This window comes from Microbacterium schleiferi (assembly GCF_038150145.1).
Lineage (GTDB): Bacteria > Actinomycetota > Actinomycetes > Actinomycetales > Microbacteriaceae > Microbacterium > Microbacterium schleiferi_B.
Genome location: NZ_JBBWSA010000003.1, coordinates 170,418 through 333,910 on the forward strand (window position 1 = coordinate 170,418; position 163,493 = coordinate 333,910).

The window sequence follows — 163,493 nt, forward strand, 5'->3', positions numbered from 1 at the left end:
CGATCAGCCCGAGGAACGCCAGCACCCACGAGAGCGCGTAGGCGAAGACCAGCAGCAGCGCTACTCCCGCGATGAACTCGAGGGGAGATGACTCGACGCGCCACCCCACGACGAGGCCGGTGAGCATCATGACGATCAGGGAGAGAACGTTGATGACGAGGTCGCCGACCGTCCGTCCGATGAGCACTGCCGACCCGCTCATCGGCAGGGTGCGGAAGCGGTCGATGATGCCGTCCTTGAGGTCTTGGGCCATCGCCGAGCCCGAGTATGTCGAGCCGAACACGATGGTCTGCGCGAAGATTCCCGCCATGAGGAACGACGTGTAGCTCTCGCCCGGAACCTGAATCGACGAACCGAAGACGAACGTGAACAACAGCACGAACATGATCGGCTGGATGAGGGTGAAGATCAAGATGTCGGGAACTCGGGTCAGCTTCTTCACGTTGCGCCAGGTGGTGACGTAGCCGTCTGAGAGGAACCGACTGAACGCCGTCCCAGGCCCCGGCCGCAGCGTTGTGCTGGACGACCCCGTCGTGCGTGCGACCTCGGTGCTCATGCCGCTTCCTCCTCGTCCGCAGCCTGCTCCGCGGCGTGACCGGTCAGCTGCAGGAAGACGTCGTCCAATGTGGGCCTGCGCATTCCGGCATCGTGAAGTTCGACCCCGGCCGCAGCGGTGTCGGTCATGATGCGCGAGAGAGCGTCGGCTCCGTTGCTGACGGGTACCACGAGGCCGCGGGCCCCGTCCGACGCGACCGGACCCGACCCGTAGCGCGAGAGGATCTCACGCATCGCGTCGACGTCGCTTTCGCTCACGAGACTCACCGCGATCCGCTGACCACCGACCGAGGACTTCAACTCGTCGGCGGTGCCCTTCGCGATCACGCATCCGTTGTCGATGATCGAGATCGAGTCGGCGAGGCGGTCGGCCTCCTCCAGGTACTGCGTCGTCAGCAGCACTGTCGTGCCGCCGGCGACAAGCGATTCGATCACGTCCCACAGTGCGAGCCGGCTGCGGGGGTCAAGCCCCGTCGTCGGTTCGTCGAGGAAGAGGACGGGCGGATTGATGACGAGCGCGCCAGCCAGGTCGATCCGGCGCCGCATCCCGCCCGAGAACCCCTTGACCGGACGATTCTGGGCATCCACGAGGTCGAACAGCTCGATGAGCTCCCGCGCCCGCTGCGCTGACCGGCGCCGCCCGAGGTGGTACAGCATCCCCACCATGAAGAGGTTCTCGAACCCGGTGAGGTTCTCGTCGACCGCGGCGTATTGACCGCTCGCGCCGCTCATCCGGCGGATCCGCTGTGGGTCGGAAAGCACGTCGACGCCGTCGATGGTCGCGGCGCCGGCATCGGGTCGGATGAGTGTCGTCAGCACCTTCACCGTGGTCGTCTTGCCCGCACCATTGGGCCCGAGCAGCGCCGCGACGGTTCCCTCCGGCACCGACAGGTCGAGCCCGTCGAGCGCGCGGACGACCGGCGCGCCCCGCGGATGGTAGGTCTTGACGAGCCCTGTCGCCTCGACGAAAGCCATGGCAGGGATGGTAGCGGTCTCCGGCGACATCCGGGTGCCTGGCCGCGGCCCCATGGCTGGGGACTGTCCCGCATGATGGATGCATGGCTGAGCCGGTGACGTCCCAGCGGATTCTCGAGCACGTCCAGAGGCTCGGCGAGGAGCATCCGCCCATCGAGTTGGACTCCGTCGACCGCGGCATCCGTGACCCGCGTGCCGTCGCCGACCGGTACGGGCATGTGATCGACTACCTCGCTCGTGTCGAACTCGAAGTCGACCGCAACGTGCTCGAGCTTCTCGTCCTGCTGCCAGACGTCAGCGAGGTCGACCGGATGTTCTACGCCGACGTGTGGCAACCGCAGGAGATCCAGCACGGCCTGATCCTTGATCGACTGCAGCAGGATCTCGGGCGCCCGGCGGCTGAGCCCGTGCTCGAGGTGTCGCACAAGATGCGGATCATGGGCGTGCTCGCGCACTTCTCCGGGATCCAAGACATCGCGCGGCTGCTGTATTACCTGACCGGCGCCAGCACCGAGCGGCAGGCGGTGCTCGCCTACAACACGATCCACAGCGGGATGACAGGGCTCGGTGAGACCGCGATCGCCGAGACGATCATCGCGCCCATCCGTCGGCAAGAACCCGGCCATTTCGCCTTCTATCGGATGAGCGCGACCGAGCTCGTGCACTCCGGGGCGCTGCGACCCTGGCAGCTCTACCTCGCCCGCGTCCTGCGCGAGAAGACCTACAACCTCGTCGGCACGAACGGACAGGACCGCTACCGCGCGCAGATGGGCGGCGTCGTCACAAGCCTCGGGTTCGACACCGACCTCGACAAGTACGCGCGCGAAGTCGGCCGCATCGAAGCGCAGCTACTGTGGGCGAACGAGCAGGGCATGGAGTTTCCGCCCTACGTCCTGCGGGCCCTCCGCGAGAGCATCGACCTCTACCGCGAGCGGGGCTTCGGCGACGCCGCGTGATGCGGCATCCGTGGCGGCATCCGCTGCCCCGACCGACCTCTCGTGGGTAGGAATTCTCGCCGAGGTAGGGCGATGTGCACGCTCATCGTCCTGCCTCGGTGATCTCTCCTACCTCCGTGAGGCATCGCATAAGACCACGGATGCCGATGGCGGCGTAACCTGACAGCGCGGCCGGATACGGCATCCGACCCGGGACGGAGCTGACATGCACTTCGGGCTGCACATCGCGGACTTCACCTTCGACTCGGGGTCGGCCGAGCTCGGCCAGACCCTCGCGCGGCACGTCAGGCACGCTGAGGATGCCGGCATCCAGCGGATCACCGTCATGGACCACTTCTGGCAGCTGCCCGGCATCGGCCCCGTCGAGCACGAGATGCTTGAGGCTTACGCGACCCTCGGGTTCCTTGCCGCGCACACGCAGAAAGCGATGCTGCACGTCCTGGTCACGGGCGTCATCTATCGGCATCCCGCCCTGCTTGCCAAGCAGGTGAGCACGCTCAATGTGCTCTCGGGTGGCCGGGTCGGACTCGGCATCGGCGCAGGCTGGAACGAGCAGGAGTGTGTCGGCCTCGGATTCCCGTTCTCGCCCGTCGCGCAGCGTTTCCGCGAACTCGAGGAGACGATCCAGATCTGCCAGCAGATGTGGTCGGACTCCGACGAGCCGTATGACGGGGCGATCTGGCAGCTCGGGCGCACGCTGAACTCGCCGCAGAACGTCACGAAGCCGATGCTCATGATCGGCGGCGGGGGAGAGAAGAAGACCCTCAAGCTCGTGGCGCAGTACGCGGATGCCTGCAACCTCAGCGCCCTCGCTGGAGTACCCACGGGCAAGCTCGACGTGCTGCGGGCCCACTGCGACGATGTCGGGCGCGACTACGACACCGTCGAGAAGACCGCCATGATCGGCGTGAATCCCGAATCCACGGCGGACGGCGTCGCCGACCAGGTGCGGGCGCTGGGGGAGGCGGGCTTCACGACGACGTACGTCTTCTCTGTCGGCATCCGTCAGCCCGAGAAGGTCGTCGATCTGATCGCCGGGGTCGCCGCGCGAGTGTAGCGGGCCGAGTCCACCGCACGCCCACCGCACGAAGGTAGGTGTTCTCGCCGAGGTAGGACGTTTCTGGTGCACATGGTCCTACCTCGGCGATTTCTCCTACGTCGCTGCGGTGGCGACGGATGCCGGAGCTCGGCTGCCTGAGTTCAGCCGCCGAGTTCCGATCGCACGATCGCCGCGCCCGCGGTGAGGGCGGCGAGCTTCCCGCGGGCGAGCGCGCGGGGAAGCGGTGCCATGCCGCAGTTCGTGGACGGATAGAGGTTCTCGGCATCCACGAACTGCAGCGCCCGCCGCAGCGTGTCGGCCACCTCATCCGGGGTCTCCACGAGCGTACTCGCCACGTCGATCGCCCCAACCATGACCTTCTTGCCGCGGATGAGCTCGATGAGGTCCATCGGTACATGGGAGCGATGGCACTCGAGCGAGACGATGTCGATGCTCGATTCGCGGATGCGGGGGAAGATCCGCTCGTACTGGCGCCATTCCGACCCGAGCGAGGCCTTCCAGTCGGTGTTGGCCTTGATGCCGTAGCCGTAACAGACGTGCACCGCGGTCTCGCACGTGAGCCCCTCCGCCGCGCGCTCGAGCGCCGCGATTCCCCAGTCGTTCACATCGTCGAAGAAGACGTTGAACGCCGGCTCATCGAACTGGACGATGTCGACGCCGGCCGCGGCGAGTTCTTTCGCTTCTTGGTTGAGGATGCCGGCGAACTCCCATGCGAGCTCTTCGCGGCTGCCGTAATGGGCGTCGTAGAGCGTGTCGATCATCGTCATGGGGCCGGGCAGCGCCCACTTGAGGGGGCGGTCGGTGTGGGCGCGCACGAAGGCGGCATCCTCGACGAACACCGGCGCTTTGCGCGCGACGGGGCCGGCGACCGTCGGAACCGACGCGTCGTAACGGTCGCGGATGCGCACCGTCTCGCGGCGCTCGAAGTCGACGCCCGCGAGGTGTTCGATGAAGGTCGTCACGAAGTGCTGGCGGCTCTGCTCGCCGTCACTGACGATGTCGATTCCCGCGTGCTGTTGGTCCGAGAGCGCCAGCAGCAAAGCGTCTTGCTTACCTTCGGTGAGGATGTCGTCGTCCAGCCTCCAGGGCGACCAGAGCGTTTCGGGCTGCGCGAGCCATGCGGGCTTGGGCAGGCTGCCTGCGGTGGAGGTGGGAAGGAGCGTCACGCCTGGGCCTCCTCCAGCTCGCGGGCGGAGAACTGCGCCGACCACAGCTCGAGCGTCTCCCGGTGCGGATCGATGAAGTGCTCCTGGGCGAACCGGCCCTGCTCGACGGCGAGGCGGCTGCGCTCCTCGCGGTCGTACTCGATGCGTGTGAGCGAGTAGTCGCGCTGGCTCAGGCTCGGCTGGAACCGCGCCGGAGCTGAAGAGTTGGCGTTGTATATCTCGGGACGGTAGATCTTCTGAAAGCTCTCCATGGTGGCGATCGTGGAGATCAGTTCGAGGTCCGAGTAGTCGGTGAGCAGATCCCCGACGTGGTAGAACGCCAGCGGCGCAGCGCTGCGCGGCGGCATGAAGTAGCGGACCGTCATCCCCATCTTCGCGAAGTAGTCATCGGTCAGCGAGTACTCGTCTTGGCGGTACTCGACCCCCAGAACCGGATGCCGCGTGTCGGTGCGCTGGTAGGTCTTGGTGCTCGAAAGGCTCAGGCAGATGACGGGAGCCTTCGCGAAGTGCCGCGTGTAGGCATCCGACGCAACGAAGCTGCGGAACAAGTTCCCGTGCAGCACCCCGAAGTCATTGGGAACGCTGAACCCGGATCCGCTCGCATTATGCGCGGGGAGGACGACACTGAAGTCATAGTCGCGCACGTACGACGAGAAGTTGTTGCCGACGATGCCCGGAATGCGGGTACCTGAGCGGTGGTCGACGATCGTCGTCTCGAGAACCTCGATGATCGGGAAGCGCTCGCCGTCGCCGCCCCCGTCGAGGTCGATCGATACCGAGACGATGTCGAGGTCGACCGAGTAGCGGTCTGCGCTCTCGTTGTCGTCGGCGGCGAGCTCATTGAACCGGTTGTCGATCATCCGGATCGCGTTGCGGAGGTTCTCCCTGCGGTTCTCGCCGCGTGCGAGGTTTGCGAAGTTGGTGGTGGTACGCGTGTTGTCGAGGGGGCGGTAGTCCTCGTCGAAGCGGACGCGTTCGAGGGAGAAGACGGGGACGGGCGGAGACGTCAGACGCATGACAGACCGATCGTGTTCGGGCGAGCCAGGGCGGCCCGCTGAGTTGGCAGGGAGCCGCAGCGCGTGCCCGATGACGTGCTCGGGCGCGAGGCTTCGCGTCATGCTGCGATGTGTTCGAGCATCTCGGCTTCGCGCCCGAGGTGCAACTCGCCGCGTAACACAGTGACGGATTGGTGGGCGGCGCCCACGGGACCCCTTCGGGCTGCTGCTGAGCGTAGGTCTTCTCACCGAGGTAGGACGATCGGTGACGAGATCGTCCTACCTGCGCGATCTTGCCTACGTCGCGGATGCCTCGAGGGGAACGGATGCCGCGCCCGAGCCCACCGGCACGAGGCGGGTCAGCTGGGTGACGTGGCGCGGTTCCAGCTCAGCCAGGCTCGAGACGCCCAGCAGCCGCATCGTGCGCTCGATCTCGGTGCGCAGGATCTCGATCGTGCGGTCCACTCCCTGTCGACCTCCCGCCATCAGCCCGTAGAGGTAGGCGCGGCCGATGAGGGTGAACTTCGCACCGAGGGCGATCGAGGCGACGATGTCGGCGCCGTTCATGATGCCGGTGTCGATCATGACCGTGGCATCCTTGCCGACCTCACGCACGACCTGCGGCAGCAGGTGGAAGGGGATCGGTGCGCGGTCGAGCTGACGGCCGCCGTGGTTCGAGAGAATGATCCCGTCGACGCCGAGGTCTACAAGGCGCACGGAGTCCTCGACGTTCTGGACGCCCTTGATGACGATCTTTCCCGGCCACAGGTCGCGGATGACGGCGAGGTCGTCGTAGCCGATCGTCGGGTCCATCGCGGCATCCAGCAGCTCACCCACCGTGCCGCCGGTGGTCGAGAGCGAGGCGAACTCCAGCTTGGGTGTGGTGAGGAAGTCGTACCACCACCACGGCCGCGGAATGGCGTTGACGATCGTGCCGAGCGTGAGCTGCGGCGGGATCGAGAAGCCGTTGCGCTTGTCGCGCAGGCGTGCACCGGCGACGGGGGTGTCGACCGTGAACATGAGGGTGTCGAACCCGGCGGCGGCGGCCCGGCGGGCCAGGCCGTACGAGATTTCGCGATCGCGCATGACGTAGAGCTGGAACCAGTTGCGCCCGTGCGGGTTCGCGGCCTTCACGTCTTCGATCGAGGTCGTCCCCAGCGTCGAGAGCGTGAACGGGATGCCCGCGGTTCCCGCCGCCGAGGCCCCCGCGATCTCGCCCTCGGTCTGCATGAGCCGGGTGAATCCGGTCGGGGCGATGCCGAAGGGGAGTGCCGAGGGGCCGCCGAGGATCTCGACGGAGGTGTCGAGATCGGGCGCGGGGGTCAGGATGCCGGGGTGGAACTCGATGTCTTCGAACGCCTGCCGGGCCCGGGCCAGCGACAGCTCGCCCTCGGCCGCGCCGTCGGTGTAGTCGAACGCGGCCTTCGGGGTGCGGCGCTTGGCGATCGTGCGCAGGTCGGCGATCGTCAGCGCGGACTGGAGGCGCCGTTTGCGCCCGTCGATCTCGGGCTTCTTGAACTTCATGAGCTCGAACAGCTCAGCCGGCTGGGGAAGCTGACGTTTCACCATGACGGTGTCCTTCCGTGTCATCGGATGCTCGACGGCTGAGGTTCGTAACGCCGAGGGTGGTGTGTCCTGACCACAAGGTAGCGCAGGTCTTCGAGCGTGCCGTCGATCAGTCCGACGGCGCGCGCCTGAACGAGGATGTTGCCGAGCGCTGTCGCTTCGACCGGTCCTGCCAGCACCGGCATCCCGGCCCGGTCGGCGGTGCGTTGACACAGCAGCTCATTGAGAGCGCCGCCGCCGACGATGTGGATCGTTCGCACATCGACGCCGCCGACCTCCCCCGCAGTTCGGGCGGCATCCGCGAACGCCTGGGCCAGTGATTCGACGATGCACCGCACGTATCCGGCGGGTGTCGATGGTCCCCGGATGCCGCGCGCCGTGAACCACGCGTCGATGCGCGCGGGCATGTCGCCGGGTGGGAGGAAGCTCGGATCGTTGACGTCGAAGATGGGGGTGGTGTGGGGTTCGTCCGCGGCCGCCGTGAGCAGCGCGACGAGATCATGGGGAACGCCGGCGCGCTCCCAGCCTCGAATCGTCTCCGTGAGAATCCACAGCCCCATGACGTTGTGGAGGAGCCTAACCCGACCATCCACGCCGCCCTCGTTGGTGAATCCGGCGTCGCGAGCCGCATCGGTCAGGACGGGTCGCTCGACCTCGACTCCCACCAGGCCCCACGTACCGCAGGAGATGTAGGCCGCGGCATCCGCCTGCATCGGCACGGCGACGACCGCAGAGGCCGTGTCGTGTGAGCCGACCGCATGCACCGGCACCGGATGGTCGAGTCCGAGCTCCGCCAGAACGCCGAGGCTCAGCTCACCGATCAGCTCGCCGGGAGAGACGAGCTCGGGAAGGATACGGCGGGGAAGACGGAGCGCCTCGATGAGTTCGTCATCCCACCCACCGTCGCTGATCCGAAGGAGTCCTGTCGTCGAGGCGTTGGTGCGCTCTGCGCGGACGGCTCCCGTGAGCCAGTACGCGACGAGGTCGGGAATGAGCAGCGCCGTGTCCGCGAACTCCAGGATCGCCGGGTCTTCAGCGGCCAGCTGATAGACGGTGTTGAACGGCAGGAACTGCAGGCCGTTGCGCGCATACAGCGAAGGGTGCGGGAAGACCGCGCTCACGGCATCCACTCCGCGTCCCGTGCGCTCGTCGCGGTAGTGGTACGGCTCGCCCAGCATCCGACCGTCCCGCAGGAGCGCGTAATCGACGGCCCAGGAGTCGATGCCGATGCTCGCCAGCTCGGGCGCCCGGCGTACCGCGTCGCGCAGGCCCGCCGTGATTGAGCCATACAGGGTCGTGAGCGACCAGTGCAGCCCGTCTCGGGTGCGCACCGGCGTGTTGGGAAAGCGGGCCACCGCCTCGGCTTCCAAGAGATCCGGCCCGGCGTGGCCGAGCATCACCCTGCCGCTGGTCGCACCGAGGTCGACGGCTGCCACCGTCCGCGTGGAGGTCACGGTCGCTCCACCGTCTCGGAACGTGCAGTCATCGCAGGAACGCCGCCGCCACACCGGAGTCGACCGGGATGTGCAGGCCCGTCGTGCGGGACAGCTCGGGTCCGGTCAGCACGAACACCGCATCGGCGACGTTGTCGGGAACGACCTCGCGCTTGAGGATCGTGCGGTTCGCGTAGAACTGGCCGAGGTCCTCCTCCTTGACGCCGTAGGTCGCGGCGCGGTTCGCTCCCCAGCCCGAGGCGAAGATGCCCGATCCACGTACGACTCCGTCGGGGTTGATCCCGTTGACGCGGATGCCGTACTCGCCGAGCTCGACGGCAAGCAGCCGCACCTGGTGGGCCTGGTCGGCCTTCGTCGCCGAGTACGCGATGTTGTTCGGGCCGGCGAACACGCTGTTCTTGGAGGAGATGTAGACGACGTCGCCGCCCATGCCCTGCGCGATCATCGCCGCCGCGGCCGCCTTCGAGACCAGGAACGAGCCCTTCGCCATGACGTCGTGCTGCAGATCCCAGTCCTTCTCGGTGGTCTCCAGCAGCGGCTTGGACAGCGACAGCCCCGCGTTGTTGACGACGAGGTCGATGCCGCCGAAGGCGAGCACGGTCGCGTCGATCGCGGCCTGCACGGCTGCCTCATCGGCGACGTTCGCGGCCACCCCGATCGCGACATCCGTGCCGCCGAGCTCGGCGGCGGCGGCCTGCGCCTTCTCGAGGTCCAGGTCGGCCACGACGACGCAGGCGCCCTCGGCGGCCAGACGGGTCGCGATCGCCTTGCCGATGCCGGATGCTGCGCCGGTGACGAACGCGATGCGGCCCTGGTGGGACTTCGGCTTCGGCATCCGCCTCAGCTTTGCCTCTTCGAGCGCCCAGTACTCGATGCGGAACTTCTCGGCATCGCTGATGGGTGCGTACGTCGACAGCGCCTCGGCGCCGCGCATGACGTTGATGGCGTTGACGTAGAACTCGCCGGCCACGCGTGCGGTCTGCTTGTTCGCTCCGAAGCTGAACATTCCGACGCCCGGCACGAGCACGATGAGGGGGTCCGCGCCGCGGATGGCGGGGCTGTTCTCGTCGGCGTGAGCGTCGTAGTAAGCCTGGTAGTCGGCGCGGTAGGCGGCGTGCAGGTCCTTCAGGCGCGCGAGCTGCTCGTCGACGGATGCCGTGGCCGGAAGGTCGAGCAGCATCGGTTTGACCTTCGTGCGCAGGAAGTGGTCGGGGCAGCTCGTACCGAGCTCGGCGAGGGCCGGCGCCTTCTCGGAGGCCAGGAACTCGAGCACGGCATCCGTGTCGGTGTAGTGGCCGACCATCGGCTTGTCGGTCGATGCCAGGCCTCGGATCGTGGGAGCCAGCGCCGCCGCCCGCGCGCGCCGCTCGGCCTCGGGGAGCGCCTCGAAGCCGTCGCGAACTCCTCCAAACGGGTCGGGTTTCCCGTTCTTTTCGATGTAGGCGGTAGCCGTGGCGATGATCCATGAGGAGTTAGCCTCGGCCTCGTCGGAGGTGTCGCCCCACGCGGTGATGCCGTGGCCGCCCAGGATGCAGCCGATGGCCGCCGGGTTCTGCGCCTTGATCGCGGCGATGTCCAGGCCCAGCTGGAAGCCCGGCCGGCGCCACGGCACCCACACGACCTTCTCGCCGAAGATCTCACCGGTCAGCCGCTCGCCGTCAGCGGCGGTGGCGATCGCGATGCCGGCATCCGGATGCAGGTGATCGACGTGTGCGGCATCCACGAGCGCGTGCATCGCGGTGTCGATCGAGGGGGCAGCTCCCCCCTTGCCGTGCAGGCAATAGTCGAACGCGGCGACCATCTCGTCCTCGCGCTCGACGCCCGGGTAGACGTCCACGAGCGCGCGCAGCCGGTCGAGGCGCAGCGCGGCCAGTCCCTGCTCGGTGAGGGTGCCGAGGTCGCCCCCGGACCCCTTGACCCACAGCAGCTCGACGGGCTCGCCGGTGACCGGGTCGGCATCCGTGCCCTTGGCCGACGTGTTCCCGCCCGCGTAGTTGGTCACCTTGGGGTCTGCGCCGAGGCGGTTGCTGCGCGCGAGGAGGTCGGCGACGGTCTGGTTGGTCATGCGTTGCTGTCCTTCGTCAGAGTTGTCGTACGCGAGGGGTCGCAACACGCCGCCATCGCGCTGGGCGATGCGGCGTGTTGCGACCCCTCGGCGAGGAGGGGTGGTGCGGAGCGCTCACGCGCCCCAGCCGGCCTGGGTTCCGCCGACGCGGTCTGCGGCGATGCGGGCCGCATAACCGGATGCCGCGTAGGCGGCCATCGGGTCGACGGGAAGTCCTCGCGACTCGCGCCACTGGGCAAGAGCGGGGCGCACGTCGGTGTAGAAGGCGTCCATGAAGATCGCGTTCGCGGCAAGCACGTCATTGGCTGCCTGGGCGGCATCCAGTGCCTCTCGATCGACCAGGAGCGCCCGAGCCGTCATCTCCTGGACGTTGAGCACCGAGCGGATCTGCCCTGGAATCTTGTCTTCGATGTTGTGGCACTGGTCGAGCATGAACGCCACGTCGGGGTTGTTCAGGCCACCGCCGCGCACGACTTCGAACAGGATGCGGAACAGCTGGAACGGGTCTGCTGCTCCGACGATGAGGTCGTCGTCGGCGTAGAAGCGCGAGTTGAAATCGAACGAGCCGAGCTTTCCGAGGCGCAGCAACTGCATGACGATGAACTCGATGTTGGTTCCCGGGGCGTGGTGGCCGGTGTCCAGGCACACCATCGCCTTATCCCCGAGGGCGGCGACCTGAGCGTAGGAGGTTCCCCAGTCGGGAACGTCCGTGTGATAGAACGCCGGCTCGAAGAACTTGTACTCCAACACGAGGCGCTGCTCGTCGCCGAGGCGCGCATAGATCTTCTGCAGCGAATCCTGCAGGCGGTCCTGGCGCGCACGCATGTCGTTCTGCCCGGGGTAGTTCGAGCCCTCGGCGAGCCAGATCTTGAGGTCGCGGGACCCGGTAGCGTGCATGATCTCAATGCACTCGAAGTGGTGATCGATGGCCTTCCGGCGGATGCGGTCGTCGTGGTGCGTGAGCGCCCCGAACTTGTAGTCCTCGTCCTGGAAGGTGTTGGAGTTGACCGTGCCGAGGGCCACGCCGAGGTCTTCGGCATGACGGCGCAGGTCGTCATAGGAGTCGACCTTGTCCCACGGGATGTGTAGGGCGACGCTCGGAGCGAGCGCCGTGTACCGATTGACCTGCGCCGCATCCGCCACCTTCTCATAGGGATCGCGGGGCGTTCCGGGGGTCCCGAAGACACGGAATCGGGTGCCCGAGTTGCCGAAGGCCCACGAGGGCAGCTCAATGGCTTGGCCCTCGAGGGTCGTGAGGATGGATGAGGACAGCGTCGTCATGGCGCACTCCCGCGCTTGGGAAACGGATGAATCGTTTCAAGCCTAGCCTGCAATGTATCGTTTCAGCAATGTCGAAAGAAACTGCCACCGCGTCGGTCAGCGTCAAAGATGTCGCTGCGGCCGCTGGCGTCTCGCTCGGCACCGTCTCAAATGTGCTCAATCAGCCCGAAAGGGTGTCGCCAACCACGGTTGCACGCGTGCGCGCCGCGATCGCCGAACTCGGTTACGTGCGTAACGACGCCGCGCGCCAGCTTCGGGCGGGGCGCAGTTCGACGATCGGACTGATCGCGCTGGATCTTGCCAACCCGTTCTTCGCGGCAGTCGCAAAGGGCGCCCAGGAACGCGCCGCCGAGGCGGGGCTGTTCGTGCTCGTGGCGGCGAGCGAAGACACCCGCGAGCGCGAGATGGCCTACCTCGATCACTTCAGCCAGCAGCGTGTGGTGGGCGTGCTCGTCACGCCAGCGTCAGCTGATCCGGCGGCGATCGAGCGGCTCGAAGCCGTCGGGACCCGGATCGTCCTCGTCGACAGGGATGCCGGAGATGCCGCGCTGAACTCGGTCTCGGTCGATGACGAGCAAGGCGGGTATCTCGCAGTTTCTCACCTCCTGACTACCGGCCGCAGGCGGATCATGTTCGTGGGCGGGCCGACGACCCTCCCGCAGGTGCTCGACCGTTTCGCCGGCGCCCGTCGCGCCGCGGCAGAGGTGTCTGACGCCTCCCTGGAGCACCTCGAGACCGCAGAGCTCACCGTGCTCTCGGGGCGTGACGCGGCAGCCCGGATCCTGGAGCGGGATCACGGTGACCGACCGGATGCCGTGTTCTGCGCCAACGACCTCGTTGCCGTCGGGATGCTGCAAGGGCTTGCGATCCTTGGCGGGGTGAGCGTGCCCGACGAGATCGCGCTCGTGGGCTACGACGACATCGACTTCGCCACGGCGACCGTCGTACCGCTCACGTCGGTGCGTCAGCCCGCGGTCGAGATCGGACGCGCAGCTGTCGAGCTGCTCCTCGAGCAGGATGGCGAGCGTTCGCGACCCCGTCAGGTGAGGTTTACCCCCGAGCTCATCATCCGGGAATCCAGTCGAGCGACCCTGAGAATCTGAGCCGCATCGCGGGCATGCTCCCCTAATGTGGGCCGCACGAGCATGTCAGTCGCCCTTCGCACCGCCCAGCGCTCGTCGTTGCTCCAGGTCGTTAAGTCCGCCGTCGCCACAGTGCTCGCGTGGTTCCTCGCCGGGTGGCTCATCCCTGCTCAGCCTCCGGTGTTCGCCGCGATCGCCGCGCTCCTGGTCGTCCAACCGAGCCTGAACCAGTCGTTCGGGAAGGCGCTCGAGCGCAGTGTCGGGGTCATCGTGGGTGTCGTGGTCGCCTCGGCCCTCGGCATCCTGCTCGGGACATCCACCGGGGTCGTTGCGGTCGCCGTGGTCGTGTCACTCGTGCTCGCGTGGGCCTGCGGATGACGCCTGGCACCGGAAACCAGGTAGCCATCAGCGCGCTCCTCGTGCTCGCCCTGGGGACCGCAACGCCGGACTACGCACTCGATCGCATCATCGAGACGGTCATCGGTGCCGCGATCGGCTTCGTCATCAACGTCCTCATCGTTCCGCCGCTCCCTGTCGAGCCGGCCCGCCGCGCCGTTCGCGCGCTCGCCGACGACCTCGCCGGCACCCTCGACCGCTTGGCCGATGCCCTGCAGCACTCGCAGAGCCGGTCGCAGCTGGACGATCTTCTCGCGCGGGCGCGAGAGACGCGAGCGAGTCGGGATGCCGCGGGTGCCGCGATCGCCGCGGCACGAGACTCGCTGACCTTGAACCCTCGCGCGCCACGCCATCGCGCCGAGCTCGCTGCGCTCGACACTCTCGTCACGACGTTCACGCCGATCGTGACGCAGGCCGTGGGAATGACTCGCGCGTTCAACGAGCGCTATGACGACACTCTCCTCGACGAGCCCGCAATCGGCGCGATCGCCGAACAGTTGCGGCGAGCGGCACACGATGTGCGATTCGCCCCCGATCGCGGAGCTGCTCCTCCGACCGCTGGCGAGGTCGAGCCTGCTGCGCTGACCAGGCCTCTCGCGCTGGCCGCTCCGTCGTCGGACCATTGGATCCTCGTGGGCTCGATGATGGTCGACCTTCTCCGCATCCATCACGCGCTCGTCGAGATCGTGACCGACACCGAGTGAGGCCCCTGAACTCCGCGCCGAACAGGGCTTTCTCACTGACCTCAGGGTGGAATTTTGAGGCGAGAGTGCGCATCCTAGACGCGTGAGCGCGACGAACCCCCACGACGAGTACGAGGCGCTGAACCACGCCGTCGACCGTCTCGTGCGCCGCATCCCCTGGGCCGACGAGGAGAGCGTCAGACTCATGGTCGCCGAGGAGGTGGCAGCTCTCGGCGATGCGCGGCTGCGGCACTTCATCCCCGCGATGGTGGAGACTCGAGTGCTCCGGAGGCTCCGTGCGTCCGGACCGTTGGATATCGCCGTCTAGGTGACGACAGCTTTCAGTGTCACTGAAGGATTGCTAGCATCACGTCATGCGGGGCGATCATTGTGACTCCGACCGTGGAGGCGATCGTCGCCGACATCCCGGTCGTCGCTATCGACCCGCACGTCGGGCCGGGGGACGGCGTGCCCACCGTCGAGGCCGATAGTTTCGGGGGAGCGGTCTCGGCCGTCAAGTATCTGATCGAGCTCGGTCACCGCCGCATCGGGTTCGTCGCGGGGCGACCAGACCTCCGATCATCCCGCGCGAGAGACGCCGGTTATCGCCGGGCGTTGGCCGATTCAGGAATCCCCTACGACGCCGAGATCGTGCGAGTCGGCTTCTACGAGCAGGATGCTGCGCGCACCGCGGCGCTGTCGCTGCTCGAGTCGCCGCGCCGCCCGACCGCCGTCTTCGCCGCCAACGACCTCTCCGCCATCGGGATCATCGAAGTCGCGCGGGAGATCGGCCTCGAGGTCCCACGCGATCTGTCGGTGATCGGATTCGACGATGTGCTCGAAGCATCCCGGATGTCGCCGCCACTGACGACGATTCGCCAGCCCATGCGGCGGCTCGGGGCGGCAGCCATGTCGCTGTTGGCGACTCTCATGAACGGTGAGGAACCGCCCGAACGCCATCTGCGCCTGGCCACGCAGCTCATCCCACGCGCCACGACCGCCCCGCCGAGGTCCTCAGGTCAGCGGTAGTGCGACCAGCACGAGGATGCCGAGGGCTCCGACAAGTCCCACGAACACCGCCAGGGTCAGTAGAAGCGCCCCGTCCGGGACGATCGTGTGATCCCGGGCGGTGACTGTCGCGAATGACACGCGTTCGTAGCGCCGGCGCGACCATCCCCACAGGACTGCCGAGAAGATCACCCCGACGATGCCGGGCAGGATCCACCATCCGCTTCCGAGAGCCGCCGGCAGTAGTCGCATCGCCACGACGGATCCGACGGCGATGCTCAGCGCGGTCCGCCGCCACGCCAGCTCTGTCCGCTCGGGCTGGAGACCCGGATCGTACAGCTCGTCACTCACGCGGATGTCGCCTTAGGCGAAGATGACGGCGAGCAAGATCAGCGCCGCTGAGACGGTGACCGCGACGCCGGTGACCGCGCCCAGCAGCGACCCCGGAAGGGGGGTGGCAAGCCGAAGGGCACGCTCGCTGCGCTGCCATCCGAGCCACGCCAAAGCGGGGGTGATCATGCCCATGACGATGAGCACGAGACTGGCTGCCAGACGCCGGCCGGGGTGGAGCGCGAGCCCGAGCACCTCGAGGGCGACGCCACCGGCGATCAGCGCGAGCGCAGTGCGGATCCAGGCAAGGAAGGTGCGTTCATTGGCCAGTGTGAAGCGGACGTCCGGCTCGGAGCCATGGCGGTAGACGGACTGCGGAAACCGCGATCTCATCGGTCCTCCCTGCTCGCTGACGAGTCACACCCTAGCGTGACCCACGCCGCTCACTCGGGGCGGTCGCGTGCGCTCAGGTGCTCAGCGCGGAGCGAAGATCCTCGATGGCCTCACACCAGCCCGGATCCCCGGCCCCCGCCCACTCGGTAGCCAGCTCGCTGCCCTCGCCGCACGCCGCGGTCAGTGCGGCGATCGCGAGGGCCACCGTGTCGAGCGTCGGTCGCCCGGCGCGCACGATGAAGGACTCGACCTCCTCGGTGTATGCATCCCGCTGCGTCGCGTGTCCGAGACCGTGCGCGACCACCTCGGCTGCGGCGACGGCGATGATCGCCGTGTCGCGTTCGACGTCCTCGACGTCCTCGAGCGCGTCCGCCAGGGCGTCGTCGACGACTCCCCAGTCCGACTCGTCCTCGAGCTCCCATGCCCAGTCGGCCGCGACATCGTTGCCGAACGGCTCAACGCTCCATGCACCCATGGCCCACACGGTATATGTCGCGGATGAACGGTTCACGCTCCTCGGGTGGCCCCGGTGTGACTCCCCGGCAAAACCTCTTCATGCGCCGCTGTGCGCTCCGACGCGCGTACTCGGGTCGGGGTCAGGGGGTGGGTGCGCCGGTGGATTCGACCGGCTCGATATCGGCGATCGGCAGCGTGATCTGGGCGCAGGTGCCGACCGGCTCGGCCCGCGCGAGCTCGATCCTGCCGTCCATCGACGACAACAGCTCCTTGACGATAGCGAGTCCGAGACCGGTCCCCGGCACCCCGCGGCTCGTGCTCGAGGAGCTGCGATAGAACCGATCGAAGATGTGGGTGAGGTCCTCGTCGGCGATTCCCTCGCCCTCATCCGAGATCGTGACGACCACCTGGTGGTCGGTGCGGTAGGCAACGACAGAGATCGTGCCGCGATCGGGCGAGAACTTGATCGCGTTGGTGAGGATGTTGGTGAAAACGCGCGTGAGATCGATCTCGCGACCGTGAACGGGCAGATCCGGCTCGATCTCGGCGGCGACCCGAAGGTGGCGTTGCTGGATGCTGTGCTTCGCGTCTTCGATGCTGCGCTGCAGCGCCAGCCCGGCATCGGTGACGGGCAGAGCGTCAGCTGCGGCCGGTCCGCGGCTGAGCTTTGACACCAGCAACACATCGTCGATCACCCCGCGTAGCCGCGTCGCGTTGCGAAGGATGACCTCGACCTGCTCGCGGACGTTCGGGTCGTCGGTCGTGTCGCTGAGTTCCTCAGCGAATCCCAGGATCGAGGTGATCGGGGTCCGCAGCTCGTGCGTGACGCTCGCGACGAAGTCGACTTTTTGCTGGGTGAGGGCTTGGAACGTCCTGCTCACCTGGCGTTCGCGCTCCAGCCGCCACTCCATTTCTCGCTCGGCTTCTCGGAGCGGCCGCAGATCCTGGACCGATACCAGGAGTACGCGGTTCAGGCCGGAGCGGTTGACGGCGTCAATCGTGATCGTGGCTGGCGGGTTCCCGGGTGCCACATCCTCCCAATCGACGGTCACCGACACGTCGTATGTCGCCTCGGCCAGCGACGGTCGCAGGAGTGCGTCCTCGCGAAGTCGCCAGCGTCCCGTATCCGAGCGCTCGAACTCGCTGCGCAGCATCACGACCGCGGAAGCGTTGACTTCGAGAACGGAGTACTTGCCGGGGCCGTCCTCTTGGAGGATGGCGAACCCGCTCTTGGACTGCCGGAATGCGTCATGCAAGAGATGCGATACCGCCATCTGCCGGCTCTCCAGTGCCCGTCTGTCGTTCTGCGATGCCGAGATCGCGAGAGTCGTCGCGCCGAAACAGATCGTGAAGACCTGGAGTGCTGTTGCGGTAGGAAGTTCCGAGCCGGCAGCCGCGTACGCTCCGCCACCGATGACGGTGAGTCCCGAGGCGGTGCCGACGACCGCGAGCAGCTGCACGGCGACGAAGAACATCGGCTCGGCGACCGCGGCCCATGCCATGAGCGGCATGGCGAGGATCGGAACCGCGACCGGTGTGCCGGGGAAGAACGCGATAACCGTGGCGGCGAGCATCGCTACGGTGAGCCCGACGCTGCGCCACCAGCGCACCGACGCTGCGCGGGGGATCGCGATGAGTCCCAACGGGGCGATGAGGACCATCGCAGACAGGTGCGACGCGCCGATCGTCCAGAAGACATCCACGAAGCCGCCGCCGCTGAACTCACGGGCAACGCCAACGAGCGCGCCGACGATTGCTGCTCCGCTGATCGCGCCGATCGCGAAGCGGCCGACATCCATCAGCGTTGTCAGCCGGGGGCGATCCTGCTCACGCGAGACCGCGGTCGCGACCAGCCACGCCTCGGCCGCTATGCCGAGGGACCCCAGAACGACCACCAAGAGGGGGCGGTCGGCGACTGCCGATCCCAGGCCCGACGCCAGGCCCACCGCGATTGCGGTCAACCACCGCCAGCGGAGCGGGGATGCCGCCGCTGCGATCGCGCCCATAGCCGCCGTTGGCCACCACCACGCCAGACTCATCTCGCCGCGCTGCTCGAGCGCGAAGATGACGGCCAGCGCCCCGCCGAGTGTGACCAGCCCGGCGACGAAGACGGCTCGCCATAGTGGCGCGGCCTGACCGATTGTCGCCGCAACGCTTGGCCGCGTCATGCCCGATCCCTTCTGACCTGCCCACCCCTTCGGACTAGCATGGCTCACAGCAGGGGCTTTCGCAGGCCTGAAGCAGACTTTTGCCGAAGGGAGGGTCGCGTGGCGCGCATCATCGTCATCGATGACGACGCGGACATCGTCCGGCTCGTCGCGATCCGTCTCGCTCGTGCTGGCCACGATGTTGACGAATACTACGACGGCACCTCCGGACTCGGGGCGATCCAATCGTCGAAGCCGGACCTTGCCGTTGTCGACTGGATGATGCCGGGTCTCGACGGCATCGGCGTCGCGCAGGCGGTGCGGGCGGATGCCGCACTCGCCGCGATGCCCCTGCTGCTGCTCACGGCCCGCTCAGACCCCGCCGAACACGATTACGCGTGCGCGCAAGGTTTCTCTGCTGTCGTGACCAAACCCTTCACGAAGGCGGAGTTGCTGAGCGCGGTCAGCGCGCTTCTTCCAGAGGACCAGGCCGCTCCGGAAGCCGGCTGAGCGGATCTGCCAGCAGGCCAGCGAACGCCGCCTCGGCGGCGCCGATCAGGAGCCTGTCATCGGCCAGGACCGCGGCGCGGATGTCGACGTCCTCGGCGTTCGCGGGCATCGACTGCGCGCGTACGAGATCGGTGAGCTGATCCGTGGCCCCCTCCGTGAGCATCGCGAGGAAGCCGCCGAGCACGATCGCGCGAGGGTTCAGGACGTTGACGGCGTTCGCCAGCGCTGTCGCGAGAATCCGTCGTTGCCTGTCGGTCTCGGCGGCGACGCTGGGGTCATCGGATGTCGACAGCACAGCAGCCAACGTCGGGTCGTCGGCGCTCGTCAGGCCGACTGCCCGCAGAAGCCGTGAGCGGCTGACTTCGTCCTCGAGGACGCCCTCGGGAGCTTGCTGATCGGCCGTGCTGGCGATGCCGGGACGGTTCTGACCGAACTCACCGGCGTAGCCGGAAACCCCTCGCACCGGCATCCCGTGAACAATCAGACCGCCACCGATGCCGCTGGCGCCACCGTTGAGATAGACGACGTGGTCTAGTCCCCGCGCCGCGCCGTAGAGGTGCTCGGCGACGGCTCCGAGGGTCGCGTCGTTGTCGACGGCCGTGGGCAGCCCGGTCGCGTCGGCGACGAGTTCCCGGATCGGTGCATCGTGCCATTCGAGGTGGGGGGCGGTGCGCACCAGGCCGTCCCGCGCGCGGACGAGCCCGGGAACCGCGATCCCGATGCCGACGATGCGGCGCCCTGCGAGTGCGGTCTCCTGCCACGCAGCGACCGTGTCGGCCACGAGAGCCGCAGTCTCGCCGGGAGTGACGAGTTCGGTGCGCTCGATCCGGAGCCGGGCGGCGATCGATTGGTCGAGGGCTACCGCCGCGATCGTCACGGCATCCACCTCGGGGTTCACGGCGATCGCGACGATCCGGGGATCGGCGGCGACGATCGGCGACGGGCGGCCGACGCGCCGAGAGGGATCGGGGGCGGTCTCTGTCACGAGGCCCGCCGTGCACAGTTCGGCAACGAGATCGGCGATCGTCGAACGGTTGAGTCCCGTCGCGAGGGTCAGAGCTGCCCGCGACCGGGGGCCTTCGAGGTGGACCTGCCCGAGAATGCGAGCGAGATTGCGGGTCCTGACGCTGTCGGTTCCCGGCTCGAGCATGCGTTCACTGTAGGGGATAGCGGAGGCATCCGTCGTGGTATAGGTTGTTGCTCGCAACAATTATCCGCGTGCCTCGTGCAAAGGAGCAGTCATGCCCACCCCCACCCCCGCCGACAAGTTCTCCTTCGGCCTCTGGACCATCGGCTACAACGGGGCAGATCCGTTCGGTGGACCCACCCGGCCAGCGCTTGACGTCGTCCACGCCGTCGAGAAGCTCGCCGAGCTCGGCGCCTACGGCCTCACTTTCCACGACGAGGACCTGTTCGCCTTCGGATCGACGGATGCCGAACGTCAGAACCAGATCGACCGCCTGAAGGGTGTCCTCGCAGACACGGGCCTGATCGTCCCGATGGTGACGACGAACCTCTTCTCTGCCCCCGTCTTCAAGGACGGCGGCTTCACGTCCAACGACCGGCAGGTGCGCCGCTTCGCCCTGCGCAAGGTGCTGCGCAACCTCGACCTGGCAGCCGAGCTCGGCGCCAAGACCTTCGTGATGTGGGGCGGGCGTGAAGGCGCCGAGTACGACGCCGCGAAAGACATCCGCGCGGCCCTCGAGCGCTACCGCGAGGCAGTCAACCTGCTCGGTGACTACGTGACCGACAAGGGTTACGACATCCGCTTCGCTATCGAGCCCAAGCCCAACGAGCCCCGCGGTGACATCCTGCTGCCGACCGTCGGGCACGCCCTCGCGTTCATCGAGTCGCTCGAGCGTCCCGAGCTCGTGGGGCTGAACCCTGAGGTCGGTCACGAGCAGATGGCGGGCCTGAACTTCGCCGCCGGAATCGCGCAGGCGCTGTACCACGGCAAGCTGTACCACATCGATCTCAACGGCCAGCGGGGCATCAAGTACGACCAGGACCTCGTCTTCGGTCACGGCGACCTGCACAACGCGTTCGCCCTCGTGGACCTGCTCGAAAACGGCGGCCCGAACGGCGGACCCGCGTACGAGGGCCCTCGCCACTTCGACTACAAGCCGAGCCGCACCGAGGACGAGTCCGGCGTGTGGGATTCCGCTGCGGCCAACATGCGCACCTACCTGCTCCTCAAGGAACGGGCGCAGGCCTTCCGCGCCGACCCCGAGGTGCAGGAGGCGCTCGCCGCCTCCCGCGTCCCCGAACTCTCGGTGACCACCCTCGGCGACGGCGAGTCATACGACGACCTGCTCGCTGACCGTTCGGCCTACGAGGATTTCGACCCGTCGCAGTACTTCGGCGGCAAGGGCTTCGGCTTCGTGCGTCTGCAGCAGCTGGCCACCGAGCACCTGATGGGCGCCCGCTGACGTGACACTGGTGATGGGGGTCGATTCGTCGACCCAGTCGTGCAAGGTCGTCATGACGGATGCCGAGACCGGCGCGGTCATCCGCGAAGGCCGCGCCGCCCACCCGGCGGGTACCGAGGTGGACCCCGCCGCGTGGTGGTCAGCGCTGCAGGAGGCGATCTCGGCAGCCGGCGGCCTCGATGATGTGGCTGCCTGGTCGATCGGGGGTCAGCAGCACGGCATGGTGGTGCTGGATGCCGATGGTCGCGTCATCCGTCCCGCGCTGCTGTGGAACGACACCCGGTCCGCCGGGGCGGCGACCGATCTCATCGCCGAATTCGGTGCTGAGGACCTTGCTCGGCGCACGGGTCTCGTGCCGGTCGCCTCGTTCACCATCACGAAGCTCCGGTGGCTGCGCGATCACGAACCCGAGAACGCAGCCCGAGTGGCGGCAGTCGCACTCCCGCACGATTGGCTGACGTGGCGGCTGCGAGGCTACGGTCCTCGCGGCGAGTCTGCTCGCGGTCCCGTGCTCGAAGAACTCGTCACGGATCGGTCGGATGCCTCGGGCACCGGGTACTGGTCGCCGGATGCCTGGCGTGCGGACGCGGCAGGGAAGGTCGTGGCCGACGGCTACGACCGCGATCTGCTGGCCGCCGCGCTCGGCCATGACGCCGCGCTCCCCCGGGTGCTCGGTCCGCGGGAGTGGGTGGCAGATCGCGACGGCAGGCGTGTCGCGTCCGGCGCTGGGGATAACGCCGGCGCCGCGCTCGGGGTCGGTGCCGGCCCCGGCGATGTCGTCATCTCGATCGGAACGAGCGGAACCGTCTTCGCCGTGAGTGAGCACTGGACGATCGACCCCACCGGAACTGTTGCCGGGTTCGCGGATGCCGACGGGCATTTCCTGCCGCTTGTCGCGACCCTCAACGCGGCGCGGGTGCTCGACACGATCGCGGCGTTGCTCTCCGTCGACCACGATGGCCTCAGCCGGCTAGCGCTGGCCGCCGAGCCGGGAGCCGCGGGCCTGACCCTCCTCCCGTACTTCGAGGGGGAGCGCACGCCCAATCTGCCGGATGCGACAGCTGCCCTCACCGGCATGACCCTCGCCTCGACAACACGCGAAAACCTGGCCCGCGCCGCCGTCGAAGGCATGCTGTCTGGGCTCGGCGCTGGCCTGGACGCCCTGCGCGCTCTCGATGTGCCGCTTCGCCGCGCGGTACTGATCGGTGGCGGCGCTCAGTCCGAAGCAGTTCGCGAGATCGCCCCGGCGGTGTTCGGGATGCCCGTGGAGGTTCCGTCGCCCGGTGAGTACGTGGCGCTCGGCGCCGCTCGTCAGGCTGCGTCCGTCCTGGACTGATCTCCCCCTCCCGTCCGTGCCCGCGAGACTGCACGGTGCAGCCCCGTGCGGGCGGGGATGGGGTCGCGCTCGGCTGCCGGACTCACAGCGATCTCGTACCCGCGGTCCGTAGGTTGGCGGCATGAGTCACGCGTCGGCCATGCACCCCGCGACCTCGCAGCTTTCGCACCCGGCTTCCGATGAGGTGACTGTCTCGCTCTCGCAGTTGAGGGCCGCCCGCGACGAGGTGCAGCGCTTCTTGTTGCCCTACCAGTTCGGCCTGAAGGAAATCGAGACGAAGGTCGAGATCCTGCGCGACGAGTTTTTGCAACTGCACGATTACAACCCGATCGAGCACATCTCCAGCCGCGTGAAATCCGCCGACAGTCTCGTCGCCAAGGTCGGTCGCAAGGGCATCGACGGGGACTTCGACTCGATCCGAGCGCACATCACCGACATCGCGGGCATCCGGGTCACCTGCAGTTTCGTGGCAGATACGTACCGCCTGTTCGACCTGCTCACCCAGCAGGACGACATCGAGGTGCACTCGGTGAAGGATTACATCGCCGATCCGAAACCCAATGGCTACAAGAGCCTGCACGCGATCGTGCGGGTTCCCGTATTCCTCTCGACCGGCCGCGTCGACGTGCCGGTCGAAGTCCAGTTCCGCACGATCGCGATGGATTTCTGGGCGAGCCTCGAGCACAAGATCTACTACAAGTTCGACCGCCAGGTACCCGAGACTCTGCTTGCGGAGCTGAAGGATGCCGCGGCAAGCGCCGCAGAACTCGACGAACGGATGCAGCGCCTGCACCGTCAGGTGCACGGCATCCGTCCGGCTCCACCGCGAACTCTCGAGGTCTGATCTTCCGCCGCTCTAGCAGGGCTGAGCTCCCGGTAGCAACCACCCCCACCGGGAAACCCTGCTCGACTAGGGTGGAATCCCACCAGGAAGGGGTGCCGTGCAGACATGGCCAGGGTCGGCGTATCCGTTGGGTGCGACCTTCGATGGGAACGGAACCAACTTCGCCCTCTTCAGTGAGGGCGCTGACCGAGTCGAGCTGTGCCTGTTCGGCGAGCGCGGTCGGGAGACACGCGTCGACATGCTCGAGGTCGATGCGTACGTGTGGCACGCGTACCTCCCCAACATCGCACCGGGGCAGCGCTACGGGTACCGCGTCCACGGCGAGTACGACCCGACATCCGGCAAGCGGTTCAACCCCAACAAGCTGCTCCTTGACCCCTACGCGAAAGCTGTCGACGGGCAGGTGAACTGGGGCCAGTCGGTGTTCGGTTATACCTTCGGCGACCCCGACTCGCGCAACGACGACGACTCCGCCGCCGACATGATGAAGGGCGTTGTCATCAATCCCTTCTTCGACTGGGGCGGTGACCGGCCGCCGCGAATCCCGTACTCGGAATCCTTCATCTACGAGGCCCACGTCAAGGGGCTGACGATGCGGCATCCTGACATTCCGGATGAGATCCGCGGCACCTACAGCGCCATCGCGCACCCGCTGATCATCGAGCACCTCAAGCGGCTCGGGGTCACGGCGATCGAGCTGCTGCCGGTGCACCAGTTCATCAACGACTCGATGCTGGAAGAGAAGGGCCTCTCCAACTACTGGGGTTACAACACGATCGCCTTCCTCGCGCCGCAGAACACCTACTCCTCGTCGGGGCAGCGGGGGCAGCAGGTGCAGGAGTTCAAGGGCATGGTGCGCGCCCTGCACGAAGCCGGTATCGAGGTCATCCTGGATGTCGTCTACAACCACACCGCAGAGGGCAACCACCTGGGTCCCACACTCTCCTTCCGCGGCATCGATAACGAGGCGTATTACCGCCTCGAGGATGACGATAAGCGGTACTACACCGACTACACCGGCACGGGCAACAGCCTGAACGTCGGCAACCCGCACGCACTGCAGCTGATCATGGACTCGCTGCGGTACTGGGTGCTCGAGATGCACGTCGACGGCTTCCGCTTCGACCTCGCTGCGACCCTCGCCCGCGAGTTCTACGACGTCGATCGACTCGCCACGTTCTTCGAACTCGTCCAGCAAGATCCCGTGGTCAGTCAGGTCAAGCTCATCGCCGAGCCCTGGGATGTCGGTCCCGGCGGCTATCAGGTCGGGAACTTCCCGCCGCAATGGACGGAGTGGAACGGTAAGTACCGCGACACCGTCCGCGATTTCTGGCGGGGTGAGCCGCAGGCCCTCGGAGAGTTCGCCTCGCGGCTGACCGGATCCAGCGACCTGTACGCGCACTCCGGGCGCTGGCCGGTGGCATCCATCAACTTCGTCACAGCTCACGACGGGTTCACGCTGCGCGACCTCGTCTCGTATGAGCAGAAGCACAACGAGGCCAACGGTGAGGACGGGCGCGACGGCGCTGATGACAACCGGTCGATGAACTTCGGGGTCGAAGGTCCCACCGACGACCCGCAGGTCAACGAACTGCGGGAGCGGATGCAGCGCAACTTCATTGCGACGCTGCTGCTGTCGCAGGGTGTGCCCATGCTGCTGCACGGCGACGAGCTCGGGCGCACGCAGGGCGGCAACAACAACGGTTACGCCCAGGACAACGAGATCACCTGGATCGACTGGGAGAACGTCGACGCGAGTCTGATCGATTTCACGTCGGCACTGGCCCGCCTGCGCCGCGATCACCCCACGTTCCGGCGTCGCCGCTTCTTCGACGGGCGTCCCGTCCGCCGCGAAGAAGTGGAGCGCATCCCCGACATCGTGTGGCTGCGGCCGGACGGCACGCAGATGCAGCCGGAAGACTGGGACTCTGGATTCGGACGCTCGATCGGCGTGTTCCTCAATGGGAACGGCATCCGTGAGCGCGACCGCCGTGGCGAGCCGATCACCGATCTGCACTTCCTCGTGCTCTTCAACGCCGGCGGCGAGCCGGTCGAGTTCACGCTCCCGGATGTCGAATTCAGCCCCAACTGGGACGTTCTGGTCGACACCGCCGGGACGCTCGCCAACACCGAGCCGGTCCATCCGGGCGCGGCAGTGGACCTCGCTGCCAAGTCGGTGGTCGTGCTGTGTGAACACGTCGAGGAAGAGGTCGAGGTCGACAGGTTCGTCGCAGCCTCCCTGGCCACCGGAACTGTCTCGATCGACGAGGTCCCGGGAGCGGCCCCCAAGGAAGAACTGTCGAGGTAGCGATGCATCCTGAGTCGACGTACCGCCTGCAGGTCCGCGCCGCGTTCGACCTGGATGCCGCAGCCGCCGTCACCGGGTACCTGCGCGACCTCGGCGTCGGTTGGGCCTATCTTTCCCCGCTGCTGCAGTCGACTTCCGGCTCCGATCACGGATACGACGTCGTCGACCCGACCCGCGTAGACCCCGCCCGCGGCGGGGCGGAGGGACTCGAACGCTTCGCCGCTGCCGCGCGCGCCGCGGGCCTCGGCATTCTCATCGACACGGTTCCCAACCACATGGGGATCGCGGTGCCCGCCGAGAACCCGTGGTGGTGGGACGTGCTGCTGCGTGGTCGCGACTCGCGGTACGCCGCAGCGTTCGACATCGATTGGGAGTTCGGCGGCGGAAAGGTGCGAGTGCCGGTCCTCGGGTCGGACGCCGACGAGATCATCGATGCGATGGAGATCCGGGTGGATCCGGCGCCGACGGCGCTCGCGCCCCACGGCACGGTGCGCTACTTCGACCACGAGTTCCCGCTCGCGGAGGGGACCGCGCCGGCGGAAGCGACGTCGTACCCGGATGCCGTCCGCCAGGTGCTCGCTCGACAGCACTTCGAGCTGATGTTCTGGCAGCTCGAGGCATCCGAGCTGAACTACCGGCGCTTTTTCGCGGTCTCGACCCTGGCGGGAGTGCGCGTCGAAGACCCGGTGGTCTTCGACGAGGCCCACGAAGAGGTGGCGCGGTGGTTCCGGGAGGGGCTGGCCGATGGCCTGCGCATCGATCACCCCGACGGGCTTGTCGACCCCGGCGGCTATCTCGAACGGCTCGGCTCGCTCACCGGCCGCCGGTACACGCTGGTCGAGAAGATCCTCGAGCACAGCGCGACGGAGCATCCTGAGTTGCTGCCGGCCTGGTGGGACACCGACGGCACGACCGGGTACGACGCCATGGCCGAGATCGACCGCGTCCTCATCGACCCTGACGGTGAGGGTGCCCTTGACGCCCTCGACGAGCGGCTGCGCCGCGCGACCGGCCTGCGGCCGGCGCAACCCTGGCCCGATCTCATCCACGACACCAAGCGGATGATCGCGGACACGATCCAGGGCAGCGAGATCGCCCGACTCGTGCGATGTCTGCCCGAGCACGTGGTGCTCGCTGCTCCGGATGCCGCCGATGCCCTGGCTGAGATCCTCGCCTGCTTCCCCGTCTACCGCTCCTACCTCCCCGCCGGGCGGGAGGCACTCGATGAAGCCCTGGCCGAGGCATCCGCTCGCCGCCCCGACCTGGCCGCGGCGATCGATACGCTCTCGCCGTTCGTGGCCGACCCGGCGCTCGAGGTGGCCCGCCGCTTCCAGCAGACGACGGGCCCTGTTATGGCCAAGGGCGTCGAAGACACCGCGTTCTACCGGGCCACGCGCCTGGGCACCCTCACCGAGGTCGGCGGGGATCCGTCGGTGTTCTCGCTATCGGTCGCGGGGCTCCACGAGGCGTTTGCCCGCAGGCAGGCACAGCGGCCGACATCGATGACGTCCCTGTCGACGCACGACACGAAGCGCGGGGAGGACGTGAGGGCGCGCCTCTCGGTGCTCGCCGAGATCCCGCATCGCTGGGCGAACGTGCTCGAACAGTTGCGAGGAATCGCCTCGACGGGACACGGGCCGTTCGACGCCCTGCTGTGGCAGGCGATCATCGGATCGTGGCCCGCCACTCCTGAGCGCCTGCACGCCTACGCCGAGAAGGCAGCACGGGAAGCGGCAGAGGCAACGACCTGGTGGAATCCCGATGCCGACTTCGAGCGCCGGATGCACGCCGTCGTCGACGCTGCGTACGGTGAAGCCAGGGAACTGGTCGAGGCTTTCGTCGCCGAGATCGCGCAGCCGGGGTGGAGTAACTCGCTGTCTGCGAAGCTCGTGCAGGTGGCTGGGCCCGGAGTTCCCGACGTTTACCAGGGGTCGGAGTTGTGGGAGACCTCTCTGGTGGACCCCGACAACCGTCGCGCTGTCGACTTCGCGAAGCGCGCGGCGATGCTCGCCGAGCTCGACCGTGGCGAGTCCGAGGGGAACGTTCCCGCCATCGACGCTTCGGGGGCAGCGAAGCTGCTGGTAACCTCGCGCGCGCTGCGGTTGCGGCGCGACCGGCCCGAGCTGTTCACGCGCTATCTGCCCGTCGAGGTGCTGGGTTCGGCGTCCGGGCACGCGATAGCTTTCGACCGGGGTGGGGCGATCGCCGTCGTCACCCGGCTGCCCGTGGGCCTGGTGGCGGGGGGCGGCTGGGGCGACACCCGGATGCTGATTCCGGGCGGAACCTGGACCGATGCGCTCACGGGCCGGGCCTATCCCGGCGGAGACGTGCCCCTGGGCGAGGTGCTGAGCGCGCTTCCTGTCGCGCTCCTGACACGTCAGACACCCGAGAAGCGTCGAGACACCGCACGTGACGGGGTTTCTCACACAGGCTCTGGTGTCTCGGGTTCCAGAGAAGCGGAGGAAGCATGATCGAGGTCTGGGCTCCCCGAGCGGAGCGGGTACGGATGCGTCGACCCGGCCATGCCGACGCGGAGATGACCGTGCGTGAGCGCGGATGGTGGACGGCAGACGTTGAGCTTGCTGATGGTGACGAGTACGGGTTCGTCCTCGGGGACGGCGACGCGCTGCGCCCCGATCCGCGGTCGCGGCGTCAGCCCCGGGGAGTGCACGAAGCATCGGCGTTCTTCGACGCCGAAGCCTTCGCGTGGACCGACGGCTCGTGGACCGGACGTCAGTTGGCCGGCGGCCTGATCTACGAGATGCACGTCGGAACCTTCACTCCCGAAGGCACCCTGGATGCCGCCATCGAGCGGTTCGATCACCTGATCTCGCTCGGGGTCACGCACGTCGAGCTGCTGCCGGTCAACGGGTTCAACGGCGTCTGGAACTGGGGCTACGACGGCGTGCTCTGGTACACGGTCCATGAGGCCTACGGCGGCCCCGCCGCCTATCAGCGGTTCGTGGATGCCGCGCACGCCGCGGGGCTGGCCGTCATCCAGGACGTCGTCTATAACCACCTCGGCCCCAGCGGGAACTATCTGCCCGAGTTCGGCCCGTACCTGCGTGATGCGGCGCGCAACACGTGGGGACTGTCGGTCAACCTCGACGCGCGCGAGGTGCGCGAGTTCATCATCCAGAACTCCCTCATGTGGCTGCGCGATTACCACGTCGACGGGCTGCGGCTGGATGCCGTGCATGCCCTCCGTGATGAGAGCCCGACCCACATCCTGCAGGAGCTCGCCGAGGCCGCCGATGCCCTCTCGGCGCACCAGGGTCGGCCGCTGACGCTCATCGCGGAGTCCGATCTGAACGACCCGACTCTGATCCTGCCGCGGGAAGCCGGCGGGTACGGTCTCACCGCACAGTGGAGCGATGACTACCACCACGCGCTCCATGTCGCAGTCAGCGGCGAGACCGTGGGGTACTACGAGGACTTCGGCGCGCTGGGCGCCTTCCCCAAGGTCTGGACCGAAGGGTTCTTCCACAACGGCACCTACTCGTCGTTCCGGGGGCGGGACCACGGCTTCCCGATCCCACCGACGGTTCCCACCTGGCGGCTGGTGACCTTCGGCCAAGACCATGATCAGATCGGTAATCGCGCCGCCGGCGACAGGCTCAGCCAGTCCCTCTCCACCGACCGGCTTGCCGTCGCAGCGGTCTTGACACTGACTACGCCCGGAACGCCGATGCTGTTCATGGGCGAGGAATGGGGAGCATCCACGCCGTGGCAGTTCTTCACCTCGCACCCGGAGCCCGAGCTGAGGGAAGCTACCGCAAAGGGTCGCATCGAGGAGTTCGAGAAAATGGGCTGGGACCCGGCGATCGTCCCCGACCCGCAGGATCCCGAGACCTTCCACCGCTCGAAGCTGGACTGGGCAGAGGCAGCCACCTCACCGGAGGTGGGGGTCGACCACGCGCGGCTGCTGCAGCTGTATCGCGACCTCGCCGCGGTGCGTCGCGCGCGGCCCGAGCTGACAGATCCCGCCTTCGCGGACTGCGATGCGCTTTCGGGGAGTGGTGCCGACAGCGATGATCCGCGGGCGCGGTGGTTCGTGCTCCAGCGCGGTGAGCTATCGGTCCTCGTGAATCTCACCGGGTCGTCGCACACCTTCGCCGTGGCGCCGGATGCCGTCATCCTGCTGAGCGCGGGAGGGGGTGAGGTCGAGCCCGTCATCACCGCGGCATCCGGCCCCGACCCGTCGGGCGCGGCATCCGTAATCACCCTCGCCCCCGACTCCGCCGCGATCGTCGCCCCCGCTCGCCCCTGACCCGAGCTCCGAACCGAGCGCCGAACCCACAGGTTTGGGTGCGAGCCCACACGTTTCTGCGTGCGGATCGTGTGGGTTCGCGCAGAAGAGTGTGGGTTCGTGCCGGTGGTTGCCCCTGACCCGAGCCCGGGCTGGTGCTCGCTATCGTGAAGGGATGTCCGCGAATCTCCTGATCATCCCGCTTCTGGCAGCGCTCGCACCGCTGCTGACCCGGGTGATCGGGCGGTGGTTCGCGGTTCCGATCGTCGTGTTCGAACTCGTGCTCGGCATCCTGGTCGGGCCGTCCGTGCTCGCCTGGGTGGAGCCGGTCGACTTCTTCGCGGCCCTCGCTCAGTTCGGACTCGCGATGCTGTTCTTCGTCGCAGGATCCGAACTCGACTTCACGGCCTTCCGCGGGCGAACCGGCCGCAACGCCGCGGTCGGATGGCTGCTCTCGCTCGGGATCGGCATCCTGATCGGCCTGCTCGTCGGCCCGCTGGGCGCGGCGATCATCATCGGCATCGCGCTGTCGTCGACGGCCCTCGGGACGATCCTTCCCATCCTTCGCGACGCCGGCGAACTGAAGACTCCGTTCGGCAAGGCGGTTGCGGCAGTCGGCGCGGTGGGCGAGTTCGGTCCGCTGGTCGCGATCTCCGTCTTCCTCGGCGGGCGAGACCCGGGCGTCGCCTCGATCGTGCTCGCTGCCTTCCTCGTGATCGCGGGGCTTGCGATCTGGCTCGCCTTCCGGATCCCGCACGGGATGATGCACCGCGTGGTCAGCGCGACGTTGCACACGTCGGGACAGTACGCGATCCGTGTCGTGTTCCTGATCCTCGGGGCGCTGCTCGCCCTGAGTATTGCGCTCGATCTCGACATCCTGCTCGGGGCGTTCACCGCAGGAATCGTGTGGCAGCTCATGATGCGCGACGCATCCGAGGAGAACCGTGAGGCTGTCGAGAGCAAGATCGAGGGGATCGCCTTCGGATTCCTCGTGCCGATCTTCTTCATCTACACCGGCGTCACCTTCGACCTCGCGGCACTGCTGGCAAACCCCGCGCTGCTGCTGTTCGTGCCCGTCGTCCTCGTGGCGTTGCTGATCGTGCGCGGTGTGCCGTCGATGCTCGTCGCACCGCCGGGGTCGCGCGTGCGCGATCGGATCGCTCTTGGTCTCTTGGGTGCGACGGGCCTGCCGATCATCGTCGCCGTCACCGCGATCGGCGTGGACGAGAATCTCCTCACCTCGGCGCAGGCAGCCCTGTTCGTGACCGCGGGAATGCTGTCGGTGCTGATCTATCCGCTCATCGGAATGCTGTTGCGAGGCGAGCGCGTCAGCCGCGTTCCCGCCGAGCTGGATGACGCGGTCTAGCGCGGTGAAACCAGCTGATCTGCCCGGTCTGCTCGCGTGGGCCAGAGCTGAACTCGCCGCGGCGCCGCGGGAGCTGCTCGGCGAGGTAGTGACACCACGGATGCTGGGCATTCCGCGCGCACCGAGGGTCGTCCTCCGCGATGAGGCATGGCATCTCGGCGTGCTCCTGCTCGGCCCCGTCGACCTCTACGCGACCGGCGAGATCGTGAGGTCGCGGGAGCCGGCGCGCCGCGGATACACCGCGGAGTCCCAGCGTGCGCGGGCTGGGCTCGCCGAGGCGGCGTTTCGTGGCGGCATCCTGCCCGGTACCGCCGTGCACCTCGGGTGGCGCCGGATCGATGTCTCGTCGCTCGGCGACCTGGCATCCATCGGGAGTGCGCCGCTGGCCGTCATCGACGGGCAGCTCCGGGTGCGCTGGAGCACTGCCGGCGGCTTCATGGATGCCGAGAGCTACGTTCGCGAGCGGGTCGAGCTGGTTCGGCATCCGCCCCAGGGCGCCACCTGAGCTGCCAGGCACGCATCCCCGACGTAGGAAAGATCGCGGAGGTCGGTCGTTTCCGGCGCAAAACCTCCTATGCTGCGGATTTCTGCTACCTCCGCGAGCGCCTCGGCACCGCATCCGGGCAGGCTACGAGCGGGATGAATTGACGCTGCGACCGCGCACGATACCGATGAAGGCTTCGACCTCTGGCGTGGTGCGCTCGGCAACCCACACCAGCGCGACGCTCGAGACGGGACCGCCCGAGAGGGGCCGGTACGCAACGTCTTTGCGGTGATGCAGCCGTGCGAGCGACATCGGGACGATCAGGATGCCGACACCCGTCGCCGCCAGTTCGACAGCCGCCTTCGTGTCTGCGGGGGCGGCGAAACCGGGCGCGACGGTTTCCGGGACTGCCGGCTGCAGGACGTCATCCTCCGCGATGATGAGCACCTCGCCTGACAGGTCGGCGGGCGAGAGTTCTTCCGCGACCGACAGGGTGGAGTCGTTCGAGAAGACCACGACCGGGACCTCGTCATAGAGCGGGATGACGTGAAGGTCAGTCTTGTCGATCGGAAGTCGGACGAGTGCCGCGTCAACGCTCCCCGCCAGAAGCCGATCTCGCTGTGAAGTCGGAGCGATCTCCAGCAGCTCCAGCCGCGTGCGCGGCATCCGTTCTCGCCACAGCGAGATCCACTTGCCCGGTGTCGCCCCGGCTACAGCACCGAGACGAAACACCTCAGCCGGAGGCGGGCCTGCGGGTGCCGACACATCCCGTGTTCGGGAGGATCGGTCGCGCCTGGCCATCCCGTCAGGCTACCGCCACGACGCCGGTGGTGAGTCGGTGCAGCTCAGGCGGCGAGCCGGAGGCCGCGACGGTCGGTGGCGACCCGCTCGTTTTCGCCCACGATCTCGTCGTCGCCCAGGAGTGAGCCGACGGCGACGCGCGCGTGAGCGCCGATAACGGTTCGGATGCCGATCTTCGAGCCGGCGCCGACAGCCGCGCCCGGGCCGATGTGCGCGTGCGGCGCAACCACGACCTCCGGACCGATCAGGGCATCCGACTCGATCCACACACCGCGACCGATCCGGGCTCCCGCAGCGATCTGAACTCCCGGTTCGACATACGCCCCAGCCTCGACGATCGCTGTTGGGTGCACCTTGGCCCCGTGCGCGATCAGTCCTCGGCCATTGGCGTGTTTGCGATACCGCAGTGTCTCGCCGTGGTCGTTCTCGATGTCGACGTAGTTCTTGCCCACGATCTCCTCCACGGGGCCGTTCGGCCCCAGTACGATCCCCAACGCCGTGGTACGGAGATTCATTCCCCTGCATCCGCTTGCCGCTGAACTCTCTGTAGCGGCAATGGTGCCGGATCTCGGGTTCGTCGTCTCCCGGCTTGACATCTCTTCGGAACGGTCCCGACATCGGATTGGCAGAGAATGGACAGCATGCCAACCGACGATCTCGGCGACGCGCATGACACGGATTCGGAGACCCCGGATCAGTCCTCGCCCCCTGCGCCAGAAGCCACCCGCACTCTTGTGTTTGATGAGCGGGCCACCGCGCATTCGCCGGCGGAGGATGTTCTCGGCATCCTCACCGGAACCTTCACCGCATCACTGGGCCTCTACCTGTTGCAGTCCTCCGAGGCTGTCACCGGAGGCACAGCGGGACTCGCGCTGCTGATCCAGTACGCATCCGGGTTGCCGTTCTGGATGCTTTTTCTGCTCATCAACCTGCCTTTCGCCGTGCTGGCCGTGTGGCAGCGCGGCTGGAGCTTCACGATCAGGACCGTCATTGCGATCGCGATGGTCTCAGGTTGGTCAGTCGTACACCACGCCTTGTTCACGATCGATGACCTCAATCCGATCTACGGAACCCTCGGCGGGAACCTGTTGGCAGGGGTGGGTCTGCTGATCCTCTTCCGGCACCGAGCGAGCCTCGGTGGGATCAACATCGTCGCCCTCATCGTGCAGGACCGGTGGGGATTCCGCGCCGGATGGACCCAGATGATCTTCGACGTCATCATCGTCACCGCTGCCCTGCTGGTGGTGCCGTGGCCCAACGTCGTGCTGAGCGCGCTGGGCGCTGTCGTCCTCAACCTGGTGCTGGCGATGAATCACCGCCCGGGGCGGTACATCGGCCACTGACCTCGCGGACGTCGCGGGCGCGCAGCGCGTCAGGTCTGGCAGCGCGGGCACCAGAAGACGTTGCGTTCCCGCGTGGCGTCGGCGCCGAGCGCACCGGCGAGAACCGGCGTTCCGCATCGACGGCATGGCCTTCTCTCGCGGCCGTAGACCCACATCCGCTCACCCCTCCGGTCGACGCCCGTGAACGTGCGCTCGACGCGGTCGCGGTTCGCGCGGATCATTCGCGTGCCGACCTCGAGCAGGGCACGCGCGTCGACCCGTGTCCCGGGTGTTTCGGGGTGGATGCCGCGCACGAACAGCATCTCGTTGGCGTACACGTTCCCGAACCCGGCGACGTTGCGCTGATCGAGCACCGCGACGTGGATCGCCCGCGGGTCCGCGCCCACGCGCCGGGTAGCTTCGTCGAGGTCCCATCCGCCGCTGAGGGGGTCGGGGCCCAGGTATCCGACGAGCTCGTCCTCGTGATCGGTCGGCACAAGTGCGATCTCGGCGAGGTCGAAGCCGACGGCTTCGGCATCCGTCGTCGCGACGATAGCCCGTGCCCGAAAGGCCGGCGCCCGCCAGCGCTCCCCGGGGCGGTAGACGTGCCACTCGCCCTCCATCTTGAGGTGCGAGTGCAGCGTCCACGGCCCGATGCGCGCGAGCAGGTGCTTCCCGCGCGCCGCGACCCCGTGGACCTGTTCTCCCGTCAGGTCGGCGGTCGCCAGCTGCGGTACCCGCAGGTCGAACCGCGTCACCGTGCCGCCCGCGAGCGCTGAGTGCAGCATCCGTGCGGCACGAAAGACGGTGTCGCCCTCAGGCACGCGGCGCCCCCGAGGCTTTGCGCAGGGTGAGGCCGCGCGGGGTCTCGACGAAGCCTGCGTGGCGCAGGGCGCGGGCGAAGGCCGTGCCGAAGATCGGGTCGCCGTTCACCTGCTCGACCGTGAGGGTGTCGAGGTGCCGCGCCCGCGCCGTGGCGGCGAGGTCAGTGGTCGCTGCCGTCACCACGTCATCGTCGGTGCTGAAGACGAGGGCCGACTTGCCGCCGCGCTCGAGGTAGAGCGCCAGCTCCCCATCGACCAGTGTCACGAGAGCTCCCGCCTTGCGGCCCGGGCGATGTCCGACGCCCTCAAGGGTCGGCCAGGCGAGAGCGGCGCCGTAGGCGTTTGCGGGGTCGGTGGCAGCAAGCGTGACCGCCGTGCGCGGGGCAGGATCGGCGACTGCCGAGAACTCGCGCAAGCGGTCGACGGTCGCGGATGCCGCGAACTGGGCGCCGCCGAGCTTTTCGACGAGGTATCCCCGACGACAGTGTCCGGCGCGTTCGGCATCCGCGAGGGTGCGGTACACCTGCGCGAAACCACCAGGGACCGCCTCGCTCTGCACCGAGCCGCGGGTGACCACTCCGTAGCGGTCGAGCAGGATGCCGGCAGTCGCAGCAGCCCGCAGGGTTGCGTCCGGCTCGGGCTCGGGAAGAAGCGACCACCGGCCGCTCGCCCCCGCACTGGTCCCGCCGCCGCGCGAGCTGCTCGCGGCCGGACGGGGGACGGCCCCGGCGATGGATGACCCGCGAAACATCCGCGCACGGGGAGCGCGCCGTGCACTGCGGTGCGCCTGGGAGCCGCCCGACAGCAGGGCGCGCACCGGAGCGAACGTATCGTTCGTGACCCGCCCCGCCCATGTCAGGGCCCAGAGCGCCTCGATGACCGACTGCTCGTTGGCGGCGTCAGTCAGGGCGCGAAGCTGCCCGGCGAAGTATGCACCGCCGCCGGTGAGTGCGTCGAGGATGCGTGCCTCGAGCGAGTCGGCGGCGATGTCGTCGTCGGTTTGAGGGAGAAGGCTCAGGGCGACGCTGTCTGCGGGATGTAGCGCGATCCATCCGTCGCGCCCGGGGAGGGTGCCGTGCCCCGACCAGATGACCTCGCCCGTAGCGGTGAGTTCATCAAGCAGCGCGGCGCGATAGTCGCGAACGCGGCCCGGCAGGACGAGCGACTCCCAGGCGCTAGCGGGAATCGGGACCCCGGCTAGCTGCTCGATCACTGCGAGCACGCCGTCGATGCCCTCGAGCGGGCGGGTGAGGTGCTGCCAGGCAGGGAGGAACCGGGCGAGCGCCGCCTGCGGCACGGGTTCGATGCTTCCGCGGATCGCTGCGAGCGAGCGCATCCGCAGCCGACGCAGCACCTCGGAGTCGCACCACTCGTTCTCGCCGCCGTCCAGTGCCGCGGATGCTGGCAAGAAGAACCCGCTGGTGATGCGACCTTGCGCCTCGAGGCGTTGCAGTGTCAGTCGTGCGACGGCAGTTCCGATACCCAGCCGTTCGGCGACGGCATCCGTCGTGAAGGGTCCGTGGGTGCGCGCGTGCCGGGCCACCAGGTCGCCGAGGGGGTCTGCTACCGGTTCGAGGAAGGCGACCGGGATGCCGACGGGCAACGGGATGCCGAGAGCGTCGCGCAGGCGCCCGGCATCTTCGATGGCTGCCACCCGGTCGATACCGGCGATCGTGACTCCGATCGCGCGGCGACTGGCGACGAGTGCTTCGAGGTGGGCTGATGCTTCGGGAACCGTGGCCGCGGGTCCGTGCCCCTCGACCTCAGCAGGTACCGCCTCGGTGGCAGTGCCGGATCCCGCCTGCAGCCTCTCGGCTACCTCCGCGGCAGACAGCGGCCCGAGCAGTCGGAGCAGGTCGGCGACGCCCTCGAGCCCGCGGACCCGGCGGTCCGGCGCGACGTGCTGCGCCTCGGATTCGAACTGGGTGATGACGTCGGGGTCGAGAAGCTCGCGCATCTCCACGGTGCCGAGCAGCTCCGACAGCAGGGCAGGGTCGACGGCCAGCGCGGCGGCGCGGCGTTCGGCAAGGGGCGAGTCGCCCTCGTACATGAACGCGCCGACGTAGCCGAACAGCAGGTCTCGCGCGAACGGCGAGGGCTGTGGAGTCTCGACCTCGATGAGGCGGATGCGGCGGTCGGCGATCGACCGGACGATCCGAAGCAGCGCGGGCACGTCGTACACGTCCTGTAGAACTTCGCGCAGCGTTTCGAGGATCACGGGGAATGTCGGATGCCGACGGGCTACCTCGAGCAACTGGGCTGACCGTTGCCGCTGTTGCCACAGCGGGCTACGGCGGTTCGGATTCATCCGGGGCATCAGAAGCGCCCGGGCCGCGCACTCGCGGAAACGGGACGCGAACAGGGCAGACCCGCCGACCTCTTGCGTGATGAGTGGCTCGAGCTCGTCGGCGTCAAAGACGAACAGCTCGGCGCCGGGCGGCTCGCTCGTGGTGTCGGGAACGCGCGCGATGATGCCGTCGTCGCTCGCAACGGCGGATCCCTCGACACCGAGCCGCTCCCGGATCCTCGCGTTGACCGCAAGCGCCCATGGCGCGTGGACTTGCATGCCGTACGGGGAATGCAGGATGACACGCCAATCGCCGACCTCGTCGCGGCCGCGTTCGACAGTGAGGCTCCGGTCGGTCGGCAGGGTGCCGGTGGCTTCGCGCTGATCGGCGAGGTACGCGAGCAGGTTGGTTTTCGCGTTGGCGTCGAGTCCGGCATCCGTGAGCCGGGCGTCGGCGGCAGGCGGTGCCGCGGCGGCGATCTCACGGGTGAAGGCGCCGAGTGCCTCGCCGAGTTCAGCGGGACGGCCGATGCCGTCGCCGTGCCAGAACGGCACCCGGCCCGGTTGACCATAGGCGGGGAGGACATTGACGCGATCGTGGGTGATCTCGACGATCCGCCAACTGGTCGTGCCGAGCGTGAAGACATCGTTCACGCGCGACTCGTAGACCATCTCTTCGTCGAGCTCGCCGACGCGAGCGTTCTGGCTCTCGCCCGCGACGAAAACGCCGAACATGCCGCGGTCGGGGATCGTCCCCCCGCTTGTGACCGCGATGCGTTGGGCGCCGGGGCGGCCGGTGAGGGTCCCGGCATCCCGATCCCATACGACGCGTGGGCGGAGTTCAGCGAACTCATCCGAGGGAAACCTGCCGGCCAGCAGGTCGAGGGTTGCCTCGAACGCGGAACGAGGAAGTGCGCGGAAGGGAGCGCTGCGCTTGACGGTCTCGAACCACTCCTCGACGTGGAGGGGCGCCAGGGCCGCCGCTGCGACCGTCTGCTGCGCGAGGATGTCGAGCGGATTCTGGGGCACCTGGATCGCCTCGATCTGGCCCGCCAGCATCCGTTCGGTCACGATCGCGGTGTGCAGCACGTCCGAGCGGTGCTTGGGGAACAGGGAGGCCCGGCTGATCTCGCCGACCTGGTGCCCGGCGCGGCCGATGCGTTGCAGGCCGGATGCCGCGCTCGGCGGCGCCTCGACCTGAATGACGAGGTCGACGGCTCCCATGTCGATGCCGAGCTCGAGGCTGCTGGTTGCGACGACGCAGCGCAGGATGCCGGACTTCAGCTCTTCTTCGACGAGTGCGCGTTGCTCCTTCGAGACGGAGCCGTGGTGAGCCTTCGCGAGCACGGCCTCAGCCCCGGCCGTCTGGCCGCTCTGCGCGGGCATCGCTGCGGCGATCGTCGGTTCGGGGAGGTCGATACCGAGCCGCTCGGCGTAGATCTCGTTGAGTCTCGCGGTGAGGCGCTCCGCCAGGCGCCGAGAGTTGGCGAAGACGATCGTCGACCGGTGCTGGAGGACCCGGTCGACGATCGCCTCTTCGACGTGCGGCCAGACCGATCCGGTCATCTCCGTGCTCTCGGGGCGCGCGGCGGCTCCGCCGGCGGGGGCGAACCAGTCTTCGCCTTGCCCGGAGGTCGGTGCTGTGGCATCCGTCGACCGCACGCCTGGCCCACCCGTGGTGGATGCCGCGGCCGGCGGTGGGTTGAGCATGTCTTCGACCGGGACCGTGACCCGCATCTCGAAGGTTTTGGATGCCGGCGGCGCGACGATCTCGACCGGGGCTGCGCCCCCGAGGAACCGGGCAATCTCGTCGATCGGTCGCACCGTTGCCGATAGGCCGATGCGCTGCACGGATGCCGCATCCGGCCTCTCGGCGCGGATCATGGCGTCCAGGCGCTCGAGGCTGAGGGCCAGGTGCGCGCCGCGCTTGGTCGCGGCGACGGCGTGAACCTCGTCGACGATCACCGTGTGGACTCCCGTGAGGGTGCGGCCCGCCTGGCTCGTGAGCATGAGGTAGAGCGACTCGGGGGTCGTGATCAGGATGTCGGGCGGCGTCGCGACGAGCTTGCGGCGCTCCGTCGACGGGGTGTCGCCGGAGCGGACGCCGACCGAGACCCCGGGAAGGCTCAAGCCTCGTCGGCGGGCTGCCTGGTCGATGCCGACGAGCGGCGAGCGGAGGTTGCGCTCCACGTCGACACCGAGAGCCTTGAGCGGTGAGATGTAGAGGATGCGGGTGCTCGCGGCATCCTGCGGCGTTTCAGCCTTCTCGCGGAACACACGGTCGATGGCCCACAGGAATGCCGAGAGCGTCTTGCCGGAACCGGTCGGAGCAACCACGAGCGCGTGGCGGCCCGCCGAGATCGCCTCCCACGCGCCGGCCTGAGCCGGGGTCGGCGCGGTGAATGCGCCGCGGAACCAGTCCTGCGTGGCAGGACCGAACCTCTCGAGCACATCCGCCATCCCTCTATCTTCCCGCCCACCCCCGACATCCGGGGCGGTCTCGGTCCCAGCCCGCAGCGAACTCCTCAGAACGGGCGATGGATGCTGCGCAGGGCGCCTGCGGCCACGGTGGGTGGCCCGATCTTGAGGAGTTAGCAACGCTGTGCATCGCGGGGTTCGTCCCGGCCCTGACGCAGAACGTCGACGCGAACGGGGCTGCCCCAGCGAGTTGACAGACGAACCGGGCGGCGCCGCCCCGAGGGAGTACCGTGAAGGTGAGCAAAGGAGCGACCATGGCATTCGACCAGGTGGTGCACGGACGGCAGGATGATTTCGAGGCCCGGCACGGCGACCGTGGACGGTTCACGTTCGCCAAGCACGTCGTTGTTCCCAAAGAGGGCACTCAGCTACAGGTCTCATTCATGGAGATCCCGCCGGGTCAGTCGGCGTACCCATATCACTGGCACGCTGGCGTCACCGAGGCCTACGTCATCCTGTCGGGAACGGGTCGGGTGCGTACCCCGGGTGCTGAATTCGACATCGGCCCGGGGGAGGTCGTCGTCTTTCCACCCGGGCCGGCGGGCGCGCACCGGATGACGGCTACCGGCGGTGAGCCGCTCCGGTACGTAGACCTGGACACGACATCCGAACAGGACGTGATCGGCTACCCGGACTCGAGAAAGACGATGGCGTACACGACCGCCCGCCCCACGATGCTCTTCCGTGACGACGACGCCGTCGACTACTACGACGGTGAGCCTGACGCTGGGTGAGGGGCGAGACCGGGTGAGCGGGTGACGCGAAGCGCACACTTGTGAGCGCGGACGTGCGAGAGTGACGTACGGAGGATCCCAGACGTACCACCCCAACCGTCCTCGCCGCGACTCTTCTCACCGCGTTCCTCGTCGGCATCGGCGCCGCACCCGCCCTCGCGGAGCCAGGAACCGGCCCCGGCGTCAGCGATCCGCCGCGGGCTTCGACCGAAGCCACGGTCGTCGCGATGCGGCACCAGGGCGGCCTGTTCGGAGCCCAGGAGACGCGATCACCGACCCGCAGACGCCCTACCCTACGACGATCACCGGCACCGGCAGGACGTTCTCGACGGCTCAGATCGTGCTCAACGACCCGAGCTCGAGCAGCCCGGGCGACATCCTCACCTACTGCATCGATCTGACTACCGAGACCGAGATCGGTGTGCATTACGAACTCGGCGACTGGTCCTCGGCGAACGTCCCGAACCTCGACTACGTCACGTACATCCTCAACAACTACTACCCCGTGGTGTTCGGGGGCGCCGGCGCTGTCGACGGATGCCGAGAAGGTAGCAGCCGTGCAGGGTGCGATCTGGTACTTCACCGATCAGTTCGTCGTGCCGCGATTCGGCTACCCGACACCGGAGTCTCGGCGCCGCCGTCCTGGGGGATGCCAGCGGCTCTGCTGACCGCGGGGCTCGCCGTCATTTTGCTCGGCCACGTTCGCCGGCGCTCGCGCGCATCACGCTAGCCAGGGTCGCCGGTGGCGAACTCAGCATGATCGGGGCCATACCGCTACCGCATGAGCACGGAAGCGGCGCGGGCGCCGAGATCGAGGAGTTAGCTACACGCCAGCGCCGGTCAGCTCTCCGGTGCCGCCGAGTCCTCGGCTGATCCGGGCCCTGCGGAGACTGCCGCGAGGCCGGCGACGAACTCGAGCTTGTCGAGCACGGGCGTGGACAGTACGAACGGATAGAGATCGTCGTAGCCCATCGACCGGTTCATCATGTTCAGAGCGGTCGACAGCGGCATCCAGGTCTTCGTGACCCGATCGCGGAACGAGGCTGTCGGTGCGGGTCGGAGCAGGCCGAACTCTTCGGCGGTCTGGATGCTGTCGCTGATGTGCAGGTAATGGGCCCAGGTCTCAGCGAAGTCTTCCCACGGATGCATCGTGGCGTACTGCGAGATGTAGTGCTGCTGCCAGTCTGCGGGCGCACCCTCGGCGTAGTGGCGGTCGATCGCTGCTTGATAGTCCTCGGTCTCGTCGCCGAACAGCTCTCGCGCCCGGGCGCGAGTGTCGTCATCCGTGATCAGGAACGACTCGTAGTAGTGCCCGATCTCGTGCCGGAAGTGACCGAGCATCGTCCGGTATGGCTCGTCGAGCATCGCGCGTACCTTTTCGCGGTGCGCGTCATCGGCCTCGGCGAGGTCGATCGTGACGACGCCGTCAGCGTGCCCGATCGTGACCGGTTCCGCGACGCTCGACAGCAGGTCGAAGGCTACCCCGCGCGGGTCCTCGGTGCGATCGAGGATCGGGATGTCGAGCTCGTCGAGTTCCGCGATGAGGTGACGTTTGGCCCGCTCTGCGGGTGCGTAGTTGGAGATCCCTTCGAGGTCGGCGTCGTTCGGGCGGGTACGGGTCAGACCGCAGCTGAAGCACAGCCCGCCGGCATCCGTCGTCAGCCACGTGCAACCCGAGAGCCCGAGGTTCGCGCACACGTGCCAGACGGTGCCTTCGGCATCCGTGTAGGTGCGATCGTCGGCGGCGAGCGGTACGATGTCGCGCTCGGCGCGGGAGTAGCCGAGGGGCGTCTCGCACGAGACGCAGACGGAGTTCTCGAAGAACAGGCGATTGCCGCAGACCCGGCACGTGTAGGACTTCACGGGCGAATCCTCGCACACGAACGAGTCATTTCCGGAGGGGTTGCGCTCGCGCGGTTCACTCTCGCGCGATTGTCGCAACGGCGCACGGATTCGGCGGCGCGCCGGGCGGACGGGCCGGGCGCCGGCGTGTCGCGCACAATCCGCGCCATTGCGACCTGGCATCGGCGGGGTGGCGGGGTGGGCGGGGGAAGTCAGGATGCCGGGGCGGATGCCGCGACCGGCGCGACGTCGACCGAGACGCGCAGGGTCGAACGCTTCGCGGTGGTGAAGATAATGCCCTTGACGGGGGAGACATCGCCGTAGTCCCGACCCCAGGCGACGGTGACGTAGCGGTCGTTCGCCCACTGGTCGTTGGTCGGGTCGATCGCGAGCCACTCGTCAGATCCCGGCATCCAGACCGCGAGCCAGGCGTGCGAGGCGTCGGCGCCGACGATCCGCTCGCGGCCCGGCGGTGGCTGGGTGGCGAGGTATCCGCTGACGTAGCGCGCCGCGACCCCGTGGCTGCGCAGGCACGCGAGGGCGAGGTGCGCGAAGTCCTGGCAGACGCCCGCATGGGTCCGGAACACCTCGGCCACCGAGCTGGTGACCGTCGTCGCGGTCTTGTCGTAGTCGAAGTCGGCCTTGATGCGGTGCATGAGATCGGTGGCTGCTTCGCCGATCGGTCGCCCGGGGGTCAAGGATGCCGCGGCGTAGGCATGGGCCTCGGCGACATGCTCGGCCTTCGGGGATGCCACAGCGAACTCGGCAGCGGCCCAGGCGCCGGGCGCATCGGGATGTTGCAGCGGGCGCGACAGCTCCCACGGCAGCGCGAGCGCCGACTCGTCGTAGCGGGGTGCCCCGACGGTGACATCGGTGCGAGCGTCGACGACCAGGCGCGTGTGGGGGGCGGTGACGTGAAAATAGGTGACGACGTTGCCGAAGGCATCCCGCTCGTGGCTGACGTCGTTCGGCTCGGGATCGATCGTCACGGCGTGCGAGGCGATCTGCTGCCACGCGACCGGTCTCGGGGCGACGTGCGCGAGCCCGAGGCTGTTGCGCACATCGTCGCTGTACTCGTAAATCGTTCGGTGCGACACCGCGTACTTCATGCGTCGCTCCTCACGAGAGTGCTCCCGTGAGCTCGGTCAGCGACAGTGACGCGTAGGTCTGCAACGGCGGACCCGCGGAGAAGTGCAGCGCCTCGATGGCCCGTGCAATCTCGCGCAGCTGAGCGTCGGCATCCGTGAGGGTGTCGTGCAGCACGGACCGACGATCATCGACAGCCATCGAGAGGTCGGCGACCTGCACCTCCGCGAGCTGCGCCTCGAGCTGATCGAGCAGACGCTCGGGACGTGTCGACCCGGTCGACAGTGGCTGGGCGGAGAGGTGCTCTCGGATGCGCGCGACGGCGAACCGCAGTGAGCGCGGGTTCTCGGGGTCCCGCACCAGAAGATCGATCACGCCGCTCGCATAGAGCGCGCCACGGTACCGGCGGCGGTGTGTGACGACGCTTTCGCTCGCGCGTAGCACGGCTTCGAGTACTTCCTGTTCGACGTCGCCGACGAGCCGGTCGACCATCGTGGCGCGCAGCAGGATGCCGATCTGCAGTGCCCGCTCGATCGCTCGCCCGGTCTCGATCATGTGCCAGCCGGCATCACGGATCATGTTCGCCGAGGTCCCCTGCAGCGCGAGCAGCGCCGTGAGCATCTGCCCCGCAGCCTCGCCGATGCCGTGGGCGTGTGGGGTGATCCGGAGGGCGGCACCGGCGCGATCGGTGACGGCGAACACGCGCCACGTGTCGGCCGAGAGTTGGTCGCGCACCCCCTCGAGGGTCGTCCGCAGCCGCGAGAGTGAATGCGCGACCGAGCCGGGTCGCGTGCCATCGAGCAGCACCGACCGGAACTCGTCGTCGAGGTCGAGCCAGCGCGTGCCGCACAGCCGCTGTGTGGCACCCACGAGCACCTGCGTGCTCTGCGCCGCGGTCAGTCCCGGTGCGGTGAGCTGGTCGGCATCCGAGCGGATCGCGAGGACGAGCCGCAACAGGTCTTCGGCCCGTTCCGCGTAGCGGCCCGACCAGAACAGGTCGTCGAGTGCCCGCGGGGCTACCTCGGGCACCGACTGGACAACAGCAACGGTTGTTGCGTCGGGCAGCCCCTGGTCGAGGTCTGACGGATCCGCCTTCAGGACCCAGACGTCCTTTGACGCCGTCGGCAGCGCGCCGTCGGCGACCGCGGTGGCAAGCCCGCCGATGAGCGGGCGGTAGGTCGACTGGTGCCGCAGCGCAAACGTCCGCAAGACCACGGGCCTCGCATCCACCTGGCCCGGTGAACGCCACGTCGGTGCCTGCGAGAGCGGAAGGAGTTGCTGCACCGCGAAACGGTGGGGGCTCTGTCGGATGCGCTCGACGAGCCGGGCAGGGTCGGATGCCTGCAGCGGCGTCCGTGGCCCGTCAATGGCCCGCACGACGAGTGTCGGGTCTGCTCCCAGCAGACGGGGCGTCACCTGGTCCAGCGCGCCCGGATCGCCGCACCACCAGGTCGGTGTCGACGCCAGCCGCAACTGTTCGCCGAGGAGGCGCTCACACAGGGCGGGAAGGAAAGGGAGCAGCGCGGGGTTTTCGAGCACGCCGGCGCCGAGGCCGTTGACCAGCCGCACACCACCGCGGCGAACCGCCTCGGTCAAGCCCGCGACGCCGAGTTGCGAGTTACCCCGCAGCTCGAGGGGGTCGCACCATTCGGCATCCACGCGGCGCAGGATGACATCGACGCGCTCGCGTGGTGCCACCTCCGGCCAGCCCGCGGGCTTCATCCAGACCTTCCCGTCGCGCACCACGAGGTCCGCTCCCTGCACGAGCGGAATCCCGAGCGCGCCGGCGAGGAAGGCCTGATCGTAGGCGGTTTCCGATAGGGCACCGGGGGTGAGGACGACGACGCGGGCATCGGGCCGGGCATCTGGGGCCGCCGCGATGAGTGCTTCACGCAACGCATCGAAGTACGGCTCGATGCGGTGAAGCGCGGCGCCATGGAACAGTTCGGGAACGACCTGCGACACGATCCGGCGGTTCTCCATCGCGTACCCGAGTCCCGACGGGGCCTGCACGCGGTCGGAGATGACTCGCCACTCGCCATCGCCGTCGCGCCCGAGGTCGGTGGCGCTGAACAGCAAGGGGTGCGGATCGGTCGAGCCAGTCCCGGCGACTGCGCGGACGTAGCCTGCGTGCCCGAGCACGGTCGCCGCAGGCAGGATGCCTTCGCGCAGCATCCGGCGCTCGCCGTAGACGTCCACGAGCAGCGCGTTCAGGAGCTCGGCGCGCTGGGCCAGTCCCACATCGAGCTTCGCCCACTCGGCGCCGTCGAGCACGAGCGGAACCGGGTCCAGGCGCCACGGCTCGGGGTCGGAGTCGGCGGGGTTGTAGGTCACTCCCTCGTCGGCGAGGAGCCCCCTGACCTCGCGGTTCAGCCGGGACAGGTCATCGATCGTGAGGGTCAGGGCGCCGGGCGCCATCGCGCGCCACGCGGGGCGCAGCGTGCCGTCGGGGGCGATGACCTCGTCGAAGCGCGCCGAGGATCCCCGGGGTGAAGCGAAGGGCAGCGTGGGTTGGGTGACCGCGGCGGCATAGTCGCGGAGGACGCTCACGCCGGGGCGATCCTGCGCAGGTCGAGGGTGTGCGGGTAGTCAGCGGATGCCGCGTGTCGGCCGCGCTCGCGGAGGGCGCCGACGTCGACGCGGCCGGGGGTGTGCCCGTGGGCCTCGAAGCGGCTCGCGCGTCGCGCTTCGGCCTCGAACGCGTTCACGGGCGGGTGCTCGTAGGCGCGTCCGCCCGGGTGCACGACGTGGTAAGTGGCACCGCCGAGGCTCGCTTCGGCGCGGGTGTCGATGACGTCGAAGGTCAGCGGCGAGTGCACCTCGATCGAGGGATGCAGCGCCGACCACGGTTGCCAGGCGCGATAGCGCACGCCCGCGTAGAACTCGCCGAGCGTGCCGGTCGATGTGAGAGGCACAGGTACACCATTGCACGTCACGAGGTGTCGGCGCTCGTCGACGCCGCGCACCGTGACCTGAATGCGCTCGACCGACGAGTCCACGTAGCGGGCGGTGCCCGATCCGGTGGCCTCCTCGCCGAGCACGTGCCAGGGCTCGATCGCCTGGCGAAGCTCGAGTTCGATGCGGGCTCCGGGCGCGGAGATCCTGGTGAGACCGACGCGGGGGAAGCGGAACTCCGCGAAGGCGTCGAGCCACGACTGCTCGAACGGGATGCCGGCGCGGTTCAGGTCGTCGACGACGCCCTCGATGTCCAGCAGCGTCCCGTGGGGGAGCAGGAATTCGTCGTGCAGTCGGGTTCCCCAGCGCACGAGCGGCTCGTCGTAAGGCGTATCCCAGAACCAGGCGATGAGGCTTCGCACCAGGAGAGCCTGGACGAGGGCAAGCTCGGGATGCGGCGGCATCTCGAATCCGCGCAGTTCGAGCAGCCCGAGCCTCCCGCGGCTGGAGTCGGGGCTGTAGAGCTTGTCGATGCAGAACTCGGCCCGGTGGGTGTTGCCGGTCATATCGGTGAGCAGGTGGCGGAGGGCCCGGTCGACGATCCAGGGGCGGGCGGTGCCGCCGGATGCTGCGGCCTCGGCATCCAGTCGCCGGAGCTCCCGGAGCGCGACCTCCATCTCGTACACGGCTTCGGGTCGACCTTCGTCAAAACGCGGAGCCTGGCTCGTCGGCCCGATGAACCGACCCGAGAAGAGATAGGACAGGCTCGGGTGCCGTTGCCAGTAGGTGATGAGGCTCGCCAGCAGGTCGGGGCGTCGCAGCAGTGGCGAGTCGATCGGCTGGATGCCGCCGATCGTGATGTGGTTGCCGCCGCCGGTGCCGGTGTGCAGGCCGTCGAGGTCGAACTTCTCGGTCGACAGGCGAGCGCGCCGCGCCAGGTCGTAGAGCGTCGTGGTCAGCTCGCGCTGCTGCGCCCACGATGACACCGGCTGCACGTTCACCTCGATGACGCCGGGGTCGGGGGTCACGACGAGCTGCTCGAGGCGGGTGTCGGGCGGCGGTGCGTACCCCTCGATGACGAGACGGATGCCGGTGGCAGACGCCGCCTGCTCGAGGACGTGCAGCAGGTCGGAGTAGTCCTCGAGGTGCGCGACCGGCGGCAGGAAGACGTGCACCTGGCCGTCCCGGGCCTCGAACGCGACAGCGGTGGTCGCGGTGGTTGCCACACCCTGCAGCGACACGTCCGGGATCTCGGGCTCGCGAAGCGGTGACTCTTCGAGATACGAGGGTTCTGCCGTCAGCTCCGGGGGTGTCCACGACACCGAATCCAGCGGCAGGCGCAGGCCTATGGGGCTCGTTCCGGGGCTGAGTACGAGCCGGCCGCGACGGAACGTCCACACGGGGCTCGTCCAGTGCCCGTCGGTCGTGAGGGGCAAGACCCAGCCGGTGGGGGTGTCGACATCACGGTCGAGGGCGGCGAGGTCGTGCTCGTCGAATCCCTCGACGTCGGTGGGTTCACCGGCGGGCTTGCGCACCTCCGCCGCCAGCGCCGCGAGCGGGTCTTCGTAGGCGGGCAGCAGGCGGCTATTCGGGATGCCGAGGGTCTGGGTGACGCGCCGGGCCAGGGTTTCGGCATCCGTCGTCGCGCCTGGCTGGGGTTCATCGGACCACGGGTCGGCGAACAGGGACGGGTCGTTCCACAGCGGCACCCCGTCTTTGCGCCACTGCAGCGCGATGTTCCACCGGGGGAGCGGCTCGCCCGGGTACCACTTGCCCTGGCCGCGGTGCACGATGCCGCCGCCCGCGTACCGCTCGCGCAGCTTCTCGGCGAGCGTGTCTGCGAGCTCCCGCTTGTGGTCGCCGTCGGCGTCGGTGTTCCATTCGGGGGCCGTCGCATCATCGACCGAGACGAACGTCGGCTCGCCGCCCATGGTCAGGCGCACATCCGCGGCGGTCAGCCGTTCATCGACGGCCTCGCCGAGCTCGTCGATGCGCTGCCACTGGGCGTCGGTGTAGGGGCGGGTCGTCCGGGGGTCCTCATGGATGCGGCGCACCTCGTTGTGGAACGAGAACTCCACCTCGACGGGCTCGGTAGCTCCCGAGATCGGGGCAGCCGACGATGGCTCGGGCGTGGCGCTCAGCGGAATGTGCCCCTCGCCGGCGAACAGGCCACTCGTGGCATCCAGTCCGATCCAGCCGGCGCCCGGCACGTAGACCTCGGCCCACGCGTGCAGGTCGGTGAAGTCGGCGGCCGGGCCGCTGGGGCCGTCGAGCGACTCCTGATCGGGCGCGAGCTGGATGAGGTAGCCCGAGACAAAGCGCGCGGCCAGACCGTACTGACGCAGCAGGCTCACGAGCAGCCAGGCGCTGTCGCGGCACGAGCCGATGCCGCTGCGCAGCGTGTGGTTCGGGGTCTGCACTCCTGCCTCCATCCGCACGCTGTACGCGACCCGCTGCTGTACTGCACCGTTGAGGTCGGCGAGGAAGGTCACTGTCGGAAGCCCGTCGTCGGGCAGCGCTGGCAGCGTCTCGCGCCACCTTTCCGCGCGCCCGCTGCCGGGAACGGGCCGAAGGTACGGGGCGAGATCGGATGCCAGGTCGGGGCGGTAAGAGAAGGGGAACCGCTCTGCATACTCCTCGATGAAGAAGTCGAGCGGGTTGATCACCATCATGTCTGCGACCAGGCCCACCGTGATCTCGAGCCGATCGACCTTCTCGGGAAAGACCAGGCGAGCCACCCAGTTCCCGAAGGGGTCCTGCTGCCAGTTGACGAAGTGGTTCTTCGGGTACACCTCGAGCGAGTAGGCCTCGATCGGGGTTCGCGAGTGCGGGGCCGGCCTCAACCGAACGAGGTGTGGGGCGACCGAGATGGGCCGGGCGAACTCGTACGCGGTGCGGTGCTCGAGAGCCACCTTGATCGACATGCACACAGCGTGTCGGAGAACTGTTGCGCGCGGGTTACGGTTTGCCGACCAGTCGGACTAGACCCCGACCGTCAGAGCGCAGTGAGCTGGGCGTCGAGGAACTCGCGAACGTCAGTGAGCTCCTGCTCCGAGACGCTGTGGGTGAGTCCCGGATACGCGCCGCCCGAGAGGGTGGCGTGGCCGGGAAGCCACTGCATCGTGTGCTCGACGAGCGCCGGGGGGATGACGTCATCGTGCGTTCCGCGGCCCCAGAACACCGGCGGCCGGCGCTTCGCCATCGCTGCGTCGCCCTCGAGGTCGCCGGGGGCGACGTAGCCGCTGAGGTTCACGGCGAAGGCGAATCGGTGCGGCTCTAGGCGCAGGGCTTGCATCGAGACCGCGGCGCCCTGGGAGAAGCCGAGAAGCCCGACGGGGTCGTCGCCGGGGAGCGCGTCGACCCAGTCGATGAGGCGGCGCGCGGCATCAGTCACCCGCGACGGGTCGCGGCCATCCAGCCCTTCGATGGGGTACCAGGAGTACCCGGGCGCCGGCCATGGCGGTGTGAGGGGTGCGCGAACGGCGGCGATCGTGACCTCGGCGGGCAGGTGCGGCCTCAGCCCGAACAGGTCGCGTTCGTCGGAGCCGTAGCCGTGTAGCAGAACCAGCAGTGGCCGTCCTGTGCGGTCCTCGGGCTCGGTTGACCAGAGGACCGTGTCGTCGGCGAGTGCCGGCGTGTCGATGTCACTCATGGCCTCAGGGTATACAAGAGACATGCCGGTACGGACCCCAGACCCCGACCCCAATGAGCGTGACGACGAGGGAACGCCCCGCGATCCGCTCGGCGGCATCGGCGCTTCGTTCGGTCGTGCCGGGCATCCCGTCGGCGACGGGAGCTTCGGTTCTCCCGCACCCGACAGTGCCTCGAACCCGGGATGGCTCACCGACATCGAACTCGCCGAAGCGCGTCGGCGCCTGCCCATGCTCTACGTCGAGGCGCTCCCGGTGCGGACGGATGGCGTGGGCCTGGTCACCGAGGTCGGCATCCTGCTGCGCGCTACCCCGCTCGGTGAGATCACCCGCTCGCTCGTCTCCGGGCGCGTCCGCTACGGCGAGACGGTTCGTGATGCGCTGTTCCGTCACCTCGAGAACGACCTCGGACCGATGGCGTTTCCGCTGCTGCCGCCGCAGCCCGTGCCGTTCACTGTCGCCGAGTACTTCCCGATTCCCGGCGTGAGCCCGTTCTTCGATGACCGACAGCACGCGGTGTCGCTCGCGTTCGTCGTGCCCGTGACCGGCACCTGCGAGCCGCGTCAGGATGCGCTCGAGGTCACCTGGATGTTGCCGGAGGAAGCGGCATCCGACTTGCTGGCGGCCGAGATGGAAGGCGGCAGGGGAACGCTCGTGCGCCTTGCGCTGGCGAGCGTCGGCGCGCTGCGCTGACCCCCGGAGCGCCGATGCCCACCAACGTCCAGCTCGTCGAGTTCGCTGTCGGACTCCCGATCGCTCTGGGGATCTCCTACCTCATCGCGCTCGCGATGCGGAGGCTGTTTCGAGAGCGACTCCCCCTGTCGCTCTCGGTCATGATCCTCACCTCGGTCGTGGGAACCGCGATCGGGCTGTTCATCGCCGGATGGTTCGTCGTGGACGCGCGCCTGTGGACGCCGCTGACGCTGCTGATCGCGTTCGGTTCCAGCATCCTGGTCACCTTCGCCGTCTCGGGGCTGTTCGTCAGTCTTCGACGTGACCCGGGGAAGGTCGACATCGCGGCGCTGCTGGCCGCCGGAGAGTCCGACCGCGTCGAGTTCAAAGAGACTGCGCGCTGGAACGTCCGCGAGAACAAGAAGGACCCGCGCATGGAGCAGGTGGTCGCCAAGACCGTCGCCGCGTTCCTCAACAGCGGGGGCGGAATCCTTGTGGTCGGTGCGAGCGACGACGGCGAGGCGCTCGGTCTGGATCGTGACCTCGCGACCCTTCGAACCCCGGATGCCGACCGCTTCGAGCTGTGGCTGCGCGACATGCTCTCCACGCTTCTCGGGCGCAACGCCGCGGCATTGCCGATCGTTCGGTTCCCCACGGCACCCAACGGGGCGATGGTCTGCGCGATCGTGTGTCCGCCTTCTCCGCGACCCGTTTTCGTGACGCAGGCGAAGGACGGAGCCTCGACGGAGCTGTGGGTTCGGGTGGGTAATTCGACCCGATCTTTCGCTGTCGACGAGGCTGTCGAGTACGTCGCGCGGCACTGGGGTCGGGGGCGCGTGCGGCAACGCTCGGCCGATCCCAAGCATCCCGCTACCTGATCGTCATCTGAGCGCGGTATGGTGTGTGCGCTCGGGGGAGATTGATCCCGCATGTCCCGGAGGACCGGATGCCCGACAACGCCCCATCTGCTCACACCGACGCATCGCTCTCGACGCCGTTCGATGAGCTCATGAATGCAGCGCCGGACGCCAGCTTCTCGCCGTCGCAGGGCGCCGGCTTCGCGACAGTGTTCCGTGGCTATGACCGCGATGACGTGGATGCCGCGGTCTCGCGGCTGACCGCGAACCTCGCCGCCGAATCGCAGCGCGCCGCCGAGAGCGCCGCGCGCGCTGACGCCGCCACAGAACGCCTCGCCCGGCTTGAGGGGGATCTCACGGCGGTCCGCGCGCAACTGGCAGAGGCCGAGAGTCGCATCGCTGCGCTCACCGAGGAGCTCGCCGACGGGTCGGCTGCCTCGCCGAACCGGCGTCATTTCGAAGAGGTGCTGCGGGTCGCCGAGGAGCAGGCGAGCACGATCATCCACAACGCCACGAACCAGGCCGACAAGCTGCTCCAGGCTGCCAGTGCCGAGGGTGACAGCCGTCGGCTAGAGGCCGAGGCTGATGCCGCGCAGATCATCGCGCGCGCGAACAGCGACGCCGAGCAGGTCCGGCTTCGGATGCAGACGGAGTTGACGGCGCACACCGCTCGCCTCGAGCGCGAGGCCGCGGCGTCGGCGGATGCTGTCGTCCAGGCCGACCAGGAAGCAGCCGCGATCCGCACCGAGGCCGAGAAGGCCGCCGCAACGACCCGCGCGACTGTTGCGCGGGAGACCGAGCAGTCCCGTGCTGCGGCTGAGGAAGCGGTGCGGGAGTTGCGGATGCGGGCTGCCGAGTTCGAGGAGTCGCTGACCCGCCGTCAGGATGACGCGCAACAGGAGTTCCTGGTGCTGCACAATCAGGCAGTCGCTCACGCCGAGCGCATCACGACCGATGCGAACGCGCAGGTCGCTGCCGCGCTCGAGCACGCCCAGCGGATCACCGCGAAGGCTGACGACTTCGACAAGCTCATGCGCTCGCAGGCGCAGCAGATCGAGGCTGACGCGCGGATGCGAGCTGCCGAGCACCTCGAGCGCGCACGCGAGAAGGCGCAGCGCATCATCGACGCGGTGACGACCCAGGCCGATAGCGTGCTCCGCGACGCTGAGGATCGCACACGGCAACTGCGCTGGCAGCAGCATCAGCTCACGAGCTTCATGGCCGAGGTCAAGGAGATGATCCGTCCCGACGGGGTGAGCGCGCAGTCGGAAGCACCCGCGCTCGAGGCATCCGACGACGAGGGTGCGGCTGCGGAGACGGATGTCGCCCCCACCGGAGACGGCGGCGCCGAGCACGCGTAGTCTGGCCGAAGCCCGCGAGGGAGGTTCGGCATGGTCCAGGTACGCGTCGCCGGGGTGGCGATGGACTCGATGGGGCAGCACGTCATCCTGCTCAAGCCTCTGGATGATCCGCCCGGAACCGGCTCGATCGTTCCGATCTGGATCGGTGCTCAGGAAGCGACATCCATTCTCGTCGCCGTCGAACACGCCGTGACACCGCGACCGCTTGCCCACGACCTCATGTCGGTGATGATCCAGCAACTGCACGCTCAGGTGACGCGCGTCGAGGTGACGCGGATCACGGACGGCACGTTCTATGCCGAGATCACCATCATCCACGGCGACCAGGTTCTCGTCATCGACGCGCGACCCTCGGATGCCATCGCGCTGGCATCCCGAGTTGGCGCTGCGATCTGGGTTGCGGATGCCGTCCTCGAGGAAGCCGGCATGCCCGACATCCTCGACGAGGATGACGCGGAGGCTTCAGTCGACGAGTTCAAACGTTTTCTCGACGAGGTCGATCCCGAAGACTTTCGCGGCTGAGCCCCTCGACGACGGCGGTCGGAGCCCCGGTCGAGCCGCGCACCACCAGGGTCGTCGGCAGCTCGATGATGCGCGGCTGGGGGTCTGCGCCTGCGGCGATAGCAACGAGCTCATCGATCGCGGCTCCCGCCATGTCACGGATCGGCTGGCGAACCGTCGTCAGGGCAGGTTGGACCCACTTCGCTCCGCGAACGTCGTCGAACCCGACCACGAGCACGTCCTGCCCCACGCGCAGGCCGAGGTCGGCGGCGGCGCGATACACGCCGATCGCCATCTCATCCGAGATCGCGAAGACGCCGATCGGTGCAGATGCCGCAGCCTCGCGCAGCGCCGGAAGGCTCGCGCGCCAGGCGCCCGGCGCGCTCCAGTCCGCGCGAACCCGGTGGATAACGGCCGTCGGGTGCCGCGAACGCACCGCGGTTTCGAAGCCCTCTACGCGCGCGCGTCCGAAGCGGTAGGACGGCGCGGCATCGACGACGACGTACTCTTTGGATCCCGCCTCGAGCAGGTGCTCGGCTGCCGCTGCCGCTCCGGCGCGATCGGTCGTGCGCACGCTGGTCAGCGATGTTTCTGCCTCGGCCCGCGGATCCATCAGCACGATCGGGATTCCCGCGTCGCGCAGGACCGTGAGCTGGGCGGCGGTGGGCAGGATCAGTCCGAGCGCGACACCCGCTGAGCCGCGAGCCCGGACCCGCAGGGGCCAGTCGTCGTCGGGAGTGTCTCGCTCTGCCGTGAGGACGAGATCGAACCGATGGCGGGCAGCGGCCAGGTGCGCGCCGGCGGTGACCTCGTCGGCGTAGGGGTCATGAAACCGTCCCAGCACGAGATCGAACAGGCGGGATGTTCCCGTTCGTGGGCGACCTCGGCGGACCCCGGTTGCGGAGTAGCCGTGCCGCTGCGCCGCGGCAAGAACCCGCGCTCGCGTCTGCGCCGACATCTCGCCCTTGCCGCGCAGCGCGCGCGAAGCCGTTGAGACGCTGACCCCGCTCTCGGCGGCGATCTGGGCGAGAGAGCTCACGCTCCGATTTTTGCGCAAGAGTGAGGGCGCGCGCCACGACGCCTGGCATCCTGGTGCGCGGATCGCGAGAGAAGGGCGATGTCGATGGGGATGTCGAGTTCAGCCGCCATGAGGGTTGCCATTATCGGCACAGGCTTCATGGGCACGATGCACGCCCACGCGTGGCGCACCGCGCACCGCTTCTTCGGCCTGGATGCCACACCCGAGATCGCCGTCCTCGTCGGGCGGGACGCGGCACGTACTGCCGATGCCGCCCGTGAGTTCGGGGCGCTCGCCGCGTCGACCGACTGGCGGGAGGTCGTGGAGCGATCCGACATCGACGTGGTCGACATCTGCACGCCCGGCGATACCCACGCCGAGATCACGCTCGCGGCACTTGCCGCTGGAAAGCACGTGCTGTGCGAGAAGCCGCTTGCCAACAGCGTCGCCGACGCCGAGCGGATGGTCGCGGCCGCGGCTGCAGCCCCCAACCTCGTTGCGATGTGCGGATTCAGCTATCGTCGCACTCCCGCGCTGTCGCTCGCGCGTGAGCTCATCGCGGCTGGGAGGCTGGGCGAGATCCGGCACGTGCGGGCCCAGTACCTGCAGGATTGGCTGAGCGACCCCGACGCGCCCTTCACCTGGCGACTGGACAGGGAACGCGCCGGCTCGGGCGCCCTGGGTGATATCGGCGCTCACAGTATCGACACCGCCCAGTGGCTCACCGGTGAACCCATCACTGCCGTCTCAGCGATTACGCGAACCTTCGTCACCGATCGTCCCGAGCTCACGGAGCAGGTCGGGCTCGGAGGTCGAGCAACCGACGGCGCGGCGCGACGTGAGGTGACCGTCGACGACGCCGCCGCGTTCACCGCCACCTTCGCCGGCGGCGCCATGGGGGTGTTCGAGGCGACGCGGATGGCGACCGGTAGGCGTAACGCCAATCGCATCGAGATCAACGGAACGCTCGGCTCGGTCTCGTTCGACTTCGAGCGCATGAATGAGCTCGAGTTCTATGACGCCACCGATCCGGCTGGCGAGCAGGGCTTCCGTCGCATTCAGGTCACCGAGCCCGAGCACCCGTACGCGGCTGCGTGGTGGCCGGCGGGCCACGGCCTCGGATACGAACACGGCTTCACGCACCAGATCGTGGACTTCGTGCGGGCGATCACCGCCGGCACGACGGCATCGCCCTCGTTCGCCGAGGCCGCTCAGGTCCAGCGCGTGCTCGCTGCCGTGGAAGACAGCGCGGCGCGAGGCAGCATCATGACGGCCGTGGAAGGAGCACCATCATGACCACCAGACAAGCACTCGTCGTCCGCGGCGGGTGGGACGGGCACCGGCCCGTCGAAGCCACGGACCTGTTCATCCCGTTCCTCGAGTCCAGCGGATTCGCGGTGCGGGTCGAGGACTCGCCCGAGGTCTACGCCGACCAGGCGACGATGCGGGCAACCGACCTCGTGCTGCAGTGCGTCACGATGTCCGAGATCTCGCAGGATGCCCTAACGGGACTGCGGGCGGCGGTCAGCGACGGACTGGGGCTTGCTGGCTGGCACGGCGGAATCGCCGATTCGTATCGCAATAGTTCCGACTACCTGCAGCTGATCGGGGGACAGTTCGCGACGCATCCGTCCAAGAGCCCCGACCAGTGCCACGGTGACCAGAGCGACAACTATCTGCCGTACACCGTCGAGATGACCCAGCTCGGGCGCGAGCACGAGATCACGGCGGGAATCGCTGACTTCGAGCTGACCACCGAGCAGTACTGGGTGCTGCACGATGACCTCAACGACGTGTTGGCGACCACGACCCATCCGACCCAGACCTACCACCCGTGGCATCGCCCGATCACCTCGCCCGCGATCTGGACACGGCTGTGGGGATCCGGGCGCGTGTTCGTCGCGACGCCCGGGCACAGCCTCGATGTCCTCGAGGACACGAATGTCCGCACCATCATCGAGAGGGGGCTGCTGTGGGCAGCACGCACGGCATCGGCGTAGTCGGACTGGGAGTCATCTTCGCGCAGTACCGCGAAACCCTCGTCGGGCTCGACGACATCGCGATCGTCGCGGTTGCCGACCTCGATGAGGCTCGTGCCCGCGAGGTCGCCGCCACGATCCCCGGATGCCGCGCCCTGAGCGTTGCTGGGTTGATGGCAGACCCCGCCGTCGACACCGTTCTGAACCTCACGATCCCCGCGGCTCACGCCGAGGTCGCGCTGGCCGCGCTCGCCGCAGGCAAGAACGTCTACGGCGAAAAGCCGCTCGCAGCGACGCTGACGCAGGCGCAACAGATCATGGCAGCCCGTGGGCAGGCGTGGGTCGGCGGTGCACCCGACACGGTGCTCGGAACCGGCATCCAGACCGCCCGGGAGATCGTGGATTCGGGACGGATTGGCCGGCCCCTCGCAGCGACAGCCACCTGGGTGGCCCCGGGCCACGAGGCGTGGCATCCGAACCCCGACTTCTACTACCGCGAGGGCGGCGGGCCGCTCATGGACATGGGGCCGTACTATCTGACCTCGCTTGTCCACCTCCTCGGGCCCGTCGAGAGTGTGAGCGGAGCCTCCTCCCGCAGCCGTGATACTCGAACCATCGCGTCGGGCCCCCGCGCGGGGGAAGAGATCCCGGTCGAGGTCGACACGTACGTCACCGGCACCCTGCGGCACGTCGGCGGCGCGATCTCGACCGTGGTGTTCAGCTTCGACAGCGTCGCCACGCACGCGGCGCCCATCGAGGTCCACGGCGAGACCGGCTCGATCGCGGTTCCCGACCCGAACATGTTCGAGGGTGACGTGCAGGTACGGATGCTGGGAGCGCCCGACTGGGAGAGCGTCGCCCCGTCGGCTGGCTACGGCGACGCGGGGCGCGGCATCGGACTGATCGACCACGTCCGCACCGGCGCAGACCGTGCGAGCGGGGCTCTCGCCCTGCACGTCCTCGAAATTATGACCGGGCTCCTCCACTCTGCCCGAGAGAACAGTCCTTTCACCCTCACGACCACGGTGCAGCGACCGGCGCTGGTTCCGCTCACCCCCGCATCCGACTGGAGTTGACCTCATGACCGAAACCGCACGCGCCGTCATCGACCTCGACGTGACCGGCTCCCGGATCAACCGTCATCTCTACGGGCACTTCGCCGAGCACCTCGGCCGCTGCATCTACGACGGGTTCTGGGTCGGCGAGGACTCACCGGTCCCCAACGAGCGCGGCATCCGTCTTGACATCGTCGAGGCTCTGCGCGCCGTGAACATTCCGAACCTGCGATGGCCGGGCGGATGCTTCGCCGACGAGTACCACTGGCGGGATGGCATCGGTCCGCGTGAGCAGCGTCCCCGGATGGCCAACACCCACTGGGGCGACGTCATCGAGAACAACCACTTCGGTACCCACGAGTTCATGGACCTGTGCGACATGCTCGGCGCCGACCCCTACGTCAACGGAAACCTCGGCAGCGGCACGGTGCAGGAGATGAGCGAGTGGGTCGAGTACCTCACGCGCGACGATGACAGCCCCATGGCGCGGCTGCGGCGCGAGAACGGTCGCGATCAGCCGTGGAAGGTGCCGTTCTGGGGCCTCGGCAATGAAGCATGGGGATGCGGTGGCAACATGTCGCCGGAGCACTATGCGCAGGAGGCCCGGCGCTACGCCACGTTCTGCCGCAACCACGGCGGCAACCAGCTCACGCGCATCGCCGCCGGTGCCAACGAGGGTGACCTGCGCTGGACCCGCGCGCTCATGGAGGCCGTGAACTGCCTCGGGTGCACGAAGGACGACAACCCGGTCTATCAGGCGATCTCGTTCCACTACTACACGCACTCGGGAACGGGCATCAACACCGAGGATGCCGCGGGCTTCACCGAGGATCAGTACTACCGGACGATGGCGTATGCGGCAGGTATCGAGCGGATTCTCGCGTCCCACGTCGCGCTGATGGATGCCTATGACCCGCGCGGGCGTATTGACCTCGTGTGCGACGAGTGGGGCACGTGGTGGAACGTCGAAGAGGGGACCAACCCCGGATTCCTGTTCCAGCAGAACACCGTGCGCGACGCGCTGGTGGCCGGCTTGCACTTCGACATCTTCCACCGGCACGCTCGCCGCCTGACGATGGCAAACATCGCCCAGACCGTCAACGTGCTGCAGGCCATGATCCTCACCGACGGCGAGAGCCTCGTGCTGACGCCGACTTATCACGTGTTCGAGATGAACAAGGGGCACCAGGATGCCGCGCAGTTGGGCGCTCACGTCCTCGAGGCGCCGACTCACGCGGTGGGGGACGAGGACCTGCCGCTGCTGTCGCTGTCGGCATCCGTGAAAGACGCCAGTGTTCTGATCTCACTCACCCACCTGTCGGCGCAGGACGACCTGGACGTCCGCGTCGATCTGCGGGGGCGCGCAGCCTCGGTGGCCCGCGCTCGGGTGCTCACCGCCGACAGTGCATCGGCGTTCAACGACCCGAGCGCGCCCGACCGGGTGGCGCCGGTGTCGCTGGAGACGCGGATCCACGACGGTGTGCTCTCGGTGCGGCTCCCGGCGCACTCGTTCGCAACCGTCGAGCTCGACCTCGCCTGAGGGAGCCCGCGCGAGGTGCCTCAGGCGTTTGTCGCGCGGGCGATCGCCTCGATCAGGGCGTCGATGTCGGACTCGGTGGTGTCGAAGCTGCACACCCACCGCACCTCGCCGACCGAGGCATCCCAGTCGTAGAACCGGAAACTTTCGCGGACGCGCTCGGCTGCGCCCGGCGGCAGAGTGGCGAAGATCCCGTTGGCTTGGGTCTGCTGGGTGAACCCGACCCCGCGGATGCTTCCGGCGGCGATGGCTTCCTCGAGGCCGCGGCGCAGTCGCGCCGCCATGGCGTTGGCGTGCCGCGCGTTGCGCAGGAACAGGTCGCCCTCATACAGGGCGATGAGCTGGGCCGAGACGAACCGCATCTTCGAGGCGAGTTGCATGTTCATCTTGCGCAGGTAGTGGAGCCCCACGGATGCCGAGTCGTTGAGCACCACGATCGCTTCGGCGGCAAGCGCCCCGTTTTTGGTCCCGCCGACGCTGACGACATCGACCCCGACATCCGTCGTGAAGGCGTGCAGGGGGAGGTCGAGGGCCGCCGCGGCGTTCGAGATGCGAGCACCGTCCATGTAGAGCAGCATCCCGCGCTTGTGGACGTGGTCGGCGATCGCCCGGATCTCGGCCGGCGTGTAGAGCGTGCCGAGCTCACTCGACTGGGTGATCGCGACAACCAGCGGCTGGGCGCGGTGTTCATCACCCCACCCCCACGCCTCGGTGTCGATGAGCTCGGGCGTGAGCTTGCCGTCGGGGGTCGGGATGGTGAGCAGCTTGATGCCGCCGACCTTCTCGGGCGCTCCGCCTTCATCGCTGTTGACGTGAGCTGTGGATGCCGCGATAACAGCTCCCCACCGGGGCAGCATCGACTGCAGCGCCGTGACGTTGGCGCCCGTGCCGTTGAAGACCGGGAACACCTCGACGGGCTTGCCGAAGTGGCCCGCGAACACCTCTCGCAGGTGCGCGGTGACGGTGTCGGCACCGTACGCGGGCTCGTGATCGGCGTTCACTGAGGCGATCGCCGCAAGCACCTCGGGGTGGATGCCGGAGTAGTTGTCGGAGGCGAAGCCGCGGGCGTGGACGGGTGTGCTGGTCACCGTCTCAGCCTACGTTTCGCACGGACCCGATCTTGCGCGGCGCTCACGCGTCGCCCGCGCGGATGCCGGCGGTCGACGCGATCACCGGGCGCATCTTCTTCTCGAGCGCCTCGTAGAACATCGACAGCGGGAATTCGTCGTCGAGCACGGCATCCGTGTAGCCCGAAAGGGGGCCGGCGAGGACGCCGTCGGCGAGTCCCCGGTTCCACTTCGAGGCGGGGTGGGGCGGAAGCGTCTGGCGGATGAGGTCGTAAGCCGCCAGCCAGTGCACGGGCTTGGGGCGGTCGATCGAGGCCCAGTACAGCTCGTCGATGCTGTCGGCCAGCGCGACCACCGCGGCGGGGACCGCGTCCCAGTCGATCGTGAGGGCGGTATCGGTCCAGTGCAGCACGCCGCGCTGGTGCAGCCACGCGAACAGCAGTTGACCGCCCAGCCCGTCGTAGTTGCGCACCCGGGAGCCCGTGATAGCGAAGCGGAAGATGCGGTCGAACACGACGGCGTACTGCACCAGTCGCGCGTGCTCGAGGGTCTCCGCTTCGGTCGCGTTCAGCGCCTCTCCGCCCTCGAGCCGCGCCTGGAGTCGCTCGTGGATCCGCACGCTCTCGCGGAACGCCGTGAGGTCGCAGCGCAGCTCTTCGAGGGCGTACAGGAAGTACGGCATCCGCTGCTTGATCATGAACGGGTCGAAGGGCAGGTCTCCGCGCATGTGCGTGCGGTCGTGGATGAGGTCCCACATGACGAACGTGCGCTCGGCGAGCGCCGCGTCATCGAGCATCCGGGCCGCATCGGCGGGGAGGTCGAGCTTGGTGATCTCGGCTGCTGCGCGCACGACCCGACGGTAGCGGGCTGCTTCGCGGTCCTGGAAGATTCCGCCCCAGGTGAAGGTCGGGATCTCGCGCATTGCCACGGTCTCGGGAAAAAGGACAGCCGAGTTCGTGTCGTAGCCCGACGTGAAGTCGATCAGTCGCAGCGAAACGAACAGGGCATTGCCGTAGTCGGTGCTCTCGAGCTCGGCGACGAACTCGGGCCAGATGGCGTCGACCAGCACCGCCTCGACGTGGCGCTGCCTCGATCCGTTCTGCGTGTACATCGGGAAGACGACGAGGTGACGGATGCCGTCGACGCGCTGCTGCTGCGGCTGGAATTCCACGAGCGAATCGAGGAAGTCGGGAACGCCGAAGCCTTCGCTTGCCCACCTCTGGAAGTCTCGCGTGAGGGCGGCGAGGTAGGCGGCGTCATGGGGGAACCCGGGTGCCAGCTCCTCGATCGCCTGCACGAGCGCTGCGACGTACTCGCGGGCGGCAGTGTGGTGCGCGGCATCCGGAATCGAACCATCGGCGACCTGCAGCGGGTGCAACGCTTCGGCTGCGGTCTTCAGCTCGTGCCAGGCCGAGGACTCTTCGGCAGAGGCGGCGATCTCGGCGGGCGCGAGGGGAGTGAGCGGTGCGGGGGACGACAGGGTCGACATGAGGCCTCCGAACGTAGGGTTCCCGCGATTCTAGATTTTCTCCGTTTCTATTGCTCTTCGGCAGGAATTTTTCCGGCCTATGCTGCTTGCGATCGGTAGGCTCGTTCGCATGGCCCCGGAAACCCTGCCCCCTCGGCTCGACGATGACACCGACGCTCGAATCCTGCGCGCGCTATCGGCTGATGCCCGTGCGACTCTCGCGGACCTGTCAGCGGCTGTCGGGCTGTCGGTCTCGGCCGTGCAAGCGCGGGTGCGCCGCCTGGAGAGCCGGGGGATCATCACCGGCTACCGCGTCGTGGTCGATCCCGAGGCTGTCGGCAAGCCGCTTGCCGCGTTCGTCGAGATCACCCCGCTCGACCCGGCGCAGCCCGATACCGCACCCGAACTCCTCGCACACCTGGAGGAGATCGAGGCGTGCCATTCGGTTGCGGGCGCGGCAAGCTACCTCCTGCTCGTGCGGGTCGCTACTCCCAGGCACCTGGAGTCGCTGCTGCGAGAGATCCGGTTGGCAGCCAATGTGAGCACGCGCACGACGGTTGTCCTGCAGACCTTCTACGAGAACCGACCCGTTGTTCCCACTGCCCGCGGGTGACGAGCGGCGCATTACGTCAGGTGTTCTGCGGGAACCCCAGATTCAGGCCGCCGTGCGAAGGATCGAGCCAGCGCGAGGTGACCGCTTTCTCCCGCGTGAAGAACGCGAAAGCCTGCGGGCCGTAAGCCTTCGCATCCCCGAACAGCGATGCCTTCCATCCGCCGAACGAGTGGTACGCGACGGGAACCGGGATCGGCACGTTGATCCCCACCATCCCCACCGTGACCTCGCGCTGGAACCGTCGGGCGGCGCCGCCATCGTTCGTGAAGATCGCCGTGCCGTTGCCGTACGGGCTGGCGTTGATGAGCGCGAGCGCATCGTCGTATCCCGCGACCCGCACGACCGAGAGCACAGGGCCGAAGATCTCGTCGCGATAGGCGGCTGACCCCGTCGACACGTCATCGAGCAGAGTGGGGCCGAGCCAGAATCCTGCCGGCTCGCCGTCGACCTCGATGCCGGTGCCATCGATCACGACGGTTGCCCCGTCCTCGCGGGCAATGCCGATGTACGCGGCGACCTTGTCGCGGTGCACTTCGGTGATGAGGGGACCCATGTCGCACCCCCGCAATCCGTCGCCGGTGCGCAGTGTCGACATCCGCTCGGCGATCTTGGACACGAGGGCATCGGCGATCGAATCGACGGCGAGGACCACGGAGATCGCCATGCAGCGCTCGCCCGCGGAACCGAACCCGGCGTTCACTGCAGAGTCGGCGGCCAGGTCGAGATCGGCATCCGGCAGCACGAGCATGTGGTTCTTTGCGCCTCCGAGGGCCTGGACGCGCTTGCCGGCCGAGCTTGCCCGCTCATAGATGTAGGTCGCGATCGGAGTCGACCCGACAAACGACACCGCCGCGATGTCGGGGTGATCGAGGATCGCGTCGACCGCCTCCTTGTCGCCGTGTACGACCGACAGCACCCCGGCAGGAAGCCCCGCCTCGGCGAAGCGCTCGGCGATCCAGTTCGCCGCAGAGGGATCCTTCTCGCTCGGTTTGAGGATGACCGCGTTGCCGGACATGAGGGCGATCGGTACGAACCACAGCGGCACCATCGCAGGGAAGTTGAACGGACTGATGACACCCACGACACCGAGCGGCTGGTGCAGCGTGTACACGTCGATCCCGGTCGAGACGTTCTCGGAGTACTCGCCCTTGAGCAGGTGCGGTGCTCCGCACGCGAACTCGACGACCTCCAGCCCCCGGGCGATTTCGCCGTGAGCGTCTGCCAGTACCTTGCCGTGTTCGGACGTGAGGATTCGCGCCAGCTCGTCGCGTCGAGCGTTGAGGATCTCACGGAAAGCGAACATGACGGTCTGCCGCTTCGCGAGGCTCGCGTCGCGCCACGCAGCAGCGGCGGCCATCGCCGTGGAGACCGCCGCATCGACATCGGATGTCGACGCCAGCCGCACGTGCCGCTGCACGACCCCGCGGGCGGGATCGAAGACCGGCGCCACGCGATCCGAGGCGCCCTGCCAGGCGGTGCCGCCGACCCAGTGGTCGAGCACAGGGACTTCAGACATGGGGGGTCCTTTCGTCGAGGGAGTCGGCGATGACGTCCTGACGTGCGTGGACAGCGCAGCTCACAGGGCGCCGTCCAGCAGCGTGAGAACCTCGTCGTAGATGTCGATGGCCTGCGCGACCTCGTGGTCGCTCACGGTGCAGGGCGGGACGACGTGGATGCGGTTATCGACCGTGAACGGCAGGAGTCCCCGCGCCAGCAGCTCCGTTTTCGCGCGGGCAACCTCGGCCGCGGGGAGGGGCTCGCGGGTGGTCCGGTCGGTGACCAGCTCGAGTGCCCAGAACACGCCCTCGCCTCGCACCTCCCCGATGACGCGGTGGCGGTCAGCGAGGTCGGTGAGAGCGGGCGCCAGTACGTCGACCCCGATGCGCGCGGCGTTGTCGACGATACCTTCCGATTCCATGGCATCGAGGGTTGCGACGATGGATGCCGCGGCCAGCGGGTGCCCGCTGTAGGTGAGGCCACCGGGAAAGACACGGTCGTCGAAGGCGTGCGCGATCGGTTCGCTGATCAGGACGCCGCCGATGGGAACATAGCCCGAATTGACGCCCTTGGCGAAGGTGATCAGGTCGGGCACGACGTCGTGTCCGTCGAAGGCGAACCAGCGTCCGGTGCGCCCGAAGCCGCACATCACCTCGTCGAGGATCAGCAGGATGCCGAACTCGTCGGCCAGTGCCCGAACGCCGGCGAGATATCCGGGTGGCGGAATGAGGATCCCCGCCGTGCCGGGGATCGTCTCGAGCAGGATCGCCGCGATCGTGGTGGGACCCTCGGCTTCGATGATCCGCCGGAGGTGATGCAGCGCGCGTTCGCACTCCTGCTCGACCGAGTCCGCCCAGAACTCGCTGCGATACAGGTATGGCCCGAAGAAGTGGACGTGACCGCGCGCGAACTCATTGGGGATGCGTCGCCAGTCGCCCGTGGAGACGATCGCCGCTCCTGTGTTGCCATGATAGGAGCGGTAGGTCGTGAGAATCTTGTCGCGCCCGGTCACCAGCCGGGCCATTCGGATGGCGTTCTCGTTCGCGTCGGCGCCGCCGTTGGTGAAGAACACCTTCTCGAAACCCGTCGGGGCATGGGCGACGATACGCTGCGCGGCTCGCCCACGGGCGAGGTTCGCGGCGGTCGGCGCGATCGTCGTCAGAGTCTCGGCCTGCTCCGCGATAGCAGCGACGACCGTGGGATGCTGGTGCCCGATGTTCACGTTGACGAGCTGGCTCGAGAAGTCGAGGTAGCGCCGGCCCGTATCGTCCCAGAGCTCGGTGCCCGATCCACCGGCGAAGACGAGGGGCTTCAGGTGTGCCTGCGCCGACCACGAGTGGAAGACGTGTGCTCGGTCAAGCTCGAAGGCTTCGCTGTCGATCGTCATGGGGTCCGCTCATCTGGAGGTGTGTTGGTGCCTGACCGGCCGAGCACGCTCGGCCGGTCAGGCAGGGGTCTTACTGGCCGCCCTCGGTCAGAGTGACGTCGATCGGGGTGTACGTCGCCGAGACGTCGTACCCTTCGTCGACGAGCTCCGCGAGAGCCTGCTCGATGTACTCGTTCGAGTACGCCGAGGCAGGAGGTTCGGCCGTGATGAGGTTCAGCCCGTCCTGGTTGACCGCCGACAGTGCTCCTGCCACGGTCTTGTCCCACGCCGCCGCGTCCATGACGCCGAACTCGGATCCGTTCCAGATGAGCTTGTTGACTTCGTTCATCATCCATTCCTGGTGCACGGGCCCGACCGGGTAGGCGGCCTCCGCGTTGATCGCGTAGTCGTACGTGATCGCGGCAGCATCGATCGGGTTGTCGCGCGCGTAGATCCAGCCCTTCGTGATGGCCTTGAGGAAACGCACCGCGGCGTCGGCATATGCCGGGTCGGAGGCCAGGCGCTCGGTGTCTGCCCAGATCGCGTCCTGCAGCATCGCGCCCTCGGTGTCCTCGTACGAGATGACGTTCAGATCATCGAGCGTGTACAGCTCACCGGTCTCGGGGTTCACGGTCTCGAGGACCTGGGCGAGCTCGTTGTAGGTCATGGCCTGCGCGGCATCCACGTCACCGTCCAGCAGCGCGTTCATGCTGAAGTCCTGCGTCGTGATCGACACGGTCGTGGAGTCGAGATCCTCGGCGGCCATCGCCGCGAAGATCTCCCACTCATTGCCGAAGCCCCACGAGCCGATGCGCTTGCCCTCGAAGTCAGCGACCTCGGTGATGCCCGAGTCCGCCCACGAGACCTGAGTGGTGCCCGACTCCTGGTAGACCTGCGCGATGTCGGTCAGTTCGACGCCGGTGGCCTCGAGGCTGCCGAGAACCTTCGGGACCCAGGCGATCGCGAAGTCGACGTCCCCTGCGATCAGAGCGTCTTGCGGGACGATGTCGCCGCCGGACGGGATGATCTCGACATCGTCGAAGCCCTCCTCCTCGAAGTAGCCCTGATCGAGGGCGACGTAGTAGCCCGCGAACTGCGCCTGCGGGAGCCACTGCAGCTGCAGGCTGATAGAGGTCAGCGGCTCGAAATCTCCGCTGTCCTCGGTAGCGGCAGGTTCTGACGAGCCCGCGCATGCCGCCAGGGTGAGTGCGGCGACGGTGAGTGTGGATGCGGCGACGAGGCCGCGTCTGGTGCTGTGTCTCACGGTGTTCCCTTCTTCAGTGGGTTGCTCTCTCGGTGGTGCGGGTGGTGCTCGATGCCGGCTAGACCGGCATCCTTCGGGTCGCCAGGCGCTCCAGGAGCGAGGTGACCAGGAAGAAGACGAGGCCGATGATGATGCCGCCCAGGACGAACGCCCACGCCAGGGCTGCGCGGCCCGATTTCGCGTAGGTCGCGATCGCGGTTCCGATTCCGTCGGCGGGCCCGCCGAAGTACTCCGCCACGAGGGCCGCGATGACCGCCAGGGAGCTTGCGATACGCAGTCCCGTCATGAGGTACGGCAGGGCCGTCGGCAGAGTGAGCAGTCGGAAGGTCTGCCCCGGCGTGGCCGCTGACGCGCGGAACAGGTCGCGGTGCACGGGCCTGCTCTGCCGCAGGCCGCGCAGCACGTTGATGAAGACGGGGATGAACGCGGCAAGCCCCGCCACGGCCTGCCTGCCGAACTGACTGGACGCGCCGAACATCGTGTTGAGCACGGGTGTGATCGCGACGATCGGAATCACCGCCAGCGCTGCGACGATCGGTGCGAGCATCCCGTCGAACGGTCGGATCGCCGCGGCCAGTGCTGCCAGCGCGATCGCAACGAGCGAGCCGACGATGAGCCCGATGAGCGCGTTGGTGGCAGTGACCGCCATCGCCTCCGTGATGATGTCGGCGTGCGAGACGAACTCCTGCACGATCGCGACAGGACTGGGCAGCATCCGCGGCGCTGCCGCTGCCACATCCACGTACAGAATCCAGGCGGCAAGACCCAGGATGCCGACCCCGATCGGCGCGGCGATGCGCACCCAGCCGGGGAACGGGCGGGCCCCGATCGTTGTGCCGCGCAGGCTCATCTCTCGTTCGCTCTCTCGACCTTGGCGCCGTGGAGGGCTTCTCGCACTGCCGTGACGCGCTCGAAGTATGCGGGCGACTCGCGAAGATCCTCGCCTCGGCCCGGACCGAGACCGATCGGGATGATCTCGGTGATGCGACCGGGCCGGGGACTCATGACAACGACCCGATCCGAGAGGAAGACGGCTTCGGGGATCGAGTGTGTGACGAAGACGACTGCCGCTCCCGTCTCGGCGGCGATGCGTGTGAGTTCGGACTGCAGGTATTCGCGGGTCATCTCATCGAGCGCTCCGAACGGTTCGTCCATCAGCAGAAGGCGCGGGCGTGCTGCCAGCGCCCGCGCGATGGCGACGCGCTGCTGCATGCCTCCGGAGAGTTGGTCGGGATAGCGGTCGATGAAATCCGAGAGTCCGACCAGGTCGGCCAGCTCCTGCACCCGCACGTCGCGCGAGGACTTCGCGGTGCCGTGCAACTCGAGGGGGAGCGCGATATTGCCCGCTACCGTGCGCCACGGCAGGAGTCCCGCCTGCTGGAAGGCGATGCCGTAGTCCTGATCGATCCGGGCCCGGTGGGCAGGTTTGCCGAAGATCTGCAGCTCGCCCGTGGTCGCGACATCCAGATCGGCGATCAGGCGCAGCAGCGTCGACTTGCCGCATCCCGACGGTCCGATGAGTGAGACGAATTCGCCTGCGGCGACCTCCAGGTCCACGCCGGTGAGAGCTGTGACATCTGAGCTGGCGGTGGGAAACACCTTGCCGACGTCTCGCGCTTGCACGGCGAGGCTGTCGGGGGCGGTCGTTTCGGGGCTCATGCGGTGGCCTCTCCTCGTCGGTAGCGGTGCAGACCCACGCCGATCAGGGCGACGGAGCCGGCCGCGATCAAGCCGAGCGCGACCGAGCCGAAGATGGGTCCCCACGGGGCGGCAGGGTCACTGGATGCTTGACCGGCGAGCTGGATCAGCATCCGTCCGATGCCGCCGCGCATGCCGATCGAGACCTCCGCAACGACGACGCCGAGCACGGCGTTGGCGGCCGCGAGTCGCAGAGCCGGGAGCAGGTGCGGCACCGCAGCAGGCAGCCGCAGGTGGCGCAGTGTCGACCAATAGCCGACGGCGTAGGTGCGCATCAGATCGACGTGGATGCGGTCGGGTGCTTCCAGGCCCCGCAGAGCTCCGATTGCGACGGGAAAGAACGCGAGATACGAGGCGATAACGGCGACCGACAGCCACTGCGGCCAGCTCGTCCCGCCGCGATCGATCTGGTTGCCGATCGCGTTGATGACGGGAGCGAACGCGATGAGGGGAACCGTCTGGCTCACGACGATCCACGGCAGCAGTCCCCACTCCAGGAGCTGCCAGCGCTGCATGACCAGAGCCAGAGCGCCGCCCACGACGACGCCGAGGACCCATCCGACCGCGGCGATCCCGAGAGTCGTGAGCGCGGCGATGGCGACGGTCGCAATGAGGGGTGGCGTGTCGCCGCCGCTGGTGGGTGCGACCAGTCGGGTGATCATGTCCCAGACGTGGGGCATTGCACGGTCGTGGGTGCGCGGCAGGATCATGATGCCCGAGCCGGTCTGGCCCTCGACAGCTCCGATCGTGACCCCCTCGGCGGGCCCGAGGAACTTGTAGCCCTCCCAGAGCAGGACGATCGCAAGCACGCCGAGGATTCCCCAGCCGAGCCCCTCGATCCGTCCCCGCATCTCGCTTGTCCTCAGTCGGTGGACTCGGGTCGTGCGCGCCGACGCGTCACGATTTGGCTGTGACCTTCTCGCGCAGGGCCGGGATCACGGTCTCGCCGTACACGCGGAGGGTCTCCTCCTTGTTGTCGTGCTGGAGGTATCCCGCGAACTGCGTGACGCCGAGCTCCCGCAGCGCCTCGAGTTTGGCGATGTGCTCCTCGGCCGTTCCGAGGATGCAGAACCGATCGACGATCTCGTCGGGGACGAAGTCCACGTGGTCGTTGTCGCTCTTGCCGTGCGAGTTGTAGTCGTAGCCGGTGCGGCCGGCGATGTAGTCGGTGAGGGCTTGCGGCACCGCGCCGTCGGTGCCGTACTTCGCGACGATGTCGGCGACGTGATTGCCGACCATCCCCCCGAACCACCGGCACTGGTCGCGCATGTGCTCCCAGTCCTCGCCGATGTACATGGGGGCCGCGACGCAGAAGTCGATCGACTCGGGGTCGCGGCCGGCTGCCGCTGCGGCATCCTTGACCGTTTTGATCATCCAGGCCGCGATGTCGAGGTCCGCCAGCTGCAGGATGAATCCGTCGGCCACTTCGCCCGTGAGCTTCAGCGCGAGCGGCCCGTACGCTGCGACCCAGACGTCCAGCTCGGACCCCTGGCTCCACGGGAACTGCAGCGTCGATCCCTTGTACTCGACGGCTCGAGAGTTCGCGAGCTCCCGGATCACGTGGATGGACTCCCGCAGTTCGGCCAGCGTCGACGGCTTGCCGTTGGTGACCCGCACCGCCGAGTCGCCGCGCCCGATGCCGCAGATCGTGCGGTTTCCGTACATCTCGTTCAAGGTCGCGAACACGGATGCCGTGACCGTCCAGTCCCGTGTCGCGGGGTTCGTCACGAACGGGCCGACGACGACCTTGCGGGTCTCGGCGAGGATCGCTGAGTAGATCACGTACGGTTCCTCCCACAGCAGGTGGGAGTCGAAGGTCCAGACGTGGCTGAAACCGTGCGCTTCGGCCAGCTTCGACAGCTGGATCACGCGCGACGCGGGAGGATTCGTCTGCAGGACGACACCGAAGTCCATCGTCATCGCCTCACACCAGGTACTGGCTCAGGCCGCGCTTGACGAAGCTGCCGTCGCCCTTGCGTCCGAGGTACTGGCCTGCGTCGACGATCACCTTGCCCTTGGAGATCACGGTGTCGACGTGCCCGTCGATCTCGAACCCCTCCCAGGCGGAGTGGTCCATGTTCATGTGGTGGGACTTGCCGGTGCTATGACCCAGGTCGTCGACCGGGAGGCCGATGGAGGTGTGACCGTTCGGATCGTAGACGACGATGTCGGCATCCGCCCCGGGCTGGATGACACCCTTCTTGCCGTACATGCCGAACATGCGCGCCGGGGTGGTGCTCGTGAGTTCGACCCACCGCTCCAGGGTGATCTCGCCGGTGACGACGCCCTGGTACATGAGATCCATCCGGTGCTCGACTGAGCCGATGCCGTTGGGGATCTTACGGAAGTCCTCCAGGCCCAGGGTCTTCTGATCCTTCATGCAGAACGGGCAGTGGTCGGTGGAGACCATCTGCAGATCGTTGGTGCGCAGGGCCTGCCACATGTGGTCCTGGTGGCCCTCGGCGCGCGAGCGCAGCGGCGTCGAGCACACCCACTTCGCGCCCTCGAACTGGCCCCACTGCTCGCTCGAGGCGCCCAACTGCTCTTCCAGCGACAGGTAGAGATACTGCGGGCAGGTCTCGCCGAATACGTTGAATCCGTTGTCGCGAGCGGCCGCGAGCTGCGCGACAGCCTGTTTCGCCGAGACGTGCACGACGTACAACGGCGCCCCGGTGATGTTCGAGAGCATGATCGCGCGGTGGGTGGCCTCTTCTTCGGCCTGCCAAACGCGGGCCTTGCCGTGGAAGAAGGGTGAGGTCTTGCCGGCATCGACGAGTTGCTGGGCGAGCACGTCGATGACGGGGCCGTTCTCGGCGTGCATCATCGTGAGCAGCCCCGTGTCGGCGGCGACCTGCATCGCTTTCAGGATCTGGGCATCGTCCGAGTAGAAGACGCCGGGGTAGGCCATGAACAGCTTGTAGCTCGTGATGCCTTCGTCAACGAGGGTCGGCAAGAACGCGAGCGATTCGTCGTCGATGCCGCCGACGATCTGGTGGAACCCGTAGTCGATCGCGCAGTTTCCCGCTGCCAACTCGTGCCACTTCGCAAGGCCGTCGGGCACTTTCGTGCCGTACGTCTGCACGGCGAAGTCGACGATGGTCGTCGTACCGCCCCACGCTGCCGCGCGCGTGCCGGTTTCGAACGTGTCGCTCGCGAACGTGCCCCCGAAAGGCAGCTGCATGTGCGTGTGGGCGTCGATGCCGCCGGGGATGACGTACTTGGCGCTCGCATCGACGACAGTGTCGACGGATGCCGCCAGGTTCGTGCCGAGCAGTTCCGAGCCGGGCGCGAGGACGGCGACGATCTTCTCGCCGTCGACGAGGACATCGGCCGGAGCCCGCCCGGTGGCGGAGACGACGGTGCCGCCGGTGATCAGTGTCGTGCTCACGGTGCGGAGATCCCTTCGTAGCTGTCGGGGCGACGGTCGCGGTAGAACTGCCAGTCGTCGCGCATCTCCTGCACCATGTCGAGGTTCAGGTCGCGAATGAGGACCTCCTCGTGCTCGCTCGAGCCCAGCGCCCCGACGAAATTGCCGCGCGGGTCGATCACCTGGCTCGTGCCGTAGAAGCTGACAGCCTCGTCGCCGTACTCGTTGTCCTCGCGGCCGACGCGATTGGGCTGGAGGACGAAGTAGCCGTTGGCAACAGCCGCGCACGGCCCCTCGACCTCCCACAGGCGGTTGGACAGGCCCGGCTTGGTCGCATTGGGGTTGAAGACCATGTGCGCGCCGTTCAGGCCGAGCTCGCGCCATCCCTCCGGGAAATGGCGGTCGTAGCAGATGTACATGCCGACCTTTCCGACCGCCGAGTCGAAGACGGGGTAGCCGAGGTTGCCCGGACGGAAGTAGAACTTCTCCCAGAACTTCTCGACGTGGGGGATGTGGTTCTTGCGATACGTCCCCAGCACGGTGCCGTCCGCATCCACGAGAACCGCCGTGTTGTAGTAGACCCCGGTCTGCGCCTCCTCGTAGATCGGCAGCACCATCACAGTGCCGAGCTCTTTCGCTACCGCGGCGAAGCGCTCCACGATCGGGCCGTCGACCGGCTCGGCATAGCGGTAGTACTTCTTGTCCTGTGTGATGCCGAAGTAGGGCCCGTAGAAGAGCTCCTGGAAGCACACCACCTGCGCGCCGTCGGCGGCGGCATCCCTCGCGAATTGCTCGTGCCTGTCGAGCATGGATGCCTTGTCGCCGGTCCACGTCGTCTGCGTGATGGCCGCTCTCACCGTCGTCATCTCGTGCACTCTCCGTCCGGTCGAAGGGGCCACGAAGCGCCGTGGCGTGTCTGTTATTGTTCGGCGTGAACATTTCCCTTCGGTTTCGTCCCGTGTCGCGACCGTAAATGTTGGTGTGATCGAGATTGGGTGGGCGATGACCACGGTGATCGATCGTGCGCACTTCACCGATCCCACGCCGCGCGCTATCGCGGCAGAGCTTGCCCGCCTGATCACGGCCGGAGATCTGGCCGCCGGTGAGCGACTGCCGACCGTGCGCGAGGTCGCGGGACGGCTCGGTGTGAGCCCTGCGACAGTGAGCGCTGCGTGGAAGGCGCTCTCGCAGGCCGGGCTGATCGTCTCGCGTGGGCGGGCAGGATCGTTCGTGCGCGAGGAACGGCAGGAGTGGATGTCGCCGCGCGTGCAGGGCCTTGCCCAGCATCCGGGATCGCCGCGGCTCGACCTCTCGGGAGGGACTCCGGATGCCGACCTGCTCCCCGACCTCGCGCGTGCCTTCTCGCGGGTGTCGCCGCGCGCTCACACCGGTCGATACCACGAGTCGCCCGTGCTACCCGAACTGGAGACGTTGCTCCGCCGGGTGTGGCCGAGCGATGCGGAGGCGATCACTGTCGTCGACGGTGCCCTGGACGGCGTCGGTCGTGCGCTCGAACAGGTCGTGCGCTTCGGAGACCGCGTGGTGGTCGAAAACCCCGGCTTCCCGTACTTCTTCGACCTCATCGAGCACCTGGGGGCGCAGCCGATCCCCGTAGAACTCGACGCCGAGGGGATCGCGCCGAGTAGCTTCGCGCGTGCGCTCGCGACGAGGCCGACCGCGGTGCTTCTGCAGCCGCGCGCACACAACCCCACGGGTGTGTCGACGAGCCCCGAGCGCGCGGCTGAGCTTGCGCGATTGGTACGCGCCTCGCGAAACGGAGCGCGGGTCGTCATCATCGAGGACGACCATTCCGGGCTCGTAGCCGCAGCGCCCGAGGTGACGCTCGCCCGGTGGCTGCCAGAGCAGGTCGTGCACGTACGCAGCTTCTCGAAATCCCACGGTCCCGATCTGCGCATCGCCGCGCTCGGAGGCCCATCGCGCATCGTCGACCGCGTCGTGGCGCGCAGGCTGCTGGGGCCGGGATGGACCTCACGTACCATCCAGGCCGTACTCTTCGATCTCTTGTCAGACCCCGTATCGATCGAGGCTGTGGTTCGCGCCCGCGAGAGCTACCGGACTCGTCAGCGGGAGCTGGCCGGCGCACTGCGCCGCCACGGAGTCTCAGCCGTTGCCGGTGACGGCCTCAACGTCTCCTGGGACGTCTCGGACGAGCGCGCGGCGCTCCTTCATCTCGCTGCGGCCGGCATCGGTGTGGCGGCGGGGTCGCCCTTTTTCCTCTCAGACCGCACCGCTCGCCCCCTCATCCGCGTCACTGTCGGTCTCGTGAGCGGTGACGTCGATGCCGTGGCTGCCTCGCTCGCGCGTGCGGTGCGCGTGACGGGCTGAGCGCCACCGCCGCAGTTGCGGCATCCGGCTGTTCCCGACGTCCGAGCCGCGCAGTGCGCTTCCCCGCATGACGACTCCCGCTCCGGCGGATCCCACAGTTGCGCCGCGCACGCGGTTGATCCGTACCCCGAACGAGCGCGTGTTCCTCCACGTTCTCGTGAACACTGCGGCTGCGAACATCACGACGAGCTACCTCTGGTTCGCGCTGACCTTCTGGGTGTACCTCGTGACACTCCTCGTCCCCGAAGAGCGGCACGCGAATGCCAACGGTCTGGTCGGCACAGTGCAGGGGATCGCCTTCATCATCACCAGCGTGTTCAGCGGCCTGTCGGTCGGCCCGCTCGGCATGGAGTGGACGCTGCTCATCGCCATCGTCGCAACCGCGATCGCGGGTGTTCACCTGCTCCTGCTCCGGATTCCCGAGGAGCAGCCGGCGGCATCCGTCGGACGCGGTGTCGACCTGCGCGGCGCGATCACCGCTGTGAGACTGGCGCCCGGGCTCTTCGCACTCATCATCTTCTCGACGTGCAACAACCTCATCGGTGGGGTCTACATCGCCCTGATGGACCCGTACGGGCTGACCCTGTTCAGTGTCGAAGCCTGGGGCACCGTGTTCGGGGTCGCCGCGACGGGGTTCATCGTCGGCGGCGTCCTGATCGCCAGGTTCGGCCTCGGACGCAACCCGATTCGCACGATGTTGCTCGTGGTCGCGGGCATGGGGCTACTGGGCGCGCTGTTCACGATCCGCGACTGGTGGCTGCTCTACGCCGTCGGGATCTGGCTCTACATGGCCCTCGTGGCCGCGGTCGAGGCAGCCGAGCAGACCGTGATCCAGAAGGTCGTGCCGTACGGATCGCAGGGGCGTGTGTTCGGGTTCGCCGCGGCTTTCGAATCGGCAGCCGCCCCCATCACCGCGTTCCTGATCGCGCCGATCGCGGAGTTCTGGGTCATCCCCTACATGGAAACGCCGAGCGGCCAGCAGACGTGGGGATGGCTTCTTGGGGACGGGGAGACGCGCGGCATCGCGCTCGTGCTCGTCTTCGCAGGTCTTGCCATGGTCGTCATCGCCCTGCTCGCATTCGCGACGCGGTCGTACCGGCTCATCACCGAGCAATACCGGACCGCGCCCGAGACGCCGTCGCAGACCGAGTCCGAGACCGAGACCGAGCGGACGCCTGCACCGTAGGCGGTCGGCCCGGCGCACATACATCTTCAGACTGACGCGCTCTGGGCGCGCGTTCCGTAGCGTGGGTGAGGTGAGACGCTCCGCACTCTTTCGTGAACTCCTGCCGTACCAGGTGGCAACCGATGTGTCGGTTGCGGGAGTGTTCGGGCTGCTCTGTCTCCCCTTTGAGCTGACGATCGGCGGCTGGGCAGCCGAGTCGGCACTGCCGACCGTGGTCATGTGCCTTCTCTTCGCGGCGGCGCTCGCGCTGCGGCGGCTCTCACCGCCCCTCGCGCTCGCTACGGCGTGGGTCGGCGCGACGATGCAGATGCTGATGCTGCGTCCACCCGCGCCCGTCGACCTCGCGATCTTCGCCGTGCTCTACGCGACGGCTGCCTACGGGAGCACGCTGGTGTACTGGCTCGGATTCTCGTCGGCGATCGTCGGGGCCACCGTCATCACCGGCTATCTCTTCGGCACGCAACTGCTGAGTGTGGCCTCATGGAGTGTTCTGCCCTTGGCCGCTGCTGTCCTCGTCGCGGCGGGGTTCGCGCTGCTGCTGGCCTGGACGGTGGGAGCTCTGGTCCGAACCTCGCTGCGTGCCCGGCGCACGCAGCGTGAGCGCGAGCGTGCCGAGCGGGAACGCGTCGAAGAGCAGGAACGCGGTCGGATTGCCCGCGACATGCACGATGTCGTCGGTCATTCGCTTGCCGTCATCATCGCCCAGGCTGACGGGGCTCGGTACGCCGCCGACGCCGATCCGCAGGCAGCGAAGGATGCCCTCGCGACGATCTCGACGACGGCACGCAGTGCGCTCGCTGACGTTCGGCTGCTGCTCGCGCAGTTGCGCCACAGCGAAGGCGTGGCGCCTCAGCCGATGCTGAACGATCTGGAGGGCCTGTACGGCCAGGTGCGAGCTGCAGGGCTCGCGGTGCGCGTGGATGTCGAACCGATGCCTCCCCCCACCGTGCCCGCCGCTGTGCAGCTGGCGATCTACCGCGTGCTGCAAGAGGCACTCACCAACGCCATCCGCCACGGCAACGGAGATGTCGAGGTGACGATGCGCTGGCTCCCCGACCGCCTGCACCTGTGGGCGTCGAATCCTGTCGGGCAGCGCGTCGATCCGCCGCCGGCGGATGCTGACCGGCTGGTCGAGCCGGCCGAGGTGCGCCACGGTATCGTCGGCATGCGCGAGCGGGCGCGGCTGGTCGGTGGGGCAGTGGAGGCCGGGATGGTCGGGGAGGTGTGGGTCGTGCGTGCGACGTTCCCCTTCGCTGCGGAACCTGAGCTTCGCGAGTCGGCGGCACGATGACCGACCAGAGCAGCGCCGGTCGCGCCGTCATCCGCGTCGCGCTCGTGGATGATCAGGCGCTCTTTCGCGCCGGCATCCGCATGGTGATCGCCTCGCAGCCCGACATGGCAGTTGTCGGCGAGGCGGGGGACGGCCAGGCAGCCCTGTCGATGGTGCGAGACACGCGGCCGGACGTCGTGCTCATGGACATCCGGATGCCGGTCATGGACGGTCTCGAGGCGACGGCGCACCTGCTGCAGGACCCTGACGCGCCGCGGATCGTGATGCTGACGACCTTCGACCTGGATGAGGCAGCCGCACGCGCGATCCGCGGCGGCGCGAGCGGATTCCTGCTCAAGGATGCCGAGCCGGAGTTCGTGCTCGCCGCAATCCGCAGCGTGTACTCCGGTTCGGCGGTGATCGCGGCGACGGCCACCGCGCAGCTGTTCGCGCACTTCCGGGACGAGCAGACCCGGCCCGCACCGCGGGCGTTCGGCGAGCTGACCGAGAGGGAGCGCGAGATCTTCGCCCTTGCCGCCCGGGGACTGTCCAACGCCGAGATCGCCACCCGCGAGTACCTCTCGGAGGCGACGGTGAAGACGCACATCAGCCGCGTCCTGGGCAAGCTCGGGCTCCGCGATCGCGTCCAACTCGTCGTCTTCGCCTACGAGCACGGTCTGGTCTGACCTTTCGCACCTGCCGTGAGACGGGTGCCGCGGAATCATCCTTCCGATGGATGACGGCGCGACGTCGGGCTGACGCGGGGGTCGGGGCCCGATTCCTAGCGTCGGAGGTATGAAGATCACCACGACGCAGATGGGCTTGGCGGCCCGCGTAGAGAACCTCGGCAAAACCTACGGCACCGGCAGCGGAACGGTCAGGGCGCTCGATGACGTCACTGTCGGCATCCGTCGCGGGGAGTTCACCGCGATCATGGGTCCCTCTGGCTCGGGCAAGTCGACACTCATGCACATCATGGCTGGGCTCGATGCGCCGACCGCCGGACGAGTCTGGATCGGCGACACCGACATCACCGGCCTCGGCGACCTTGAGCTCACAATCTTGCGTCGTCGCCGCGTCGGCTTCGTGTTCCAGTCCTTCAACCTCGTGCCGACCCTGGACGCCCTAGGGAACATCCTGTTGCCGTTCGACCTCGACGGCCGTGCGCCGAGCGTGCTTGAGAAGGCCCGCATCGACGGGCTCATCGACACGCTCGGGCTTCGATCGCGTTTGACTCACCGGCCGCACGAACTCTCGGGTGGTCAGCAGCAGCGGGTTGCGATTGCCCGCGCCCTGGCCACCGCGCCGGATCTCCTCTTCGCTGACGAGCCGACGGGTAACCTCGACTCGCGCTCGGGTCGTGAGGTGCTCGCGCTGCTGGCTGAGGCAAGCCGCACGCGCAGGCAGTCGATTGCCATGGTCACGCATGACCCCGTTGCTGCCAGCCATGCCGACCGAGTCCTGTTCCTCGGCGACGGGCGCCTCGTCGCCGACAAGCCCGCGCAGACTGCCGAGCAGATCTCGGCTCACATGCTCGCAGCCGACGCGGGCGACGCCGACATCCAGCCGCGACGGGCGGAGGTCGGCGTATGAGCACCGTCACGGCATCCGTCGAGCGGGCGCAGCTGCGCATGCCGCGCGCCGGCACGAGCTTCGCTTGGCTCCGTGAGCGCGGGATGGGGGCGAGCATCCTGGTCGCGGCAATCTCGACGGTGTTCGGGGTCGTCCTCATCGCGACCACTGACTTTCTGGCGGCGATGCTGCGCGCAGACCCCTACATCGGTGACAGCGGAACCCTCGCCTTCGTGCTCGGATTCCTCACGCTCCTGCTCGTCGCGCTCGCGGTCTATGTCGCCGGTATCGTCACCGCCAACACGTTCGCGACTGTCGTCGCCGGGCGTTCGCGCCAGATCGCCCTCCTGCGTCTGATCGGTGCGTCGGCGCGGTCCCAGCGAGCGCGCGTCGCATCCCAGGGCCTTGTCGTCGGCGTGCTCGGCGCGGTGATCGGCACCGTGCTGGGGATTGTCGTCTCCGCTGCCGGAGCGCAGATCGCGATCGTACGGCTGGGATTGGATGCCGTCCACGTCGCGCCCGTCACACTGTCGATGCTGCTGCCCGCCGTGATCGTGGCGCTCACCACGTGGCTCGCGGCGTGGATCGGTTCTCGGCGGGTTCTCGCGGTCACCCCATTACAGGCAGTGTCGGGCTCGGTTCCCCTCGCCACCGATGAGGTAGGCGCCCGTCGAGGCAAGCACGCGGTTGCCGGCATCCTGTTCGCCCTCGGCGCGGTTGCGCTTGCCGCGGGCATCCTGCTGGGACTTGTCTCACCGCTCGGCGTGGTCGTCGCCTTCGTCGGTGGAGTCCTCTCGTTCACCGGCATCACGATGGCAGCTCCGCTGGTCATGCCTCCGGCGCTGCGCCTGGTCGGCCGTGCTTTCGGGCGCTCCGCTCCTGCGCGGCTCGCGGTGCAGAACGCCTACCGGAATCCCGAGCGCTCAGCCCGGACATCGATCGGCATCGTCATCGGCGTGACTCTCGTCACGATGTTCGCCGTGGCCATCGAATCGGTGAAGGCTGTACTCACTGCCAACGCGGGAGGGAGCCTCGAACCCGAGCTCGCGAGCATCATGGACACGTTCGCGGCGATCATGATGGGTCTCGTTGCGATCTCCGCGGTGATCGCCGGAGTCGGACTCGTGAACCTGCTCACGCTGGGTGTCATCCAGCGCACTCGGGAGCTGGGGCTCCTGCGTGCCCTCGGCGTCTCGATCCGGCAGATCCGGGTGATGGTGCTGTTGGAGTCCGTGCACGTGACGGTGACCGCGACAGTCTTGGGTGTGCTCCTCGGCATCTCCTACGGCTGGGCCGGAGCGCAGTCCCTCCTCGGCAGCGTTCCCACGAACCCCGATGGCATCATCCGTGCCGGCATCGTCTATCCCGCGGTGCCGATCATGCCCCTCCTGGTGATCGTCGCGGCGACCGCGATCCTCACCGTTGCTGCGTCAGTTACTCCGACGCGTCTGGCCACACGAGTGGCGCCGGTGGCGGCGCTGAGCGAGTAGCCGGGGCGGAGGTCAGACCGTGGCGGCCGCGTCAGTCTCGGCTGGAGCGGCTGCCACGGCATCCGGATCGTGCGCCCACGACGGCGCGATCTGACGGATGCGGGCACCTCGCCACTGCCAGACCGCCCACAGGCCCGGCCACAGTGCCGGCGCGGCAGCGCCACCGATCACGAGGCGCTCTCGCCAGAGCGTGCGCCCGTCTGGGAGGGGAGACACCGCCATCTGGTGGTCCCAGACGTCGAGGACCGCGAGCGGGCCCGTCAGCGGCATCCCGGAGTCACGGATGATCCGCACGCGCACCCCGTTCACCTCGCGTTCGGCATCCGTGATCGAGATGAGCTGACGGCCGACCGGGATGAGCCCGGCGACACTGAGCCCGACTGCAGCATTCTGGCCGTGCTCCCACTGCGTCGGCATCGCCTCCAGCGGCTGCATGTCGAGGAACGGGCCGTACACCTCGGCGAGTACCCGTGGCGAGTGCAGAGCGCGCCAGGCGGCATCGGCGTCGCAGTCGATCGTGAACTTGCTGAGCACGCGCATGCGGCAAGTCTCGCATCCGGTCTCGTTCTACGCTGGACGGATGCCGTCACCGCTGGATCAGGGTCGTTATCAGGTGCGTCTCGAGTGGGGGTCTGCGGGCCGCGACCGCCTGGCCCCTGCGGAGGTCACCGTGGTCGTTGACGTCCTGGCCGACGCGGACTCCGCTGCGGATCGAGTCGCCGAGGCAGCCACGGCGGCCGGCAGTTTCGTGCTGCGCGGAGGTCTCCGGAACGCGTCGGCGATCGCGGAGGCCGTGCTCGCCGAGCAGCATCGGCGCGCTGAACGCACGAGCATCGCCGTGATCGCCTGCGGGGCGACGGATGCCGACAGCGCGCGGTTCGCGGTTGAGGACCTGCTCGGGGCTGGCGCAGTGATCGACGCGCTCGCCGGGCGCGGCATCGACCACACCTCGCCCGAAGCTGCCGCGGCATGTGAGGCGTTCCGGGGGCTTCGCCCGGCGGTGCTCCACCTCCTGACGGCGAGCGCCACCGGCCAGGTATGGCTCGAGGCGGGGCGCCGCGATGAGGTTCTCGCGGCTGCCTCGGTGGATGCCGAGTCGCCAGCTCAGTGACGAGCGAGCCGGAACATCCCCCAGCCGAGGGCGATGAACCGGAAGAACTGGACGACCAGGTTTGTGCGGCGACGCAGGTCGGCATCCGTCGGCACGGGGGCTGCGTCGACCATTGCTTGTGCTGATGAGTCAGCGGGCGTGATCATCGTGAGCTCCTTTCTTCGCGGATCATTCCGGGATGAGATACCAGAGCGGGTACGCCTTGGCCTTGTAGAGGAACGCCGTGTGCAGCATCCGTTTCAGCCAGTGCGCAGCCAGTCCCACCTCGCCGGTCGTGTGGTCGGCGTCTCGCCCGTGGGTGAGCGGGCGTGCCTGGAAATCGGGCACGATCGGGGCCATCGTCATGGCAACGGCACTTCCCCGGGCGAACCCGGTGCCGGTCGAGGCGATACATGCGGCGGGGAGGTCGGCCATGGACGCGCTGTGCTGCGCGACGCTCGTGCCCGTCCTGATCATCTCGGCGATATTGAGGGCTGCGGCCTTGCCCATCGCGCCCGAGGGCATCCCGGTGCGCGGGGGAGCAGGCGCGATCGCTACCCCGTCGGGTGTCGACCGCGGTTCCGATATCGCGTGCGGTGGGGCGAAGGCGATGCCGACGGCGAACATATTCGGATATCCGGGTACCTGGTAGGTGCTCGGCCAGTCCTTCGCCGACCACTGCGAGTACGGCTTGGGGGAGTAATCAGCGTCGACCTTCATGAAGCCGCTCGGCGCGAAGAATCGTTGCGAGATGTCGGCGCCGTCGCGGTCGTACGCACGCAGGGCAACGCCGCGGAACGGGGGCAGCAGCATCGCGAAATCGAAGGGGAGCGACTGGGGTGAGCCGTCCTCCTGCACGTACCGGATCGTCTGGGGCTCGACGGCAGTGACCGCGGCGCGCGTGATCGCACGGATGCCGCGCTCACGGAACAGGCTCGACATCCACTGCTCACCCGACACGTCGCCATGCTTGGTGCGAAACGACATGCCGCCGACGCCGAAGTCGCCGAGCTCTGGCTCGTTGCTGAGGTAGACGACCTCGGTGTTGTCCCTGACACCCTCCTGTTCTAGCTTCTGCTCGACGTTGAAGGCGTACTCAAATGCTGCGCCCTCGCAGGTGCACCGCCCGTGCCCGACGCCCACCACCAGTCGCAGCTTCTCGCCGGTGCGGGCGCGTTCGATCGCGGCGTCCAGCCGTGCTGCGGCATCCACGGCATGTCCCGGCGTGCAGACGGATGCCGTGTATCCGGCGTCAGGTCCGAGTCCAGGGGTCGCGGCGAAGTCGAGGGCGGGCCCGGTGGCGTTGATGAGGAAGTCGTACCGAACGCGTTCGGTCTGTCCGTCCCGTCCCGGCTCGGTGTACTCGATGTCTACGGCGCCCTGCGGAGAACCCGCATCACCGTTCGGCCAGATCGCCGTCGCCTTGGCTTGGTGGAACGTGATTCGTTTGCGTTTGTAGACCGGGGCGAGAGGGAACACCACCGCTTCCCGCGTCATCCGTCCCACGCCCACCCAGATGTTGGAAGGAATCCAATTCCATTGCGAGTTTGGCGACACGACGATCACCTCGTGCTGATTGCCGAGCTTGCGGCGCAGGGTCAACGCTGCGGTGTGCCCCGCAACTCCCGCGCCGAGAACGATGACACGTGACATCGTGGTCCTCGCTTTCCGGGCCGCCATGGCCGTCATCGGCAACATACCCCGGGGGGTACGCGGTGAATAGGGACCAAAGGCCGGGAAAAATGGCTGGGGGCTGCGCCTCAGCGCGGCGTCATGGCCGCCAGACGCACGGATGCCGTGATCTCACGCTTTGACCACGTGAGCAGGTACCGCTCGTCGAAGCGAGGCGCGCACCGGGCGCAGGAGGTCTGTCGGCTAGCGCGTCGGTGCCGGTAGGCGACGTGACCGGCAGGGCATACCCCTACCCACGGGGCGAGCTCGGTCGCCGTCTCGCCGTGGTGCGTGGTTCCGCCGACATAGCCGAGGTCTCGAGCGATGGCTTTCCAGCGCGGACCGTGCCCTGCCGCCGCGCCGGCGAGCGCGTGCGCCACTTCGTGCAGCAGTGTCTGGTGATTGGTGTCGTCGTCGTGGCGGGCCGCGAGGTATCGCGAAACCGTGATGCGCTTGCGAGTGAAGTCACACAGGCCTGCTCGCCGCTTCGCGTTGTCGAAACCGAACGACCACTCCGGGGTCAGGTGCACCGAAAGCAGGGCCTCGGCCCAGTGGCGAACGCGGTGCAACTCGGACATGACGACAGCGTAAGCGGGGCCTCAGACACCGACCGGTCAGCTGGCGACTGCCGCGCCGGCCTCGGCGCGGCGACGCTCGGCCGCGTCGATCGCAAGAAGAGTCGACTCGAGCTGATCGTCGGGTGTTGCCGTGCTCTGGCGCGCGAAGAGTGCCCGCTTGAAGTCAGCGCGGGCTGCGTCGAAATCTCCCGCGTCGTAGTGCACCTTTCCCCGGTGCTGATAGGCGAACGCGGCGATCGAAGCCCACCCCGCCCCCTCGGCCTCGAGAGCGCAGGTGGTCAGCTCCTGTGCAGCGGCAGCGAGCGATCCGCGAAACTGCAGCACCGTCGCGTGCAGGATGCGCGCGCGCAGCAGATCTTTGCGTGTTCCCGCCATCCGGGCGGTGCGCACCGTCTGGTCAGCGATCTCGAGCGCATCATCGAGCCGGTCGAGCACTTTCAACAGCCATACCCGTTCGAGAAGGGCGGGAAGCGAGCGCTGGTCGCCGAGCTCGTCGAGGCGTTCGCGGCAGTCGCGTGGGTTGACCACTTCGCGCAGCGTGACGGGGTCGTAGCCGTGGATATAGCTCACTCGCGCTCCTTCCCGCAGAGCGGTGATCGCGGGTCAACCCGCCAGACACCGCATCGTCGCCGCACCTCGCCCCATACGCGGTGCGCTCTTATTGTGTCGGCGTCGGCGAGCGGTGCCGACTTCCCACGCCGTCAGCGCTCGAACAGGGTTGCCGAGGGTGCCGGGGATGGCGCTGCGTCGGCATCCGTGACGACTCGCGAACCAGCGATGAATGCGTCGACCTCTGCGCCCTGAGCAACCTTGGCCGGATGCGGTCCAGCGGCCATCAGCCGGGGGAGCCACTCGGTGGGAAGTGGATTGCGGGATGCCGCGATCACGATGTTCCCGAAGCGCCGGCCCTTGAGCACCTGAACCTCGGCAAGCAGGGCGACATGGGGCAGCTCGCTGCGGACGGTGGCGGCTTGGCGGCGGGCGAAGGCGAGTCCCGCTCCATCGGCGACGTTGACCAGGAGCACGCCGGTGTCGCTGAGGTAGCGCGCCGCGAGGCTGTAGAACTCAATGCTGGTTACGTGCGCGGGAGTGCGCGCGCCGTGGAAGATGTCGGAGACCATGAGGTCGGCCTGACCGCGCAGACCCGCGGGCAAGCGTTCCAGCACGGCGCGGGCATCGCCCGTGCGTGTGCGGATCGAGCCGCCGGCTCGCGCACTGGAGGGCAGCGGCAGGTGTTCACGGACGAGAGCCACCAACGCGGGTTCGAGTTCGATGACCTGCTGCCGTGATCCGGGCCGCGTCGCCTCGACATAGCGGGGGAGTGTGTAGGCACCCGCGCCGAGATGGATGGCGGTCACAGGCTCCCCGGGCACTCCGAGCTGGTCGATCACGGCGCCCATCCGCGCGACGTATTCGAAGTGCAGGTGTGTGGGATCAGCGAGATCGACGTGGGACTGCGGCGTGCCGCCGACCTCGAGCTCCCAGCCGCTCGCGAACGCCGAGGGCACGATGCGCGCGATAGATCCGTCCGACAGCCGCACCTGCGGCGGCGGGGCTTCGACGTGCGCTCGGGCCACGCTTCCACCGTAGACCGGGCGTACCGTGGTCGCATGACGACCATCGACCTGAACGCCGACCTCGGCGAGACTGTCGACGGTGTTCCGACAGCTGACGACGAGGCGCTGTTCGCCGTGATCTCCAGCGCGAACGTCGCGTGCGGCGGTCACGCCGGGGACGCACTGTCCATGGCCGAGGCGGTCGATCGAGCTGCGCGATTCGGTGTGGCGACCGGCGCCCACCCGTCCTACCCCGACAGGGCCGGTTTCGGCCGGCGGCCGCTGGCGATGGCGACTGCCGAGCTCCGCGCCGCGGTGTCTGCGCAGCTGGATGCTCTCGCGGATGTCGGTGCCGACATCCGGTACGTCAAGCCCCACGGCGCCCTGTATCACGCCGTCATGACGGATGCCGCGCATGCTGCTGCGCTCGCCGAAGCCGTGTCGGATCTGTCTCACCGGCTGGGCCGCGGGCTGCCGATCCTTGCCATGCCCGGCGAGATCTCCGGGGCGGCGCGCGAGCACGGTCTCGAGGTCGTGGCTGAAGCGTTCCTCGACCGCGGCTATACGCCCAGCGGCGAGCTCGTCCCCCGCGGCGAATCCGGCGCGGTCATCGCGGACCCTGGCGCTGTAGCATCGCGGGCCGTACGCCTGGCGCGCGAGGGCACCGTCGTCGCGGTCGACGGATCGAGCGTCGCGGTGGCAGCCGCCTCCTTCTGTCTGCACGGCGACTCGCCGGGGTCTGTGGAGGCCGCCCGGACGGTGCGCGCGGCGTTGGATGCGGCGTCCGTGTCGGTGCGGGCGCCGTGGTGACAGGCGCCCGGATTCGCGCCTTCGGCGACACGGCTCTGCTTGCCGAGGTCCCCGAAGACCTCAGTGCGGCCGAGGCCTTGTGGGTGGTCATCGCGCTTCGCGAGCGCCTCGCGAACTCGCAGCCGGTGGGCGTTGCGGATCTCGTCCCGGCCGCGCGCACTGTGCTGGTGCGGTTCGCATCCCGCGAGGTCGCCCCTTCGCTCGTGCGCGCGTGGCTCGAGAAGAACCTGGGCGCCGCGCTTGCCGCCGCGACGCCAGACGCGCTGTCTCGTCGTGCGTCGCCCGATGACACGGCGGTCGAGATCGGCATCCGGTACGACGGACCTGACCTCGACGAGACCGCAGCTCTCCTCGACATTCGCCCTGCACAGCTCATATCGACTCACCTGGCGGTGACCTGGACCGTCGCGTTCACGGGGTTCGCGCCAGGATTCGGGTACCTCGTGAGCGAGGAGTGGCCCTTCGACGTGCCGCGACTCGCGTCCCCGCGGACCCGGGTGCCGGCCGGGTCGGTCGGCCTCGCGGGAAGCTTCTCGGGCGCGTATCCGCGATCGACGCCAGGCGGCTGGCGGCTGATCGGGGCCACCTCCGCGCCGCTGTTCGACCCGGATGCCGCGTCGCCCGCGCTCCTGCGTCCCGGCATGCGCGTCCGGTTCCGCGAGGTGGTCGACAGCAGCGCTTCGGGGACCCCCGCCTCGCACGCGGTGACAGCTGAGCAGACGGACGCCGGTACCCGGCAGCTGTTGCGGGTCGATGCTTCGGGGCTCCTCGCCACGATCCAGGATGCCGGGCGCCGAGGAGCCGGGTCGCTGGGCGTCTCGATCTCCGGCGCTCTGGACCGTACCGCCCTGCGTACGGCCAATCGGCTGGTCGGAAACGCCGAGGATGCAGCAGGGCTGGAGATCACCGCGGGCGGATTCGAGGCGATCGCGCTCGCTGACGTATGGATCGCCGTGACCGGCGCGTGGGGCGAGCTCACGATCGACGGGCACGGCATCGACCACGGTGCGGCTCACCTGTGGCGGCGCGGGACACACCTGCGGATGGGGTGGTTCACGGCCGGCGTTCGCGCGTACCTCGCCCTGCGCGGGGGCATCGAGTCCCGGCATGTCCTGGGCTCCGTCGCCACCGACACCCTCGCCGGGCTCGGGCCCGAACCGCTCCGTGTCGACACCGTGCTCTGTGGCGGCGGGCTCGAGGTCGACGATGTCCCTGCATCCGACCTCGCCCCCTGGAGTCCCCCGTCGCCCGATGTCGTCATCCGACTCATGCCCGGGCCGCGCGACGATGCCTTCACGCCAGCCTCGAGAAGGGCGCTGTTCGAGGCGACATGGACGGTGGGTGCTGCGGCCGACCGGGTCGGCATGCGGCTCGAGGGCCCGCGACTGGAGCGCAGCGACGCGGGGGAGCTGCCGAGCGAGGGGATGGTCCCGGGGGCGATCCAGGTGCCGCCGTCGGGCTCGCCGACGATCCTGCTCGCCGATGGGCCCGTGACCGGCGGCTACCCCGTGATCGCCACGGTTCTGGATGCCGATCTCGACCTGCTCGCCCAGGCGGGGCCGGGCACGACGATCCACTTCCGGCACGCGCCCCAGCGCTGAGACCGCGGGTTATACCGCACGAATTTGGACTCGTCAAGAATCCGGGTGGACACGGCGTGCCGGAACGCGTATAGTTGGTGGTTGCGCTCTTGGATTCCCCCTGCCCTCATATGGTGGTCGGCTGTGCCTGCGTGTCCCCGCTCGATGCGGTGCGAGACGCGTGGGTTTTCGGGGAGGACCGAACGCTTCACCTGACGACAAGGATAGTGCCCCGCCCGGGCCCACGGAGGTAATCCCCTTGGCTGCTGCGCGCAACGCAACCACCACCACATCCCCCAAGAACGGCCGCGGAGCTTCCCGCCTCTCGTTCGCCAAGATCTCCGACACGCTGACGGTCCCTGACCTGCTGGCGCTGCAGACCGAGTCCTTCGATTGGCTCGTCGGAAACGAAGCATGGAAGGCCCGCCTCGCCGAGGCTGAGGCAGCCGGACGCAACGACATCTCGGTCACGAGCGGCCTCGAGGAGATCTTCGAGGAGATCTCGCCGATCGAGGACCTCAGCGAGACGATGCAGCTCTCGTTCACCAACCCCTACCTCGAGCCCGAGAAGTACTCGATCGAAGAGTGCAAGGAGCGCGGCAAGACCTACGCCGCCCCGCTGTACGTCGAGGCCGAGTTCATGAACCACCAGACCGGTGAGATCAAGACCCAGACGGTCTTCATGGGCGACTTCCCGCTGCAGACCGACAAGGGAACGTTCATCATCAACGGCACCGAGCGTGTCGTCGTCTCCCAGCTGGTGCGCTCGCCCGGTGTCTACTTCGACAAGACGCCCGACAAGACCTCCGACAAAGACATCGTGTCGGCGCGCATCATCCCGAGCCGCGGTGCCTGGCTTGAGTTCGAGATCGACAAGCGCGACCAGGTCGGCGTTCGCATCGACCGTAAGCGCAAGCAGTCCGTCACGGTGTTCCTCAAGGCTCTGGGCCTGACCAGCGAGCAGATCCTCGAGGAGTTCGCCGGTTTCGACTCCATCGAAGAGACCCTGTCCAAGGACACGGTCCTCACGAAGGAAGACGCCCTTCGCGACATCTACCGCAAGCTCCGTCCGGGCGAGCAGGTCGCCGCTGAAGCTGCCCGAGCGCTGCTGGACAACTTCTACTTCAACGCCAAGCGCTACGACCTCGCCAAGGTCGGTCGTTACAAGATCAACCAGAAGCTCGGCCTCTCGGGTCCGCTCAGCGACTCGGTGCTCACCGTCGACGACATCGTCGCGACGATCAAGTACCTCGTCCGCCTGCACCGCGGTGACACAACCTTCGAGGGCGTTCGTGGCGGCAAGCCGGCGACCATCCGTCTGGATGTCGATGACATCGACAACTTCGGCAACCGCCGCATCCGCGCCGTTGGCGAGCTCATCCAGAACCAGGTCCGCACGGGTCTGTCCCGCATGGAGCGTGTGGTTCGCGAGCGCATGACGACGCAGGACATCGAGGCGATCACGCCCCAGACCCTGATCAACGTGCGCCCCGTCGTGGCGGCGATCAAGGAGTTCTTCGGAACGTCGCAGCTGTCGCAGTTCATGGACCAGAACAACCCGCTCGCGGGTCTGACCCACAAGCGTCGTCTCTCGGCGCTGGGCCCCGGTGGTCTGTCGCGTGAGCGTGCCGGCGTGGAGGTCCGTGACGTCCACCCGTCGCACTACGGCCGCATGTGCCCGATCGAGACGCCGGAAGGCCCGAACATCGGTCTGATCGGCTCGCTCGCATCGTTCGCGCGCATCAACGCCTTCGGGTTCATCGAGACCCCGTACCGCAAGGTCGTCAACGGCCGGGTCACCGACCAGATCGACTACCTCACGGCAGCAGAAGAAGCCGACTTCATCGTCGCTCAGGCGAACGCTCCTCTGAAGGCGGACGGTCACTTCCAGGAGACCCGCGTCCTCGCCCGTCAGGTCGGCGGCGAGGTGGACCTCATCCCCGCGGAAGAGATCGGCTACATGGATGTCTCGCCGCGCCAGATGGTGTCGGTTGCTACCTCGCTGATTCCGTTCCTCGAGCACGACGATGCCAACCGTGCCCTCATGGGTGCGAACATGCAGCGTCAGGCTGTGCCGCTGCTGCGCAGCGACTCGCCCGTCGTCGGAACCGGTATGGAGGGCTTCGCCGCGATCGACGCCGGTGACGTGGTCACCGCCAAGCGCGCCGGTGTTGTCATCGAGGTCTCGGCCGATGTCGTGGCCGTGCAGACCGACGAGGGCGGGATCGACGAGTACTTCCTGCGCAAGTTCGACCGCTCGAACCAGGGCACGTCCTACAACCAGCGCGTCATCGTCTCGGCCGGTGAGCGGATCGAAGCCGGCGAGGTCATCGCCGACGGTCCTGCCACCGAGAACGGCGAGCTGGCCCTCGGAAAGAACCTCCTCGTCGCGTTCATGACGTGGGAAGGTCACAACTTCGAGGACGCGATCATCCTCAGCCAGGACCTGGTGAAGGATGACACCCTCTCGTCGATCCACATCGAGGAGTACGAGGTCGACGCCCGCGACACGAAGCTCGGCAAGGAGGAGATCACCCGTGATCTCCCCAACGTCAGCCCCGACCTGCTGAAGGACCTCGACGAGCGCGGCATCATCCGCATCGGTGCCGAGGTTCGTCCCGGCGACATCCTCGTCGGCAAGGTCACGCCCAAGGGTGAGACCGAGCTGTCTGCCGAGGAGCGCCTGCTCCGCGCGATCTTCAACGAGAAGAGCCGCGAAGTCCGCGACACGTCGCTGAAGGTTCCTCACGGTGAGCAGGGCACGATCATCGCCGTCAAGGAGTTCAACGCAGAAGACGGTGACGACGAGCTCGGCTCGGGCGTGAACCGCCGGGTCGTGGTCTACATCGCCCAGAAGCGCAAGATCACCGAGGGTGACAAGCTCGCCGGCCGTCACGGCAACAAGGGTGTCATCGCGAAGATCCTCCCCGTCGAAGACATGCCCTTCCTCGCCGACGGTACGCCGGTCGACATCATCCTGAACCCGCTCGGTATCCCCGGCCGCATGAACTTCGGTCAGGTGCTGGAGCTTCACCTGGGATGGATCGCCAAGCAGGGCTGGAAGGTCGAGGGCAACCCCGAGTGGGCAGCACGTCTGCCCGAGATCGCTCGAGAGGCAGCTCCCGGCACGAAGGTCGCGACCCCCGTGTTCGACGGTGCGTACGAGTCCGAGCTGGCAGGCCTGCTCGACTCGACGCTGCCCAACCGTGACGGCGTCCGCCTGATCGACTCGACGGGTAAAACGCAGCTGTTCGACGGGCGTTCGGGTGAGCCGTTCCCGGCTCCGATCTCGGTCGGCTACATGTACATCCTGAAGCTGCACCACCTCGTCGACGACAAGATCCACGCCCGCTCGACCGGCCCCTACTCGATGATCACGCAGCAGCCGCTGGGTGGTAAGGCGCAGTTCGGTGGCCAGCGCTTCGGTGAGATGGAGGTGTGGGCCCTCGAGGCCTACGGCGCCGCGTACGCCCTCCAGGAGCTCCTCACGATCAAGTCCGACGACATCCTCGGCCGCGTCAAGGTGTACGAGGCGATCGTCAAGGGCGAGAACATCCAGGAGCCCGGCATCCCCGAGTCGTTCAAGGTCCTCATGAAGGAAATGCAGTCGCTCTGCCTGAACGTCGAGGTCCTCTCGGCCGATGGCACCGCGGTCAACCTCCGCGACACCGACGACGACGCCTTCCGTGCTGCCGAGGAGCTCGGCATCAACATCTCCAGCCGCTTCGAGTCCTCGTCGATCGACGAGATCTGACCCGGCCAGGCAACACAGAATTCCGATACAGGAGAACTGAGAACTCGTGCTCGAATCAACAACTTTCGATCAGCTTCGCATCGGCCTGGCCACCGCTGACGACATCCGTCGCTGGTCTTTCGGTGAGGTCAAGAAGCCCGAAACCATCAACTACCGCACCCTGAAGCCCGAGAAGGACGGTCTGTTCGGTGAGCAGATCTTCGGCCCCTCGCGCGACTGGGAGTGTGCGTGTGGCAAGTACAAGCGCGTGCGCTTCAAGGGCATCGTGTGTGAGCGCTGTGGCGTGGAGGTCACCAAGTCCTCCGTGCGGCGCGAGCGCATGGGCCACATCGAGCTCGCCGCGCCCGTCACGCACATCTGGTACTTCAAGGGTGTTCCCTCGCGCCTGGGCTACCTGCTCGACATGGCGCCGAAGGACCTCGAGAAGGTCATCTACTTCGCCGCGTACATGGTGATCTCGGTCGACGAGGATGCTCGTCACCGCGACCTCGCGACGCAGGAGAACAACATCCGTCTCGAGCTGAAGACACTCGCCGACCGTCGCGACGCGCGGATCGCCGCTCGCCTCCAGAAGCTGGAGGAGGAGCTCGCCGCCCTCGAGGCCGAAGGTGCGAAGTCCGACCAGAAGAAGAAGGTCAAGGACGCAGCCGAGAAGGACATGTCGCAGGCTCGCAAGCAGGCCGACGACCAGATCGCCAAGCTTGAGCGTGTGTGGGAAGAGTTCCGCACCCTCGAGGTCGGCTCGCTCAAGGCCGAAGACGAGATCTTCCAGGAGCTGCAGGACCGGTTCGGTCAGTACTTCGAGGCCCACATGGGTGCCGAGTCGATCCAGCGGCGTCTTGCCGCCTTCGACCTGGCAGCCGAGGCTGAGAGCCTGCACCTGCAGATCGCCGAGGGCAAGGGACAGCGCAAGATCCGTGCGATCAAGCGCCTGAAGGTCGTCAACTCGTTCCTGCAGACCGGTATGAGCCCGGCATCCATGGTGCTCGACGTCGTCCCGGTCATTCCGCCGGAGCTTCGCCCCATGGTTCAGCTGGACGGTGGCCGCTTCGCGACCTCCGACCTCAACGACCTGTACCGTCGCGTGATCAACCGCAACAACCGTCTTCGCCGCCTGATCGACCTCGGTGCCCCCGAGATCATCGTCAACAACGAGAAGCGGATGCTGCAGGAGGCCGTCGACGCGCTGTTCGACAACGGCCGCCGCGGTCGCCCCGTCACCGGCACCGGCAACCGTGCCCTGAAGTCCCTCAGCGACATGCTGAAGGGTAAGCAGGGTCGGTTCCGTCAGAACCTGCTCGGTAAGCGCGTGGACTACTCGGGCCGTTCGGTCATCGTCGTCGGCCCGCGTCTGCAGCTGCACCAGTGTGGTCTTCCCAAGCAGATGGCTCTCGAGCTGTTCAAGCCGTTCGTGATCAAGCGCCTGATCGACCTCGGTCACTCGCAGAACATCAAGGCCGCCAAGCGCGCTGTCGAGCGCACCCGTCCCGAGGTCTGGGACGTGCTCGAAGAGATCATCCGCGAGCGTCCCGTGCTACTGAACCGTGCACCCACCCTGCACCGCCTGGGCATCCAGGCCTTCGAGCCGCAGCTCGTCGAGGGTAAGGCCATCCAGCTCCACCCGCTCGTGTGTGCAGCCTTCAACGCTGACTTCGACGGTGACCAGATGGCTGTTCACCTGCCGCTGTCGGTCGAGGCTCAGGCCGAGGCTCGCATCCTGATGCTCGCCTCGAACAACATCCTCAAGCCCTCGGACGGCCGTCCCGTGACCCTGCCTTCGCAGGACATGATTATCGGCCTCCACCACCTGACCACGGTCAAGGAGGGCGCGATCGGTGAGGGCCGCGTGTTCGGTTCGGTTTCGGAGGCGATCCTGGCCAAGGACGAGGGCACCCTCGACCTGCAGGCCAAGGTCCGCATCCGTGTCCCGGGTCTGACGTTCCTCGAGGGTGACGCTCCCGAGGGCTACGCCAATCACGGGCTGCTGGACGCTTCGCTCGGTCAGGCGATCTTCAACGACGCCCTCCCCAAGGGATACCCGTTCGTGCGTGAGCAGGCCGACAAGGGCAAGCTCAGCCAGATCGTCAACAAGCTCGCCGAGGAATACCCCAAGGTTGAGGTCGCCGCGACGCTTGACCGCATCAAGGATGCCGGTTTCTACTGGGCCACGCGCTCGGGTGTGACGGTTGCCCTGAGCGACATCCTCACGCCGCCGAACAAGGCTGAGATCGTCGCGGGCTACGAGAAGCAGGCCGCCAAGGTTCAGGCACAGTTCGAGAAGGGTCTCACCACCGACGCCGAGCGTCGTCAGGAGCTCATCAAGATCTGGACTGAGGCTACCGACGAGGTCCAGAAGGCGATGCGCGCCCACTTCCCCGAAGACAACACCATCAACCGCATGGTGTCGTCGGGTGCTCGTGGTAACTGGCTCCAGATCCGGAACATCGCCGGTATGCGAGGCCTGGTGAACAACCCGAAGGGTGAGATCATCCCCCGTCCGATCATTTCCTCGTACCGCGAGGGTCTGTCGGTGGCGGAGTACTTCATCGCGACGCACGGTGCCCGTAAGGGTCTGGCCGACACGGCCCTCCGTACCGCCGACTCGGGTTACCTCACGCGACGCCTCGTGGATGTCTCGCAGGACGTCATCATCCGTGAAGAGGACTGTGGCACATCGAAGGGCCTCGAGTTCACGATCGCTGCCCCTGGCGCCGACGGGAAGCTCGTCCGCGACCCGAACGTCGAGAACTCGGTGTTCGCGCGGACCCTCGCCGCTGACGTCATCGGCGAGAACGGTGACGTTGTGGCTGAGGCCGGCGATGACGTGGGCGACGTGCTCATCGACAAGCTGGTCGCCGCCGGTGTCACCTCGATCAAGGTGCGCTCGGTTCTGACCTGTGACTCCGCCGTCGGTGTCTGCGCGACCTGCTACGGCCGTTCGCTTGCCACCGGCAAGATCGTCGACATCGGCGAGGCGGTCGGTATCATCGCCGCCCAGTCGATCGGTGAGCCCGGTACCCAGCTGACGATGCGTACCTTCCACACCGGTGGTTCGGCCTCGGCGGAAGACATCACGCAGGGTCTGCCCCGCGTGCAGGAGCTCTTCGAGGCCCGTACCCCCAAGGGTGCGTCGCCGATTGCGGAGTTCGACGGCCGCATCACGATCGACGAGACCGACAAGTCCAAGAAGATCATCCTCACGCCCGACAACGGCGACGAGGCTGTCGTGTACCCGGTCCTCAAGCGCGCAACGCTGCTTGTCGAAGACGGTCAGCACGTCACCGTCGGTCAGCCCCTGCAGGTCGGCACGCTCGACCCCAAGGAGGTCATGCGTGTCCAGGGTGCCCGCGAGGTGCAGAAGTACCTCGTGAACGGCGTCCAGGGTGTGTACCGCTCGCAGGGTGTGCCGATCCACGACAAGCACATCGAGGTCATCGTGCGCCAGATGCTGCGCAAGGTCACGGTCGTCGACCACGGCGACACGAACCTGCTGCCCGGTGAGCTGGTCGACTTCCGTCGCTACCAGGACATCAACCGCCAGACGGTCGCCGAGGGCAAGCGTCCGGCATCCGGTCGCCCCGAGCTGATGGGTATCACCAAGGCGTCGCTGGCTACTGAGTCGTGGCTGTCGGCCGCCTCCTTCCAGGAGACGACCCGTGTGCTCACGCAGGCTGCGATGGAGGGCAAGAGCGACCCGCTGGTCGGCCTCAAGGAGAACGTCATCATCGGAAAGCTCATCCCCGCCGGAACCGGACTTGCGAAGTATCGCAACGTCGCGGTCGAGGCGACGGAAGAGGCCAAGAGCGAGCGGTACCCCAACCGCATCTTCGCCTCGGACGGCGCGTACAGCGACGCCGACCTGAGCTTCGTCGACTTCGACAGCTTCTCGACCGACGACTTCACGGGCAACTACAACTGACCCACGTCGTCTCAGCACGCAGGGCCTCGGGATTTCCCGGGGCCCTGCGTCGTTCCTGGACACGGATACCCGGGACTGATCGTTCTGCTCGAGTCCGGCTCCGCGGCACACGCAGGTCGCGGGGACATGCCCTCGCCGGCTGCGCCGGCTCCCGCCAGACCCGGTGCCAGCCCCGCGACCCGCGTGTGCCGCGGAGCCTGAGTACCCGGGTACATACCCTCGCCGGCTGCGCCGGCTCCCGCCAGACCCGGTGCCGGGCCCGGGTGTGCGCGGTTGGCGACACGTCGCGACAACTTTTCCGGACGTCGCGAGCGGTTCCGACCAGCTCGGACGGCATCGGCGTCGTACGGTTGCTGGCGGAGGTCACCATGGCTCGCGTTCCCGGTCGCGACAACCGCATCGCCATCCCTGCAATCGTGCTGTCCCTGGCGATCGTCGGGGCGCTGGTCTGGTTCGCCGTGCCCGCTGTGCCGCTGGTCATGGCGTGGGCGGGAGGAACTGCGGGAAACGCTGCGACTATGCTCGCCGCAACCCCGACGCCGCACGCCGTCGTAGCTGATGGACTGAACGTCGCCGAGGCTGACTGCCGCGAGCTGTATCCGACCGACCTGTGGAACCAACTCACGTGGACGTCGGATGCGATCCTGAGCCAGTCCACGGCGGGACCGACGACAGCGATCACCGACCTCGTCTCGGCGCTGGCGCCGACGGCAACGCGTACCTGTACCTGGACCGACAGTTCCGGGCAGGCGGTGGTCACGACGTTCGCGACAGTGTCAACGGATGCCGCCGGGATTGCGGAGGCTTCCTTGCGCGGGCAGGGGTTCTCCTGCGCGGCGGCAGATGGCACGCTGGAGTGCTCCTCGACGACGGATGCCGGCAACGAACATCAGACGGTACGGGGAGCGCTGTGGGTCGCGACGGTGTCGAGCGCGTGGTACCCGGAGGACTACGACCACCGCATCGCGATCCATCTCTGGCAGTGATGTCAGCGAGTTGGGGGTGGCTCAGCGGTGTCGCCGAGAATCCATATCGGCATCCGCACGGCCTCGTTCCGCGGATCTGAACCCGGGTCGGGGTAGTCTGCGAGCCGAGGATCTACCTCGGGAGGAGTTTCGCATGAGTGACGACAAGCCCACGCCCGGCGAGCCCGTGGAGGAACCGGTCGGCGAGCCCGTCGCCGAGGAGCCGCCCGTCGACGACGTCGTTGGCAGCGCGCGCGAGAGCCTCGCAGACGCCGAAGCCGCTGGATCGTCGTCGTCCGATGCTGAGGTGCCCGCGGCCGAGCCGGTTGTCGTCGAGCCGGTTGTCGTCGAGCCTGTGGCGGAGCCTGCGAATGTCGAATCGGCCGCCGAGACTGTCGTGGTTGAATCCGCGCCTGTCGAGGCTGCCGCACCCACTGACGCATATGAGGCGGCCGTCGTCGCACCCGTCGTGACCGCGAGTGAGCCGAGCGCAGGTGCCTTCGGCCCACAGCCGATCTTTGTTCAGGCCCCCGAAGCTCCGCGTCCCCGCGGCAACCGCGCAGCCGCGGGTGCAATCGGCCTGCTTGCGGCGCTCTCGTTCGGCGTTCTTTACCTCGCGGTCTGGGTCGGTCTCGGCCTCATCGATGGTTCCGTTACCGTCAGCAGCATCGGCACGGCGCTGCTGGCAGCGCTGTCGACCTGGGCGCTGTGGGTACCGGTTGTCGTGTTCTTCGTCGCCTTCTGGCTCCTCGGCGCAATCATCAACCGCGGCCGCTGGGCGGCATGGGTGATCTTCGGCCTCATCGTCGGCGTTGCAGCCTACGGCGGTCACCTCCTTGGGCAGCTCTTCCAGGCGCCGTTCTGGAACCTCACGGCCAAAGAGGGCGCCGAGCTTGTCGAAGGGCAGTTGCTTGCGCCGCTGGCGATCGCGGCATTCATCATCGGCCGCGAGCTCACGATTTGGTTCGGCTCGTGGGTGGCGGCCCGCGGCAAGCGCATGACCGAGCTCAACGTCGAAGCGCGCCGCGAGTATGAGCGCACTCTCGAGGCGGGTCCGCAGCTGCACCAGTACTGACGCGCCGCGAGGGTCATGAGCCGCTCACGTCGGGCCGCAGCGACGGCGGTGGGAGCCGCGGTCTTCGCGGCGGTGCTCATCGCAGCCTTCGGTGTCGTCAGCCTGCTCGTGAACGAGGACGTCATCATGACGCCGGGCCTGGGTCAGGTGCCGGGCATCATCGGGGTGGTGGCGTCGCTCGGGGCGGTAGCGCTTACGATCTGGGTGCGGATACCGGCGCGGGGCGTATGGGGAACTCTGGGATGGGTAGCGCTGGCTGCCTTTCTTGGCTACCTTGCGGGGCTGGGTGTCGCATCCGTGTTCGCCTCGAGGGATGTCGTCCTCGCGCTAGCGGCCGTCGGACGAGCCGCAACGACATGGCCGGGTCTGGTCGTCGTCGCCGCAGCGATCCTGGGAGCGGCGATGGCTCTGGCAGTCGCGCGTGGCGCCGGCGAGAACGCGCGGTGGCCGTGGGAACGGGATGACGATGAGTAAGCGCCTCGACACGCGCGTTCTCTAGCGGAGCCTCGGCGCACGAGGACTCCGGCGCTACCGTAGAGGGGTGGAGCGCTCGCTCGAAACGGAAGTGAGCCAGGCCGTCGATGCCTGGCTACGCTGGCTTCCGCGCTGGGAGCCCGCGACTCACCGTGGTCGGGTTGCGCCATGTCGGCGGTGCTTCGGTTCGCCCATCCTCTCGGCTGCGGGTCTCGGCTCCGACGTGCCGCACGGTGTGCAGCACGGCCTGTCGACCCGCATCAAGACGATCGTCGACCATGCTGTTGCCGACTACACGGCGCAGAACCTGCCGATGCTGCAAGCGGAACTCGACCAGCAGGCTGCCCGCAACCGGGCACGCAGCTACCGCCCAGCCGAAGGGCTCGAGCCGGAGTTCGAAGGCCTGCCGCTCGATCCCGACCCGGTTCCCGGTGCCCCGTTCCTGTTCACGATCTCGGGCCTTGCCGATGAGGCTGACGCCGATGTTCCGGCCCTCCCGCCCCTGAGCCCCGAGGCCAAGGCAGCGTTGCGTCAAGAGGTCGGCCTCGCCGACGACTACGCCAACATGATCGGGCGAGATGTCTGCACGATTCTGCTCCACCATCGCCTGCGCATCCAGCAGGGCGTGAGTCAGTATGTCGAACCGCAGATCACGGCGATGCTCGACGACCTCGCCCGGTCGCTGGACGCACCCTTCGATCCGCGTGATGCCATCGGGGAGTGATGGCCCCGCTGAGACCAGGGGCGTCGCTGCGCCGGGCTGCGCCCTAGGGTGGATGCCATGAGCGACGGAACCGCGGTGAATCAGGCGCTGATTCTGTTGATCCCTGTCTCGGTGACGGTGATCGCGTTCTATGTCTGGTGCGCCATCGCCCTCGGTGCTGTTTTCGCGAAGTCGGGTGAGCCGCGCTGGAAGGCGTGGGTGCCGTTCGTGAACATCGCCGCGCTCCTCGCTCTGGGAGGGATTCCCGGGTGGTGGGTCCTACTCCTGCTGATCCCAGGCTTCGGCGGTGTTGCCGTCTGGATCCTCGTTATCGTCGCAGCGCACCGCATTGGGCTCTCCTTCGGGTACGGCGCGGGAATGACGGTGCTGGCTGCTCTGCTGTTTCCGGTGTGGGCGACGGTCCTCGGCTTCGGCTCGGCGCGCTGGATCGGACGAGAAGGACGCCGCCGCCGCGGCACGGGAACGGATGTCGGGGCCTTCCGGGCGCCCGAAACAATCGGGACAGCAGCGCCCCCGCCGCCCCCGGCACCTCCCGCCGTCTCACCCTTCGCCCCACCGCCCCTCCAGCCGTCACCACCCGCAGGGCCTGTCGGCGCGTCATCCCCTGCGGCGCAGTCGCGCCCCGACGGCGGGTGGGACATGCATGGGGTGTCGACCGGGCTTGAGGAGAGTGCAGCGGTTCAGAATCCGCTCAGCGAGACTGGCCCCGCGCCGGAGCCCGAACCCGCGGAGCTGTCGCCCGTCACCGATGAACAGCCCGCGGTATCCGAACCTTTCGCTCCGCCGACCCGGGCAGCGCGGCCGCCGGAGACCGGGGCGACCGGTCTGGCGCCGTCGGGGGAGCTGATTGATGACGTGACGGATGCCGTGCCCGGCGCGCCGGCGCCAGTGTCAGCAGCCAGCGGTCGGTCGTCCTACGACGACGCTCCGCTGTTCCCGCCGGTCGCTGACGGGGAACACTGGGCGACGGATCCGAATGCTGAGCCGTTCCCCGAGGCTTCGGGTGCCGTCTCGGCGATCATCGGCTCCCCGGTGGCAGGATCGCCACGAATGGCGAGGTCGGCGGTCTCGGCATCCGCTGACGATGAGGGCGACTTCGACGCGACGCTGTTGGCCCACCGCAATCGCCCGCGGTGGTCGCTCGTGACGGCAGCGGGCGATGAGTTCGAGCTGCGCGCGCAGGTCGTCATCCTCGGGCGGCGCCCGTCGCCCGACGCTGCGCATTCGGGCGCGCAACTCGTGGCCCTCGATGACGTCACGGTTTCCAAGACCCATGCTCGTCTGGAATTGCGAGGCGACCAGTGGCACATCATCGATCTCGGCTCGACCAACGGAGTCGTCGTGATCTCGGTCACGGGAAGCGAGATCGAACTTGCGCCGAGCGGAGAGGCTCCGGTGAGCGAGAGATTGCTGCTCGGTGACCTCGAATTGCGGCTCGTCCGCGCGTCGCGTTGACAGCGGGGCCCGCAACGGTCCGCGTTTGACCGACCTCCGAAAACCCGCGTATCATTGACCGGGTGTGCGCCTGCGCGCCACTTGTGCTGCGCCTCGGTGTATCACAAGGCAAGCGGGGTTCGCACATCAGGGAACGGCCTGCGAACAGGCCACCCCCACGGCATATCCACCACACGACTCGCGACAGACTTCTGGCGCGCCGGTGGATCTGTGGTGAAACCACGAGCTGTCACCGTGCAGCACAATCTAGGAGAAAACGTGCCAACCATTCAGCAGTTGGTTCGCAAGGGACGGTCACCGAAGGTCAGCAAGACCAAGGCTCCCGCACTGAAGTCGAACCCGCAGCAGGCCGGGGTCTGCACCCGCGTCTACACCACCACCCCCAAGAAGCCGAACTCGGCGATGCGCAAGGTCGCTCGTGTGAAGCTGCGCAACGGCACCGAGGTCACCGCCTACATTCCCGGCGAGGGTCACAACCTGCAGGAGCACTCGCTCGTGCTGGTGCGTGGCGGCCGTGTGAAGGACCTTCCCGGTGTGCGCTACAAGATCGTCCGTGGCGCCCTGGACACCCAGGCCGTCAAGAACCGCAAGCAGGCCCGTAGTCGCTACGGCGCGAAGAAGGGCTGAGAACAATGCCTCGTAAGGGTCCCGCCCCCAAGCGCCCCGTCGTCAACGACCCGGTTTACGGCGCTCCGATCGTCACCCAGCTGGTCAACAAGATCCTCGTTGACGGCAAGAAGTCGCTCGCCGAGTCGATCGTGTACGGCGCTCTCGAGGGCGTCGAGTCCAAGAACGGCCAGGATGCTGTTGCCACCCTCAAGAAGGCGCTCGATAACGTGCGCCCGACTCTTGAGGTCAAGAGCCGCCGCGTCGGTGGTTCCACCTACCAGGTTCCCGTCGAGGTCAAGCCGCACCGTGCGAACACCCTCGCGCTGCGCTGGCTCGTCAGCTACGCCAAGGGCCGCCGTGAGAAGACGATGACCGAGCGTCTGCAGAACGAAATCCTGGATGCCTCGAACGGCCTCGGTGCCGCGGTCAAGCGCCGCGAAGACACGCACAAGATGGCCGAGTCGAACCGCGCATTCGCCCACTACCGCTGGTAATACCCCTTCGCCGTTCCCGCAGGCCACAAACCTGCGGGAACGACGAAGTCCGCGACATCCCTCACCACACGTAAGGACACCCCGTGGCACAAGAAGTGCTCACCGACCTGAACAAGGTCCGCAACATCGGCATCATGGCTCACATCGACGCCGGCAAGACGACGACGACCGAGCGCATCCTCTTCTACACGGGTGTCAACCACAAGATCGGCGAAACCCACGACGGCGCTGCCACCACGGACTGGATGGAGCAGGAGCAGGAGCGTGGCATCACGATCACGTCTGCCGCGGTGACGTGCTTCTGGGACAAGCACCAGATCAACATCATCGACACACCCGGACACGTGGACTTCACCGTCGAGGTGGAGCGCTCGCTCCGCGTGCTCGACGGCGCGGTCGCCGTCTTCGACGGCAAGGAGGGCGTCGAGCCCCAGTCCGAGACCGTATGGCGTCAGGCCGACAAGTACGACGTGCCGCGCATCTGCTTCGTCAACAAGATGGACAAGCTCGGCGCCGACTTCTACTTCACGGTCGACACGATTGTGAACCGCCTGAAGGCCAAGCCGCTCGTGCTGCAGCTGCCGATCGGTGTCGAGAACGACTTCGTCGGCGTCGTCGATCTCGTCGAGATGCGCGCGCTGGTCTGGCCCGGTGACGCCAAGGGTGACGTGACGATGGGTGCGAAGTACGAGGTGCAGGAGATCCCCGCCGACCTCGCCGACAAGGCCGCGGAGTATCGCGAGAAGCTGCTCGAGACGGTTGCCGAGAGCGACGAGGCGCTGCTGGAGAAGTACTTCGGTGGTGAGGAGCTCACGGTCGCTGAGATCAAGGGCGCCATCCGCAAGATGACGATCAACAGCGAGCTGTACCCGGTGCTGTGTGGCTCGGCATTCAAGAACCGCGGCGTGCAGCCCATGCTCGACGCGGTTGTCGACTACCTCCCCTCGCCCCTGGACGTGCCCGCCATCGAGGCTCACGATCCCAAGGACGAAGAGAAGATCATCGAGCGTCACGCCGACCGCGAAGAGCCCTTCGCCGCGCTTGCGTTCAAGGTCGTTTCGCACCCGTTCTTCGGTCGCCTGACCTACATCCGCGTGTACTCGGGTCACCTCGACTCCGGCTCCGCGGTCGTGAACTCGACGAAGGGCAAGAAGGAGCGCGTCGGGAAGATCTTCCAGATGCACGCCAACAAGGAGAACCCGGTCGATGCCGTCACCGCGGGCCACATCTACGCGGTCATCGGCCTGAAGGACACCACCACGGGCGACACGCTCTCGGATTCCGACCACCAGGTCGTTCTCGAGTCGATGACCTTCCCGGAGCCGGTCATCGAGGTCGCCATCGAGCCCAAGACCAAGGCTGACCAGGAGAAGCTGGGTCTTGCGATCCAGAAGCTCGCCGAGGAGGACCCGACGTTCCGCGTCGAGCAGAACTCTGAGACGGGCCAGACGGTCATCAAGGGCATGGGCGAGCTTCATCTCGACATCCTCGTGGACCGCATGAAGCGCGAGTTCAAGGTCGAGGCCAACGTCGGCAAGCCCCAGGTTGCCTACCGCGAGACGATCAAGAAGGCCGTTGAGCGCCACGACTACACGCACAAGAAGCAGACCGGTGGATCGGGTCAGTTCGCAAAGATCCAGTTCGCGATCGAGCCTCTCGAGGTCACAGCCGAGAAGATCTACGAGTTCGAGAACAAGGTCACCGGTGGCCGCATCCCGCGCGAGTACATCGAGCCGACCAACCAGGGCTTCCAGGACGCGATGAACGTGGGTGTCCTCGCGGGCTACCCCATGGTCGGCATCAAGGCTGTCCTCATGGACGGCGCCTCGCACGACGTCGACTCGTCCGAAATGGCGTTCAAGATCGCCGGTTCGATGGGCTTCAAGGAGGCCGTCCGCAAGGCGAACCCCGTCATCCTCGAGCCGCTCATGGCCGTCGAGGTGCGTACTCCCGAGGAGTACATGGGGGATGTCATCGGTGACCTGAACTCGCGTCGCGGTCAGATCCAGTCGATGGAGGATGCCGCGGGCGTCAAGGTCGTCCGTGCCCTGGTTCCCCTGTCGGAGATGTTCGGCTACATCGGAGACCTGCGCTCGAAGACCTCGGGCCGTGCGGTCTACTCGATGGAGTTCGACAGCTACGCCGAGGTCCCCAAGGCTGTCGCCGACGAAATCGTCCAGAAGAACAAGGGCGAGTGATCGCCCACGGATGCCGCACCCGCAGCATCCGGTTCTTCGGGGTTACAACTTCACACCAGAAACACACACACCCTCTCGCCTAGACTGAGAGACATCCCCGTAGAGTGCCGGTCGCAATCCAGCGCCCGGAGCTTCTACATGACCGTCCTGAGGAGGACCCAGTGGCTAAGGCCAAGTTCGAGCGGACCAAGCCGCACGTGAACATCGGAACGATCGGTCACGTTGACCACGGCAAGACGACGCTCACCGCGGCGATCTCGAAGGTGCTCGCCGACAAGTACCCGTCGGCCACCAACGTGCAGCGTGACTTCGCGTCGATCGACTCGGCTCCCGAGGAGCGTCAGCGCGGTATCACGATCAACATCTCGCACGTTGAGTACGAGACCCCCAAGCGTCACTACGCACACGTTGACGCCCCGGGTCACGCCGACTACATCAAGAACATGATCACCGGTGCTGCCCAGATGGACGGCGCGATCCTCGTGGTCGCCGCCACCGACGGCCCGATGGCTCAGACCCGTGAGCACGTTCTGCTCGCCAAGCAGGTCGGTGTTCCCTACCTGCTCGTTGCGCTGAACAAGGCTGACATGGTCGACGACGAGGAGATCCTGGAGCTCGTCGAGCTCGAGGTCCGCGAGCTGCTCTCGAGCCAGGACTTCGACGGTGACAACGCTCCCGTCATCCGTGTCTCGGGCCTGAAGGCTCTCGAGGGTGACGAGCAGTGGGTCAACTCGATCGTCGAGCTCATGGAGGCCGTCGACGAGTCCATCCCCGACCCGGTGCGTGACAAGGACAAGCCGTTCCTCATGCCCATCGAGGACGTCTTCACCATCACCGGTCGTGGCACCGTCGTCACGGGCCGCGCCGAGCGTGGCACTCTCGCGATCAACTCCGAGGTCGAGATCGTCGGCATCCGCCCGACGCAGAAGACCACGGTTACCGGTATCGAGATGTTCCACAAGCAGCTCGACGAGGCGTGGGCCGGCGAGAACTGTGGTCTGCTTCTTCGCGGCACCAAGCGCGAGGACGTGGAGCGCGGCCAGGTCGTCGTGAAGCCCGGCTCGGTTACCCCTCACACCAACTTCGAGGGCACGGCGTACATCCTGTCCAAGGACGAGGGTGGCCGTCACAACCCGTTCTTCACGAACTACCGCCCGCAGTTCTACTTCCGCACCACCGACGTGACCGGCGTCATCACGCTGCCCGAGGGCACCGAGATGGTCATGCCCGGTGACACCACCGACATGACGGTCGAGCTGATCCAGCCCATCGCCATGGAAGAGGGCCTCGGCTTTGCGATCCGTGAGGGTGGCCGCACCGTCGGCGCCGGCACGGTCACGAAGATCCTGAAGTAATCTTCGGAATCTCTCGACAGGGGTCGCTCGCGTCATGCGGGCGGCCCCTGTCGTCATACTGGAAACCCCCTGCTTCGGGGGTTGTGTCTCGGGGAGCACTTTGTTTCGAACCGGTGAACATTGCGTCCCGTTTCACGGCTCCGATTGTGGTATTCGCGAAACTGTGGGTAGCCTGGGAACAACTCGGGGAGGACGAGGGCTGTTCCAGGCAGCGATGGCCTCCGCGCAAAACGCCCCACACGCCGCATGTCGGCATACACAAAATCAGACTTTTTTCTACGTCGGGGAGACACTATGAAGAGCCTACGTACCAAGATCGCGGCGGTAGTCATCGCTATCGTGGCGCTCGTTGCCGCACCAACGGCAGCGATGGCCTACACGCCTGTTCCGCCGAGCGGAACGACGACGTCGATTCCTGCCGGCGGATCGGCGACGTTCCTGTTCGACTTCATCGGCACCGGCACCGTCACGTACACCCTCACGGGTGAAGGCGTTGGACCGGGCAGCCTCGCTATGGTCAAGGCAGCACCGACCTCGACCTCCGTGGCGAAGGCAGCGGGCGAGACCGTCAAGGTCACGCTGCCCACGAACGCGACCGGGCAGTACCAGCTCAAGGGCGTGCTCGGGAGCGAAGAGATCACCCTCACGATCAACGCCACCATCGCCACGACCGGCTTCGACGCGACCTCGATGCTCGGGGTCTGGATCGGCGGCGGCGTGCTGCTGCTCGGTGGCGTGCTCGTCACGGTCTTCGCGGCGCGCCGCGAGCGCCAGGACGCGTAAGCGCGACCGTAGTACGACCTCAACGAAGGCCCCCGCTTCGGCGGGGGCCTTCGTCATGCAGCGGGGGTGCCGGATTAATCCCGGCGCGAGTTTGCGACACGCCCGGGATGCACGTAGACTACTGAGGTTCCACATTCCGGTGCGCACTGCCGTGCGCCTGGATCACTGCCAGGGCAGTGCATAGAACGCGCGCGAGCGCAGAGTCTAGGCCGCGGGCAGCAGAACACGTTTCCCACACAGCATCCCTGCTTGCCAGGGTGACACGCGTGCGTGTCGTGCGGGACCGGATGCGCGAGCGTCCGGGTTGACATCAGAACAGCGGTGCAGCATCCGCACTATGCGGAGTGAAGTGCCACGGCGCGCAAGCGCCACGGTGCGTCCAATGCCCGTGCCCCGAACCGATCGGGGTCCAGAGGTAAGACGCGAGAAAGAGAGTGAGCAGACAATGGCGGGACAGAAGATCCGCATTCGCCTGAAGTCGTACGACCACGCGGGGCTTGACAGCTCGGCGCGCAAGATCGTCGACACCGTGACCCGAGCGGGCGCGACGGTCGTAGGACCCGTGCCGCTTCCGACCGAGAAGAACGTCGTGTGCGTCATCCGGTCGCCCCACAAGTACAAGGACAGCCGCGAGCACTTCGAGATGCGCACCCACAAGCGTCTGATCGACATCATCGACCCGACGCCCAAGGCCGTCGACTCGCTGATGCGCCTTGACCTGCCGGCCGACGTCAACATCGAGATCAAGCTCTGAGGTTCGACATGGCTGACATCAACTCAAAGATTTCGAAGGGACTGCTGGGCACCAAGCTCGGCATGACCCAGGTTTGGGACGAGAACGGCAAGCTCGTTCCCGTCACCGTGATCGAGGTGGCCCCCAACGTGGTCACCCAGGTCCGCACTCCCGAGAAGGACGGCTACAACGCCGTTCAGATCGCGTACGGCCAGATCGACCCCCGCAAGGTGAACAAGCCCCTCTCGGCCCACTTCGAGGCCGCGGGCGTCACCCCTCGCCGCCACCTCACCGAGGTGCGCACGGCGGATGCAGCTGACTACTCACTCGGTCAGGAGCTCACCGTCGACGGCGTGTTCGAGGCCGGTCAGCTGGTCGACGTCGTCGGCACCAGCAAGGGTAAGGGCACCGCGGGTGTCATGAAGCGCCACAACTTCCAGGGTGTTTCGGCCTCGCACGGTGCGCACCGTAACCACCGCAAGCCCGGTTCGATCGGTGCGTCCTCGACGCCCAGCCGTGTCTTCAAGGGCATGCGCATGGCAGGCCGCATGGGTGGCGAGCGCGTGACCGTGCTCAACCTCACGATCCACGCGGTCGACGCCGAGAAGGGTCTGCTGCTCGTCAAGGGCGCCGTCCCCGGCGCGCGTGGTCGCATCGTCTACGTCCGCAACGCAGTGAAGGGTGCCTGATCATGGCTGACTCGACTCTCGCGCTCGACGTCCACAAGGCTGACGGCAAGAAGGCCGGCTCGGTTGAGCTGCCCGCCGCCCTGTTCGACGTCAAGACGAACATTCCGCTCATCCACCAGGTCGTCGTGGCGCAGCGCGCCGCGGCTCGCCAGGGCACTCACTCGACCAAGCGTCGCGGTGAGGTCTCGGGTGCCGGCCGCAAGCCCTTCAAGCAGAAGGGCACGGGTAACGCCCGTCAGGGCTCGATCCGCGCGCCGCACATGACCGGTGGTGGCATCGTCCACGGGCCCAAGCCTCGCGACTACGGCCAGCGCACGCCCAAGAAGATGATCGCTGCCGCGCTCCTCGGTGCGCTGAGCGACCGCGCTCGTGGTGAGCGTCTGCACATCGTCGACTCGTTCGGTATCGAGGGTGCTCCGTCCACGAAGGCTGCTGTTGCCGTCCTCGGCAACCTCGCCCCGGCGAAGAACGTCCTCGTGGTCGTCACGCGTGACGACGAGACGAGCATCCTGAGCGTTCGCAACCTCGCGTACGTGCACGTGCTCTACGTCGACCAGCTCAACGCCTACGACGTCCTCGTCTCGGACGACATCGTCTTCACCAAGGCTGCCTACGACGCGTTCGTCGCGTCGAAGACCGTCTCCACCCAGGAGGTCTCCGCATGACCGCTGTCAACAAGGACCCGCGCGACATCATCCTGAAGCCGGTCGTCTCTGAGAAGAGCTACTCGCTCATCGACGAGGGCAAGTACACGTTCCTCGTGGACCCGCGTGCGACCAAGACCGAGATCAAGCTCGCGATCGAGAAGATCTTCGGCGTCAAGGTGGCCTCGGTCAACACGATCAACCGCGTCGGCAAGGCCCGTCGCACCCGCTTCGGCATGGGCAAGCGCAAGGACACCAAGCGCGCCATCGTCACGCTGAAGTCGGGCTCCATCGACATCTTCACGGCAGTCGGCTGACAGTCGGGATAGAGGACTAGAGACATGGCAATTCGCAAGTACAAGCCCACGACCCCCGGTCGCCGCGGCTCGTCGGTGGCGGACTTCGCTGAGATCACCCGATCGACGCCCGAGAAGTCGCTCCTTCGTCCGATCGCGAAGACCGGTGGCCGCAACAACCAGGGCCGCATCACGACGCGTCACATCGGTGGCGGACACAAGCGTCAGTACCGTGTGATCGACTTCCGTCGTAACGACAAGGACGGCATCAACGCCAAGGTCGCGCACATCGAGTACGACCCCAACCGCACCGCGCGCATCGCGCTGCTGCACTACGTCGACGGTGAGAAGCGTTACATCCTCGCGCCGAACAAGCTGCAGCAGGGCGACATCGTGGAGTCGGGTCCCTCGGCCGACATCAAGCCCGGCAACAACCTGCCGCTGCGTAACATCCCGACCGGTACCGTTGTGCACGCCATCGAGCTGCGCCCCGGTGGCGGTGCGAAGATGGCTCGCTCGGCAGGTGCCGCGGTTCGCCTCGTCGCCAAGGACGGCCCCTACGCGCAGCTTCGTCTGCCCTCGGGTGAGATCCGCAACGTCGACGCGCGCTGCCGCGCCACGATCGGCGAGGTCGGCAACGCAGAGCAGTCGAACATCAACTGGGGCAAGGCTGGCCGCAAGCGCTGGAAGGGCGTGCGCCCGACCGTCCGCGGTGTCGCGATGAACCCGGTCGACCACCCGCACGGTGGTGGTGAGGGCAAGACCTCCGGTGGTCGTCACCCCGTGAGCCCGTGGGGTCAGGCGGAGGGCCGTACGCGCCACGCCAACAAGGAAAGCGACAAGCTCATCGTCCGCCGCCGCACGGCCGGCAAGAAGCGCAAGTAGGTAGGAACAGAAGATGCCACGCAGTCTCAAGAAGGGCCCCTTCGTCGACGAGCACCTGCTTCGCAAGGTCGTCTCCCAGAACGAAGCCGGGACCAAGAACGTCATCAAGACCTGGTCGCGCCGCTCGATGATCATCCCGGCCATGCTCGGGCACACGATCGCGGTGCACGACGGTCGCAAGCACATCCCTGTGTTCGTGAGCGAGACCATGGTCGGCCACAAGCTGGGCGAATTCGCGCCCACCCGCACCTTCCGCGGCCACGAGAAGGACGACAAGAAGGGCCGCCGCCGCTGACGCGGGGGCGCAAGAGGAGAGAGAAATGGTGGAGTCCATCGCACGCGTGCGACACATCCGCGTGACCCCTCAGAAGGCTCGTCGTGTCGTCGCGCTCATCAAGGGCAAGCAGGCCGAAGAGGCCCTCGCGATCCTGAAGTTCGCGCCGCAGGGTGCAAGCGAGCCGATCTACAAGCTGGTCGCGTCGGCCATTGCCAACGCTCGCGTGAAGGCCGACAACGAGGGCACCTACTTCGACGAGGGTGCGCTGTTCGTCAAGAACGCGTACGTCGATGAGGGAACGACGCTCAAGCGGTTCCAGCCGCGCGCGCAGGGTCGTGCATTCCAGATCAAGAAGCGCACCAGCCACATCACGGTCGTTCTCGCAACGCCCGAGGTCGCTGAGACCGCGCCCGCTGCTAAGACCAAGAAGGCGAGCAAGTAATGGGACAGAAAGTCAACCCGTACGGCTTCCGCCTGGGCATCACCACCGACCACGTGTCGCGGTGGTTCTCGGACTCGACCAAGCCGGGTCAGCGCTACGCGGACTACGTGGCCGAGGACATCAAGATCCGTCGACTGCTGAAGACGCAGCTCGATCGCGCCGGTGTCAGCAACATCGAGATCGAGCGCACGCGTGACCGCGTTCGCGTCGACATCCACACCGCGCGCCCCGGCATCGTGATCGGCCGTCGCGGCGCCGAGGCTGAGCGCATCCGCGCCGACCTCGAGAAGCTCACCGGCAAGCAGATCCAGCTGAACATCCTCGAGGTAAAGAACCCCGAGGCCGACGCTCAGCTTGTCGCGCAGGGCATTGCAGAGCAGCTGTCTGCTCGTGTCGCATTCCGCCGCGCCATGCGCAAGGGCCTGCAGGGCGCTCAGCGTGCTGGCGCCAAGGGCGTCCGGATCCAGGTCTCGGGCCGCCTCGGCGGCGCGGAGATGAGCCGGTCGGAGTTCTACCGTGAAGGCCGTGTGCCCCTGCACACTCTGCGCGCGAACATCGACTACGGCTTCTACGAGGCCAAGACCACCTTCGGCCGCATCGGCGTGAAGGTCTGGATCTACAAGGGCGACCTCACCAACAAGGAACTGGCCCGCGAGCAGGCGAACCAGAAGCCCGCGCGCGAGCGTGGCGACCGTCGTGGCCCCCGCCGCGACAACCGCGCCGCTGAGGCCCCGGTCGCAGAAGGAGCGTCGGCATAATGCTCATCCCCCGCAAGGTCAAGTATCGCAAGCAGCACCACCCGGGTCGCGATGGCCAGGCCACCGGTGGCACCAAGGTGTCGTTCGGTGAGTTCGGCATCCAGGCCCTGACCCCCGCCTATGTGACCAACCGTCAGATCGAGTCCGCTCGTATCGCGATGACCCGTCACATCAAGCGTGGTGGAAAGGTGTGGATCAACATCTACCCCGACCGTCCGCTGACCAAGAAGCCCGCCGAAACCCGCATGGGTTCGGGTAAGGGCTCGCCGGAGTGGTGGGTCGCAAACGTCAAGCCGGGTCGCGTCCTCTTCGAGGTCGCCGGTGTCAACGAGCAGCTCGCTCGTGAAGCCCTGACCCGTGCCATCCACAAGCTGCCTCTGAAGGCACGCATCATCAAGCGCGAGGAGGGCGACGCGTAATGGCGATCGGCACCAAGACGCTCGCCCCGAGCGAGCTGGACACGTTCGAAGACCAGCGCCTGGTCGAGGAGCTGCGCAAGGCCAAGGAAGAGCTGTTCAACCTGCGCTTCCAGTCGGCCACCGGCCAGCTCGACAGCCACGGCCGCATCCGCGCGGTCAAGCGTGACATCGCGCGGCTGTACACCGTCATCCGCGAGCGCGAGCTCGGCATCCGTGCCACGCCCGCTCCCGTCGAGAAGGCGACCAAGGCTCGCAAGACGAAGGCCGCGAAGTCGGATGACGACGCTGCCGCCAAGGAGGAGGCTGAGTGATGGCCACCACAGAGAACACCACTGAGAAGGCTCCGGCCAAGAAGGCGTCCGCGAAGAAGGCTCCTGCCAAGGCTGCTGCCGAGAAGGTTGTCGAGGCTCCGGTCGAGGCAGGTCACGAGCACTCGGAGCACGACGTTCGCGACCCCAACGCCCGCGGCTACCGCAAGACCCGTCGTGGCTACGTCGTCTCGGACAAGATGGACAAGACGATCGTCGTCGAGGTCGAGGACCGCGTGAAGCACCCCCTCTACGGCAAGGTCATCCGCCGGACCTCGAAGGTCAAGGCGCACGACGAGACCAACACCGCCGGCATCGGCGACCTCGTCGTCATCAACGAGACCCGTCCGCTGAGCGCCACCAAGCGCTGGCGTCTGGTCGAGATCCTCGAGAAGGCGAAGTGATCTCATGATTCAGAACGAATCCCGCCTCAAGGTGGCGGACAACACGGGCGCGAAAGAGCTGCTGACCATTCGTGTGCTGGGCGGCTCCAACCGTCGCTACGCGGGTCTCGGCGACATCATCGTGGCAACCGTCAAGGACGCGATCCCCGGCGGCAACGTCAAGAAAGGCGATGTCGTCAAGGCTGTTGTGGTGCGCACGGTCAAGCAGACCCGCCGTCCCGACGGTTCCTACATCAAGTTCGACGAGAACGCCGCCGTCATCCTGAAGAACGACGGGGAGCCCCGCGGCACCCGCATCTTCGGCCCGGTCGGCCGTGAGCTTCGTGACAAGAAGTTCATGAAGATCGTCTCGCTGGCCCCGGAGGTCATCTGATCATGGCGAACATCAAAAAGGGCGACCTGGTTCAGGTCATCTCAGGCCCCACGCCTGAGCGCGGCGGTGACCGCGGCAAGCAGGGCAAGGTCCTCGAGGTCCTCGTCGAGCAGGACCGCGTGATCGTCGAGGGCGTGAACTACGTCACCAAGCACGTCCGCGTCGGTCAGACCCAGCGCGGCACGAAGACTGGCGGTCTCGAGACCATCGAGGCGCCCATCCACATCTCCAACGTCCAGGTCGTGGACCCCGAGACGAAGAAGCCGACCCGTGTCGGTCACCGTGTCGAGGAGCAGGTCAAGGACGGCGTGAAGCGCACGGTTCGCGTGCGGTACGCAAAGAAGTCAGGTAAGGACCTCTGATGAGCACGACCACTGCTGCGCCAGCTGGCAAAATCCAGCCGCGCCTGAAGCAGAAGTACAACGGCGAGATCAAGAAGGCACTGCAGGACGAGTTCGGCTACGCGAACGTCATGCAGATCCCCGGCCTCGTGAAGGTCGTCGTGAACACCGGTGTCGGTGAGGCAGCTCGCGACAGCAAGGTGATCGATGGTGCGGTCGACGACCTCACCAAGATCACCGGTCAGAAGCCGGTCGTTACGAAGGCCCGCAAGTCGATCGCACAGTTCAAGCTGCGCGAGGGACAGGCCATCGGTGCGCACGTGACCCTGCGTGGCGACCGTGCGTGGGAGTTCATCGACCGCCTCGTGAGCCTTGCACTGCCCCGCATCCGCGACTTCCGCGGACTCTCGGACAAGCAGTTCGACGGCAACGGCAACTACACCTTCGGTGTGCAGGAGCAGTCGATCTTCCACGAGATCAACCAGGACAAGATCGACCGCGTCCGCGGGTTCGACATCACGATCGTGACGTCGGCGAAGACGGATGCCGAAGGTCGTGCTCTCCTGCGTCACCTCGGCTTCCCGTTCCGGGGCACCGAGCAGCAGGCCTGATCCACCTCTGATGTCCCGGGACCTCCGGGGCATCACCACCACAGGTCGGCGTCCGCGTAACGGGCGTCGAAACCTGGTGAACGAAAGAAGAACCCCATGACCATGACAGACCCGGTCGCAGACATGCTGACCCGGCTGCGCAACGCGAACTCGGCGCACCACGACTCCGTGTCGCTGCCGAGCTCCAAGCTCAAGACCCACATCGCCGAGATCCTCAAGCAAGAGGGTTACATCTCGGACTGGTCGGTCGAGGATGCCCGCGTGGGCCAGACCCTGACCATGACCCTCAAGTACGGCCCGAACCGGGAGCGATCGATCGCGGGCATCAAGCGCGTGTCGAAGCCCGGCCTTCGCGTGTACGCAAAGTCGACCGAGATCCCCACGGTTCTCGGCGGACTGGGTGTTGCGATCCTGTCCACCTCCTCCGGTCTTCTCACCGACCGTCAGGCCGAGCAGAAGGGCGTGGGTGGGGAAGTCCTCGCCTACGTGTGGTGATCTGACATGTCGCGTATTGGACGTCTTCCCATCGACATCCCCGCTGGCGTGACCATTACGGTCGACGGCCAGGATGTCGCCGTCAAGGGCCCGAAGGGTGAGCTGTCGCTGACCGTCGCGCGCCCCATCGAGGTCAAGGTCGAAGAGGGCCAGGTGCTCGTCACCCGTCCCGACGACGAGCGCGAGTCGCGGTCGCTTCACGGCCTGACCCGCACCCTGATCAACAACAACATCATCGGCGTGACCCAGGGCTACACCAAGGGCCTCGAGGTCGTCGGCACCGGTTACCGCGTTGCCCAGAAGGGCAGCTCGATCGAGTTCGCCCTCGGCTTCTCGCACCCGGTGCTCGTCGACCCGCCCAGCGGGATCAGCTTCACGGTCGAGGGCAACAACAAGGTCACCGTGAGCGGCATCGACAAGCAGGCCGTCGGTGAGGTTGCTGCCAACATCCGAAAGATTCGCAAGCCGGAGCCCTACAAGGGCAAGGGCATCCGCTACGCCGGCGAGGTCGTGCGTCGCAAGGCCGGAAAGGCTGGTAAGTAACCATGAGCGTCAAGACGAAGTCCGACGCCCGCGCGCGTCGCCACACCCGTCTTCGCAAGAAGGTCGTCGGCACCACCGAGCGTCCGCGCCTGGTCGTCACCCGCTCTGCCCGTCACGTGTTCGTGCAGGTCGTAGACGACAGCAAGGGCCACACGCTGGCCTCGGCATCCACCCTCGAAACCGACCTGCGGTCGTTCGACGGTGACAAGACCGCCAAGGCCCGCAAGGTCGGCGAGCTCGTCGCTGAGCGTGCGAAGGCAGCCGGCGTCGCCGACGTCGTGTTCGACCGTGGCGGCAACCGCTACGCGGGGCGTGTCGCGGCTATCGCCGACGGCGCCCGCGAAGGAGGTCTGAACCTGTGAGCGAGAACAACAACCCCGTGGAGAACGACGTGACCACTGCCGAGGGCACCGAGCAGGCTGCCGATGCCACTGCGGCCGAGGGTACTGCTGCGACCACCGAGCGCGAGCGCGAGCCGCGTCGCGGTAGCCGCGAGCGCAACCCCAACCGTGACCGCAACTCGCGTGACCGTGGCGACAACCAGTTCCTGGAGCGTGTCGTCACCATCAACCGTGTGTCGAAGGTCGTGAAGGGTGGACGTCGCTTCAGCTTCACCGCCCTCGTGGTCGTCGGTGACGGCAACGGTGTGGTCGGCGTCGGCTACGGCAAGGCCCGTGAGGTTCCTCTGGCGATCTCGAAGGGCGTCGAAGAGGCCAAGCGCAACTTCTTCCGCGTGCCGCGCTCCGGATCCACCATCCCGCACCCCGTGCAGGGTGAGGCAGCAGCCGGCGTGGTGCTCCTGCGTCCTGCAGCTGCCGGTACCGGTGTTATCGCCGGTGGTCCGGTGCGTGCGGTGCTCGAGTGCGCCGGTATCCACGACGTGCTCTCGAAGTCGCTCGGCTCCTCGAACACGATCAACATCGTCCACGCGACGGTCGAGGCTCTTCAGCAGCTCGAGGAACCGCGTTCGGTTGCCGCGCGCCGTGGTCTTGACTTCGACCAGGTCGCGCCGGCCCGTCTCGTTCGTGCCGAAGCTGAGGCTACGGCCGCACAGAAGGTAGGTGCCTGATGGCTGCTCGGCTGAAGGTGACCCAGGTCAAGTCCAAGGTGAGTGAGAAGCAGAACCAGCGTGACACGCTGCGCTCGCTCGGTCTCAAGCGGATTGGCGACTCGGTCGTCCGTCCCGACGACGCGCAGACGCGCGGCTACGTCAAGACCGTCGCTCACCTCGTGAAGGTTGAGGAGATCGACTAATGGCAGACAACGAAAACGTCGAGGCTGCAGAAGCAGTAGCCGCGGCGCCCAAGAAGGCCCCGGCCCGCAAGGCTCCGGCCAAGGCTGCTGCCGACGCGCCCGCCGAGAAGAAGGCGCCGGCGCGCAAGGCTCCGGCCAAGGCTGCAGCTGACAGCGACGCCTCGGCCGAGAAGGCGGCTCCCGCCAAGAAGGCTCCGGCCAAGGCTGCAGCGAAGAAGGATGTCGCACCCGCGACCCGTCCCGGTGTGCTCAAGGTGCACCACCTTCGTCCGGTCCCCGGCGCCAACACGGCGAAGACTCGGGTGGGCCGCGGTGAGGGTTCGAAGGGTAAGACCGCAGGCCGCGGTACCAAGGGTACGAAGGCCCGCTACCAGGTCAAGGTCGGTTTCGAGGGTGGGCAGATGCCGCTGCACATGCGCACCCCGAAGCTCCGTGGCTTCAAGAACCCGTTCCGCGTGGAGTACCAGGTCGTGAACCTCTCGACGCTGGCTGAGCTCTACCCGAAGGGTGGAGAGGTCACCGTGAGTGACCTCGTGGCCAAGGGTGCAGTTCGCAAGAACGAGAAGGTCAAGGTCCTCGGAGACGGTGACATCTCGGTCAAGCTCACCGTGACCGTCGACAAGGTTTCGGGTTCGGCCGAGCAGAAGATCGTCGCAGCCGGCGGGTCGGTCGCGACCGCCGCCTCGGCAGAGTAGTACCTGGAAAGAGGGGCCGGAGATATCTCCGGCCCCTCTTTCGGTTAGCCTGGACGTTGGCGCGCCCGAGCGTGTCGGCATCCCCCTTGGAGGAATCCTCTTGTTCAGCGCCATCGCGCGGGTGTTCCGCACTCCCGACCTTCGTCGCAAGATCGGGTTCACCCTGGCCATCATCGCCCTGTATCGCTTCGGTGCACACGTACCGACGCCGTTCGTGGACTTCCCGAACGTACAGCAGTGTCTGCGGGACTCCACCGGCACTGAGGGTCTGCTCGCTCTCGTCAACCTGTTCTCCGGTGGTGCTCTGCTCCAGCTGTCGATCTTCGCGCTGGGCGTCATGCCCTACATCACCGCGACGATCATCGTGCAGCTGCTGCGCGTGGTCATCCCGCACTTCGAGGCGCTCTACAAGGAGGGGCAGGCGGGGCAGGCCAAGCTCACGCAGTACACCCGCTACCTGACGATCGCGCTCGCGCTCCTGCAGTCGACGACCCTGGTCACCGTTGCCCGCAGCGGTCAGCTGTTCGGAACGTCGAACGTGCCGGAGTGCCAGCAGCTGCTGACCAACGACGCGTGGTGGGCGCAGTTGCTCATGATCATCACGATGACCGCAGGTACCGGCCTCATCATGTGGTTCGCCGAGCTCGTCACCGAGCGCGGTATCGGCAACGGGATGTCGATCCTCATCTTCACTTCCATCGCTGCCGCCTTCCCGGCCTCGCTGTGGGCGATCTGGCAGTCGCGTGGGTTCGAGACGTTCTTGCTCGTCGTCGCCGTCGGCATCGTGGTCGTCGGCCTTGTGGTGTTCGTCGAACAGTCCCAGCGCCGCATCCCGGTGCAGTACGCCAAGCGGATGGTGGGCCGCCGCACCTATGGGGGAACCAACACGTACATCCCGATCAAGGTCAACATGGCCGGTGTTGTGCCCGTCATCTTCGCGTCGTCGCTGCTGTACATCCCGGCGCTCATCGCCCAGTTCAACCAGCCCGCCGCGGGGGAGACCGCCGCCCCGTGGGTCGTGTGGATCAGCAACAACCTCACCAACGGTGACAGCCCGATCTACATGATCGTGTACTTCCTGCTCATCGTCGGGTTCACCTACTTCTACGTCGCGATCACCTTCAACCCGGTTGAGGTCGCCGACAACATGAAGAAGTACGGCGGGTTCATTCCCGGGATCCGTGCGGGGCGCCCGACTGCCGAGTACCTCGACTACGTGCTCACGCGCATCACGCTTCCCGGTTCGATGTACCTGGGTCTGATCGCTCTGCTTCCGCTGTTCGCGCTGGCGCTGGTCGGCGCGAACCAGAACTTCCCGTTCGGCGGTGCCTCAATCCTGATCATCGTGGGTGTGGGTCTTGAGACCGTGAAGCAGATCGACGCACAGCTGCAGCAGCGACACTACGAAGGGCTCCTCCGATGACGCGCTCCGCCGACCTCCCCTCCGCTCGCCTCTTGATCGTCGGGCCGCAGGGCTCAGGCAAGGGCACGCAGGGGGTCCGCGTGGGCGAAGCGCTGTCGATTCCCGTGATCTCGACCGGGGACGTCTTCCGCGCCAACGTCAGCGCGGGAACCCCTCTCGGCCAACAGGTCAAGGCGATCATCGAAGCCGGCGACCTCGTGCCGGATTCGCTGACCAGCGAGATCGTGCGCGACCGTCTGACGCAGGATGACGCGAGCAACGGCTTCCTTCTCGACGGGTATCCGCGCAACCTCGGCCAGGTCGGCGACCTCGACGCGTTCCTCGAGAGCCGCGGCGAGTCGCTGGATGCCGTCATCGAGCTTTCCGTTCCGCGTGATGAGTCGATAGCGCGACTCACACAGCGCGCCATCGAGCAGGGGCGGACCGATGACACCGAAGAGGTCATCGCCAACCGGCTCGCCATCTACGAGCGCGAGACAGCTCCCATCCTCGATGTGTATCGGGAGCGCGGGATCGTCGACGCGATCGACGGCGTCGGATCGCTCGACGAGATCGCAGACCGCATCGCCGCCGCCCTCGCGGCGCGCGGCATCACCGGCTGACCGGGCGTCGTGCTGCGTCGATCGATCTACAAGACCCCCGCTCAGCTGCGAGCGATGGTCGAGCCGGGGCTGATCACCGCCGCCGCCCTGGATGCGGTTCGTGCGCTCGCCGCGCCGGGAGTCACGACCCTCGAGCTTGATGCCGCGGCATCCGCCGTCATTGTCGGTCGCGGCGCGCGCTCGAACTTTCAGCTCGCGCGCGGCTATCGGCATACGGTGTGCGCCTCGGTGAATCAGCAGGTCGTGCACGGCATCCCGGGCGACTACGTTTTGCAGCCCGGAGACATTCTCTCGGTGGATGCCGGTGCCGAATATCAGGGGTGGAACGGTGATTCCGCGTTCACCGTCGTGCTGCCCGATCCGGAACGGCCGGATCTCGTGGCAGCCCGCCAGCAGCTTTCCGATGTGACACGTGGGTCGCTGTGGGCCGGCATTGCCGCACTGGCATCGGCATCCCACGTCGGCGAGGTCGGCGCGGCGATCGAAGGATACGTCGAGGCGAACGCCCCCGAGGGCGGGTACGGCATCCTGCGCGACTACATCGGCCACGGCATCGGGCGCAAGATGCACGAGGCGCCGCCGGTGTTCAACTACCGAACCAGGGATCCGGGCGCCGAGGTGCGACCGGGGTTGGTGCTCGCCATCGAGCCGATGGTGGTCGCCGGCGATCAGGCGACGTTCGTCGAAGATGACGATTGGACAGTGTCGACCGTCGATGGCACAGACGGCTCACATTGGGAACATAGCGTTGCCGTGCACGATGGTGGTATCTGGGTGCTCACGGCACCCGATGGCGGCGCCGCGGAGCTTGCTCCGTTCGGTGTCATCCCGCAACCGATCGCAGGGGCCTGAGCGGCGCACGCTGGCAGGGCCTCGCCGCACAGAGACCATTCCGAGGACATAGTCATGGCAGCTTCCGCGAAGTCGAATAACTCTTTCGCGATCTGGGTCAGTGTCGCCGTCGTGGCGGTGCTCGTGCTCGTGGGAGCGCTCGTGGTGTGGATGAACAACACGGCCTCTGCTCCGGGCCCGGTCCCGGCAGCCGCGAACATCAACACCGAGACCGGTGCGATCGCGGTCGGCGATGGCCCGAACAGCGTCGACACCTACATCGACTTCATGTGCCCCATCTGCAATCAGTTCGAGCAGGCCGAGGGAGAGACGATTCAGCAGCTGCTCGATGACGGCTCGATCACCCTCAACATCCATCCCGTCTCGATTCTGGATCGAGTTTCGCAGGGGACGGAGTTTTCCACGCGGTCGGCAAGCGCAGCGTATTGCGTGGCCGAGTCCGATCCTGACGCCGTCCTTGACTTCGTTCGTGCCATGTACGCGCAGCAGCCGGCGGAGTCATCACCCGGATTGACGGACGAGGAGATCGTGGCGATCGCCGAGAGCGCAGGCGCCACGAACTCGAGCGCGTGCATCACGGATGGCACCTACATGGATTTCGCAACGGCGATGACGCGGAACCTTCCGACGAACCCCGCTAATGGCAGCGCGGGCACGCCGACGCTGGTCGTCAACGGTGAGTACGTGACCGTGACATTCGATCCGCAGACCGACATCGTCGCCCGCCTAACGTAGGCGCGAAGAGCCAACACCGCCGAGCGCCCGTAGCAGCGGGCCGACACACAGCACCCGGAGGAAGAAGACATGGCAGCACCCGCGAAGAAGAACAACTACTTCGCCATCTGGATCAGCGTCGCGGTGGTTGCGGCACTCGTTCTGGTCGGCGCGCTCGTGGTGTGGATGAACAACACCGCTGCGGCTCCGGGTGCTGCACCCGAGGGGCCGGGCATCGACTCGTCGACCGGCGCGATCGCGGTGGGCAGCGGGCCTGACGAGGTCGATGTGTGGTTCGACTTCTACTGCCCTCACTGCCAGGACTTCGAGGACGTCTATGGCCCGACGCTGGATGAACTCGTCACCTCGGGCGACATCACCCTGAACCTGCATCCCGTTGCGTTGTCGGGACTGAACGCGGCATCCGGCACCGACTTCTCCGAGCGTTCGGCCAGCGCGCTCTATTGCGTCGCCACGCAGGACACTGACGCTGCTTTCGCGTTCACCCAGACGCTTCTGACTGCTGACGTCACCGGCGCGGGATGGACGGATGACGAACTCATCGCGCTGGCTGCCGACTCCGGGGTGACCGGGATCGACGAGTGCGTCACCCAGCGCACGTACGTCGACTTCGTCGACGCGCAGGCCCGGGAGATCCCTGCGAGCCCTCAGGGCGGGCAGGGAACGCCGACGCTCGTGATCAACGGCGAGTACATCAGCCTCACCGGTGACGTAAACGCCGACATCGTCAACCGATTGAGCTAAGACCCCCTCACGCGCGACGCCCCCGCGGACTTCGGTCCCGGGGGCGTCGCGCGTGCCGTCGGTTGGCCGCGACGCGCCGGTTCGGCGGGGCGACTCCCCGTGACTACTCGCGGTTTTGGATGCGTTCACCTGTGCGTTGACTTCGGTGGCGAGGCTGGCGGGGCGCCACCGCTCTGAGGCAACGTCAGCGAGTTCGGCGCACCATCCCTTGCACCGATTCGCAGGAGTACTCGTCATGCGCCGACGCCTTGCCGCCGCCCTGTCCGTGATCCTTGGGCTCTCGTTTGCCGTCGCCGTTCCTGCGGCTGCGTCGGCTGAACCGATTGAGGTCCCGCCGGTGGTGATCAACGAGATTCAGCCGGATGACCCGCAGGATGCTGCCGACTGGGTGGAACTCGCCAATACCGGGCAGGCCGATGTCGACCTCGCCGGCTGGAAGCTGCGCGACGACAAGAACGAGAGCACTATCGCGTCGGGCTACGTCGTTCCCGCCGGCGGATACCTGGTGCTCTCCGAGGATGCCGGGTTCTCGTTCGGCCTCGGCAAGAGCGGTGACGAGGTCCACCTGCTCCTCCCTGACGGCACTGTCGTCGACGAGTACGCGTTCACGGAGCTGCCCCCCGGTGCGTCGAACGCCTCCTGGGGCCGGTGCCCCGACCTGACCGGAGACTTCGGACCCACTGCAGCCCAGACCCCGGGCGAGGCGAACTCCTGCGCACCCGATCCCGCGACCTCTCTTGTGATCAACGAGGTCGAATCCGACGGCGGCGACCAGGCCGACTGGATCGAACTGGCGAACACGTCCTACCTTCCCGTCGACGCAAGCGGGCTCATCCTGCGCGACAACGACGACACCCACACCTTCACGATCCCGACGGGAACCACCATCCCCGCTTACGGCTTCGCCGCCTTCGTCGTGGATGCGGGGCCGTCCGCTTACGGCCTCGGCAAGGCGGACTCGGCGCGCCTGTTCGCCGCTGATGGGACCACGCTCATCGATCAGTACTCGTGGACCGCGCACGCCGCGACGAGCTACGGGCGCTGCCCCGATGCGACTGGTGAGTTCGAACTGACGGCATCCGTCACTAAGGCCGCCGCGAACGACTGTGCGCCGGCAGACGGCGGGGACACCCCTGTGGCTGGCGCTGACGCCATCCGGGTCAACGAGATCGAGTCCAGCGGGGGCGACCCGGGCGACTGGGTAGAGCTTGTGAACACGTCGGACACGGATGTCGATCTCGGCGGTTGGATCCTGAAGGACGACAAGGATGACCACGCCCTGACCATCCCGGCTGGCACGACGATCGCCGCGGGTGGCTACACCGTCATCTACACCGACCTCCCGGGTGACGGGTTCGGGCTCGGGAACGGGGATGCGGCGCGACTGTTCCTGCCCGACGGCGTCACCCTTGTCGACAGCCACTCGTATCCCGCCCACGCGCAGCGCACGACCTGGGGTCGCTGCCCGGACGGTGCCGGCGAGTTCGTCGAGACCTACAGCTCGACTCCGGGCGCTGCGAACGACTGCTCGCCGATCCGCATCAACGAGGTGGACTCGAAGGGCGCTGAGCCCGTCGACTGGATCGAGCTGACCAACGCGGGTCCGGACGCCGTCGACATCTCCGGCTACATCCTGCGGGACGACAACGACGACCACGCCGTCGTCGTGCCGAATGGAACCACCCTGCAGCCCGGCGCCTTCGTGGCCATCGACGTCGACGTCACGGGAGGCTTCGGCCTCGGCGGTGCTGACGCTGCGCGCCTGTTCGCGCCCGACGGGACGACGCTGCTGAACCAGATGAGCTGGAGCGAGCACGCCGAGACGTCGTGGGCGCGCTGCCCCGATGGCCTCGGCGAGTTCGAGGTTGCCGCGTCGGTGACCAAGGGTGCTCCGAACGACTGCATCGGCCTTGTCGCGGCAACGCCGTGGCCGGGCGACGCGGGTGTGACTGCAGTTTCGGCGCCGGATGCCTTCGGCGAGGACATGAGCGGCCTGGCCTATGAGGCGACCGCTGAGGGTCGCGGGACGCTCTGGGCCGTGAACAACGGCACGGGAACGCTCTTCCAGCTCGAGTGGAACGCCGAGGCCGGGCAGTGGATCAGCCCGAAACAGGGTGAGTGGGCGGCGGGCAAGGTCCTGCGCTACCCCGGCGGTTCCGGTGCCGTGGATGCCGAGGGTGTGAGCCTCGTCGCGGGCACCTCGGCGGGCGGGGTGTACGTCGCGTCGGAGCGGGACAACACGGCCAGCGACGTCAGCCGACCCTCCGTGCTGCGCTTCGATGTGTCGGCATCCGGAACCGAACTTGTCGCGACCGACGAGTGGAACCTTGCAACCCTCCTGCCGGCTCTCCCCGCCAACGGCGGGCTCGAGGGTGTCACGTGGGTGCCGGACTCGGTCTTGGTCGCACGGGGATTCGTCGATAGCAGCACCGGCAAGGCGTACGACCCGGCGACCTACGGCGCGCACGGCGATGGCCTGTTCTTTGTCGGTGTTGAGGGCACGGCGCGCATCTACGCTGTAGCGCTTCGGGACGCCGGAGTGGCGAGCATCGTCGCCACGATCGACCCGAAGCTCTCGGTGGTGGCCGACGTCACGTGGGATGCGGCATCCGGAACCCTGTACGCCGTGTGTGATGACGCGTGCGGTGGCGAGATCCACGCGATGCGGATTGCCGCGGACGGCGTCTATGCCGGAACCTTCCAGAACGTCGCGGCCTACCTCGCGCCGGCTGGCATGCCCGCCAAGGCCGGCAACGAGGGCTTCGCGATCGGTACGTGCGAGAACGGTGTCGCGCCGGTCTTCTACGCCGACGACAGCGAGACCGACAAGATCTCGCTGCGCGAGGGCCGGATGTACTGCGGGGCCTACCACGGCGGCGATGACGTGCTCCTGAACCTCCTGAACATCAATGACTTCCACGGTCGCATCGACGGCAACACCGTGAAGTTCGCGGGCACGATCGAGCAGCTGCGCGCCGCATACGGCGACGACAACACGCTGTTCCTCTCGGCCGGTGACAACATCGGGGCGTCGCTGTTCGCCTCAGCGTACGCTGATGACAAGCCCACGATCGACGTGTTGAACGCACTGGGGCTGGCCGCATCCGCTGCCGGGAACCACGAGTTCGACAAGGGCTCGGCTGACCTGCTCGGTCGGGTCACGGATGCGGCGCAGTTCCCGTACCTGGGCGCCAACGTCTATGCGAAGGGGACACAGGATCCGGTGCTGCCCGAGTATGGGACGTTCGAGGTGGAGGGACTCGCGGTCGCGGTGATCGGTGCCATCACCCAGGAGACGCCGTCGCTGGTCTCGCCCGGTGGGATCGCCAGCCTCGATTTCGGTGACCCCGTGGATGCTGTGAATCGGGTGGCCGCGCAGCTGACCGACGGTGACGAGGGCAACGGCGAAGCTGACATCATCATCGCCGAGTACCACGAGGGTTCGATCGACGGGGTGAAGGAAGGCGCGTCGATCGAGGACGAGATCGCTGCGGGCGGAGCGTTCGCGAAGATCGTGACGCAGACCTCGGCGGCGGTGGATGCGATCTTCACCGGCCACACGCACAAGGAATACGCGTGGGACGGCCCCGTTCCCGGTTCGGACCGGACGCGTCCGATCCTGCAGACCGGTTCCTACGGCGAGAACATCGGCCAGGTTCGGCTCTGGATCGACCCGGTCACGGGCTCTGTGAACGACTACGACGTGCGCAACGTGGCGCGCACGACATCCGCCGATGCGACCCTGACTTCCGCGTACCCGCGCGTCGCTGCCGTCAAGACGATCGTGGATGCCGCGCTCGCGCAGGCGGATGTCGTGGGTTCGCAGCAGGTCGGCTCGGTCACCGCCGACATCACGACGGCGTTCGTGGGCGACAAGCGGGATGATCGGTCATCCCAGTCGACGCTCGGGAACCTGGTTGCGGATGCGCTGGTGGCTTCGCTGTCGTCGGCCGACCGTGGTGGGGCGGAGATCGGTTTGGTCAACCCGGGCGGTCTGCGTAACGAGCTCTACTACGGCGAGGACGGGGTGATCACGTACGCGGAAGCCAACGCGGTGCTGCCGTTCGTGAACAACCTGTGGACCACGACGCTGACCGGCGCGCAGTTCAAGGTCGTGCTGGAGCAGCAGTGGCAGCCCGACACCGCGTCGCGTCCGTACCTGCAGCTGGGTGTGTCGGAGAACGTGTTCTACACGTACGATGCGTCGCTTGCCAAGGGCGACCGGATCACCGGGATCTGGATCGACGGGCAGCCCATCGTGATGGATGCCGAGTATCGGGTCGGGTCGTTCAGCTTCCTGCTGCAGGGCGGCGACAACTTCACGGTGCTCACGGAGGGAACCGACACCCGTGACTCCGGTCTGATCGACCGCGACGCGTGGATCGACTACCTCAAGAACAACTCGCCGCTGTCGCCGGACTTCGCCTCCCGCAGCGCCCAGGTGACCGGGGTCCCCGCCACGATCGAGCAGGGCGAGACGTTGACCGCGACGGTGTCGGGACTCGACATCCGCTCGCTGGGCGCTCCGGCGAACACGACAGCGCTCGTGTCGATTGAAGGCAGCAGCGCCGTCTTCGACCCGGTACTTATCAACGGCGGCGCCGCGCAGATCAGCATCACCGTGCCGAAGGACGCTCCCCTGAACTCGGCGCTTGTCGTGAACGCCGAGCCATCGGGAACCGGGGTGCGGATTCCGTTGACGGTCACGGGAACGTTCACGCCGCTACCGCCCACGGGTGGCACCACCCCGCCCGCGGAGACGGACTTGACCCCGCAGACGCAGGACGCGATCCAGCCGCAGGGTGGGACGACCTTCAAGCAGGGACAGACGGTGACGGTCACGGTCGGCACTCAGTATGCGGGGCAGACTGTGGAGGGCTGGATCTTCTCGACGCCGACCTACCTCGGTACATCCGTGGTGAGCGCCGCGGGAACCGCGACCTTCACGATCCGCGCGGATCTGCCGGCCGGCACGCATCGCCTCGTCGTCACGGACTCCGCAGGCACAGTGATCGGCTGGGTGTACGTCCAGGTCGAGGCGCTCGCCGCGACCGGCGGCACGGTCGCGGCGACGGGGGTGCCAGTGCTGCCCTGGGCTGCTGCAGTCATCGTTCTCGGCCTGGCACTTGTCGTCATCCGTCGCCGCCGGGGAGGCCGAGCGGAGGGCTGACCCACCGGCGCACCATCCCCTTTCGCCGAACCCACACCTTTTCGCTCGAGCCCACAGGTGTCTGTCGCGAGATCCTGTGGGCTCGGCGAGAGAGGTGTGGGTTCGCGGCTGGTGGTGATCGGGCAGTGCGCTCCTCCCCAGGGGTGGAAGGGCGAGCGGATGCCGCAGGTGTGCGCAGCGACGCGTGAGGGGCTGCGCGCGCAGGCGAGACTGCGGGCATGGATGTCGTACCGCCGAGCTCCGATCGGGTCTGGGACGCGCGTGCGGCGATCCTCACGCGCGAACGGCTCGAGCGCGAGAGCGCAGCGGCGACCATCGCCGCGCAGCACGCGGATGGCGAGCTGATCCGGCTGCACTCGGGGCGATATGTGCGAGCCGCTGACGCGCAAGGATTTGTCGAAGACAGGCATCTACGGACGATCGCGGCGGTGCACTCGCGGCGAGAGGCATCCGCTGCGCCGTTCTCGCACGCGTCGGCGGCGGTGCTCTGGGGATTGCCCCTCTTTCGGCACGTTCCTGAAGCCGTACACGTCAGCGACGCGCGCCACAACGGTGTCGTGCGGCATGCCCGGGGCGTAGCCCGACACGAGGTCAGCGTGCCGGACGATGACATCGTGGTGATCGGTGGCATTCCGTGCACGTCCCTCGAGCGCACGGTGTTCGACGTTGCGCGTACCCTGCCGCTGGCTAGTGCGGTGGCCGTCGCGGATGCCGCGCTGCGGCTGGTCGCGTGGGATCCCGAAGATCGGGTCTATGACCAGGGTGCAGCCTCGACATGGGCTACCGCGATGGAGGAGCGTATCGCCCGCGCGCGGGGAGCACGTGGCATCCGTCAAGCGCGGTGGATCATGGCCTTCGCAGACGGGCGCGCGCAGCTACCCGGTGAGAGCATGAGCAGGTTGCTGCTGCATGACCTCGGATTCGCGACGCCACGGTTGCAGGTGCGGCTCGCCGACTCGTCCCACCTGTACTTCGTCGACTTCGGGCTGGACGACGCGAAGGCATGGGGCGAGTTCGACGGTGAGGGCAAGTACACGGATGCGCAGTTTCGTGGCGAACGCACACCGTGGGAGGTGGTGCGCGCGGAAAAGGAGCGCGAGGACTGGATCCGCGCGACCACCCACCGCCCGCTGGTTCGGTGGGGGATGCAGCACCTCGCTTCGCCGGTCACGCTCGGCCGGCGGTTGGCCGCGTTCGGCATCCGTCCTCCGCGCTAGCCCCGCGCCCCGCGGCATCCTGCTTGTGTTCGTGAACCCACACTTACCGCGCCGAACCCACACGCTATGGCCGTCGGAACATGTGGGGCGGACGCGAAACGTGTGGGTTCGCGCCCCGGGGAGCACCCCGACACGCCCGAGGTTGCCGGGGTGTTCACTATCACGTACTATTGATCTTTGGTGCTTTGCGCCTGCCTTGGCGTGTCCGGGCAGAGCGGACCGGCACCGACTCCCATCCACCGCAGACCGACCGGTCTGCATAAGCGTGAGCGAGGCTATGGCCAAAAAAGACGGTGTCATCGAGATCGAAGGCACAGTGTCCGAGGCGCTGCCCAACGCGATGTTCCGCGTTGAGCTGACCAACGGACACAAGGTGCTCGCAACGATCTCGGGAAAGATGCGGCAGAACTACATCCGCATCATCCCCGAGGACCGCGTCGTCGTGGAGCTTTCGCCCTACGACCTCACCCGCGGCCGCATCGTCTACCGCTACCGCTAGGCCGGTCGAGAAGTAACGCCCCGGGCATCCGTGCCCGCCCGGCGAAGACAGCGAACAGGAACATCATGAAGGTCAACCCCAGCGTCAAGCCCATCTGCGACCACTGCAAGGTCATCCGCCGCCACGGCAACGTGATGGTGATCTGCAAGTCCAACCCGCGCCACAAGCAGCGCCAGGGCTGAGACGGATGCCGTTCCGGCGGCCCCAGGACTCATAACTCAATACACACAGGCAGGGTCAGAACCCGCATCCGGATGCCGGGTGCAGGGGACACCTCGGGACGAAGGCCCGGGCACCGATTCTGCTCCACACCTTCGACGTACTCCGCGGGGAAACCCGGGGGAAAGAGAGAACCGACATGGCACGTCTTGCCGGTGTCGACATCCCGCGCGATAAGCGCGTGGTGATCGCCCTCACCTACATCTACGGTATCGGCCGTACCCGTTCGCACGAGATCCTCGCGGCGACCGAGATCAACGAGGACATCCGCGTGAAGGACCTCAGCGACGACCAGCTCGTCGCCCTCCGCGACTACATCGAAGGTACCTACAAGGTTGAGGGTGACCTTCGCCGTGAGGTTGCCGCCGACATCCGCCGCAAGGTTGAGATCGGCTCCTACGAAGGCCTGCGCCACCGCCGCGGCCTGCCGGTGCGCGGTCAGCGCACCAAGACGAACGCGCGTACCCGCAAGGGCCCGAAGCGCACCGTCGCCGGCAAGAAGAAGGCCGGAAAGAAGTAAGGCGCGGAAGGTTTAGGAGAAAACGCACATGGCTACCCCCAAGTCCGCAGCGCGCAAGCCGCGCCGCAAGGAGAAGAAGAACATCGCCGTGGGCCAGGCCCACATCAAGTCGACGTTCAACAACACGATCGTTTCGATCACCGACCCCTCGGGCGCGGTGATCAGCTGGGCCTCCTCGGGTGGCGTCGGCTTCAAGGGTTCGCGCAAGTCGACGCCCTACGCCGCCGGCATGGCAGCCGAGTCTGCTGCCCGCCAGGCGCAGGAGCACGGCGTCAAGAAGGTCGACGTCTTCGTCAAGGGTCCGGGTTCGGGTCGTGAGACCGCGATCCGTTCGCTGACGGCCGCTGGCCTCGAGGTCGGCTCGATCCAGGACGTCACGCCCCAGGCGCACAACGGCTGCCGCCCGCCCAAGCGCCGTCGCGTCTGACGACAGTCCCGTTCCGGGCCGGCTCACAGCCACCCGGGTGAAGCACTTCGGGTGCCGGGGCGTGCGTTACTGCGCTGCGTCTCGGCATCCCCCGAGAAAAACTCAACACCTCACCCATTGCACGTGTCATATAGCGGGCACGTGATCGAAAGGAACACATCGTGCTCATCGCACAGCGTCCCACTCTGACCGAGGAGAAGATCGGGGAGTTCCGCAGCCGTTTCGTCATCGAGCCGCTTGAGCCCGGCTTCGGTTACACGATCGGTAACGCGCTGCGTCGCAGCCTCCTGTCGTCGATCCCCGGCGCCGCCGTCACCAGCATCCGCATTGACGGCGTGCTGCACGAGTTCAGCACCATTCCGGGTGTGAAGGAGGATGTCACCGAGATCATCCTCAACATCAAGCAGTTGGTCGTCTCCTCCGAGCGCGACGAGCCCATCACGGCTTACCTGCGCAAGACCGGCGCCGGTGAGGTCACCGCCGCCGACATCTCCGCACCCGCCGGTGTCGAGGTCCACAACCCCGAGCTTGTCATCGCGACTCTCAACGAGACCGCGAAGTTCGAGCTCGAGCTCACCATCGAGCGTGGCCGCGGCTACGTCTCGGCGACCCAGAACCGCAACGAGTACGCCGAGAGCGGTCAGATCCCGATCGACTCGATCTACTCGCCGGTGCTCAAGGTCAGCTACCGCGTCGACGCGACCCGTGCCGGTGAGCGCACCGACTTCGACAAGCTCATCCTGGATGTCGAGACCAAGCCCTCCATCGCACCGCGCGACGCCGTGGCCTCCGCCGGTCGCACCCTGACCGAGCTGTTCGGCCTCGCCCGCGAGCTGAACGTCGAGGCCGAGGGTATCGAGATCGGCCCCGCGCCGGTCGAGACCGTCATGTCGAACGAGCTGTCGATGCCGATCGAAGACCTCGACCTGTCGGTCCGGTCCTACAACTGCCTCAAGCGCGAGGGCATCAACACCGTCTCGGAGCTGGTCGCCCTCTCAGAGACGCAGCTCATGAACATCCGCAACTTCGGCCAGAAGTCGGTCGATGAGGTTCGCGACAAGCTCATCTCGCTCGGGTTGAGCCTGAAGGACTCGGTTCCCGGGTTCGACGGCGCGCACTTCTACGGCGGCTACGACGACGAGACCGTCTGACCGGTACCCGAAACGGATGCCGCGGCATCCTGACCGACTTTCCCTGGAGTAACTGACATGCCCAAGCCCACCAAGGGTCCCCGCCTCGGAGGCGGCCCCGCCCACGAACGCCTGCTGCTCGCGAACCTCGCCGCGGCGCTGTTCACGCACAAGTCGATCAAGACGACCGAGACGAAGGCCAAGCGCCTGCGTCCCCTCGCCGAGCGCCTGATCACCTTCGCCAAGCGCGGAGACCTGCACGCCCGTCGCCGGGTGCTCTCGGTCATCGGTGACAAGGAAGTCGTGCACATCCTGTTCGCCGAGATCGCGCCGCTGGTCGCCGAGCGTGAGGGCGGCTACACCCGCATCACGAAGGTTGGCAACCGCAAGGGTGACAACGCCCCGATGGCGGTCATCGAGCTCGTGCTTGAGCCGGTGAACCCGAAGCCGAAGTCGGCGAAGAAGGCTGCTCCGGCCGCCGCTGCGCCGGCCGCGGAGGAGGCTCCCGCCGAGGAGACGCCCGCCGAGGCTCTGGCGCCCGAGGTCGAGGAAGAGTCCACCGACGAGGCAGCTGCGGCAGGCGCCGAATCGCCCGAGGAGGGCGAAGCCGCTGAGGCCGCCGCCGAGGATGCCGTTGTCGACGCTCCCGCCGAGGACGACGCCAAGTAATACCCGGGTCCCAGACCCGCCGAACCCACACCTTCGCGCGCGAACCCACAAGGTTTCTCGCGCGGATCGTGTGGGTTCGGCGTTTTCGTGTGGGTTCGGCGCTTTGGCGGCGGCGCGTAGGGTGGGACGGTGAACGAGAGCACCGCCCCTGCACCGATCCCTGAGAACGCCACGCCGAGTGATGCGCGGCCGCTGTCAGAGCGTGTCGGAGCGCCCGAGACCGTCGATGAGATCCAGCATCCGGATGTCGCCACCTGGCGCCCCGCGACCCGGGCGGACCTCGACGAGATGGTGGCGCTCGTAGACTCTTGCGACAGGGTCGATCATCCGACGTGGTTGACGCCGCGCGAGGATGTCGAGGAGATCTTCGAGCTCTCACATATCGATCCGGAGCTTCACACGAGACTCGGCTTCGCCGCCGACGGCGAACTTGTCGCCATGGCAGGCATCCTGGTGCATCCGTCGCAGGACAAGCATGTGTACGTCTATTGCACCGGCATGGTGCACCCGCGGTGGCGCCGCCGCGGTATCGGCACGCAGGTGCTGCGCTGGGAGTACGAGACCGCCCAGACCGAGCTAGCGCGGACGGATGCCCGGCTTCCAGGTGCGATCTTCCTTCACGCGTACGAGCACGACGCTGAGGCTCGCGCGCTGGGTGCGCGGCGCGGGATGCCCGAGGAGCGGTGGTTCACGACGATGCTTCGCGACCTCAGCGACCCGATCCCCGAGGTGCCGCTGGATGCCGGATCCCCGGCCCTGCGGATCGAGACCTTCGGCCCGCAGTGGCGGGATGCGACCCGTGTGGCGCGCAATGACGCCTTCCGTGACCACTGGGGGAGCCTCGAGACGCCGCCGGAGCGATGGGAACGGTTCGTCAGCGGTTCGCAGTTCCGCGACGACCTTTCGCGCGTCGTGGTGGACGGCGACCGCGTGGTAGCGATGGCTTTGGCTACCGTGAACGAGGACGACTGGGAGGTGCAGGGCTATACATCGGCATACGTCGCGCTGATCGGTGTCGTTCGCGACTATCGCGGCAGGCGGCTCGCCCCGGCGGTGATCACTGCCCTGCTCACGGCGGCACGGGATGCCGGACTTGAGAAGGTCAACCTCGACGTCGACACCGAGAGCCCGACCGGAGCGAACAGTCTCTACGGGCGGCTGGGGTTCGAGGCCACGGACCGTGAGGTCGCCATGGTCGCCCGGTTCTGAACGGCGCCCGTTCCCTCAGCCTGACCCAGCTAGCGTCCGGCTAGACCGCTGAACCCACGCGTTCCTGCGCGAGCCCACAGGATTCGCCGCGCGGAAGCTGCGGGATCAGCGCAAATCGGTGGGTTCGGCGGGAGAGGACAAGCGCAGTGGGGCTACTGGGCGATCCGCGCCTCCTCGCGGGTGGCCTCACGGTAGGCCCGGGTCTCGATGAGGTACGCGTCGATCGCGCGTTGGTTCTCGGACTGGCGGATCGCAGCGAGCACGGTGTCGGCGTAGATCTGGCCGCCCGAAGTGCCGGGGTGGATGCGGTCGCCGGCGAGGTAGTCCACGTGGGGGTCGATGGCGCTCGCCCAGTCGGCGACCAGAGTGCCCGGGTGGGCGTCGGCAAACGCGGTGATGTCGCTGTTGACCCCGGGGATCCAGTCGCGGGGCGCGTAAGCGTTCACGAGCACGAGGGTCCTGTCGGGCCCGGCGGTTGCAGCGATCCGCTCGTAGGCATCCCGGCTGATCGGACCGTTCGTGCCGAGAGCGACGACCACGTAGCGGCCGAGCTGCCCCGCGGCGGCGAATTGGTCGACGATGCCGGGGCCCGCCCAGGAGGACCGCGAGACTGCGGCATCCACCCGGATGCCGGGAAGCGTCTCGTACAGCGAGGGTGCGGCAGCGAGCATGACCGAGTCGCCGACGGCGGTGACCTCGCCGCCCGAGATCGGCGTCGGTGACGGCGCGGGCGGCCGGACGGCTCCATCGGCGAGGGCGCCAGCCGGTGCCGGCTCATCGGGTTGCGGTCGGGTATCCGCCGACGGCGTCGGGCTGGCGGATGCCGCATCAACGGCTGCCTGCCCTTCGGCGACGACTGCTTCGCCGGATGACACGCTCGCACCGGTGGTGGCTGCCGCTACCGTGCCGAACACCAGGGCAGTTGTGGCAAGGCTCCCGACGACGGTGCCCCACAGCGCCCCGGCATCGACGCCGACCCGTGCGCGTGCCGCGCGCCACGTTCCACGGAAACCGAGGCGCCGCACCGGTGTCTCAAGGAATCGGTAGGAAGCCTCCGCGATGACGACGGTGAGCGCCAGCGTCGCGAGGCCGACCCACACCGGTACTCCCGCTTCCGGTGCGGTGCCCTGCACGGCGGCGACCAGCAGGACCAGGAGGGGCCAGTGCCACAGGTACAGGCCGTAGGAGCGTTCACCGATCCACCGCAGCGGACGCGCATCCAGGGCCGGGCCGAGGCCGGCGTGCGGCCAGACGGCAGCGACGATCGCGATACCCGTCAGGGCGCTCGCGGCGGCGATGGTCAGCGGAAAGGTTCTGACGGAGTCGGTGGGTGCGAGCAGGGACAGCCCGACGAGGCCGATCACAGCGGCCACGCCGAGGATCGTGGCGCCGCGACGGACTGTCGTGCGCTGCATCCAGAGCGTGGGCGCCGCCAGGGCGCGGTGGAGGACGAAGGCGAGTGCGACGCCGAGGAGGATGCCGAACGCGTGCGAGTCGGTGCCGTAGTACGCGCGGCTGACGTTACCCGTCGCCGACACGATGTCGCCCATCCATACGGCGGATGCTGCAGCCAGTGCGACCGCCGCAGCAACCCGCGCCCACGTGCGCGGCAGCAGCAGGATCAGGGGGAGCGCGAGCGGCCACAGCACGTAGAACTGCTCTTCGATGCCGAGTGACCAGAGGTTGCGGAAGAGCTCCGGGCTGGTGGCGCCGAAGTATCCCTCGCCGATGATGATCGCGATCCAGTTGTAGCTGAAGGTGAGGGCACCGGCGATCTGGGCGCCCAACCGGACGAGAACATCACCGCCGACGACCCAGGCTGCGCTCGAGCACACGAGCAGCAGCAGGACCAGCGCAGGCAGGAGGCGTCTGGCTCGCCGACGCCAGAACCCGACGAGGCTGATCCGGCCGGTCGCGTCGCGCTCACGAAGCAGCAGGGTCGTGATCAGGAACCCACTGATCACGAAGAAGACGTCCACGCCGATGAACCCGCCGACGAACCACCACTGTGGGAACAGGTGGAAGACAACCACGAGGATGACAGCGAGCGCGCGGAGGCCATCCAGGCCAGGAAGCCTGGGGCCTGAGGTGGCGCCGTGGATGGCACCGTGGCGGTCGGTGTGGAGGGGGCTGGACAACGGCGGCTCGGTCGGGCGATGCGGGTTCGGGTACCCAAGTCTACGTCCGGGCGGCGCGAGTTCCCTGGGGCTGCGCCGGGTGCTGATTAGGCTGAAGACGTGCGCATCCGGCTCGACATTTCCTACGACGGTTCGCACTTTCGCGGGTGGGCGCGGCAGCCGCATCAACGGACGGTGCAGGCAACGATCGAGGGTGCGATTTCTCGCGTGCTGGGGGGAGATCCGCGGCTGGTCGTGGCGGGTCGAACTGACGCCGGAGTGCACGCGAGCGGCCAGGTCGCTCACCTGGATCTCGACGACGGACAGGCCGCACGGCTCGCTTCTTCGCGCCGGCGCACGGAGCATGACGACGGCGTAGCAGCTCTCGCCCGTCGCATCCGGGGTGTGCTCGGCGCCTACGCCGATGCCGCGGTGACCCGCACCTCGATCGCACCGGACGGCTTCGATGCGCGGTTCTCGGCGGTATGGCGTCGCTACGAGTATCGCGTTGCTGACGATTCGGTTCCCTACGATCCGTTGGAACGTCACCGCACCACCGTGGTGCGCGGTGAGCTCGATGTCGCCGCGATGGATGCCGCAGCCGGCGCCCTGCGGGGACTCCACGACTTCGCTGCGTACTGCAAGCCGCGGGAAGAGGCCACGACGATCCGCACACTGCTCGATTTCGGGTGGGTGCGCGAGGCATCCGGCGTGCTGGTTGCCACGGTTCGGGCTGACGCGTTCTGCCACAGCATGGTGCGCGCCCTGGTGGGCGGGTGCGTCGCGGTCGGTCAGGGGCGACTCGGCGTTGACGACCTCGTGCGTATCCGCGACGAGCTGGCTCGAGTACCCGAGGTCAAGGTGCTCGCCGCCCGCGGGTTGACCCTCACCGAAGTCGGATACCCCGCCGATGACCTGCTTGCGCACCGGGCGTCGCAGACCCGCGCACGACGGGACCTCGACGCGGACTGAGGGGCGCAACGCCGCGGATGCGTAGACTGATCCCACCCCCGCGCGGGGGGTGATTCATGATCCCGAGGGGGGATGGAGATGAAGGCCGTTGGTCGCAGCGACGCGAGCGTCGGCATCCGTGGTCGTTCGGCGAGAGCTCTCGCGAGGGCGGGTGTGATCGCCGGTTTGGTCGTCCTGCCGATCGCGCTCGCCGGATGCGGCCCCGCTCCGTGGAACAACTGGGGCTACGAGACCTCGAGTCCGACGCCGACCTCCACCCGGCAGACCGTCGCCCCGCCGGTGAAGAACGATCTGTCCAGCGGCGCAACGCAGCGAGACCTCCAGGCCGGAGCCGTGAAGGCAACCGTCGACTACTGGTCGACGCTGTCGATGGACAAGTGGACAGCCGACGCGCTCAAGCCGATCAGCCTGTCACTGATCACGACGATTGAGCCCAACGACGGCCAAAAGGTCTACCTGCAGCGGGCGACGATGGTCGCGGTGCCCCAGAGCGACACGGGAGACCTTGCTCCCCTGGATCCGCAGGTGGATGCTGCGAGCGTCAACCCCGGTTATCTCGTGCTCTCGCCCTACAGCTACTCACAGAACTTCACCGTCGGTCCGGTGCCGTCGAACGCGATCTCGGTGACAGTCCAGTTCACGTACGACTTCCTCGTGCAGACGACCCCGACCTCGAACGAATACGCGAAGCAGACGGCATCCGACACGCTGACGATAGCCATCGCGCAGCAGTAGCTCTCGCGCAGCAGTAGCTCTCGCGCGGCCGGTCAGGCGGTAACGCGCTCCCAGCGGTCGCCACCCTGCGCCCGGGCCGTAGCCGCGGCCTCGGCCGTGGTGGCAAGCAGAGCGTCCAGGTCGAATCCTGCCGTCGCGACGCTTGCCCAGCCGATGCTGGCTGAGGTGGTCACGGTGATGGGGGCCGCGGGGTCACGCACGGCGATTCGCCTCAGCACATCCCGTACGAGGTCCCGGATGACTGCCTCGGGACGCGAGATCAGCACGATGACTGCGCTGTCGGGGGCGATCGCGATGTCGGCATCCGTCGGGAAGACGGCAGTGACGCGCGCCTGGATGTCGCGAAGGAGCCGACCGAAGATCGCCGGGCCTCCCGCCTCTTGCAGGTCTTCGGCGTCGTCGAGTTCGATGCGCAGGAGCGACCACGTGTCGGCATCCCGCGCTGCCGCACGTTCGAGACGCTCGCGGGCCGTCCCGACGAACCGACCCCAGTCGCCCTGTGGCGCGCTCGACTCGATCGCTCGCGACCCCGGGGTGACCAACGGCACCAGCGACACGAGGGCGCACACCATGTAGACGAGCATCCCGATGGAGTTGAAGATGCGTGTCGAGGCGAAAGCTTCAGCCGTCGAAAGCGGGGTGAAGAGGGCACCGATGAGCACCGTGACGCCAGCGAGCGCGTAGCCCGCCGAGGCGACGACGATGGGCCACAGCAGACGCTCGGACCGTTCCGGGATGCGCCGCCACTCGAGGAGGAACAGCACCCCGAAGATGCCGGACACGAAGAACATGACACGGTAGGCCAGTCCGAACCAGGCCGACTCACCCGGCGCGAGGAGCGCGAGGATCGACGCGGCGGCGACGAGAGCGCTGATCCACGCGTAGGTGCGCACTTTGCGGTGGGCGCGCAGTCCCGACCACAGCAGCGCCGGGGCACCCAACAACAGACCCATCGACCCTCGTCGCAACTCCTCGGATTCGGCCGCGGTCGCGGCGAGGTAGCCGTAGCAGGCCACCATGATTCCCATGAACGTCAGCGACCACAGGAGGGTGGACCGGCGGGGCCTTGCGAGAAAGGCCAGCCCCACGAACAGGATCGTGCCGAGGGTCGCGATGGTCGCGTGGGCGATGCCGATGTTCGCGCCGTCGAGGTCGGGCCAGGGCAACTCACCAGGTGCGGAAAAGATCATCACGACTCCGGAGTGACGGAACGGGGAAGGCGGAGAGTCACTGTCGTGCCGTGACCGAGTTCGCTGGTCACCGTGAGGGTGCCGCCGTGGGCGGTCACGATCTCGCGCGCGATACCGAGCCCGAGACCGGTGCCGGGTGCCTGTTCCTGGGCGCGGGTGCTGCGAAACAGCGGGTCGAACACGTGCTCCAGGTCCTCGGACGCGATGCCGATACCGGTGTCGGTGACCACGATCACGGCGGTGTCGCCATCCAGGGACGCCGAGACCCGCACGGATCCGCCTGCCGGCGTGTACTTGACGGCGTTGCTGACGATGTTGTCGAGGACCTGCCGGAGGCGGAACACGTCGCCATCCATCCGCAGGTGCGCGGGAAGATCGGTTTCGAGCGTCACGCGCTGTTCGCGCGCCGACGCAGCGAAAGCTTCGCTGACGGCGGCGAGCATCGGGACGAGGTCGAAGGAGCGGCGGTCTTGGGTGGGGGTGAACCCGCTGCGTGAGCGTTGCAGCATCGTCGAGGCGATACCCAGCATCCGTTCGCTGGCCGAGAGGATGGTCTCGAGGTGCTCCCGAATCTTCGGAGTCAGCTCGTCCTCTTCTTCGAGTGCGAGGTCGGCGTGGCCGATGATGACGGTGAGCGGGTGCCGCAGCTCGTGGGAGGCCACCGCGGCGATACGTTCGCGTTCGCGCTCGGCCTCGGTGACGGCGGTGATGTCGTGGGCCACGAGCATCGTCGACGCGGAGTCGTCGGCTGACGAGGTCAGCGGCATGGTGGTCACGGAGAGGGCATGCCAGGTGCCCTCGGCGTCGAAGAGCCAGACACGGGCATCCTCGAAGATCTCGCCGCGCTGCGCACGCGCGAAGGTTCGCTCGGATGCCGGAATCGCCGTCCCCTGCAGGGACGCGTACTCGACCGATGTGGGGGGAGAACTCGGGTCGTTGAGGTTCGTGCCGTAGAGGCGGTCGTAGGTGGTGTTGGCAGCGAGCAGAGACCCGTCACGGGCGAAGCGGAGGATGCCGACATCCACGCCGTTGATCAGCTCGATCGTGCTGCGCTCGGCGTTCGAGACCCGGTTGAGCGTCGTCTCGAGACGCCGCGTCTGGCCGAGGAGCAAGCGCTTGAACGCGCGCGTCTGGCGCATCGTGATGCTCGCGGTAACCCCCAGGAACGTCACGCCCAGGAGCACAGTGAACAATTCCACGGCGCCGGGGGGCTCGGCCGAGGTCGCCGCCTCAATCAGAAGAGAACCGGCGATGGTTGCGACAGCAGCACCGAGTGCCCAGCGCGAGAAGTGCAGGCCGATCCACATGATGGGGAAGACCCAGAAGAAGCCGAGCGGCAGGATCGAGGATGCCGCCATAAAACCGACGGCGACGATGTCGGCGAAGGGGATGACCAGCGGCAACCACCGGGGCATCCGCGCCCAGGGGGTTACGAGAGTCACGGCGGTGGCCAGGATGACGATCGCCACACCGGTGAGCATGAGCCACGACGTGAACAGCTCCGGCTCGTAACCGAGCGACACGACCGAGATGATGATGATCGAGACGCCCAGGGAGAGCTGCGTGAGCCAAATAGACCTCACTCGCACTGTCGCGCCGTCGACGTCGCGGAATTGCGCGTCTCTTGCGCTCACCTTGTGCTCCCCCTTAGACAGCGTTGAGTTCAGGCCTTTGTTCGTATCGTATACTTCCAGCGCATCCGGCTTGTGGAACCCGCCATAAGCCTCAGAGAACCGCGGAAAATCAACCCTCGAGGCACCCTGCTCGTCGGTCCGCTCAAGGAGAAACCATGGCCACCGCCCCGCAACGGTCGCGCGTCGTACGCCGCGTCGTGCTCGGTGCTGCCGCACTGGCTTTGGGCGCCTCGTCCTTGACCGGATGCCAGCAGATCGCCGAAGCGTTCAATTCCATCCAGGGCGGACCTCCGGGTGCCGCGTCCACGGCGACGCCGGTTCCCCAGCCGGTCTCAACGACGGCGACGATGGACTTCGACTCGCTGTTCTCGTACGACGGGTCTGTCTCGCTCACGACGGATGTCGCGTCCGATCTGGAAGTCGTTCTCGATGTGTGGGCTGCCGACCCGAAGCGAACCCGCGAGTGGACGCCGAACAATGAGAAGGTGTTCGGGTTCGCGATCAACGCGTATGACCGTCGCGTCGATGACAAGGCGGTGTTGACGCAGAAGCGCCGCGTCTACATTTCGTCGATTTCGATCACGTCGCAGACCGCGCAGACCTCGGGGATGGTGCAGCAGCCGTTCCAGTTCGCCGCCGACCCGCGCACGCTGGTGCCGCCGGACACGCTGCGCTCTGACCGCGGCCTGCTGCTCAACAGCTATCAGGGTGGTCTGCTCGTACCCGAGACGACGATCTTCATGCTTCCGGCCGATACGTACGGCATCACGCTGCAGTTCTCGTTCGGCATCTACGTCGAGGGCACCGCCAACGACGACGCCTCGTTCGCGCAACAGACGATCTATCAGTACCTGCCGATCGCGATCTACAACGATCAGGGCACGCTGAACATCGTGTCCAACGAGCCGACCACCGCGCCTCAGGGCTGAGCGGGAGCCGGAGCGAGTCAGCTGACGACGCCGCCTGCCGGCCGGGTCTTGAGATCACTCGTGGCGGTCGGGGCGGCATCGGGCCAGACCGCGGCGAGTTCTGCCTCGGAATGCAGCGTGTAGCGCGTTATGCGGATCTCGATCGCTTCGCGGTAGTCGAGGTTCGGCACGGCGTGGGCGGTTGCCGCCTTCACGACCCTCTCCAGGTTCTCGATCCGCTGGTCTCCGGGAAGTGCGACGACATTGCGGCCGACGCGGCCGCGATGTGCGGCGTCGGGAAGGAGCTCGTGAAGAGACATCGCCGCAGCGCGATCCACGGCTGTTGCTGCGGGGCCACCGAAGGCGGCGCGGATGAGACTGAGGTCGGGGACCTCGACGTCGTAGACGGTCACCGCGCCGTGGGAGGCGATGTCTGAGCGCAGCGCATTGATGAGGTGCTCGATCTGCCGTGCTCGAGTCTCCAGCGCGCGGTCGCTCCACCACACCGCCACGCAGAGGGTTACCACGAGCAGGATGCTGAGAACTGATGCCGTCAGGGGTGAGAACACCGTTTGAAACGCGGGGGAGTCCTCGCCGACGGCGAAGAACATGAACGTGCGGATCGCCGAATACACGGCGTAGACGGCGAAGATGACACCGATCAGTCGGAAGGCTGCGATGTCGCGCGCCGGCGGGCGGAAAGCCTCGATCGCGACCCCTCCGCATCCGACGGCCACCAGGATCAGCCGCAACACGAAGCCGTCGGTCGGGCCCCCGATGACGGCGGTCACTGTCGCGCTCGCGATGAAGGTGGCCGCGACCGCCACCGACACCACCCAGCCGGGGGTGATCGAGGTGTCTCGCAGTTGTCGCATCCCCGCCCAGAAGTAGGCGGGTCCGCCGACGAGCGCCGCGTTCGCCGCCCCGATGATGATCGGCATCGGCTGATCCGGCACCAGTGCGGATGTGATGCCGGCGACGACTCCGCTCAGGGCTGCGGCGGCAGCGAAGCGCAGAAAGTACCGACGGGCAGCGCGCCCACCATTGGGGAGAGGCTTGCCGGGCAACTGGATGAGGGCCGGTGCGGCGATCACGAAAGCGATCGCCAGGACGGCAGACAACTCCAGTACACTCATTCTGCGCTTCTGTTTCTCGGGGCCTCGGGTATTCACCGGAGGCTTTCTTGAGGAAAACCTGAGGTGATGCTCTTCGACAACAGACCGGATGCTTGAGCCGAGTGTAGCAGTGTGGTAACAGCACTTCGGTTGGCGCGCGGATTGAGGGAAGGAGCGTGCTGATGTCCCACTGGGAAGCCCCGTACGTTCCTCCGTACCCGCAGCAGAATCAGCCCGCGATCGGGCAGTATCCCGGTACGGCTTACGCGGGTCAGCAGTACCCGGGGCCGCAGTACGCCGATCCGGCATACGGCCAGCAGCCATACGCTCAGCCCTCGTACGGCGACCCCCGGTTCCCGAACGCGCAGGTCGAGACCTCGCACGCGGAGTTCACTGACGAGTTCGAGTCGGTGCTGGAGCGCATCTCGGTGCACCGGTCCACCATCGGATGCGTCATCCCCTGCTACAACGAGGAAGAGTCGATCGCGGGGGTGCTCGAGGGTCTGCTGCACCAGACGCGCGTGCCCGACGTCATCCACGTCGTCGTCAACAACACCACTGACGCCACAGTTGCTATCGCTTCGCAGTACGCCGGCCCGCACCAGGTGGTGACCGACCTCGGCGAGCAGTTCACCGAGGTGTTCATCCACGACATCGGCAAGAACCCCGACAAGAAGGTCGGTGCGCTGAACTACGGCTACGCCCTTGTCGAGGGCTACGACTACCTGCTCGGTGTCGACGGCGACACCATCGCTGACGAACGGGCAGTGGAGTACCTCGAGACCGAGGCCGTCGGTGACTCGCGGATCGGTGGGATCTCGGCGATCTACACGATCGATGACCGCCCCATCAAAGGCCTGATCGGCAAGTTCTTGATCGCCGGTCAGCGCACGCAGTTCGCGGCGTTCAACCTGCAGAATCTGCTGCGCGGACGCAACATGGCAGTGCTCGGCGGCCAGTTCTCGATTTTCTCGACGGCGGCACTGCGCGATGTGATGCGCGCCAACCACCAGAGCACGCCATGGGTGAAAGACAGCGAGGTGGAGGACTCCCTGCTGTCGCTGCAGATCAAGAGCGCCGGCTACCTCACCAAGATCAGCCCGTACGCACGGGCGAGCGTGGGCGGCATGACGACCCTCAAGGGGTACGACGCGCAGCAGGTGAAGTGGACCTACGGCGCGATCGAGCTCATGTGGCCCGGCCAGCGCGGCGACACCAAGGGGCAGCCCTTCCACCCGAACCTGCGCCTCCGGTGGTTCGAGAACTTCGGCATGCTCACGAACCTGTTCGTGCGTGTTGCGTTCTTGACGCTCCTGGCAGCATCGCTTTCGATCAACGCGTTCGTCTTCTCGCCCTGGTGGCTCATTCCGCCGCTGGTGGCGACGCTGCTGAACCTGCGCGTGGCGCTGACGATGAAGTACGTGAACCAGCGAGACATCCTGTTCTCGGCACTCGTGTTTCCGGCGGAGATCTTCATGTGGATCCGGATCGGCCACTTCCTGCGGTCGTGGTCGTCGTTCCTCTCGCGCAAGAAGGTCGACAACTGGGCTGCTCAGGCGAAGGCCGAGCGTGGTGGCGGTGTGTCGCTCGGGCACTGGGTGCCCATGATTCTGCTCGTGATCACGGCGATCGCGATGGCCTTCATCTGGTCGCTACTTGACCCCGTGGTGCAGTCGTCGATCCTGTGGGTCGGCTGGCCGATCGTCGGTGTGGTCACCGTCATCCAGACCCTGCTCATGGCGTTCAAGCTCTTCCGCCGCCAGTACGGCTACAAGGTCTGACGGGCTCGCGCGCCAGCCCGGGCCGGGTTACTGGCCCGGCGGCGGCGCGACGTTCTCGGCTGTCATCCGGTAGCCGACGCCGCGCACGGTCTCGACGTAGCGCGGGTTGTTCGGATCGTCGCCGAGCTTTCGGCGCAGATTCGTCATGTGCGCTTCGATGGCGCGCTTGTCGGCATCCCCGACGAAGTACGACGTCACGTATGACTCGCCGCGCAGCACGAGCGTCAGGTCGGCCTTGCTTCGCACCCGGCGCTTGGATTCCATGAGCGTCGCCAGCAGCTCGAACTCCGTGCGTGTGAGTTCGACCTCACGGTTGCCGACCAGCACGATCCGCGAGTCCGGGTCAAGCACGAGGTCACGGTGGACCAGAGTGTGGGGTCCGAGGTGGTGACCACCGGGACCTGGGACCGGGGCGTTCGGTGGTGTGCGTGCCACCAACTGAGATCCGGGAGGCTGCTGGTTGCCGCCGGCTCCCGGCGGGTCGACCGGAGCCTGCGGCGTCGGCGGATAGTACGGCTGTGCGCCTCCGGGCTGCGGATAACCGGGGTGCTGAGCGGGGTAGCCGGGCTGGGGTGGGGCCTGGGTCGGCTGTTGCCCTGCCGGGTAGGGAGCCTGTGCCGGATGCTGGCCCGGGGCCTGGGCGGGGTCGCCGGGCGTGACGGCTCCGGTCGCATCGATAGTGGCGAACGGTTGCTGCGCTGCCGGCGGCACGGCGCTGGGCGCAGCGGGCTGGGTAACGATGGCGGGTCGCGCGCCCGGGAACGAGGGCCCCGAGGGTGCCTGCGCGGGCGGCTGGGCTGCAGTCGGTGTCTGGCGCGGGCGGCGCAACAGCGCTTCGATCCGTGCCCGCAGTTCCCGCGGGCGGAACGGCTTGACGATGTACTCGTCGGCGCCGGCTCCTAAACCCAGGACGACGTCAGCCTCGTCTTCGAGGCCCGTGAGCATGATGATGTAGGTGTCGCTCTGGGCGCGGATGCGGCGGGCTGCCTCGAACCCGTCGATACCGGGCATGTTCACATCGAGGGTCGTGATCAGTGGCTGGTAGGAGAGGACGGCACGGACACCGTCGATGCCATTGCCCACCGAGACCGTCGAGAACCCGGCCGCCTCGAGTGTTTCGGCGAGGATATGCCGGATCTGCGGATCATCCTCGACGATGACGGCGGTCTTGCTCACCCCCGCGTCAGTGCTCATGCTCGATTGTCTCTTTCGCGTCGGGCTGGGTCGAGTATCCGAGCCGCGTAATCCCAGGCATGCGCGGCCGACCCTCTTGATCGTACACAGGCGGGCAGACCGGGGGCGCGGTCATCCTTCGGCGTGCCACGGTGGCCTGCGTGCCGAGCGCCGTCCTCAGGGGAGCGTGACGTTGCGGGTCAGCTCCACCGCGGACTGGGGCCACCATGCGCCGGCTACCGGTCCGCCGTTGCAGGTGCCGTCGCTTTCGCCTGGCGGCTTGATCCAGAGGTTCGTGTCGACGACGTCGTCGCCGTAGGTGCCGCCGGGAGCGCCGATGAGCCTGCCCGGGGGGTTGCACCACTCGCCGTTGGAGCCGGCGCCGTTGCGAGACGTGTCAACGATCGCGTGAAGGCCGCCGGTCAGGCCCGAGAGCTGGTGGGCGTAGTCGAACTCGATCGCCGTGTCGTTGTAGTTCGAGACGTTCGTCGCGAAGCCGCGGATGACATCGTTCATGCCGATGCCGTTGATGAGCTCGGCCATCTGCGAGGCCGGCAGCCAGGTCGAGTGACCGCCGTCCACATAGATCCAGGTGTTCGTCGAGGCGAGTCGGGTGATCGCATTCCGCAGCTGCTCCGTGCGCTCGGCGGTGTTTCCGCACTCGGGGGCGAGGGCCAGGCTGTCGGGTTCGAGGACGACGGTTTTCTGGATGTCGGGGGCCGAGTGCAGGGCCTCGCCGATGATCTGCGTCCACTCGGCGTAGGCTGCATCGTCCAGTCCGCCCGCGGAGAGGCCGGCGCTGCAGTCGCGCTCGGGAAGCCCGTAGACCACGATCGCCAGCGCCTTGCCCTGCGTGCGGGCCTCGCTCAGGAGATTCGTCATCCGCGCGCCGATCTCACTCACCGGATCGATCTCGGGGGTCAACCAGTAGGCGGTGGGCTGGGCTGCCAGGTAGTCGGTAGCGGCGAACTCGTCGGTCCCCTCGGCGAGGCCCGGCAGTGCGAGGGCGGCTTTCGACTCCTCCGGGGCGATGATCGTCGTCCCGACTGCCGGAGCGGTAGCGGTCAAATCACGCACCCAGTGATTCAGGAACATCCAGACGGTGGCGGCGATGGCTGCCACGAGAACGACGCCGACCGACACGATCGTCGCGATAGCCCACCCGGGCAGGATCTTCGGCTGTGATTCCGGGCGCGCCGCGGCGGACTCGGGCTGTTCTTGCACCACGTGGGCGCGTCGGGAGGGCACGACCAAACTCTAGCGGAGGGCTTCGGAGGATCCCCGTGAACCCCCTCCTGCGGTGAAGAGATCGCAAACGCTGGGGATATGTCCAGCGGAGCGCACGCGGTCGGCATCCGTGCCCCTCTATCGTGGGGAGTGGCATGAAGGTCATCTCGTACAACCTGCGCAAGCACCGTGCGGCAACCGAGCTGCGAGAGCTCGTCGAGCGCCACGGTGCCGATCTGCTGTGCCTGCAGGAGGCCGACACGACCGACATCCCCGATGACATCGGTGGGCTCGTGCTCGCCGACTCGACCCAGCGCAATCGCCTGGGTCTTGCCGTCTACTACCGCCAGAACACGTATCGCGCCGTCGATGTGCGAGCGATCGCGCTGAAGAAGTCGCTGCACGATCGGGTTCTCAAGCCCGCCGAGGAACGGATGCTGGGGGTTCGTCTGCACGACATCGACACCGGCAACGACATCGTCATCGCGTCCTTCCATGCGGCGCCGCTGACGGCCCTGAACTCGTTGCGTCGGCATCAGATCCGCACGGCTCTGACCGAGCTCGACCTGTTGGGGGAGGGCCTGCCGAAGCTCATGGTCGGCGACTACAACTACCCCGTCTTCAAGGAGCGCCTCGGGCAGCACGTCCGCGACCAGGGGTACGAGCTGAATCTCAGCGACTCCCGCACGTATACGCGGTATCGGTTCTTTCGCGGACACTACGACTTCGCGACATCCGTTGGTTTCACGATCGATACCGTGCGGACGCTGCCGCAGGGGCTCAGCGACCACCTGCCGATCCTGGTGACGGCCGAGCCGACCCCCGGTTCGGGTGCAGCGTCGACGGATGCCGCGAGCGGCGTCGCCTGACACAGGCGCCTGACGTGGCGCGCGGCTCACGCCGGGCGCGTGCTCAGCGGATCGCTGCCGCGTAGTGCATGAAGGCGGCGTAGACGAGCACGCCCACTCCCGAGGCCAGGAGCGCCACACCGAAGTAGAGCAGCCAATTGCGGGACTTGCGGGGGCCTCGCGGTTCGTAGGGGCTGCTCATGATGCCCGATCCTAGCCAGATCGAGCCGATCGCGAGTGACGTGCGTGTTACAGGAGGGTTATCCCTCGTCTGCCGAGCCCGTGAGCGGGCATGCTCCCCCAGCCACGAGGCCCGTTCCACCGATCGTCGGTGTCATGAGGGCTTCGAGTGTCGGGGTCGGCGGGGTGCGGACCTGGATGGTCGCGGTAGCGGTTTCGCCCGGGTTGAGGTTGGTCTCCCAGATCAGCACGTCGCGACCGTCGTGGGTGCCGGTTCCGAACACTGTCGCTGCTCCCTCGTCACCGGCGACGCTCGAGATGACCTCGGATCCGGTCGGAAGGTACAGGTAGGCGATGGTTCTCGTGATCCCGGCAGGTACGCCGAAGTTTCCGCCGCCGGTGATGTATTCGGGGAGGCTGGTCGCGGCATCCGCGGGAGCCGTGCTGTGGAGGGTGACCGACACCGTGGCGAGGGGGTTTTCTCGGAGGTATTCACCGGGACGGAGGTTCTGCGTGAAGGCGGTGCTCGCTGCGCACCAGCCGACTGACGCCGTGGCCTCGGTGTAGTAGTCCATCTTGGAGCCCGTGCCGTCGTTCAAGTACACGCCGAACTGTGTGCGGGTGTCGTCGGTGACGGGCAGGCCGCCCTGGATGGTTGCGCCGTCGAGGATCGCCTGCTCGGCCGGGTCGGCGCTCCACATCAACAGTCGGCGTTCGCTGCCGGCGCGGGCGAGCGCCTGGATGAGCCCCGCCGGCTCTGCTGCGCCGTCGGCGATCGTTTCGAAGACGACGGCGGCTGTGGCGGCGAAGAACGCGTCCTGGTCGCGGGGGTCGGGGTACCGCTGGTACACCTCGTTGAGTAGCAGCGGCACGGCGTTCTCGCTCGTGAGCTGTTCGCCGGTCGGGAGTGTGATGGGGCCGGTGGCCTCAAGCAGGTACGAGAGGGTGACGGGGTCCAGGGCGAAGACGCCGTCGACAGCCACGCCCGTCTCTCGGAGCCACATTTCGCGGGCCAAAGGGCCGTCGATCGTGTAATCGGGGATCTGGGTCACGTTCTGGATGTAGACGCCGGGCTTGTCAACGAAGATGCCGAGGATCTCGTCCGACAGGGGAAGCACGGGGTCGGCGTATCGCGTGAAGTCGGACGAGGAGCCCTGTCCGGTCAGGTCCATGCGGCCGCCATCCGTGTGGATCATCGCCATTGCTCCGACGATGCCGCCGAGCGACCGCCACTCCGCGTTGTTCTGGAACATGACGAGGTAGTTGCGGGGGCCCTCCGCGCCGAGAGCGAGGGGGAGGAGCTGGGAGGTGCGGCGCAGCGCGTCAGCCGCGGTGAGACCGCTCGTCAAGAGGTCGCGCACCTCGGTGACAGGGGCTGCGAGGGGAGCCAGGAGTTCCGTCGTATCGATCGCGTTGACCGATGCCGACGCCTGCCGCAGGCTGTCGGTCGCCGTGGTCGCGACGTCCGAGAGGCTCGCGATGGCGGCGACGTCGAACGCCCCGCCCGCGGGCCGCAGCGTGTCGAGCGAGAAGCTCGACGCCGCTTGCGCGAGCGGTTCGAGGGCGGTGGTGGCGACATCGTCGACGGATGCGATGACTGTCGCCGTGGCGGCCAGTTGCGGTCCGATCCACGGCAGGTGCTCGGCGGCGCCCCACACCGGGTCGGAGGTGAGCGAGCGGGCCGCCGAAGTGTCGGCGGTCAGGGCCGGTACGATCTCGGCTGCCGCGGCAGGGTCGGTGAGGGAGTCTCCAAGACTCGAGGCTGCGCGCTGGGCGTCAGCGACGTGGCCGTAGGCGAGCGCGCCTCGGATGCCGATCCAGGCAGCCCCCGCCACGCCGAGAATCAGGATGCCGCCGAAGACGGATGCCGCGACGATGCCGGCAGTGCGTTCGCGGCGGTGACGCCTGCGCGAGGTCGCGCGGCGAGACCTTTCGGCATCCACGGCCCGGCGCGTGGCAGCGATCTCGTCATCGCTGGGTCCCTCGGGCGTCGTGCCCTCGGGTGTCGCTGCGTCGTCATGCATGGGTCGCGCGCCCTCCTGTCCTCAGGGAAGCCTATTGGTCCGTAACCGAGTGCACGATGAGAGGCAACCGCATGACGGGCCGTAACATGCGCCCCCTAGGGTGGTGAGCTGGGCGATGGAGGGACGAGGTTCCCATGGTGACGGTGAACGCGACGACCCAGCGTGTCTGGGTGGACGCGGCGGCGACCCCGGATTTCGCGCCTGGTCCCGTCGGCTGGATGGATGTCGTGACGCTCGCCGAAAAGGCGGTGCGCGTCACGTTCGCGTATGACGCCGCCTACCTCGCGCGACCGGATGCCTACGCGGTATCTCCGGAACTCCCGTTGGAGCCGGGCCCTCAGGCGCTCGGGTCGATGCCCGGAGCGTTCGTGGATTCCAGCGCCGATTCGTGGGGGCAGAAGCTGATCCGCCGGCAGCTGCGCGCCGAGGGTGTGTCCCTTCTCTCGGAGGTCCATGCCCTGTTGGGTGTGTCGGATGAAGCGCGCACTGGCGGGTTCCGGTTCCGCGAGCTTCCGACGGCGGGCGAGGAAGCATACGTCGCCGACCGTGCTGCGCAGGTTCCGGTCGTGCTCGACCTGCGCGACCTGCGGGCGGCGGCCGATCGGACGCGAGCAGGTGTCTCCTCGAGCGAGCAGGCGATCGCCGAGCTTCTGGATGCCGGCACGGCGGTGCTGGGAGGTGCCAGGCCCAAGGCCCTCGTGCGGCGGAAGGGGCGGGCGCTGCTCGCGAAGTTTCCGGCACCGGATGACGAACACGACGCGATCCGATGGGAAGCGGTCTCGCTGCACCTCGCTCATGCCGCCGGGCTTGCGACCTCGCGGGTGCGCACGATCGAGATCGGAAAGCACGCAGTGCTGCTGGTCGATCGATTCGATCGCGTCGGGAAGGCGGACGCTGCGGCAGCGGAGCCCGGGAATGCGGGGGAGTTGCGGATCCCCTACTGGTCGGCGCGGACCGCGACCGAAGACGGCCGGGACTATCTGGATGTCGCTCGAGTCATCCGTGGCATGGACGCGCCCCGCGATGTGATGCGTGCCCAGCTGCGGGATCTGTGGCGACGCGTGGCGTTCGCGGTGGCCGTGCACTGCACCGACGATCATCTTCGTAACCTGGGATTTCTGCGGCGCGAGGCAGCGTGGCGGCTGTGTCCGGTGTTCGATGTCGAACCCGATCCGGTGCAAGAGCGCCCGCGTTCGACGGCGATCGTCGGTGTGGTCGACCCGGATGCCGCGCCGGCGGCTCTCATCGCGCTCGCCGGGGAGCTCGGAATCAAGACGTCGTCGTGGAAGCGGTCCCTTGCTCAGGTTCTCGCCGCGGTGGGTTCGTGGCCGGATGTCGCGAAGCGGGTGGGACTTGCCGAGGACGAGTTCGCGGCGATGGATGCGGCGATCGGCCACCGCCGCGACGCGCTTGCGACGCTGCTGGCCTGAGTCGGCGTGAGACCCGCCGGATCAGGAAACGGTGAGCGGGGCGATGACGGCGGCGACGAGTTCGCTCGGATCCCGAACGAGGGTGAAGTCCCCGGCATCCGTCACGACGCCCGGGGCGGCGTACCCCAGCGTGACGATGCCCGGTTGGCTCGTGCGGGCACGCGAGACGAATGCCTCGATCGCGTCCAGGTCGCTGTCGGGAACGATGCCGAACACCAGCGCCGTGTAGGTGTCCGCGGACAGGTAGGCCAGCGCGGCATCCGCGTGGTTCGTCTTGGTCACTGTGGTGCCGAGCTTTTGCAGGGCGATGGTCTCGGACATGCTCGTGTCGGGGTCGTCGTCGACCCACAGCACGCGTCCCGGGTGCACTCGCTCGGGGAGTTTCGGTGTGACGCCGAGGCCCTGACCGCCGCGTGCTGTGTGTGCTTCGCGCAGCTGCGTGGCGACCGCCTCACGGTCTTCGGGTGCGAGGGTGATCTCGATTGTCGAGAGTCGCTGGGCCGGGACGCGGACGGTGGAGGTGCGGCGGATCCAGAGGATGACGCCCACGAGAGCCATCACGATGATCACCCCGACGAAGCCGAGGACGAGCGTCACGAAGCCGGTGTCGATCTGCATGAGGTCAGTATGCCCGGTCGGTCGTGCGGTGCGCGGGGACAACTCGGGCGTGGGAAGGACAACTCGCCTGGATGAAGGACAACTCGCCTGGATGAGGGACAACTCGCGTGGACGAGGGACAGCTCGCATGAATAGGGTGAGGGCATGACCGAGAATGCTGCGAACGGCGAGCCATCCTCCCCCGGAACTTCCGCGACGATCGTTGTGGGTGCGACGAGCAAGCCTGGCTCGCGGCGCGCCATCGAGTGGGCGGTCGCGCGCGCGGTGAGCACCGGTGCTCGCCTGGAACTGTTCTCGGTGATCGGCGGCGCCGTGGGTGCTGTCGGTGAACAGGAGGTCGTGCAGCGCGCCGTGGACTACGAAGAGGCCTTTCTTCGTAACGAGGCGGCGAGCCTGTCTGCCCGGGGCATCGATGTTGCGGTTCGCGTGACACACGGAAACCCGACGAAGGAGCTCGTCGAGGCGTCAGCGGATGCCGGGCTCCTCGTGATCGGCAGTGATCACACCGGCGGCACCGAAAAGCACCGCGGGCCGCACGGGACGCGAATCGTGGCGGGAGCGCACTGCCCCGTCGTCGTCGTGCCCGACATCGACACGACCGGACGCACGGGAGTGGTTGTCGGCGTCGATGGTTCGGAGGTTTCGCACGCTGCTCTCGCGTTCGCCGCCGCCGAGGCCGCACGATTCGCCGAGCCGCTGACCGTCGTGTCGACGTGGATGCCTGTCGTCTACACCGGCGATATCGCCCCGTACCCCGACATGTACCTCACTGATCTGCAGGGCACAACCGAGGCGTTCGCGCAGTCGATGGCCGATGAGGTGCGAAAGGACCACCCGAACCTCGAGATCGTCGTGCACGTCGACGAGGGGGACCCCGCTGCCGTGATCACGGAAGTGGCGGCATCCGCCCGTCTTGCCGTCGTCGGGACGCACGGGCGTACCGGGCTGGCCCGGTTCCTGCTCGGGTCGGTCAGCACCCAGGTGCTTGACCACCTGACGACGGTCACTGCAGCGGTCCGCTAACGGCAAAGCCCCCGGCTCGATCTGGGGGGCTGTCGAGCCGGGGGCTGTACGCGAGACGCGTACCTTCGCGGCGGATGAGTGACCCGAAACACTCAGCGCGCGGTCTTGCCACGATGAGAATGGCACGGTTCGCGACTTCGTGCCGGGGGATTGTCAACTGCGCGTCCCGGATGCCATAATCCGCCGCGCGGGCAGGTGGGTCAGCGGCCGAGCAGCCTACCGACCACGCTCGGAAGCTCTCCCGGGGTGGTGACCACCTGGTCGTGAGGCAGCTCGGGTGCACCGGGTCCGGTCACGATGGTGCCGGGGGCGTACGCAATCGTCGGGACCCCCGGATAGTTGCGGCGTACCGTGCGGATGAAGTCCGCGGCGGTCATCACGTCGCCCTCGCGGCCGCAGTCGGTGACGACTAGGAGGTACTTCTCTGCTGCGAGGTATGCCAGCGCAGCTTCGCAGTGCCGCGCGACGGTGACGGTGAGGCCCATGCGGTGCAGGGCGACGACGTCGGGGACGTGGCTGTCGGGATCGTCGTCGACCCAGAGCACGCGGCCGAGACGGAAGACCGACTTCTGCGGCGCGCGCGGCGGCGCGACGTAGGGCTGCTGGGGGACGCCCGCCGCCTGTTGCGGCGGGTCGGGGGTCGGTGCGGCCTCCGGGCTCAGGGATGCTGCCGGGATGGGCTCATCCACGGGAGGGGAGGGAGGTTGCTGCTCCGGAGCCGGCGTGGGCGCGAGCGCGGTCGGAGCGGGGCCGAAGGCGGCGCTTGCCACGGTGACCGGTTGCGCTGACGGGTTGGGGGCGAAGACGTACTCGATGGTGCCCTCGTCGACCCGCGGTGCCTGTGGCGCGGTGGCAGGCGGCGCGGTGACAGGGGGCGCGGTAACCGGGGGAGCAGTGAACTGAGGTGCCTGCGGCTGCTGCTGGTACGCCGCGGTGGGTGCCGTGTAGGGATGCGACATCGGCGTGCCGACAGTGTTTCGCGGCGCGGTTACGGTGCGGACCGTGCCCGTCGTGACAGCGGGGGTGCTCATGTCGGGGTACCGCGGCATGCGCTGTGCGGGCTCATGACGATCGGAGGTCGCTTCTGCTTTGTTGCTCTCCCACATCGCCCAGCCCACGACGAGTCCCAGCACGGCAACGACGCCGAAGCCGATCATGAGGGTGATGAGTGAATTACTGTCCATGTTCGAACCTGGTGCTGAGTCAGGGTGAGCCATGTTGCACGCTCTCGGGTTGACCACTATTGTCTGCGATCCGCGTAGTGCGGCACGACAAACTGTGCGAACTCTCATCTAGCGCACGAGAGATCCCCGGCTTTTGCGTCGTTTCCGGACGATTCCGGACGTGAAAGCTACGTCGGACGACGTCGTTTCGCCGGGTTAGGCGGTGCGACTGTTACGACCGCGAGCCCAGTACGCGATGGTGGCAGCGGCCATGATCGCGAGCATCACGACCGTGGTGAGGCTGGCCTCCAGGCCGAACAGGCCGCCCGAGACGAGGGGGTTGGCATCCGTCGTCTCGACGACCGCCAAGAGCGAGTTCTCTGCGGGGATGCCCGACACCGGGATGCCGAAGAGGCTGTTCTGTGCCCAGTTCCACACGGCGTGGAACGCGATGACCCCCCAGAGGCCGCCTTCGCTGAGCGCCCAGAACCCGAGCAGCAGGGAGACGAGAATGAGCGAGAGGACCGAGAGGATGTTCATCCCCGTGTTGAGGGAGTGCGCGAGCGTGAAGAAGACGGTCTGGGCGATCATCGCGGCGAGGATGCCGAAGCGCGGCATCCAGGACTGGATGAGGTACCCGCGGGAGATGAGCTCTTCGGCGCCGCTCTGGATCGAGAACCCGACTAACGCGAAGATCACCCATCCGAGTGCGGTCCAGGCGGCGTAGCTGCCGTCGGGAGTCTGGAGGAACTCCATGTTGCCGGTGAGGACTGCCACGGCAACGGCGAGGGACATCGCGCCGAGTGCGATCGCGGCTCCTCGCGCGATCTGCAGCGGGGCGCGGGAGGGGGAACGGAAGCCGATACTCGCGAATGCCCGCCGTTCCTTGAATCGCAGCCAGACCCACAGCAGGATCCAGACCGACAGAAAGGCCAGGCTGCTGATGTTGGTGAGGCCGAGGGCTGTGATGCCGGGGATGAGGGCGAGCAGGATGCTGGTGGCCATGACCGACGCGAACAGCACCACCGCGACGATCGAGCCGACAAGCGGCCCGGTCGGTCGCTGCGCTTCGCGCATTGCGCCGGCGAAACTGTCACGTCGTGTTTCGGTCACGGGGCCTCCCAGGTCGGCGGTCCCGACCGACCCTAGCGAATGGAGGCGGGGTGGCGCAGGGCTTGTGGTGCGGCTGCCTCCTCGGCTAGGGCGACCCGGGCGGTCATCCGCGCCCTGCCTGTTGTGCGCCCCAGACGGCGCCGAGCGCGAACTGGCCGGTCACGCCGAAGTGGCGCATCGCCTGGTCCACGCGGCGCCTGCCGGTTCGAGGGCTCAGGCCCAGCGTGTGAGCGGCGGCCTCGACGGTCATGCCCCGGCTCATCAGGGCGAGCATCGGCGCCCACGGCTCGTCGCTTTGGTCGACAGCGGTTGCCTCGCCCCACAGTTTCTCGAAGACCCAGGATGCGAGAGAGACGACCTCTTGCGAGCTCGTGGCGAGCACGCGGGTTGGATGGGGATCACCCCAGACGGAGGGGAGGGTGACGGTGTCGTCGTCGATGATCCAGAAGAAGCTGGGCGGTGACGGGTGGGTTCGGATCCAGGTGCCTGCTGCCAGTTCGTTGTCGAGGTGCCATCGGTTGATGGGGTCGAGGGCGTCTTCGTCGGAGAGGATGACGCGGATGCGGCTCTCGCCGTCGATCGGGCGCGCGGCCCAGAGCGTTTCGGCGTAGTCGAGGCCGGCGTCGCGCAGGATCTGCGTCGAGGGGATGCACAGCTGTGCTGATCGGGGCGCCCGGCGTGAGGACTGGGCGCGCCACATGTCGGCCAGCGCCCAGGTGCCCTGAACAGTGGTGGGCGATGTCGAGGTTCCGGTCCCGTCAGCCGTCTCGCCGGCATTCCAGGCCTGGAGGAGCTCCGGGATGCTGGCAGCCAGGGCATGCGCGGCGGCTGCGGCATCCGTGAGTTCGCGCACGCCGTCGTCGATGATCTGCTGGATGGCGGTGGCTACCGTGAAGTCGGGTCGTCGGTGAGCGATGGTGTCGCCGGTGACTCTGAGGAGTCCGCGGCGCTCGAGGAGTGCGAGCTGTTCTCGCAAGTCCGCCTCGTCGAGGCTCAGCCTGGTCGCGAGTGTGGCCGGGTCGGCGCCCGGGTCGTGGAGGGCAGCGGCGAGCACGACGAGAGCGCGCTTGTCGGTCATCGGTCCTCCTTGAGGCGCGTTATGGCCAATGGCATTAATGTGCCACGTCCGGTGGGTAACGTCGGCCAGGCGCACGCGCCCGCGTGGCATGTGGACCGTCGAGGAGGAACCGTGAGCGAGCAGCCTGCACAGAATCAGCCAGCTGAGAAGAAGTGGACGGTGGGGCGGATCGTGCTGGCCGGCATCGGTCTTGTCGCACTGGGTCTCGCGGCGTACTGGATCACGTACGCGCTGCTGCTGAACTGAGCTCTAGTCGGCGCTCTAGCGGGCTGCGCGGCTGAGGAGCGCTGCCTTGGCCGACTTGATGACGATCGCGACGTCGCCGGCGAGGCTCCAGTTCTCGACGTAGGAGAGGTCGAGGCGCACGGCGTCCTCCCACGCGAGGTTCTCGCGGCCACTGATCTGCGACAGGCCCGTGATGCCTGGTTTGACCAGGAACCGACGCAGTGAGGCGTCGGTGTAGGTCTCGACTTCGCCCGGCAGGGGTGGGCGGGGGCCGACGAGCGACATGGTTCCGCCGATGACGTTGAACAGTTGCGGAAGGTCGTCGAGGGTGTGGCGGTGCATCCACCTGCCGAGGGCCGTCGGCACGGTGCCGTCGTCGTCCTCGCGAGCCGTGCGGAACGCGAGCATCGTGAACGGGCGGCCGTGATAGCCGATGCGGGTTTCGCGGACGCAGACGGGGCCCGGCGACGAGAGCTTCACGGCGAGGGCGAGGATGCCGAGAAGTGGGCTGATCACGACGACTGCGACAAGCGACATGATGAGGTCGGCCATGCGCTTGCCGAAGCGTTGGCCGGGCGAGAACCGCGGTGTCTCGACGTGGACGAGGGGCAGGCCCGAGACGGGGCGGGTGTGGATGCGGGGTCCTGCGACGTCGGCGATGCCGGGTGCGAGCAGCAGGTGCTGGCGGCCGGCTTCGAGGCTCCACGAGATCTGCTTGACCTTCTCGGGCGGGAGAGCGTCGCTGCTGGTGACCAGCACGGTGTCGGCGCCGGTGTCGGCGAGGACGCGGGTGAGGTCGTCGAAGGTGCCGAGGACGGGGATGTCGGCATCCGTCGTCGGGATGCCCGCTTCGTGGTCGTCGGGCGGGAGGCAGGCTCCGACGACGAGGTAGCCGGTGTCGCGGCGCTGCTGCAGTTCGTGGCCGACCTGGGCGACTGACGCCGGCGATCCGATGAGGATGACGCCGGAGGCGCACTTTCCGACGCGTCGTTTGGCGACGAGCCACTGGCGCCACAGCCATCTGACGAGCAGGAGCAGCAGGATGCCGGCGGGCAGGCTGATGAGCAGGTAGCCGCGGGCGATGTCGACGCGGAAGAGGAATGCGACGATCGCGATGACTCCGAACAGGACCAGGGATGAGTCGATGACGCGGACGTATTCGGTCATGCCGGTGCCGACGACGCCGGGCGTTCGGGTGTCGGCCAGGCTCAGGGCGAGCAGCCACAGGGCGACGAGGATCGCGGAGGTCAACCAGTACGACACGGCGGTGAAGCGCAGGTCTCGCAGGAGTGAGAGCTGGGCGTTTCCGGTGCCGAACCACACGATCTGGGTACCGTAAACGACCCACACCAGAACGACGGCGTCACTGATCAGCAGTCGTGTGCGGTAACTCTCATGCCACGGTCGTGGCTCACCCGTGGAGCGCACTCACCCAGCCTTGCACACGCCGGTCGTTCACCGGCGCGACACCGTGGGTTTGCGAGAGAGAGGTGCCTCAGCCCGAGTAGCCGCCGTAGCGGGCGATCGTGCTGAGGAACTGGAAGGTTGCGAGGGTGATCTGGGCCGAGATGACGACCGCGACGATGATGCCGACGACCTGGGTGGCGATGAGGCCCCACAGGGGTCCCCAGCCGGTGCCGGTGCGGCGGATCGTGACGACGATGCGTCCGATGGGGTAGACGAGCGAGAGGAACATCCATGGCCAGGGGAACGGGCGGTCGATGCCGCGGTTACGGAGTTCGCGGTGGTCGAGGTACGCGAACCAGACGCTGAAGCCGTAGACCGCCCAGCCGAGGAGCATGATCCCCCACCACCACGGCGAGAAGAAGATGTCGAACGGCTGCATGAAGTTGTGGATCTGGGGCGGGGTCCCGGGTTGCGAGTAGGAGTTGATCGCCATCCAGCCGTGCATCGTGAACATCGAGCGCCACGGCACGAGGAGAGCGGCCAGCGTCGAGACCAGCGGCAGCAGCACGATGAGCCAGATCCAGACGGTGTTCGTGTCGACGCCGGGGCTCTTGCGTGGTTCGGGTGCGGCGGCGGGAGCTGCCGCTGGTTGCGCCACGGGGTTGGGTGCTGAGGTGTGCGCTGTCCAGGCGGTGCCGTCCCAAAAGCGCAGGATGCCGGGGGTAGACGGGTCGGGGTACCAGCCGGCTGACGGCTGCTCTGGTGTCGACATGGGTGTCCTCCCGTTCGCGAGTTCCGTGCCCCACTCTAGGTCGGTGCCGGACGCCGCGTCAGGGGGCTATCCCCCGGGTTGGGGGCTCTAGCTCCGCGGAGCGTGCAGGTCGAGGTGGCCCCACTCGCCGGGTGCGGGAAGTTCGGCGTAGCTCACGTCGATCCCGTCCAGTCCCACGGATGCTGCGCAGACGAGGAGCGACAGGGTGGGATAGCCGAGGGGGCGGTTGTCGCGAATGATCGCTCGTTCATCGACGGGGCCGAGGTCGGTGCTGCGTTCGAGCACCTCTAGCCAGGGCCGATACCAGCGCTCGCCCGATTCGGGCTCGGCGAGGCGGAAGTGTTCGAGCCAGTGCGAGATGCGGGCGGTGGCCGGGTCGTCGACGTCGTCGTGGGCGATCATGTGGATGCCGGCTTCGATCTGTGTCTCGCGGCGGTTGGCGCCGTCCCACGAGATGACGTGTGCGGAGGTGGCGTCGACCTCGAGCAGGTTGAAGCCGCGCATTGCGGGGTGCTCGCCGGGTGAGGTGCCGAGGACCGAGTCGAGGGGGAGGGTTCCTCGCGAGACGACGGCGGAGTCGGGCAGGTCGTCGCCGCCGGCGCGGTTGAGGAGGACGGCCAGGCGGTGGGTGTCGGCATCCGCTGCCAGCCACGCGCCGCCGGCGCGGACGTCTTGCACGCCGAGGATCGACGGGTGCTGCGGCCACCAGTGTCCGAGCGGGTTCCACGGGCGGGTGGGGTCTTCGTCGCGGATCGCGAGGAGGCGCACGGGTGTGCCCGGGTCGGTCGGGACATCGATGATCACAGTGCACATGGGGGTTCCTGCTCAAGTCGTGGAAGACTGGCCGCGTGTTCGTTGTCGTCGGGGTCACGGGCGGAATCGCCGCATACAAGACGGTACATCTGGTCAGGCGCCTGATCGGCGAGGGCCATGAGGTGCACGTCGTGCCGACCGAGGACGCGCTGCGGTTCGTCGGGCAGCCGACGTGGGAGGCAATCAGTCGCAATCCCGTCACGACATCGGTGCATGAGGATGTCGCGACGGTGCGGCACGTGTCGCTCGGGCAGCGGGCCGATCTCGTGATCGTCGCGCCGGCCACCGCGAACACGCTGGCGAAGATGGCTGCCGGGCTCGCCGACGATCTGCTGGGGACGACGCTGCTCGCGACGACCGCGCCGGTCGTTGTGGCGCCTGCGATGCACACGGAGATGTGGCGGCATTCGGCGACGCAAGAGAACATGCGGGTGCTGCGGTCTCGTGGCGTGCACGTGGTCGGGCCGGCTGATGGGCCGTTGACCGGTGGCGATTCGGGGCCGGGGCGGATGAGTGAGCCGGATGAGATTGCGGATGCTGCGCTCGCCGTGGTTTCGGGTGCCGAGGGCGGGCGGGCGCGGGATCTTGCCGGGCTGAGGGTTGTCGTGTCGGCGGGTGGGACGCGGGAGCCGCTGGATCCGGTGCGGTTCCTCGGGAACCGCTCGAGTGGGCGGCAGGGGGTTGCGCTCGCGGTCGCTGCAGCTGACCGGGGTGCGGAGGTGACGCTGGTCGCCGCGCACATCGACGGTGAGGTGCTCGGTGGGGTGGGCGATGGCGTGAAGGTCGTGTCGGTGGGGACGGCGCTGGAGATGCAGGATGCCGTGACGGAGGCGGCATCCGTTGCTGATGTCGTCGTGATGGCGGCGGCGGTTGCCGACTATCGGCCCGCCGAGGTGGCGAAGGCGAAGCTCACGAAGGAAGCCCAGGGCGATCGTCTGACGCTGGAGCTCGTCGAGAATCCCGACATCGTGGCGGGGTTGGCAGCCGGCAGGCTGTCGGGACAGACGGTGGTGGCGTTCGCGGCAGAGACCTCGTCGGGGGATGAGTTGTTGGAGCGGGCCAGGCGTAAGCGGGAGCGCAAGGATGTCGATCTGCTCGTGGTGAACGAGGTTGGCTGGGCTCGCGGGTTCGAGTCGGCCGACAATGAGGTCGTCGTGATCGATCGGTCGGGCGAGGTCGCAGCGGAGGCTTCGGGGTCGAAGCGTGAGGTTGCGGAAGCCGTGTGGGACGCGGTAGTCGCAACGCGACGATAGGGTGAGGGCATCGTGGGGGAGGACGGCTGATGGATCGCACAGTCGCGTGGCAGGCGCTCCATTCAGCCGATACGGATGCCGAGACTCTCGCTCGAATTGCCGGTGAGTATCCGGAGTTCGCGCTCCAGATCGCGTCTCATCCTCAGTGCTATGACGAACTCGCATTGTGGGCTCGATCGGTCGCTGCGACGGGTGCTGCGGCGGAGACAGACAGCGCGTCCGCATCGTCACCCGCTGAAGATGCGGGTGGCTCGGGCCTTCGTCCTGGCGTCTGGATCGGGATCGCGGCGGGAGCGGTAGCTGTCATCGCAGTCGGTGGTGGGGTGTGGGGGCTCATGGCGTCGGGTGTGTTGGGCAATGGGGTGGGGTCGCCCTTGGATGCCGGAACGGCGGCGGATGCGGAACGACCCGAGCTCGACGGGCCTGAGGTCTACGTCGGCGACGAGCTGGAGTGGTTCCTGCCGGACGATAGCCAGTTGCGAGTGTTGTTCCCGGATGTGGGTTCAGTCTCCCGCGGCGCCGAGCTCGGCGGTATCGGTGAGGGCGAGGGCGTGCACACGGGGCCCGAGGAGTGTTCCATGTGGTTCTGGGGCGATGACTGGGCCGTCGTGGGGTTGCGCACCGCTTCGTGGGACAACGGCGCAGTCGCGGTCCGCGGGTTCCCGACGGATGACGAAGCCGAGCACTACTTCGAGGCGTACAGCGACACGGTCGACGTATGCACGGACTTCGCCATCCTCGGGCCTGATGAGGCGGAGTATGGTCGAGTTTTCATTGAGTCGCTCGACGTGCCCGCAGGGACAGAATCCCTGGTCGCTGTTCGCCGAACCGAGGGCGGCGAGATGCCACCGGAATCGGGCGACGACACGCTCGAGCTGCTCAGCCTCGAGGGAAACACCGTGACCACGGTCAGCGTCGTGTGGGATGACCGGTTCTCCGAGGCGTCGGAGCTCTCGAAGATCGTCGCCGCGGTCGTTGAGCAGCGCGACGAGGCGTTCGTGGCACTCGCTGATCAGATGGCGTTGCGCTGATCTGCCGGCGCTACGCTGATCAGCCGAGAATCTCGGCGTGGGTAGCCGCGGAGAGGGTGCGAGCGGCATCCTCGACCGTGACGCCGGTGAGTTCAAGGCCCGGCATCGTGTTCTCAATCGATTCGTCACCGTAGACGGAGGCGCCGTCGGCGGTGAACGTGATGAGATGCCCGGAGCGATCGGCGACCAGGTACTGCGTCCAGCCTGCGACGACGTACGACCGGTACATCCCGCCGGGGAACACGGCTCCGAGGTTTCCGCTGAGGTTGCCGAGGCGGATGCCGCGGGCGTTGGGGAGGAACGCGCCCGAAATGCTCTCTCCGAAGCTGGACGGGGCCCGTGACACGGAGATCGACCACAGCGTGCCGTCGTGGAAGACGGCTGACAGTCCGATCTCGAGGATTTGCCACTCGCCGTCTCGGATCTTCGTGAGGTCGGGCGCCGCGGCGGACGCTTCGGATTCGGTCATGCCGAGGGTGAGCGGGCCGATGCCGTCGAAGTCGATCTGCCACAGGCCGGCGTCGATCACCGAGGATGACCCGATGATGCATCGGCAGACGACGATGGTTCGCACCGTGTCGGTCGTGGGATCGTATGTGACCCGGTAGCCGACCGGGCTGCCCGGCTGGGCTCGATAGATGGCTGTGCCCGGCGCTTCATCGTCGCTTGCGACGGGAGCGCCATAGGTTGCTTCGAGGGATGCACGTGAGCTTCCCGGGCCGAAGCGTTCCGCGGTGACTGTTGTCTCATCGGCGGGGGTGATCGCGTAGACCCGATCATCGTGCAGCTCGACAGTTCCCCACCCGCAGTCGATCACGATGATTCGCACGCCGTTACGCAGCGTGGACTCGATGATTCGGATGTCGTCGACGTTGCTGCGGACTTCCGAGAAGGTCATGCCCAGCTGCACGCCGTGGAATCCGCGCGCGCTGAGCACTGTCGCGTCGTTGAGGGTTGCCGCTTTCAGTCGGGCGAAGAGTTCGTCAGGGTTGGATGCAGCGACCGCTGTTCCGCCTCCGACGCCGCCGATGCACGTCATCTGCTGCTGCGCCTCTTCGTCTTGGTCGACGCCGAATGCCACGACGTTGATGTTCACAAGCGGATTCTCGCGGTGCAGGTCGGCTGCGACGTCGCACGAGGTCGGTGGTGCGCACGTGTCGACGCCGTCGGAGATCAGCACGATATTTCCGGGTTGGCCGGGTGGGAGCATCGACATCGCAACACCCAATGCCGGCCCGATAGGGGTGAAACCGGATTGGGTGACGCCGTTGACGGACGCCCGGAGCGAGCCGAGGTCCATCGGCTGAAGGGAAGAGAGGGTCTTGACGTCTTGGCACCCCGATGCGCGCTCGGCATCCGAGTTGCCTGTGCCTGTCCCGAAGACGAGGAGGCCGACTTCTGCGTTCTGGGGGAGGGCCTCCAGGGCCGCGATGGTGGCTTGCTTGGCGACATCCATCCGTGTGACCCCCGGCGAGGTTTCGCGGATCATCGAACCGGAAGCGTCGAGGATGATCACCGTCGGCGGGATGCCGTCGTCGGTTGCGGCCTGTGCCGGTGGTGCTGTGAGCAGTCCCGCGGCCAGCAGAGCGGCGCCGGTGAGCATCCCAAGCTTCGCTACCCACTGACCGCGGTCGATCTTGGTGCCGCTTCGAGCCATCCAGATACCCCCTCGGGTAGGTTACGGCGTCGACGCTATTGCGCGCCACGAGAACGTCTTCGAGTGGCGAGATGCCGGCCGTTGTGGGTGCGCTGGGGTGACCCTGCGGTCGTCGAAGGACAGACTGTGACGTGGAGGCTTCGGGGTCACTCGCCCGAGGGTTCGCCCCAGACGCGGCGGCTGAGTGCGGCGATGTCTTTGTCGAGATGGTCGATGCGGGTGCCCATCGCATCGAACCGGGCGTTCATCTCGCCGCGGAGTCCGTTCATTTCTGCGCGCAGTCCGCTGATCGATGCATCCATTTCGCCGCGGAGTCCGTCGAAGCGGCCGTTCATCTCGCCGCGTAGTCCGTTGATGGATGCGGTCATGGTGCGGGTGAGGAGGGTTGTCATGACGGTCATGCCGCCGAGCATGAGCGTGGCGAAGAGGCCGATGAGCACCCAGCTCTGTGGTTCGGTCACGGTGGTCACCTTTCCAGTGTGCGGCAGGTCACTTCAGGATGCCAAGGTTCTCGCGCCGCCGATCGCTGGCGCGGGCGGCCTGGGACTGTTCGGCGAACTGGGCGGCGCTGGGGAGGAGCGGTGCGCGGGGTGAGTCGGACCGGGTCTCAGTGCGGTCCACGGGCGGGTGCTTCAGGGCACGTGAGCCGGGTGGGCAGCGCGGGGGTGCGGGCACGGCGCGTCGGCACGTGGCTCCGGGAGGGGCGGTACGCCGGGTGGGCAGCGCGGCGCGTCGGGCACGTGGCTCCGGGAGGCGCGGTATGCCGGGTGGGCAGCGCGGAGTGTCGGCGCGTGAGGTGTGTCAGAACGGTGCGTCGGAGGCGTCGGCGGGTGCGGCATCCGGGGGTAGTGGATCGTCCGCGACGTATCGATCGGGGGTGAAGTGCACCCCTGGCGTGGGTGGATAGTCGGTGTAGGTGGTTCCGACCGGTGAGGTCCATTCGAGGATGCCGCCCTCGAGTTGCCTGACTTTCCAGCCGGCGAACTGTTTCATCGAGTGATGTCTTTGACAGAGGTGGGCGAGGTTGCAGACATCCGTTTTGCCGCCGAGCGCGTGATCGATCGTGTGGTCGACTTCGCAGCGGATGGCGGGGAGGCGGCATCCGGGGAATCGGCAGTGCCGGTCGCGCGCTCGCAGGTGCCGGTCGATGGCGGCGGTGCGCTGGTAGCCGTTGGTGTGGAGCACCTGACCGGTGACGGGGTGGGTGACGAGGCGTTCCCACCAGGTGTCGCAGGCTTCGGCGATGGCGCGGGCGGTTTCGGCGTCGATGGGGGAGTAGCCGACGAGGTCAGCGGGCTCTGCGTGGCCGTTCTCGTCGCCGTCGGGCTTGAGGAGGCTGAGGGCTGGAACGACGACCTGGATCTTCGCGCGGATCGCGCCGAGTGTGCCGGGTCCGTCGCCGGTGACGGTGGGGTCGGCGAAGGGGGATCCGGTGAGAAGGATGTCGGCGGCGATATCGGCGCGGATCTGAGCCCGGGTGCGGATGTCGGTGGCGAGGATGTCAGCCGGGATTCGGTCGTCATCGTCTGCCGAAGAACCGACTGCAGCCTTCGCGGCGTTGCGCACGTCGATGACAACGGTGGCCATCTGGTTCATGCGGTCGTCGATGCCCGCGATGACCGGGGTGGGCGCGACCAGGAGTAGCGATGACATCCCGTCGGGCAGCGCGCGGGTGGTGATGTCGCGGCGTTCGCGCGCGGAGGCGTGTCGTTCGACGAAGCTGCGGGGATGCATCCGCTGGGCGAGGATTTCGAGCTCAGCTTTCACCCGACCGACGGTGTCGCGCCGGCACCGATCGAGTGCCTCGGCTTCGAAGGCGGGGATGACTTCATCGGGGAGGTCGGCGGCAGCATCCTGAATCGCATACACGTGCTGGCGGGTGATCTCACCTTGAGCGCGGGCTTCGAGGGTGCCGGGGTAGCGCTCGGCGAGCCGTTCGGCGTCGCCGATCTGGCGTTGCATCGACCGATCGGACACGCGCGTCGGCACTCCGATCGTGGCGGCGATGCTGCGTAGCGCCATGTCGTGCTCGCGCACCCGGGACGGCTTGCCCGCCGCGAGTTCGCGCGCCAGTTCGCCCGCGCGAGCGAGAGCGCGGATGCGGGCGGCTTCGGCGGCGGCGAGCGCGGCATCCGCCTGCTGAACGGCGGCGACGATCGAGGTCAGCTCGGCGGTCTGCGCCTCGCTGAACTCGATGACTCCGTTCGAATTCATGTACTAATAATGACATCACCCTCCGACATTGAGTCCCAGAGGGGCGCGCCTGTGGAAAACCCGCAGAAATTGGTCTACATGCGAGTGCATGATGGTTCGACTAGAAGCTCAATAGAACAAAAATACGAATATTGGATCCCGGCTTCGTCAGTCCGTGAACTCCCGTGGCGTGAAGGCACGCTCACGGGCATTCGTCGCGAGCCGATCGAGTTCGTCGGTGACATCGAGGCCTGCGATTGCGTGCTCGATCCGCTCCGCTCCGCACATGTTGCCCTCACGACAGCGTGCGCCCCGTCGCCCAGAGCGTCGTTGGTGCAACGGCCCGCGAGCACCTCCTCGACGGCGTGGACGGCCGCTTCGAATCTCTGACCGACGCGCCCCGTGGTGGATCGCGACGGATGCCTACTCGCCGGAGGGCTCGCCCCAGACGCGGCGGCTGAGGGCGGAGATGTCGCGGTCGAGGTGGTCGATGCGGGTTCCCATCGCGTCGAAGCGGGCGTTCATCTCAGCACGAAGGCCATCGATCTTCCCCTCGAGCCGGCCCTCGACGCCCGAGATGCTGGCGGTCACTGTGCGCATGATGAGGTTCGTAGACAGCGTGAGCCCGCCGAGCATGATGGTCGCGAAGATGCCGATGAGCACCCAGCTCTGCGGTTCGGTCACGATGGTCACCCTCCTAGTGTGCGGTATCGCGATTCAGGATGCCATCGCTTCGCCCTCGCGCGGACGAATGGTGCCGCACCTGGCAGACGTCGCCGCGCGAGAACCGCCTGGGGAGCAGAAGTGCGGCTCTAGGCCGGTGAGAGCACGCGCAGCCCCGACCGCTTGGCTGCGGCCGAAAGCTCCCCGTCGTAGGTGAGCACCTCGTCGACGCCCACGCGAAGAGCAGTCGCTAGGTGAATCGCGCCGTTCGAGCGCAACGGTGCATGCGTCCCCGCTGAGAGAAGGTCGCCGCGCGTGACGTCGATCAGCGTCACTGCGTCGAGCACAGTGGTGATGGCGTCAAATTCGATCAGGCTGGGGTTTCGTCCGGCAGCGCAGTGCAACTCGGCGTGCAGGAGCCATGAGGCGACCAGATCGCGCGCTGTGGTGGTCAGTTCGCGGAGGAGGGCGTCGGATTCTGCCTCGTCGACGAGCAGCTTCATCGCGGCTGAGGTGGCGAGGTAGGTGACCGTCACCAGCTGCCCCGGGTGTCGCGGATGATCTCGGTTGTATCCCGCGCAGACGCGGCTCGACGGATGCCGGAGAGCGTCGATACCGGTGCGGTAGCTCGCCTCGCACCCCCCTCAGACACGAGGGCTTCGAGGCCCCGGGACGTAAGGGGTGTCACGAGTGCAATCACCTTGCCCCGGTTGCTGATCTGTATGGTCTCGCCGGCTTCAACCCGGCGCAGGATCTCGCCGCTGCGGTTGCGCAGCTCCCGGTGGCTCACGATGTCCATGGCGAGTAGTGTAGCGCGCTGTAGCACATGAGAACACCGGCGAGTGGACCCGGTGTTCGGCACGTGCGCTGGCCCGAAGCGATGGCTCAGGCTCTGGACGACGACGCGTTTCGCGACGCGTGACAGCCAGAACCTTCGAGTCACTCCCCGGAGGGTTCGCCCCAGACGCGGCGGCTGAGGGCGGAGATGTCGCGGTCGAGGTGGTCGATGCGGGTGCCCATCGCGTCGAATCGGGCGTTCATCTCGCCGCGAATCCCATCGAAGCGACCGTTCATCTCGCCGCGCAGTCCGGTCATCTCTCCGCGGAGCCCATTGACGGATGCCGTCACGGTGCGCATCAGCAGTGTCGTCATGATTGTCATGCCGCCGAGCATGATCGTGGTGAACACTCCCACGAGCGCCCAGCTCTGCGGTTCGGTCATGAGGGTCACCCTCTCAGTGTGCGGCACTTTCGCCCAGGATGCCAGGACGACCGTCTAGG

Annotated in this window: 156 protein-coding genes (1 of these 156 only partly in view); 93 read left to right on the top strand and 63 right to left on the bottom strand. The window is 67.4% G+C overall.

Annotation, left to right across the window (positions count from 1 at the left end):
• Positions 1 to 556, bottom strand: the 5' portion of a protein-coding gene (locus AADH62_RS04330) for an ABC transporter permease (protein WP_331790806.1). 305 nt of this gene lie to the left of the window's left edge; 556 of the gene's 861 nt are visible here — the first part of the coding sequence; its start codon is at positions 554 to 556; the stop codon falls past the left edge of the window.
• Positions 553 to 1,530: an ATP-binding cassette domain-containing protein gene (locus AADH62_RS04335; RefSeq protein ID WP_341578420.1), complete on the bottom strand. Its 978-nt coding sequence runs from the start codon at positions 1,528 to 1,530 to the stop codon at positions 553 to 555. Before AADH62_RS04335 ends, AADH62_RS04330 begins: the two co-directional genes overlap by 4 nt.
• A gap of 83 nt (positions 1,531 to 1,613) precedes the next feature.
• Between AADH62_RS04335 and AADH62_RS04340 the strand changes: the two genes are divergently transcribed.
• Together AADH62_RS04340 and AADH62_RS04345 are read left to right on the top strand one after the other, a co-directional pair.
• A complete protein-coding gene (locus AADH62_RS04340; RefSeq protein WP_331790804.1) occupies positions 1,614 to 2,486 on the top strand; it encodes a GTP-binding protein LepA in 873 nt (290 codons plus the stop codon).
• 205 nt (positions 2,487 to 2,691) lie between these two features.
• Positions 2,692 to 3,543 carry an LLM class F420-dependent oxidoreductase gene (locus AADH62_RS04345; RefSeq protein WP_341578421.1) on the top strand — a complete coding sequence of 284 codons (852 nt, stop codon included), beginning with the start codon at positions 2,692 to 2,694 and terminating at the stop codon, positions 3,541 to 3,543.
• Between the two features lie 143 nt (positions 3,544 to 3,686).
• Here the strand turns inward: AADH62_RS04345 and AADH62_RS04350 are convergent, their stop codons facing one another.
• The 6 genes from AADH62_RS04350 to rhaI all read right to left on the bottom strand — a co-directional run bounded on the left by AADH62_RS04350 (position 3,687) and on the right by rhaI (position 12,073).
• Positions 3,687 to 4,712 carry a methionine synthase gene (locus tag AADH62_RS04350; protein ID WP_341578422.1) on the bottom strand — a complete coding sequence of 342 codons (1,026 nt, stop codon included), beginning with the start codon at positions 4,710 to 4,712 and terminating at the stop codon, positions 3,687 to 3,689.
• Entirely contained in the window at positions 4,709 to 5,728 is a 1,020-nt protein-coding gene (locus AADH62_RS04355; RefSeq protein WP_331791050.1) for a putative oxygenase MesX, read from the bottom strand. The genes AADH62_RS04350 and AADH62_RS04355 overlap by 4 nt, the downstream gene beginning before the upstream one ends.
• A 276-nt stretch (positions 5,729 to 6,004) precedes the next feature.
• Complete coding sequence (locus AADH62_RS04360; RefSeq protein ID WP_331790801.1) at positions 6,005 to 7,276, bottom strand: alpha-hydroxy acid oxidase; 1,272 nt, start codon at positions 7,274 to 7,276, stop codon at positions 6,005 to 6,007.
• 17 nt (positions 7,277 to 7,293) lie between these two features.
• A complete protein-coding gene (locus AADH62_RS04365; RefSeq protein WP_341578423.1) occupies positions 7,294 to 8,727 on the bottom strand; it encodes a rhamnulokinase family protein in 1,434 nt (477 codons plus the stop codon).
• Positions 8,728 to 8,755: 28 nt separating this feature from the next.
• The gene (locus AADH62_RS04370) at positions 8,756 to 10,792 is read right to left on the bottom strand and encodes a bifunctional aldolase/short-chain dehydrogenase (RefSeq protein ID WP_341578424.1); all 2,037 of its coding nucleotides are present in this window, start codon (positions 10,790 to 10,792) and stop codon (positions 8,756 to 8,758) included.
• A gap of 114 nt (positions 10,793 to 10,906) precedes the next feature.
• On the bottom strand, positions 10,907 to 12,073 hold the full coding sequence (gene rhaI / locus AADH62_RS04375) for an L-rhamnose isomerase (RefSeq protein WP_341578425.1): 1,167 nt from the start codon (positions 12,071 to 12,073) through the stop codon (positions 10,907 to 10,909).
• A gap of 68 nt (positions 12,074 to 12,141) precedes the next feature.
• Between rhaI and AADH62_RS04380 the strand changes: the two genes are divergently transcribed.
• The 5 genes from AADH62_RS04380 (at position 12,142) to AADH62_RS04400 (ending at position 15,263) form a co-directional block, all read left to right on the top strand.
• On the top strand, positions 12,142 to 13,176 hold the full coding sequence (locus AADH62_RS04380; protein WP_341578426.1) for a LacI family DNA-binding transcriptional regulator: 1,035 nt from the start codon (positions 12,142 to 12,144) through the stop codon (positions 13,174 to 13,176).
• A 42-nt stretch (positions 13,177 to 13,218) separates the two neighbouring features.
• Positions 13,219 to 13,533: an aromatic acid exporter family protein gene (locus AADH62_RS04385; protein ID WP_341578427.1), complete on the top strand. Its 315-nt coding sequence runs from the start codon at positions 13,219 to 13,221 to the stop codon at positions 13,531 to 13,533.
• Entirely contained in the window at positions 13,530 to 14,255 is a 726-nt protein-coding gene (locus AADH62_RS04390) for a hypothetical protein (protein ID WP_341578428.1), read from the top strand. Before AADH62_RS04385 ends, AADH62_RS04390 begins: the two co-directional genes overlap by 4 nt.
• 82 nt (positions 14,256 to 14,337) lie before the next feature.
• Entirely contained in the window at positions 14,338 to 14,562 is a 225-nt protein-coding gene (locus tag AADH62_RS04395; RefSeq protein ID WP_341578429.1) for a three-helix bundle dimerization domain-containing protein, read from the top strand.
• A gap of 74 nt (positions 14,563 to 14,636) precedes the next feature.
• A complete protein-coding gene (locus AADH62_RS04400) occupies positions 14,637 to 15,263 on the top strand; it encodes a substrate-binding domain-containing protein (RefSeq protein WP_341578430.1) in 627 nt (208 codons plus the stop codon).
• Here AADH62_RS04400 and AADH62_RS04405 read toward each other — a convergent pair.
• The 4 genes from AADH62_RS04405 to AADH62_RS04420 all read right to left on the bottom strand — a co-directional run bounded on the left by AADH62_RS04405 (position 15,249) and on the right by AADH62_RS04420 (position 18,589).
• Entirely contained in the window at positions 15,249 to 15,593 is a 345-nt protein-coding gene (locus tag AADH62_RS04405; RefSeq protein ID WP_331790790.1) for a DUF202 domain-containing protein, read from the bottom strand. The genes AADH62_RS04400 and AADH62_RS04405 overlap by 15 nt on opposite strands.
• A gap of 12 nt (positions 15,594 to 15,605) precedes the next feature.
• The gene (locus AADH62_RS04410; protein WP_341578431.1) at positions 15,606 to 15,965 is read right to left on the bottom strand and encodes a YidH family protein; all 360 of its coding nucleotides are present in this window, start codon (positions 15,963 to 15,965) and stop codon (positions 15,606 to 15,608) included.
• Between the two features lie 73 nt (positions 15,966 to 16,038).
• Positions 16,039 to 16,440, bottom strand: a complete 402-nt coding sequence (locus AADH62_RS04415; protein ID WP_292727808.1) for a DUF4259 domain-containing protein — start codon at positions 16,438 to 16,440, stop codon at positions 16,039 to 16,041.
• A 121-nt stretch (positions 16,441 to 16,561) separates the two neighbouring features.
• Positions 16,562 to 18,589, bottom strand: coding sequence for an ATP-binding protein (locus AADH62_RS04420; RefSeq protein WP_341578432.1), 2,028 nt, complete (start codon positions 18,587 to 18,589; stop codon positions 16,562 to 16,564).
• Positions 18,590 to 18,688: 99 nt separating this feature from the next.
• Here AADH62_RS04420 and AADH62_RS04425 point away from each other — a divergent pair, with 99 nt between their 5' ends.
• Positions 18,689 to 19,078: a response regulator transcription factor gene (locus tag AADH62_RS04425; protein WP_228177393.1), complete on the top strand. Its 390-nt coding sequence runs from the start codon at positions 18,689 to 18,691 to the stop codon at positions 19,076 to 19,078.
• Here AADH62_RS04425 and AADH62_RS04430 read toward each other — a convergent pair.
• A complete protein-coding gene (locus tag AADH62_RS04430) occupies positions 19,032 to 20,228 on the bottom strand; it encodes an ROK family transcriptional regulator (RefSeq protein WP_341578434.1) in 1,197 nt (398 codons plus the stop codon). The genes AADH62_RS04425 and AADH62_RS04430 overlap by 47 nt on opposite strands.
• 91 nt (positions 20,229 to 20,319) lie before the next feature.
• Here AADH62_RS04430 and xylA point away from each other — a divergent pair, with 91 nt between their 5' ends.
• From xylA to AADH62_RS04470, 8 genes are all read left to right on the top strand, one after another.
• The gene (xylA, locus tag AADH62_RS04435) at positions 20,320 to 21,507 is read left to right on the top strand and encodes a xylose isomerase (RefSeq protein ID WP_341578435.1); all 1,188 of its coding nucleotides are present in this window, start codon (positions 20,320 to 20,322) and stop codon (positions 21,505 to 21,507) included.
• 1 nt (position 21,508) lies between these two features.
• Entirely contained in the window at positions 21,509 to 22,843 is a 1,335-nt protein-coding gene (gene xylB / locus AADH62_RS04440; RefSeq protein WP_425355643.1) for a xylulokinase, read from the top strand.
• Between the two features lie 121 nt (positions 22,844 to 22,964).
• Entirely contained in the window at positions 22,965 to 23,687 is a 723-nt protein-coding gene (locus AADH62_RS04445; protein ID WP_292727800.1) for a GTP pyrophosphokinase, read from the top strand.
• Positions 23,688 to 23,784: 97 nt separating this feature from the next.
• The gene (glgX, locus tag AADH62_RS04450; protein WP_341578437.1) at positions 23,785 to 25,995 is read left to right on the top strand and encodes a glycogen debranching protein GlgX; all 2,211 of its coding nucleotides are present in this window, start codon (positions 23,785 to 23,787) and stop codon (positions 25,993 to 25,995) included.
• A 2-nt stretch (positions 25,996 to 25,997) separates the two neighbouring features.
• Positions 25,998 to 28,466: a malto-oligosyltrehalose synthase gene (gene treY / locus AADH62_RS04455; protein WP_341578438.1), complete on the top strand. Its 2,469-nt coding sequence runs from the start codon at positions 25,998 to 26,000 to the stop codon at positions 28,464 to 28,466.
• On the top strand, positions 28,463 to 30,265 hold the full coding sequence (treZ, locus tag AADH62_RS04460; protein ID WP_228177386.1) for a malto-oligosyltrehalose trehalohydrolase: 1,803 nt from the start codon (positions 28,463 to 28,465) through the stop codon (positions 30,263 to 30,265). Before treY ends, treZ begins: the two co-directional genes overlap by 4 nt.
• Before the next feature lie 154 nt (positions 30,266 to 30,419).
• Positions 30,420 to 31,610, top strand: a complete 1,191-nt coding sequence (locus tag AADH62_RS04465) for a cation:proton antiporter (protein ID WP_228177385.1) — start codon at positions 30,420 to 30,422, stop codon at positions 31,608 to 31,610.
• A gap of 4 nt (positions 31,611 to 31,614) precedes the next feature.
• Positions 31,615 to 32,115 carry a glutaminase gene (locus AADH62_RS04470; protein ID WP_341578439.1) on the top strand — a complete coding sequence of 167 codons (501 nt, stop codon included), beginning with the start codon at positions 31,615 to 31,617 and terminating at the stop codon, positions 32,113 to 32,115.
• 123 nt (positions 32,116 to 32,238) lie between these two features.
• On the opposite strand, the gene AADH62_RS04475 is transcribed toward AADH62_RS04470, so the two are convergent.
• Both AADH62_RS04475 and AADH62_RS04480 read right to left on the bottom strand, forming a co-directional pair.
• On the bottom strand, positions 32,239 to 32,895 hold the full coding sequence (locus tag AADH62_RS04475) for a LysR family substrate-binding domain-containing protein (protein ID WP_341578440.1): 657 nt from the start codon (positions 32,893 to 32,895) through the stop codon (positions 32,239 to 32,241).
• Between the two features lie 44 nt (positions 32,896 to 32,939).
• Positions 32,940 to 33,347 carry a transferase gene (locus AADH62_RS04480; RefSeq protein WP_425355645.1) on the bottom strand — a complete coding sequence of 136 codons (408 nt, stop codon included), beginning with the start codon at positions 33,345 to 33,347 and terminating at the stop codon, positions 32,940 to 32,942.
• Positions 33,348 to 33,536: 189 nt separating this feature from the next.
• On the opposite strand from AADH62_RS04480, the gene AADH62_RS04485 reads away from it, so the two are divergent.
• A complete protein-coding gene (locus AADH62_RS04485) occupies positions 33,537 to 34,238 on the top strand; it encodes a YitT family protein (protein WP_341578443.1) in 702 nt (233 codons plus the stop codon).
• A 29-nt stretch (positions 34,239 to 34,267) separates the two neighbouring features.
• On the opposite strand, the gene AADH62_RS04490 is transcribed toward AADH62_RS04485, so the two are convergent.
• Together AADH62_RS04490 and AADH62_RS04495 are read right to left on the bottom strand one after the other, a co-directional pair.
• Positions 34,268 to 35,041 carry a DNA-formamidopyrimidine glycosylase family protein gene (locus AADH62_RS04490; protein WP_341578444.1) on the bottom strand — a complete coding sequence of 258 codons (774 nt, stop codon included), beginning with the start codon at positions 35,039 to 35,041 and terminating at the stop codon, positions 34,268 to 34,270.
• Positions 35,034 to 39,788, bottom strand: coding sequence for an ATP-dependent helicase (locus AADH62_RS04495; RefSeq protein WP_341578446.1), 4,755 nt, complete (start codon positions 39,786 to 39,788; stop codon positions 35,034 to 35,036). The genes AADH62_RS04490 and AADH62_RS04495 overlap by 8 nt, the downstream gene beginning before the upstream one ends.
• Before the next feature lie 272 nt (positions 39,789 to 40,060).
• Here AADH62_RS04495 and AADH62_RS04500 point away from each other — a divergent pair, with 272 nt between their 5' ends.
• Both AADH62_RS04500 and AADH62_RS04505 read left to right on the top strand, forming a co-directional pair.
• Complete coding sequence (locus AADH62_RS04500) at positions 40,061 to 40,540, top strand: cupin domain-containing protein (protein WP_228177378.1); 480 nt, start codon at positions 40,061 to 40,063, stop codon at positions 40,538 to 40,540.
• 340 nt (positions 40,541 to 40,880) lie between these two features.
• The gene (locus tag AADH62_RS04505; protein WP_341578448.1) at positions 40,881 to 41,270 is read left to right on the top strand and encodes a hypothetical protein; all 390 of its coding nucleotides are present in this window, start codon (positions 40,881 to 40,883) and stop codon (positions 41,268 to 41,270) included.
• A 110-nt stretch (positions 41,271 to 41,380) separates the two neighbouring features.
• Here the strand turns inward: AADH62_RS04505 and AADH62_RS04510 are convergent, their stop codons facing one another.
• From AADH62_RS04510 to AADH62_RS04530, 5 genes are all read right to left on the bottom strand, one after another.
• Positions 41,381 to 42,403 carry a zinc-binding metallopeptidase family protein gene (locus tag AADH62_RS04510; protein ID WP_341578449.1) on the bottom strand — a complete coding sequence of 341 codons (1,023 nt, stop codon included), beginning with the start codon at positions 42,401 to 42,403 and terminating at the stop codon, positions 41,381 to 41,383.
• Between the two features lie 191 nt (positions 42,404 to 42,594).
• On the bottom strand, positions 42,595 to 43,491 hold the full coding sequence (locus AADH62_RS04515) for a transglutaminase family protein (RefSeq protein WP_341578450.1): 897 nt from the start codon (positions 43,489 to 43,491) through the stop codon (positions 42,595 to 42,597).
• Between the two features lie 10 nt (positions 43,492 to 43,501).
• A complete protein-coding gene (locus AADH62_RS04520) occupies positions 43,502 to 46,018 on the bottom strand; it encodes a circularly permuted type 2 ATP-grasp protein (protein ID WP_341578451.1) in 2,517 nt (838 codons plus the stop codon).
• A complete protein-coding gene (locus AADH62_RS04525) occupies positions 46,015 to 49,287 on the bottom strand; it encodes a transglutaminase family protein (protein WP_341578452.1) in 3,273 nt (1,090 codons plus the stop codon). The genes AADH62_RS04520 and AADH62_RS04525 overlap by 4 nt, the downstream gene beginning before the upstream one ends.
• Before the next feature lie 71 nt (positions 49,288 to 49,358).
• A complete protein-coding gene (locus AADH62_RS04530; protein WP_341578454.1) occupies positions 49,359 to 50,015 on the bottom strand; it encodes an alpha/beta hydrolase in 657 nt (218 codons plus the stop codon).
• A 22-nt stretch (positions 50,016 to 50,037) separates the two neighbouring features.
• Here AADH62_RS04530 and AADH62_RS04535 point away from each other — a divergent pair, with 22 nt between their 5' ends.
• From AADH62_RS04535 to AADH62_RS04550, 4 genes are all read left to right on the top strand, one after another.
• Positions 50,038 to 50,706: an NUDIX hydrolase family protein gene (locus AADH62_RS04535; protein WP_341578455.1), complete on the top strand. Its 669-nt coding sequence runs from the start codon at positions 50,038 to 50,040 to the stop codon at positions 50,704 to 50,706.
• A 14-nt stretch (positions 50,707 to 50,720) separates the two neighbouring features.
• A complete protein-coding gene (locus AADH62_RS04540; protein ID WP_341578456.1) occupies positions 50,721 to 51,563 on the top strand; it encodes an ATP-binding protein in 843 nt (280 codons plus the stop codon).
• 68 nt (positions 51,564 to 51,631) lie between these two features.
• Positions 51,632 to 52,903: a cell division initiation protein gene (locus AADH62_RS04545; protein ID WP_341578457.1), complete on the top strand. Its 1,272-nt coding sequence runs from the start codon at positions 51,632 to 51,634 to the stop codon at positions 52,901 to 52,903.
• A 30-nt stretch (positions 52,904 to 52,933) separates the two neighbouring features.
• Complete coding sequence (locus AADH62_RS04550) at positions 52,934 to 53,425, top strand: bifunctional nuclease family protein (protein ID WP_341578458.1); 492 nt, start codon at positions 52,934 to 52,936, stop codon at positions 53,423 to 53,425.
• On the opposite strand, the gene AADH62_RS04555 is transcribed toward AADH62_RS04550, so the two are convergent.
• Positions 53,379 to 54,443, bottom strand: coding sequence for a LacI family DNA-binding transcriptional regulator (locus AADH62_RS04555; RefSeq protein ID WP_341578459.1), 1,065 nt, complete (start codon positions 54,441 to 54,443; stop codon positions 53,379 to 53,381). The two genes, AADH62_RS04550 and AADH62_RS04555, sit on opposite strands and share 47 nt — an antisense overlap.
• A gap of 90 nt (positions 54,444 to 54,533) precedes the next feature.
• Here AADH62_RS04555 and AADH62_RS04560 point away from each other — a divergent pair, with 90 nt between their 5' ends.
• Genes AADH62_RS04560 through AADH62_RS04575 form a run of 4 tightly spaced genes read left to right on the top strand, consistent with a single transcriptional unit; the run spans position 54,534 to position 58,996 of the window.
• Positions 54,534 to 55,718 (top strand): Gfo/Idh/MocA family oxidoreductase, encoded by a 1,185-nt coding sequence (locus AADH62_RS04560; protein WP_341578568.1) that lies wholly within the window; start codon positions 54,534 to 54,536, stop codon positions 55,716 to 55,718.
• A complete protein-coding gene (locus AADH62_RS04565; RefSeq protein WP_341578460.1) occupies positions 55,715 to 56,422 on the top strand; it encodes a ThuA domain-containing protein in 708 nt (235 codons plus the stop codon). The genes AADH62_RS04560 and AADH62_RS04565 overlap by 4 nt, the downstream gene beginning before the upstream one ends.
• On the top strand, positions 56,395 to 57,477 hold the full coding sequence (locus AADH62_RS04570) for a Gfo/Idh/MocA family oxidoreductase (RefSeq protein ID WP_341578462.1): 1,083 nt from the start codon (positions 56,395 to 56,397) through the stop codon (positions 57,475 to 57,477). Before AADH62_RS04565 ends, AADH62_RS04570 begins: the two co-directional genes overlap by 28 nt.
• Positions 57,478 to 57,481: 4 nt before the next feature.
• Entirely contained in the window at positions 57,482 to 58,996 is a 1,515-nt protein-coding gene (locus AADH62_RS04575; protein ID WP_341578463.1) for an alpha-N-arabinofuranosidase, read from the top strand.
• Positions 58,997 to 59,016: 20 nt separating this feature from the next.
• Here the strand turns inward: AADH62_RS04575 and AADH62_RS04580 are convergent, their stop codons facing one another.
• Both AADH62_RS04580 and AADH62_RS04585 read right to left on the bottom strand, forming a co-directional pair.
• Positions 59,017 to 60,081, bottom strand: a complete 1,065-nt coding sequence (locus tag AADH62_RS04580) for a threonine aldolase family protein (RefSeq protein WP_341578465.1) — start codon at positions 60,079 to 60,081, stop codon at positions 59,017 to 59,019.
• A gap of 43 nt (positions 60,082 to 60,124) precedes the next feature.
• Positions 60,125 to 61,549, bottom strand: coding sequence for a DUF6421 family protein (locus tag AADH62_RS04585; RefSeq protein WP_341578466.1), 1,425 nt, complete (start codon positions 61,547 to 61,549; stop codon positions 60,125 to 60,127).
• 109 nt (positions 61,550 to 61,658) lie between these two features.
• Here AADH62_RS04585 and AADH62_RS04590 point away from each other — a divergent pair, with 109 nt between their 5' ends.
• On the top strand, positions 61,659 to 62,141 hold the full coding sequence (locus tag AADH62_RS04590; protein ID WP_341578468.1) for an Lrp/AsnC family transcriptional regulator: 483 nt from the start codon (positions 61,659 to 61,661) through the stop codon (positions 62,139 to 62,141).
• A gap of 16 nt (positions 62,142 to 62,157) precedes the next feature.
• Here AADH62_RS04590 and AADH62_RS04595 read toward each other — a convergent pair whose 3' ends face one another.
• The 9 genes from AADH62_RS04595 to AADH62_RS04635 form a co-directional block, all read right to left on the bottom strand.
• On the bottom strand, positions 62,158 to 63,657 hold the full coding sequence (locus AADH62_RS04595) for a CoA-acylating methylmalonate-semialdehyde dehydrogenase (RefSeq protein ID WP_341578469.1): 1,500 nt from the start codon (positions 63,655 to 63,657) through the stop codon (positions 62,158 to 62,160).
• Positions 63,658 to 63,717: 60 nt separating this feature from the next.
• Entirely contained in the window at positions 63,718 to 65,025 is a 1,308-nt protein-coding gene (locus AADH62_RS04600; RefSeq protein WP_341578471.1) for an aspartate aminotransferase family protein, read from the bottom strand.
• Positions 65,026 to 65,095: 70 nt separating this feature from the next.
• Complete coding sequence (locus AADH62_RS04605) at positions 65,096 to 66,268, bottom strand: ABC transporter substrate-binding protein (protein ID WP_341578472.1); 1,173 nt, start codon at positions 66,266 to 66,268, stop codon at positions 65,096 to 65,098.
• 58 nt (positions 66,269 to 66,326) lie between these two features.
• A complete protein-coding gene (locus AADH62_RS04610) occupies positions 66,327 to 67,118 on the bottom strand; it encodes an ABC transporter permease (RefSeq protein ID WP_341578474.1) in 792 nt (263 codons plus the stop codon).
• Positions 67,115 to 67,927, bottom strand: a complete 813-nt coding sequence (locus AADH62_RS04615) for an ABC transporter ATP-binding protein (RefSeq protein WP_341578476.1) — start codon at positions 67,925 to 67,927, stop codon at positions 67,115 to 67,117. Before AADH62_RS04615 ends, AADH62_RS04610 begins: the two co-directional genes overlap by 4 nt.
• On the bottom strand, positions 67,924 to 68,817 hold the full coding sequence (locus tag AADH62_RS04620; protein ID WP_341578477.1) for an ABC transporter permease: 894 nt from the start codon (positions 68,815 to 68,817) through the stop codon (positions 67,924 to 67,926). The genes AADH62_RS04615 and AADH62_RS04620 overlap by 4 nt, the downstream gene beginning before the upstream one ends.
• A 46-nt stretch (positions 68,818 to 68,863) precedes the next feature.
• Positions 68,864 to 69,880, bottom strand: coding sequence for a TIGR03842 family LLM class F420-dependent oxidoreductase (locus tag AADH62_RS04625; RefSeq protein WP_341578569.1), 1,017 nt, complete (start codon positions 69,878 to 69,880; stop codon positions 68,864 to 68,866).
• A 10-nt stretch (positions 69,881 to 69,890) separates the two neighbouring features.
• Positions 69,891 to 71,354 carry a dihydropyrimidinase gene (gene hydA, locus AADH62_RS04630; protein WP_228177352.1) on the bottom strand — a complete coding sequence of 488 codons (1,464 nt, stop codon included), beginning with the start codon at positions 71,352 to 71,354 and terminating at the stop codon, positions 69,891 to 69,893.
• Complete coding sequence (locus AADH62_RS04635; RefSeq protein WP_228177351.1) at positions 71,351 to 72,199, bottom strand: nitrilase-related carbon-nitrogen hydrolase; 849 nt, start codon at positions 72,197 to 72,199, stop codon at positions 71,351 to 71,353. The genes hydA and AADH62_RS04635 overlap by 4 nt, the downstream gene beginning before the upstream one ends.
• Before the next feature lie 136 nt (positions 72,200 to 72,335).
• On the opposite strand from AADH62_RS04635, the gene AADH62_RS04640 reads away from it, so the two are divergent.
• From AADH62_RS04640 to AADH62_RS04665, 6 genes are all read left to right on the top strand, one after another.
• On the top strand, positions 72,336 to 73,679 hold the full coding sequence (locus AADH62_RS04640) for an aminotransferase class I/II-fold pyridoxal phosphate-dependent enzyme (RefSeq protein WP_341578479.1): 1,344 nt from the start codon (positions 72,336 to 72,338) through the stop codon (positions 73,677 to 73,679).
• Between the two features lie 67 nt (positions 73,680 to 73,746).
• Entirely contained in the window at positions 73,747 to 74,865 is a 1,119-nt protein-coding gene (locus AADH62_RS04645; protein WP_341578480.1) for an MFS transporter, read from the top strand.
• 70 nt (positions 74,866 to 74,935) lie between these two features.
• Positions 74,936 to 76,156 carry a sensor histidine kinase gene (locus AADH62_RS04650; protein WP_341578482.1) on the top strand — a complete coding sequence of 407 codons (1,221 nt, stop codon included), beginning with the start codon at positions 74,936 to 74,938 and terminating at the stop codon, positions 76,154 to 76,156.
• Positions 76,153 to 76,821, top strand: a complete 669-nt coding sequence (locus AADH62_RS04655; RefSeq protein ID WP_341578483.1) for a response regulator transcription factor — start codon at positions 76,153 to 76,155, stop codon at positions 76,819 to 76,821. The genes AADH62_RS04650 and AADH62_RS04655 overlap by 4 nt, the downstream gene beginning before the upstream one ends.
• A gap of 109 nt (positions 76,822 to 76,930) precedes the next feature.
• Positions 76,931 to 77,728 carry an ABC transporter ATP-binding protein gene (locus AADH62_RS04660; RefSeq protein ID WP_341578485.1) on the top strand — a complete coding sequence of 266 codons (798 nt, stop codon included), beginning with the start codon at positions 76,931 to 76,933 and terminating at the stop codon, positions 77,726 to 77,728.
• A complete protein-coding gene (locus AADH62_RS04665) occupies positions 77,725 to 79,197 on the top strand; it encodes an ABC transporter permease (RefSeq protein ID WP_341578486.1) in 1,473 nt (490 codons plus the stop codon). Before AADH62_RS04660 ends, AADH62_RS04665 begins: the two co-directional genes overlap by 4 nt.
• A 12-nt stretch (positions 79,198 to 79,209) precedes the next feature.
• Here AADH62_RS04665 and AADH62_RS04670 read toward each other — a convergent pair whose 3' ends face one another.
• Positions 79,210 to 79,737 carry a hypothetical protein gene (locus AADH62_RS04670; RefSeq protein ID WP_341578488.1) on the bottom strand — a complete coding sequence of 176 codons (528 nt, stop codon included), beginning with the start codon at positions 79,735 to 79,737 and terminating at the stop codon, positions 79,210 to 79,212.
• Positions 79,738 to 79,777: 40 nt separating this feature from the next.
• Here AADH62_RS04670 and AADH62_RS04675 point away from each other — a divergent pair, with 40 nt between their 5' ends.
• Entirely contained in the window at positions 79,778 to 80,308 is a 531-nt protein-coding gene (locus tag AADH62_RS04675; protein WP_341578489.1) for a 2-phosphosulfolactate phosphatase, read from the top strand.
• Here the strand turns inward: AADH62_RS04675 and AADH62_RS04680 are convergent.
• The 5 genes from AADH62_RS04680 to AADH62_RS04700 form a co-directional block, all read right to left on the bottom strand.
• Positions 80,302 to 80,454, bottom strand: a complete 153-nt coding sequence (locus AADH62_RS04680; protein ID WP_292709607.1) for a hypothetical protein — start codon at positions 80,452 to 80,454, stop codon at positions 80,302 to 80,304. The two genes, AADH62_RS04675 and AADH62_RS04680, sit on opposite strands and share 7 nt — an antisense overlap.
• Before the next feature lie 22 nt (positions 80,455 to 80,476).
• On the bottom strand, positions 80,477 to 81,940 hold the full coding sequence (locus AADH62_RS04685) for an NAD(P)/FAD-dependent oxidoreductase (protein WP_341578493.1): 1,464 nt from the start codon (positions 81,938 to 81,940) through the stop codon (positions 80,477 to 80,479).
• 107 nt (positions 81,941 to 82,047) lie between these two features.
• Positions 82,048 to 82,536, bottom strand: a complete 489-nt coding sequence (locus tag AADH62_RS04690; RefSeq protein WP_341578495.1) for a SprT-like domain-containing protein — start codon at positions 82,534 to 82,536, stop codon at positions 82,048 to 82,050.
• A gap of 36 nt (positions 82,537 to 82,572) precedes the next feature.
• Positions 82,573 to 83,106, bottom strand: a complete 534-nt coding sequence (locus AADH62_RS04695) for a tetratricopeptide repeat protein (RefSeq protein ID WP_341578497.1) — start codon at positions 83,104 to 83,106, stop codon at positions 82,573 to 82,575.
• Between the two features lie 131 nt (positions 83,107 to 83,237).
• Positions 83,238 to 84,113: a fused MFS/spermidine synthase gene (locus AADH62_RS04700; protein ID WP_341578499.1), complete on the bottom strand. Its 876-nt coding sequence runs from the start codon at positions 84,111 to 84,113 to the stop codon at positions 83,238 to 83,240.
• A 33-nt stretch (positions 84,114 to 84,146) separates the two neighbouring features.
• Here AADH62_RS04700 and AADH62_RS04705 point away from each other — a divergent pair, with 33 nt between their 5' ends.
• The 48 genes from AADH62_RS04705 (at position 84,147) to AADH62_RS04940 (ending at position 129,870) form a co-directional block, all read left to right on the top strand.
• Positions 84,147 to 84,902: a 5-oxoprolinase subunit PxpA gene (locus AADH62_RS04705; RefSeq protein WP_341578500.1), complete on the top strand. Its 756-nt coding sequence runs from the start codon at positions 84,147 to 84,149 to the stop codon at positions 84,900 to 84,902.
• Positions 84,899 to 86,503, top strand: coding sequence for an urea amidolyase family protein (locus AADH62_RS04710; protein ID WP_341578501.1), 1,605 nt, complete (start codon positions 84,899 to 84,901; stop codon positions 86,501 to 86,503). The genes AADH62_RS04705 and AADH62_RS04710 overlap by 4 nt, the downstream gene beginning before the upstream one ends.
• A 238-nt stretch (positions 86,504 to 86,741) precedes the next feature.
• Positions 86,742 to 90,236: a DNA-directed RNA polymerase subunit beta gene (locus tag AADH62_RS04715; RefSeq protein WP_341578502.1), complete on the top strand. Its 3,495-nt coding sequence runs from the start codon at positions 86,742 to 86,744 to the stop codon at positions 90,234 to 90,236.
• A gap of 46 nt (positions 90,237 to 90,282) precedes the next feature.
• Positions 90,283 to 94,155 (top strand): DNA-directed RNA polymerase subunit beta', encoded by a 3,873-nt coding sequence (gene rpoC, locus AADH62_RS04720; protein WP_341578504.1) that lies wholly within the window; start codon positions 90,283 to 90,285, stop codon positions 94,153 to 94,155.
• A gap of 368 nt (positions 94,156 to 94,523) precedes the next feature.
• Positions 94,524 to 95,141 carry a hypothetical protein gene (locus tag AADH62_RS04725; protein WP_341578505.1) on the top strand — a complete coding sequence of 206 codons (618 nt, stop codon included), beginning with the start codon at positions 94,524 to 94,526 and terminating at the stop codon, positions 95,139 to 95,141.
• A gap of 133 nt (positions 95,142 to 95,274) precedes the next feature.
• On the top strand, positions 95,275 to 96,195 hold the full coding sequence (locus AADH62_RS04730; protein ID WP_341578506.1) for an ABC transporter: 921 nt from the start codon (positions 95,275 to 95,277) through the stop codon (positions 96,193 to 96,195).
• Positions 96,196 to 96,210: 15 nt separating this feature from the next.
• Positions 96,211 to 96,669 carry a hypothetical protein gene (locus tag AADH62_RS04735; RefSeq protein ID WP_341578508.1) on the top strand — a complete coding sequence of 153 codons (459 nt, stop codon included), beginning with the start codon at positions 96,211 to 96,213 and terminating at the stop codon, positions 96,667 to 96,669.
• A 67-nt stretch (positions 96,670 to 96,736) separates the two neighbouring features.
• On the top strand, positions 96,737 to 97,393 hold the full coding sequence (locus AADH62_RS04740; protein WP_341578510.1) for a spermidine/putrescine ABC transporter substrate-binding protein: 657 nt from the start codon (positions 96,737 to 96,739) through the stop codon (positions 97,391 to 97,393).
• Positions 97,394 to 97,450: 57 nt separating this feature from the next.
• Entirely contained in the window at positions 97,451 to 98,848 is a 1,398-nt protein-coding gene (locus AADH62_RS04745; protein ID WP_341578511.1) for a DUF5684 domain-containing protein, read from the top strand.
• A gap of 258 nt (positions 98,849 to 99,106) precedes the next feature.
• Positions 99,107 to 99,475: a 30S ribosomal protein S12 gene (gene rpsL, locus AADH62_RS04750; RefSeq protein ID WP_013584051.1), complete on the top strand. Its 369-nt coding sequence runs from the start codon at positions 99,107 to 99,109 to the stop codon at positions 99,473 to 99,475.
• A 5-nt stretch (positions 99,476 to 99,480) separates the two neighbouring features.
• The gene (rpsG, locus tag AADH62_RS04755; protein ID WP_292709636.1) at positions 99,481 to 99,951 is read left to right on the top strand and encodes a 30S ribosomal protein S7; all 471 of its coding nucleotides are present in this window, start codon (positions 99,481 to 99,483) and stop codon (positions 99,949 to 99,951) included.
• A gap of 83 nt (positions 99,952 to 100,034) precedes the next feature.
• Complete coding sequence (fusA, locus tag AADH62_RS04760; protein WP_341578526.1) at positions 100,035 to 102,149, top strand: elongation factor G; 2,115 nt, start codon at positions 100,035 to 100,037, stop codon at positions 102,147 to 102,149.
• A gap of 161 nt (positions 102,150 to 102,310) precedes the next feature.
• Positions 102,311 to 103,504, top strand: a complete 1,194-nt coding sequence (gene tuf, locus AADH62_RS04765; protein ID WP_195692931.1) for an elongation factor Tu — start codon at positions 102,311 to 102,313, stop codon at positions 103,502 to 103,504.
• 294 nt (positions 103,505 to 103,798) lie between these two features.
• On the top strand, positions 103,799 to 104,287 hold the full coding sequence (locus AADH62_RS04770; RefSeq protein WP_341578529.1) for a hypothetical protein: 489 nt from the start codon (positions 103,799 to 103,801) through the stop codon (positions 104,285 to 104,287).
• Positions 104,288 to 104,732: 445 nt separating this feature from the next.
• Positions 104,733 to 105,041 (top strand): 30S ribosomal protein S10, encoded by a 309-nt coding sequence (gene rpsJ / locus AADH62_RS04775; RefSeq protein WP_013584016.1) that lies wholly within the window; start codon positions 104,733 to 104,735, stop codon positions 105,039 to 105,041.
• 8 nt (positions 105,042 to 105,049) lie between these two features.
• Positions 105,050 to 105,709, top strand: coding sequence for a 50S ribosomal protein L3 (gene rplC, locus AADH62_RS04780; protein ID WP_341578537.1), 660 nt, complete (start codon positions 105,050 to 105,052; stop codon positions 105,707 to 105,709).
• 2 nt (positions 105,710 to 105,711) lie between these two features.
• Positions 105,712 to 106,374 (top strand): 50S ribosomal protein L4, encoded by a 663-nt coding sequence (gene rplD / locus AADH62_RS04785; protein ID WP_300591418.1) that lies wholly within the window; start codon positions 105,712 to 105,714, stop codon positions 106,372 to 106,374.
• Positions 106,371 to 106,670: a 50S ribosomal protein L23 gene (rplW, locus tag AADH62_RS04790; RefSeq protein ID WP_195692935.1), complete on the top strand. Its 300-nt coding sequence runs from the start codon at positions 106,371 to 106,373 to the stop codon at positions 106,668 to 106,670. The genes rplD and rplW overlap by 4 nt, the downstream gene beginning before the upstream one ends.
• A 24-nt stretch (positions 106,671 to 106,694) precedes the next feature.
• Positions 106,695 to 107,534 carry a 50S ribosomal protein L2 gene (rplB, locus tag AADH62_RS04795; protein WP_292709649.1) on the top strand — a complete coding sequence of 280 codons (840 nt, stop codon included), beginning with the start codon at positions 106,695 to 106,697 and terminating at the stop codon, positions 107,532 to 107,534.
• A gap of 13 nt (positions 107,535 to 107,547) precedes the next feature.
• Positions 107,548 to 107,829, top strand: a complete 282-nt coding sequence (gene rpsS, locus AADH62_RS04800; protein WP_018187348.1) for a 30S ribosomal protein S19 — start codon at positions 107,548 to 107,550, stop codon at positions 107,827 to 107,829.
• Between the two features lie 25 nt (positions 107,830 to 107,854).
• On the top strand, positions 107,855 to 108,253 hold the full coding sequence (rplV, locus tag AADH62_RS04805) for a 50S ribosomal protein L22 (protein WP_292709654.1): 399 nt from the start codon (positions 107,855 to 107,857) through the stop codon (positions 108,251 to 108,253).
• Positions 108,253 to 109,011, top strand: a complete 759-nt coding sequence (rpsC, locus tag AADH62_RS04810; protein ID WP_195692938.1) for a 30S ribosomal protein S3 — start codon at positions 108,253 to 108,255, stop codon at positions 109,009 to 109,011. The genes rplV and rpsC overlap by 1 nt, the downstream gene beginning before the upstream one ends.
• Positions 109,011 to 109,430 (top strand): 50S ribosomal protein L16, encoded by a 420-nt coding sequence (rplP, locus tag AADH62_RS04815; protein ID WP_195692939.1) that lies wholly within the window; start codon positions 109,011 to 109,013, stop codon positions 109,428 to 109,430. The genes rpsC and rplP overlap by 1 nt, the downstream gene beginning before the upstream one ends.
• Entirely contained in the window at positions 109,430 to 109,741 is a 312-nt protein-coding gene (gene rpmC / locus AADH62_RS04820) for a 50S ribosomal protein L29 (RefSeq protein WP_228177320.1), read from the top strand. Before rplP ends, rpmC begins: the two co-directional genes overlap by 1 nt.
• Complete coding sequence (rpsQ, locus tag AADH62_RS04825; RefSeq protein WP_341578538.1) at positions 109,741 to 110,142, top strand: 30S ribosomal protein S17; 402 nt, start codon at positions 109,741 to 109,743, stop codon at positions 110,140 to 110,142. The genes rpmC and rpsQ overlap by 1 nt, the downstream gene beginning before the upstream one ends.
• A gap of 4 nt (positions 110,143 to 110,146) precedes the next feature.
• On the top strand, positions 110,147 to 110,515 hold the full coding sequence (gene rplN / locus AADH62_RS04830) for a 50S ribosomal protein L14 (RefSeq protein WP_292709660.1): 369 nt from the start codon (positions 110,147 to 110,149) through the stop codon (positions 110,513 to 110,515).
• 2 nt (positions 110,516 to 110,517) lie between these two features.
• The gene (rplX, locus tag AADH62_RS04835; RefSeq protein WP_228177317.1) at positions 110,518 to 110,877 is read left to right on the top strand and encodes a 50S ribosomal protein L24; all 360 of its coding nucleotides are present in this window, start codon (positions 110,518 to 110,520) and stop codon (positions 110,875 to 110,877) included.
• On the top strand, positions 110,877 to 111,467 hold the full coding sequence (rplE, locus tag AADH62_RS04840) for a 50S ribosomal protein L5 (RefSeq protein ID WP_228177316.1): 591 nt from the start codon (positions 110,877 to 110,879) through the stop codon (positions 111,465 to 111,467). Before rplX ends, rplE begins: the two co-directional genes overlap by 1 nt.
• Positions 111,468 to 111,563: 96 nt before the next feature.
• The gene (gene rpsH / locus AADH62_RS04845) at positions 111,564 to 111,962 is read left to right on the top strand and encodes a 30S ribosomal protein S8 (RefSeq protein WP_179430951.1); all 399 of its coding nucleotides are present in this window, start codon (positions 111,564 to 111,566) and stop codon (positions 111,960 to 111,962) included.
• Positions 111,963 to 111,968: 6 nt separating this feature from the next.
• Entirely contained in the window at positions 111,969 to 112,505 is a 537-nt protein-coding gene (rplF, locus tag AADH62_RS04850; protein WP_331790734.1) for a 50S ribosomal protein L6, read from the top strand.
• A gap of 2 nt (positions 112,506 to 112,507) precedes the next feature.
• Complete coding sequence (gene rplR, locus AADH62_RS04855) at positions 112,508 to 112,867, top strand: 50S ribosomal protein L18 (RefSeq protein ID WP_228177314.1); 360 nt, start codon at positions 112,508 to 112,510, stop codon at positions 112,865 to 112,867.
• A 17-nt stretch (positions 112,868 to 112,884) separates the two neighbouring features.
• Positions 112,885 to 113,574 (top strand): 30S ribosomal protein S5, encoded by a 690-nt coding sequence (gene rpsE, locus AADH62_RS04860; RefSeq protein ID WP_374197998.1) that lies wholly within the window; start codon positions 112,885 to 112,887, stop codon positions 113,572 to 113,574.
• Complete coding sequence (gene rpmD / locus AADH62_RS04865) at positions 113,574 to 113,759, top strand: 50S ribosomal protein L30 (protein WP_023954062.1); 186 nt, start codon at positions 113,574 to 113,576, stop codon at positions 113,757 to 113,759. Before rpsE ends, rpmD begins: the two co-directional genes overlap by 1 nt.
• Positions 113,759 to 114,454, top strand: a complete 696-nt coding sequence (gene rplO / locus AADH62_RS04870; protein WP_228177313.1) for a 50S ribosomal protein L15 — start codon at positions 113,759 to 113,761, stop codon at positions 114,452 to 114,454. Before rpmD ends, rplO begins: the two co-directional genes overlap by 1 nt.
• A 100-nt stretch (positions 114,455 to 114,554) precedes the next feature.
• Positions 114,555 to 115,877 (top strand): preprotein translocase subunit SecY, encoded by a 1,323-nt coding sequence (gene secY / locus AADH62_RS04875; protein ID WP_228177312.1) that lies wholly within the window; start codon positions 114,555 to 114,557, stop codon positions 115,875 to 115,877.
• Positions 115,874 to 116,479 (top strand): adenylate kinase, encoded by a 606-nt coding sequence (locus AADH62_RS04880; protein WP_331790733.1) that lies wholly within the window; start codon positions 115,874 to 115,876, stop codon positions 116,477 to 116,479. Before secY ends, AADH62_RS04880 begins: the two co-directional genes overlap by 4 nt.
• 9 nt (positions 116,480 to 116,488) lie before the next feature.
• Positions 116,489 to 117,331, top strand: a complete 843-nt coding sequence (map, locus tag AADH62_RS04885) for a type I methionyl aminopeptidase (RefSeq protein WP_331790732.1) — start codon at positions 116,489 to 116,491, stop codon at positions 117,329 to 117,331.
• Positions 117,332 to 117,385: 54 nt separating this feature from the next.
• Positions 117,386 to 118,066, top strand: coding sequence for a DsbA family protein (locus AADH62_RS04890; protein ID WP_331790731.1), 681 nt, complete (start codon positions 117,386 to 117,388; stop codon positions 118,064 to 118,066).
• 69 nt (positions 118,067 to 118,135) lie between these two features.
• Positions 118,136 to 118,810 carry a DsbA family protein gene (locus AADH62_RS04895; RefSeq protein WP_331790730.1) on the top strand — a complete coding sequence of 225 codons (675 nt, stop codon included), beginning with the start codon at positions 118,136 to 118,138 and terminating at the stop codon, positions 118,808 to 118,810.
• Between the two features lie 235 nt (positions 118,811 to 119,045).
• Positions 119,046 to 123,980: a lamin tail domain-containing protein gene (locus tag AADH62_RS04900; protein ID WP_341578539.1), complete on the top strand. Its 4,935-nt coding sequence runs from the start codon at positions 119,046 to 119,048 to the stop codon at positions 123,978 to 123,980.
• Positions 123,981 to 124,198: 218 nt separating this feature from the next.
• Positions 124,199 to 125,197, top strand: coding sequence for a hypothetical protein (locus AADH62_RS04905; protein ID WP_292734353.1), 999 nt, complete (start codon positions 124,199 to 124,201; stop codon positions 125,195 to 125,197).
• Positions 125,198 to 125,474: 277 nt separating this feature from the next.
• The gene (infA, locus tag AADH62_RS04910; protein ID WP_013583992.1) at positions 125,475 to 125,696 is read left to right on the top strand and encodes a translation initiation factor IF-1; all 222 of its coding nucleotides are present in this window, start codon (positions 125,475 to 125,477) and stop codon (positions 125,694 to 125,696) included.
• A 65-nt stretch (positions 125,697 to 125,761) separates the two neighbouring features.
• Entirely contained in the window at positions 125,762 to 125,878 is a 117-nt protein-coding gene (gene rpmJ / locus AADH62_RS04915) for a 50S ribosomal protein L36 (RefSeq protein WP_022893853.1), read from the top strand.
• Between the two features lie 176 nt (positions 125,879 to 126,054).
• The gene (gene rpsM / locus AADH62_RS04920; protein WP_228177305.1) at positions 126,055 to 126,435 is read left to right on the top strand and encodes a 30S ribosomal protein S13; all 381 of its coding nucleotides are present in this window, start codon (positions 126,055 to 126,057) and stop codon (positions 126,433 to 126,435) included.
• 28 nt (positions 126,436 to 126,463) lie between these two features.
• Positions 126,464 to 126,862, top strand: a complete 399-nt coding sequence (gene rpsK / locus AADH62_RS04925; RefSeq protein WP_228177304.1) for a 30S ribosomal protein S11 — start codon at positions 126,464 to 126,466, stop codon at positions 126,860 to 126,862.
• Positions 126,863 to 127,023: 161 nt separating this feature from the next.
• Positions 127,024 to 128,013, top strand: coding sequence for a DNA-directed RNA polymerase subunit alpha (locus AADH62_RS04930; protein WP_228177303.1), 990 nt, complete (start codon positions 127,024 to 127,026; stop codon positions 128,011 to 128,013).
• 57 nt (positions 128,014 to 128,070) lie between these two features.
• On the top strand, positions 128,071 to 128,661 hold the full coding sequence (gene rplQ / locus AADH62_RS04935) for a 50S ribosomal protein L17 (RefSeq protein WP_292734350.1): 591 nt from the start codon (positions 128,071 to 128,073) through the stop codon (positions 128,659 to 128,661).
• A gap of 129 nt (positions 128,662 to 128,790) precedes the next feature.
• The gene (locus AADH62_RS04940) at positions 128,791 to 129,870 is read left to right on the top strand and encodes a GNAT family N-acetyltransferase (protein ID WP_292734347.1); all 1,080 of its coding nucleotides are present in this window, start codon (positions 128,791 to 128,793) and stop codon (positions 129,868 to 129,870) included.
• A gap of 152 nt (positions 129,871 to 130,022) precedes the next feature.
• On the opposite strand, the gene AADH62_RS04945 is transcribed toward AADH62_RS04940, so the two are convergent.
• Positions 130,023 to 132,008, bottom strand: coding sequence for an acyltransferase family protein (locus AADH62_RS04945; RefSeq protein WP_341578540.1), 1,986 nt, complete (start codon positions 132,006 to 132,008; stop codon positions 130,023 to 130,025).
• Between the two features lie 99 nt (positions 132,009 to 132,107).
• On the opposite strand from AADH62_RS04945, the gene AADH62_RS04950 reads away from it, so the two are divergent.
• Positions 132,108 to 132,959, top strand: coding sequence for a tRNA pseudouridine synthase A (locus AADH62_RS04950; protein WP_341578541.1), 852 nt, complete (start codon positions 132,108 to 132,110; stop codon positions 132,957 to 132,959).
• Positions 132,960 to 133,037: 78 nt separating this feature from the next.
• Entirely contained in the window at positions 133,038 to 133,694 is a 657-nt protein-coding gene (locus tag AADH62_RS04955) for a hypothetical protein (RefSeq protein ID WP_228177298.1), read from the top strand.
• A gap of 32 nt (positions 133,695 to 133,726) precedes the next feature.
• Here the strand turns inward: AADH62_RS04955 and AADH62_RS04960 are convergent, their stop codons facing one another.
• Together AADH62_RS04960 and AADH62_RS04965 are read right to left on the bottom strand one after the other, a co-directional pair.
• Positions 133,727 to 134,884 carry a hypothetical protein gene (locus AADH62_RS04960; RefSeq protein ID WP_292734340.1) on the bottom strand — a complete coding sequence of 386 codons (1,158 nt, stop codon included), beginning with the start codon at positions 134,882 to 134,884 and terminating at the stop codon, positions 133,727 to 133,729.
• Positions 134,884 to 136,518, bottom strand: a complete 1,635-nt coding sequence (locus tag AADH62_RS04965; protein WP_341578542.1) for a HAMP domain-containing sensor histidine kinase — start codon at positions 136,516 to 136,518, stop codon at positions 134,884 to 134,886. Before AADH62_RS04965 ends, AADH62_RS04960 begins: the two co-directional genes overlap by 1 nt.
• Before the next feature lie 155 nt (positions 136,519 to 136,673).
• On the opposite strand from AADH62_RS04965, the gene AADH62_RS04970 reads away from it, so the two are divergent.
• Positions 136,674 to 137,447, top strand: coding sequence for a fructose 1,6-bisphosphatase (locus AADH62_RS04970; RefSeq protein ID WP_341578543.1), 774 nt, complete (start codon positions 136,674 to 136,676; stop codon positions 137,445 to 137,447).
• 17 nt (positions 137,448 to 137,464) lie between these two features.
• Here AADH62_RS04970 and AADH62_RS04975 read toward each other — a convergent pair whose 3' ends face one another.
• Complete coding sequence (locus AADH62_RS04975) at positions 137,465 to 138,562, bottom strand: hypothetical protein (RefSeq protein ID WP_341578544.1); 1,098 nt, start codon at positions 138,560 to 138,562, stop codon at positions 137,465 to 137,467.
• 161 nt (positions 138,563 to 138,723) lie between these two features.
• Here AADH62_RS04975 and AADH62_RS04980 point away from each other — a divergent pair, with 161 nt between their 5' ends.
• On the top strand, positions 138,724 to 140,322 hold the full coding sequence (locus AADH62_RS04980; protein WP_228177293.1) for a glycosyltransferase family 2 protein: 1,599 nt from the start codon (positions 138,724 to 138,726) through the stop codon (positions 140,320 to 140,322).
• A gap of 27 nt (positions 140,323 to 140,349) precedes the next feature.
• Here AADH62_RS04980 and AADH62_RS04985 read toward each other — a convergent pair whose 3' ends face one another.
• Both AADH62_RS04985 and AADH62_RS04990 read right to left on the bottom strand, forming a co-directional pair.
• A complete protein-coding gene (locus AADH62_RS04985; RefSeq protein WP_292734335.1) occupies positions 140,350 to 141,516 on the bottom strand; it encodes a response regulator transcription factor in 1,167 nt (388 codons plus the stop codon).
• Positions 141,517 to 141,672: 156 nt separating this feature from the next.
• Positions 141,673 to 142,743, bottom strand: a complete 1,071-nt coding sequence (locus AADH62_RS04990) for a glycoside hydrolase family 6 protein (RefSeq protein WP_228177291.1) — start codon at positions 142,741 to 142,743, stop codon at positions 141,673 to 141,675.
• Between the two features lie 134 nt (positions 142,744 to 142,877).
• Between AADH62_RS04990 and AADH62_RS04995 the strand changes: the two genes are divergently transcribed.
• Positions 142,878 to 143,591, top strand: coding sequence for an endonuclease/exonuclease/phosphatase family protein (locus AADH62_RS04995; protein ID WP_228177290.1), 714 nt, complete (start codon positions 142,878 to 142,880; stop codon positions 143,589 to 143,591).
• 43 nt (positions 143,592 to 143,634) lie between these two features.
• Here the strand turns inward: AADH62_RS04995 and AADH62_RS05000 are convergent, their stop codons facing one another.
• Positions 143,635 to 143,772, bottom strand: a complete 138-nt coding sequence (locus AADH62_RS05000; RefSeq protein ID WP_341578545.1) for a hypothetical protein — start codon at positions 143,770 to 143,772, stop codon at positions 143,635 to 143,637.
• A 58-nt stretch (positions 143,773 to 143,830) separates the two neighbouring features.
• Positions 143,831 to 145,774 (bottom strand): DUF4012 domain-containing protein, encoded by a 1,944-nt coding sequence (locus AADH62_RS05005; RefSeq protein WP_341578546.1) that lies wholly within the window; start codon positions 145,772 to 145,774, stop codon positions 143,831 to 143,833.
• A gap of 134 nt (positions 145,775 to 145,908) precedes the next feature.
• On the opposite strand from AADH62_RS05005, the gene AADH62_RS05010 reads away from it, so the two are divergent.
• Positions 145,909 to 147,204, top strand: coding sequence for a HipA domain-containing protein (locus AADH62_RS05010; RefSeq protein WP_341578547.1), 1,296 nt, complete (start codon positions 145,909 to 145,911; stop codon positions 147,202 to 147,204).
• 21 nt (positions 147,205 to 147,225) lie between these two features.
• On the opposite strand, the gene AADH62_RS05015 is transcribed toward AADH62_RS05010, so the two are convergent.
• Positions 147,226 to 147,822 (bottom strand): hypothetical protein, encoded by a 597-nt coding sequence (locus AADH62_RS05015; RefSeq protein ID WP_341578548.1) that lies wholly within the window; start codon positions 147,820 to 147,822, stop codon positions 147,226 to 147,228.
• 144 nt (positions 147,823 to 147,966) lie between these two features.
• On the opposite strand from AADH62_RS05015, the gene AADH62_RS05020 reads away from it, so the two are divergent.
• A complete protein-coding gene (locus tag AADH62_RS05020) occupies positions 147,967 to 148,845 on the top strand; it encodes a universal stress protein (protein ID WP_341578549.1) in 879 nt (292 codons plus the stop codon).
• Positions 148,846 to 149,045: 200 nt separating this feature from the next.
• On the opposite strand, the gene AADH62_RS05025 is transcribed toward AADH62_RS05020, so the two are convergent.
• The 3 genes from AADH62_RS05025 to AADH62_RS05035 all read right to left on the bottom strand — a co-directional run bounded on the left by AADH62_RS05025 (position 149,046) and on the right by AADH62_RS05035 (position 152,199).
• Positions 149,046 to 150,029: a hypothetical protein gene (locus AADH62_RS05025; protein ID WP_228177520.1), complete on the bottom strand. Its 984-nt coding sequence runs from the start codon at positions 150,027 to 150,029 to the stop codon at positions 149,046 to 149,048.
• A gap of 195 nt (positions 150,030 to 150,224) precedes the next feature.
• Complete coding sequence (locus tag AADH62_RS05030) at positions 150,225 to 151,121, bottom strand: CPBP family intramembrane glutamic endopeptidase (RefSeq protein WP_228177284.1); 897 nt, start codon at positions 151,119 to 151,121, stop codon at positions 150,225 to 150,227.
• 103 nt (positions 151,122 to 151,224) lie between these two features.
• Complete coding sequence (locus tag AADH62_RS05035; RefSeq protein WP_341578550.1) at positions 151,225 to 152,199, bottom strand: hypothetical protein; 975 nt, start codon at positions 152,197 to 152,199, stop codon at positions 151,225 to 151,227.
• Between the two features lie 111 nt (positions 152,200 to 152,310).
• Between AADH62_RS05035 and AADH62_RS05040 the strand changes: the two genes are divergently transcribed.
• A complete protein-coding gene (locus AADH62_RS05040; protein ID WP_267189479.1) occupies positions 152,311 to 152,445 on the top strand; it encodes a hypothetical protein in 135 nt (44 codons plus the stop codon).
• 15 nt (positions 152,446 to 152,460) lie between these two features.
• On the opposite strand, the gene AADH62_RS05045 is transcribed toward AADH62_RS05040, so the two are convergent.
• From AADH62_RS05045 to AADH62_RS05055, 3 genes are all read right to left on the bottom strand, one after another.
• Positions 152,461 to 153,852, bottom strand: a complete 1,392-nt coding sequence (locus tag AADH62_RS05045; RefSeq protein ID WP_341578551.1) for a sugar transferase — start codon at positions 153,850 to 153,852, stop codon at positions 152,461 to 152,463.
• Between the two features lie 67 nt (positions 153,853 to 153,919).
• Positions 153,920 to 154,603 (bottom strand): DUF2510 domain-containing protein, encoded by a 684-nt coding sequence (locus AADH62_RS05050; RefSeq protein WP_341578552.1) that lies wholly within the window; start codon positions 154,601 to 154,603, stop codon positions 153,920 to 153,922.
• Positions 154,604 to 154,690: 87 nt separating this feature from the next.
• On the bottom strand, positions 154,691 to 155,416 hold the full coding sequence (locus tag AADH62_RS05055; protein ID WP_228177280.1) for an NRDE family protein: 726 nt from the start codon (positions 155,414 to 155,416) through the stop codon (positions 154,691 to 154,693).
• A gap of 35 nt (positions 155,417 to 155,451) precedes the next feature.
• Here AADH62_RS05055 and coaBC point away from each other — a divergent pair, with 35 nt between their 5' ends.
• Together coaBC and AADH62_RS05065 are read left to right on the top strand one after the other, a co-directional pair.
• A complete protein-coding gene (gene coaBC, locus AADH62_RS05060; protein WP_341578553.1) occupies positions 155,452 to 156,669 on the top strand; it encodes a bifunctional phosphopantothenoylcysteine decarboxylase/phosphopantothenate--cysteine ligase CoaBC in 1,218 nt (405 codons plus the stop codon).
• 29 nt (positions 156,670 to 156,698) lie between these two features.
• On the top strand, positions 156,699 to 157,700 hold the full coding sequence (locus AADH62_RS05065; protein ID WP_341578554.1) for a hypothetical protein: 1,002 nt from the start codon (positions 156,699 to 156,701) through the stop codon (positions 157,698 to 157,700).
• 19 nt (positions 157,701 to 157,719) lie between these two features.
• Here the strand turns inward: AADH62_RS05065 and AADH62_RS05070 are convergent, their stop codons facing one another.
• The 8 genes from AADH62_RS05070 to AADH62_RS05105 all read right to left on the bottom strand — a co-directional run bounded on the left by AADH62_RS05070 (position 157,720) and on the right by AADH62_RS05105 (position 163,434).
• Complete coding sequence (locus AADH62_RS05070) at positions 157,720 to 159,357, bottom strand: VWA domain-containing protein (protein ID WP_292726881.1); 1,638 nt, start codon at positions 159,355 to 159,357, stop codon at positions 157,720 to 157,722.
• A gap of 146 nt (positions 159,358 to 159,503) precedes the next feature.
• A complete protein-coding gene (locus AADH62_RS05075) occupies positions 159,504 to 159,818 on the bottom strand; it encodes a hypothetical protein (protein ID WP_228177276.1) in 315 nt (104 codons plus the stop codon).
• A gap of 28 nt (positions 159,819 to 159,846) precedes the next feature.
• Positions 159,847 to 159,978, bottom strand: coding sequence for a hypothetical protein (locus tag AADH62_RS05080; RefSeq protein WP_267189478.1), 132 nt, complete (start codon positions 159,976 to 159,978; stop codon positions 159,847 to 159,849).
• Positions 159,979 to 160,158: 180 nt separating this feature from the next.
• Positions 160,159 to 161,571, bottom strand: coding sequence for an HNH endonuclease (locus AADH62_RS05085; RefSeq protein ID WP_341578555.1), 1,413 nt, complete (start codon positions 161,569 to 161,571; stop codon positions 160,159 to 160,161).
• A gap of 402 nt (positions 161,572 to 161,973) precedes the next feature.
• Positions 161,974 to 162,234 (bottom strand): hypothetical protein, encoded by a 261-nt coding sequence (locus AADH62_RS05090; protein WP_292726727.1) that lies wholly within the window; start codon positions 162,232 to 162,234, stop codon positions 161,974 to 161,976.
• A gap of 128 nt (positions 162,235 to 162,362) precedes the next feature.
• Positions 162,363 to 162,749: a type II toxin-antitoxin system VapC family toxin gene (locus AADH62_RS05095; protein ID WP_341578556.1), complete on the bottom strand. Its 387-nt coding sequence runs from the start codon at positions 162,747 to 162,749 to the stop codon at positions 162,363 to 162,365.
• Positions 162,746 to 163,012 (bottom strand): type II toxin-antitoxin system Phd/YefM family antitoxin, encoded by a 267-nt coding sequence (locus AADH62_RS05100; protein WP_292726731.1) that lies wholly within the window; start codon positions 163,010 to 163,012, stop codon positions 162,746 to 162,748. Before AADH62_RS05100 ends, AADH62_RS05095 begins: the two co-directional genes overlap by 4 nt.
• A gap of 140 nt (positions 163,013 to 163,152) precedes the next feature.
• The gene (locus tag AADH62_RS05105; RefSeq protein ID WP_341578557.1) at positions 163,153 to 163,434 is read right to left on the bottom strand and encodes a hypothetical protein; all 282 of its coding nucleotides are present in this window, start codon (positions 163,432 to 163,434) and stop codon (positions 163,153 to 163,155) included.
• Positions 163,435 to 163,493 lie beyond the last annotated feature (59 nt).

Coding starts and splice junctions, on each gene's coding strand:
- rpsC (WP_195692938.1), top strand. CDS start 108,253: ATGGGACAGAAAGTCAACCCGTACGGCTTCCGCCTGGGCATCACCACC.
- AADH62_RS04625 (WP_341578569.1), bottom strand. CDS start 69,880: ATGGACTTCGGTGTCGTCCTGCAGACGAATCCTCCCGCGTCGCGCGTG.
- AADH62_RS04975 (WP_341578544.1), bottom strand. CDS start 138,562: ATGAGTGTACTGGAGTTGTCTGCCGTCCTGGCGATCGCTTTCGTGATC.
- AADH62_RS04485 (WP_341578443.1), top strand. CDS start 33,537: ATGCCAACCGACGATCTCGGCGACGCGCATGACACGGATTCGGAGACC.
- rplN (WP_292709660.1), top strand. CDS start 110,147: ATGATTCAGAACGAATCCCGCCTCAAGGTGGCGGACAACACGGGCGCG.
- rplV (WP_292709654.1), top strand. CDS start 107,855: ATGGTGGAGTCCATCGCACGCGTGCGACACATCCGCGTGACCCCTCAG.
- AADH62_RS04380 (WP_341578426.1), top strand. CDS start 12,142: ATGTCGAAAGAAACTGCCACCGCGTCGGTCAGCGTCAAAGATGTCGCT.
- AADH62_RS05015 (WP_341578548.1), bottom strand. CDS start 147,822: ATGCAGATCGACACCGGCTTCGTGACGCTCGTCCTCGGCTTCGTCGGG.
- AADH62_RS04690 (WP_341578495.1), bottom strand. CDS start 82,536: ATGTCCGAGTTGCACCGCGTTCGCCACTGGGCCGAGGCCCTGCTTTCG.
- rplX (WP_228177317.1), top strand. CDS start 110,518: ATGGCGAACATCAAAAAGGGCGACCTGGTTCAGGTCATCTCAGGCCCC.
- AADH62_RS04415 (WP_292727808.1), bottom strand. CDS start 16,440: ATGGGTGCATGGAGCGTTGAGCCGTTCGGCAACGATGTCGCGGCCGAC.
- AADH62_RS04665 (WP_341578486.1), top strand. CDS start 77,725: ATGAGCACCGTCACGGCATCCGTCGAGCGGGCGCAGCTGCGCATGCCG.
- AADH62_RS04645 (WP_341578480.1), top strand. CDS start 73,747: ATGACGACTCCCGCTCCGGCGGATCCCACAGTTGCGCCGCGCACGCGG.
- AADH62_RS04560 (WP_341578568.1), top strand. CDS start 54,534: ATGTCGAGTTCAGCCGCCATGAGGGTTGCCATTATCGGCACAGGCTTC.
- rpmJ (WP_022893853.1), top strand. CDS start 125,762: ATGAAGGTCAACCCCAGCGTCAAGCCCATCTGCGACCACTGCAAGGTC.
- AADH62_RS04745 (WP_341578511.1), top strand. CDS start 97,451: ATGAGCGACGGAACCGCGGTGAATCAGGCGCTGATTCTGTTGATCCCT.
- rpsG (WP_292709636.1), top strand. CDS start 99,481: ATGCCTCGTAAGGGTCCCGCCCCCAAGCGCCCCGTCGTCAACGACCCG.
- AADH62_RS04550 (WP_341578458.1), top strand. CDS start 52,934: ATGGTCCAGGTACGCGTCGCCGGGGTGGCGATGGACTCGATGGGGCAG.
- AADH62_RS04585 (WP_341578466.1), bottom strand. CDS start 61,549: ATGTCGACCCTGTCGTCCCCCGCACCGCTCACTCCCCTCGCGCCCGCC.
- rpsQ (WP_341578538.1), top strand. CDS start 109,741: ATGGCCACCACAGAGAACACCACTGAGAAGGCTCCGGCCAAGAAGGCG.
- AADH62_RS04525 (WP_341578452.1), bottom strand. CDS start 49,287: ATGTCGATCAAGGTGGCTCTCGAGCACCGCACCGCGTACGAGTTCGCC.
- AADH62_RS04495 (WP_341578446.1), bottom strand. CDS start 39,788: ATGGCGGATGTGCTCGAGAGGTTCGGTCCTGCCACGCAGGACTGGTTC.
- rpsM (WP_228177305.1), top strand. CDS start 126,055: ATGGCACGTCTTGCCGGTGTCGACATCCCGCGCGATAAGCGCGTGGTG.
- AADH62_RS04370 (WP_341578424.1), bottom strand. CDS start 10,792: ATGACCAACCAGACCGTCGCCGACCTCCTCGCGCGCAGCAACCGCCTC.
- AADH62_RS04640 (WP_341578479.1), top strand. CDS start 72,336: ATGACCACGGTGATCGATCGTGCGCACTTCACCGATCCCACGCCGCGC.
- AADH62_RS04540 (WP_341578456.1), top strand. CDS start 50,721: ATGCCCACCAACGTCCAGCTCGTCGAGTTCGCTGTCGGACTCCCGATC.
- AADH62_RS04590 (WP_341578468.1), top strand. CDS start 61,659: ATGGCCCCGGAAACCCTGCCCCCTCGGCTCGACGATGACACCGACGCT.
- AADH62_RS04985 (WP_292734335.1), bottom strand. CDS start 141,516: ATGAGCACTGACGCGGGGGTGAGCAAGACCGCCGTCATCGTCGAGGAT.
- AADH62_RS04890 (WP_331790731.1), top strand. CDS start 117,386: ATGGCAGCTTCCGCGAAGTCGAATAACTCTTTCGCGATCTGGGTCAGT.
- treZ (WP_228177386.1), top strand. CDS start 28,463: ATGATCGAGGTCTGGGCTCCCCGAGCGGAGCGGGTACGGATGCGTCGA.
- AADH62_RS04725 (WP_341578505.1), top strand. CDS start 94,524: ATGGCTCGCGTTCCCGGTCGCGACAACCGCATCGCCATCCCTGCAATC.
- AADH62_RS05020 (WP_341578549.1), top strand. CDS start 147,967: ATGACCGAGAATGCTGCGAACGGCGAGCCATCCTCCCCCGGAACTTCC.
- AADH62_RS04770 (WP_341578529.1), top strand. CDS start 103,799: ATGAAGAGCCTACGTACCAAGATCGCGGCGGTAGTCATCGCTATCGTG.
- infA (WP_013583992.1), top strand. CDS start 125,475: ATGGCCAAAAAAGACGGTGTCATCGAGATCGAAGGCACAGTGTCCGAG.
- rplE (WP_228177316.1), top strand. CDS start 110,877: ATGAGCACGACCACTGCTGCGCCAGCTGGCAAAATCCAGCCGCGCCTG.
- AADH62_RS04390 (WP_341578428.1), top strand. CDS start 13,530: ATGACGCCTGGCACCGGAAACCAGGTAGCCATCAGCGCGCTCCTCGTG.
- AADH62_RS05105 (WP_341578557.1), bottom strand. CDS start 163,434: ATGACCGAACCGCAGAGCTGGGCGCTCGTGGGAGTGTTCACCACGATC.
- AADH62_RS04345 (WP_341578421.1), top strand. CDS start 2,692: ATGCACTTCGGGCTGCACATCGCGGACTTCACCTTCGACTCGGGGTCG.
- AADH62_RS05100 (WP_292726731.1), bottom strand. CDS start 163,012: ATGGACATCGTGAGCCACCGGGAGCTGCGCAACCGCAGCGGCGAGATC.
- AADH62_RS05010 (WP_341578547.1), top strand. CDS start 145,909: ATGGTGACGGTGAACGCGACGACCCAGCGTGTCTGGGTGGACGCGGCG.
- AADH62_RS04610 (WP_341578474.1), bottom strand. CDS start 67,118: ATGAGCCTGCGCGGCACAACGATCGGGGCCCGCCCGTTCCCCGGCTGG.
- AADH62_RS04735 (WP_341578508.1), top strand. CDS start 96,211: ATGAGCCGCTCACGTCGGGCCGCAGCGACGGCGGTGGGAGCCGCGGTC.
- rplO (WP_228177313.1), top strand. CDS start 113,759: ATGGCAGACAACGAAAACGTCGAGGCTGCAGAAGCAGTAGCCGCGGCG.
- rplF (WP_331790734.1), top strand. CDS start 111,969: ATGTCGCGTATTGGACGTCTTCCCATCGACATCCCCGCTGGCGTGACC.
- AADH62_RS04565 (WP_341578460.1), top strand. CDS start 55,715: ATGACCACCAGACAAGCACTCGTCGTCCGCGGCGGGTGGGACGGGCAC.
- rplP (WP_195692939.1), top strand. CDS start 109,011: ATGCTCATCCCCCGCAAGGTCAAGTATCGCAAGCAGCACCACCCGGGT.
- AADH62_RS04545 (WP_341578457.1), top strand. CDS start 51,632: ATGCCCGACAACGCCCCATCTGCTCACACCGACGCATCGCTCTCGACG.
- AADH62_RS04575 (WP_341578463.1), top strand. CDS start 57,482: ATGACCGAAACCGCACGCGCCGTCATCGACCTCGACGTGACCGGCTCC.
- AADH62_RS04895 (WP_331790730.1), top strand. CDS start 118,136: ATGGCAGCACCCGCGAAGAAGAACAACTACTTCGCCATCTGGATCAGC.
- AADH62_RS04385 (WP_341578427.1), top strand. CDS start 13,219: ATGTCAGTCGCCCTTCGCACCGCCCAGCGCTCGTCGTTGCTCCAGGTC.
- AADH62_RS04595 (WP_341578469.1), bottom strand. CDS start 63,657: ATGTCTGAAGTCCCTGTGCTCGACCACTGGGTCGGCGGCACCGCCTGG.
- AADH62_RS04635 (WP_228177351.1), bottom strand. CDS start 72,199: ATGACGACGGTGAGAGCGGCCATCACGCAGACGACGTGGACCGGCGAC.
- rplC (WP_341578537.1), top strand. CDS start 105,050: ATGGCTGACATCAACTCAAAGATTTCGAAGGGACTGCTGGGCACCAAG.
- AADH62_RS04675 (WP_341578489.1), top strand. CDS start 79,778: ATGCCGTCACCGCTGGATCAGGGTCGTTATCAGGTGCGTCTCGAGTGG.
- AADH62_RS04730 (WP_341578506.1), top strand. CDS start 95,275: ATGAGTGACGACAAGCCCACGCCCGGCGAGCCCGTGGAGGAACCGGTC.
- rplD (WP_300591418.1), top strand. CDS start 105,712: ATGGCTGACTCGACTCTCGCGCTCGACGTCCACAAGGCTGACGGCAAG.
- treY (WP_341578438.1), top strand. CDS start 25,998: ATGCATCCTGAGTCGACGTACCGCCTGCAGGTCCGCGCCGCGTTCGAC.
- AADH62_RS04335 (WP_341578420.1), bottom strand. CDS start 1,530: ATGGCTTTCGTCGAGGCGACAGGGCTCGTCAAGACCTACCATCCGCGG.
- AADH62_RS05055 (WP_228177280.1), bottom strand. CDS start 155,416: ATGTGCACTGTGATCATCGATGTCCCGACCGACCCGGGCACACCCGTG.
- rplR (WP_228177314.1), top strand. CDS start 112,508: ATGAGCGTCAAGACGAAGTCCGACGCCCGCGCGCGTCGCCACACCCGT.
- rpsK (WP_228177304.1), top strand. CDS start 126,464: ATGGCTACCCCCAAGTCCGCAGCGCGCAAGCCGCGCCGCAAGGAGAAG.
- AADH62_RS04355 (WP_331791050.1), bottom strand. CDS start 5,728: ATGCGTCTGACGTCTCCGCCCGTCCCCGTCTTCTCCCTCGAACGCGTC.
- AADH62_RS04685 (WP_341578493.1), bottom strand. CDS start 81,940: ATGTCACGTGTCATCGTTCTCGGCGCGGGAGTTGCGGGGCACACCGCA.
- AADH62_RS04475 (WP_341578440.1), bottom strand. CDS start 32,895: ATGGCCAGGCGCGACCGATCCTCCCGAACACGGGATGTGTCGGCACCC.
- rpsJ (WP_013584016.1), top strand. CDS start 104,733: ATGGCGGGACAGAAGATCCGCATTCGCCTGAAGTCGTACGACCACGCG.
- rhaI (WP_341578425.1), bottom strand. CDS start 12,073: ATGACGACGCTGTCCTCATCCATCCTCACGACCCTCGAGGGCCAAGCC.
- AADH62_RS04970 (WP_341578543.1), top strand. CDS start 136,674: ATGGCCACCGCCCCGCAACGGTCGCGCGTCGTACGCCGCGTCGTGCTC.
- AADH62_RS04500 (WP_228177378.1), top strand. CDS start 40,061: ATGGCATTCGACCAGGTGGTGCACGGACGGCAGGATGATTTCGAGGCC.
- AADH62_RS04960 (WP_292734340.1), bottom strand. CDS start 134,884: ATGATCTTTTCCGCACCTGGTGAGTTGCCCTGGCCCGACCTCGACGGC.
- AADH62_RS04465 (WP_228177385.1), top strand. CDS start 30,420: ATGTCCGCGAATCTCCTGATCATCCCGCTTCTGGCAGCGCTCGCACCG.
- rpmD (WP_023954062.1), top strand. CDS start 113,574: ATGGCTGCTCGGCTGAAGGTGACCCAGGTCAAGTCCAAGGTGAGTGAG.
- AADH62_RS05065 (WP_341578554.1), top strand. CDS start 156,699: ATGGATCGCACAGTCGCGTGGCAGGCGCTCCATTCAGCCGATACGGAT.
- AADH62_RS04995 (WP_228177290.1), top strand. CDS start 142,878: ATGAAGGTCATCTCGTACAACCTGCGCAAGCACCGTGCGGCAACCGAG.
- AADH62_RS05050 (WP_341578552.1), bottom strand. CDS start 154,603: ATGTCGACACCAGAGCAGCCGTCAGCCGGCTGGTACCCCGACCCGTCT.
- AADH62_RS04660 (WP_341578485.1), top strand. CDS start 76,931: ATGAAGATCACCACGACGCAGATGGGCTTGGCGGCCCGCGTAGAGAAC.
- AADH62_RS04620 (WP_341578477.1), bottom strand. CDS start 68,817: ATGCGGGGACGGATCGAGGGGCTCGGCTGGGGAATCCTCGGCGTGCTT.
- AADH62_RS04445 (WP_292727800.1), top strand. CDS start 22,965: ATGAGTCACGCGTCGGCCATGCACCCCGCGACCTCGCAGCTTTCGCAC.
- AADH62_RS05085 (WP_341578555.1), bottom strand. CDS start 161,571: ATGAATTCGAACGGAGTCATCGAGTTCAGCGAGGCGCAGACCGCCGAG.
- rplB (WP_292709649.1), top strand. CDS start 106,695: ATGGCAATTCGCAAGTACAAGCCCACGACCCCCGGTCGCCGCGGCTCG.
- rplW (WP_195692935.1), top strand. CDS start 106,371: ATGACCGCTGTCAACAAGGACCCGCGCGACATCATCCTGAAGCCGGTC.
- AADH62_RS04340 (WP_331790804.1), top strand. CDS start 1,614: ATGGCTGAGCCGGTGACGTCCCAGCGGATTCTCGAGCACGTCCAGAGG.
- rpsS (WP_018187348.1), top strand. CDS start 107,548: ATGCCACGCAGTCTCAAGAAGGGCCCCTTCGTCGACGAGCACCTGCTT.
- AADH62_RS05025 (WP_228177520.1), bottom strand. CDS start 150,029: ATGGACAGTAATTCACTCATCACCCTCATGATCGGCTTCGGCGTCGTT.
- AADH62_RS04600 (WP_341578471.1), bottom strand. CDS start 65,025: ATGACGATCGACAGCGAAGCCTTCGAGCTTGACCGAGCACACGTCTTC.
- AADH62_RS04955 (WP_228177298.1), top strand. CDS start 133,038: ATGAAGGCCGTTGGTCGCAGCGACGCGAGCGTCGGCATCCGTGGTCGT.
- AADH62_RS05070 (WP_292726881.1), bottom strand. CDS start 159,357: ATGGCTCGAAGCGGCACCAAGATCGACCGCGGTCAGTGGGTAGCGAAG.
- AADH62_RS04430 (WP_341578434.1), bottom strand. CDS start 20,228: ATGCTCGAGCCGGGAACCGACAGCGTCAGGACCCGCAATCTCGCTCGC.
- AADH62_RS05035 (WP_341578550.1), bottom strand. CDS start 152,199: ATGACCGACAAGCGCGCTCTCGTCGTGCTCGCCGCTGCCCTCCACGAC.
- AADH62_RS04360 (WP_331790801.1), bottom strand. CDS start 7,276: ATGGTGAAACGTCAGCTTCCCCAGCCGGCTGAGCTGTTCGAGCTCATG.
- AADH62_RS05000 (WP_341578545.1), bottom strand. CDS start 143,772: ATGAGCAGCCCCTACGAACCGCGAGGCCCCCGCAAGTCCCGCAATTGG.
- AADH62_RS04980 (WP_228177293.1), top strand. CDS start 138,724: ATGTCCCACTGGGAAGCCCCGTACGTTCCTCCGTACCCGCAGCAGAAT.
- AADH62_RS04535 (WP_341578455.1), top strand. CDS start 50,038: ATGCCGGTACGGACCCCAGACCCCGACCCCAATGAGCGTGACGACGAG.
- AADH62_RS04670 (WP_341578488.1), bottom strand. CDS start 79,737: ATGCGCGTGCTCAGCAAGTTCACGATCGACTGCGACGCCGATGCCGCC.
- AADH62_RS05005 (WP_341578546.1), bottom strand. CDS start 145,774: ATGCATGACGACGCAGCGACACCCGAGGGCACGACGCCCGAGGGACCC.
- AADH62_RS04680 (WP_292709607.1), bottom strand. CDS start 80,454: ATGATCACGCCCGCTGACTCATCAGCACAAGCAATGGTCGACGCAGCC.
- xylA (WP_341578435.1), top strand. CDS start 20,320: ATGCCCACCCCCACCCCCGCCGACAAGTTCTCCTTCGGCCTCTGGACC.
- AADH62_RS04530 (WP_341578454.1), bottom strand. CDS start 50,015: ATGAGTGACATCGACACGCCGGCACTCGCCGACGACACGGTCCTCTGG.
- rplQ (WP_292734350.1), top strand. CDS start 128,071: ATGCCCAAGCCCACCAAGGGTCCCCGCCTCGGAGGCGGCCCCGCCCAC.
- rpsH (WP_179430951.1), top strand. CDS start 111,564: ATGACCATGACAGACCCGGTCGCAGACATGCTGACCCGGCTGCGCAAC.
- AADH62_RS04900 (WP_341578539.1), top strand. CDS start 119,046: ATGCGCCGACGCCTTGCCGCCGCCCTGTCCGTGATCCTTGGGCTCTCG.
- AADH62_RS04615 (WP_341578476.1), bottom strand. CDS start 67,927: ATGAGCCCCGAAACGACCGCCCCCGACAGCCTCGCCGTGCAAGCGCGA.
- AADH62_RS04905 (WP_292734353.1), top strand. CDS start 124,199: ATGGATGTCGTACCGCCGAGCTCCGATCGGGTCTGGGACGCGCGTGCG.
- AADH62_RS04420 (WP_341578432.1), bottom strand. CDS start 18,589: ATGACGCGGCCAAGCGTTGCGGCGACAATCGGTCAGGCCGCGCCACTA.
- AADH62_RS04410 (WP_341578431.1), bottom strand. CDS start 15,965: ATGAGATCGCGGTTTCCGCAGTCCGTCTACCGCCATGGCTCCGAGCCG.
- AADH62_RS04515 (WP_341578450.1), bottom strand. CDS start 43,491: ATGAAGTACGCGGTGTCGCACCGAACGATTTACGAGTACAGCGACGAT.
- AADH62_RS04705 (WP_341578500.1), top strand. CDS start 84,147: ATGACGACCATCGACCTGAACGCCGACCTCGGCGAGACTGTCGACGGT.
- rpmC (WP_228177320.1), top strand. CDS start 109,430: ATGGCGATCGGCACCAAGACGCTCGCCCCGAGCGAGCTGGACACGTTC.
- AADH62_RS04880 (WP_331790733.1), top strand. CDS start 115,874: ATGACGCGCTCCGCCGACCTCCCCTCCGCTCGCCTCTTGATCGTCGGG.
- AADH62_RS04655 (WP_341578483.1), top strand. CDS start 76,153: ATGACCGACCAGAGCAGCGCCGGTCGCGCCGTCATCCGCGTCGCGCTC.